Here is a 230,686-nt window from a genome sequence, read left to right as displayed (position 1 = left end):
CGAAAAATCTGTGTATCGTCGACGATCTTTTTACGACGGGCGTAACGCTCGAAAGCTGCGCCGCCGTTTTAAAATCCGCCGGAGCCGAAAAGGTCTTCGCCGTCACCCTCTTTATTGCGGATTGACAAAGCGGGAGGAACGACTCCGCAGAAGTGCGCAGGGCAAACGCACCGGAAATGTATACACGGAAAAATCTGCGCATAATTACACAAAGAAGGCGGAACGCAAGGCAGCGGGACTGACGTCGAGCCGCTCTGACCTGCGGATTGAATGTTGCAAAATGTGTAAATATGGTATATGATGACAAAAACAGCTTTCAAGGAGCACATATGGCCGGAGAAGATTCCCAATTTCAACTCGTAACGTTTCAGCTCGGCGATGAAATATACGGCGTCGATATCATGGATGTAAAGGAAATCGTAAAAATACAGGATGTACGTCCCATCCCGAATGCGCCGTATTACGTCGAAGGAATCATCAATCTGCGCGGGGAAATCATTCCGATCATCGATCTGCACAAGCGTTTTCGGCTGAAATCGCTGAAGGACGAAGACATCGATCCCGATATCGAAGGCGGCTTTATCATCCTCAGCATCGAAAACAATAAGATCGGCATCATCATCGACCGCGTCGCGCGCGTCGTTTCGGTGACGGCCGATGATATAAAAGATCCTCCGCAGATGTTCAGCGGTATCGGCTCGGAATACATTCAAGGCGTTATCCGCGCCGACAACGGCACCTACCTCATCATGCTCGATATACGCAAGCTGTTCAATCCGAAAGAACTGCAAAAGATTGTCGATTTTTAACGGACGACGATGATTCGAACATACAGCACAACGATCAGACGAAAAGAGATGGACGCCGTGCTCACCTGCATGGTCGACGAAAAGATCGGACCGGGTGAGATGAACGCGCGTTTTATCCAGTCGGTAAAAGAATTTTTCAAATGCGACGGCGCCGTCGCCGTGAGAAGTCCTTCCATCGCGCTGAAATACGCGATGAAAGCGCTCGGTGCGGAAAGCGGCACGATGGTGATGATTTCAGCTCTTGCTCCTTCGTGGCAGATACTCGCCCTCGAAGAGTTCGGCTATACGCCGCTCGTGCTCGACGTCGATGAAGCGACCGCTCTCATGACGGCGGATATCGTTTCCGAGGGGATCAAAAAAGGCGGACGTATCCTCCTCCTGCACGAAACGAACGGCATTATGCCCGATATGGACGCGATCGCGTCTCTCGGTATTCCCGTTATAGAGGATATTTCGCAGAGTGTCGGATCTTCGGCTCCCGTCCCTGAGGGGACGGAGCGTACGCCTGCCGAAGCCGCGCGCGCGAGGGCGGGCTTATACGGCGTGTTTGCGATTTTGAGCCTCGAAGAGCGCGATGTCGTCACCGCAGGCGGGGGAGCGGTCGTCATGGCGGGAAGCAGGCGCGATTGGATCCCGCTTAAAAAATACACGGACGAAGCGCCTCTTACGGATTTGCTTCCCGATTTGAACGCGGCGCTCGCGTGGGTCGAGCTTCGCGAATTCAATAAAAACGAAGAAAAACGCAAGGAAATCTTTACGCTTTTTCAGCGTGCCTGTATGTCGGGCAGGCATACAATGCTCGTACGCGATTTTGACGGAGCTTCGACGATGTGTACCTTTCCGCTCGTCCTTTCGAGCGCGTACAAAGACGTCAAGCAGTACACCGACCGCAAAGGCATCGAAATCGCGCGAGCTTTCGAACGCTCGGTTATTGCGCTCCGCGATGAAGCGCTTTCTCCTTCGTGCATCCGCGCAAAATCGCTCAGTCTGCGCTGCGTTTTGTTTCCGCTCTATCCGCGGCTCACGCACAGCGAGACGGCGCAGATCGTCAAAGTGCTCGGTACGCTGCCGTGAGCGGGAGCCGTATGGAAAAGTGCCGTATCGTCGTCAACACGTCGAAACCCGAATCGCAGTCGCTCGGAAACGAAATCAAGCGTTTTTTGGAAGAAAAACATATCGCCTCGTCGTTTTATCGCTTTGACGGTTTCAGCGATGCCAATCCGTTTTCCGGTTCGGATTTTGCGGTAACGCTCGGCGGCGACGGAACGGTGCTCTTTGCCGCCCGCGGCTGCGCATCTCTCGGCATTCCCGTATTTCCGGTCAATTTGGGCGAATTCGGTTTTATCGCGAGTATCGAAAAAAACGAATGGAAAGAAAAGCTCGAACTTTTTTTATCGGGTGCGCTCTTTATCGGCGAGCGAAGCATGCTCGAAGTTTCGTTTTCGCGCGGTTTAGGCAGAAATTTTTCCGCCGTCGCCTTAAACGATGTCGTCGTCAGCGCGGACACGGCTGCAAAAACCGTTTCACTCGAAGTATCCTACGACGGCGTGCCGCTCGGCGTTTTTAAAACGGACGGCATCATCGTCAGTACGGCTACCGGTTCGACCGCGTATTCGGCGTCTGCAGGCGGACCGATCGTCGATCCTGAACTCGATGCGATTATTCTCACTCCGATAAATGCCTTTTCGCTTTCGTCGCGTCCCATTGTGCTCGATCCGCGCGAAGAAGTGTGCATAAAGCTCCTTTCGGTGCGGAAAGAGGCGGCGCTTATCACCGTAGACGGACAGACGCCTTTTGCGCTGAAAGCTGAAAGCGTCATCACCGTACGGAAAGCCGCGCACAAAGTAAAGCTTGCGGGCTGCACGACGGAAAAGTTTTGCAGCGCGCTTCGTTCAAAATTGAATTGGTCGGGAGGGCCGCATGCTCGAAGACCTGACGATTAAAGATTTCGCGCTCATCGATTCGGTTTCGATAGAATTTCCGCGCGGCTTTACCGTGCTTTCGGGAGAAACCGGCGCAGGTAAATCGATTCTCATCGGCGCGCTGTCGTTTTTGCTCGGCGGAAAATCGGACGCTCAGATGATCCGAAGCCCCTCTCACGAAGCGTCGGTGTCGGGAACTTTTTTGCTCGGCGACGGAAAAAACGGACGCGCTAAAAACGATGTGCCGAAAGTTTTGCAGACTTCACTCGCCGGTGAAGAAGAAGATGCGACGGCTGAAGCATGGCTTTTGCAGCACGGCATCGAAAGCGACGACGGACGCGTACTCGTGCGCCGCACGCTTCGAGACTCCGGAAAATCGTCGGCGTGGATCCAAAGTACGCCCGTCACGAGAGCCGACTTGGCCTCGTTTTCGGCACTTCTCGTCGACATTCACGGACAGCACGATCACCAGTCGCTCATGCGCGTTGTGCAGCACCGCGTTTTCCTCGATGCGAGAGCGGGCATCACCGAAGACGTGCGCCGTTTTACCGCACTGTACGCCGAACTCGTCGAAAAGCGGAAACTTCTCGACGAACTCAACGCATCGAGCGAAGAGCGGGAACGGAAAATCGAAATGTATTCGTTCGCTCTAAAAGAAATAAACGAAGCGAAGCTCAAAGCCGATGAAGATGTCCGGCTTTCAGAAGAGGAGGGGAGGCTTTCGTCCTACGAAAAGCTCGCCTCCGACATCGATGCGATTACGAACATGCTTTCCGACAACGAAACTTCCGCCGTGTCGATTTTAAAACAAGTGCGGCGCGATGCCTCTCATGCGCTCGAAATGGATAAAACGCTTTCCGATTTGGATTCGCGCGTGGAATCGGCGTTTTACGAAGTGTCCGATATTGCCGAAGAATTTTCCGCGTATAAAGATAAGCTCGTCTTCGATCCCGCGCGCTTTACCGAAGTACAGGAGCGCCTTTCCCTCATCTATAATTTAAAGAAAAAATACGCGTCGTCCCCGTCCGCTCCTCTTTCCGAAGTTTTGCAGTATGCGGCCGAAGCCGAAGAAAACCTCGAACGGCTCGGTGCGGGAAAAACCGATAAAGCTTCCCTTGAAAAAGAAGCGTTGGAGGCCGAGCGGCGCGTCTATACGGCCGCAAAAGCGCTTTCGGAAAAACGAAAAGCGGCGGGTGAAGCGATGTCGAAAGAAGTCGAATCGGTGCTTGCAAAGCTCGGTATGAAAGGTACGCGCTTTTCGGTGCGCGTCGAAGAAAAGCCCGGGACCGGTGCGGTACAAAAATGCGGCCCCTACGGCATGGACAACGTCGAATTTTTGATAAGCGCGAACCCCGGCTCTCCTCTTTTACCGCTCGCTCAAATCGCTTCGGGAGGCGAGCTTTCCCGCGTCATGCTTGCGCTTAAAACGATCTTCGCCGAAACCGATCCCGTCGAAACTCTCGTCTTCGATGAAATCGATACGGGCATCGGAGGAGAAGTTGCGGTATCGGTCGGAAGCCATCTCAAAAACCTCGCGAAAAACCGGCAGATATTGTGCATAACGCATCTTGCAAGTATCGCCGTTTATGCCGATAATCAGATAAAGATAGAAAAAAACGTATCGGACGGAAAAACGTCGTCGAAATGCAGGAGCGTTCGGGGAGAGGAGCGCGTAAAAGAGATCGCGCGTATGCTTTCCGGAGAAAATTCGAGCGAATCGCTTGAGCACGCGCGGTCGATGCTCGAACGGTTCGGCAGCAAATAAATCGGGGGACGGGTATGGCAAAGATATCGGAAACGACGCGGGGGCAGCTTGCCGAAGCGATTAAGCCCTATCAAAAACAAATCGACGATCTGCTCGCAAAAGAAAAGGCGCTCATCGAGCTCATGAAAAGCGAACATGCGGGCGAAGCGTATAAAAAACTGCAGCTTGCCGAAGACATGGTTTTCGTTTCGAGCCTCTACATGGCGGAAAACAGTTTATCGCTGAAAATACTCGAAGTCAAAAACAACGATGCGCTTAACGAAGCACGCAAAACGCTCTACCGTGCGATTATCTACCTCGAAGATATCGTAACGAATTTTATCGACGTGCCGTACTCCGAGCTTTCGCCCAAATGGGAAAACATCGCGAATACGCCGATTGCAAAACGTTATATGCTCATGAGAAAGCTCGGACTCGCCATACGTCTTTTAAAAGACGCGTTCGGCGAAAACAGTAAATGGAAGTGGTCGTTCGTCGAACTAGAAGGGCGCTTTACCGCCGTTGCAAAAAATCTCATCGACATGAAAAAGGGCGCGCGCGATTATTTTGAACCGAGCTCTGCCGATTACGAAACGACGGTTCTTTACATACGCAAACTGCAAAAATTGCTCGACGCTTCGGCAAACGGCTACCGCGATAAATACGAGCTTTCGACGAGGCGCATCGACGATATGCGTAACGCGATCAAATTTCTGCTTGCGCGCCACAAACTCTGCCTCGCGATCGGCGATAAGACAAATGCCGAAGATATCAAAAAAAAGGCCGTCATTTGGAAAGATAAAATGGAAGCCGATCAAAAAGCGGGTTCAAGTTCATAATGATCAATAAAGCGCTCGCCCTCAAAATTTTCGAAGGATTTTCCATTCAACGCTGGAACGATTTGATCCGGCCTTTCGATTTGATTGAAATGGATAAAGCCGGCGAAAAGATGATCATCGCCTACGTCATCGGAAAATTCGAAGAGCACAAAGGAGAGGTGATCGATTGGGAATGGATGGCTTACGCATCGCTGTTCGACCTGCTCCGAAAGATTTCCCTGTGCGATATAAAAGCGCCCGTGCAGCGTTTGTTAAAACAAGAATACACCGCCGAATATCTTCGGCTCGACGAATGGGTGCTTTCGCAATACCGTCCGCTCATAAACGACGAAGAACTCTTTTCCCGCTTTACGATCTATGTCGGTCAAAAAGCGGAAACGCTTCCGATCCCCGCATCTCTTACGGCATCCTACCGCGTGCTGCAGGCGGCGCACAAGTATTCGACGATGCGCGAACTGCAAATGCTCTCCGTCGTCAACGAGCGTGAGCGCCTTGTAAAGATCGAAACGGAACTCCAAGCGCAGATCCGGCCATACCTCGATTTGGAAGGACTGCAGATGATGCTCACGCATCAAAAGACCTACGATTTTTTATTAAAGACGGAACAGCTGCGCTTTCAAACGCGCTGGAATCAAACGCCGCGAGTGCCGAAGACGAACGTGCTCGGTCACAGCTATTTTGTCGCGGTGATGACGCTGCTGCTCGCGCGAAGCACCGGAATCGAAATGTGCCCGCGGCGCATCGTCAATAACTTTTTCTGCGCTCTCTTTCACGATTTGCCGGAAGCCGTTACGCGCGATATCATCTCGCCGGTCAAACAGGCGACCGACGCGCTGCCCGACATCGTAAAGCGCATCGAAGACGAAATCGCAGGCAGAGAACTCGTTCCGCTTATGGAAGATTTTTTTGTCGACGAACTGCGCTACTATACGAACGACGAATTCGTAAACCGCATACGGCGGGACGGAAAGAGCGAAGCGGTTTCGTGGGAAGATTTGAACGGGCGTTTTAACGTCGACGCCTTTGAACCCGTCGACGGCCGTCTCGTGCGCCTGTCCGATCATCTTGCAGCCCTTCTCGAAGCCGACAGTTCGATAAAGCACGGCATTACGTCCGAACACTTGGTGCACGGACGGAAGAGTCTCCTCGCACACTATGCGCCGGGCGAAACGATAAACGGCATCGACGCGGGAAAATTATTTCAGGATTTGGTCGCGCTTTGACGCTGCCTTTCGATTGCGGCGAATGGTGTTTCTTAAAAGCCGGTTCCTTTTTCGACAGTCCGTTTGTCCGTCTCATTAAATTCGCTTTTTTTGCCGATACTATAACGGTATGAAAGTCAACGGAAAAAAATCGCCCTCGTTTGCAGTCTGTATCGCCCTCATCTTTGCAATTTCCGCGTCCGTTTTTGCGGACAGCACGTATATCGTCAAAAAAGGCGACACGCTTTATTCGATAAGCCGCCGCTACGAGCTTACGGTTGCAGAGCTTCGAACTGCGAACAATCTTTCGGAAAACGATGTGCTTCAAGCGGGGCAAAAATTGACAATTCCGTCGGCCGATATAACGAATGCGGCTGCATTGAGCGCCGTACCGGAAAAAAAGGGGAACGCGCCCGTTTCCGAAATCGCAAAAAATGCGGAAACCTATACCGTTCAAAAAGGCGATACGCTCTATTCGATCGCGCGGAGATACGATATAAAATTATACGATCTGCTTTCGATAAACAATATGGCAAACGATGCCGTGATCAAAGTAGGGCAGCATATAAAAGTGCCCGCAAAATCCGCAGCTGTCGCAAAAAATCTTCCGAACAATGCTTCATCCGGTAAGAGTGCATCTTCATCTCAGAGCAGTGCCAGAACGGGAGACTCTTCGCTTTTATGGCCGGTCAAGCATCCGTCCGTCATCTACACGAAGGGTAAAGTGTCGGGCGTCGAACTTTCGGCTGAAAAAGACGAACCGGTAAAATCGATCCGCGCGGGAACCGTCATGTACACCGGAATGTACCGCGGCTACGGAAATATCGTGTTCGTCGAATCGAAGACGGGATTGATCTACGCGTATTCGTGGCTCGGTTCGGTGCATGTAAAAAAAGGCGATTACGTCGTGTGCGGAGATACGGTCGGCACTGCCGGAAAAAATGCGGCGGGAAGTCCGAGTTTGACCTTTATGGTTTTCCAAAACGGTATGCCGATCGACCCTGCAAAAGCGCCGCGCGGCTAAAAGACGGCACACGTACAATTGACAAAACCGATATGCTCGAATAAGATAACGATATCCGCGCCGCAAAATTGTCGTATCCGATACCTTTGCTTGTGCGCGGCCCGAAAAATCGAAAGCGGCGCTTTTACTTAAATCCGCCGCAAATTTTGAAAAACAACAGCGAGGTTTGTATGAAAAAAGCGGCGGTTTTTGCGGCGGTTTTATTTTTCGCATTTGCGACGGCGGCGTTCGGCGATGGCGGCATGGAGATAAAAATCGACAACTATTCCATAACGGTTCCTTCGCTTTGGCTCGCACAGCGGACGGATTCCGCAACCGTGTTTATCCTCTATTCTCCGATCGAAGAAAACGATACGTTTCAGGAAAACGGTAATTTAACCGTAGAAAAACTTCCGTCAAAATATTCGGTAAAAGCATATTTAAAATCGGGAAGGGAAGTGCTGAAAAAGCTTTACGCGAATTTCAAACTCATCGAAGAAGGCGCCGACTATCAGATATTTTCGGGCGAACTCAACGGAATCGCTTTGCAGCAGATACAGTTCGTGTCGATCAGAGGAACCGAAGCGTACGTATTGACTTTTTCTTCCACTCCCGAAGATTTCGACCGCTACGCGGATACGTTTAAAGCGATTTACGGCACGTTTACGTATTGAAGGAACGGCAAACGGCTCGGATGCCGAAAGCGGTATCATCTCTCACCGCATGAGCTTTACGACCGCCGCGATAACTCCTAAAAAAACCGCAAGCGTTACGGCGTAGACCCAAAACGGCAGCGCGCTGCCCGATCCTCGTGCGTGTTTGCGCTCGTATGCGGCAAAGGCTCCTTTTATTTTTTTTTGTTCGGCGCCCGTAAGGCGACGGCGAACTTCTTCTTTTTCTTCTTCCGAATACGCCGATATATTGAAAGTGCCCGAATCCGTCGCGTAACCGCAGACGGGGCAGCCCTTGGCAAATTTCGAAGCGCTTCCTGTAGCGCCGCACGCGGGGCAGCGTACCGAAGAAAAAAAGCGTCCGCAGTTTTTACACACGCGCGCATCCGCAGGGACTTCCGCACCGCAGTTTTCGCAAAAAAATTTTGCCCTTTGTTTTCCTTTCATGCTTTATCCGGCCTTATAATAATTTCATTTCCGGCGCTTACAACGGAAGCCGTACAATACGTCGGTACGCCCGCCGTACGAAGTGAAAGCTCTTCGATCCTGTCTCCGGGAGAAATGCCTCGAGCGAAAGAAGGTATGTCGGCCGTAAACTCCGCGTTTCCGTCGGAAAGATCGCGTATCGTTCCGGTGACGAACGCTCCCGTCTTCGGGTGCGTAAAGACTGCCGTTCCGATTTTGCCGGCCGAAAGCGCTTCCTTCGATACGGTTTCCGACATCGAAGCCGCTTCCGCATGCTGCCCCTCGTCCGGTACCGATATCGAAGCCGTTTCCGTATTTTGTACCGCATCCGTTTCCGCACTCCGCGCTTTATCCGCTTTTTCGAAATCGGGTGAAAGGGCGCCTGTCGGAGAATTGACTATGGAACGGAAAAACGACATACCGTCTTCATCGCACGAATCGAATATGCCTTTGATGCCGAGCTTTTGCGCTTTCATTTTTTCCGTTTCCGAAAACGATTTCGGCACATAGAGGATGACGTCGGGAATCTTTCCCGCAATGCCGCTTTTAATAAACTGTGTCAATGTTTTCCAATGGCGGGGATAATCCGACGCGTTCACGACGACGATATCCGGCCGAATCTCTTCGATGTTGTCGAGCGCTTTTAAAAGCCAGCGGTAGATAATCGTATCGTAGGAAAGAGAGGCGAGGGCGACATCGACTTTGCCGATAACTTCGTCGTCGTCGCAGATGATGATCGCTTTCATTCCGTCCCCAGATTGACGACCGTGTAATCGTAGATTTGCCAAACGCCTTCTCTTTGGCGGAGACGGTACGTATAGCTTTTCTTTTCGTAATAGGTGCGGTTGTTAAACCATTCGGTGACGACCACGCTTCCTTCCGTCTTGGAATACACCGTTTTTTCGATTTGAAATCGCTCGGGTACGGCAACGATGTCGCCGTCGATCCGCGACTGCATCAAATCCGATTTATACGCGCCGATCATGCGCTCCCGTTCATCGGCCGAAGCCGCTCGGTAACGCCGCTTTTGAGAAGGTGTACGCTCGAGCATCGCTTCGACGTCCATATACAAAAAATACTGATCCCACAGCGATTTTTGCCGCGCGACGATAGTCCGCTCTACGACTTGATCCGGCGGAATCATCTCCGGCTGCAGGATACGCATGGTTCCCGCTTCGACGGGAATCGATGAAGACGAAGCGGCCGACGGAGAAGGGCGCACTTCGAGCGTAAGGCGATTCGATGTGATGCGCTCGTCGCGGAAACGGTACAGCTCGGGATAAAACGTGAGGTCGACATAGTAGACCGACGGATTTGCGACGGTAAGATATTCTTTTAAGTTTTCGACGAACGAATATTCTTCACCCGCTTCGAGCGCAATTTCCCGGAAATACACCGTTTGATTTGTCGTACGTTTTCTGACAAGCATTTCGGTTTGCGAAAGGCGTTCGTTTTTGATCGTGTACGCGTTGAAATCGATCGAAAACATTCTGTCGTCGGCGAGCTTAAAACGAAGCGTATCCGTCCCCGTATTGCGCACCGTTATGTGAATGAACACGGGATTCGAATCCGCAGCATCGGGATAATACATGGTTTTATCATAAAACTTTATCGAAACCGCTGCGTTTTGTATGCGGCTTTGCGCGGATGCCGACTGTCCAAAGAAGGCTAAACACGATATAATCAAAAAAACAGTACGTTTCAATTACGTCTCCCAAAAGGTATAAGGGTAATAGACCTTTCTTATAATATCGGACAAACCGTATGTATACATTATCGACAAATTCTATCAAAGAAGCAATACACTCATGGCCTCCCATGCGCGATGCTGTTTCCCGTTTGACGGATGCTTCGTGCCGCTTTCCTTTTTCGGTCAGAGGACTTCACGGCGCTCTTTCAGCTTATTTTACAGCCGAATACTCGGAGCGCATACAATCTTCGGCGTTTAAAGAAAGCGTATCGGGAGCGGTATCGTTCGATTCGCGTTCATCCGACATCGTCATCGTCACGCCCGGAGAAAACGAAGCAATCGATATCCGCACCGATTTGACTTCGATTTTTCCCGAAGCGGAGATAATCGATATACCGTGGTGGGGTATGATACCCTATCGTCCGGTATCGCGGGGTGCGGCCGTGTTCGGAGAGCGCGCGGCGGCTCTTGCAAAACTTGCCGGAGAAGGAAGGGAAGGTTTTTCTCAAAAGCCGAGAATCTTTATCGTAAGCGAACGCGTTTTTCTTTCGCCGCTTCCGCCTCCCGAATCGGTAAAGCGCCGCTCTTTTTCGATTTCGCGCGGCTTGCGCACCGACACGATAAAAACCGCAGAGCGGCTTTCATCTCTCGGCTATACGAGAGCGCCGCGCGTTTACGTGCAGGGTGAGTTCAGTTTGAGGGGCGAAGTGCTCGACGTATTCGTTCCGCAAAGCACCGCTCCGTGCCGCATCATTTTCGACTTCGATACCGTCGCACAGATTAAAACTTTCGACACGGATACGCAGACGACGACCGGCTCCCTCGAAAGCGTTTTTATTTCCCCGATGCGCGAAGTGATTTGGGACGATGCGCTTTTGACCGATTTGAAAAATGCGATCGAAGCCTACGAATCGACGGCCGTGAGCGCCGAAGACGAAATGAGGCTGTCGGATGTGGCATTGCAACACGGGGCAGCGCCGTTTTCCGATGTGGACGGACACTCCGATACGGCGGATGACACGAGTGCCGGCGAGATACCGTCTTCCGACGAAGATGAGTTGACCGATGCAGGCGTATCGGGAGACGAAAAGCCGCTTTCGCGAAAAAGTTTTCGCGCGCACCTCCCGTTTACGAAAGAAGCGAAAGCCGTGTTATCGAATATGCTTTCCGAGCTTGAAACGGCAAAATCGTGCGAAGGGGAAGAACTCTTATATCCCGTGTTGTGGAAAAAACGCTGTACGATTTCGGACTATATCGGCGAGCGGACGGCCGTTTTTTTCTTCGATTACGAGCGTCTCGTAAATGCCGAAGAAACGATCGTTCGGGAATACGGCGGCATGTATCGGAAAGCGCGCCTTTCGTTTCCTGCCTTTCCGCCCGAGCAAATGCTCTCCGATTTCCAAAAGAACTTAAAAACAGTATCAAGATGTATACTTTTTCATACGGTTTCTCGTGCGGACACAGCTTCAACTGACAAATCTCCGTCCGATATCGCTTTTCCGTGCGAAGTGTCACGGAGCTTTTTCGGCAATATTCCGTTTTTGAAAGAGGAAATCGGAAAGCTGCAAAACGCAGGCTGGAAGATCGCAGTCTTTGCGGACGGCGAAAATCAGGAACGGCGCATAGCCCGATTGCTTTCGGATTTTACCGGAGAGCGCGGAGACGAAACCTCCTCGAACGAAAGCGACAGCGAAACGCATGATGCGGGAACGTATAAAAATCGTACGCTCGAGCGCCCTTCCGTTTCGATCGAAAAACGTTATGCGCTCGCCGTTTTTCCCGAAGCGATATCCGAAGGCTTTTCGATCCCCGACTTAAAGCTCATCGTCATACAGGAAAACGAAATATTCGGCAGAAGGCGGGCGGTGCCGAAATCGCTGAAAAAAGCGAAAAGCGCCGCAATCGACACTTTCGTCGAACTCACACCCGGCGACTATGTCGTGCACGTGCAGTACGGCATCGGCATCTTTTGCGGTATCGAGCGCGTAAAAGCCGGCGGCAACGAACGGGACTATATAAAGCTCGAGTATGCGGACAAAGAGGTCGCCTTCGTTCCGATCGAACAGGTGAATATGGTGCAGCGCTATATCGGAAGCGAAGGAGATGCTCCGAAGCTCGATAAAATCGGCAGCAAAAGCTGGGAAAACCGAAAGCGCAAAGTGCAGGAAGCCGTCGAAGATTTGGCAAAAAAGCTCATCGATCTCTATTCGAGAAGAAAAGCGTCGAGGGGATTTCCGTTTCCGAAAGATACCGAATGGCAGACTTCGTTCGAAGCGGCTTTTCCGTACGAAGATACGAAAGATCAGGCGATCGTCACCGAAGAAGTCAAGCGCGATATGGAAAAACCCGTCCCTATGGATCGCCTCATCTGCGGAGACGTCGGCTACGGCAAAACCGAAATCGCGATGCGCGCCGCGTTCAAAGCGGTCATGGGCGGAAAGCAAGTCGTTTTTTTGGCGCCGACGACGATCCTCGCCGAACAGCATTACGAAACCTGTGTCGAACGCTTTGCGAATTTCCCCGTCAAAATCGCAGTCCTCTCGCGCTTTGTGCCGCACGCGGAACAAAAAAAGACTTTAACTCTCCTCGCATCGGGCGATATCGACATTCTTATCGGCACGCACCGCGTCATTCAAAAAGACGTCGTTTTTAAAAATCTCGGCCTCATGATAATCGACGAAGAGCAGCGCTTCGGCGTAAAGGACAAAGAAAAACTCAAAGAGATGAAAGCGAATATCGACTGCCTTGCGCTTTCGGCGACGCCGATCCCGCGTACGCTTCACATGAGTTTACTGAAAATCCGCGACATGAGCTTATTGACGACGCCTCCGCAAAACCGGCAGGCGATCGAAACGTCTATAGAGCCGTACAGCGACGAACGCGTAGCGACTGCGATCAGGCGGGAAGCGGAGCGGGGAGGGCAAGTGTTTTTTTTGCATAACCGAGTCGACTCCCTTTTCGAAGTGCGGCGCAAAATCGAACGGCTCGTCCCCGAAATGCTCGTCGACGTCGCGCACGGACAAATGATGAGCGCCGAACTTGAAGACATCTTCCGCCGTTTTAAACTCGGCGGATTTCACGTACTCGTTTCGACGACGATCATCGAAAACGGCATCGACATACCGAACGTCAACACGATCATCATCGACAGGGCGGATATGTACGGCGTATCGCAGCTTTACCAGCTCCGCGGGCGTGTCGGGCGGAGCGACCGGAAAGCGTACGCCTATCTTTTATATCCCGAAAATACATCTCTTTCCGAAGTCGCGATGAAGCGCCTGCAAGTCATCAGCGATTTTACCGAACTCGGAAGCGGTTTTAAAATCGCAATGAAAGATATGGAAATCCGCGGGGCGGGAAACCTGCTCGGCCGCGACCAGTCGGGAGACGTGTATGCCGTCGGATTCGAATTGTATTTGAAATTGCTGAACGAAGCGGTTGAACGCCTTACCGCCTCTGAAAATTACAAAGCGCAGAGCGAAGTGCTCATGGAACTCGAATACACGGGCTTTATCCCCGACGCCTACGTGCGCTCGGCGGAGACGAAAATGGAAATCTACAAAAAGATCGCGTCGGTGCAGACGGACGACGAATTGATCGCGGTGATGAACGAAATCGAAGACCGCTTCGGTCCCGTACCCGATGAAGTTGCGAGCCTCCTGTCGCTCGCCGAAATACGTATCCTGTGCAAAAAGCTTTCGGTGAGCGCGCTCAAAGAATCGAAGGGCGTCGTCGAAATCGAATTTGCAAAAGTATCCGACATTTCGGTCGATCGCGTATTGCAGCTGATAAAAGAAAGTTCGGGCAGCGTATGGCTCGACGCTACAAAACCGAATATGCTGTTTTTAAAACTCGGAAAAATCGGTCTCAAAGAAAAAAGCGAATTTATCAGAGAGCGGCTCGAAAAACTTGCATAAGGTTTGCCGTATCGGCTCGGAACGTGATATAATGAGGTATAATTATAAAAGCGGAGTAGATATGCTTTTATTCGGAAAAAAAGTTGAAATTTACGAAAGCCGGAATTACGGTGAATTCAAAGCGCTCAAAAAGCTGCTCAAAAAAAACGGCATTGCCTACGGTACCGGCTGGGTGCAGACGGAAGTCGCGTGCGGCTGCGGCGCAAAGATCAATATGCGCCAAGTCATCAACCCAAATTACAGTCCCTATGTGTGGTCGGTATACGTGAGACCCGAAAACGAAAAAGAAGCGCGACGGATTGCCGAAGATCTGAAAACGAAATCGACGGGAAGCTGACAAACCGAAAGTTCAATTTCGAGTTTTCTAAAGCCGCGATCATTGACACGGCGGTGATTAGCCCTTATAGTGTTTTGTATGATAATTACACAAACTCCGTTTCGCATGAGTTTTTTCGGCGGCGGTACGGATTTCAGCGGATTTTACGATAAACACGGAGGCGCCGTCATTTCGACGACGTTCGACAAATACTGTTACGTAACGGTGCGCCACTTGCCGCCGTTTTTCGATTACAAAACGCATCTCACGTATTCCAAAGAAGAAAAAGTTTTTTCCAACGATGAAATCGTGCATCCTGCGATCCGCAATGCGATGCAGTGGCTCGACATGCACGATATCCGCATGACTTACGAATCCGATCTTCCGGCGCGAAGCGGATTGGGCACTTCTTCGAGTTTTGCCGTCGGCATGCTCGAAGCCTTTTATGCGCTCAAAGGCAAATACGCCGACAAACGAAAACTTGCCGACGACGCGATTTATTTGGAGCGCATTTTATGCAAAGAGGCAGGCGGCATTCAGGATCAAATCGCGGCGAGCTTCGGCGGCTTTAACCGCATCGATTTCAACCGAGACGGCTACAGCGTCAAACCCGTCATTATCAGTCCAGAACGCAAAAAAGCGCTCAACGACCGTCTCATGCTTTTTTTTACGGGATTCAGCCGCTTCAGTTCGGATATTCAGCAAAGTACCGAAAAATCGATGAAAGACAAAACCGAAGAGCTTTTGAAAATGTACCGCCTTGTCGATGAAGCCGAAAAGATTTTTACCGACAAAACCGTAAATCTCGACGAATTCGGAAAGCTGCTCGACTATACGTGGAAATTAAAGCGCGGCATTTCACCGGGCATTTCAACCGGAAGCATAGACGAACAGTATGACAGAGCGATAAAAGCCGGAGCTTTGGGCGGAAAACTGCTCGGTGCGGGCGGCGGCGGCTTTTTACTGTTCTACGTTCCGTTTGAAAAACAGGAAGCGGTCAAAGCCGCCCTTGCAAATCAAATGTACGTTCCGTTCCGATTTGAAAACGACGGCACGAAAGTTATCTATTACGGGCCCGAAACCTATATCGAAAGAGAGTAGGGAGCTTATTAATTTAACCGTATGAAAACAATTATTATGGCAGGCGGCAAGGGAAGCCGCATTCAAAGCGTCAGAAGCGACGTCCCGAAGCCCATGATCGAAATCTGCGGCAAGCCGATCCTCCGATATCAAATCGAAAACCTGCGCGCGTGCGGTCTCAAGGACATCACGATCGGAGTAGGCTATCTCGGAAACGTCATCAAAGAGTATTTCGGCGACGGGAGCGCGTTCGGCGTCACTATCGATTATTTTACGGAAGATCATCCGCTCGGAACGGCCGGCGCACTTTTTAAAATGCTCGACGGAAAAAATTGCGGCGAAATCGATACGAAAACCGCAATCGACGACGATTTCCTTTTGCTCTGCGGCGATATAATTTTCGACGTCGACTTCAATCGCTTTATCGATTTTCACAAAACGCACAACGCGTGGGCAAGCCTCGCGTCCCATCCGAACGGACATCCCTACGATTCATCGCTTTTGGTTACGGAAATACTGCCGCCCGAAAGTGAAGGCGGGCTTCCCGTGCATACGCACCGCGTCGTCAAATGGCTTGCAAAAGAAGACGAGCGCACGTGGTATCGAAACCTCGTCAACGCGGGCATCGAAATCATTTCGCCAGAACTGCTTCGAAAAACCGCGCGGACTTTCGTACCGCGCCATCACGAAACGCCCGATAAAATCGACCTCGATCGGGACGTTTTAAAACCGAATATCGAAAGCGGAAAAATTTTCGCGTACGAAACGCCCGAATACATCAAAGACATGGGAACGCCCGAGCGCTACTACGAAACGGAAGCCGACATCCGAAGCGGCAAAGTTTCCGCGCGCAATTTACGATCGAAGCAAAAAGCCGTTTTTCTCGACCGCGACGGCACGATAAACAAAGACTGCGGTTTTATCACCGACGCCCGAAACTTCGAACTGCTTCCGGAAGCGGCCGAAGCGATAAAAAAAATCAACGCATCCGGCTACCTTGCAATCATCGTAACGAATCAGCCGGTAATCGCCCGCGGAGAGTGTACCTTCGAAGAACTTGAACGCATTCACAATAAGATGGAAACGGAACTCGGAAAAAAAGGCGCGTTTATAGACGGTTTGTATTTTTGCCCGCATCATCCCGATAAAGGCTTTGCGGGAGAAAACGCCGCATACAAATGCAAATGTGCTTGCCGTAAGCCCGAACCCGGTATGCTCCTGCAGGCGGCAAAAGATTTCAATATCGATATCGGCGCATCGTATATGATCGGCGACAGCGAAAAAGACGTGATTGCGGGCGAAAAGGCCGGCTGTAAAAAAAGTTTTTTAATCGATAAAAACCGCAACGTGCTCGATTGCGTTTCGGAAATAATCAACAAAGAATAATTCGATCGTCGCTCTTGCGGTTTGCGTATTTTGCGTACGGAAAAAAGTGCGCCTGGGTTGTGCATGCGTTACCGCGATAACCGGAATTAAAACCCGCCGGCTTTCTTTGCTTGGCCGCCACGACGCGGACGCGGTGTAAAAATTTACCCGCCTAAATTACATCCCATAATGTATATTCTGTCTACCAAAAGATATGAAAATACCCCCTTAAAACAGGGTGTTTTACCCCGCTTTTTAGGCAATATTTTGAAATGTCGATTGTGTCGAATTCTGTCTACCGGGATAAATGATGCGGCTCTTTTGCCGGGACTTTATTAATTATCCCCGTTTGTTTTACGGGCTTCAAGGCTATGCGTCAAATCCGTATTTGTGGTAATTGATACTCATGAGAAGGCCTACGGCGACCATCGCAGTCAACAGAGACGACCCCCCGTACGACAAAAACAAAAGCGGTATTCCCGTAATCGGCATGATGCCCATAACCATACCGATGTTGACAAAAAAATGAAAAAAGAACATGCCGAGTATACCCGCTGCGATATACAAACCGTAACCCGTCGAGTTTCGCATGATTTTCAGCGTCCGAAAAAAGATAAGGCCGTAGAGCACAAAGACGATAAGCCCGCCTATAAAACCGAGCTCTTCCGACAAAATGCTGAATATAAAGTCCGTACTCTGCTGCGGCAAAAATCGATAGTGACTCTGCGTACCGTGCAAAAACGACCTGCCGAATATGCCGCCCGCACCGATCGCGATCTTCGATTGAATGATGTTCCATCCGCTTCCTCTGGGGTCTACGGACGGATCGAGAAAAACGATGAGGCGGCTGATCTGATATTCTTTGAGCACGTGTCCGGCTCCGTATGAACCGAAAAGCGAAAGCGCAACGATAAAAGCGCCGTATGAAATCCAGTAAAAATACCGCTGTCCGCGCAAATAGCGCCGCACGACGATTCCGATGAGCGCAATCGAAAGAGATGCGGCGATAAGCAAAAGACGCAAGCGTATGTCGGTGAGCGCTCCGATTACAGCAATTTTCCGATGCGCGATGACGTCGTTCCACACCGGAAGCACGGTTAAAAAAATCGTCCCCATCCCGACGGCAAATACGAACAATATGTAGCGAAGCGGAATACCGGCCATAAAACACATGACGAGAAAAACGGGAATGTAGACGCTCGCCGTTCCCAAATCGGGCTGAGCGAGTATCAATAATACGGGAAGAGCGAAAATGGCTGCGGCGATTAAAAAACGCTTTAACGGAACTTCGCCGGCGCTTTCGGAAAGGTATTTTGCGAGAAATAAAATAAAAATGATTTTACCGAATTCGGACGGCTGTATGCCGAAGTGACCGATGCCGATCCAGCTGTTCGCACCGTTGACGTGGCGGCCGAATATGACCGTATACAAAAGCACGGGAGCCAGAGCCGCATATAAAATATAGGCGTAGCGCGTCGTTTTTCGATAATCGTAGAGCGCCGTTATGACGATAAGCACGATGCCGATAGAAGCCCAAACCGTCTGTTTGACGTATTCATTCGTAACGAGAACGCCGTCGGAATTGATCGCGGACGAATAGATGAATGCGATGCCTGCCGCGGTAAGCACGAGGACGCAGACCAAAAGAATATAATCGAATGCATCGATGATTTTAAGTTTCACTGCCCTACTCCTGCCTGTTCCCGTTCGCAAGAAGATAATGAAAGCCGAGCGCATTTACGGCTTCTTCATAAGTTTGATTCGCCAATGTACCCTGTATGATGATGTTCGTCGCATAGGGCGCCCACCATTCCCACTTGTTTACGGCTTCGACAAGGGTCGAAACGACGATTTGATCTTCAACGGGGGCATCGTAAGGTGCGTAGGCGACCATCCACGAATGCCAGCTGTTTTTATACTGGGCGACTTCGGATGTTCCCGTCTTTCCCGCGCTTTGAAAACGCTTATTGCGCATCGGGTACTGGGGAGTGCCGTCGGTGATCGTATAGCGGCAGTCTTCCTGTACGGTTTTCCACACGTCGGCGGGTATATCGGATTTAAATAAAACTTCGGGCTTTACTTCCGTGATGACTTCGTTTGTTACAGGATCGCGCACTTCTTTAAGCAGATGCGGCTTATAGACGACTCCTTCCGTACACACCATCGCCATCATGTCCGCGATTTGGAGAGGTGTGGTGAGGATATAGCCCTGTCCGATAGATGCGGACATCGTATCTCCTCCGAGCCACCGTTCGTGATACTTTCGCTCTTTCCACTGCGCTGTCGGAATAAAGCCGGAAGCTTGGGTCGGCAAATCGATTTCGGCGCTTTTTCCGAGTCCGAACATAGTCGAATACTGTGCGATTTTGTCGATACCGAGGTAATCGCGTCCGATCGTCCAAAAGTAGACGTCGCAGGACTGCGCGAGCGCGTTTTTCAAATCGAGCCAGCCGTGACCGGGTTCGTGGACGTGGCAGTGAAATATACGGTTGCCGTAGAGGAGTTTTCCTTTGCATTCGATTTTTTCAAAAGGCGAAAAAGTTTTTTCCTGCAAAAGAGCCGTCACCATGATGATTTTAAACGTCGAACCGGGCGGATACTGTGCGGCGACGGCTCTGTTTAAAAGCGGCTTTTCCGGACTGTCGCGCAGCTTTACATACTCCTGCGCGTAGTCATCGGAATTGAATATGTTCGGATCGAAATACGGATAGGAAACGAGCGCGAGTATTTCACCCGTCGCGGGTTTTAAAACCACGACCGCCCCTACCCTGTTTCCGAGCGTCTTTTCGGCAAGCGTCTGAATACGCGAATCGATCGTAAGCACGAGATTTTTCCCCGGCTGCGGCGGGCGTACGTCGGCTTTGTCGGAAAGGATTCTTCCGCGAACGTCGACGGTGCGGCTTTCAAGTCCGCTCGTCCCCTGCAAAAGCTGATCGTACTGCCGTTCGATTCCGGTTTTACCGACGACGCTGTTGCGCGTATAGCCTTGGTTGTATAACACGTTGATCTCTTCCTGCGTTATGTCTCCCACGTAGCCGATGATATGGGAAAGAGAGCCGGTTTCGACATAGTTCCGCCTCGGGCGCGACACCCATGAAACGCCGGGCAAATCGATTTTATTTTCTGCAATATTCGAAATCGTTTCAAACGAAACGTTCGAGCGCACGGGAATCGCCGTGTACGATTTTCGAAGATTTTCCGGAATGCGCTTATCGATATCGAATTTCGAAATGCCGAGATACTGCGCAAGGCGCGAAGCGACCGTATCGTAATGTCCTGCCGGTATTTCCGCAGGCGTTATTTCGACGGCAAAAGAATCGGTATTGATGACCATCGGTACGTTCGCATGCCGATCGAATATTTTCCCCCTTTGTGCGGGAATACGGGAAACTTGACTTGAAATCGTGCGCGACTGCGTGCGGTACGTATCGGAGAGAACGACCTGCATCGAAAAGAGCCGATAGATATAGAGCACAAAACAGAGTACGATCGCAATCCGCAAAAAGATAATGCGCTGTGTTTTGGATAAAACGGTTTTTCGCTCTCCCCGTAAAAAGTCTTCGGTCACAGCGCGCTCCTCCTTTCGGTTGAAAGCACTGACCGGAACAGCGACAGAAATTTAAAGACGAGGGGCGCAAGAATCGTGTTGCATGCGAGCTCGAAGAGAAACGGAAGGGATAACACGCGGTAAACTGCGGGTGAAGCCGGAAAAAGAAGCGAAATGAGCCACACGAAAAACGCTTTCAATAAGGTAGCTCCGAACGCGTACAAGGCGGGCATAACGATTCCGTCGGAATTGAAAACGCTTCCGAGCGCACCGAAAACGTATCCTATGAGCGTCCGGTACAGGCTGTGAAAACCCAAGGGAGCGGCTGAAAGAAAATCCAAAAACGCGCCCGAAACGAATCCGTTTATTTCACCCGAAGTTTTGCCGTTTAAAAACGATATGTAGAGCGAACATAAAAGCACGATATCGGGTACGGCCGGAAGAAACGCGATATTCGAAAGGACGGCCGTTTCGATGAGGACGGCGCAAAAAAGTATGAGAGCGGATACGATGTACGACTTCATCGCGTTTCCTCCCTTTCGCTTTTGACATCGACGACGATAACCGTCTCAAGCCTTTCAAAATCGATGAGAGGAGCGACGTCTATTTCGAGAGACGAATCGTATTCGACGACGCGGATTTCGGAAATGGAGCCGATCGGTATGTTGCGCATATAGTTTCCGTTTTCGCCCGATGTCACGATGACGTCTCCGTAATTGAGCGTATCCATAACGCGCTTTTTGATGTATTTGAGCGAAAGCTTCGTATCGTCTCCGAAGCCCGATAAAAGTCCCAAATCGCGCGTATTTTGAATGCGGGCAGAAACCGTACAGTCGATGCTGTAGATCGGCATAATCGAACTCGTAAACCGGCCGACTTCGATGACTTTACCGACGAGGGCGATGTTTCCGTTTTGATATGCTATAACCGGCATGTTTTTGCCGATGCCGTTTACGCTTCCCTTATCTATGGTGAGCGACGCGTAGAGTTTATCCGTATCGCGGGAGATAATCTGCGCGGGATAATTCTTTTGTTCGAGCGATTTGACGAAATCGAGCTGTTCTTTAAGCTGTTCGTTTTCTTTGCGTATTTCCGCGTTCGTCCGCTGCATCTGTTCGTAATTTTGCAATTTGATGACGAGTTCGTCGTAATTGCGTTTGAGTTCGGACAGTTCGCGCATTGCGGCAAATTGCCGTCCGACGGAATTCGTTACGAAAAAAATACCTTTTTCCGCCGAAGAAAAGATCGAAAAGCCGATGCGGCTGAAGTTGACGACAAAACTGCCGGTCGTAAACGCGAGAAAAATACCCGAAACGATGAGGAGCAAAGCGAGTACGAATTCGGGAAACCTGAATCGGAACGACGATTTTACACGGATGTGCATGATGCGCCGCTAGTCGTTGAAGTTCGCGTAAATCGCGCGGTCGACCGACCTGTCTTTAAACAATTCGAAGGCTTCCCCCGATCCGATTGCAACGCACTCGAGCGGATGTTCGACGAGGATGACGGGAACACCCGTCTCTTTCGAGATAAGCTTCGGAAGTCCTTTGAGCATGGAGCCGCCTCCGGTCATAACGATACCGCGGTCTACGATGTCGGCTGCGAGTTCGGGCGGCGTGTGTCCGAGCGTGCTTTTGATCTCTTCGACGATCCGCGTAACGGGATCTTTGAGAGCTTCTCTGACTTCGACGCTGTCGATTTCGAGGCGGCGCGGAAGACCGGTGATCGCGTCCGTTCCGCGCAGTTCCATCTTTTCTATCGTTTTGTCGGGAGTGGCGTTTCCGATTTGAATTTTCAAGCGCTCCGCCATCTGCCGGCCGATGATTAAATTGTGAACGCTTTTGACGTGCTTGACGATCGCTTCGTCGAATTTGTCGCCGCCGACGCGGATCGAGTTCGTAATGACCATATCGCCGAGGGAGATGACGCTCACTTCGGTCGTACCGCCGCCGATGTCGCACACCATGTGACCGGCAGGTTCGAAAATGGGAATCTTCGCGCCGATCGCAGCGGCTCGAGATTCGGCTATCGTTTCGACTTGTTTCGCTCCGGAACGGAGAGCGGCTTCGATGACGGCCCTGCGTTCGACATCGGTGATGCACGAGGGAATTCCGATCCTCATGCGCATCGGGCGGAAAAACTGATGGCGGGGCGTAATCTTCGAGATAAAATATTTGATCATCTTTTCGGTACTGTCGATATCGGCGATAACGCCGTCGGCAAGGGGTCTGATCGCGATGATACTGCTCGGCGTTTTATCGAGCATACTCTTCGCTTCGGCACCGACGGCTCTGACTCTCTTTGTCCCTTTTTCGACGGCGACGACGGACGGTTCGTCTATAACGATGCCCTTGCCGCGTACATAGATCAGCGTATTGCAAGTACCGAGATCGATTCCGATATCGATCGAAAAATTATCAAACAGACCCATTTTATTATGCCTCCCGAAACGATTTAATCCGTAAGTTTTTCCAAAGCTCCGCGGTGATTTACCTGTATGCGGAGCGCAGTACGCCACTCCGATCTGGCTTTTACCATATCGCCCTGTTTTTCATATAATACGCCGAGCTTATAATGCGCGTCGGCGGAGTTTGCATTTTTTTCCAAAACACCCGCAAATTCTTTTGCGGCATCTTCGTATTTTTCTTCGGCAATGTAAATACTACCGAGGAGCATGCGGCTTTTCAAGATCAAATTTTCATCGTCGCATTCTTTTATGACGCGGAAAAGATACTGTTCGGCCGCCGCGTTTTGCCCCGCTTTATAATACTGTTCCGCAATCGAAAAAAGAAGCGTATCGGATTCCCTGACGAGGAGCGCTTCGGTAAACGAAGATATGCTGTCCATCGTCATGCCGAGCGCGGCATAGCTCATACCCAGATATTCGGCTATGTCGTCGGCTTTATAGCCGAGCGTTTTTGCCCGTTCAAGATATTTTACCGCGAGATCGGCGTAATAATACGACGAAACGGTATTTTTATAAAAGTAGGCTCTGCCGAGCATATAGGAAAGCTGCGGTTTGAGCGAGTTTTGCGCATCGAGGAGCGCAAGGCGCAAACTGTTGATCGCTTCGTCGAGATAATTCTGCTCGGCCATTTTATCGAGAGACGATACGCCGAGGTAAAACGCCGCATAACCGTGATACGTGAGCGCAGCGTTATTGAACGGAGTTGTGTTCAAAATACCCTTGCTCGTTTCATATACGCTTTCATAGTCGTATGCCTGCCAGCTCTTACGGAGAGAGCGCATAGCACCTGCAGGCAGGCGCGAAAAGATAAAACGGTAAAACAAAAACACAAGGGCCGCTAAAGAGACACACACGGAAAGCGCAATGAGTGCATTGCGTACGAGATTGCTTTTGCGTTTGAATATGCGCGTTTGTTTGCTGCTGCCGTTCATACCGTTTAATAAAATCACATTACCAACGTCAATTTAAAATTTTATAAAAAAACAGACGGGACGATAAGCCGGGTTCTGGTATCGGTTGTGATCCGACATAACCATCTGTCTCGAACGCAGATTACCCTGCGCCTCAAGCAACCTACCCGCAGTTACGGTCCGGAAAACCCGCTGCCGCTCGGTTTTGCTCCGAATGAGGTTTGCACTGCCGCACCCGTTACCGGGTGCGCGGGGGTCTCTTACACCGCCTTTTCACCCTTACCCGCCATGGAAGACGGGCGGTATATTTTCTGCTGCACTGTCTGTCGAATGCGGGCTTTGCATTTCTGCAGTTTCCGCATCCGCCCGGTGATTACCCGGCATTTTTTCCGGCGGAGCCCGGACTTTGCCTCACGGGTTTTCTCTTTCATCAGAAAAAATCCGCGCGGTTATATCCCGTCTGTTATTACCGATTTTTATGCGCGGCGCTTTTCGCATAACCCTGCATACCCGTATCTCAAAAAACATATATGCAGCGGAAACATCAGCGCCGTCAGAAAACGCTTATGACTGATCGTCCTCATCTTCGTCGCCGCCTTCATCTTCATCGTCTTCGCTTTCGTCTTCTTCATCAAAGATTTCGTCATCGGCAGCGGCTTCTTTTTCTTCGATTTCCTCGTCTTCGTCCTCTTCGAAATCTTCGTCGTCGAGATTTGCAAGACTTTCCGTATCGTCAAGTTTGAAAAAGCTTTCCTGTTGTTCGGCTTCGTTCGATTCTTCGTAGTAAAGAATGCGGCTGCAATACGGACAAAATAAAATATCTTCGTTTTTGCGCACTTCGTTTGCGAACTGCGCCGGAAGGATCATACGGCAGCCCTGACAGACACCGTTTTTAACCGCAACGATGCCCTGCGTATTGCGCTGAATGATGCGCTGAAATTTAAATAATATTTCCTGATCGAGGTCGGGCGTAATTTTATTTTCTTTTTTTTGCAAGCTCGCAAGTTCGCTTTTGTAGGAATTGAGCTCTTTATCCAAAGACGTACGACCGGCGTTGAGGTCGGCTTCCTGCGATTTGATCATCGCTTCAACCTGCTTTAAGTTGTCGTTCAAATCGGCGAGCATCTTTTCTTCTTTTTGCAGATCTTTTCGGATGTCCTGTTCTTTGAGCGACGCTTCGGATATCTGACGGTCGAGCGCTTCGTATTCGCGGTGCGTCGTGATGTTGTCCATACCCTTTTCGCCCGATTCGCGCGATTTGACCGCTTCGTCGAGTTCGTTTTGCAATCGAGCGACTTTCGCTCGCGCTTCTTCGTAGTCGGTGTTTTTACCGATGAATTCTTTTTTCATGCGCTCAAGGAGTTCTTCCTGAGACGAAAGCTGTTTGGGCGCTTCGTTTATCTTTTTTTCGAGATCGTATTTGTGTACGAGTATTTCCTGCAGATCTTTTAATTTGTCGAAAACCTTTGTCATCACCATGTCGATTTTATCCTTCCAGATGCATAAATCTAAGGAAGACCTCTGAAAATTATAATCTTTTAGAGGTCAGTAACAGCCTATCTTATAATAAAAAAAACGTTGTGTCTACAATGACCTATTGCTGAGCCGGATCGATGTAGTCGCGAAGACCGTTTGCCCTCCGCGGATGGCGGAGACGCCGGAGCGCTTTCGCTTCGATTTGCCGAATTCTCTCTCTCGTAACGTTGAAGTACAAGCCGACTTCTTCAAGCGTCAGCGAATAGCCGTCGTCGAGTCCGAAACGCATTTTGAGCACTTCCTGTTCCCTCGGAGGCAGCGTGTCGAGTACCGAGCGGATCTGTTCGCGAAGCAGCGTGTCCGCCGTTTGAGAGGCGGGATTTTCGACTTCTTTGTCTTCGATGAAATCTCCGAGCAGCGAATCCTCTTCTTCGCCGATCGGCGTTTCAAGCGAAATCGGCTCGCGCGCGACGTTTTTCACCTGCTTGACGCGGGTTACCGGCCAGCCGAGCTGCTGCGCGATTTCATCGTCGCTCGGCTCGCGTCCGAGCTTTTGCATGAGCTGGCGCGATTCGCGCACGACTTTATTGATCTGCTCGATCATGTGTACGGGAACTCGGATCGTGCGCGCCTGATCGGAAATAGATCGCGTGATCGCCTGCCTGATCCACCACGTCGCGTACGTCGAAAATTTAAAGCCTTTGCGGTATTCGAATTTTTCGACCGCTTTGATGAGGCCGATATTTCCTTCCTGTACCAAATCGAAAAACTGCAAACCGCGGTTCGTATATTTTTTTGCGATCGAAACGACGAGGCGCAGGTTCGCATTGATGAGCTTGTTTTTTGCCTGCTCCATCATTGCAGAACCGCGTTCGATCTCTTTACCCATACTCAAAATTTCGTCGATGCTGTTTTCGAATTCGTATTCGAGGCGGTAGAGCTTTCTGTCGATCTTTTGAATCTGCGTGTAGATGTCGCGGATATCGTCGGTCGTCATATTGAGCTCTCTTTCGAGCTTTGCCGATTCGGAACGCACCGCGATTCGCCGGCCGAGACTGCGGAGGTCGGCTATGTTGACGACGCGCAGCTCTTTCATTTTTCTTTCCTGCTTTTGATGATAGTCTGCGATTTTCCGCATCGCATCCCTGAACTTCATCGTAAATTTATCGAGCTCTTCGGACTGTATGTCGATTCGCTGGAGCTGCGGCTGAATTTTTTTGCGAAGCGAAACGAGCTGCGGCGTATCGAATATGCGTACGGTTTGATCCGTTTCGAAAAGCTGTTTTTTGATCGTCATGTACTGCTTGATTTCGGGCAGCACGGGTTTGATGTATTCGCTGTAACAGCTTTTGAGCCGCCGCTTTTCCGCCATCTCTTCGTTTATCTCTTTTCGCGGACGGCCGGGTTCGTGGATGTCGATCCTCGTAAACGCTTTTTGAGCGACGATGAAAAATTCGGGGATCATGATGCCCGAATTTTTTATGACGTCTTTGATGATGTTTTTGCCGTTTTCCATTTTTTTCGACAGGATGACTTCCTGTTCGGCGGTGAGTAAATTTTCTTTACCGATCTCACGCAGATAAAGGCGGATCGGATCGTCGATGCTCGCATCTTTATCGCTGTTGACGAGTCGGCTTTTGACGAGGTCGACGGCTTTTGCGACTTCGGCCGCTTCGCTCGAAACGCCGTCGGCTATGTCGTCATCCGCGATATCGTCGTCCTCTGCAGCTTCTTCATCTTCTTCCGGTTCGTCGCCGTCTTCTTCGACGAGCAAATCGTCGGTTTCGACGATCTGCAGATTTTCGCTTGAAAAAAGGCGAAGCACGTTTTCCATTTTCGGAGAATTGACGAAATCCTGCCCCAGCATATCGGTCACTTCGTCCCACGTGACGACGGACTTTTCTTTTGCGTATTCGAAAAGTTTTTGTACGTTGGGATCTTTTTCCTGCTCGTTCTGCTCTTTTTGTTGATCCATATTTTTTTTCGGTACCTGTTTTGTCACTGTTTTAATTCGCTGTCGAGCTTCATTTTTTCCGCAAGAAGCGATTCGAGCTGATCGCGATCGCTTTCCGTCGCGGGATTGAATAATCGGATTCTGCTCATGAGCGCGCTCCGTTTACGTTCGAGCGCGTTCCGCTTGATAAGCTTTATGCCGTCGTTTACGATGCGGCCTCCGTTTTGGGAAAACTCACCCGACGATATGACACGCGTAATCATCCGGCCGAGTTCTTCATCATCGCATCGATTCAGTATGCCGCTTATCGATACGGCTTTTTCTCTGAAACAATCTTCCAAGATAATAAATAATTTTTTTGCGAGAGGGTCTTCAAAATCGTCAACGGCGATTTCCGCGCGCATGACCGTATACAGGTCGAGTTCGGCGATGACGGCGAGAACGGTTCGCAATTCGGCGTTGAGGGAGATATCCGAATTCTGTCTGCCTGTCGGTGATTGCTGCCGGTTTTTTAAGCGGTCGCGGGCTTGTTCGCGATTTTCAAAATCTCTCTTCACAGCCTCCGGCTTTAGATTGAATGCCTGGCACAGCTGCTCAAGGCATGACTCTTTTTGAATATCGGAGCGGAGCGCGTCGACATACCGAAAAAACTCGAGCGATGCCTTTGTTTTGCCTTCAGGGGTATCGACGGCAAAATCGCTGCGCAATTTGGATAAAAGAAAGTCACTGTCCAATATAGCATTGTTTACGTCATTTGTCAAGGTTTCAGCCCCGTAAGCCGCCATGATCTCCGCAGGGTCTTTACCTTCCGAAAGTTTGATAATCTTTACCGTAAAGTCGAACGAGCGGCACATGATGATCGCGCGCACGGTCGCCGCCTCGCCCGCTTTGTCCGAATCGAAAGAAAGCAGTATCGTGTCCGCAAAACCGCGCACCATGCGAAGCTGCTCTTCCGTGAGCGCCGTTCCGAGCGGCGCTACCGCGTAGGAAATGCCGCACTGGTGATAGGCGATACAGTCCATATAGCCTTCGCAAAAGATCACTTTTTTTTCTTCGCGGATTTTATTTTTGGCAAAATTGAACGCGTAAAGCGTTTCGCCTTTTTTGTACTGTATCAAATCGCCCGAATTCAAATACTTAGGTCCGTCTCCGTGCAATAGACGGCCGCCGAACGCGCAGCACTGCCCTCTTCTGTTGAAAATCGGAAACATGAGGCGATCGGAAAAAAACGCCGTGTCGGGATAGTTTTTGCTGAACAGCCCCGAACCCGCAAGGAATTCGTCGCTGAAATTTTTTCCGCGCAAAAATTTTTTGAGCCAGCTTCTGTCGGCGGGTGCATAGCCGAGTTTGAACGCCGCTATCGTTTCGGCTGTGATACCGCGGCCGGTGATATACGAAAGCGCGTCTTTTCCTCCGGGCGTTTCAGTGAGCAGGTAGTGAAAGAGAGTTGCCGTACGCTCGTAGAGATCGATATAGAGATCTTTTATGCCCTCTTCTTTCGGCCTTTCGGGTATGTCGCCTCCCGAATACGTCACTTCGATTCCCGCGCGTTTGGCAAGGGAGCGCACGGCGTCGGCGTAGGAAATCTTTTCAGTCTCCGTGACGAATTTGATGACGTCACCGCTTGCATGGCAGCCGAAGCAGTAATAAAATTTTTTATCGCCGTCGACATGAAAGGACGCGGTTTTTTCGTTGTGAAACGGACAGCAGCCCCACCAATCGTTGCCGCTCCGCTTCGTCAATTTCGTGTATTCTCCGACAATCGAAACGATATCGGACGTATTGTGGACGGCTTCGATCGTATCCTGCGATATGAGAGACGCCATCAGCTTTCCGCCGCCTTCTTTGTCTTATAGCGCACGCCTTCCTGTATGTGTTCGTCGAAATGTTCCGAAAACGCGTGCCTGCCCGTTTTTTCGTCTTTGAGGCGGAAATAATAATAATTCGTCTTAGGCGCATTCGCCGCCGCATTCAACGCGATCATGCCCGGATTCGAAATCGGAGTCGGCGGAAGCCCCGCCCATTTATACGTATTGTAGGGGTTGTCGATTTTCAAATCGTCGTACGTGATGACGTCGGGATGCGCTTTGCCCTGTATTTCGGTGATGATGTATTCGATCGTCGCGCACGAATACAAGCCGATATTTTTTGCGATGCGGTTTTTAAACACGCTTGCAATGAGCGGCGCTTCGTCCGCGACACGGTATTCCCGCTCGACGATGGACGCGAGAACGAGCGTCGTCCGGAGCTCGTCGGGCGAAAGGGATGCGAGAGAAGGATCGGCTCGTATGTGTTCGAAAAAATTTTCGACCATCATATCGGCGACCGACGAAGAGGCCATGTCATGCGTAAAAAAATAGGTATCGGGAAAAAGATAGCCTTCGAGCGTCGATGAGCGGATATCGTATTTTTTTATGAGTTCGCCGTCTGCCGCTGCGGCTTTAAAATCCGCGGCGGAACAGATACCCGCCCTTTCGAGGCGCTCGGCAATCTTCGAAATCGTCAATCCTTCAGGGAATACTGTGCGCACGTATTCTCTCTTTCCCGACGATGCGAGGGTGAATATGTCGGCGACGCTCATATCGCTTGAAATGCGGTACACGCCGCTTTCGAGCTTGAGCTTTGCGCCGCCTGCAAGAATACGGAACAAGAAATAACGTGCGGCAAGGTAAAACGCATTTTCGTTTTTGATGAGTTTTTTTTCTTTGAGCGTACGGGCAAATCTTTTTACCGTCATCCCTTCCGGAACTTCGATACGTTCGGTTATCGCCGCATCCGCGCTCGATACCGGCCGCGTTTCGTATATAAAAAAAAGAGAAGCGATAATCGCTGAAAGCGCGAGTGCGGAAAGAGATGCGTACAAAACGCGCTTCCCCTTTGTGCCGAATACTCTTATACCGCGCGGATCGTGCTCCGCCGTTCCGCTTGATTTTTTTTGTCTCATGAATAAAACCGCTCCGCATCTCCGATCGAAATGGAATTATACACCGCTTTTTCCACGGCGTGCGCAAATTTTTCAAGACCCGCAGGAACGCTTTCTTCGTGGTCGCGGAAAAAATGCGCGATAAGCGCCGTTTCGTTCGGTGAAAAATCGTATGAAAACGAAAGAGAAGCGGGTTTCGTTACATCATCCGTCATAGATTTATCTCCGCGCCTTCCGTCGCGAGGTAGACTTGCATATTCGCATGCTCGACGTACTGCGCGTACCACCTGGCCGCATGCAAAATCGAATGAAGTTTTTTATCGTCGTACGTCGGTTCGTGATGAAAGAGGTACACCGCTTTGATGTTCCAGTGAACGGCAAAATCGATCGCATAGCAAAACGCGGAATGTCCCCAGTTTTCTTTTTGATAGGCTTCGGCAACCGTGTACTGAGAATCGAGCACGATGACGTCGGCATCCTGAAACACTTTTATGCGTGCGCTCGTTTTTTCGAAATCTTTTTGCGAAAGTTCGACATCAGTCGCGTACACGAATTTCTTTCCGTTTTCACTTATCGCATAGGAATACGAATTCCCCGGGTGCGACATCTTGCAGCAGCATACGGGAACTCCTCCGACGCTGAACGGTTCACCCGCTTTTACCGTATGGAAGGTGATCCGCTTTGCGCATACGTCAAAGGGCGCCGGAAAATACGGACGTGACATTTGAGAAGTGAGGATGCGGGGAGCCGCGGGAAACGTCGAATAGATATCGATTTTAACCGAAGGGTCGTAGATCGCGTCGAAAAACGGAAAGCCCTGCAGATGATCCCAGTGGAAATGCGATAAAAGCAGATTGTAGTGATTGTCGGCGGGCTTTACGCCGTTTTTGCCGAGCACGCGCAAACCCGAACCCGCGTCGAACACGATTTCCGTACCGTTTGCACTTTTTATTTCGACACAGGGCGTATTGCCGCCCGTCGTACCGTACAGCCACTCGGGAAGAGAAGCGATAAAGCGTTCACGGGCGTCTTCCGACGCGATGTCTTTTTGCGTAATGCGCTGGACGACCGCCGTGATTTTCGCTTGGATCTGACGGGGCGTAAGAGGCGTCGGAATGGAACCCCTCACTCCCCAAAAGCATACTTTCATCAGTGCTCCCCTCCGCGCTTAAACTTGAGCGGCTCGTTGTTTTCGTACGCCGTGCGCGCGGCCGTTATTTCATCCTTTGTCCAAAGCTTTCCGCGGTTTATGCCGGGACATGACTTACTTTCCTTTTCCCACGATTCTTTGTCCGTCAAAAATCCCGTCCAAAACGGATAGGTTCTGCACTGCACGGGACGAGAGCCGTAAGCGGTACAGCCGTCTTTCCACAAAATGCAGTCGTAATTTTCCGTATCTTTTAAGCACAAAAGGTACTCGTCGTCATACTGAGGAACAAGACGACAATAGGTTTTAATAAACTGATCTTCGGACAGATTAAACCATCGGCACAGATCCGTCAAATCGCTTTGCGACAAAAAGACAAAGCCCGGTTCGATTCTGCAACAGCGGGAACATCGGTTGCACTCAAAATAAAGACCGTCGTCAAAAAAAGCCGGCATAGGTATCAGTATAAAGAAAAAGGGGCTGTCTCAAAAGTCGGTTACTTTCTCGACAGCCTGTCGAGTTTAAAATTAAGTCTTTATATTATAATGACTTAATTTTAAACGTCGCACATAAAATCAAGGAAGCTGTCCAAAAACTTCAGTTTTTGGACAGCCCCTTTCGCAATGGGGAGTGAAGGATTCGAACCTACGAAGGCATAGCCAGCAGATTTACAGTCTGTCCCATTTGACCACTCTGGAAACTCCCCAAAAAGCCGACTCAGGGATTCGAACCCTGGACCTCGAGATTACAAATCACGCGCTGCTACCAGCTGAGCTAAATCGGCGCTGCAGGTCGGCACATACTATATAATAATATAAATCTCGTCAAGTAGTTTTTTTTGAAAAATCGGGGCGCAGCGTTTCCGCTCCGTTTATGTATACGTGGCGCACGGAGGCGCCCTCGTCCATGTATGCGGTGACGAGTACGCGGATCATACCTTTCGCCATGCCGCGGACAGAAGCTTCTTGACTGCAAAAAAGCGCGCAGGCGGAAACGTCGATTTCGTTTTGTCCGCATCTGAGCGCGGAAGCGGGATTTTTTGCGTTCAGATCTTCGGTCATTGTAAACTGTATCGATACGATGTCTTCCGGAGCGATATTGTTAAGTTTAAAAAGCGATGTGCACATATCGCACACCCCTTTCGTAATCGATTCGGCCGTATTTTCCGCGCCCGTCGCTCCGCGTAAACCGTAGAGACGTTTTGTCATCGGCCGCTCTTTTCGGTACCGGAAAAACTTCCCTGCAGTTCGGGATAGGTTTTTAAAAGTTCGTTTACGTCCCTATTCCGCGCTTCCGTACGCACTTGCTGTATGTGCTGCGCTTCGATATACGCGTCGCGCGCGCTGTTATACAATGTACGGTCGGGCAGCTTCGACGAAAGAACGGCAAAGTTGTCGAAGACGATGTTCGGATAATCGACCGATGCGCGAAGTCCTTCGAGGATCTCTTCCGACGTAACGGTTTCCGGCTGGAAGTCGGTGCTGTCGGACGACTTTATTAAAATATACGCCGCGGCTTTTCCCGCGAGAGCGGTGCACGAAGAATCGAGATATGCGTCGAGGCTTTCCGCATCGGTGACGATACCGTTTTTTACGAGGGCGATGATGTTTTCAGGCGTAACGCGCGCCGTACAGATAAAATCGAATCGATATGAAAAATCGGGAGCCGATTGAAAAGCGGTGCTGTACACATCAGCCGACGGAAGCGAGCCCGATACGGTTTTCGTCACCGAGCGCGGCTTTAAGCTGAATACGCGGAGCACCGCGTTCGTCGGAAGCAGACATTCCCAATGCCATGAAAATTTGCCCGGCATAACAGGCTCGCTGTTGACGCCGCTCGTTTTCGATATGAGCACGCCGCATTCGCCCGCGCCGACTTTGAACTGCGTCCATCCGAAATAAAACACGACGCCCGCCAAAACAAGTAAAATAAAAAATATCGCGATAACCTTTTTCATACTTCCTCTACGTACGTATTTTCTGTATACTCAAAATTATAATCTTTTTTGCGATAACTGCAAGGTGGGGCGATGAGCGGCGAAAACATTGAAAAGGACGATTCAAAACCCGTTTTATACCGGCTCGTGGCGCGTACGGTTTTATTTTTCGTACTTTTTTTATTTTCTCTCCTCGTTTTTTACGCTATCGGAAATTATCAAAATTTTCTCGATGAAAACCAATATCTTATTTTAACCGCGGCTTCTCTCGCAGCTATCATGCTCTTCGTTTTTTCATTTGCGGGTTTCGTCGTCTCCCTCGTCTATGCGCTCAAAAAAAATACCGCTCGCCGCGCGCTCTACATCGTGTCGGCCGCACTTATGCTTTTTACGGCGGCTTTCGGTTTTGTGTGCATGTTCGCATCCCGCCTCATCGATTTTCTTGCGGACGGAATGTAACCCGTGCGGACAAGGGCAGGATGAGCAAAAAATCCGTTTCGCATGCGCTGAACGTCACGGGCTTTCGAGCCGTAAAATAATTTTCCGAAATGCGGTTGCTGATGCTCGGCATACCCTCTCTTCGAAAGTTTTCCCAAAAAAGGCCGTGCGATACGAGCTTTCCTCCGGTGCGGGAAGAAGCCGTGCGGGCAACGGAAACGATGTCATTTCGTTTTAAATCGGAGATGTCGCAAGCAGTTCCGCTTTTTAAAAGATAGACGGCTTCGTTCGAAAGAAGCCACACGTCGGCATGCTGCGGAGTACAAAACGAATCGCAGATCGCCAAAAGGTGATCGAGCCTGCCGCCCCCGCCTCCGATGAGCGTGATAAACGGAATTGCATTTTGTAAAGAAGCTTCACGGAACGCCGCATCCAAAGCGAGTTCCGTATCGGTAAAATCTTTGTCGCAGGGAAAGCGCTCGATGCGCACCGCTCCCCGTTTTTCTCCGAACTGCGGACTTTCATCATCGCTCCGCCCGTACACATCGATGAGCTTTATATCGGAAATGCTGTCGAAGTCCCCGACGATGAGATCGGGCGTCAAATCGATGGATGCCGCTTCCCCGTTTTTGAACGCGTCCGCATAACGCTTGAGCGTATCGAGTCCCGAATCCGCAGCGATGACTATGTCGGGCGCATGGAAAGTAAAGTACGATTCGACCGCTTCAGGCTCCGGGGCATCGCCTCCGGTAAAGATCGTGCAGCGTATAGACTTTTTCCGCTCGGAAAACTTATAATCGCTCATACATGTATAGTAGCGCAAAGAACATAAAAATTCCTCCCGTCCTCAAAAAAATGCACGAGATTTTTTCCCGCAGCGGTTTCCGCTCCTACCTCGTCGGAGGAGCCGTACGCGATATACTCATGGGACTTCCGCCGCACGATTACGACGTTGCAACCGATGCAAAGCCCGAAGACGTCATGCGTCTCTTTCATCGCGTCATTCCGACGGGGATCGCGCACGGAACGGTAACCGTGCACCTCATGGGGTACCACATCGAAACGACGACTTTCCGCACCGAATCGAGCTATTCGGACGGACGGCATCCCGACAGCGTTGCCTATGCGGCGTCGATCGAAGACGACCTTTCGCGGCGGGACTTTACGATGAATGCGATCGCCGTCGACCTCGCCGACGGAAAACTCGTCGACCCCTTTTCCGGCAGAGCCGACATCAAAGAAAAACTCATCCGTGCGGTCGGAAATCCGCACGAACGCTTCGGAGAAGACGGTCTCCGCCCCGTTCGAGCGATCAGATTCGCCGCGCAATTGCAATTCCGTATAGAAAAGTATACATATTCAGACATTTTCGAGGGCGAAACGCTCGCCGTCGTTCAAAAAATTTCGATTGAGCGCTTTCGCGACGAATTCATTAAAATGCTGGCTTCCGATGAACCCTCGGTCGCGCTGAAAATGCTCGAAAAAACGGGTATACTCGCCCTCTTTATCCCCGAACTCCTCGAAGGGCGCGGCTGTCTCCAGTCCGACTCTCGGGGCTTTCACGACTTCGACGTGCTCGATCACCTCTTTTACGCCTGCGACGGCGCACCGAAAGACAATCTCACCGTGCGTCTTGCAGCCCTCTTTCACGATATCGGAAAGCCGAAAACCAAGCGGGTACTCACTGAAAACGGCATCGAAATGATAACGTTTTACAACCACGAGCGGATAAGCGCCGAAATGACGAAAAAAATCCTCACGCGCCTTCGCTTTCCGGCAAAAACCGTCGCTTCGGTTTCGCATCTCGTAGCCGAATACATGTTCCATTACGAAAGCGCATGGAGCGATGCCGCCGTCCGCCGCTTTATCGTGCGCACTGGAACGGAGTGTATCGACGACCTCTTCGATTTGCGCCTTGCCGATATCTACGGCATGAAGCGGGAACCCGTGCGAATGCACGACAGCGCTGTCGGAAAAAATATCGTCGAATTGAAAAAGCGGATCGAAGCCGTACAAAAAGAAAATTCGGCGCTTTCGCTCAAGGATTTGGCGGTAAGCGGAGACGATCTTGCAGACGCCGGAATACCTCGGGGAAAAGAGATGGGGCGCGTGCTCAAAGAACTTTTCGACACCGTACTCGACGATCCGAAAGAAAACACAAAAGAGAAGCTTTTGGCGATCGCACGGAATATATACCGAAAAGATGAAAAGGATGTAAAATGAAAAAGCGCCGCAGATTTCCGAAACTGTTTTTTATAACGTATATCGCTTTTTGTCTCGGCATCATTTTGTTTGCATCGATACATAAATTCGGATTTTCCCTTTCCGCGTTTTTTACGACAGTAGCGACGATCGTTTTACTGGGCACTGCGTATTGCCTGTCGATTGCCTCTGCGGTAATCGTTCACGAATTCGGGCATTTGATTTTCGGTCTTTTGACGGGGTATACATTCGCTGCAATCGGTTTCGGACACCATCTTTTTTTGATGCGGGACGGACGCCTGCGGCGCTTTGTCTATAAACTTCCCGGAGCGCTCGGCTTTTGCGCTATGGAAGTGCCCGATATGAAAGACGGCAGCTTCCCTTTTAGACTCTATCTTTTAGGCGGCACTTTCGGCAACGCATTTTTCGCGCTTGTCTGCATTTTCGCCTTTGCATTCGGCATCGGAAGCGGAGTATTGTTTTTCCCTCACGCATTTTTGTTTCCCGCTTTTGTCAATGCGTATATTGCGATCGTTTCGATTTTGCCGATAAAGACAAAATTGCTCAATACCGACGGAAAGCAATTATTCGATCTATTAAAACATAAAAATATACGGAAATCGTTTTGGGCCTGCGAAAAAATAAGCGCGGCGCAGTACCGCGGCGTAAAATTCGAAGACATCCCTTCCGAATGGTTTAATGAAACCGACGATACGCAGAGTGTCTATGCCGCATCGATACGCACGGTGCGCCTCCTTGCACGGGCAGAAACAGGGAGCGAGCCGAAAGAAGTGTGCGCGCTTATCGAAAACGAGCTTTCGGAAAACCACGCTCTTTCAGGTACAGCCAAAGGCTTATTGACTTGTATGCGCATCTATTACGAGTCTACAGGCGAACGAGACGACGGCACATTGAAAAAATTAATAACGCAAACGCAAATCGATTTTATGAAACGAATGAAAAATGTGCCGTCGGTCATACAGACCGAATACGCGTATGCGCTCCTCGTAGAAAAAGACGTTCGCGAAGCTTCCCGTATAAAGGCCCGCTTGGAAAAGATTTCGAAAAAATATCCTTTCCCTGCTGAAATCGATACGGCAAAAAAACTGATTGCCCGTGCGGATGAAATCTCGAAGCGCGAAAGCCCGAATGAAAACGGGAATATGTGACGGACGTCTGGAGATTTTTTCAAATATCGTTTATCATTCGAAACGAATTCGAAAAGACTGTATAAGAGAACAGGGATTGCGCATGAGAAATGTATACACAGAAAAGAGGCGTATAATTACATAAAAAAGGCGGAACACGAGGCAGCGGCAATGCCGCCGAGCCGCTCTGGCCGATGGCAAGCGAACTTTTTTGCAAAAAAAGTTCGCGCAGTCCGATTCCAATTACGGTCAGCCGCGGTGAACGGCAGGGCTGCTGCCGGGAGTGCAGCCGATTTTTTTACATTACACGAGATTTTTTCTAATAATAAAATTTCTCATGCGAATCTCTGTGTACAGAAAAACAGGAGGTATGATTTTATGAAAAAGCTGTGTGTGATTGCGGCGGCTGCCGTAATCGGAATGTTTTCGCTGTATGCAAGCGGTAAAGACGTCTCGTACAAAGCGGGAACCTACAGAGAGTCGGCGAAGGGCAATAACGGAGATGTAACGCTCGACGTAACCTTTTCAAAAAATGCGATCAAAAGCATTAAAGTCGTTTCGCACAAAGAAACGCCGGGTCTTTCCGATCCCGCGTTCGCAAAGATTCCCGATGCGATCGTAAAAAAACAAACGCTCGCAGTCGACGCCGTTTCGGGAGCGACGAATACGTCCCGTGCGATCCTTGAAGCCGTCGAAAAAGCGGTCAAAGCCGCAGGCGGCGATGCCGCTGCTTTGAAAAAATAAAACGGTCTTCGAAAAAACGCAGCCGCACATTCAAAGCATCGAATGTGCGGCGGAACTCACGCATCCGCTGTAAGCCGTATCGGGCAGTGATCGCTTCCCGTAACGTCGCTCAAAATTTCACTCGATAGTATGCGCGGTGCAAAGCTTTCGTTTACGCACTGATAATCGATTCTCCATCCGATATTTTTTTCCCTCGCGTGAAAACGGTAACTCCACCACGTATACCGTTCGGGTTCCGCGCAAAACATTCGGAACGTATCCGTATAGCCGCGTGATGTAAATTCGTCCATCCACGCCCGCTCTTCGGGAAGATAGCCCGCATTGCCTTCGTTCGCTTTAGGGTTTGCCAAGTCGATCGGTTTATGCGCGATATTGTAGTCGCCGCACAGCACGACGTCGAAACCTTTTTTGACAAGCGTATCGAGATAGTTTAAAATCGAAGCGCAAAAGCCGAGCTTGTATTCGAGCCGTTTGCCGCCGTCCTGGCTGTTCGGAAAATACGCACTTATGACGACGAGCTTTCCGAAATATGCGCTCACGACCCTACCCTCCGCGTCGTAGGCGGCATCTCCGAGGTATTCGACTTTGTCGGGCGTTTTTTTCGTATAGAGCGCCGTGCCGCTGTAGCCCGCCCTTTGTGCCGATGCAAAAAAGGACGTATAGCCTGCGGGCTGCAAAAGAGCGGGCGAAAGCTGTTCGGGTTTTGCTTTCGTTTCCTGAATACACACGATATCGGCTTTGCAGGAGGCGAGCCAGTCGACAAATCCTTTTTTTTCAACAGCGCGGATACCGTTTACGTTCCACGAAATGATGTTCATACTTTCCCTATATCGCCATGTTCATGACCGCCCGCACTTCGTCGAGCGTTTTTTCCGCAACGGCGCGAGCGGCTCGTATGCCGTCAATGAGGACGCTTTTGATATACGCTTCGTCCTTTTCGAGTTTTTTCCGCTCGGTGCGGAGCGGGCGGAGTTTTTCGTTGAGGCTTTCGGTGAGCAGGCTTTTAAGCATTTTTCCGCCGCCGTCTCCGATGCGCTCGGCAATCGATTCGGGAGCTTCGTCCGTGCACAGCGAAATGAGCTGTAAAAGGTTCGCCACTTCGGGACGATTTACCGGATCGTAGGTGATCCGCCGCTCGCCGTCGGTTTTCGCTTTTTGTATCAAAGCCGCCGTTTCGTCTTCGCTCGCGCACAGCATGATCGCATTGCCGCGGCTTTTGCTCATCTTTTGGCTGCCGTCAAGCCCTTTGATATTCGGCGTTTTCGAAAGGAGCGCATAGGGTTCGGGAAACACGGGAGCGTCTTTTGCAAAGCGGTCGTTGAAGCGCCGCGCGATCGTGCGCGTCATTTCGAGGTGCGGAAGCTGATCCTTTCCGACGGGAACGACGTTCGCTTTACAAAAAAGGATATCGCATGCCTGATGGACGGGATACGTGTACATGCCGGCGTTTACGTTTTTTATACCGGCGGACTGTATTTCCTCTTTGACGGTCGGATTCCGCATAAGCTCCGCGTTCGACACGAGCGTTAAAAAGGGCAGCATGAGCTGATTGCATTCGGGTACGTAGCTGTGCGGATAGATGACGACGTCTTTTCCCGGTTTGATCCCCGCCGCAAGATAATCGATGACGAGCTGTTTCGTATTTTGGCTGATTTCGCGGAAAGCGTCGTGATCGGTGAGCACTTGGTAATCGGCGATCAGCACCATGGTCGGAACACCGAGATTTTGCAGCCGCACGCGGTTTTGAAGCGATCCGAAATAGTGCCCGATGTGCAGTCTTCCCGTCGGACGGTCGCCCGTGAGCACGCGGTATTTTTTCGGATTGAGTTGAATATCTTTTTCGATTTCCCGGCTTTTGGCAAGAGAAGCTTCGTAGGTGCCGCTCTCGTCGGCATATTGTATTTCATCGCGTTCGTTCATATATCGAATATAGCACATCGCGCGGATGTAAGCTATACTGTCGTTATGGATTTTACGGATTTTGCTGCGGGAAGCGACGACGGCGGAAGACGGGTCGACAGAGTGCTCCGCCGCTTTTTGCACGGTGCAAACCTTTCTTCCGTGTACGGCGCTCTCCGCAAAGGGCTCATCCTCGTAAACGCCCGACGCGTAAAACCCGATGCGCGCATCGAAAGCGGAGACGTCGTATCGATCGCATCGTTTTTACTGCAAAACGAAAAATCCTCCGGCAACGGAAACGCCTCGAACGAAAATCGGCGGGTGTACAAAGCAGCCCCCCTGCCCTACACCGTCGTCTTTGCAAACGAACATTTTCTTGTCATCGACAAACCGTACGGTGCAGCGGTTCAAGGAAAAAATTCGATTGCCGAAAAAATTGCCGCTTATTACGCGGCATCCGTGCCGAAAGAAAAACGCTCGCTCTCTTTTGTCGCGGGCCCCCTCCATCGCCTCGATAAAAATACGACGGGCATCCTCTTTTTTTCGTGGAGTCTTGAAGGAGCTGCGTGGTTTTCGAAAGAGCTGAAAGCGCATCGCATACGAAAAAAATACATCGCGCTCGTCGAAGGCGACATGGAAAGCGAATGCGTGTGGGAAGATTTTATTAAAAAAAACGATGAGTCGAAAGCGCTCTTTTATACCGTGCGCGTCGTGTCCGGCAGTACGGCCGGTGCGGGCGACATACAAAACCTCGCAAGCGGCACGGGCAACCTGCAAAACCGCGCAAGCGGTCGAGCGGACAAAACCGTGTGCGCAGCAAGCGGCGCGGCATCGGGCTCGCTCGCCGCAATACACTGCGCAAAACGCGCGATCACAAAAGCGAAGCCCCTTTGCCGCGCATCGTACAAGGGACGAAGCGTAACGCTCGCCGAATACGAAATCGAAACGGGGCGTATGCATCAAATCCGCGCCCAGTCCGCGTTTCACGGTTTTCCGCTTTTAGGCGATACGGCGTACGGAGGAAGCCGCATCGACGAAGCCCGAACTTTTTTTCTTCACGCGTACGAAGTGCGCATCGGCGAAAATCCCGTCGGTCTTCCGCCCGTCATCACATCAACGCTGCCTGCCGCTTTCGAATCGTTCAACGATAAAATATTGCCGAATTGGCGGAAGTGGCTTATACTGTAAGATAAGGATGTAAGGCAAAGCAGTGCGGATATTTCGTAATGTCGTAAGCGAATTGATTCAGCCGTTCAAACCCGATACCGTATACGCGCTCGTCGGCGGGAGCGGCACCGGCAAAAGCTATAAGGCAAAGCTCGTCGCCGCGCGTTTCGGGCTTCGCGCCATCATCGACGACGGACTGCTCATTCAAGCCGATAAAATTCTTGCGGGGCATTCGGCAAAAAGCGAACAGTCGTTTTTGGGCGCCGTCCGCGTCGCACTCTTCGACGACAAAGAACACCGCGACGAAATCGCGCGAAAAATCAAACGCTACCACATCAGGCGCATCCTCATACTCGGCACGTCCGAAAAAATGGTTATGCGTATCGCCTCCCGATTGCAGCTGCCCCCGCCGTCGAAGATAATCCGCATCGAAGACATTTCGACCGAAGACGAAATCGCGCTCGCCGTAAAGTCGCGCCAAATCGAAGGCAAACACGTTATCCCCGTGGCAGCGGCGGAAGTGAGGAAGCTCGACCCGAAAATATTTTCAGGCGGCATCCGCTTCCGCTTTCACCGCCTCAATCCCTTATCGCTTATCCGAAAAGAAAATAAAGTCGTCGAAAAATCGATCGTACAACCCGAATTTTCAAAGCAAAACCGCCTGCACGTTTCCGAAGCCGCAATCGTAAAGCTCACCGTTTCGTGCATCTCAGGCTGCGACGGCGCGATTGTCGTCAAAAAAATTTCTATTGCGGCCGACAGCCGCGGCTACAAACTCACGATTACGATCGACATCCCTTCGGACGCGCAGTCCGCATCGGGCACTCCGCTTACAAAGCGCGTCGACGGCCTGCAAAAATCCATCATCGACGCCGTCGAAAGCACGACCGGCACCTTTATCGAAGAAGCGAATATCATCATCGACAAAGTAACCGAACGCGCCCCCGGGTAAGGCTGTCGGAAATTTGTTTTATAAAAAATTAATAATTTTTCGATTTTACCTTTGACATTTTCGGACGGCACTTTTTTGCCATCCCGCCTTCCGCGGCTCGCTCACGCTCGGCCGCTTCGCTCGCTCTTCTCGCTCCGGCGGCCGCCTTCGGCGCCGCTCCACGCGGGCGTAAGCGGTATTTTCATTTTCAGTTTTATTAATTAATCAAAAAACGGGATCTTATTGATCGTCTGCGTGTCCGATCGGCTTTCGCCGCTTTTTTGAAGAGCGGACCGAAACGCCGAGCGTCTGCAGCACCGCGCGGACGGCGAATTCGAGCTCCGTTCGCTGAGGATTCATCGGAAGCACGTACTTTCTACATTCGCTCCACGTCCGTATGTACAGCTCTCCGGAAGGCGTGCGAAGGGCGACTTCTTTTTTCCAATCGGTGAGCGTTTCGATAAAATCCTGCACGATAAAGACGAGCTTCCTTCCGAGCCGCACATCGCCGTCCGATGCGCTCAATTCGTCGAGCGCTTGCAAATGTTTCATATACGAGCTTTCAAAATCTTTGCTTTCGTATATGAGAGCAGTCGCCGCGGGCTGCAAGTACATATACAAGTCGGTTTCGAGCGCTTCACGCACGATATCGTAAGCGCGGCCGCTGTTGATGATTTTTAAAAGTTCTTCGGTCAAGCGGGAAGCAGACACCGTTTCGAGAAGATGTGCGCTTTTTCGGATTTTGTATCGCAGCGAAAAAGGCATGCGTGCTCCCGTCATCGCCGAATACTTTACCGCGCGCAGCATACGCACCGGATCTTCGACGAAGATGCGGTCAAGCGCGATGACCGGGCGAAGGACGTGTTTTTTGATGTCGCGCATGCCGCCGACGTAATCGATGACCTGTTCTTTTACGGGATCGTAGTACAGCGCGTTGAGCGTAAAATCGCGCCGCTTTACGTCTTCGTCCATAGAACCGAATTCGTTTCCGACGGAACCGTCGACAGTCGAACGAAAAGTGCTCACTTCAAAAATCTTCGATCCGAATACGACGTGTACGAGCCGAAAACGGCGCCCGATAATGCGCGCATTTCTGAAAATTCTTTTGATGCGATTCGGCGTCGCATCGGTGACGATATCGAAATCTTTCGGAACGTTTCCGACGATCAGATCGCGCACCGCCCCTCCGACGATGTACGCGCTGAAACCCGCGCCGCGCAGCCGCTCGATTATCCTGAGCGCGTCGACGTCGATTTTATCTTTTGCAATGCCGTGTTCAAGTTTTGTGTAGATGAGAGCCTTTTTGACGGGTTTGCCCCGTTCGTCCGTTCCATAGCGAATAAGCACAATAAATTAATAATAAGGAATGCGCATCCCTGCGTCAATATGTACGCCGGATTTTACCTGTTCGGTTTTTCCGCTTCGGACGGCGTACGCTGCGCTCACTGCCGCTCGACCTCTCCGGCAAAAGGTGAACCTTACAGACGGCAAACCGCCCCAAGCCGGAGCTTTTTCCGACTTGAGAGCGGTCAATCCGTTTTCAATTGGTAATGAGTAATTTGTAATTAAATTACTCATTACACATTAACCATTGAAATTACCAATTACCAATTATCCATTAGCGCATTACTAATTTCTAATACTCCACAATCGTGCCGAAGTCTTTCCAGCCTTCTGCGGCTTGGTAGAGTGCTTTGGAGCCGGCGGGGACGCGGAGCGTTGCGAAACCGATGGGCGTGTTCTTAAACACTTCTTGGCCAGCTGTAATGACCGGCGGAGTTGCCGCTTTGCACGTTACCGTCTTCAGTTTAGGATTTCTCGAAAGTGAATACCACCTTATTTGGGTAAGCGTTGAAGGGAGCTCGACCGACGTCAATTCGGGGCAGGAGACAAGAAAGCTGTTATTAAGAACTTTTATGTTTTCCGGCACAACTATCGAACTCACTTTTATTCTGCACAGCGAATAATGGCCGATAAATTCCAGCGAAGACGGCAAGTTAAGCGTTGTAAGGTTGGGACAACCGCAAAACACATAGTCTCCAATACGCTTTAAACCGTTTGGCAGTGTAACGGAAGACAATGCGGCAACTTCATCAAACGAGCTCCTTTCTAAGCTTATTACACTTGCAGGAACGGCGTAAGAAGTGTCAGGTTTGCCGCATGGGTACCAGAGGAGTTCGGTTTTATTTTTGTTAAAAATAACGCCGTTTTGGGAAGAAAGGAACTCGTTATCGGATGCGACCGTTACGCTTTGCAGCGTCGTTCCCCAGGTAGAGACCCACTCTACATCTGTTACCGTGTAGGTTACGCCGCCGTGGGTAACTTCTTTGAGTATGGTAAGTGATGTTCCCGTATACGGCACGTCAGGTCCATGACTTGTACCTGCGGTTACGCTCACCTCTCGCTCATCTTTGTCCGTTATGTGGTAGCGCACGCCGCCTTCTTCAAAGTAGTCTTCGTTTACTTTGACGGTGATGAGCCCCGAAAAAGCTGTTTGTCCGCTTACTTTGTCGGTTATCTTTATGCGCGTTGAGCCGACTTGTTCGCACCATATCTCGATTTTACCCTGACTGTTCAGTTTGTCTGTGTAAAGTGTGAGGATGTCCGGCGTTTCAGCTTCCGCCGTGTAGCTGCCGGAACCTGCCGTTACAAACCGGTATTCAAAATCATCTCCTGCCGTTTTGGTAAATGCCGTTGTATCCACCGTGAGCGCAGGACCGGCATATTTAAACTTTACTTTGATGTTTGCCGCTGCCATTACGGTATGGTTGTAGGTTGTATTTGCTCCTCCCGAGATGACCGTTCCGTTGTTCGTCCATTGTTCGACCGCATAACTCGAATATGCCGGCGTTGCCGTAAAGACGACGGTTTTGCCGTGTTCCACTTTATCGCCCGAACTGATTTCGCTGCCGTCAACTTCGGCTTTGAGTGTGCCGTGTCCGCCATCCACGCCGAAATCGATTTTACACAGTACCTGCTTAAAGGTTACGGTTACGGTAACGGCTTCGGTGATTTTAAGCGTCGCGCTCGTGCTTCCGTCGGTGCCGCCTGCTAAAAACGAGCCCGACGAAACCGTCCACTTATCTACCGCATAGCCTGCATCCGGTTCTGCCCTAAAGATAAGTTCGGTGCCTTCGGGTACATCGTTATTGTGCGGATTCGGAAGCTGCGGAACGAATTCTACCCTGCCGTGTACCGGCGGTGTAAGCATGACCGTATGATTGACCGGAGGCGTTCCGCCGTTCGTTTTAAAGGATACTTTAATCTTCGCGTTTGCCGTAACTTTGAGCGTATAGGTAAGCGCTGTGCCGTTTACCGCCGTGCCGTCAAGCTCCCACTTTTCAAGCTCGTAGCCTTGAAGCGGCTCTGCCGTAAAGGTAAGCTCGGTGTTTTCGGCTGCCATGCCGTCATCGCTCAGTGCAGGCGTTACCCTTACATTGCCGCCTATATTGTAGTCAAGCTCTACTTTGTACTTTGTTACCGGCGGCGGTACGGGCGGTGTTCCGCCTCCCGAATCGCTGCCGTTCGAGCAGCCTGTAAAAACGAGCGCTGCGGCAAAAAGCAAAACGCCCGCTGCGATCGAGACGCTTTTTACAAGGGCTTTACCGAATACCCCCCCCTATACAGATGTACAGGGTTCGATTTTACTTTGTTCATCATAAACCTCCCATAAAGACTTTTGCAGGATGCACGTCTTCCGATGTCGAACAGTTCCGCTATTCTATGATTATTATAACATATTTCATCGCTTTTCACAACTTTTATTAATCGAGGACACAGGGCTTACGCATGAGAATCTATATTCCTCAAAAAATAACCATTACCGTAAAAAATCGGCTGCACTCCCGGCAGCAGCCCTGCCGTTCGCCGCGGCAGACCGTGATTGGAATCGGACTGCGCGAACTTTTTTACCAAAAAGTTCGCTTGCCATCGGTCTGAGCGGCTCGGCGGCATTGCCGCTGCCTCGCGTTCCGCCTTTTTTATTTTATATTATGTCTCTTTTCTGTGTATACATTTTTCATGCGTAATCCCTGTCGAGGACATGTGATATTTTCGTTTTATTAATTATTGGAACCTCTAAAACTGCAGTTTTTAGAGCTAACTTTGAAAATGCGATGTTTTCAGAACGGTTGCACCGGAAATGTATACACGAAAAAAAGCATGTAAATGAAAAAAGGCAAAACGTGAGGCAGTCGAAGATGTGACGAATTGTTGGCGTGCGAGCAGCTCGGCTTACAGCTGTTTGATTTCCCTTTCGGTGAGGCCGGTCATCGTGCAGATTTCGGCAATCGGATAGTTGTGCGTTCGCATGAGCTTTGCCGTTTCAAGCGCTTTTTGATATGAACCTTCGGAAATGCCTTCTGAAAAACCCTTCGCTTCGCCTTGTGCGATGCCTTCTTTCAGAGCAATTTCTCTTTCTTCTTCCCGCTGCACGGCTATGTCCACATCGTAATCGTATTCGGCTATGAGCATATTCATCACCTCCCGACTTTTTCTTTGTAAGTATTCCCGCAGGATGTCGTTTCGTATGCATTCTTTAATCGCGTTCTTATTAAGCAGGGAATGATTAACAGCGGTTACTTTAAAGAGCTTCAACTTCCGCTTCGGTGAGACCGGTCGCTTGGGCAATGTTTGCGACCGACAATCCCAAGACGAGTAAATTCTTCGCCGTTTCAAGCGCTTTTTGATATGAACCTTCTTTCAGAGCAATTTCTCTTTCTTCTTCCCGCTGCACGGCTATGTCCACATCGTAATCGTATTCAGCTATGAGCATATTCATCACCTCCCGACTTTTTCTTTGTAAATATTCCCGTAAGATGTCGTTTTGTATGCACTCTTTAATCGCGTTCCGAAAGCCGTTTTCACTGTCGAGCTTCGTGTGTCTCCTCACGGCATCTACGAACAACGTGTATTCTTTCAGCGGTTTGCACGTGTGTAAGATCTCATTATCTTTATTATAATTGATATTCGTCACGCTGACAACGACTTCAAGGCTCGGCTTTTCGGGCATCGTCATAAAGGCGTCGGACAGACGGAGCGTTGCGGATTCAGGGTAATCTTCTTCGCCGTTGTAGAACACGTAGAACTCCGGCGTCGGAATCTTTTTCAACCTGCGGAGATAGCGGTCGCGGGGATTTTGAATGCGTTCGTAGAGGCGTGCGGCATACTGTAAAAAGCGCAACGGCATATTGGCGTTGACAGTCGATTGATGTTCTACCAATACGATGATCTTTCCGTCGACGAGACAGGCGACGTCGTTCCGGAAAGCCATATACATCACCTGTTCGAGACGGAGCGGCTCGAGTTCCGCCGATGCGTCAAGTTCTGTTCCATGCAATGCGTTGTAGAGCGAAAGAAAGTTTGCTTTCGCGTTTTTATCTTCGCCGAAAAAGTCGACAAAGACCGAATCCTTATACCGACGATTGTGTTTTGGCATGAAATACCTCCGTATATATATCGCGGAAATATTGCGATTTCGGAGGTTTTCAAAAGCATCGTTCAAATTCGATTACGAACTCGTACCCGCAGTACTTGTAACGAGCGCGAAGTTCCCCGCGCGGCTTGCACCGCTAGAGAGAGGCGAGCCACAAAAGCACGTCGCTTTCGACTTCGGCTTTATTGATTTCGTTGAAAAGCTCATGCCGCGCGCCGTCGTATTTTTTGACGGTGAGGTTTTGTATACCGTTTTTGCGGTAGATCGCACAGAGTTTTTCTACCGTTTTACCGTAGCCGCCGACGGGATCGGCCGTGCCGTAGATTATTAAAATCGGTAAATCGGACGGGATCTTTCGTATATTCGCCCTTTTGTGGATTTTTATAAGGCCGTGCGTCAAATCGCAGTAAAAGCTCGCCGTCGGATTAAAACCGCAGTACGGATCGGCGATATAACGCGCGACGGCGTCTTTATCGCGCGAAAGCCACTCCTGCCCGTTTACCGAATCGGGAATTTTTTTCGTATATGCGCCGAAAGCCATCTGTTTTAAAAACGGAGACGCGCGTTTTTTCCCTTTGAAAAACGCGATCGCGCGCGCAACGATATTGCCGAGCGCGACAAGCGAAAAGGAAGGACCCGCGGTTCCGCACAAAATACAACCGTCGATGAGGGGGGCATAGGTTTCGATAAAAGACTGCGCGACAAAGGAGCCGAAAGAGTGTCCGAGCAGCACCGCCTTTTTGCCCGGAAAGTCGGCTTTCGCTTTTTCGAGCACTTCGCGCACGTCTTCCGTAACGCGCTCGAATCCGTTTTTGTCCGCAAGAAATCCGAACATGCCGGTGTGTTTTTCTTCGGCGCGTTCGGCGGTTTTTCCGTGTCCGCGCACATCGTGAGCGTTCAGCACAAAACCGTTTTCCGCAAGCACGGTACCGAGCCGCTCGTATCGCCGAGCATGTTCGACCATACCGTGAGAAAGCTGTACGATTCCTTTTACTTCACCGTCCGGAATCCATCGCGTGACGAAAACTTCTTCGCCGTCGCTCATCGTTTGAAAAAATTGCCGCATTTGCATAAGGCTATTATAACGGAATGCGGTATGAGGTGAAAAGAGCGCTTTTGAAAACCGAGTGCGTTTTCGGCTGCCGATACGACCCTTTCGCCTCGTTGAAAAGGGCTGCGTTTCGCGCTATCATTATATACTATGTCTATAACCGTTACGGCGGAAAAGCTTACGTTCGGAGGCGACTGCATTGCGCGGGTAAACGGAAAAACGGTTTTTATCCCGTATGCGATTCCGGGCGAAACGCTCGACATCGAAATCATCTCTTCAAAACGCGATTACGATAAAGCGCGGATCGTGAGCGTTTGCGCGCCTTCGCCTCACAGACAGATCCCCGCGTGTGCATATTACGGAATCTGCGGTGGCTGCAATATGATGCATATAGACGATGCATACCAGCTCTCGCTTCGAAAATCGGTGCTCGCCGACTGCTTTTCGCGCTCGGGAATCGATATACCGGAAATCGATGTGATTGCGGGAAAAAGTTCGGGCTATCGCGCGCGGTTTTTGCTGCACGACGGCGGGCTTGTCGCACGCGACGGAAAATCGATCGTGCCCGTAACGCGATGCGCCGTCGCAACGGATGAAGTGAACGCGTGGTTTTCCGAAACTGCTTTCGAAAATCGTCCGCACGGTCTCCTCCGCATATTCGGGGATAAAAAGGTCGTAGGATCGGCGGAGGCGAACGGTAAAAAAATCGTTTCGGCGGAATGCCCCAGTCATACGGAAATCGATGAAGCGGCAAAGTCCGCGCAAAGCACGCACGGAAAAAAAATCAAAACGCCTCCGAAGCGCTTTTCGGGAACGCTCTCGTCTCCCGATACGGCGGTAAAAATCGCGATCGGCGGAAAAGAAATCGGCTTTGACGTGAGAGGATTTTTTCAATCGAATACGGACGTGCTTGAGCGCGCAATCGAAAAGGTATGCACCTCTCTTTCGGGCAAAAACGCGCTCGATTTGTATGCGGGATGCGGTACCTTTTCCGTGTTTCTTGCGGATACTTTCGAACACGTAACGCTCGTCGAACACAACCGCGATGCCCTCGTTTTTGCCGAACAGAATATGGCGGGAAAAAATCACGCGAGTTTTGGCGTAAGCGGCGCGGCATGGGTACGCGCTTTTGCAAAAACGGCACCGCTTTTCGACGACGCCGTCGCGGATCCGCCGAGGAGCGGGATGGAAAAAGAAGTGTGCGAGTGGCTTTGCAAAAGCGGTATTCCGCACATACGTTCTCTTTCGTGCGATCCCGCAACGCACGCGCGGGATGCGGCAAAACTCATCCGTTCGGGCTACCGCCTCGCCTCTCTTTCGCTGCTCGATTTTTATCCGAATACGTGCCATATCGAAAGCTTGGCAATCTTTGAAAAACGAATGAAATAAGGTAGACAGAATGCAAAAAACGTCTAAATTTTTATACAACTTAACAATCTTTTTAATATTTTCAGCCGGAAATGCGCTTTTTTCGCAAACCGATACGGCTGCTCGGCGCAATTTTGCGACCGAAGAGCCGAACTGGTCGCTTACGCTCAACGGAAAAATCATCGCCCCTCCGCAGGCAACGTCCTACGGTTTTGCAGTCCTCACCGACGGACGCACGGTGTACGCCGCTTCTGACGACGGTACCGTCCTCTGGCAAAAGGAACTCGGAGGCAGAATCGCGCCCTACCTCACCGTTCTTGACGGCGATTTTTTGCTGACCGTTTTTCGCGGCAATACGCTTACGCTTTTAAATCCCGAAGGACTTCCGCTGTGGTCGGCTCGCGTGCCCTTTACGCTTGCAGGTGCTCCGTTTATCGGGCGCGATGCGCGCATCTTCGTACGCGGAAAAACCGATATCGCGTGCTACGGAATCAAGGGCGTATGCAAATGGCACATCCGAACCGAAGAGCAAGATATGCAGGCAATACAGGAACTCCCCGACGGGAGCATCGTCGTCCTGCTCGTAAAACCCGATAACGGAAAAACGGCGGCGCTGCGCATATCGCCGTTCGGGGAAATCATCGAAAAGTTCGCCTTTACCGGAATCGTCGCGTCCTGCGTTTCGTCCCCTCAAGGCGGCATCCTCGTTACGCTGAAATCGGGGGATGCGGGGCTTTGCGCGCTCGACGATAAAAACAAAACGACGACGAAGTGGGCGCTTTCCCGAACGGAAGGCTCCCCTACGCTTCCCGCAAACGACGGCGGTTTTTTTATCCCCTATTCGTCGACGAGAGCCGCGCTTGTGCAGGCGGCAGGAGAAGATGCCGTCGTCACGTTTTATAAATTGTCCGACGGAAAAGCGTCAACGCATTACCGCGTTCCGGGCATCGACGTTTTGCGCATTTCATACGTCAAGCCTTTTTTGCGCGGCATGGCCTTCGCGGACACGAACGACGCGGTCTTTTGTACCGAACGCGAGGGCGCCGTGTGGAACGTGCGCCTGCCCGCAATGAACGGCTCGTCCGATCCGTGGAATTATCTTCTGTATACCGAAAGCGGCTACCTCATCATGTGCAAAAAATCGTGGACGATCGCGGGTTTCCGCGTCGTACAGAACGTCGGAGGCGGACAGCTGCAAAGACAGGAACGCGGAAATTACAATGCTTTTTTTACAACGGAAATTCCGCTCTACAATATGTATGAAATCGAAGGAAAGCTCGATACGGGATTGACCGGAACCGAACGAAGAGCGGCGCTCGAGAGCGGTATGTACGGTCAGCTCGAAAAAGCGTGGGCATCGGAATTGAAAAGCGCATGCGAAGCTTACCGTTCGGCGCGTGCAAGCGCGCAGACGACTACCCGCACAAAGCGTTCGGTTTTTATCGAAGACGTCGCCGGTACCGATGCAATGTTTAAACAGCTTTCCCGCTACGGGACAAGCACCGAAAGCGAAATCATCGCGCGCCTCATCGAAGCCGAAGGGATCGGCGTGCATTTGCCCACACTCATCGCACAGGCCGGAGAATGCGCGTACGATCCCGCGGGCAGCATGCTCGATTCGCTCGACAAAGCGTTCCGCTCGATTCCTTCTCAAAATACGCGGCTTTTGCAAATCCTGTGCGACACCGTCTTTTCGATATGCCGCTTTATGGGACGACCCGCTTTTTACCGGCACGGCAAAGACATACTCGCCCGCCTCCTCTACCCGCAGTACGACCCGAAAGTGAGAGCATACGCGGGGCAGACGCTGCAAAAGATCGCCGCGCTCGGACGAGAGCAAAAGGAAAATTAGCTACGTAAAAATATAATAAAATATTTTGAAGGAATATATGAAAAGCACAGTAAAGAAAATTGTAACAGCGGGATTGGGCGCCGTTTTATTGTCCGTCATCTGTATGCTTATCGCCTGTACCGATGCGCCGGACAGCTCCGAATACGAGGCTGAAAAAATCGACGGAGGAGTTTCATTAATCGTAAAGCGCGACAGACAGGTGGATCGAAAGCGGCGCGCCAACAAGCATCCCTTTAATCCAAACCGGTACGAAGCTTATCCTCAAAGGTAATATTATCGAACTGACTTGTGCAAACAATGATTTGACAGCGCTCAACGTACAAGGTGTACCCGCCTTACAAAAACTTGACTGCGCCGGCAACGAGCTGACTTCGCTCGATGTGCACGGACTGACCGCTTTAAAAGATCTCGACTGCTTCGGTAACAAGCTGACTTCACTCGATGTGCAAAGTTTAAAGGCTCTGCAAAAATTGAGCTGCAGCATAAATTCACTCGATTCGCTCGACGTACACGGCTTAACCGCTTTAGAAGATCTCGGCTGCAGTGCCAATCGGCTTACTTCGCTCGATGCGAGCGGCTTGATAAATTTAAAAGAACTCGGCTGCAGCCATAATCAACTCACTTCGCTTAATGTGCGGGGCTCGCGCGCTTTAGAAAAACTTTATTGCACTTATAACCAACTTACTTCGCTTGATATACAAGAGCTTCCCGTTTTGAAAGAGCTGTATTGCGGCAATAATAAGATCTCTTCGCTCAATACGAGCAGTTCAGCCGAACTGCAGGTTCTCGGATGCGCCGATAATAAATTGACTTCGCTCGACGTACGAAGCTTAAACGCTTTAACGGATTTAGTGTGCAGTAAGAATCTGCTTTTGTCATTGAAAGTACATGATTTAAAAGCTTTGCAATCGTTGGACTGTTCCGACAATCGGCTTGCTTCACTCGATATTCAAGGGTTTCCTGCTTTGGAGAATTTAACGTGCAGCGCCAATCAGCTTTCTTCGCTCAACGTACAAAATCTAAACGCATTGAGCAAGTTGGATTGCTCGTATAATCGACTCGACGCGCACGCGTTTACGACACTGTTTAACAATCTGCCGACGCGTTCCGATCTTGTATATAGCAAAGCTCAGTGTTATGTATACGGCGAAGTTCCCGGCAAAACGGAAGGAAACTGTAAAAATTTTTCATCGCCGGAAAATCTGAAAACCGCGTTTGAAAAAGCGAAAACCGTCAAAAAATGGGAGATGCTCAAATGGCGTACGAAGGACGAATCTGAAGAGCTGTAGATGTTGCCGAAAAGCATACGCCCGCACAATGTTAACCGCGTACAAATGAATTGACGTGGTGCCGATATTTTGTTATTATAGCGGAACGTCGCCCGGATGGTGGAATTGGCAGACACGCTAGCTTCAGGTGCTAGTGAGCCTACGCTCATGGGGGTTCAAGTCCCCCTCCGGGCATATTCGCATATTTCAGAAAAAAATAACTTCTTAACACATTAATCGCAATCAATAAATATTGTTTGGGACTTGAACCACGAAGCGAGCGCCGAGCAGGTGCGAGGAAGAGCTCATAAACCCGAGCAGTGCGCAGGATTTATGAGCGTGTTGATAAACGAAAAACGCATCAGCGTTTTTCACCTCACGACTTTCCGGCGGCAGGGATGCCGCCGGAAGCGAGCGCAGGCGTCCCGAAGGGGACGTATAGGAAGTACGTACCCGAAGGGATTCAAGTCCCCCTCCGGGCAAGAGCGAGCGATTTCGAGCAGTGCGGAGAAATCGCGAGCGTCTCCTACAAAAGAAAAACGGCCGAGCCGTTTTTCAACTTCCGACTTAATCAGAGCGATTTCGAGCAGTGCGGGACTTGCAACGAGCGCGTTAGCGCGAAGTTCCCCGCGCCACTTGCAACGAGCGCGTTAGCGCGAAGTTCCCCGCGCCACTTGCAACGAGCGCGGAGCGCGAAGTTCCCCGCGCCACTTGCAACGAGCGCGGAGCACGAAGTTCCCCGCGCGACTTGCAACGAGCGCGGAGCGCGAAGTTCCCCGCGCAGAAATCGCGAGCGTCTCCTATAAAAGAAAAACGCTGCAGACGTTTTTCGACTTCCGACTTATCAGAGGCAAATCCGAGCAGTGCGGAGAAATCGCGAGCGTCTCCTATCACACAGCGCGCCGTAAATGTCGTACTGTGTGTCCTCATAAGGAATTGCAGTCGGCTTTCATACCTTTTATTACATCCGAAAGGATGAGGTATAAAAACCTCCGCACGGATAAAAGAAAAACGCGTCTAGCGTTTTTCGCCTTCCGACTTAAAAGAGCAAATCCAAGCAGTGTCCGTTCGGGATACATCCGTGTATTCCGAACTACCGCATTTTGCGTTGTATCAACACGGCATCTGTGCCGTGCATTTAACGAGCGCGGAGCGCGAAGTTCCTCGCGCAGAAATCGCAAACCTCTCCTGTTGATATGAATCATTATTTAAACCAATCTGTATAAGCTATAGTTATTCCGATTGAAAAACTATTCTCTATTTTTTCAAATTTTTTTGACATATTATTTTCTTTACTGGAATGATGCACAAACATTAACGGGTAATAATTTAAATTAAGGCCAATGCTGAATCCGGACTTAAAAAAATATATAATATTACTTCCTATTCCTACATAAGCCAGACCAATTGTGCTTTTTATATTCGTCTCTTCATGTGAGGATCCCCCAAGAAGGAAACCGAATGAAAATCCGGGTGAAATTATGAAACCGCTTTCTTCTCCCAAGCGTAAAAGAAAAGAAGGTGCAAGCAATGAAGCAAATCCTAAACATAATTCTTTTTCGTTGTGTGAAAAAATTATACTTCCGTCAAAATGGAATCCGATTTTAGTATCTTCCTTAAAGATATTAAATCCTACATACATGGCCGGTTTTGGAATTATTATACCGATTTCGTTAATAACTTCTTCATTACAATTAAAACCGAAATCAATATTTAAACCTGCTGTGATATAATTTTGAGCTGACAAGTGTTGAAAAAGAAATATAAAAACCATCAAAAGCAAAATACTTGTTTTTTTCATTTTTTCCTCTTACCAAGCAAGCCGGAGAGCTGTCGCGCCATAACATTGTTTTACCCCGCAACGCAAGTGAAGACATGCATTGTCGAGCTTCAAAACTTTGTTATGTATTTTTATATATTCATAAATAATCATAAATTATTATTTTTATATAATTTTGATTATTAAAAAATTCAGACAAAGTTATACGATCAATCTTTTCATTGAGCTCTTCCCTTATAACTTGGCCTTTGTTATTATAAAAGATATTTTTTGTATATCGAATATCTTTTGTCTCACCTTGCTTCTGAATTAGTCGTTCTTGAATTATACGGTTATTTTTTTTTCTTATATTTAAATACTTTTCTGTTATTTTGATTATCTACAATTTCAATTAAATCACCATTTTTATTATAGAAATAATTGTATTCGAAAACAAAGGATTTCTTTTTTGATAATCTTATTTCGTGTTCAAATTTATAAAATATATATTTATGATGAAAGTCTTCGGCAAAACAAAAAAAGAAATTACTGAAAATAAAAAATACTGAAAAGAACTTTTTCATTTTTTCTCCATAAGCGCCCCGGTACGGGTGTCCGCCTAACATTAGCTTGTACCGCACGCGGCTTGACCGCGTGTCGGTTATAAAAACGGTATTTTGTGTTTTAATTTTTAATTTATTACATCTGTACAGTTACAACAATACTACATAGAAAAATTACAATTACATATAAGATGCTTTTATATCTATTTATGCGGATATATTCACCATATTCAAAATACTCTTTTTTGCAGGTTTTCTCGTATTGCGAATTTAACCTTTCTAGAGCCGCACCAAGCGAATAAGACTTTCGTAAGCCGTATTCTTCGCCATAAAATTCTTTATACCCAATATAGGACATAGTTTCTGCATCGCCTTCCAAACGACAAAAATCAATGAAAGTTTTGTATCTATTACTCCATAAGATCAAACTCCGAATAAGTGTAATAAAAAAGTATACTGCACACAATCCACTAAAAATTTTTAATACAATCATTTTTCTCCCAGCGGCGCAAAGTCGTGTTCTATGGCTGCCTTGTTGATTTAAAGTAAACTTCAATATTAAAGATTTTTTTTAAAACTAAACCTATATCTATTAATAATCCAAATACAATCCATGAATGAATTGTATTTATCTTAAATTCTCTATACTGTTCGTTATAATTATTTTCATTATTCATTTTTTATATCCAAACAAGCAGACCTCCAACCTGTCCGCCTATAACATTTGCTTGTACCGCACGCGGCTTGTCCGTGTATCGGCTTTGAACCTTTGTTATCGCAAAAATATTTCCTATTCTTTTTTAAGAAGCTACGTTTCTATTATTAAAGTTTTTCCAAACAGTGTAAAGCCGTGTACTACAGCTTTCTATTCAAATAAACACCGTCAATTATGTCTAAGCAAAAAATGAATGCCAAAATACTATGTATAACGGTAAATTTTTTAGAGATTTCTTTTTGTCTATATTTTGCTATCAATGTAAATGTCATTGGCAAGCCTGTAAAAAATATACTCCAACAGTCTGCAATAAAACAACATATGGTAATAATAAAACCAAGCGGAAGGGTAAGCATTGCAAACCCAAGAACAAAAATAAAAATATAAGCCGGTATATGAAGAAATTTTACATAAAGTATATTTTTCATAAAATCGGTATTACAGTTATTGTTAAAAGTTTCTATTCCAATGTTTATCAAGCACTTTACGGCAAAAAATAATTCTATTATGTTTACGGCGAGAAAGAAAAAACAAATTAATAAATTGAGAAAATTCGGAAGTTCCGACAAATAACCAGAAAACAAAAAAGCGAATATATTTATTGTTGCAAAATACGGAAACAAAATTAATGTTATATATTTTTTCATTTTTTTCCTATTACCAAGCAAGAAGGGGAACTGTCGCCATAACTACGCATTTAAACAGCGCACGGCTTGACCGTGCGCCTGCTTTGAAATACATGTTATGTGATTTATTATTTTCTAAGATTTAAAATATCTGCATAGGTTCTTCCGAATTTTGTTCTTATATTTTTATCAGCCCCTTTAGATATTAACAATTCGATCAATCCCTCAGGATAAGCTGCTGACGCATAATGTAAAACCGTCCATCCAAAATCATCTATTTGATTTACGTTTATCTTATTATCCAACAAGAACATTACAACTTCTACTTGAGCTTTTTGAATTGCCCTTGCATTCCCATAATAAGGCATATCTCCGATAAAGTTGATTTTTGCTGATTCTTCATTTTCATTAACAGGATTTTCCCAATTAATTAAAGGTCCGTAATATGTAGCGGCAAATAACAAAGCTGTTTGATTTGAACTATTTAAACAATTAATACCAACACCTTTTTTTACAGCATATTTTATTAATTCCAAAGAATTTTCATTTATATTTTTTGATGCAAGATGAATCAAAGAGTTTCCCATTTCATCTTTATAATTGAAATCCGGATTTAATGCTTCACAAACCGCATCATATTTATCTGAACTAACTAACGACAGAATCATTGGATTAGTCAGTTTTCCAACTGTAATGGCTTTTACTTTCGCGCAAATATCTTCAATTGATTTTCCATTATCACGAAAATAGTTTCTAAAACCCCATATATATTTATTTGAATCTACAAAATCATTTTCACAAAAATATTGAATTATTTCGTCATCATATTGATTCCAAATTGCATTTGCAAAATACTTTTCTTTACCTTCAGCTCCTGCTTCAATAAGTATTTTTACTAATTCAAAATTATTTTTAACGCGTTCGATAGGGTAATAACCATAATACTTTTGGTTAACATCCTCACCGGATGCAATTAATTTCTTCACTGTGTTTATATTAACTTTGTTTTTCATTAATGCGCTATTTAATTTCGATAGTTTTTCAGCTGCAAAAATCATTGTCGTACTTAAAATACAAATAATAATACCGAATACAATTTTTTTCATTTCTTCCTCCTAAAGCGTCTCACTGCGCATATCCGCCATAATCCTCTTATTCGGCAAAATCGTCGTATAAGAATCATACAACATATAACGTGATTTATTATACCACACATCATCCGAAAATACAGTATTTATACGGTTGCCGTCTGAAATTACAGAAGCAACCTTCGTTCGTTCCAATACATTCAAAAACCGCGCGTTTTTTCTAACCGCAAATCTGAGTAAATCATCTGTAGCTCCCCTGCCCTCCCCGATTTTCCACTTTACATTTTTTTTGCAATTCACTAGTATTTTTTTTGTGGATGTGCCGTCGGCACAAGAGGGAGCAATCCCCATACAAGACTTGCTGTAGCAAAGTAGCAGTGCAGAGGAACAAAAATTGGCATTCAAAGTCACGATCATCGGAGCCGGTCAAGTAGGCTCTACGATCGCGTATTCGCTCACCGTTAAAGGCATCGCGTCCGAAATCGTAATGATCGATATCAATACGCAAAAAGCTTTGGGCGAAGCGCTCGACATCAGGCAGGGTACGCCGTTCTGCGACCCCGTAACCATCTATGCAGGAACCTACGCGGATGCAAAGGATTCCGATATCGTCGTTCTGACATCGGGCGTCGCTCGAAAGCCCGGACAGTCGAGGCTGGATTTGGCGCAGACGAACGTCGACATCACGAAGAGCATCATCCCCGAAATCATCAAGTACGCTTCGACGGCGATCTACGTGATCGTTTCGAATCCCGTCGATATTTTAACGTATCAATTTTGCAAAATGTCGGGACTGCCGCAAAATCAGGTTTTCGGTTCCGGAACGATCCTCGACACTGCCCGCCTTCGCGCACGCATCGCCGAATACTACCACATCGCACAGCAAAACGTACACGCATACGTTTTCGGCGAACACGGAGATTCGTCGTTTATTCCGTGGTCGCTTGCAAATATCGCGACGATTCCCGTCGACGAATATAAATCCTGTCTCGAGGATAACGACAAACTCATCCCGCCGCTCGTTCACGAAGAAGTCGAATCCTATATCCGAAGCTCGGGCGGAAAGATCATCGAACGCAAAGGGGCGACCTTTTACGCCGTAGCGATTTCGGTCGCGCACATCGTCGACTGCATCAACAACGCCGCCGACACGACGCTCACCGTTTCCGCGATGGCGAACGGCGAATACGGCATAAAAGACGTAAGCCTTTCGATGCTTTCCGTCGTCGGCCGCACGGGATTTCACGGGCACTTGCTCGCACCGCTTTCCGATATGGAAATCGTACAGATGCGGCGGAGCGCGGACTGCTTAAAAGACGTGATCAAACAAATACGGTTTTAGCATCGGTGCTTTGGTGTGATTGCGGACGATCGTTCGCAGGATCGGAAAATGCGCCGAATACGAAAATCCCGTTTTTACTGAAAACAGGATTTCAAATCCGTTTGACATCTTGCGCCGCTGCCCGATTATCGGTTCCGTTTTCCGAACACTATCCTCACCCGCAATCATTTCAGAGCATTGACCGGTAAGCGAAACGAACGGTCAATTTCGAATTTAATAAAATACGAAATTGAATTATTAATTTTCGATAATAATTATACGGGGAAAAGCGATGGGCGATTTCAGAATTGAACACGATTCGATGGGAGAAGTAAAAGTTCCCGCCGATAGATATTGGGGAGCGCAAACCGAGCGCAGCCATGAAAATTTCCGCATCGGTGTCGGTATTGAAACGATGCCGCGGGAAATCACAAAAGCGTTCGGGCATTTGAAAAAAGCCGCCGCGCGCGCGAACTGTGCGCTGAAGCCTGAAAAGATGACGGCGGAAAAACTTTCGTGCATAGAAAAAGCCTGCGACGAAGTGATCGAAGGAAAGCTCGACGAACACTTTCCGCTCGTCGTATGGCAGACGGGAAGCGGTACGCAGTCGAATATGAACGCGAACGAAGTGATCGCAAACCGCGCAAACGAAATCGCGGGTAAAAAGCTCTGTCATCCGAACGACGACGTCAATATGAGTCAGTCGAGCAACGACACTTTTCCGACGGCGATGCACATCGCAGCCGTCGTCGAAATCGAAGATAAACTCTTTCCGGCGATAGATTTGCTTGTATCGACGTTTAAAAAGCTCGAAGCGGTAAACGAAAACGTCGTCAAAAGCGGGCGCACGCACTTGCAGGATGCCGTCCCGATTTCATTTGCACAGGAGATAAGCGGCTGGCGGACGTCGCTCGAAAAAGACAAAACCCTCATTTCACTCGCGCTTCCCGAATTGAAAGAGCTCGCACTCGGCGGTACGGCCGTCGGTACGGGACTCAACGCGCCTCGAGGCTTCGACGTAAAAGTTGCCGAAGAACTGTCTTCTCTCACCGGAAAGCGCTTTATCACGGCTCCTAATAAATTTCACGCGCTCACGAGTAAAGACGAAATCGTCTTTGCTCACGGAGGAGTAAAAGCGCTCGCGGCGGATTTATTAAAAATTGCAAACGACGTTCGCTGGCTCGCTTCGGGTCCGCGCTGCGGGCTCGGCGAAATACACATCCCTGAAAACGAGCCGGGCTCTTCGATCATGCCGGGAAAAGTCAATCCGACGCAGTGCGAAGCGGTGACGATGGTCGCGGTGCAAGTGATGGGAAACGACGTCGCCGTCGGTATCGGCGCGAGCCAGGGCAATTTCGAACTCAACGTATTTATGCCGGTTATCGCGTATAATTTTTTGCAGTCGGTACGCCTGCTTTCCGAAGCGATCGTGTCGTTCAACGACAACTGTGCATCGGGCATTACGGCGAACAAAGAAAAGATGCATTTCAACCTCTACAATTCGCTCATGCTCGTCACCGCGCTGAACCCCTACATCGGCTACGAAAACGCGGCAAAGACGAGTCACAAAGCGTATGAAGAAAACATTTCGCTGAAAGACGCATGCGTATCGCTCGGTTTTTTGACTGCGGAAAAATTCGACGAAGTTTTTCATCCCGAAGAAATGGCGGGCGTAAAGCGTTGAAGCGCGGTGCCGAACGCAAGGGGCTTTGCAAAAAGCATGACGCGCTCGGAAAAAAGTTTTATTGAGGGGTTTTTGAGTATGGACGATCACCGTATATATTCGTATTTTCCGGGATGCACGCTTCGAAACAAAGCGCTCGATTTGGATCGCTATGCCCGTTCCTCGGCCGAAGCGCTCGGGTTTACGCTCGAAGAGATTCCCGATTGGCAGTGCTGCGGCGGAACCTATCCGCTGGCAAAAGACGAAATCGCAACGAAGCTTTCATCGGTGCGTGCACTTGCGGCCGCCCGGGATGCGAAAAGAGAACTCGTTACGATATGCTCGGCGTGTCACAATGTCATAAAGCAGGTAAACGACGATATGAGGCGTGACGACAACGTCATCGTAAAAGTCAACAACTATTTAAAAAACGATCGTCTCTCCTATCACGGGGAGACGAAAGTGCTGCACTATCTCGAAGTGCTGCGCGATGCAGTCGGCTGGGAAAACGTCAAAGCGAAAGTGACGAAGCCGCTTGCGGGCAAAAAAATCGGAGCGTACTACGGCTGTCTCCTTTTGCGGCCGGGACGCGTTATGAAGATGGACGATCCGGAAAATCCGAGCATCCTCGAAGATTTTATATCGGCGATCGGAGCGACACCTGTGCGCTATTCGCTTCGAAACGAGTGCTGCGGCGCGTACACGATGTTCGACGGCGGAGACATTCCCGAAAAACGGTGTAAAAAGATTTTGGATAACGCCGAATCGCAGGGAGCCGAGCTGCTCGTCACCGCCTGCCCGCTCTGCCGTTATAATCTCGTAAAAAACCGGAGCGCCGAAAACGTAAGCGTTCTGTATTTTACCGAACTGCTCGCCGAAGCGCTCGGCGTCAAGGAGCAATGCCGTGCTGCAGTCTGAACTCAATAAAATCCGCGATGAAATACTTTCGATCAGCGGAGTAAACGTGCGCAAGTGTATGCAGTGCGGAAAGTGTTCGGGTACTTGCCCGTCCTACGACGATATGGAATATCATCCGCACGAATTCGTACACATGGTCGAAACCGGCGATATCGAAGCGCTTTTGAAAACGGAATCGATGTACCGTTGTCTGTCGTGTTTTGCGTGCATGGAGAGGTGCCCGCGCCAAGTCGAACCTGCGAAGATCGTAGAAGCGGTGCGCACCGTCGTCGAACGAGAGCGGGGTGCGGAACGACTCGCTGCCGAAAAAGTGCCGCTTTATATCGACGGCGATATGCCGCAGCAAGCGATCGTCAGTGCATTCAGAAAGTATAGGAAGTGAGTATGCGAAAAATCGGAGTTTTTGTGTGCCACTGCGGCACGAATATAGCCGGCACGGTCGATGTAAAAGCCGTCGCGGACGCGCTCGGAAAAGAAGCGGGCGTCGTCTTTTCGACGGACTACACCTATATGTGTTCGCAGACGGGTCAGGATCTCATAGCCGACACGATAAAAGAACATGAGCTCGGCGGAGTCGTCGTGTGTTCCTGTTCGCCTCGTATGCACGAAGCGACGTTCCGAAAGTGTGCGGAAAAAGCGGGTATCAATCCCTACCTGCTCGAAGTTGCAAACATCCGAGAGCAGGATTCGTGGATATGCAAAGATATGCCGACGGCAACGGCAAAGGCGATTTCGCTCGGAAAAGCGGCTATCGCAAAAGTGCTGTTGAACGAACCGCTCACTGCGGGCGAAACCCCGGTCACCAAGCGCGCTCTCGTCATCGGCGGAGGCATCGCGGGCATCCAGACGGCGATCGATATCGCGGACGCGGGGTTTCCGGTAGACATCGTCGAAGCGAAGCCGACGATCGGCGGCAAAATGGCGCAGCTCGATAAAACCTTTCCGACGCTCGACTGTGCGGCCTGTATACTCACGCCGCGCATGGTCGAATGCGGGCAAAACGAAAATATCAGAATTCTCTCGTACAGCGAAGTGACGGATATCAAAGGATTCGTCGGAAACTTTACGGTGACGATAAAACGCAAAGCGCGCTACGTCGACGAAACGAAATGTACGGGCTGCGGCGAATGCGTGCAAAAGTGTCCGCAAAAAAAAGTGCCGAACGAATTCAATATGAATCTCGACAAGCGCTCCGCGATCTATATTCCCTTTGCGCAAGCCGTTCCGAAAATCGCGACAATCGATGCCGCACACTGCATGAAGCTCACGTCGGGAAAATGCGGCGTCTGTTCGATGGTGTGTCAGGCGAAGGCGATCGACTACGGTGCGAAAGATACGTTCATCGAAGAAAAATACGGAGCCATCGTCGCCGCGACCGGCTACAATCCGATCGACTTGTCGAAGTTCGACGAGTTCGCGTATTCGCAGAGTAAAGACGTCGTATCGTCCCTCGAATTCGAACGCCTTATGAATGCGGCGGGGCCTACCGGCGGTACCCTGCTCCGTCCTTCCGACGGCAAGCATCCCAAAACGATCGTATTTGTCCAATGCGTCGGAAGCCGCTGTTCGGCGGACGCGGAAAAGGGTCACGAATACTGTTCGAAAATATGCTGTATGTACACGGCAAAGCACGCGATCCTTACGAGAGACCACTACCCCGATACGGAGTGCTACGTGTTTTATATCGACGTGCGCACACCGGGAAAAAACTTCGACGAATTCTACCGGAGAGCGGTTGAACAGTACGGCGTACACTATATCAAAGGCATGGTCGGAAAAGTGTCCGTCGAAGAAGACGGTACTCTCGACGTGCAAGGCTCGGATCTGCTTATGGATAAACAAGTGCACATCAAAGCCGACATGGTCGTACTCGCCGCTTCCATCGAAGCGGATAAGTCCGCGCGCTCATTGGCGACGATGCTCACCGCGAGTATGGACACGAACGACTTTTTTACCGAAGCGCATCCGAAGCTCCGCCCCGTCGAAAGCCCGACTGCCGGCGTCTATCTTTCAGGCTGCGCGCAGGGACCGAAGGATATACCCGAAACGGTTTCACAGGCAAGCGCGGCGGCGAGCAAAGTTATCGGATTGCTTGTAAAGGATAAACTGAAAAACAATCCCTGCGTCGCCGAATCCGACGAAGCGATGTGCAACGGCTGCTCGCAGTGCGAAAACGTATGCCCCTACGGCGCGATCACGTATATCGATAAAGACTTCCGCGGCATAAACCGTACGACGGTGACGCGCCGAGTCGCGCAGGTAAATCCCGCCGTCTGTCAAGGCTGCGGCGCGTGTACGGTCGCCTGTCCCTCGGGAGCGATGGATCTCAAAGGATTTACGAATAAAGAAATCATGGCGGAGGTCGATGCTTTATGTCTGTAAAAAACGATACACAGCCGAAAGCTGTCGATGCGGCTGCCGGAAACGATGTTTCCGAAAAAAAAGGTGCATTTAGACCGAAGATCGTAGCCTTTTGCTGCAACTGGTGTTCGTACGCGGGAGCGGATTTGGCCGGCAGCAATCGCCTCGAATACCCCGCCGACGTCAAAATCATCCGCATCCCCTGTTCGTGCCGATTAAACCCGATCTTTATCCTGCGCGCGTTTCAGCGGGGAGCCGACGGCGTCATCCTCTGCGGCTGTCACCCGGGAGACTGTCACTATACGAGCGGCAACTATTTTGCGAGGCGGCGTATGACGCTCCTCTTTTCCATGCTCGAATTCCTCGGCATCGAAAAAGGAAGAACGAGAGTCGAATGGGTGTCCGCGGCGGAAGGCGCGAAATTTGCCAAAACGATGCATGAATTCGTCGAGACGGTAACGGCGCTCGGAGAAAACAAACGGCTGGAGGATTTACGATGCAAAGCGAAATGACCGGCGAATTGGTAAGCCGCGCAAAAGCGCTGCTTGCGGATAAAACCGTACAGCTCGTGCTCGGCTGGAGAAGAGGCCTTTTCGATTACGATGTGACGCCTTCGCTTTTTACGTCGGCGGACGATGTCGAAAAAAACTTCGTATACAACGAATACAGCGCGGCGAACCTGTCGAAATACCTCGTCAAAGAAACGCGCAAAATCGAAACGGCGAAAAATACCGTGCGTGCAAACAACGCGTTTGCAAAACAAAAAGACGCAAACGCCGAAACGCAGGCGGAACCCGAAGCGAAAATACTCGTGTTTTTAAAACCCTGCGACACCTACAGCTTTACCGAATTGCTGAAAGAACACCGCATTTTCAGAAGCGACGTATACGCGATCGGCGTTCCGTGCGACGGCATGAAAGACCCCGAAAAAAGAGAGCTGTCCGAACGCTGCGCCGTGTGCAAAAGCAAAAAACACATCGGCTGCGACGAACTTATCGGAGAAGACGGAGACGTACGGGATTCCGCGCGCTTCGACGAAGTTGCAAAGCTCGAAGCGATGACGGAAGAAGAGCGCTTTGCATTTTGGCAAAATGAACTTTCGCGCTGTATCCGCTGCAATGCGTGCCGCGATGTCTGTCCCGCCTGTACTTGTACGACGTGCGTATTCGACAACCCCGCATCCGGCGCTGCACAAAAAGTCGCCGCATCGAGTTTCGAAGAGAGCATGTACCATATCATCCGCGCGTGGCACGTTGCAGGCCGTTGTACCGACTGCGGCGAATGCTCTCGCGTGTGTCCCGAGCATATCCCGCTGCACCTCATCAATCGAAAATTTATTAAAGACATCGACGAACTCTACGGTTCTTATACGGCGGGAAGCGATATGGAAACAAAGCCGCCGATGCTCACGTATAGGACAGACGACGCGGAACCCGGCATCATCTATTCGCGTTCGGGAGGTACGTTATGAGAACTTTCGTATCGCTGCCGTTTGAAAAACTCGACGAACTCTTTACCCTCATCGCACAAAAGGAAGCGCTGTATATTCCCGTAGACGACGCATCGGGTAAAGCCGATTTTAAACGCTGGAAAAAAGGCGCCGTCCTTTCGTCCGAGCTTAAAACGGTGAGATCGGCAAAAGATTTTTTCTTTCCGAAAATCGAAACCCTCGTGCACTACAAGCTTTCGGGCAAAAAAATCGAAGTTGAAGATCCGCGTACCGAATCGGAAGACTTTGTCGTTTTCGGCGTACGCGCGTGCGACGCTGCAAGTTTTGCGATCGTCGACGACGTGTATATCAATATGGAGCCGGTCGACACCTACTACAAAACGCGGCGTGAACACGGCACCGTCGTCACGCTCGCCTGCTCGGAACCGAAAGAAACCTGTTTTTGTAAACTCTACGGCATCGATGCGGCCGAGCCGCAAGGAGATGCGAGCGCGTGGATCGCAGACGGAAACGTCTTTTTTCGCGCAAACACCGAAAAGGGAGACGCGTTTATCGAAATCATCAAAAGCATGACGAGCGAGAGCGGCGCGGATATCGTCGAAAAACAGCAAAAGGCGACGCGGGAAAAAATCGACAAACTGCCTTTCGTCGATATCGACCTTTCGAAATTTCGCGGCGAAAATATGCTTTCGATTTTCAATCTGCCGGTGTGGGAAAACCTTTCGGAAGCGTGCTTGGGCTGCGGCACTTGTACATACGTGTGTCCGACGTGTATGTGTTTTGACATCAGGAGTTTCGATACCGGATGCGGCATACGGCAGTTCCGCTGCTGGGACAGCTGTATGTTTTCGGACTTTACGAAGATGGCGGCGGAAAATCCGCGGCACACGCAAAAGGAGCGCTTCCGTCAGCGCTTTATGCACAAGCTCGTGTATTATCCGATGGATCACGGCGGCGTTTACAGCTGCGTCGGCTGCGGGCGCTGTCTTGAAAGCTGCCCTATCCGCATGAATATCGTAAAAGTTATGAAAACGATAAACGACGACGCCCGAATCGAAAAGCCGGAGGTACACGATGGAAAATGACATGTTGATTCCGTACATCGGCGTAATCACCGACATACGCGATGAGACGGGAGACGTAAAGACTTTCCGCGTGGTCGGACGCGACGGAAAAAAATTATTTTACCACAAGCCCGGTCAGTGCGCGATACTCTCCGTTCCGGGCGTCGGGGATTCCATGATTTCGATAACGTCTTCTCCGACGGTCGAAGCATATCAGGAGTTCAGTATAAAAAAATGCGGATGCGTCACGTCGTGGCTGCATGCGGCCGAAGAAGGACAGGAGATAGGCGTGAGAGGCCCGCTCGGAAACGGCTTTCCCGTCGACACCGTTTTTAAAGGCAAAGACTTGCTCTTTGTCGCAGGCGGTATAGGCTTGGCTCCGCTTCGAAGCGTTATCAACTACGTCCGTTCTCACCGAAGCGATTACGGCAAAGTGACGATCGTTTACGGTTCGCGCTCGAAACAGGATCTCGTCGCGTACAAAGAGATCACCGAAGAGTGGATGAAAGCTCCGGACTTTACCGTATATTTGACGATCGATAAAGCTCAAGACGATTGGGACGGTCACGTCGGTTTTGTGCCGCCCTATGTCAAAGAGCTCAACCCCGATACGAGTATGACGGCGATCATGTGCGGTCCGCCCATTCTCATTCACTTGACGCTCGCCGGACTCAAAGAGCTCGGCTTTAAAGATACGCAGATATTTACGACGATGGAGATGCGTATGAAATGCGGCATCGGAAAATGCGGCAGGTGCAATATCGGCAACAAGTACGTATGTAAAGACGGGCCTGTGTTTTCGTTCGACGAACTCGGCGCTCTGCCGCCCGAATATTGACGGACGATATGTCGAGTTTGGAAAGTATCAGCTAACAAAGCTGTACTTTTCGAGTTTTATTAAACTCGAAATTTGACCTAATAATTTAAAGAGGATTGTGCTATGTCGGAAAAATTGATAAACATTTACCTGTTCGGAAAACGATATGAAGTGCCCGAACATCTGACGATCATGAATGCGATGGAATACGCGGGGTACGAACTCGTGCGCGGCTGCGGGTGCAGAAACGGTTTTTGCGGCGCATGCGCGACGGTGTACCGCATCAAAGGACAAAACCGCCTGTACACGTGCTTGGCGTGCCAGACAAAAGTCGTCGACAATATGTACATCGCGACGCTGCCGTTTTTTCCGCTCGTAAAGCAAGTGTACGACATCGATGCTGTCTCGGCCGAACAGCGGATCATGATGGAGCTCTATCCCGAAATCTACGCATGCGTCGGCTGCAATGCGTGTACTCGCGCGTGTCCGCAGAATTTGCACGTCATGCAGTACATCGCCTATGCGCAGCGCGGCGAATTTCAAAACTGCGCGGACGAATCTTTCGACTGCGTTATGTGCGGCATCTGCTCGTCGCGCTGTCCGGCAGAAATCAGCCATCCGCAAGTAGCCGAACTCGCGCGCCGCTTGAACGGCAAATACATCCAGCCGGAAGCAAAGCATTTGACCGAACGCGTTGAAGAAATCAAAGACGGAAAATTCGAAAGCCTGATTCAAAATCTCATGGCAAAGCCGATCGATCAAATCAAAGAGCTGTACAACAGCCGCGACATCGAAGCGTGACGAAAAGGAGCGTGAACACATGTATACGGGCATTATGAAAGAGTCGGCGGAAAAGGTCGCCGCAAAGAGAAGGGAAAACGCCGCATTTGAACCGCGCCGCATGAGCGCGGAAGAAAAAGAGGCGGTACTGCGGGAATATCATCCCGATCATATAACGGAGCAGTTTACCGAACTTGAAATCGGGCCGAATAAGGGTGAAAAAGCGCCGCTTGAGCTTGCGGAAATTTTACAAGGCATGCCGCGCATAGAACCTGAAAAAATCGATTTGACGAAAGCCGATTACGAAACCGACGTACTCATTATCGGAGGAGGTGGTGCGGGAACGGCGGCGGCGATTGAAGCGGACAACGCGGGCGCAAAAGTGCTTCTCGTCACAAAACTCCGCGTCGGAGATGCGAACACGATGATGGCCGAAGGCGGCATTCAAGCGGCCGACAAAGCGAACGATTCGCCGGAACGGCATTTTCTCGACGCTTTCGGCGGCGGTCACTTCGACGCAAAAAAAGAACTCGTGTACGAACTCGTCACCCGTGCGCCCGAAACGATTCAGTGGCTCAACACGCTCGGCGTCGAATTCGACAAAGAAAAAGACGGCACGATGATTACGACGCACGGAGGCGGCACGAGCAGAAAGCGCATGCACGCGTGTAAAGATTATTCTGGCGCCGAAATCATGCGCACGCTCCGCGATGAAGTTTTAAATCGCGCCGAGCGGATCACCGTCGTCGATTTTACGAGCGCGGTGGAATTATTAAAAGATGAAAAAGGAAACTGTGCCGGTGCCGTGCTCATGAACATGGAGACGAAAGAGCTGCTCGTCGCAAAGGCGAAAGCTGTCATCATCGCGACGGGGGGAGCCGGACGCATGCACTATCAGGGCTTTCCGACGTCGAACCACTACGGCGCGACGGCTGACGGACTCGTGCTCGCGTATCGCGCGGGCGCAAAACTCCTCTATCAATATTCGCTCCAATACCATCCGACCGGCGTCGCCTATCCGCAGCAAGTGTTCGGCGCGCTCGTTACGGAAAAAGTACGCTCACTCGGCGCAAAAGTGTGCAATATCGACGGGGACGCTTTTATCCATCCGCTTGAAACGCGCGACGTGGAAGCTGCAGGTATCATCCGCGAAGTAAAAAAAGGCAAGGGTATTCCGACGGGTATGGGAGAAGGCGTATGGCTCGACACGCCGATGATCGAGTTGAAAAACGGCGAAGGCACGATCGAAAAGCGCATACCCGCGATGCTGCGCATGTTCGAAAAATACGACATCGATATCAGGCGCGATCCGATCCTCGTCTACCCCACCCTGCACTATCAAAACGGCGGCGTCGAAATCGACAGGGAATGCAAAACGAATATCGGAAACCTCTTCGTCGCAGGTGAAGCATCCGGCGGCATTCACGGGACGAACCGTCTTATGGGAAACTCGCTTTTGGACGTCGTCGTCTTCGGACGCATCGCGGGAACGGCGGGCGCACGGCAAGCGCAAAAAAATGCGATGCCTGAAAAGCTTTCGCTCGAACACGTAAAGGATTTCGAAAAAGAGCGGGCGGCGGCCGGCATAAAAACGCAAACGCGCTCACCCCGCCTTTTGCCGCATTATACGCATAGAGACGGTGAACTCTAAAAACGATATATTTGTACAGGGAGGAATGATTAAATTATGGAACATCACGTACTTGAATTTCTCGGAATCTTAAAAGACGGCGTATTTTACCCCGCGAGTATTCTCGAATCGATTATGATTTTATGCTTCGGTCTTTCGTGGCCGATGTCGATCGCACGCTCGCTGAAATCGAAGTCGACAAAGGGTAAAAGCCTTTTGTTTATGTGCTTTATCACATTCGGTTATATCTGCGGCATAAGCGCAAAGTTTCTCGAACACAAATACAACCTCGCGTTTTGGTTTTATATCCCGAACATCGTCATGGTGACGACGGATATATGCCTCTATTTCCGGAATAAGCGAATAGAAAATTCGCTCAGCGAAACGATTATCATCGAAGCGTAAAAACACATGCGTCCGTTGCAGGTGAACGCGCAGCAGCGGTTTTCGATAACGACATACTGTATTTTTTTGACGCTTTTTGTTATTATATAGACATGAACTCGAAAAAGCTCTCTGTTGCAACGGATATTCTCAAAAAAGCGGGCTGTGAAAATTTATATCTTTTCGGCTCACAAGCTCTCGGTACGGCAGATCAGCACTCCGACATCGATATAGGCGTTACGGGATTGCCGCCTGCACAATTTTTTCGCGTTCATTCGGAATTGGAAAATACGCTCGATATGAAAGTCGATTTAGTCGACTTTGACTGCCAGCGTTCCTTTTTCGAACTGTTGCAAAATTTAGGAGAGCTGAAACGGATTGGCTAATGCGGTAAAATTAAAAATTGCATTTGAAATTTCGCAGATCGATGAATTGATAGAAAAATCGTCCGTTCTGCTACAAAAATGTATTTTACAAGAGCCCGATTTTATTGAACTGAATGCCGCCGGCGCAATACTTCATTCCTATTTTGATGAATATAAAAGAAATTGGAATACCGTAAAAAGCAACATTGAAACGATTATCATCGAAGCGTAAAAACACATGCGTCCGTTGCAGGGTAAGCGTTTACCGCTTTTATGCAATCGGCCGCACGTGCGCAATTTTTCCGTCACTTCGTCGTCATATTCATCACTCCGTCCCAATCGTCGGGGATGCCCTGCTTGAGATAATCTTTGCAGCGTTCTGCAAATACGAGAGACGCTTCGTCGGCGGGATTCAATGCATTTGCATTCATAAACATTTTTCCCGCATTTTTAAAATCCCGTGCGAGGTATCTGTCGAGCGCTTCGTGAAATTCACCGAGGGATGCGAGTTCGTCGGGCGGCATTTCGTTTTTAAAGCCGAGTATATTGTACAGCTGCACGGGCTTATTGATACCGACGACGCGTACTTTGTCGAGCCTGCGGGAGACGAGTTCGCCTTTGTGTTCGCCCGAATCGGCTTCATTCCACGTCGTTTCCGAAACGAGGATCCACGACTTGTAGATTTTATTGACGCCTTCAAGACGGCTCGCGAGGTTGACGTCGTTGCCCATGATCGTATAATTCATCTTCATGCTCGTACCCATGTTTCCGACGACCATATTGCCCGTATTGATGCCGATCCGCGTTTCGAGCGCGCGCGGGATGTCTCTGTGAGCGAGATGTTTTTCGTTGTACAGTTTTTCAGCCTGCTTCATGCGCACGGCCGCGGCACAGGCGCGGTATGCGTGGTCGGGCAAATCGATCGGAGCTCCGAAAAACGAAACGATCGCGTCTCCGATGTATTTGTCGATCGTACCGTTGTAACGCAAAATCGTATCGCTGAGCAAACCGAGGTATTCGTTTAAAATCGATACGAGCTGCGTCGGCGTGACGAGTTCGCTGAACGACGAAAATCCTTTGATATCGGAAAAGAGCGCCGTTATGTGTTTATCTTCTCCGCCGAGCGAAAGCTTTTCGGGATCTTCGACGATCGCGTTGACGACGTCTTTTGAAAGGTAGGTCGAAAACGCGCGGCGCAAAAATCTTTTTTCGCGATCGCTGAGCGTAAAGCGCAAAATGATTCCCGCGACATATATGAAAAGCATAAACAGGCAGGATGCGACGGGCGGAATATAATACCCCGGCACGATCATAAAAAAGACGAAAACGCTCACGATGAGAAAGACCGCTATGCCGGTTACGACATTCTGCATCATATCGGATCCGCCGTACGTGATGAACATGACGAAAAACATTAATAAAAAGGCTGCGATCATGCCGTAATACCACGGAAACGGCGTGATAAAATCGCGCTGCAAAATCGTGTTCATAACGTTCGCGTGTGTGCCGACGTTCGGATAGCTTCGCGTAAACGGATTCGTTCCGAGATCGGTCGTACTCGACGCGGTGTTTCCGATGATACAGTACGACGCGTTGTATACGGCTTTCATGTCGTTCAAGTACTGCCGGTAGGTTTTATAATTGTCGGAAAGGAGGCCGAATTGCTCTTTCATGACGCCCGTAAAACTTTCGCCCTCTTCTTCAGGCAGTCCCGCTTTTACAAGTTCCGCAATGCGCGCTTTGATCAAGTTCATATAGCCGGCATCGATAAACAAACCGATATCGTCGTAAAAGGCTTCTCGTGCGGCAAAGTAGGCTTCGTATTCATCTGCGCTTATACCGTCGATAAGCTCGCCGTCTTCGTTGAAACCCGCACACCGCGCAAGCAGTATCCGTTTTTCTTCGTCGATCGTTTTATACTGTTTTAATAATTTTTGTACCGCACCTATATAGCCGAGTGCGCTCCCGTCGGGAGCGCGGAGTTCGTTACTCCGTATATTGCTGAGAGTTGTGACGACGGCCTCTTCGATAAAATCGAGATCTTTTAAAAAGACGACCGATTCGTTTTTAAACGATTTTCCCTGCTCCCTATGGAGCCAGTTGATAAGCATGCGTCCGCGGCTGTCGAGCGGGATCTTTACGGTTGTCCGCTCCGTCTCTCCGGGAAAAAGCGCGTTGAACACGATGAGCGAGTTCCGTGTGCGCTCTATGCGCTCTGCGTTGAGTATGTGCAAAAGCGGGGCAAACGAAAGCTGAGCCGCATATTTTCCGCCGTAATCGTAGAGCAGTTCGATCCGCCTCCGCGTACCGTCGCTGTCGATGACGACGTTCGTAAAACCCGCACCCGCCGCATGAGCGATGAGCGTATGGAGCGCCGGAGAAAATCCCGTCTTTTGTCCGTTATACTGTTCGTCGGACGTATATTGATTGTCGCGCGGAATAAAACCGCCCGTGTCGGTGACGTTCGACAGCAAAATACGTTTTTGCGCATAAGCTTTGTCTTCGTCGGAAAGCGTAATCGCAACGTCGCGCGTATTTACGGTAAGCCACGCGTTGCCGAAAAATTGAATCGTCCGTGCAAAATAATCGTCGTTGTCGCGGTATATTTTCGATGCGATATCGGCCTGCATATTCGAAAGAGCCGGATCGATATAATTGGCGATCATATCTTTCGTCACGGACGGAAGCTCGGAACGGGAAACGAAACCGCGTCTGACGGATTCGGAAAGTTCGTTGATAACGTCGGTGATGTCGTTTCGTCCGGCCGAAATCGCAGCGTCCATATTTTCTTCGGCGTTCGGCGCTACCCCGCGCGGAGAAGGCGAAAGGTATTCGACATCGAAAACGACGCTTTCCGCACCGAGTTCGCGAATGCGCAAAAGACAATCGGCGATGACGTCGCGGCTCCACGGCCATTCGCCGAGCGCTTGAATCGACTCGTCATCGATATTGATAAATAAAATCTTTTCCGATTGTTTCGGTTCTCTTCGGATGCCGAGTAAAAGGTCGTACATGCGGTAATCGAGTTTTTGAAAAAAACCGAAAGCACCGAGTGCGGAAAAAACGACTGCGGTCACAATGAGAACGATAAAACCGAGCGATGTAAAAAAAGACGAGCTTTTTTTTGTTTTCTTTTTCTGTGCCATACTGCCTTTCAGTATAACACGAATTTACGCATCTGTCGCATCTAAAATCAAGGAAGCTGTCCAAAAACCGATTCGCAATCCGCTTTAGCGGATACTATGATAAACTTCCTTTCAAAACAAGCCGATAGGCTTGCAGTTTTGTACAAGCCCGGTCAGAACCGTATACGCTTTTTTGGCGGCTTTCTGTTCGGCTTCTTTTTTGCTTTTGCCGCTTTCGGGGCCGTATGCGGCATCTCCGAGGTGCACCGTAACGGAAAACGTGCGGTCGTGATCGGGACCCGTGACGCTCACCGTTTCATAACGGGGACACTCTTTTGTCTTTTTTTGATACAATTCCTGAAGCAGCGTTTTATAATCTTTCGAGCCGCGGTCGTCGTGCACTTTTTCGATTTCGGAGACGAGAAACGAAAGCACGTATTTTTCGGCGGCCGCATAGCCCGAGTCGAGAAAGTACGCGCCGATGATCGATTCCATGCAGTCGGCGAGAATGGCGGGCTTTTGCCTGCCGCCGCTCAGCTCCTCTCCGTGTCCCAAAACGAGCATTTTATCGATACCGAAGCGGAGCGCGATCGGCGCGAGCGTTTTTTCCGAAACGACAACGGCTTTGATTTTTGCCAAATCCCCTTCGGGGTTGTCTTCGAAGGTTTTGTACAGATATGCCGCCGCCGCAAGCCCGAGCACCGAATCGCCTAAAAATTCGAGGCGTTCGTTATTGACGGGACGTTTATCGTCGTCTTCGTTCGAGTAGGAACGATGACGGAACGCGAGTTCAAGAAGCGAAAGATCGTGAAAGCGCAAGCCGAGAGGCTTACAAAATGCGAGGAGTCGTTTTTTGCGTTCGCTTAAAAAGTTTTTCCGTTTTATGCGCATTGTTCTGCAACCTGCATCATAAAAAAAACACAAGCACGAAGCTTGTGTTTTTATCATAAGACGCCTCAACGGCTGCGTTATTTTTTTGCCTGCTCGGCTTTGATGAATTCATAGGCATCGCGGACGGTTTCGAATTCGTTCGCTTTGTCGTCGGGAATGCTCACGCCCAATTCTTCTTCGATCGCGTAGACGAGCTCGTAGGTATCGAGACTGTCCGCACCGAGATCTCCTCTGAATGAGGAATCGAGGGTGATTTTGCTTTCATCGATTTCCAGCTTCTCGGCAATGAGTTTCTGGATTTTGTTGAATAATTCGTCCATGTTCATGCTCCCTGCATCAGCCGTTTGATTCCGGCGTAATTACCTGACGTCCGCGGTAAAACCCGCATTTCGGACACACACGGTGCGGCTGCACAAGGTTCCCGCAGTTGTTGCACGGAACAAGCTGCGGTGCCACAAGATGCATATTCACACCCTGCCGTCTTTTCGTCACGGCTTTTGAAGTTTTTGATCTGGGTACTGCCATTATATTAAACCTCGCTTTTTCTGAATAACTGCGGTCAATAGTACAACAGTTTCCAGCCGAATGTCAATCTATTATAACATTTTTCCGTTTTTAGTCAACGCTTTTTTCGGCAGTGTATCGGCATATTCACCGGCCGAATTTTTCTTTCAGCGCCGCTTCGACGATCGGCGGTACCATCGACGAAATATCCCCGTGATACTGCGCGAGCTCTTTTATCGAACTCGATTTGACGATGACGTAACGCTGCTCCGTCGGTATAAAAAGCGTTTCGATGTCGGGGTTCAGCATGTGATTCATCAGCGACAGATCGAATTCGTATGCGAAATCGTTCGTATTGCGGATACCGCGCAGCAATACGTTTGCACCCGTTTTTTTCGCATACTGCGCGACAAGCTCGCTGCATAAATGGAGCGTCACGTTTTTGTACGGCTTGATGATTTCTTCCATCATGCGGCAGCGCTCCTCTTCCGTAAAGAGATACTGTTTGTTCGAGTTTACCGCGATGACGACATCGATTTTATCGAAGAGCTTGCTCGCTCTTTTGATAATGCTTAAATGCCCGTTCGTCGGAGGGTCGAACGAACCGGGAAATACTGCTGTTGTCATACGATCATAGTAACGCGGGATCGGAAATTGTACAAGGTGACGTCACAGTGCTTTGTAGCCGTTTTATTTGCAGATAAGTATACTGCTCATGAGGTAAAACGATGAAAAAAACGATTATAATGCTGTTGCTGTCCGTAAGCGCGATCGGCGTCGGATTTGCCGATGACGGCGGTTCGAGATACATTGAAGATTGGTCGTACGGCAACATTTACGTTACGGAGCCGAATAAAGAAATCGCATTGGAAAGCGAGTTTTTGTATGTCAACCAAAAGCGGCATACGGTACGCGCGCTTTTCGATTTTAAAAATCTTACGGCGCAAAAACGAAAGGTACCCTGCGCTTTTCCGATCGTTATTACAATTCCGTATGAATTTGACGGCACACAAATCGTCGCAAGCGATTACCGTGACGTGTACAACTTGACGGCCTTGGATATCGCATTCGGCAGAAAAGTCCAATCGAAGTCATTCCAAGCGATTACCGCCGTCCCTTTGGAAATCGATAAAAAATTGCGCGTCATCCCCTATGCCGAATATAAAAAACAGCTTGACAAGTTCTACCGCGAGGATGCTCCCTATAACAAACGGAAAACGATTTACGAGGGTGTAAACATCCTCTTAAACGGCAAAAAAGTTCCGATTACGCACGTCGGCATCGAAACAAGCGTCGTTCAGGACAGTGAAATGAAAGTCCCCGAAAAATGGAGCGGACAGCCGGTTTATAACGGTGAAATTACGCTAAAACTGCACTTTTACCACGAACTGGAGTTCCCCGCTTTTTCATCATCCGTCGTCGACATTACCTACGCAACGGATACCGACAAAGGCGGCTACCGCGGAACGGTTTACAAAAGCATTTACGACATTTCGACCGGCGGTACGTGGGCGGGAAACATAAAAAACTTCGTTTTGCTGACCGATGACGAAGTTACGGTGCACAATTCCGTCGCACAATTTGAGCGAAAGAGTCTTTTCGGCTTCGGCAGCTATTCTTATGACGACGGCATCATCCTGTGCGCGCGAAATTACAAACCTTCCGCACACGAATATTTTGAATTCACCGGGTATATGTTTGGAGAGGAAATGGGATGGGCTTTTATGCAAAACCGCGAAAAGCAAGACTTTGTCCGAAATATCAGCGCTTCCTCTTTTCTCGACGGAAGCTTTAAAATCACCGATGAAAAATCTTCTTCGTACAAACCCGAATGCTCTTTTGACGGGGAGTTTTTGAACGGCTGGGTCGAGGGCGCAAAAGGCGACGGTATCGGAGAATGGATCGGGTTTACGCTGACATCGACGGTTTTCGGTCCGTTTATGACCAACGGTTTGACACGGAATTATACGGATGAACAAGAATCGTGGGGCGAAGATTCCACGGTGCTTTCCGATATTCACGATCGTAAAGAGTTGACGTGGGCAAAGAACAATCGAATAAAAACGATGACGCTTGAAAACGTCAAAACGCATGAAAAACGGAAATTAAACCTCGTCGACTTATATGCTGGCTTCCGGCTTGACGACCGGGAAACCGAAACAAGATGGCTCTCTGCCAATGCGAACAAAAATCCCTGCATATTGCTTCCGGGTACCTACCGTCTCTCTATCGACAGCGTGTATAAGGGGACAAAATGGAGCGACACGGTTTTGGGCGAAGTATGGTTTTACGATTTGGGAAAGACGTTCGGCGCCATCGCTGCGGACGAACTGAAATCAGGCAAACCCTTTATCACCGCCGAAGTCGAAAAGCTGTTGTTCCGCTTCAGCGATTATACCGAGGGAAATGTAAAAAATATGGAGGAAGCGTTCAGCAACTTGGCACGGTAAAGAAAACGACGGGCACCGTCAATGTTTTTTCCATTTGACGAAACGCGCAATGGGTTGTATAGTTAGAACATCATGAAAAAAATAAAAAAAATCGTACCACTTATCGGCTGTGCGTTATCGCTGGCGCTGATCGTATCGTGCGCATCTATGCCTTCCGCACAGGTATCGCCCTCCTCATCGAACGATAAAACGGCTGCCGAAAACGAAGAATACCTCCGATCGGTCAACAATGTCGATGTGACGAAAAAAACGTTCGAAGACGACAAAACCGCGATCATGGCGACGATCGACGAGCTCTCGGACATCATGGCGGCCGGCCGTTATGAAGCATGGCTCAAATTTATCGACGACGAATCGATACGCTATTGGTCGAATCCTAAAAACCTGCAGCGCGCATCGAAGATGCTTCCGGTCAAGGGGCTGCGCATGAACAGCCTGCGCGATTATTTTACCTACATCTTCGTCCCGTCGCGCAAAGGACGTAAAGTCGATGAAATCAGATACGATTCGAAGACGGACGTCAAAGCCGTTCAAGTGAGCCAGGATACCGATATCATCTATTATTATTTTAACAAAATAAACGGAAAGTGGCTCGTCCATATTCCCCCCATCGATTGACGGAGGCGCTTTCGCTCACGCAATTCGAACATTGATTTTTTTTGCGATTTTTTATACAATAATGAAAAGGCTAAAAAACTTTTCGGAAGCCGCCGCTTTCGTAAAAGTTTTACAGGAGACAGGGCAGATGAAATTTGATAAGATCGCGTTTTGTGCAGCCGTGTATATGGCGGCAGCTTCCGTGCTTTTTGCACAGGAACAGCAAGTCCAGAAAAAAAACGATTCCGCGAAACGGAGCGAAAGGTCGGTTGAAAACGAATATTTGAGCGACGTCGACGGTACGGTCGTGCTGACCCTCGCCCGCTCGGATTCGTACGACAACAAACTCGTCGCCCTCGAATATCTGGAAAGCATTATCAAAGGCGGCAATACGTCGGAAGAAGTAGCCGCCGCTCTCGATCAGCTTGCAGGCGAAGGTCTTTTGACTCAAGCGAGGACGGGCGGACGTCTCTCCAACAATTTTCCCGACGTAAGACGAAAAGCCTGTCTGCTTCTCGCAAAAGTCGGAGGCGAGCACTCGAAAAACACGCTCATCAATATCGCGATTGCGGACAACGAGCCGATGGTACAGGCCGCCGCAATCCGCGCGCTCGGAGAGATGGGCTTAAACGAAAACGATGAAGCCGCCGACGCTATCGCATTCGCAAATCACCGAAACCGCGTATTGAACCCCACAAGCAGCATGGCGATCGAAACGCTCGACGCGTTTGAAAAACTTGCAGGCAGTACGGAAAACAAACGGGCGATGGTCGACGAAATTTCGCGGATCGCATCGGACTATCACTATACGAGTGCGGTGCGAAAGCGCGCGCTCGAAGTGCTCAAGGGCATTAAGCTCGACTCATCGTCTTCGGGAAGCGGCAAGTAATCGATACAATTAAAAACTATCGTTTCGCAGTGTTTCCGTGCGGCGATTCGGAAATGTGCAGGCGTTTTTTGATGTATGCGTGCGGCACAAAGGGGCAAAGCGATTGCGCCGCGCACAAGAGAGATTAGCTCATCTGGATAGAGCGTCAGCCTCCGGAGCTGAAGGCGGTGGGTTCGAATCCCATATCTCTCATCGCCGTAAAACGGCAACGCAAAATCAGGCATTTGAAAATGGCAATTGTCAGATGCTTTTGGAGCACAAAAAGTTATTGAGGATGTAAAAAATTATGGAACCCGTTATTTTAGCGTCGTCGTCGCCGCGCCGTCAGGACATTCTGAAACTCTTGCACATTCCGTATCAAGTGATCATGCCGAACATCGACGAAACCGTATCGCCCTCTCTTCCGGCGGAAAACGTTCCGGAAATTTTCGCGCGTGAAAAGGTTGCGGCCGTCGTGCATTCGCTCGCCGCCGACAGGGAAATCCCGTGGGTACTCGCCGCCGACACGGTTATTATCTTTAACAATAAAATCTACGGCAAGCCTTCGGATCAGGAAGAAGCGGCGGCCTTTCTCCGCGAATTGAGCGGAAAAACACATACGGTTAAAACCGTTATCGCGCTCTACAGCGGCAGGACAAAGACGACGGTCGTCCGCGAAAGCGTTACGGAAGTGACCTTCAAAGAGATGAGCGAGCGTGAAATCGAATGGTATATAGAAACGGGCGAATGGCACGGTGCTGCCGGCGGCTACCGCATTCAAAGCCTCGCTTCGTGTTTTATTAAAAAGATACAGGGGACGACGAGCGGTGTCGAGGGCTTGCCGATTTCGGAGCTTTATGATATTCTTGCGTCGCAGGGTTATTCGATTATCGAATAACTGTGCCGTGCGCCCCGGGTCGTAGGCTTAAGGGGCAAACGATCTTCCGTACGTCGATCTTTTTTTATAAAAGACGACGCATCGAGAAACAGAGTTCGGGGTATCGTACGATACCGGTGAAGGAGTATGTCATGGCAGTTGTAACCATGAAAAACCTGCTTGAATCGGGAGTTCATTTCGGTCATCAGGTAAAGCGGTGGGATCCCCGCATGAAGAAATATATCTTCGCTGAGCGGAACGGGATTCACATTATCGATTTGCAAAAGACGATCGCGGCCATAAAAGAAAGCTACGAAGTCGTACGCAAAGCGACGACGGCGGGAAAATCGATCCTCTTCGTCGGAACGAAAAAACAGGCGCAGCAGGCGATTCAAAAAGAAGCCGAACGCTGCGGTCAATTCTACGTCAACAACCGCTGGCTCGGCGGTATGCTCACAAACTTTTCAACGATCAAAAAATCGCTGCAGCGGCTTAAAAAAATCGAAAAGATGGAAGTCGACGGCACTTTCGACAATCTGACGAAAAAAGAAGTTTCCGCGCTGCAAAAAGAAAAAGCGAAACTTGAAAAAAACCTCGCCGGCATTAAAGAGATGAAAGAATTACCGGGTGTCGTGTTCATCATCGACACGCATAAAGAGCAGATCGCCGTCGCCGAAGCGCACCGCATGGGCATTCCCATCATCGCCGTCGTCGACACGAACTGCAATCCGGAAGGCATCACCTACCCTATTCCCGGCAACGACGACGCCATCCGCGCCATTTCGCTGTTTACGTCGATCATCGCGAATGCGGTCATCGAAGCGGACAATGAACAGGGCTTAAAGATCCTCGAAAATTTGAACGATGAAGACGAAAACATACAGACGGATGCCGCCGTCAAAGACAACGACGTCGAAATCGAAGACTATTCGAATTACGAGCCGACGGAAACTAAAAAAGAAGAAGACGCCGAAACGGAATCGAAGGAAGCGGATCAGCTTATCGACGAAGATAAAATCTACCGCGACAAATAACTAAGTATGAATGTCGAGTTTTGAAAGTAAGATAGCTAAAAGTTGTGCTTATAGCAAGAACCCGTCCGCTTAGCCGCGGTCGAGCTTTTAGAGCAAGCTTTCGCAAGCCTAACGCTCGAAACGGCACGCAGCCGGAACCTTGCCTTTCGCACAATTTTATTTGCGTTTGAAACTCGCCGTTCAGTTGGTAAGCGAAAAACGGATGGAAAATTTCGAGTTTTATTAAACTCGAAATTAAACCAACTAACGAAAGGCGATGTCCGAAAGCGTACATTTTCGGACGTCCCGGACAATTTTGGAGTTACACAATGAATATAAAAGCATCGGATATTAAAACGCTGCGTGAAACGACGGGCGCCGGCATGATGGACTGCAAGCGCGCGCTTGAAGACACGAACGGCGATATCGACAAAGCGGCAAAACTTTTAAAAGAAAAGGGACTCGCCGCCGTCGCAAAAAGAGCCGACCGCGCGACCGCGGAAGGCCGCATCTACATTCAGAGAAAGGGAAATAAGATCGCGGTCGTCGAACTCGTGTGCGAAACGGACTTCGTTTCCAAAAACGACGAATTCACAGCTCTCGGACAAAAGCTCGTCGATTTGACGCTTGAAAAAGGCTACACGAAAGTGGAACCGGAGCATTCCGATATGCTCACCGTTTTTGCGACGAAGGTCCGCGAAAACATGTCCGTGCGGCACGTATCGCTTATCGATGTGCCGGAAAACGCGGTTGCGGGCACTTACGTGCACAGCGATTTCAAAACGGGCGCCGTCTGTATCGTCAAGGGTTCGACGGATCCGAAAGTACAGGAATTCGCAAACGACTGCTGTCTGCACATGGCGGCTTTTACGCCCGCATATATCACGCAAAAAGACGTTCCCCAGTCCTATATGGACGAGCAGATGGAAATATTTTCAAAGCAGCTCGACCAGGATGAAAAGATGGCGTCAAAACCGCAAAACGTCAAAGACGGCATCTTAAAGGGTAAACTGAAAAAGCATCTCGAAGAAGTGTGCTTTGTCGATCAGATGTTCGTCAAAGACGACAAAGTGAGCGTCGCGGCAAAACTTGCCGAAGTGTCGAAAGAAGTCGGCACCCCGCTCGAATTCGGAGAAGTGCATCTCTACGTTCTCGGAAGATAGAGGTACGATGCAAAGCGTTCGTGAGCTTTCGCGTGCGCTTTGCCGTGCGTTTGTTTTAACGAACCTTTCTAAAACCATATTTTCTACCGGAGGCAGCAATGGCAGACAGTGAAGAGAAAATGCAAAAAGCGATACATTCGCTTACCGATACTTTCGCCGCGATCAGAACGGGAAGGGCGAGTGCGGCTCTTTTCGATAAAGTGCGCGTCGACTGCTACGGGCAAAAATCGCCGCTCAACCAAGTGGCTACGATCGCGATTCCCGAAGCGAGGGCGGTCGTCATTCAGCCCTTCGACAAAGGGCTCATCGGTGACATCGAAAAAGCGATTTTGGCCGCCGACCTCGGCTTAAATCCGTCGAACGACGGCAAAGTGATCCGCATCGCGATTCCGCCGCTCACGGCCGACAGGCGCAAAGAGCTCGTCAAACAGGCGAAAGCCGACGCGGAAAATTACCGTACGCAGATCCGCAATATCCGCCGCGACGGAAACGACGCGCTCAAAAAACAGCAAAAATCGGGTGAGCTCACCGAAGACGGTTTGAAAGCCGAAACGGACAAATTGCAAAAGCTCACCGACAAATATATCGCGGAGATACAAAAGCTCTACGATGCAAAAGAAAAGGAAATACTCGAAGGTTGACTTCTCTCGATACGACTCGCCTGCCCCACCACGTTGCGATCATCATGGACGGCAACGGCAGGTGGGCTGAAAGGCGGCATAAAAACCGCAGCGCAGGGCATTATGCGGGCGCCGAACAGGCGAAAAAAATCGTCGGAGCCGCTTCATCTCTCGGCATCGAATACGTTACGCTCTATATTTTTTCGACGGAAAACTGGAAGCGCACCGCCGAAGAGACGGGCTATCTCATGAGTCTTATCAAAAATCACTTGAGAGCGGAGTTCGCGTTTTATAAAAAAAATAAAATACGGCTTTTGCACTTGGGCGATATAGCGGGTCTTCCGGAAGATATCCGCGCAGAGATACGGAGCGCGACGGCGGAAACGGCGCACTTTACCGGAACGACGCTCGTCATGGCGATCAATTACGGGGGCAGAGACGAAATCGTGCGCGGCATCAAAAAACTTGCCGCCTGTCAAACGCCGGCGGACGAAATCGACGAAGATGCTCTCTCTTCTTCGTTCGACATACCGGATCTGCCCGACGTCGACTTATTGATCAGAACGGGCGGCGAAAAACGGCTCAGCAATTTTCTTTTGTGGCACGCCTCCTATGCGGAGCTCGTGTTTACGGATACGCTGTGGCCGGACTACGGCGAAGACGAATTTTACGGTCATATCGAGCAGTTTCAAAAGAGGACGAGACGATTCGGCGCAGTGCTCGCCTGAAGTTGACGCGCTTGAAGCTTTCTGCAAAGCACGAGCAAAAGTTTTTATGGAGGACGGTACGATGCCAAAACTCGTACAACGGCTTTTGATTTTTTTTATCGGCATACCGCTCATAATCGGTCTTGTCTTTCTTCCGTTTTTTCATCGGTTGCCCTTTCATATCGCCGTGTGCGCGTTTTCGTGTATCGGCAGCTTGGAACTCTACGATATGTTTTCAAAAAACAGTCCCCTTTTACCGAAGCCCCTCGTTGCGATTTTAAACCTTTTGATTCCCGTTTCGACGTACGTCTGCATATGCTTTTCGCTCCCCTTCGGCATCGTAACGGGCATATTCGTTGCGGGAGCGTGCATCCTCATGACCTACAACGCGCTTACGGCAACATCCTTCGAACATTCCAATACCGCAGTTTCTCTTTCCGTATCGATTTTATTGTATACGGGTTACCTCATCACGTTTATTTCGAGGATGACGGTCTATGAGCACGGAAGTTTTTATATCGCCGCATTTTTGTGGATGACTTTTATCTGCGATTCTGTCGCCTGGCTTTTCGGTATGCTGCTCGGAAAAAACAACCGAGGCGTCATCGCCGCAAGCCCGAACAAAAGCATTGCGGGTTTTGCAGGCGGCTATGTCGGCTGCATCCTCGCCTCGCTCATCGCGCAGGCGGCTCTGCCGCATATATTTCCGGGTTCTCTTTGGAAATCGGTTTTATTCGGCGTCCTCGTCGCAAGCGCCGCAATCGTCGGAGACCTCGCCGAATCGGTATTTAAGCGGAGCTCAAATGTAAAAGATTCGGGCGGCATTATGCCCGGCCGCGGCGGCGTTTTGGATTCCATCGATTCGCTTTTGTTTGCGGCTCCCGTGTTTTATCTTTCGCTCCGCCTGCTCTACGGAGTTCCGATCTTTTTACGATGAAAAAGGTTTTCGTTTTGGGCTGTACCGGCTCCATCGGTACGAATACGCTCGACATCATTAAAAATATGCCCGCCCTCTTTTGCGCGTGCGCCCTCGCCTCTCATACGAGCCGCGAAAAAACCGAAAAGCTCGCTTCGTCTTTCGGCTGCGATTTTACGCTTACGGCAGACGATCCGCACGGCATCGAGCGGCTCATAAGGCAAACGCGCCCCGACATCGCGGTAAACGGAATAGCCGGAAGCGCGGGTCTCCTTCCGTCGAAGGCGGTGCTCGAAGCGGGAGTCGATCTGGCGCTTGCAAATAAAGAGACCGTCGTCATGGCGTGGCATCTCATACAAGCTCTCGCACAAAAGTCGGGCGCTCGCATCATCCCCGTCGATTCGGAGCATTCTGCGATTTTCAGCCTCATCGAAAAAATCGGCAAAGAAAATATCGCCCAAATCCTCATAACCGCAAGCGGCGGTCCTTTCCGCACATACGCAAAAGAAGCTCTTGCTCGCGTTTCGGTTGAAGACGCCCTCGCCCATCCGACGTGGAAAATGGGCAAAAAAATTACGATCGATTCGGCGACGCTTGCAAACAAGGGACTCGAAGTGATCGAAGCGTGCCGCCTCTTCGACGTATCGCCCGAAATCGTAAAAGTCGTCGTGCACCCCGAAAGCATCGTACATTCGCTCGTGCGCACAAAGGACGGCATGCTCTACGCCCAGCTTTCCGATCCCGACATGAAACACCCGATTCTTTCGGCGCTTACGTGGCCCGAAACGGCGGAAAATTATCTTCAAACTTTTGACCTCTTCGATAAAACGCTTTCGTTTTTCCGTCCGCGCACCGAAGACTTTCCGCTCCTTGCATACGCGTACGAAGCGGCAAAACGAGGGGCATCCTATACGATCGCATACAATGCAGCCGACGAAGTCGCAGCTCTCGCATTCCTCGACGGAAAGCTTTCGTTTACCGATATCGCCCGCGTCGTTCGAAGCGTGCTCGACGAAGATTGGACAATGTTACCCGAAAGCTTCGAAGACGTTTTTAAAGCGGATGCAAAAGCGAGATCTCTTGCAAAAACTCTGATATGAAATGGATTTACGGCATCGTCTGCCTCGGTTTTTTGGTTTTTTTTCACGAACTCGGACACTTTCTCGCAGCGAAATTATTCGGCGTAAAAGTCGAATCCTTTTCGCTCGGCTTCGGTCCCGCTCTATTGCATAAAACGATCGGCGGTACCGACTACCGTTTATCGCTTTTACCACTCGGCGGATACTGCGGCATGAAAGGAGAGCGCGATTTTCGAACAGCGCTCGACTCCTCTTCTCCGCACATCGAAGCTGAGCGCGATTCGCTCTACGGTATCAACCCGCTCGGACGCGCTCTCATCGGATTCGCAGGTCCCTTTTTCAACGCGCTCTTTGCCTTTGCCGCCTTTTCCGTGATCGCGATGACGGGCTATACGTATTATTCGTATACGGCAAAGATAAAGCTTGCGGACGAAGCCTATCCCGAAGTACATTCGCCTGCGAGGGAAGCGGGATTGAAAACCGGCGACACTATCGTATCGATCGGAGGAAAACCCGTCGAAGATTTTTCCGATATCATCATGGAAGTCGCATCGAACCCCGACAGGGATTTGCATATCGTCGTATTGCGTAACGGCGAAAAGCTCGCCTGTACCGTGCACAGCGATTTCGATAAATCGACCGGGAGCGGAAAGATCGGCGTCACGCCTTTTTCGAACGAGCCGATAATGCGCGAAGCGAAACGGTATCCGTTTTTTAAAGCGCTCGGCGAAGGTGCAAAACGGACGGGCGAAACGCTTTCGCTTACCGTAAAAAGCATAGCGCTTTTGTTCAAAGGAGCCGACGTGCAAAATGCGATTTCAGGTCCCGTCGGTGTTGCGGGTATGCTCGGAAACACCGTCGAAGACGGATTCGGCGCGGGGTTCAGACAGGGCATTACGGCGATTTTGGAACTCATGGCTTTTATCAGCATTTCGCTTTTTATTATGAATCTGCTTCCGATACCGGTGCTCGACGGCGCTTTGATTTTTTTCGCGTTCGTCGAATTCGTTTGCCGCCGTCCGATCAATCCGAAAATACAATATTACGCGCAGTACGCGGGGCTTGCGATCATCGCAGCTCTTTTCGTGCTCGGCATAACAAGCGATATACGGCGCTTCACTGCGGCGCTGCAATCGCACTAGGGTAATTGCTATGAAAAAATTATTAAAAGATTCGATTTTGAATTTAATAAAACTCGAAATTTTCCGTCCGCTTCGTATATCAACACCGCTGAATAATTTCAAAACACTTCATACGATATTTTTTGCCGCAGCCCTTTTAAGTGCGCTGCCGCTCGCATCCGAGTCTCACGTTTCGAATCAAAAGCACGAAGGAGAAATCAGGGCGGTTTCGGCTTCCCGCGACGGAAGCGCATTTTTTACGGCGGGAGACGACGGATTTTTAATAAAATGGACGGACGACGGTCAGGGCGAACATTATCAAATTTCGGATATGAGCGTAAAACTCTGCGCCCTCTCTCCCGACGGCAAAACGATCGCCGCATACGAAACGGACGGAGGACTCGTAAACCGCGTGAGCCTGTGGGATTTCGATACGCTGCAGCGGAAATACGCACGGCGCTTTGCAGATGCGGTGACGTCTTTGTCGTTTTCGGCGAAGGGCACCTATGTCATCGTCGGAACGGCTTCCGTAGAAGGGGCGATTTTTTTACGCGCTTCCGACGGACGCGTCGCCGACGTTTTAAAAGATTCGACGGGAATCATTTCGTATGCTGTAACAAGCGCATCGGAAAAAACGCTGTGCACGTATTCGCCTGTAGGCTTTATTTCGTATTACAATATGACCGACGGAAAACTCAAACGGCGATTGAGCTGCGAATCGAACCTTTCCGATATCGCATCCTTCGACGGCGATATGTTTTTTGCAGGTACCAAAAACGATACGGTGTACGTCGTGTCGGCGCTTTCGGGCAAGACGGCCGCTTCCGTCGCCGCACGTTCTCCCGTGCTCCTGACGAGTGCCGACGATAAAAACGTGTACTATATCGCAAGTACCGCATCCCGAACCTACTCGCTTTCGATGCTTGAAAGCCGCGGCGACAAAACGTTTTCATCTCCCCTTATTTTGAAAAACTTTAAATCTCTTCCGAACGGAGAAGCGATCCGAGCGGGTGCGAAAGCGGGAGACGAAATCGCCCTCGCCTCTTCAGGCGGTAACGTATTTCGAACGACACCCGCACCCGACACGGCGCTCCTCTCGCTTTCCCCGCTCACCGACGATATCTACGAAACAATTTCCGATGCGGCGAGTGCGGACGACGGTTTTTATTTTTTGACGAGCGGCGCGCTCTATGCGTCATCCTACGATACCGGCACCGTAGATAAACGTGCATCGAATGACGCACACACGAATATGAGCGTCTGCGAAGGGGGCGTCATCCTGTGGTCGCGCGGCACGAAGCGGCCGGTCGAATATTTCGACTTTACGGAAAATAAAACGACTCGGCTTTTTACGCCCGAAAGCGCCGTTCAATCCGTGCGCGCCTTCGGAAATGTGATTTTGGAAATGGAAAGCAATGCCGTCCTCCGCGCCTATTACAGGGACACGGGTGAAATCGAAGAGCTCTATGTAGGGGCGGGACTGCAGGATGCGCTCATTTCAGGCGGCACGCTCTACATCGCAAAGTCGTCCGCAACGAATCCTCCGTCCGCCCTTCTCAGCATCGATATGCGCACAAAGGAAATCGTACCGTTGAAAATTGAATCCGACATCGTCTACGCGCTTTCGGCTTCAGACGACGAATTGTACGGTATCGCCGTGCAGTCGGGAGGAGATGAAAAAACGACGAACCTTTTTTCGTATACGCCGTCCGCTTCGAAAACGACGATGCTTTTAAAACTCAACGACGAAGATACGGGCGCTTTTACCTACTTTTACGACGGACAGGTTTTGACGAATATCGGCAGCGAAAAAGTGTATTCGTACGATCTTTTGCGGAAAAAAAGCATCGCCTACGATCGCTCCGCATCGCTTCCGGTAAAAGCCGTACAAAACGGAGAACGCATCGCAGTGCTGAATCGAGACGGAAGCATTTCGTGGTACAATACGGGAAAGGCGGAAGTGCTCGCCGATTGGTATTTGGCTAAAGACGGCACCTGGTACGAGTTTTAAGAAAATCCGGCCGTTCCGCATTCAAATCGATTTTATATGTTCCGGTATATTTTCCCGTTCGACATTCCCGTTCGACTTACTTGACAGTTGTTGTATTCCCCGTAGTATTGCAGTGCATGCGCTTGCCGCGGAAGGGTAATCGCATTACAAAACTTTTACAGGGGGATACGTATGTGTACTGAATGCTATGCCGACGAAGACAGGATAACGCCGCTTTTGAATCCGGAAGAATGTTTGAAAAACCACACGCAATACATCTGCGGAACCTGCGGACGGTGTATCTGCATCGACCGCACAAAAAACGGATTGCAGCGCTGGAACTTTCCGTTTAAATCTGCGGCGATCGCAAAATTGTATGTACGGACGGCCGATTACACTATGAAAAAAAGCTGCGGCATATATGAAATCAAAAGCGCTTCGGGAAGAATTTTCTATAAGATATTTTCGGATGAAGCGGAATTGAAAACCTATTTGCACAACAACAAAGATAAAACGTGCAGCGGAAAAAAACCTCTTTTTTCTCAAAGCCGCTACCGCGAATTCCCGAACACGCAAGTGCGGCGCTTGAGCGAAGATGAAGCGTTACACTATATGGACGAACGCAAAATGCGGCGAAGCCGGCGCTGATACCGTTGCCGCCGCTTGCGTTTTCGTGGTATCATAAAGCGATGATTACGGAAGAGATTAAACGGATAACGGAAAAAATCAAAGAAGCCCTCGATCCCGAACGAATCTATCTTTTCGGTTCGTATGCGCGCAACGAAGAAACCGAAAAGAGCGATTATGATTTTTATGTCGTTGTCGATGAGGAAAAAGGAAATCCCGTTTCGCTTTCTCAAAAAGCGTATCGCGCTATCCGCGATTACAGAACGACCCCATGTGATGTAATCGTCAATGACAGCTTTAATTTTAATAAACGACGCGGAATGCACACATTGGAAAAAACAGTTTCGACGGAAGGAATATTGATGTATGAAAAATAATCTTGCCCGAGCCGTAGCAGAATGGCTTCGAGTTGTCGAAATGGACAGGACAACCGCTTATCACCTGACTATCCTGATATCGATGAAGAGCTTACAAAAAAGGCGCTCGCCGGGATGTCGTAGTCGATTGGTGCAAAGAACAAATCGAAGCTTAAAACACGCGCTGCTGCGGCATTTTCGAAAATCGATATTTTCTGCAATGCCGCTACCGCGAATTTCCGATTCCCGCGCCGCGCGCAAGGGCTTCTTTATAGACGGCGACGTATTGCTTCGCCGATTTTTTCCAGCTGAAATCTTTTTTCATGCCGCGCTTTCGCATTTCGGTAATGTGCTCTTTTTTGTTGTAATACGCGTAGACCGCCCAACCGCAAGTGTCGAATACGGCGGAAGGCGTCAAGTTGTCGAACATAAAGCCCGTACCCTCCCCCGTCTTTTCGTCGTACTGTTCGACCGTGTCGGCGAGCCCTCCCGTACGGCGCACGATCGGAAGCGTGCCGTACAAAAGCGAATACATTTGATTCAATCCGCACGGCTCGTATTTTGACGGCATCAAAAATAAATCGCTGCCCGCTTCGATAAGATGACTCAAACTTTCATCGTAGCCGATATATGCGCGCATATTCGGAAGCTTCGACTGAAGCGAGAGTATTTCGTTTTCACACCACTTTTCTCCGCTTCCGAGGATCGCAACCTGCACGTCGATTTCGCTGCACAGGCGGTACATACAGCCGTAAGCCGGCGCAAAAAGTTCGGCAATGCCTTTTTGATCGGCAAGGCGCGTTACGATACCGATGACGGGAACGGCGTCGTCTTCAGGGAGCTTCATGCGTTTTTGCAGCTCGCGTTTGCATACCGCTTTTTTTTCAAGCGACGTTTCGTCGTAGTGTACGGGGATGAGCGTATCCGTTTTCGGATTCCACACATCTTCATCGATTCCGTTTAGGATGCCGCGAACGACGTCGCCCCTTACGCGCAAAAGCCCGTCCATACCGAAGCCGCCTTCGGCAGTTTGGATTTCTTTCGCATAAGTCGGGGATACCGTCGTAATCATGTCGGCACACGATATGCCGCCCTGCAAAAGATTGATGCCGCCGTTGTGTTCGAGTCCCGCGCCGTAATACAATCCCCAATGAATGCCGAGAGAAGGAAACCAATCTTTTGCGTATTGCCCCTGATAGCCTAAATTGTGAATCGTCAAAACGCTCGCCGTCTTTGCGAAGAAGCCGTTTCGGATAACGTGCTTTAAAATGATCGGAGCGAGGGACGCCGACCAATCGTGCGCGTGGACGATATCGGGGCACCATCCGAGCTTTCGGCACAGCTGGAAAGCGCCGTGGCATAAAAGCGAAAAGCGGTACGGATTGTCGTGAAAATCGGTTTCCGCCTGTGTGCCGTACACACCGTCGCGCCCGAACGCGCCTTCGTGGTCGAGAAAATAGACGGCGACTTTTGACGAAGGCAAGGTACTTTCATAGACGCCGACCCACGATTCCGAAGTTCCCGCAGCGACGGCGAGCGGACCGGGAATCGCCTGCAATTTTTTCCGGTCGATTCTATAATAGCGCGGCATGACGATCTTTACATCGTGTCCGAGCGTTGAAAGAGACAGCGCCAAAGCGGACACCATATCGGCAAGTCCGCCCGTCTTTGCAAAGGGCACCGCTTCGGCCGTCACCATAAGGATTTTCATATCGCCTCCCGTAAAAAACTGATATCGTGTACGCCGCCGCACTCAAGCTTGGTCGTGCACCGCTTTATAAAAGGCATCGCGCGAATCGATAATCGTCCGCTCGCTCACGCAGTACGCGATCCGAAACCAACCCTCCCCGCCGAAACCGCTTCCCGGCGCGCACAGGATATTGTATTTTTTCAAATGATTCGTAAACGCGAGATCGTCTCCCTGCCACGCGTCGGGCACTTTCACAAAAAGATAAAACGCGCCCTCGGGGTTCGCATACTCCAGTCCCGCGTAATCCATGATCTCTTTTAAAAGCGCGCATCGTTTTTCATACGGCGAATAATCGCAAGGAGCGTTCCACGAAGAAGCGACAACTTTTTGAAAAAACGCGGGTGCATTGACGTAGCCCAAAATGCGCGTCGAAAAAATCGCTGCGGCGATAAAGGCATCGGCTTCCGGACACGCGGGATTCACAGCGAGATATCCGATACGCTCTCCCGGCAAACTCAAATTTTTTGCAAAAGATGTAACGATGACGGCGTTTTCGTACAGCGGAAATACGGGCGGAACTTTTTTGCCGCCGTAGGTGATCGCGCGGTACGGTTCGTCGCAGATGAGGTAAGGCATGCGTCCGCATTTTTTTCCGTGTTCGCGAAGGGCGGCAGAAAGAGACGCGATAGCTTCCGCCGAATAGATATGCCCCGTCGGATTGTTCGGTGAATTGATTAAAACCGCGACGGTTTTTTCGGAAAGCGCATTTACGATCGCATTACAGTCGAGCGAAAAATCGGATTTCGTTTTTACGCGTACGATAGTGCCCGCATGATTTCGAATATAGTGATCGTATTCGGCAAAATACGGAGAGGGAACGATGACTTCGTCGCCCGCATTTAAAAGCGATTTTAAGACGACGTTGAGTGCACCCGCAGCTCCGCACGACATAACGATGCAAGCTGCCGGAACGGACACTCCCTGTTCGGCTTCCGTCTTTTTCGCCATCGCTTCGCGCGCAAAAAGATAACCCGCGTTCGGCATATAGCCGTGCGCGCCGTGAGAGTTATCCGAAGCGATTCTCTCTATCGCTCGGACGACGCTGTCCGGCGGATCCAAATCGGGATTTCCGAGACTGAAATCGTAGACGTTTTCGGCTCCGTATTTTTTTTTGAGCAGCGCTCCTTCTTCGAACATTTTGCGGATGACACCCGCTTTGGGACTTTCAACCGAATCCCGTATATATGCCGCTATCATACCTACAGTATAGCACACGTATAAGATTTTGCGTAACTCCTTTTCCGAGTTTGTGTTCAAGGGGAAAAAGTAACCGACTTTTGCGACGGTACCGTCTTTCCTCTATAACCGTCTGTCCGTACCTTGTGCCGAATTTCCGTTTTCGATAGAATAACCCTCATGGCAAAAAGTTCTGCCGAAAAAAAAGAGCCTGCCATGCGGCCGATCGATTCTTACGGCGCCTTTCTTCCGTATTTGATTATTCCCTTCCGGCTGAAAAGCGCAAAAGTGCTTTTCCGTTTTTTGCGTACCGTCGTGCGCGATTTTTTTTGGCTGCAGTTTTCGGTAAAGTGGCGCTTCAAAACAATTCCCGTTTTGGACGTATCACACCCGTTGGACGAACTGATTCCCTTTACGCCCGACAAAGTGAGAATCTATTTGAACTTTACAAACTTTTGGATCCGGCCGATGACTCTTTTATTTCGCAGACTCGGCGTAAAAAAGGCACTGCCGTACTGCATCGAATATCTTTCGCTTATCGAAACGGCGTATGCAAATGCCGCAAAAGTGTACCGCTTTTGTATGACGACGACAAAGCGTCCCGATTATAAAACGGACGCGGCATTCAAAATGATTCACGCTTTCGATCCGCATCTCCTCTGTGTTCCGAGCCTGCACGTTGCGATCGTTATTCTCTCGTCCGTATATTACGCGGACGTTTTTAAAAACGATGATTTTACCGAAGAGGAACGAAAAACGTATACGGCCGAACTGCGTGAAGGTGCGCGGCGCATTATCGAAAGCGTGCTGTATGTAAAGCAGCACAGCGTAAACTGCATTCCCGCGGCGATGTATATGATGCTGTATGTGCTTAAAAATCGATTTACGATAAGCACGGGCATCGATATTATCAACAGTCTGTTTGCGGACGACGAAACGCTTTCCGATTCCGATAAAAAGAAAATAAGCGCCCACATTCACTTTATGTTCGAACGCCTGCTTTTGGAAGGTGCAAACGAAAACGATTGGACAGTTCCGGTTAAGCGCTGGCTTAAAAGTTACGCGCGCTCGAAAAATATCGTTTTGCCGCTCGACCGCCGATAGCCGCATAGAATTTTGTGCAGTTCGTTTTTCGAGTAACTGTCTTGCGGCCCGACTGTTTACTCAGTATAATGCAAACTATTCATATGAAAAAGACAGTATCGATTTCATTTTTTTGCGCCGTACTCTGCACGTTTTCCGCTTTCGCGCTTCCGTTCAACAACAAGCTTTCGAAAGCGGAACTTGCCGACCTCGAAAGCGGCAAAGTCGTCGTGCGCAACATCAGCCGCGCATCCAATATGTGTCTCGAAGCGTCGAGCGAAAGCGCACAAAAAATCATACGCGACATAAACGATCTCAATCCGTCCTATCTTGCCGAAGTGATCCAAGTCAGACCCTATACCGGAAACGAAGATCTGCCCGCACGGCTCGAAGATGCGCTCATGAACATATCCGATTACGTCGGTATCCCGTACTATTCGGAACACAATAAAACGTATTACGATCTGTATTCATCCGCCGTGATCAAAGACGACTTTATCGGGGAAGACGGCCTTACCCGCAAAGTAAAAGCCGATTTGACGATGGAGCCTTTCGGTCTCATCGAAACATCCATATCGATAAGCGCAAACGGAGAGTGCGTATACTACGTTTCGACAAACGACAATACGCTTATTCGACAGGATATGAAGATTAAATGCGTCAAACCGAACAATATGAAATCCGCAATTTTGCTCTTTCGCGACGGCGACAATTGGATTTTATACGGTGCGGGCGGCGTCAAAGCGATGAAGATTGTTTTTTTCGAAAAGCGTATCGAAACGTCGTTTATAAACCGTATAAAAACGTTCTGCAATTTTATCTTCAAAAAACTCTAATAAAAGGTCATTCGATATGCTGTGGCTCATCGGCTGTACGGGAATGCTCGGACGCGAATTCGCATATCGGCTTTCGGAAAAAAAGATTCCGTTCGTCGGTACGGGAAGCGAAGTCGATATAGCCGATGCCGAAAAAATCGAAACATTTATCAATAAAACCGAAAGCGCGTCTTTTTATGCGTCGCGCGATGTAAAAAAAGACAATAAAATCGATTGGATTATCAACTGCGCGGCTTACACGGCGGTCGACAAAGCCGAAGATGAAGCGGAAAAAGCATACCGTACGAACTGTACGGGTGCCCTCAACGCCGCGCGCACGGCGAGAGCCCGCAGTGCAAAGCTCGTCCACATTTCGACCGATTACGTATTCGACGGAAACGTCTGCACTCCGTATACGGAAGACGTACCGAAATCTCCGATAAACACATACGGAAAAACGAAAGCCGAAAGCGAAGACCTCATCGCTCAGGCAATGACGCAGTATTACATCATCCGAACTTCGTGGCTCTACGGTTTCGGCTGTCCCAATTTCGTATATACGATGACGCGCGCGATGAACGAGAGAGAATCGGTCAACGTCGTAAACGATCAAAGGGGCTCTCCGACCTTTTGCGGAGATCTCGTATCCGCCGTCATAAAATTAATAAAAAAAGAAGCGGGCGCGACGAGCCTCTTCGGGAAAAAAAGCGCAGCTCCCTACGGCATCTATCATTTTTCGAATTCGGGGGAAGCGACGCGCTTCGATTTCGCCGAAGCGATCTACGACTTCGGAAAAAAATACGGCAGAATTACAAGAGATTGCAGCGTACGGCCGTGTTCGTCCGGCGAATACGCAACGAAAGCCGTGCGCCCGGCTTATTCCGTCCTCGACTGCACAAAAATCGAAACGGCGCTCGGCATCAAAATACCTTCATGGCGGCTGAGTCTTGAGCACTTTATAAAAAGCGAAAGATTCGAAAGCTTTTAATTTTTTATTGCACGTTTTGCGCTCTTGTAGTATACTTATACGGATATAGATTTTCCAAAAAACGGAGGAAAAAACATGAAGAAAATGATGATGCTGTGCGCACTTGCCGCCGCAGCGATCATGGCGACGTCGTGTACCAAAAAGCCCGAAGCCGTCACCATTGAGTTTTGGACGCACGAGGACGCAAACCGCCAAAAACTTGAAGACCGCTACATTCAGGAATTTACGGCCGCTCACCCGAACGTCACGGTCAACGTAACGCGGCAGGGTGCCGCAAAACTCATCGAGCTCGTTCAAACGGCTTTTGCCGCCGGAAGCGGTCCGACGATGTTCAACCTTTCCATAAACGACGAATATCCTTATATCACGGCCGGCCGCGTCGCTGCGATGAACTACAAAGCCGCAGGCTATAAAGACGCTTCGGACGTCATCAACGCGTATGCGCCGAAAATGCTTGATCCCGTTACGGTAGACGGTAAAGTATACGGTCTTCCGCTCGAGCTTACGAACTGGTGCATCTTTATCAACAAAAAAGTGTTCCGCTCCGCAGGTCTCGATCCCGAAACCGATTATCCGAAAACGTGGGAAGACATGGTAAAAATTTCCAAAAAGATCGTCACCCGAAACGGAGATATCATCACGCGGCGCGGCTACGACTTCCGCTACAAATATTATCTCGAAAACAACGTTCCGATGGTGGAACAGCTCGGCGGACAGCTCATCAGCGATGACGGAAAAGAAGCGATCGTCGGAAAGGATGCGTGGGTCGCCTTTCTCACGTATATGCAGCAGTGGGGCCCGAACGGCTTGAATCTCGGCTCTCCGACCTATAAAGCCGCCCGCTCGGTATTCAACGCCGACAACAACGATCTGGCGATGTGCTCGACCGGTTTGTATCAGGAAGCGCGCATACGGCACGACAATCCGACATTCTATGACTCGGGTGAATGGATGGTCGTTCCCTATCCGAAATTCGAAAATGCCGTCAAAGACGTTGCGGCATGCTATTACGGTCATTACTACATGGTAAACGCCGATGCGACCAAAGCCCAGCAGGAAGCGGCGTGGCAGCTTATCGCCTATATGCTCAGCCACGGCGAAGAATACCTTTCCGAGGTCAACATCATCCAGCCGACGACGGCGCTTTTAAACAGCGACACGTTTAAAAATATGCCCTACTCAAACGTATTTGCGGACGATCTCGAACGCGGACACATCGTGTACTACGGTGCGAATTCAACCGCAATTCAGAGCGCAATCGGAACAGCGGTGGAAAGCGTCATGCTCCAAAACGTAGCGCCCGAAGAAGCGTACGACAAGCTTAAAAAGACCGTTCAGGAATTGATCGAACAGTAAATTCTTTTAAAATTGCACGGCGAGTAAATCTTCGGATTTAGGAGCCGTGCAATTGGTGCGCCAGAGCGCACACGTATACGGTCGTTTCGGAATATCAAAAAAACTGCCTAAAAACTTCGGTTTTTGGGCAGCCTATTTTTTATCCGAGTAAAGATCGATTTCTCCGATATTAAAAAATTACTATTTTATTTGAGGATGTATACATGAAAAAAATTATCCGGCTCTGCATCGTTTTTGCAGCCGCTTTTATTTTATTTCCGTCATGTGTAAAAAAACAGGAAAACGTCGTTATCGAATTTTGGACGCATGAAGATGCCAACCGTCAAAAACTCGAAGACAGATACATAAGCGAATTTACGGAAACCCATCCGAATGTTACGGTAAACGTAACGCGGCAAAGCTCTTCGAAACTTATCGAACTGCTTCAGACGGCTTTCGCCGCCAGTAAAGGTCCGACGATGTTCAATACGATCATCAACGAAGAATATCCGTACATCGCCGCAGGCCGCGTAGCGCCCGTCAATTACAAAGCCGCAGGCTACAAAAATGCCGATGCCGTCACAGCCGCCTATGCGGACCATATGCTTGATCCCGTTACGGTAAACGGGCAAGTCTACGGACTTCCCCTCGAGCTTACGAATTGGTGCGTGTATCTCAACAAAAAGATTTTTCGCGAAGCGGGCTTCGATCCCGAAAAAGACGCTCCCAAAACATGGGAAGACGTCATGAGCATTTCTCAAAAGCTTGCTCTGCGCGACGGCGATATCTTGAAAAGAAGAGGATTCGATTTCCGCTACGGTTATTATCTTGAAACGCTCGTTCCGCTCGCCGAACAGCTGGGCGGACAGCTCATCAGCGATGACGGTAAAGAAGCGATCGTCGGAAAGGATGCGTGGATTGCCGTCCTGTCGTATTTAAAACAATGGGGGCCGAAAGGTTTGAATCTCGGCTCTCCGACATATAAAAACGCCCATTCGCTTTTTAATGCCGACAACAACGATGTGACGATGTGTTTATCGGGATTGTATCAGGAAGCGCGCATACGAAATCAAAATCCGAACTTTTACGACAGCGGTGACTGGATGATCATTCCGTATCCGAAATTCCAAAACGCCGTCAAAGACGTTGCGGCATGTTACTACGGCCATTACTATATGGTAAACGCCGATGCGACGAAAGCCGAGCAGGAAGCTTCGTGGCAGCTCATCTCCTATATGCTCAGCCACGGCGAAGAGTACCTGTCCGAAGTGAATATCGTTCAGCCGACACTTGCGCTTTTGAACAGCAAAACATTTAAAGATATGCCGTACTCCGAAGTGTTTGCAAACGATTTGAATCGTGCGCACATCGTGTACTACGGTGCGGCATCCGCATCGATACAAAGCGCTCTCAAAACGGCGCTGCAAAACGTCATGCTCGGAGATGCTTCGCCGGAAACCGTATACGAGCAGCTTAAAAAAACGGTTCAGGATTTAATCGACGAACAAAAATAACCGTATTTTTTTTGAAAGGTTCAATATCATGTAAATCGGACGGTAAACCGTTTGCCGTCCGATTTTGTTATCGAAGAATTCGGAGCGGAACGTGGAAGTTTTTACGCAGGACGAAGTGAATCTTCATACACATTGCAAATACTGCAGACATGCCGTCGGTGAAGTGCAAGATTATGTCGATGAAGCGGAAAAAGACGGCATCAAAGTGCTCGGCATGAGCGATCACTGCCCCGTGCCTGACGACAGATGGCACAGCGCGAGAATGTTTTATTCCGAACTCGACGCTTACCAAAAAGACTGCGAAGCTGCCGCCGAACGTGCTCCGCGCGGCATGCACTTTTTTCGCGGATTTGAAACCGACTATCATAAAGATTACGTTTCATATTATCGCGACGAATTGCTCGGTGAACGCGGCTTCGACTACCTTTTGCTCGCCGTCCACAATTATTATGCGCCGGACGGAAGCGATATCACGATTCCCGAATGCCTGATAAACGACAGAGGCGCGTTACACGCATATACGAAAACGCTCATCGAAGGCATGCAGTCGGGATTGTTTTTATATGCGGTACACCCCGACCTCTTTGCCGCATCCTACCTCGAATGGGATGACGAAGCGAGAGCCTGTTCGCGCGATATCCTCGCCTGCGCCTCATCCGTACATATGCCGATAGAGATAAACGGACAAGGCATTCGCGCGAAAAAAGTCGTATCGTCGAGCGGCGAGCGCTATCGCTATCCGCTTCAGGAATTTTGGAATCTCGCTTCGGAATACGACGTACCCGTCGTCACCGCAGCCGACTGCCACAAGCCGGAAGATATGATCACGTCGAGGAAAGCGTGTAAAGAGATCGCTGAAAAAGCGAATCTCACGTTTGCCCGATATGCGATTGACGAAAACGGGAACATCATCATACAATAATGTACTGTACCGGAGAGACGTCGTTTTCTTTTACGGATATCGAAACGTTCTAAAAAAGTTTTTATGGAGGAATTAAAAATGGCTAAAACCGCTAAACATTACAGCATTGAAAAGCAGCAGGCGCGCTGGGGATTTATTTTTACCCTGCCGAGCCTCGTTTTCTTTGCCGTGTTCAGTTTTTATCCGATCATCAATGCATTTTTTACGAGCTTGACGAACAAGCAGGCAATTTCCAGGACATCGAAATTTGTCGGTTTACACAATTACGTATATCTCTTTACACGCGACAACGGCGGCTTTTCGCTTTTAAACTCCATGCGCGCGACGATCATGTTTACGTTCGGTACCTTTGTTCCGATGGTCATCCTCGCTCTCATCCTTGCGGTTTTGCTCATGCAGCTGCGTCGCCCGTCTCAAAAAGGCTTTTTCCAAATTTCGTTTTATATGCCCGCAGTTCTCTCGTCCGTCGTCGCGGCTGCAATTTGGATGATCCTTTTCGATCCGCGCGGACTGTTCAATCAGCTGTCGAATACGATTTTATTTACGTCAGGAAAAGATTACCATTGGCTCACCGACAATACGATGCTGCAGATTTCAACGATGATCGTATACTTTTGGAAATACATCGGTTATTTCGTCATCCTCTTTATCACAGGCCTCGCTTCGATTCCGCCTTCGATTTACGAAGCTGCGACGGTAGACGGCTCGAACAAGTGGCACGCTTTTTTTCATATAACGCTTCCGCTTTTAAAACCGACAATCGTGCTCGTGTCCATCATGGCGATGCTCCAGTGTTTGAAAACGTTCAGTACGCAGTATATGTTCGCACAGGGAGGCGCGGCGCGTCATCCGATCGACGTCATCACGATGAATATATACTTTACCGGCATCAGAAACGGTCAGCTCGGCAGGGCGAGCGCCATGTCGATCATATTGTTTTTGATAATGCTGCTGTTCACGTATCTGCAGTTTACGCTGTCGAAAACAGACGACGTGGAATATTAATAAAAGAATTTTATTGGAGTCGGTATGAATACAAATAAATATGTCGGAAGAATCGGTATCGGAGAGATCGTCGCGTGGATAGCGCTCTTTATCGTATTCTTTTTTACGATAACACCCATCGTTTTTATGTTCGTCGCGTCGTTTATGGATGCGCGTCAAATTCTCGCAATGCCGTTCCGCTGGATTCCTTCCCGCGCGTATTTCACGACCGAAGACAGAACGTTTTTAACGAATTTTGTTAAAGCGATTTTCGGAAACAATCAAAACCCGATATATATGCGCAACATTTTAAACTCGCTCATCGTTGCCGTAACCTGCGCTGCGACGACGGTTTTACTCGCTTCTCTTTGCGGTTACGGACTTGCGAAGTTCAAGTTCAAATCGCGAAATCTCATCTTTATGTCGATCATGGCGACGATGATGATTCCGTTCGAAGCGATTATGATTCCGCTGTACATGGTCGCAACGAGCATGCACATGATAAACACGTACCGCGGCCTCATCATCCCCTTTCTCGTATCGGCTTTCGGCGTCTTTCAAATGCGTCAATACCTTTTGACGTTCCCGACCGAATACCTCGATGCGGCTCGCGTCGACGGCTATAACGAATTCAATATCTACAGCCGCATCGTTTTGCCGAACTGCGGGCCGGTCATAGCCACGCTCGGTATCCTTTCGTTCAGAAATCAGTGGGATAATCTTTTGTGGCCGCTCCTCGTCGCACAGAGCGAAAAGATGAAAACGATTCCGCTGTACATTACGAAATTCAGTGAAGAAAAACAAACCGATGAGGGCGCTATGATGGCGTGCGCGCTGCTCGCGTCGATTCCGATGTTCATACTTTTCGGAGCTCTGTCGAAATACTTTATCGGAGGAGCCGAAGTTTACGAATCGAGAAAAGGCTGAAAATGCATTCGGGGCTGTCTCAAAAGTCGCTTACTTTTTCGAGACAGCCTCTTAAAAATCAACGGCCCTTTTTCAGCGCTTCGTACTGTTCCGTTCTCTTCATAAGTTCGGCGTTTATTTTTTCAGCGCCGAACTCTTCCACGAGCGTTTTCTCTCCCGAATAGAGCGAGCGGCCGAATCCGAGAGCACGGCCTTCGATCGTACAGCCGATGCTTTCGAGCATCGTCGGAAACATATCGTAGGGCGCAAAGTGCCTGTTCTTTTGTACGGATTGCGAAGGAGCCAAAGCCGAATTGACGATAAGGTCGAGCCATCGGCGCTCGGTATTCGCAGTTCGGACGGGACTTTCGGCGGCAATAAAATTGTTGTGCGGAGCGGTAAGAAAATTGTGATCGCCCATAATGACGACGGTCGTATTGTCCCACCACGGCTCATCTTTCATCCAGTCGATGAGAGAACTCACCTGCTTGTCGGCGCAGCGGATGACGTTCATAACTTGGCGCTTATCGATGTCGGGACACAGCGGACACTTGTAGCCGTCGGGGAAATGCGTGTCGACGGTGAGCATACCGAAAAAAAACGGTTCATCACCCTTTCCCAATTCTTCAAGCTCGCGGCGTACGAGCGGATAGAGCTTTTGATCCTCGAATCCCCAAAACACTTGATAGTTCATCGGAATCAAACCCTGCCTCTTATACCAATGGATGTCGTGTATTTCGACACCGTGATTTTCGAGAAATATATCGCGGTTTTCAAATTGCTTGTCGCTCCCGAACGCAAATCGGCAGCGGTAGCCGTTTTCGCGTAAAATATCGGTGAGCGCGACGGCGCCTTGAAGACAGCTGAGTTTTCCGTCTTCGGTTTTTGCAAAGGGAGCAAAATACGGTAAGCCGCTGAACTTCGAAATGAGGCCTGCGGCCGTCCACGAAGTTCCGGCAAGGTTTTCCCCGCCGCCGAGTTTTTCGTTTTGACTGAAATTGACGTTCGCTTTCGCCAAAGACGTGATGCCCGGTATGAGATTTTCGCGAAAGAGGCCGCCCTCTTCGATCGATGCAAAGGACGACTCGACCGACTCCATAAAGATGACGACTAAGTTCCGTTTTTTTTCAGGGAACGCGATGCGGGTCGCTGCGGGATCGACATAGTGTTTATCGTAAAAATCGGAATGCGTCGGAGTTTTCCGCACTTCGTATAAAATCGCGGGATATTTCCATGCGCGAAGCACGACGAGCGTTATGACAACGGCAAAAACCGTATACGAAATGCCGAAGACAAAACACTTGTCCGCATCCGCCAAAACCGAACGGAATTTTTTCCCCGTCGCTTTTTTATACGATTTTGCAAGGGCGAAGTTGCCGAGCAAAACGAGCGCATATATAATTCCCGCCGGTACGATGATGTTTTTAAAAAACGATAAAAACGTTCCCGAATCGGCTCCTTTCGTATTTGCGCCGAGGACAAAAAATACCGCATAAGCGTTATCCATCGGATACTGGATCCGCGACCAGCGGAGCGCAAATAATGTCAGTATTGCAAAAATACATAAAAGATGGGCGATAATCAGTTTAGCAGTTATTCTACGCATGTATTACAATCCGTTGTGCTACTGTAGCAAAAATACGTAATCTGCACAATACGTAACAGTTGAATCGATAAAAACTTTTTTGCAATCATTTTGCAATCATATTGATAAAATATTCCATAAAAAATATAATACGCGTATGGGTTCGATCCTCTTTAACATTATTATTTATCCGCTTATACAAATCATAGAGTTTATTTTTGTGTTTGTACAATTGATATTTAAAAATCCCGGCTTTTCCGTCATGTGTATAAGCGCTGCGGTGACACTGCTCTGTCTGCCGCTTTACGCAGTTGCAGAAAAGTGGCAAGAACTCGAGCGGCAGACGCAAAAAAATCTGAAAGCCGGCATCGAGCGTATCAAAACGACATTTAAAGGCGACGAACAGTATATGATATTGTCGGTGTATTACCGGCAGCATCGCTATCATCCTATCATGGCGCTCCGCTCTTCGTTCGGCCTTTTAATTCAAGTTCCCTTTTTTATCGCGGCATATTCGTATCTTTCGCATCTCGAATTGTTGCAAGGTACATCATTCCTGTTCATAAAAGATATGGGTGCTCCCGATGCACTTCTGAAATTCGGGGGGGGGGGTATAAACCTGCTTCCCATAGCGATGACGCTCATAAACTGCATCGCCGGTGCGGTGTATACCAAGGGATTTCCGTTTAAGGAAAAACTGCAGCTGTACGGCATGGCATTTTTATTTCTCATTTTGCTGTATAATTCTCCCTCCGGTCTCGTACTCTACTGGACTTTAAATAACATATTTTCGCTTTTAAAAAATATTTATTATAAAATAAAAAGTCCGTATAAGATGCACATATTTTTATACCTATTGGCATTTTTTCTACTGTGTATTGCAGGCTTTATCAATTACAACCACAGAGGCTCTCTAAATCTGCGCATAGCGGTTTCGGCTGTTCTTTTAATCTGTGCCGCTTCTCTTTGCGCGTACACATTTTTTGCAAAACGCATAAAAATCGATTTGAGCGGTTTTATTTCAAAAAAAGAAGCTTTCGCGTTGTTTATCTCGTCGGCCGTTCTTTTAACCGTCGTTGCGGGTTTGCTATTACCGACAAATTTAATCGTATCTTCTCCTCAAGAATTTTCGTACATAGACCAATATTCGTCTCCGCTGTTTTTTATCGGCAATACGTTAACGCAAGTCATCGGCTTTTGCCTCTTTTGGCCGATCTGTTTGTATTTTTTATTTTCGGATAAAATAAAACGCGTATTCGCATGTATTTTCGTATGCGCTGCAGTAAGCGCGCTCGTAAATGCGTTTATTTTTCCCGGCTCATACGGCTTCATTTCAACGGCGTTCATATTTGCCCAAGACGTCAAACACACAATCGTTCAATCTGCCGTAAACATATCCGTTTCGGCGCTTGCAGTCGCCGCAGCGTTCATCCTGTTGAAATTCCGCAAATCGAAAATCGTTACGACACTTGCCGCTCTCGCTTCCGTTTCGATATGTACTTTGTCTTTCATCAATACGATACGTATCGTTTCGGAATTCAAAACGCTTGCTTCATATAGAGATAAAGATCAGGCGGGAGGAGCAACAACGGTCGAGCCGATCTTTTCTCTCTCGCAAAAAGGAAAAAACGTCGTCGTGCTTATGCTCGACAGAGCTGTCAGCGTTCTCGTCCCGTATATTTTTGAAGATCATCCGGAATTGAAAACACAGTATTCGGGTTTTACATTCTATCCCAATACGGTAACATTCAACGGCTATACGTCGCTCGGCTCGCCTCCCATTTTCGGCGGTTATGAAGCGACGCCTACCGCAATCAACGCACGAAAGGAAATTACGCTGCTGCAAAAACGTAATGAAGCGCTTATGATGCTGCCGTGCATTTTCGATGCACACGGCTTTCACGTTACGGCATCCGATTTGCCCTATGCGAACGGTAATTGGATCCCGGATATGAGTATCTTCGATCCTTATCCCAACATCAAAACTTACGTTACCGACGGACACTACACCGACCTGTGGTGCAAAGAACACGACCTGCACCTTCCCGATGCAAGCGATGTGATAAAACGAAATATGCTGTGGTATTCGCTTTTAAAAACATCCCCGCTTTTTTTACGCGAAGCGATCTATAACAACGGTTCGTGGTGCGCGCTTACCAATACCAAATCGCTGAGAAAAACGCTCGACGGGTATGCCGTTCTCGATTATCTGCCGCGTCTCGTTTCAATTGTCGGCGACGCAAGCGATAACGCGCTCATCATGGACAACAATACGACACATGAAGGTTCAATGCTGCAGGCACCTGATTACCGTCCCGTTCTCACTGTTACGAAATTCGGCAATGGGAAATATGCGCGTACAGTTGTGTATTCCATAAATATCGCTACGATAATGCGACTGGCGGATTGGTTTCAATACATGAAAGACAACGGTGTCTATGACAATACGCGCATCATCCTCGTCTCCGATCATGGACCGGAGACAAACGTCGTAACGCATAATAATTTGCCGTTTCAGCAGGATCAGTTCAACGCGTTTCTCATGGTTAAAGATTTTAATGCGTCGGGCGAAATAAAAACCGACAATACTTTTATGTCGACCGCCGATGTCCCGTTTCTCGCACTGGATAACCTCATCGCTAATCCCGTCAACCCGTTTACCGGAAATCCGATTACGACGGATGCAAAAAAAGAACCGCTGTATATCGCTATGTCGGGGATGCAGATTTCGGGAACCAACGCATATGAATTTTTGCTCGATCCGAAAAAAGATTACTATATCCATGATAATCTCTTCGAGCCGAAAAATTGGGTGCGCGCGGCGGAATAACAACCTGAATTATTGCAGGGCTCGCGTTCGGATCGATCACAATCGTTACAGCATCGTATACGTGCACGAAAAGGAAAGCTCGACGCCGTGTGCAAAGGAGCCGCTCACGTTTTTATTGTTAAAAACAAAGGTATACGAAGTTTGCGCACCGAATTGAAAATGATTATTTAAAATATAGTTTCCTTTTAGGGTAATGCAGTTCGTATATTGCACGATCCCCGTAAGGCGGTGGGTGCGTGCGAGCGAAGCGGCATCGGAAGCGGAAAGCCCCTGTGTGCCGCCCGTTTTTTTATATATCTTATACAGCACGGACGGATAATAGCTGTAATACTTTTTGCCGCCTTCTACGTCGATCTCGTTTCCGAAGAGACCGAACGAGTTCGTGCCGTGCGCGACAAAGAGGTATTCGAAATCCGCCGACCATTTGCCCGGCTGCACGTAGCCCACTCTCGCCTGCGCTCCGATACAGTCCGGCCCGAACGGAGTGCCGATCCATGAACAGATCGGTATCTCCGTATTGCTCTGCATATCGAGGCGGGAGCGGTACAGCGACCATTCGGCGCCCTGTTTGATATAGCAAAACGGCGTCGTATAAACGGCTTCCGTCGTCGCAATCCAATAGCCGCACCCGCTTTCGGGAAAGGTCAGCTCTACGCCGAGCTGCGCACCGAAACTGTCCGGCATCGCTCTTCCCGTATCGTTGTTGAGTTCAAGCGACGACTGTATTTCGTTTTGCGCATACAATCCGTATATGCGCACATTTTTACACGGCACGATATCGAAATCGATTCCCATATATGCACAGACGTACGCCTCACCGTAATAGGGCTCTTCTTTCGGGCTGATATATTCTCTCCATGCGCCGAACGAGTGCATAATCATAAGCGGATTTAAAAAACGGAATTCAAAAGGACGGGCGACGAGGGTTCCTTCAAGCACGCCCAGCCGTATCCATTTTAAAGGCACAGCTTCAATCCTGTGAATATACATGAACTTGTCTTTTGAAATTTCAGAAACATACATGCCGTACCTTATATACGGCGAATAGAGGTTGAGCTGCACATAGGCGTCGGTTTCAAACGTCGAATTGTAGATGACGCTGCCGGTCTGCGTTTTTCCGACACGCATTCCTGCCCGCGCGATATTGACGTTGACGCCCCAGTTATTAAAATACGCTCCGACGCTTCCGTACGCGTTTCGCGGCCAAAGGAATTCCATATCGCTGAAGTTGTACGGAAAATTGATAAAATTTCGGTCGTTCGACATAGCCCAAAAACTTTTACCGAAAAACGGATCGGCGGCCAAAACGATATAATCGCCGAAAGAAAGCGCAAGCGGCAGCGTAATGAACGGATCCGCCGCATCGCTTCCGATAAACGACGATGCGGCACCGTAGGGTTTCGGTCCCTCGTGTCCGGTATAATCGCTTGCAAACGTCCAGTCGATAGCTTTATTGCTTTTGTACATAAGAGCGGGTTTCGCAATGACATTGAAGTCGAAAGATACTTCTTCCCATTTCAGAAGAAAACCGTTGCGCTTTAGAAAATCCCGCGCTCTTTCATAGAGTTTTTTTCCCGATGCCGAAAGAGCGTCTTCATCGACGGCATCCAAATACATTTTGATTTCCGCAGCCGAAAGGGGCGCGTTGTCCGCAAGAGACGTTCTTCCCGATTCGGCGTTCAGCATATACAGGGCGTCGTATATCCAATGCCCCGACGGAATGAGCTGCTGAGAACTGTGAATTTTCGCAAAACAAAAATGCGAAATCGACAGAAAAATACACAGCGCGCAGATTTTTTTCGCACTTATCATATCGCTATGATAATGATATTCGAACGGAATGTCGAGGTTTTATTCGTACGGGATCATGCGTTCGCCGTAGAGTGCGGGCGCATTTTCTCCGCGCGATGCGTATGCAGGATTTTAAAAATAACGCTTTACGTACAGTTTCCAATCGCTTGTCGTTTGAAAGACGTCGGATCCCTTTGTGTAAAATCCGAATTTTTGATACAAGAAGAACGACAAGCCCGCATAATAATTTTTATACACGCAGTGTTCGTAGGCTGCGTTTCCGTACCAGATAAGGTTGTATCCCGAAGAACCTTCGGGAGGAGCGGAACCGGGTATCGTATAAAACGCGCTGAACGCTCCTTCGAGAAAAAAAGTTCCCGCCCAAAGGTTCGCCGCTTTAAATCCCGTCTTTGCGTTTCCGCCGATTCCCAAATCGTAGAGGCGCTGTTCGCTTCCGTCGTATTTCGATTTTCGTTTGTTCGCTTTGAGATTAAAATAATAATCCGACGCGCCCAAATATGTAGCTCCCATGCCGCTTTTCCACTCGATCGTCCACTTGTGCGGTAAAGCGTATCTTTGACGAACCGAAAAACCGAACGAATTGTTTTGATAATTCAAATCCGTCGCCATGATAAAATCGTACGAAAGATCGAGAGCGAGCGTCGTCGCAACGGCATCGTTCGCTTCAAAAACCCACGAGCGCAAAAAGCCGTCTGCAAATATTTTTATGTCGTAATAATTTCCGTCAAAACTCGCATCGGTCGAAAGCGTAAACCGCTCGAAAGGCTTTTTTACGTCGCGCACGTATGGGTTTCCGTATAAGATGTCGAAACCGATTCCGCCGGAGACGACATTGCGGTAGCCTTTGTCTTGATATGCGTTGTCGGAAAAGCCGAACGCGCTGTCGATGTGATCGGCCGACAATCGAAGTGAAAACTCTTCGATCCCGCCTTCCTCTCTCGGAGCTTTTTCTCCGGTGAGGAGCCGGTTGAAAGCCGCCTGAGGACTTGCGATCCACGAAAGATAGGGATATTTGTCGTCGAGCGAAAGGTAGATGCGATGGAACATTTCGCCCAAAAAGCTTCCGCCGATCGGAGTATGGATAAAGTCGTTGAACGATGGCGGCTCGTTTTCCATCGTATATTCCCACATGAGCGAGCCGAATGCCGCAAACGCAAACGATTGCCAAAAATTAAAACCGTTCGCCCTGCCCGCCGCAAAATAAATCGATCCCTGATACGGATGGCCGATTTGGTTTATTTCGAATTCGTCCTGATCCCACACCCACGGATGCGTGATATTGTGCCCCATCGTTTCAAGAGAAATATCTGCAAACGGCGATCGCGTGATAATTCGATTGAACGTCGTTATGAAAATATTGAACGAAAAAACTTCGCCTGCGGCGATCGCGCCGTGCCGAAAATCGGCTTCGGTAAATTCCGCCTTTTTGAAATCGCGCTCGACCTTTTTGCCGACATCGCCCTCATCCGCTTCTGTAAAAGATGGCGCATCCTTTTCGGTAAAATCGATCGTTCGGGTTTCAGCGCCGGCGCTCCCATCCGCTTGCGCGTAAAGAGCCGCACAAACGCACAATAAAAGTACACAAGCCGCGAGCCGTATCGTTTTTTTCATAGAACCGCCTTTCCGTACAGCCGTACGTTGTTTGAAATAAATTCGACGTGAGGAGCATCGTCGTAAAGATTCCATTTATGATATATAAAATCCCGAGCGCCGATCGAAAAATTTTTCCAAAGCGCGTGTTCGTAGCCTATGTCGGCGTACTGCACAAAGAGCGCTCCTCCGTATCCGCTTTTTCCGTCCGGCAATTTAAATAAAAAATCGCCGTGCACCGACGCTTGAAACGTACCGAATCGCCTGTTTTCGATCGCTATTCCGAGTCCGGCATACGCGCCGGTATAATAATCGTAAGTCCGCTTCGAATCTTTTTTATAATTTGCCAATTTTTTCATATAATAATTGTTTTCAGTCGCATTGATGATATCCCATCCGGCAAAGGCTTCCCATTTAAAATTCCACTTTTCATCTGTCGACGCTATGAGCTGTTTGATTCCCGCGCCGCCCGCGGCCGTCGCGTAGTGTATATCGGATGCGAAAATGACATTGTAGACCGCTTCAACGCCGAAAGTCGACTTCGCGCGTCCTTCGGTCAATATCGGAACGGAATACAAAAGACCGTTCGCAAAAACTCTCACGCAGTATGAGTCGATAAATCCGGCAATCGAAAGATCGAGCGTAAACTGATCGAGGGGAGCTTCGGTTTTATGAGCATAAGGATCGCCGTAGACGGCCTTTACGCCGCTTGCAAAAACGGGGACATCGATGCCGCCCGCATTATCGTAGGTATCGGAAAATTTAATAAAATTCGAAAAAAGATCGATGCTGAAAAAAAGCTCGATCGATTCCACTCCGCCCGATACTTCGGGAGCTTTCGTTCCCGTTACAAAGCGGTTGAACGCATCTTGAGGACTTATGAGCCACGAAAGCGGTTTAAGCCGTCCCTTCGTCGACAAAAAAAGACGGTGCAGCATCTCTCCGTAAAGCGCTCCCGCAAAGGGCGTTACGATCATATCGTTGATCGAAGGCAGACTCGTTTCCATAAACAGTTCCCAAAAAAGAGAACCGGCTGCGGAAAACAAAAAACTTTGATAAAAATTAAAACCGTTCGCTCTGCCCGCGTTGAAATAGAGAGAACCGGCATAAGGGTGCGCGAATTGATTGACGGCGAAGGTATTTTGATCGAACTCCCACTTGCCGCTTGAAAGATGCTTCCACATAAATGACGGATTCGTCTTGGCAAAATCCGCATTGAGTACGATGCTGTCGAACGCGTTTACGGCGAAATTTACGCCGAGCACTTCGGCCGATGCGATAAAAAAGCCGCGAACACCGGGCTTTGCAACGGCAAGAGACTTTTCGGTTTCGCTGTGTTCTTTGCCGTCTTCCGCACGACACGGCAAAACGGCGATGCAGAAAAGCAGCAAAACGATACGGGATAATTTTCCAAACACGACAATAATTTAACATAAAAAATGCCGACTGTAAATGTAAGGCAATACAGGGATTACGCATGAAAAATGTATACACAGAAAAGAGACATAATATAAAATAAAAAAGGCGGAACGCGAGGCAGCGGCAATGCCGCCGAGCCGCTCAGACCGATGGCAAGCGAACTTTTTGGTAAAAAAGTTCGCGCAGTCCGATTCCAATCACGGTCTGCCGCGGCGAACGGCAGGGCTGCTGCCGGGAGTGCAGCCGATTTTTTACGGTAATGGTTATTTTTTGAGGAATATAGATTCTCATGCGTAAGCCCTGTAAGGCAATACACGTTTTATTGATTGAAACGGCGATCCGTGATAAAATACTATTTATACGCAATAAAAAAGTTTTTACGGGAGTAATTATGCAGACGGCTTTATTTTTATATATAGATCCGGGAACGGGCAGTATGCTCTTTTCGATCCTCATCGGAGCGGCTGCGACGCTTTTTTTTCTCGGCAAAGCGGCGCTTTTAAAACTGAAATTGTTTTTTTCAGGAAACCGAGGCAAAGGAGCGCAATCCGCCGACGCATCGTATAAACAGTACGTCGTCTACTGCGAAGGAAAGCAATATTGGAACGTCTTTAAACCCGTCGCGGACGAATTCGAAAAACGGCGGCTTCCCCTCGTCTACTACACATCGGCCGAAGACGATCCTGTTTTCGAACGGCAGTATCAATTTGTTAAAGCGGAATATATCGGCGAAGGAAACGCCGCATTTGCACGCCTCAACCTTTTAAGCGCAGGCATCGTTTTGATGACGACGCCCGGCCTCAACGTGTATCAGCTCAAGCGCAGCAAAAACGTAGGTCATTATTCGCACGTGCTCCACATGCCGAACGACGCGACGACGTACCGCCTCTTCGGCCTCGATTACTTCGATTCCGTGCTGCTCACCGGCGATTATCAAAAAGCGGACATTCGTGCGCTCGAAGCTCAGCGAAACATCGCAAAAAAAGAGCTCGTCACCGTCGGCTGTACCTATCTCGACGTGCTTGCGCAAAAGATCAAAGCGATTCCCGAAGAAGAACATCACGTCTTTACGGTGCTCGTCTCTCCGTCGTGGGGAGATGTCGGCGTTTTGAAAAAATACGGCGAAGGTCTTCTCGATCCGCTTGCCGCGACGGGATGGCGCATTATCGTACGTCCGCACCCGCAGTCGAAAAAGTCTGAAGCCGATATGCTCGACCGTCTCGAAAAGAGATACAAAGACAGCAAAAACGTCGAGTGGGATTACAACCGCGACAATATTTACGCGATGAAAAAAGCGGATATCATGATTTCCGATTTTTCAGGTATCATATTCGATTATGCGTTTTTATGCGATAAACCGGTCATGTACGTCAACGCCGATATCGATCTGCGTCCCTACGACGCCTACGATCTGCAAAAAGAGCTGTGGCAGTTTGCGATGCTGAAAAAGATCGGCATCAAACTCGAAGAAGCGGATTTTCCGTCGATCAAAGACGTTATTCAAAACGCGAGCGACAGCCCTTCCCTTGCCGCAGCACGCAGAGAAGCGAAAGAAGAGGCATGGATGTACGAAGGCAAAGCCGGCGCGAATATCGCCGACTTTATGATCGAAACCGTAAATGCGTTAAAAGCCGCCGTGTGAGTCGTCAGGTTGCGGCAATATTTCGTTACCGGTATACTTTTTACATTTGAATTTCAGTGCCGGTAATCTTTGAAAAGTTGTAATTCGATAACAGACGATATGCATGCGACAGAAGTTTTCAGAGGAGCGATATATTTATGAGTAAAACGGTATACCTCGGCATAACGGGTGACATCATCCATCCCGGCATCATCAACATCATCAACGAAGGCGCAAAGAGAGGAGAGCTCATCGTCGGATTGCTCACCGATTCGGCTATCGTCTCGCACAAGCGCCTCCCCTACTTAACGTACGAACAGCGCAAAGCGGTCGTCGAAAGCATCAAAGGTGTTTCGCGCGTCGTGCCGCAGGAAGCGTGGAGCTACGTGCCGAATTTAATAAAATACAAACCGGACTATATAATTCACGGTGACGATTGGAAATCGAATTATTTAAGCAAAATACGAGATGAAGTGTTCGAAGCGATGAAAGCGTGGGGCGGCGAAGTGATCGAAATCCCGTATACGCAAGGAATCAATTCGACCGCCCTCGTCGAAGGCGCAAAGACGATCGGAACGACGCCCGATATCCGCTTAAAAAGCCTCCGCCGCCTCATCGCCGCAAAGCCCGTCGTGCGCATCATGGAAGCGCATTCGGGTTTGAGCGGACTCATCGTCGAAAACGCCGAAGTGACGAAAGACGACGGCATCCACCGCTTCGACGGCATGTGGTCGTCGAGCCTCACCGATTCGACGGACAAAGGCAAACCCGACATAGAAGCGGTCGATTTGACGACGCGGCTGCAGAGTCTCACCGACATCCTCGAATGCACGACAAAGCCGATCATCTACGACGGGGACACGGGCGGCATCACGGAGCACTTCGTGTTTACGGTGCGCACGCTCGAACGGAACGGCGTTTCGGCGGTCATCATCGAAGACAAAGTCGGTCTCAAAAAAAATTCGCTGTTCGGGACGGACGTAAAGCAGGAGCTCGCGACCGAAGAAGAGTTCTGCCATAAAATCAGCGAAGGAAAAAAAGCGCAGGTGACAAAGGATTTTATGATCATCGCGCGCATCGAAGAGATCATCGCAGGCCGTTCGGTCGACGAGGCGCTTGCAAAAGCCTTTGCGAGCGTCACAGCCGGAGCCGACGGCATTATGATCCACAGCAAAGATAAATCGGGAGAAGACATTAGAACGTTTTGCGAAAAATTTCGAAAAGAATACAAGAATATTCCGCTCGTGCTCGTTCCGACAACATACAATCAGTTTACCGAAACCGAACTCGCCTCTTGGGGTGCAAATATCGTCATCTATGCAAACCACATGCTGCGTGCGGCTTACCCCGCGATGAAAAAATGCGCGGAAACGATTTTGCTCTCGGAGCGTTCCCTCGAAGCGAACGAACTGTGCATGCCGATCAAGCAGATACTCGAGCTCATCCCCGGAACAAAATAACTTAAGGCGGTACCTATGATTCGACCGGAATATTTTTACGATCTTTTGCAAAAGCACGGCTCCGATTTTTTTACCGGAGTACCCGATTCGCTTTTAAAGAATTTCTGCGCCTATGTGACGGACACGGCTCCCGAAGACAAACACATCATCGCGGCAAACGAAGGCTGTGCGCTTGCGCTCGCGTCGGGCTGGCACTTGGCGACGGGAAAGACGCCCGTCGTCTATATGCAGAATTCGGGACTCGGCAACGCGGTGAACCCGCTTTTATCCCTCGCGGACAGCGACGTCTATTCCGTGCCGCTCGTCCTCCTCATCGGATGGAGGGGTATGCCGGCCGTCCACGACGAACCCCAACATATAAAACAGGGCAAAGTGACGCTCGCCCTGCTCGACGCCATGCGCATCCCCTACGTCGTTACGGCGGAAAGCGAAGACGAACTTAATAAGCAAATCGATTACTGTTACGCATGTACGGAAAAAGCGTCGGCGCCCTTTGCCTTTGTCGTAAAAAAAGATACGTTTGCGCCTTACGCGCTCAAAAATAAAACCTCTTCCGATGCGGAGATGACACGGGAAGACGCAATAGAGCGCATCGTGCTGCATTCTCCGAAAGATGCGGTCTTCGTTTCTACGACGGGCATGGCGTCGCGCGAACTCTTCGAGCTCCGCGTTAAACACGGCATGAGCGGCGCGAACGATTTTCTCACCGTCGGCAGCATGGGGCACGCGTCGCAAATTGCGCTTTCGATCGCCATGCAAAAAAAGGATCGGCTCGTCATCTGTCTCGACGGCGACGGAGCGGCTATCATGCAGATGGGCGGACTTGCGACGATCGGCGTGCGAAAGCCGGATAATATGATACACGTCGTCCTCAACAACGGCGCCCACGATTCGGTCGGAGGTCAACCGACGGTCGGTTTAAAAATCGATCTTCCCGGAATTGCAAAAGCCTGCGGCTACGCGCATACGTATTCGGTAGAGGATGCCGCTTCACTCGAAGCCGCCCTCAAAAACGCGCTCTCCGAAAAAAAGACGGCGTTTATCGAAGTAAAGATACGAAAAGGTGCGAGAGCGGATTTGGGACGTCCGACGACATCGCCTCGGGAAAATAAAAAAGCGTTTATGGAAGTGCTGAGGAGGAATGTATGATCAAAGAAGCGGTTATCGTCGCGGGAGGATTGGGCTCGCGCTTCGGCGGACGGACTGAAGCGATGCCGAAAGGGTTTATCGAAATCGAAGGAGAGGCGATCGTCGAGCGTTCGGTGCGGAAACTCATCGCAAACGGCGTCGAACGCATCATCATCGGTACGGGACACTGCAGCGAATGGTACGACCGGCTCGCAAAAAAATACCCGTGCATCGTGACGGTACGGAACGACGATTACGCGAAGACGAGCAGCATGGGAACGCTTGAAGTGTGCGCGCCGCTCGTCACCGGAGATTTTTTTCTGCTCGAAAGCGATCTTATCTACGACGCCGTCGGATTAAAAGTGCTCGCAAACGATGCGCGCGAAAACGTCATCCTCGCATCAGGCCCGACGAACAGCAAAGATGAAGTGTACCTCGAAACCGACGAAAACGGCGTGCTCAAAAACGTGAGCAAAAACCGAAGCGAAATTTCCTCCGTCGCAGGCGAACTCGTCGGCATCACAAAACTCGGCAAAAAAACGCTCGATGAAATGACGGCGTACTACCGAAAAGATTTTCCGGCACATATAAAAATCGATTACGAACAGGTGCTTAAAGCCGTCGCACAGCAAACGCCGATCTATGTGCGCACCGTGCAGTATTATGCGTGGACGGAGATCGACGACGAAGCGATGTTCACCCGCGCAATCGAAACGATATGGCCGCGCATCGCCGAAAACGAAGAGTTGCAAAATATCCGGCGCGAAGTGCTCTTGAACCCGGGGCCTTCGACGACGACCGACAGCGTAAAATACGCGCAAGTCGTAAGCGATATCTGCCCGCGCGAGAGCGAATTCGGAGAACTCATGGAGTGGTGCTCGAAAGAGCTCACGAGATTTGTCGCAAAAGAAGACTCGTACGCGACCGTCATGTTCGGCTGTTCCGGCACCGGAGCCGACGAAGCGATGATCTCTTCGTGCGTGCCGCCGAGGGGCAAACTGCTCGTCGTCGACAACGGCTCTTACGGAGAGCGACTGGCGAAGATAGCAAAGATATACGATATCGATATGACGGTGTTTAAAAGTTCGACGTACGAAGCCCTCGATGCGCAAAAACTCGAAAACGCTTTTCAGTCGGAAAACTATGCGGCGCTCGCGATCGTCTACCACGAAACGACGACGGGATTGTTAAATCGACTCGATATTCTGTGCCCGCTCGCAAAAAAGTACGGTATGATCACCCTCGTCGATGCGGTAAGCGCATACGGCGGCATGCCGATGGATCTCGAAAAGCTCGGAATCGATTTTATGACGTGCACGTCGAACAAACACATTCAGGGTATGGCGGGCATCGGTTTTGTCGTCGCAAAAAAATCGGAACTCGAAAAGCAAAAAGACTGGCCGATGCGGAATTATTATTTCAACCTCTACGATCAGTACCGCTATTTTCTCGAAACGAAGCAGACGCGCTTTACGCCTCCGGTACAGACTTTTTACGCGCTGCGCCAAGCGATCATCGAAACGAAACAGGAAACGATCGAAAAGCGCTTCGAGCGCTATACTGCGTGCTGGAACATACTGACGAAAGCGCTCGAAGAAATCGGTTTAAAGATGCTCGTAAAAGCGGAACTGCAGTCGCATTTTATCACTGCGATCCTTATCCCCGAAACGAGCGAGTACAGTTTTACCGCCCTGCACGATTACGCGAAAAAAGCCGGTTTTACGATCTATCCCGGAAAACTCGGAAACATCGATACGTTCCGCATCGCAAATATGGGCGACATACGGCCCGAAGAGATGGAGCGATTTACGGTATTGCTGCGCGAATACATGCATTCCATAGGAGTTTGCTGATCGATGAAAATCGCCGTCGATGCGCGCATGCTCGGTTCGGGCGGAATCGGCACTTATATCGCATCTCTTTTGCCGTATTTTTTGGAAAAAAACGAATGCTTTATTTTCGGAAATACCGAAGCGATCGCTCCGTTCGGAAAATACGAAAATGCGGAAACCGCCGAATGCCGCGTCAAAACCTTTTCGCTTGCCGAACGCTTTGCCTTTCCGCGCGAATTGCGCAAAAAAATCAATTCGTGCGATGTGTACTATACGCCTTATTGCAATATTCCGTCCGGTATCGAAATCCCCGTTTTTTCGACGATCCACGACGTCGTCTTTCTCGACGTTCCCGGCCTTACATCGAAAGCGGGAGTCGCCGCACGGAAATACTTTTATCAGCGCGCGCTCGACAAATCCCGCGCAGTCTTTACCGTTTCCGAATTTTCGAGAGACCGCATCAGAGCGACGCTTGACTGCAAAAAATGCTCGATCGTCGTCACATACAGCGCACTTCCGGAATGGCTGTCTTCGAAACCTTCTCAGGTCGTGCACAAAATCAGACAGTTGCTCTTTGTCGGCAATATAAAAAAACACAAGGGGCTTTCCGTTTTGCTTGGCGCACTGAAAAAAGCGCGGAAAACGGGCTTCGATATGCCGCTCGTCATCGCCGGAAACGCCGATAATTTTCGAACACGCGACACGACTGTTGCCCGCGAAATTGCCTCCCTTCCCGAAGGCGCCGTCCGCTTTACCGGGCGCATTTCGGATGCAGAACTTTTAGAACTCTATCGGACATCGACGCTTCTCGTTCAGCCTTCGCTCTATGAAGGTTTCGGTCTCCCGCCGCTCGAAGCGCTGTCGCTCGGAACGAAAGCGCTCATATCGGACATCCCGGTGTTCAAAGAGATATACGAGGGATTTCCCGTCACCTTTTTCAGATCAGGCGATTCGGACGATTTGGCCGAAAAGCTCGTTTTTTGCGCAAACGATGCGACACCGCTTCCGCCCCTTCCCGACCGCTATTCGTATAAAAAATCCGCCGACATCATATCGGCCGCACTCGATTTTTACCGCGCATAGATCGTATCGACACGCATAGCGCGGGTGATTGTTTTTTCGCTCTCGATGCGATATAATCGACAGTATGATAGATTATATTTCCGTTTTGCTGTCGCGATACCCCTCTCTTTCGGTATGCGAAAAAGATATCCGGCTCGCGTCCGAGCTTATCAAAACCTGCTATGAACACGGCGGGAAACTCCTCATCGCAGGAAACGGCGGAAGCGCCGCCGACAGCGATCACATCTGCGGAGAGCTTTTAAAAAGCTTTGTAAAAAAACGCCGGATCGAAAAATCGTTTATCGACGCGCTTACCGCAATCGACGCCGATGCAGGTGCATATCTTTCGGATAAACTCGAAGGCTCGCTTCCCGCAATTTCGCTCGCAAACCAAAGCGCCGTCATGACGGCAAGCTTAAACGACGTCGACGGCAACGCGCTCTTTGCGCAGCAGCTTAACGGCTACGGCAAAGCGGGCGACGTTTTTTTAGGCATTTCGACGAGCGGAAACGCAAAAGACGTCGTCTATGCGGCAGTCGTCGCAAAAGCGAAAGGGATGAAAACGATTGCGCTTTCCGGCAAAACCGGCGGAAAGCTCGCGCCTCTCGCCGACGCCGCGATCGTCGTACCTGAAAACGAAACCTATAAAATTCAGGAACTGCACTTACCCATATATCACGCGCTCTGCCTGCAGATCGAAGAGCATTTTTTTGCCGACTAGTTGTGTATCGCACGAGGAGATTTTTATGCATGCAAAAAAAATTGCCGCAGTCCTCGTTGCGGCAATCTGTGTCGGTTTGCTTTACGCCTCTTCCCCCGAACCGTACGATTATTACGAATCGGCGCCCGGTTATGCCGAACCTTTCGACTCGGATGACGATGAGTCGACCTTCGACCGAAATACTCCGATCGACAGAGAGTATGAAGGAAGCGATCCCGTCGAAGGCTATTGGATTGCGACAAATCAGCGCACGGGAGAAGCGCTGTGCGGCTGGCACATGTTCGTACAGGACGGCATATTGTACGGCGTCATCCTTTCGGCAAAGGATGCGACGAACGAAAGCATCGCTTTCCGAGCACGAGGCCCCTACCCCGATTTTCCCGAAAAAGGCAAACTCGACAAAAAACCGATATTCGGTCCGACGTGGATTTACGGTCTTAAAAATGCGGGAACGGGTCGATGGAAGAGAGGCTATATCATAAACCCCGACGACGGAAATTGTTTTCGCTGCAAAATCACGTTTTGTAAAGCGGACGGCAAACGGTATAAACGCGATTATATTAAAATGCGCGGTTCGCTTCGCGGCGTCGGCATCGGCATAACACAGCTGTGGCCTGCGGCGACAAAGGCCGAAGCATCGGGCATACGATAGGAGAAAACCGTGAAAGTTGCGATCGTACACGACTGGCTTGTCACTTACGGAGGTGCGGAATCCTTTGTCGAATTGCTTTTAAAAATCTATCCCGACGCCGACATCTTTACGCTCGTATACGATAAACGAAAAATCGGAAATCATTTTCTAAACAATACAATTTTCACGAGCCCGCTTCAAAAGCTTCCGTTCGCGACGAAGCTGTACACAAAGCTTTTAAAATTTATGCCGAAAGCATTCGAATCGTTTGACTTTTCAAACTACGATCTCGTCATCTGCTCGTCTTCATCGTGCGCAAAAGGCGTCATCACGCCGCCCGATGTGCCGCACATCGCATACGTACATACGCCGATGCGTTACGCGTGGGATCTCTTTTTCGATTACCGAAAGCGAAGCGGCCGCATCACCCGTTTTTTTATGGACAAATGGATGAGCGAAATCAGGGCATGGGATTATATTTCCAGTCAGCGTATCGATAAAATAATCGCCAATTCGAAATACATCTCGCGGCGAATCAAAAAATTTTGGAATCTGGATGCCGAAGTAATCTATTCGCCGGTAAATCTGAAAAGATTTACGCCGATAAAAAATCCGTCTCTCGATTATTACGTCGCCTTTTCGCGCCTCGTTCCGTATAAGCGAATCGATATCGCTTTAGACGCCTGCAAAGCGCTCGGAAAAAATCTCGTCGTCATCGGTTCGGGCTCGGAAGAAAAAAGGTTAAAAAAACGCGCGGCGGGTGCAAAAAACATCACGTTTACCGGCAGGATAAGCGATGAAAAACTGTGCGCATACCTGCAAAACTGCAAAGCGCTCATCTTTTGCGCGGAAGAAGATTTCGGACTTGTGCCGCTTGAAGCACAAGCCTGCGGAAGGCCCGTCATCGCCTACGGAAAAGGCGGAGCTTGCGAAACGGTCGAAGACGGAGAAACCGGTGTCTTTTTTTCGGAACAGACGGCAAGTTCCGCACAAGCGGCGATCGAACGCTTTGAAGCGCTCGATAAAAAGGGTGCATTTAAAAGCGAAACAATCGCACAACACGCCGCCTCCTTTTCCGAAGAACGCTTTATCCGCGAGTTCAAAGCGGCCGTTGAAAGCGCGCAAAAAACGCTGAAACAGCAAACGGTTCACCAATAACAGCGCACATGGGCGACACGACGGGAATACTCATTGCGCAGCCCTTATTTCTGTGTTACTATAATCCGCCATGAAATTATATAACTATATCTGCGCAGGACTTTTCGCTTCGATATCGGTATTTTCAATTTTTTCACAGTTAATCGCTAACTAAAAAATAATTTTATTACAGGACCGGAAGGATGGACGTTTCCGTTATCATCGTAAATTACAACACCCGTGAACTCACAAAAAACTGTCTCCTGTCAATATATGAAAAGACACAAGGGATAAACTTCGAAGTAATTGTCTCAGACAACGGTTCCAAAGACGGTTCTCAGGATATGATCCGCACGGAATTCCCGCAAGTCAGCTTAATAGAAAATAATGCAAATCTCGGCTTCGGAACGGCAAACAACCGCGCCCTTGCCGCCGCCAAAGGAAAATACGTTTTTTATTTGAACAGCGATACGATTTTATTAAATAATGCGGTAAAAACATTTTTTGATTACTGGGAAAATGCAATCGATAAGGATACAATCGGTGCGCTCGGGGCAAACCTGCTCGATACACAGGGGCATATCATTCATTCATACGGAGATTTTCCCGATATCGATTCCGTTATGAAAGATACGATAAAAGCCCTGTACGGGACGTTTAAGCTCACACTACTCAATGTTTTATTTCGAAAACGGATATTCTCGTATAATCAGAATTCGCCGAAAGAAAAACTACTCGGCGAAGTAGACAGTATAATCGGTGCGGATCTTTTCTTAAAAAACGATGAATATGCGTATTTTGACGAGCGTTATTTTATGTACTGCGAAGAAACGGATCTTCAATACCGGCTTGCGCGGCAAGGAAAAAAGCGGCTTTTAATCGACGGTCCCAAGATCATTCATCTGAACGGCGCGTCATCAAAAAAAGAGATACCGGATACTGTTCGCATATTTTCAACTTTTTCTTTTATCAATTATAATTTATCGAGGATTTATTTTTTTCGAAAACACGGCGCAAACCGTTTTAAACTTTTTATTATAAAAACAGCATTGTTTTTCATCTGGTTGAATCCGCTCCTGTTCCCGAAGACAAAACGCTATATACCGAAGTTGCTTAGGACATAAGTCTGACAAAATCCCAATTTTAGGATATACTTCCGTATCAGTTCAGATAAGGAATCGGATGCGGTAAAAACGACCGGCAACCGGCAGCGGATAACAAAACCATGAAATCTTTTTTGAAAATATTTACAATCCTTACTCCCAAACAGATGCGTATGTGTTTTATACTCATCTGTTTTATGTTTATCGGTGCGGCATTCGAAGCGGTCGGTATCGGTGCGCTCTACCCTCTCATAAATATCATCGGCCGGCCGGACTGGCTTGAAAACCACAAAAAGATTTTCGATATCATTTCCGTTTTCGGAATAAAATCGCATCGGAGCTTTATCGTTTTGTGTGCAGGTGCTCTTATCGTTTTCTATTGTGTAAAAAGTCTTGCGCTTATTATTCAGACAAAACTGCATCTTCGCTTTTCGCTCGATAATCAAAAAGACTACACGGAACGTCTCTACGCCTATTATTTACGAAAGCCGTATCTCTACCATGTAAGCATCAATTCTTCCGTGCTGCAGAGGAACATAACGGCGGGCGGACGCATCGTTTTCGCCGATATTCTCGTCTCCGCACTGTCGGTTATAACCGAAGTGATAACGGTTTTTATCATCTGGATCATGCTGCTTGTAATGGATTGGATCATCGCGCTCGCATCTCTGTGCGTCATCGCGCCGCTCATCATATTGATTTTAAAATATTTCAGAAAACGCATCACCAGACAGGGTGAAATTCAAAACGTCTGCATGGCCGACTATACGAAATGGCTTTTGCAGGGCTTGGGTTCCGTCAAAGAAACCAAAGTGATGCAAAATGAAAACTACTTTTGTAAAATGTTTTCCGCCGCTTATACGAAATACTCCGATACGGCGCGGGAATTCATGTTTATCGATAAGCTGCCGCGCGTCATTGTCGAGCTTACGGGTGTGTGCGGCATACTCCTGCTCGTAATCGTAAAAATCATGGCGGGAGTCGATCCTCAGTCGATCGTACCTTCCCTCGGCGTTTTGGGGCTTGCCGCAGTGCGTCTTATGCCGAGCGTCAACAGAATCATCAGTTTGTTCAATACGATAAAATTCAATATGCCGCTGTTCAACGAAATGTACGACGACCTGCTCGCAATCAAAAACGAAAAAGATAAAGATGAGCAAAAGCGCTTGCATGCGGCCGTAAAAAAAATGTCCTTTGATAAGGAAATCACCGTACGGGATCTGACGTTTTCCTATCCGAACACGAAAAAGACCGTATTCAAAAATATTTCTTTTTCAATTCCCAAGGGAAGCTTCGTCGGAATCGTCGGCGCGTCGGGCGCGGGAAAGACGACATTTGTCGACATACTGCTCGGACTTCTGCCGCCCGAAAGCGGAGCGATCCTCGTCGACGGAAAAAATATTTACGACGATATTTCGTCATGGCTTTGCAATATCGCGTATGTGCCGCAGTCGATCTATTTGATCGACGGTTCGATCCGCGAAAATATCGCACTCGGTATTCCGGCGGACAAAGTTTCCGAAGCACGCATACGCAAGGTATTGAAAATGGCGGAACTTTCCGATTTTGTCGAAACGCTGAGTGAAAAAGAAAATACGCGGGTCGGAGAGCGCGGCGCACTGCTTTCCGGCGGACAAAAGCAGCGCATCGGAATCGCGCGGGCATTGTATGCAAACCCGTCGGTACTCGTTTTGGATGAAGCGACGAGCGCTCTCGACAACGAAACGGAAAAAAGCATAACGTCGACAATACTGAAATTGAAAGGCGAAATAACGATCATTTCGATAGCGCACCGGCTTTCGACGCTCGAAAACTGCGATTTTAAAATTAAAATCGAAAACGGTAAGGCTTGCCGGGTGTGAGTTTCCTTGGAGTAAAAACTATGAACATTGCAATCAACGGACTTTTCTACAGCGACAGACTGACCGGCATAGAACGGTTTGCGCATGAAATCACAAAACGCTTGGACGCGCTTTCCTCTCCGAACGAATTCACGCTCGTCCTCCCGCCTGCGGCATCGACGGATGTTCCCCGATTTAATAATCTGCGTACGGTTAGTCTTTTTAAAATCCCATTTTTTTCAATAAATAAAATCAAACTCTATCTCTATCTGCTTGCAAATCCTTCGGTTTGCCTCGACTACGGAAACAGAACACCGTTTTTGGGACACAATATCGTTTTTTTACATGACATCTACTGCCGCGTCTTTCCGGAAGATTTTCGTACGGCAAAAGACAAATATATCATGAAGAAAACGTGTAGGATGTATAAGCGCATCGCCAAAAAAGCGCGCCTCATCTGTACCGTGTCGCACTTCAGCAAAAAGCAAATTATGGATTACTACGGCGTACCCGAAGAAAAAATCCGCGTTATCTACTCGGGTTCAAATCACATGGATGCGATACAAGAAGATGAAAGCGTCTTTGAAAAGATCGGCGGATTGAAAAACAAAGAATTTTATTTTACGCTCGGAAGCCTTTCGCTCCGGAAAAATCTCAAGTGGATCATGGAGCATGCGGAGCTTTACCCGAACGAACTTTTCGTCGTTTCGGGTGCGATGCTTAAAAACGTTATCCCTCCCGAACTTGAAAAAATAAAATCATTAAAAAATATCATCCTTGCAGGTTATCTTTCAGACGGCGAAGTGAAAGCACTCATGAAAAAATGTAAAGCCTTCGTGTTTCCGTCGTACTTTGAAGGCTTCGGATTGCCGCCTCTCGAAGCGCTTTCTTGCGGCGCGCCCGTCATCATCTCGAATGCCGCGAGTTTACCCGAAATATACGGAGATTGCGCGCACTATATCGACCCCTTTAAGCCGGACGTCGATTTGGATGCGCTTCTTGCAGAACCCGTTTCATCCCCCGCCCCTCTTTTCGAAAAATATTCGCTCGACAATTCGGCAAAAAAATTATATGAAATTTTAAAAGAGATCGAAGGCGAAAGGTAAACGGCCCCCTGACACAAATCCGCTTTATATGCGGTACTGCGCGGACTTCAGAGCTTCCGTTTTACCGCCGATGCGTTTGTATCCGCAGAAGCCTCACCTTTTACCGCATCTGCACTTTTGTCCGCGCCGCTTCCGTCGGCAGCTCCGCTTTTATCCGCAGGAGCTGAGGTCTTATCCGCTGCGTTTCCTTCCGAAGCTTCGTCTTTTGTATCCGCAGAGCCGCCTTTCGAAGCTTTTTCATCGGCCGCCTTTTTCGAATCGGTCAAGCGCTTTTCGTAATCGGCAAGGGATGCGCTTTCGGGAAACCGTTCTTTTAAGAGCGCGATCGCTTCTTCCGCGCCGGCCGTATCTTTTTGAGAAAGCAAAACGGCGATGAAGTTTACGAGCACCGTTTCGTTTTGCGGATTTTCATCGACGAGCGTTTTATACGCCGCCTTTGCGCCTTCCAGATCGCCCGACATCGCTTGTATGTACGCAAGCGACATCCGTATGCTCACGTTTTGAGCGTCGCGCTCGAGCAGCCGTTTGTAGATTTTTTCGGCTTCCGTCCAATTTTTCGACAGCGCGTACATCCTGCCCAATTTGTATACCGCAGTCCAATAGAGGCTTTCGTCCTGCATTGCACGCTTATAGTAAGGAGCGGCTTTATCGTATTTTTCGAGTTCGGCGTACGCATCGGCGATCGCCATGTATTCGGCGGCAAGGGATGAGCGGGTGACGGCAGCTTCTCCGGGGATCGGAAAATGCGCGCCCGTTTTGCACGAAACGACAAACAACGCCGCTAAAAGGACAGCCGCTTTCCGCATCATCAACCCAACACCGTCTGTTCGATTTTGTACAGCTGCGATCGGTACAAACCTGCGATATTGCTTCCGTAATCGGCGATGAGCTGCATGATATTGCGCGGCGAATCTTTTGCGTCCGTGCCGTTCAAGCGGTCACCCGCATCCCCCAAGCCCGGCATAATGTATGCGGACGTGTTGAGCGCGGGATCGAGCCACAGCGTATAGCACGTGCAGTTTTCGAGGGCGCGCGTAACGCGGATACTGCCTTTGAGCGCGGAAATCGTGTTAAAAAATTGAATCGATTTCGGACGGACACCCTGTCCCTGCAGATATTTTACGACGGTGACGAGAGAGCCGCCTGTCGCATTCATCGGGTCCGCGAAAATCAAATCCTTTCCGTCGAGTTCTTCGAGATTGAAAAAAGATTTTTTCAAATTCAAAACGTATTCCATATCCGCTTCCGATTTTTGATCGTTACGGCTGATTTTAAAAAGCGCAAAGGGCGTTACGTAATCATGCGACGAATACTCTTCGATCTCTTTCGATATGATCATGCTCGGAAGCAGTGCACCGCGGAGCATGACACACATCACGGCGTTTTCGATTTTCGAATCGATATCGGGTATTTTGTGGACGGCGTAATTCTGCACCGGATAGGTTACCGGCGTTTTGACGATCATATAATTTTTTTTCGACGAATGCGCGTCGGTGTACGCCATACGAAACAGCATTTCATACGCGCGTTGGCTGTAATAGATAAATTCCTGATGGCTCGTATTTATATCGCGCAGTTTGGAGATGACGCGGGACGCTTCGGCGTGCGCACCCTCTTCGGTGACGAAAGAATAGACGCGTATGTGCGGGTGTCCGGCGCAGATTTCCTGCATTTTGTGTCCCATCGCGTTGAACGCATCGATGATCTTTTGTTTGTTTACGGGATCGAACGACTTCATCGTTTCTTTGTACATTTTATCGAGCTCATCCAAATCGATTTGATCCTGCCGCGTCAAGTACCCGTCGAGGTCTTCCGCTTTTAAGATAACTTCATCGCCTGCCATAGTTCCTCCGCGATCGCCTAAAATTTCAAAGCCGCGCCGATTTTTCATTCGGCTTCTGCGGCATATTTTTACAAAACGAACAATTTATACAGCTGCCGCTTATTGATCCGAATACCCGACACCGTAATATTCGTCGGCGAATTTCTCGTCGTTTGCGCATTCGTCAAACCGAATGCAAGAGAGAGCATCGCCTCCCCCGCGCGCACGACATTTTTATTATTAAAATCGAATTCGATCGACATGAGATACTGATCTTCATGCGCGCTGTCGCCTATCATCGCGCCTTTGACGTAGTTGAGCTGCAGATTTAAATTCGTGCCCGTGAGGATCGTCAAAAACGAAAGCGGGTTCGGCGCGTAAAAACGTATTTCGCTCCCCGACACATTGAGCCAGTCGAACACTGCATCGCTTACATTGTGCGAAAGGCTCCCTCCGTATGCGTGAGCATCAAAAGCGGAAAGCATGGGCCTCACGTCGTTTGCGGCGCAGACGATACTCGGCGACGGAAAAGCGAGAGAAACGCCGGTCGACGCATAATAAATATACGGACGTATGCTTCTTTCGGGTATATGGGTTTCGATTTTCCACTGTGCGCTTTTCAGCAATAAGGCTCCTGCCGTCCGTCTCGGAATATTTCCGGAAACGGCGGCTTCGACCGAAAAACTCGTTTTCGTCCTCGTGAGCGCGGCGTAAATCGTATCGATTCTTCCTGTAATGAGCTTCGCATCGCTTTCGGAAATATGCTCTGCGCTCGCCCTCAAAATCCGCTCGACGAGCTCTTCGTCCGTTTTTTTCGGGATCCGCATATAAAACGCCGCTCCTCCCGAAAGCAAATCCAGAGGATTGACTTCCGCTCCTTTCGGAAGCGACGCACAGGATCCCAGAAGAACGATGATGAGAGAAGCAAAAACGGCCGCATATACGGACTGCAAATTACGCCTTTTCAATTTGTACCTTCCACAGTTTATCTTCGGCTTCGACGTTCTTTCCCGAAAGGGAGGCGAGCCAAGAAGACGAAACGGCGAGCGTTTCGTTTTCGATAAAGGGTGCAAAGAGTTCGTACGCGGATTTGAGTTCCGCATCGCCTGAAAGCGAAAGACGGATCCGATCGGTAACGGCAAAACCGCTTTCCTTTCTGAGATTTTGTATGCCGCGCACCAAATCGCGCACCCAGCCTTCTTTTTTAAGTTCGTCGGTAATCTTCGTGTCCAAGCCCACCGTCAGCGTACCGTCGTTGAGCACTTTCAAATCGTCTTTTTCGATGCGCTCGACATTCACTTTCGTGCCGTCGAGGTCGATGCTCTTCCCTTCGACTTCGATCGTCAATTTCGAACCGTCGAGGATCGTTTGAATGGCTTCGTGATCGAGAGAAGCGATCTTTGCGGACGCCTCTTTCATGAGCGGACCGATTTCTTTTCCGAGTACGCGGAAATTCGCCTTCGCCCGGTATTCGACCAGTTCGTCTTCCCGTTCGTGAAAGATGATGCGCTTGACGTTGAGTTCTTCGCGTATGGAATCTTCCATTTCGGCAAGCACTTTTTTTTCTTCGGGATCCCGCGTTACGAGAGCCGCGCTTTCAAGCGGCTGGCGGTTTTTTATATTGAACTGATTTCTGAGCGCGTGTCCCATCGAAACGGCTTTTTGCACCGCTTCCATTTTAAACTCGAGCGCTTCGTTCCGCAGCTTTTCGCCGTATGCGGGATAGTCTTCGAGGTGTACCGATTCTTTATCGCTTTTCGTGCGGAGATTTTGCCAAATCGTTTCGGTGATAAAGGGAATAAAGGGACACGCGGCGAGCGCAAAAGTTTTGAGCGCAATGTACAGCGCCGCGTACGCTTCCTTTTTATCGCGGTCGTTTTCGCTTTTCCAAAAACGGCGGCGGTTTCGTCGGATATACCAGTTGTTGAGTTCGTCGATAAAATGCACGATGGGATCGATCGCGCCGGAAAGGTCGTAGGAGTCGAGCGAAGCGCTCACGCTTTTGACGAGCTTTTGCGTGATCGAAAGGAGCCACGCATCGAGCGGATTTTGCGGAAGCGCTTCATCGAATTCATGTCCGTCGGGGGAGATGCCGTCGATATTCGCATACTGCACAAAAAAGCTGTAGCTGTTCCACAGCGGGATGACGATGCCTTTTAAAATATCGCGCACGCCGTCGTCCGAATAGCGAAGGTCGTCCGCTTTGACAACCGGAGAGTGCATGAGAAAGAGGCGTATCGCGTCGGCGCCGAATTTTGAAATCGCTTCTTCGGGATCCGTGTAATTGCGGAGACTCTTCGACATTTTGCGCCCGTCCGAAGCGAGCACGAGACCGCTTACGATACAGTTTTTAAATGCGGGGCGATCGAAGAGTTCGGCTGCGAGCACGGTGAGCGTATAAAACCAGCCGCGCGTTTGGTCGAGACCCTCCGAAATAAAATCCGCCGGAAAATGCTTTTCGAAATACTCTTTATTTTCAAAGGGATAATGATTTTGCGCATAAGGCATGGAACCGGATTCGAACCAGCAGTCGAGCACTTCGGGAATGCGCTTCATTGTACCGCCGCAGCTTTTGCACGGAATCGTAATCTTGTCTACGAACTGTTTGTGCAAATCTTCGGGATAGACGCCCGAAAGCGCTTTGAGCTCTTCCCTGCTTCCGACACAGATCGATTCTTTGCACGAATCGCACTTCCAAATCGGAATCGGATTGCCCCAAAAGCGGTTTCGGCTGATCGCCCAATCGCGCGCGCCCGAAAGCCATTTTCCGAACCGCCCGTCTTTGATGTGCGGCGGCCGCCAATTGATTTGGGCATTCGCTTTGAGCAATACGTCGCGCTCTTCGGAAACTTTTACGAACCAGCTTCCGATGCTGCGGTAGATGAGCGGTGAAGCGCACCTCCAGCAATGAGGATAGGAGTGCACGATCGTTTCCCGTTTGACGAGTTTTCCTTCGGCTTTCAAACGCGACATGATGTCTTTATCGCAGTCTTTTACGAAGCGGCCTTCGTAATCGGGCACTTCATGCGTAAAGCGGCATTCGGCGTCGATCGGTTCGGCACAGGGAATACCCGTACCCTGAAAAAGCTTGCTGTCGTCTTCGCCGAAGCCGGGCGCCGTATGAACGATGCCCGTACCGTCTTCGGTCGAAACGAAGTCCCCGTTGAATATTCTGAACGCGCCGGCCGATCCGTCGTCCATTACCGCGAAATGTTTAAAATACGGAAAAAGCGGTTCGTAGGTCGCGCCTAAAAAATCGCTTCCCTTTCGGGTATAGACGATCGAATACTCTTTTTCGTCTTTATAATATGCACCGAGGCGCGCCGCCGCAAGGATATAATAATCGCCTGAAGCGGTATCGCGCACTTTAACGTAATCGATATCCGGCCCCATCGCAAGACCTTCGTTCGACGGAAGCGTCCACGGAGTCGTCGTCCACGCAAGAAAATACGTGTTTCCGTTTGCAAAATCCGCATCGTCTATGGCATCCGGAGCTTTCGTCGCCTTAAACCGCACCGTAATCGCAGGGTCCTGCACGTCCTTATAGCCGAGGGCGAGTTCGTGATTCGAAAGAACCGTCGCACAGCGCGGGCAATACGGCAGGATATAGCTTCCTTCGTAGATGAGATTTTTATCCCACAGCGCTTTTACGACCCACCAAATCGATTCCATGTAGTCGGGCATCATCGTTTTATAATCGTTGTCGAAATCGACCCAGCGCCCCATGCGCGTGATGATCCTCCGCCACTCGTCCGTATAGCGCAGCACGCTCGCACGGCATGCATCGTTGAATTTTTCGACGCCGTAAGCTTCGATTTCGTGCTTAGAATTGATGCCGAGTTCTTTTTCGATTAAATTTTCAACGGGAAGCCCGTGACAGTCCCAGCCGAAGCGGCGTTCAACTTTTTTCCCCTTCATCGTCTGATAGCGCGGGATAATGTCTTTGATCGTCGAAGGAATAAAATGCCCGAAATGCGGCAATCCCGTCGCAAACGGAGGCCCGTCATAAAACACATATTCTTCAGCGCCTTCGCGCTGTGCGAGGGACTTTTTAAACGTATCGTTGTCCCGCCAAAACTTCAGAACCTCTTCTTCCTGCTTGGGAAAGTCCGCTTTCGGATTTACCGGTGTATACACAAAACGCCTCTATAGTTAAAGTGGAAAATAGTATACAGGAAAAAGGGAAAAATTGCTAGAGCGCGCGATTTCTCTATGAGAGAAAAACGGCTTGGCCGTCACGGAAATCAATTTTTACCTAAAAGGTCGGATGTCGAGCTTTTTAAAAAGCAAATACTATTACAGTTTTTCGATTTCCGCTTCCGAGAGACCGGTCGCTTTCGCTATCATTTCAACGTCCAGCCGCATATCCGATAAAATTTTTGCCGTCTCTCGCTTTGCCTGATACGATCCCGCAACGATACCGTCTTCCCTGCCTTTGCGCATTCCCTCAGCAACGCCCCGCTCAAAGCCGATCTTTTCACCTGCCATGCGTAAGTCATCTTCCCGTATATTCAACGACATATACCAGCTCCTGAACTTTTCGTTCCGTTTCGCTTTTTCGACAAGCGCATCAATCCGCTGCGTAAAACCGCTCGTCGCCCGCCTCTCGCAAAGATACTGCAGCAAGGCGCTCAATTCAGGCTCATCTTCTTTACCGTAGGCACCCACATTATAAAATACTTTATACGATTTGTCATCAAGAAAAAGCGTGCCGTCGGCGGTACATACGTTGCGGAACTCGTAGACAGGCAGGCCTTTGTCGAAGGGATCCTGCGTACAGATAAAGATGACATAGCTCTCTTTCAGGTCGGCATAGCTTTGGCCGCGCAAAAGGTTATCGACATCCATGAGACTTTGATAATAACGCGTACGCTTGGGAAGAGAAGGCGGGATCGATGTTTGTATTTCGATATCGAAAACGCGATCGGAATCGGAAACGTAGACGTCGAGGCGTATACCCTTGCTTTCGTAAAACGGTGCTATCGTTTTTTGCAGGGAGGGATATTCGATTTTACCGACTTTGATATGCAGGAGCCGTTCGATGACGCCCTTACATATAAATTGATTTTTCATGACCGTGCCGAACATAAAGTCATCGGTAAAGGTGAGTTCTTCGACGGGTTTATGAGTATATTCCATAGCTGCACCTTCGATTGTTGAGATAGCGCGGCAAGGAAGTCGCTGATCTATATATCGCCGATAAAGTAATAAATTACGCGCTTTTTTATGAAAATAAACGAAAACATCGCATCCTGTTGCGGGGAACTTCGCTCAATGTACGGTACGGTGGTATCGTGTCTCCGTATGAAATGGAAAACTCAATACAGCCTCATTACCCCGTTAGAAAATATCCATTGAAAATTGATTTCCATGATTTTGAGCGATTCCGCGCAGCAGTCGTTCGCGGCACACTCCGCCGGCAACCGTATCGCACCCGTTACTGCGGATAAAGCGTCCCGTTCAAGCGAAATCCCTCTTACAAACGTATACTTTTATAGACATATTAAGACAATTTTTAAGCTAAATCGCTATTAACAGCCGATTTTTATCAGGTATCGCACTATTACCGTCTAAAATCGTATACAGGTTACGAACCTTTGTGAAGTACGGTTTATTCGGCATAAAATACGCGGCCCGCCCTTCGCGGCGGCATTTCGCGCTCGGCTGCAGGTATGCCCAATACGCAGTGACCGATCCCTTCGAATTCGCCTGCAATACCGAGTTCTTTTAAAATCGCTTTTCCCTCGTCGCTTTCGAATTCTTCCCGTGCACGATGAATCCAGCAGCTTCCGATTTTGAGCGCATGTGCGGCGAGCATCATATTTCCGATGACGAGACTTCCGTCGTAGACGCGGTTCGGCCAATTTTTATCGGCAAGCACGATGAGCACGACGGGCGCTCCGTAAAACGGATCGAAGCCCTCGTTCCAGCCGCCGACTTTGCGGTTCATCTCCGACAATCTGTCGCGGAGTTTTTTATTTGTCACGGCGACGACGATCGGCATTTGCTTTCCCATCGCGCTCGCGGCATAGAGCCCCGCTTCGATCACGCGATCGACGATCTCTTTCGGTACGGCATCGCTTTTAAAACTCTTTGTGCTCCGCCGCGCTTTTATCGCATCGATGATTTCGTTCATACATCCTCCATAAAAACTTTTGCAGGAAGTTGCAACTTCCGAAAAAGTTTTTAGTCGTGCGCGCGCCTCGCAACGAGCGCGTAAGCGCGAAGTTTCCAGCGGCGCACACGTTCAATAATCGAGTTTGCGAAAATATAGTGTATCGTATCCATTCGATTTTCATCAAAGTGATATGTATATATATCTTCTGCAAACGTCCGCGCAAACTCGAGATAAAAAGCGACGGCGATATTTTAGCCGCGCTTTTTATCATCCTCCCATAAGAACTTTCTCTCCCGAATCGATTATACCACGCGGCGGCAATCCGCGCAAACGTCGATCGGTTCTTAGACGGATTATCCTTGCCGACAGCTTTTCGTACCCGTCGATTGAAAATTACTGTTTTTAATGAAAAATCGAAGAACTATTATGTGCATAGGCGCGGACAAAAATATAAAAAATTACGCTCATCTTGCGATTTTGATAAATACAAAGTATTATTGAAAAAGAAAAAACATGACTGTTTAAAAAAAACTTTCGCAGCCGACACGAAAATGGAGAAAAGAAATGAAGAAAATGTTTATCGTTTTATTTTTTTGTATTTTTTCAGTTACGGTTTTATTTTCTTGTGCAACCGGAACCGCATTAATTACCGGAACCAAAAGAACAGCAACGAATCCTGAATGTGTCGTAATTTATACGGAAGCGCCGCCAAAATATGAAGTCATTGGAATTGTGACGGCTTCCAGCGATTCAGGATGGACCGAGCAGGGGGATTTGAATTATGCAATAGCGGAATTAAAGAAACAAGCTGCAAAGATCGGGGCGAATGGGATAATTTTGGAAAATGTCGGTACTTCAAACAGCGGCGGTGTTATAAGCTACGGTGTGTATATTCCCGTTACTGCAAAAAATGTTTCAGGAAAAGCAATTTATGTATCTGATGCCATAAATTAGATTTGATTGTAAAAACCTTCAGTCAAAAGATATAAACGGTTGGCAAAAGCTTGATTTGGATGAATATAAGGAAGTTGCCGACGATACATATCAAAAACTTGATACCTATGATTTGGGAAAAGCGGGCACATTTGTAGGAATAAAAATTCTTTCGGTATATCCGGGTACTAAATATCATGATACATTGATAACCGAAATATCCAACTGAAAGCAGCTTACACTGAAAGCAGATTACTCTTGCGATTTTGATAAATACAAAGTATATTGAGAGAGAAAAAATATGACAGTTTTTGAAAAACTTTCGAACAATGGAATCGATTTAACGCCCAAAGATTTGGAATATATAATTTCCAAATATAATGTTAAAGAAATATCCGTATTCGGTTCTTCAATACGAAATGATTTTACAAGCGAAAGCGATGTCGATTTTCTTATAGATTTTAGAAATTCCGAAGAAATATCACTTTTTGATATACTGGATATACAAGACTATCTTCAAAATATTACAAAAAGAAATGTTGACATTGTAGAACCCGCCGGTTTAGTAAACCCCTATAGACTAGTACCTGCGGAAACAGGGTTATTGAGCTGCCCAAAAAAAGGAGGTACGATAAAAAGCGACGTCTGAAATATCGCCGTCGTTAAAGTCCGGAGACGAAAAACGCTGAAGCGTTTTTCTATATATGGGAGACACTCGCGATTTCTGCGCATTGCTCGAAATCGCAGCGTTCTTATCTCGAGTTTGCGCTGATGTTTGTAGAAGAAGTGTATACGTACTGTGTTGATAAAAACAGAATAAATACGATACACCGTATTTTGCAAACTCGACTATTGAATGTGTGCGCTCTCGCGCACGGCTAAAAACTTTTTCGGAAGTTGCAACTTCCTGCAAAAGTTTTTATGGGAGTTTCCTATGCCCGTCATTCTCGTTTCACCGTTAGTATTAATAATTGTGCTTTCAGCCGGAATTGTACTCGCAACAAGACTTTTTAATAAAAGAAGTGCATTTTCAAAGGATGAAAATGTAAATGAAACGGCCGGAACGCTCATATCCGTTAATATACGTCGAATAAATTTTCTTGCATATATCAATGAATATGACTATACGTATACTGTCAACGGCAACCTTTATTCAGGCAACGATACGGAAGGTTTTTTCTTTAAACAAAAACGCAATCCGCTTCCGAAAGAAAATGTAAAAGTGGAATACATTAAAGCTCATCCCGAACAATCAAGGTTGAAATTTATTAATCACAAAAATGAAAAACTTCGTTTTATCCTCGCAGTTACGCTGTCTGTATTGCTCATAGTATTTCTTATACGATTTTAAAAAACATTTTCCGTAGCTTAGTGTACAAAATGTGCTGTTCGAAGTATTATTGAACCATGCCGCGAAATTACGTTACGGAGGCGATCGTTTTTTCGGTAAAGCCGCTCGGAGAACTCAACAGCTCGGTTTGTTTTTTGACAAAAGAGCGCGGCACGGTCTACGCGACGCTTTACGGAGGGGCAAAGAGCAAACTGCGCTCTCTCGTTTCCGTTTGGAACGCGGGTACGGCGTATTTTTACTGTAAAGAAGCGGACAATTTCGAACGCAACGTAAAGATATCGGATTTCGATGTAAAGCGCTATCACCTTTCGTTCCGCGAAAACCTCTACAAGTCCTACGCGGCTTCTCTCGCGGCGGAACTCGTCATCAAAACGAAGTGCGCAGGCTCTTTCGAATCGTGCTGGCGCCTCGCGTCGGGATTTTTCGACGGGCTTGAAATTGCGCAGGGAAGTCAGTGCGAGCGGGGGCTCGTCCGCTTTTTATGGCGCTATATGGAACTGCTCGGCATTCAAAGCGACGCTTCCTCCTGTGCGTCGTGCGCTCGCAGTTTTAACACTGGAAATTTGACGGGAGATGCGGTAGTATATAATGCGGCCGAAAACGGTTTTTTTTGCCCCTCGTGCGCCGCACGGGAAAAGAGCGCCAACCGTTTTATGCTTTCACTCGAAGCCGTCCGCTACCTCGACGCGGTTTCGCGTTTAAGTCCGTATAAAGCGCGTGCATTCGAAGTGTCGGACGAAGCGCTCGGTGAGCTCAAACGGCTCGTTTTTTTTCTTTCGGAACAGGCGGCCGGCACAAAATTACAATCGCTTGCAACAGGGATGGGTATATTATGAAAGCGACGGATATCATTGCAAAAAAGCGCGGCACCTTTGTCCGCGGCGAAGACGGAACGAAAAAGATCGCACAAAGCACCGCTCTCACTCGGGAAGAGATCGCGTTTATGGTTTCAGGCTATGTCGAAGGGATGATTCCCGATTATCAAATCGCTTCGTGGCTTATGGCGATCTATTTTAACGGCATGACATTCGAAGAGACGGGTATGCTCACCGACGTCATGCTCCGCTCGGGCGATGTCATAGACTTGAGAGCCGCCCGTCTTTCCGGCCCCTTTGTCGATAAACATTCGACCGGCGGCGTCGGAGACAAGATTTCGCTCCCGCTTGCGCCGATCGCGGCGTGCTGCGGCGTACAGGTTCCGATGATGAGCGGGCGCGCGCTCGGCTATACGGGCGGTACGCTCGACAAGCTTGAATCGATCGAAGGCTATCGAACCGACCTCACTCCTGAAACCTTTGCAAAACTTATAGCGAAAACCGGCTTTGCGATGACGGGGCAGACGAAAAAGATCGTCCCCGCCGACAGGCTTTTGTACGCGCTCCGCGATGTGACGGAAACCGTCGAATCGATCGCACTTATCACGTCGAGCATCTTATCGAAAAAAGTTGCCGAAGGAAGCGACGCGCTCGTTTTCGACGTCAAGTGCGGTTCGGGCGCGTTTATGAAATCGATGTACGATGCGGAGCCTCTCGCTCTCTCGCTCGTAAAAACGGCGTCCGCCATGGGCAAAAAAGCGTCCGCTTTCATCACCGGCATGGACACGCCGCTCGGAAAAAAAGTCGGAAACTTTCTCGAAATCGAAGAGACGCTCGAGTGTCTCGAAGGGCGCGGACCGGAAGACGTCATGGAAGAAACGTACGCGCTCTGCAGTGAAATGCTTTTACTCGGAGGTAAAGCGAAAACGGAAGAGGATGCGCGTTCTCAATGCAAGCATGCAGTCGAATCGGGGGCGGCTCGAGAAAAGTTTTTACAAAACGTCGAAGACCAGGGCGGAAATCCTGCAAAGCTCCTTTCGGAAATCGGAAAGAGGCGGTCATCCCATCACGCGGCGATTGAAGCCGGGGAAAGCGGCTTTCTCACGCTCGACGCGCTTTCAGTCGGCCTTGCGGGAATCGATTTGGGCGTCGGGCGAAATAAAACGAGCGATGCAGTATGCCCCGACGCGGGTTTTATCGTACATGCAAAAACGGGAGACTTCGTGCACAAGGGGGATCGCATCCTCGACATATACGGAAAAGACGAAGCGTGTCTTGCAGGCGCGAAGCGCAAAATTGAAGACGCCCTCGCCTACTCCGACACGGCTCCCGATAAAAAACCGCTCATCATAAAAACGATACGGCAGTAAAAAATTGATAAACGAAACGGATGGAAAAGATTTTGAAAGAATGGCGTAAAAAAGAGGTATCGAGGGAAGCGGTAAAAGCGCTGTGCGATCTGTACGGCGTCGATGCGCTCACCGCTTCGATTATGGTGCGGCGCGGCATTACGCAGGCGAACGACGTACTGTATTTTAAAGAAAGCGATCTGCGCTTTTTGCACAACCCTTTTTTGTTTTCAAATATGGAAGACGCGGTCGACCGTATTACGAGTGCAAAAGAAGAAGGCGAAAAGATATTGATTTTCGGCGACCGCGATGTCGACGGCGTAAGCGCGACGGCCATCCTCTACACGTATTTACAAAAGAGCGGCTATGACGTTTCGTGGCGGCTTCCCGTCGGAGACGACGCTTACGGTCTTTCGATGCAGGCGGTCGACGACTTTGCGAAAGACTACGGTTCGCTCATCATAACGGTCGACTGCGGTATTTCAAACGCGGCCGAAATCGCGCACGCGAGAGAACTCGGTATCGACGTCATCGTCACCGATCACCACAATCCGCCCGAAACGCTTCCCGATGCCTGTGCGATTCTCGATCCGAAAGTAAAAGATTCGGGCTATCCCTTTGCCGATATTTCGGGCGCGGCGGTTTCGTACAAGCTCGTCGAAGCGCTCCGCTTCAGCGAATCGGAATTGTACAAAGCGGAAATCGCGCTTTTGAATGTGAGGCCTGCAGAAACGGAAGGCGTATACATCGACTGCGTAAAAGTGCGAAACCTCGTCCGCACGGCATCCCTTTCGGAGCACATAAGGGGCGGGGGCATATCGATAGCGCAAACGAAACTTCCCGAATTTTTGAAAGGTGCGCAGATATTTACGTGGAACGAAGAAGCGGTCAAAAAGCAGCTATCGGACATATTCGGACGCGGTGTCGAATTCAATACGGCAGACCTCCGTCCGGAAGTTTCAAAGCTCATCCCCTCTCTTTCGCGCATGAGTCTCCTTGCAGCGAAAGACGCTTCGCGCATCGCAAAATACAGCGCGCATCCGATAAGCGAAATCGACGGCTTTTACAATATATTCGTAAGCTTTGCCGAAAAAAAAATCGAAACGAAGCAAATACTTGCCGACCGGCAAAACGATCTCGAACTCGTCGCCGTCGCCGCTATCGCCGATATTATGCCGCTGAAAGACGAAAACAGAATCCTCGTCAAAGCGGGACTGGACGCGATAAACGAAGGAAAGGTGCGGCCGGGTCTTGTCGAATTGTTTTCGCGTCTTTCCGTCGCGGGAAAAAAGATAAGCTCTTCCGATCTGTCGTGGACGGTCATCCCCGCTCTCAACGCCGCAGGCCGCATGGGCGAGTCGAATGCCGCCCTCGAAATGCTCATCTCGCCCGATGCCGACGTGCGTGAAAAAAGAGCCGAAGAGATCATCGCTCTCAACGAAAAGAGAAAAGCCTTTGTCGGAGATGCGGCGAGCGTTACGGCAATCCAAGCGGAAGAGAGCTTCGAGCGCTGCGGAAAAAAACTCTGCGTCGTCGTCGACGAGCGGATAAATAAGGGCGTTACGGGTATCCTCGCTTCGCGCCTCATGGCAAAATACAAAACGCCTGCGATCGTCATCACCTTTATCGACGGAGACGTTGCCGTAGGCTCCATGCGAAGCTGCCGCGGCCTCAATGCGACGGACTTCCTCGCCTCTCTCGGCGATATCTTTATAAGCTACGGCGGGCATAACTGCGCGGCGGGCTTTTCGTTTCCGAAAGAAAAACTTCCGCTCTTTACCGAAAGGCTCAAAACTGCAGCCTTGCACATTGTCCTCGATCCGGAATCGGATACCCTCGACGTGGATGCGGAACTTCCCGCGCCCTACCTTTCGCCCGCAATCCTCTCGGTTGTCGATGCGTTCGAACCCTTCGGTGAGGGCAATCGCGAAATCGTCTTTTTGTCGAAAGCGCTTCCCGTAACCGATGCGACCCTCGTCGGCAAAAGCGAACGGCGGCACTTGAAAATCACGTTCGACTGCGGAAAATATAAATTCCCCGCGCTCTTTTGGGGCGAAGGAGAGCGGCTCGGGCGCGACTTCAACAAGGGCGATGTACTCGACGTTTTGTATTCGATGAACAGAAATACGTTCAACGGCGCGGTAACGCCGCAAATGATAATCACCGATTTCGTTCGGTCGGGAGGACACGGACATGTATAAGTTTAAGGGCATCTCGAAAAACTCACCTCTGGCAATTTTTTCGAAATTTTTTTGTATCGCGATTTTTGCAGCTCTCTGCGCGTCGTATACATCAGCGGATACGGCTTCGTTCGAAGGAAGCGCGTGTACGGTCGGCGTCGAATACAATTCGAAAGCCGAGCCGGGAGACGCTATCGTCGTTCGGATGACCCTTCGGGGAAAAGAGCGGAAGCGCGCCGTCAAGGATACGGTAGCTCAAGCGGAACTCCGTACCGAAACGAAAAAGATCGATTCGGCGCAATTTTTTTATATCAATCAAAAAGCAAAGCGGCAAAGCGTACAGGAACTTTTAGCCTACGTACCGATTTCGATATGGGTTTCCAACGGAGCGTATGCGATCAAAGTCGTCTACAGCGCCTTCGGTGCGGACGCCGAAGAGTTTACGCTTCCGATCACTGTTATTAAAAAAGACTTTAACAGTGAAACGATAGCGCTCGACGCGCGGAACACGGGGATCAGAACGAATACGAGTCCCGAGCGCATCGCACAGAGCGAAAAGCTGAATGCGCTTTTGGAAACGGTTATCCTCTCCGACGTCTACACGATAAAGCCTTTCGTGCCGCCCGTCGCGGCGGACACGAGGAGAACATCGCTTTTCGGCGACCGGCGCGTGTACCGCTATACGGACGGAAAATCGGCGGCATCGGCTCACTACGGCATCGACTACGGAGTTCCCGAAGGTACCAGTATCGCCGCCTGCGCCGACGGAAAAGTCGTCATGGCGGAAAATCGCATTACGACCGGCTACAGCGTCGTCATCGCCCACGCACCGGGTCTATACAGTCTCTACTATCACTTGAGCGCTTTAAACGTCAAAGAGGGACAAAGCGTCAAACAGGGAGATGTGCTCGGGCTTTCGGGTAAAACGGGGCTTGCGACGGGTCCGCATCTGCACTGGGAAGTGCGGCTCAATATGTGCGCCGTCTCTCCGGACTTTTTTACCGGCGATTACGCGTATACGAAACAGCAATAGCACCGTCAATACGTCGCTTCGATTTTGAGCGTTCCGTCCGTGCCGACTATGACGCTGTAATAGACGCCCGCCCTGCACTGCGAGAGATCCGCCGAATAACGGCGCGAAAAGTCCGCGGCAAAGGCTGAAAACGGCGAGAAGGCGAAACGGGCAAGCGAATACAGATCGCGCCTGCCTTCGAACGTCGAAGAAGCGCCCAAAAGCATACACTGCGTATTTTCGTTGTAATAGCGAAAAAGCTCCGTGCCGCGACGACGGAAAAAGGGAGAAGCAGCCGATACGATTTCCCTGCCGTAGAGTTCGCACGGAAAATAAAAACGCTTGCCCGAAAACTCCGCACTTTTAAAATCGACGGCGAGAACGGAACCCCGCCACGAACGCTCGATCCGCGCGCATTCGTTGCCGCTCGTGTCGAGTATCGAAACGGAAGCGCTCACGGTTTCTCCGTCGGAGCCGGCGCTCGTCCCGTACGGTAAAATCCTCATGATTTCATAGCGCTCGACGCCGGGAAGTCTTTCGGCAGCTCCGAAACAGTTTGCAAAGCGGACGGCAAACACGATAAACAAAGCGAGGAAAGAGGCAAAGACCGCGTTGAAAATGAAATAGCCTGCCGTTCTTTCTCTCGCCATACCGCCTCGCTTTAACGCGCTGTTTCGACGTTCGCCATTTTAATAAATTCTTTTTCGTCGATGACGGGAATGCCGAATTTTGCGGCTTTTGCGTTTTTCGACGATCCGCTTTCTTTATCGTTCGTAACGAGATAGGATAAATCTTTTGTCACCGACGATTTGCAGATGCCGCCCCCCGCTTTCACGAGAGCTTCCGCATCGGCTCGCTTCATCGTCGAAAGCTCTCCGGTAAAGCAAAAGGATTTTCCCGCAAAAACTCCGGCTTTTTGCTCGATGATCGCTATCGTCTCCGACAAAACGAGGGAGCGCATTTCGTTTGAGTTTTCGGAAAGCCCTTCGACCGCAATCTTCGCCGTCTTTTCGGCAAAGCCGTACACGCCTGCAATGTCCGCTTCCGATGCCCGCAAAAGTTTTTCGAGCGTATCGAAGCCTGAGGCGACGAGTTTTTCCGCCATCGTCTCCCCTATCCCTTCGATATCGAATCCCGCGATAAAAGCCGAAAGGCTTAGGCGCCTTCTGTTTCCGATCGACGCGACAACCTTCGCCGCTCCGAGCGATTCTTTTTCCATGGCGATGCTTTCTTCGTTCAAAAAAAACGGCGTGAGCTCATCGACGGTAAGGGTATAGATATCGGTGATCGAAGAAAGCTTTCCCGCGTTGAAAAGAGCAGTGACGAGCGCTTCTCCCAAATCGCGGATATCGACGATTTGCACCCACTTCAAAAGCTGATGCAGCACGCGCTTGGGACACGACTTGTTCGGACAAAAAAGGCGAGAACCTTCATCGACGAGAGGAGTGCCGCAGGTTTCGCAGGTTTTCGGAAAGACGACGGGAGTCGTCGCATTTTCGTTCGGAACGACGCTTTCGATTTTCGGGATGATCTCTCCCCGTTTTACGACGACGACGGACGAACCGACTGCAACGCCGAGGGCGCGCATCGTATCGGGGTTTGCAAGGCTCGCTCGCTGCACGGTCGTGCCGGCGAGTTCCACGGGATCGAAAATCGCGACGGGAGTATAGGTTCCGCCGTTTTTGCTCCATTCGACGCTGCGGACGACGGACACCGCTTCTTCGAGACTGAACTTGAACGCGATCTGCCGTTCGGGGCGCGCTCTCGCCGCATCGTCCCTGCGGATCGTCCGCTCTTTGACGACAAGCCCGTCTATGTCGTAGTCGAGCGATTTTCTCTTTTCCATGACGCGGGCGCGATATGCGACGACTTCATCGGCCGTTTTACAGATCGCAAGCGGCACGACGGTAAAGCCGCACGACGAAAGCCACGCGATTTTTTCTTCTTCGTCCCGAAACGGAGCCTCTCCTGCGGCCGCCCACGCGTCGTATGCGATCATCTCCAAATCTTCGCTTCCCGTACCGTCTTTGCGTTTCATGATGCCGTTCGCAGCGTTTCGGCAATTCGCTTTATCGCCGTATTTCGCGCGGTGAACGCCGTGCGTCATAATCACTTCGCCGCGCACGGCTCCGGTAAAGTCTTCCGCACACGAAAGCGTCAAGAGAACGCCCTTCATCTTTTTTGCATTCGCCGTGATGTCGTCTCCGATCGTCCCGTCGCCCCGCGTTACGGCGTGCACGAGATTTCCTTTTTCGTATTGCAGTTCGAGAGACGCGCCGTCGAGCTTATATTCGACGAGGTATTCGCCGTAGTCGTGCTTTTGCGCCCAGCCTAAAAACTGTTCGGGGTTTGCAACTTTTTCCTGACTGCCCATCGGCATGATATGGCGGACTTTTTCGAAATTGCCCGAATCCTGTCCGATCTTTTTTAAAAGCGGATCGGAAGGATTGAGAGACTTCAGCTCATCCCACAGCGCATCGAAGGCTTCATCGCTTATTTCGCCTTCGCCGTCGTAATAGGATTTTTGATAGCGCCGTATCGATTTTCGGAGTTCCGCAATGCGCTTTTTCCGCGTCTCATCCGCGGCGCGTTTTTGTTCACCCGCCGTATCGGAAGCAAACAGTTCGTCCATACACCCTCATCGTCGTTTTAAAAAATAAAGTTCGCGAATTTCCCGAGCGGCACGTATTCCGCGCATTTCGAATTTCGTTTCGGGCCGCCACGCTTTTTTTTCGGCAAAGCCCTCGTACGCGTTGACAAAGCCTTCCGTCGCCGTGAGCTCCGAAAGCGCAAAATCCGCGTATTCGCTCCAATCGGTTACCATGTAAAAATAGCCGCCTTCTTCGAGTTTCGATGCGAAGAGATCGGTTCTCGGCCGCTGTACGAGACGCCGTTTGTGATGACGCTTTTTCGGCCACGGATCGGGAAAAAATACGTGAAAGGCGGAAACCGAATCGTCGGCGATCATATTCGAAAGCACCGGAGCCGCATCGCCTTCGATGATGCGGAGATTTTCCAAACTGCGATTGCGGATTTCGCCGAGCAGCTTTCCGATGCCGGGCTTATGTACTTCGATGCCGATATAATTTTTATCGGGATTGTTAAAAGCGATTTCCGCCGTCGCGCTTCCCATGCCGAAACCGATTTCGATCGTAACCGGTTTTTCGTTTCCGAAAAGAGCTGTGTAATCGATAAGCGATTCCCGGTACGGAACGCACCACTTCGGGGCAAGCTCCGCGTAATTGCGCTTTTGCGCCGAGGTCATGCGCGACGCCCTCACGACATAGGTTTTTACGTCTCGGAAAGGCCGCTTTTCTTCAAATACGCCCGCCTCGTTCAAAGCGCTCACTCCCCGCTCGCCGGTGAAATTTCAGGGCGATCGATAAAAGGCATAAAGCACAGCACCGACGCATCCGCATTTGAAAAGCAAAGCCGCATGCGGGAAGCGTTTTCCATTTCCCGCCATACGTCGTCGTCCGATTTCCATTCGGCTTTACGCGCATCGAAGTAGATGAGGGCGTCTTCTTCATCGTAGACGGCGATCCGTTCGCTCACCCCTGTTCCGAGTTTTTCCTTCGCCTCTCCGGCTCGCGTACGCCGAAGGGATGCGGGATAAAAAACGGAAAAAGAGCTTTCCGCGTCATGGCCGAGCGCATCCGTATAAAAAAGCGTATACGCTCCCTGCGGGATTGCCCGATCTCCGGGAGAAACGAAATTCGTATAGCCCGCCCACATCTTCGCATCGGAAGAAAAAATTTCGACATCGTCCGCTTTCCACTCCCAGCCTGTCTCCTTCGAGACAATGCGGATGCTTTCGGCTCTCCGCACATCGCTTCCCGTTTCGGTAAAGACTGCAAGGCGCATACGCGGATAGGAATCACCGTCGGTATAATCGAAAATTGAAACCGCCCGTACAGCTTTCACATCGGGAAGCGAAGATGAACAGGAAAAAAAAAGGAGTGAAACGATGAACACAAAAAGAAGTGCGGACGATTTCATGGTTAAAAATTGAATATCAGATTGATAACGGTTAAATCGCTTGCCGTAAACTGACTCACGAGCGATTCGAATTTGACGCCGACTTTTTTGCACGCGTCATCGAGATAGGACAGGTAGTACAGTCCCAAGTCGATACCCTCCTGTCCTTCGGGAAGTTCGCGGTAAAAATCGATAAGCGTCTTTTTGCTCGTGTCCGCCGTTTTTTTCGCTTCGATCGTCTCTTTGATTTCCTGAAACGCATCGTCTTTGTTGTACAGCGTAATCTGCAGTCTGCCCTGTCTGCCGATCGACGAAGCTCCCCCTCCGAGTTTCCATGACAAAAACACGAGTTCGCGCTTACGCTTGAGCTCTTTGATAATTTTTTCGCGGATGACGGTATCGAGGATGAGCGAATCGATATTATCCACACCCTGATACATATTGCGCGCCTCTTTTCGGATATTCAAACTTTCGCTGTTGAGCGCAAGCTCCATGATCATGACGGAAATATATTCGGCGACCCTCGATTTTTCCATATACGCGATGAGCTTATTGCGTACCGTAAGGAGTATTTCCGAAAAGCCTTCGTTTTTGCAGAACAGCGTAATGATATACCAATTCATGAGACCCAAGCGATTTAAAAATTTTTCGCTCATCAAAAGGTTGATGTTTTTTTCTTCGGCGGAGTAACCTTTGTTATCTACAATGTTTTGCCAAATCGGATCGAGAATCTGCTTACGCGTCTGTACGATGATATCGTCTTTATTCAACAGCAGAAGTTTGAGCTGGCGATCGCTTATCGACGTTTCTTCGTCGATGAGGTGCGCGGGATTTGTTCGGTTGTGTTTTCTTACGCACGCACATTTTATCAGCGCGGAATACACTTCCCGATCGAATTGTTTGTAGAGCAGCGAATAGACGATGAGCTTCGACAGATCCATCACTTCCTGCCGCGCCGAAACGAATTCGGTCATCGATATTTCGATCTTTGAAATGTAGTCGAGTAAAATCATGCGTTGAACCGACTGCGGAGAAAATTTATTAAAGAAAATGCCGTATTCGTCGGCATTGTCGGCAAGTCTGAAACGAAGGAGCTTTTTTTTGCGGCTTATAAAATAAGAAGCGCCGTTTTCCGTCAATATGATTTTCAGCGGCAAACCGAACATTATTTTTTTTTCAGTCGTACTCATAGTCTTTTTTCCAATCGCTTACATTTGTGTAATGTGTATTATTATATACAATAGGACTTGCATTGTAAACACGTTATACAATACACTGACGACATGAAAACGAAGCGCTTCGCACTGTGTTTTTTTATCGGTATTTTCGCTTCCGCTGTTTTCGGAGCCGAAAGCACGCCGATCGGCCGCGAACTCTGCCGCGAAACAGCTTCGTTTCTTTCGTCGTTTGGTTTACGCGCAGTAAGCGATCCGCTTGTTTCCGGCAGACAAAACGATTTTCCGTACAATGTCTCCGTCCGCATTCCCGCATCGGAAAAGAGCGCCGCTCCAAACGAGCGCACATCACTCATCCTCGCCTTTACGATGGAAGACGCGTACACGCAGCGCGATTTTTTTACGTCGTTTTTACGCCGCCTAAAAGAACTGAAAAACGACTGCGATATTATCCTGCTTTTTTCCTACGGTGATGAAGAGATCGACGCCGGCATGCCGCAGATAAAAGGTACCGACGTTTTTGCAAAAAACATCGAAACGCCGGACGATTATGCGGCCGTGTGCGTCGATTTCAACGCGCGAAAAAAAGCGGCAATCGAACCGGGCGGCGGCGGAACGGTTTCTCCCGATTGGCTCGTGCTCCGCCTCATCCGTGCGTGCGACGAAAACAATGAAACGTATGCGCTTCGCGGCGGCGGCTTCAATTCGCTCTTCCGCCTTTCCCTCATCGAAAGCGATGAACGCACGGCTTTTTTTCTCACGCGCGAAATTCCGTGCGCGTCGGTTTCGTTTCCTTCCGCCGACGAAAGAGCAAATGCGGTTTTGACGTCTTTCGTTTTTTCATACACTGCGGCGGGAAGTGCAAGCTGGGACAGGCATTACATACTCCTTCCGACGAACACGGCCGTCGTCAATTTCGACGAACGATTTATCGTGCTGTGTTTTATGATTATTTCATTCGTAAGCCTTTTTATCCTGTGCGAATTTTCGTTTATCGCCGACAAAAAAAACAGAAAAAAAATACGGCGCGACGTACTGCGCTTGTGGTACATACTCCCGCTTACCGCCCTTATCGCTTCTCTTTCTCTCGAAGCAAGTCAAATACTCGCTCATTTTCTGGCGGCGGTATTCGGCATCGGCACGCTCGTGCAGTTTATCTTAAAAATTGCCGCAGCTTTTATCATAGTAACATCGCTGTATCTCTTTCAGATACGGCAGCAGGGTATACTGAAAAAACAAGCCTACGCATATATCCTCACGCTCGCTTCCGTCGTCAATATTTTTATCTTTGCCGCCGTCGACATATCGCTTTTTTTTCTGTTTACGGCGGAATATATCATCGTCTATCTGTCGCGCCCGCTCAAGCGTACGGGTTTTCTCATAGCGCTTTTTTTTATAATGGGATTGCCCTTTTTGCCCTACGCCGTGCAGATAATCAATTTCGGTCGGACGAACGCATTCCGCACCGTCGCATACAGTCCGTTTTCGGAAAACGTGCTCCTCGCCTTTGTCTTTCTTCCGTTTTTAATACAGTGGTTTCGCATCATAGCGCGCATGAATGAAAGATGGAAAAACGTATCGCTCAGCGCCTTCGGCATGCGCATGCGCAATACCGTCCTCTCCCTCGCGGCTATCGCAATAATCGCGGTTTTGATTTTTGCGGCGATCACCTTTATTTCAAACCGTTTTGAAAGCGGAAGAGAAAAACGTTCCGCAGTTTCCGAAAACATACGGACGGACAATTCGAACGATATTTCGTGCAGCGTAAGCGACAGAACTTTTTTCGGCGACACATCGCGCAGCCTCGTCGTACAGCTCGGAAAAAACGCAGTTCTGTGTTCGGTCTCGCTTGAAGGCGAATCGAAAAATCCCGTACTCTACTCCGACTCCGAATACGCATCCGATACGGGCACGAACACCGATACCTTTGCGATCCCGCCGTATCCGCCCGAAACGCTCGTCTTTGTATATACCGCCGATACTTCGGCTTCGACGACGGTAAAAGTGAGTGCGCTCTACGAAGCAGGCGAAAAAAACACGTACGTTAAAAGCACGTACACTTTCGATATTCCCGCACAAAAAAGCGGCGGCTTTTCATGACAAAGTGCTTTCTCCACGTCGATATCGACGCCTTTTTCGCTTCCGTCGAACAGCTCGACAACCCCGCTCTCCGGGGAAAACCCGTGATCGTCGGAGGACTGCCCGGAGAGCGGAGGGCTGTCGTTTCGACTGCATCCTACGAAGCGCGTGTATACGGCGTCCACTCGGCTATGCCCGTCGCCGAAGCCTACCGGCTCTGCCCTTCGGGCATCTACCTGCACGGAAGACATGAGCGCTATCACGAAGTCTCCGCGCGGATCATGGATATATTCCGCGAATATTCTCCCGACGTCGATCAGATTTCCATCGACGAAGCTTTTATCGATTTGACGGGCACCGAGCTTCTTTTCGGAGATCCCGAACAAACCGCACTCCGCTTAAAAAAAGAAGTGCGCGATACGACGGGACTCACCGTATCGGTAGGACTTGCAAGCACGAAATATATCGCAAAGCTCGCATCCGAAATGTCGAAGCCCGACGGATTTTTTGAAGTCAAACCGGGAGACGAAGAGCGTTTTATGCTTTCGCTGCCGCTGAAAAAAATATGGGGCATCGGGCACAAAACGCTTTTGCGCATCAATCAGGCGGGCATCTTTACCGCGCGCGATCTTCGGGAAAAAAGCGAAGAACTGCTTTGCGTACTGTTCGGAAAAGCCGCAGGCAATTTTTTATACAACGTCGTGCGCGGAAGAGAACCCGACACTTTTATGAGAGACGCCGCTTCCCATTCGCTGAGTTCCGAAAAAACTTTCGCATACGACCTCACCGACACATACGCGATAAAAACCGCAATCATGGAACTCTCGCACACCGTCATGTTTCGCATGCGGCGCGAAGGCTATACGAGCAAAACCGTTTTTGTAAAAATACGCTACGAAGATTTTACAACCGTTTCCGCCCGCGAAACTTCAACGTCAAAGATAACGTCGATCGACGACCTCTACGCACGCGCATGCGCTCTGTTTGAAAAAAAATACGAATCGGGACGCGGCATACGCCTCATCGGCATCGGAGCCGATCACATAAGCGGCGCATCGGAGCCGCACCAGGAAGAGCTCTTCGATTTCGGAGAAAAGAAAAAAGAAGCCGTCGAAAACGCGATCCTCGATTTGGCAAAAAAACACCCCGACGTCAAAGTGCATAAAGCGCGCCTCCTCGCAGGAGAAAAAAACGCACGCGCGGAAACGCTGAAAGGACAAAATAATTATAAGGGCGAATGTCACGAAACGATTGAACATAATGAAAAAGAAAAAGATACTAATTTTTGTAGATGAGATACATGCTGATAGAAGGAACACTATATCCTTCCGGTTTTTAATGATTCATCTCGTTATTATTATACCTCATGCGGTCTTCTTGCAATTTGGGATTTTATCCAAATCGCTTTTCAATTTTTCTTTTGCTTCCCTCAAATCCAACTCATTCTGCATATTGAGCCAGAATTTCGAACTTGTTCCGAAATACTTTGAAAGGCGCAAAGCCATTTCTACGGAGATTTTTCTTTTTCCGTGAACCAAATCCAAAATCGAACTTGTTGAAACTCCCAAGTCTTTTGCAAGTCTGTACGGAGTAATTCCAAGAGGCTCCAGGAATTCTTTTGCAATAATGTCGCCGATTTTCGGCAATTCGATTTTATCATCCATACAAACCTCGCTTAGTGATAATCCGTAACCTTTACTTCATAAGCTTCATTGTTTTGAAACTTAAACTGTATTCTCCATTGGTCATTTATTCGTATCGAACAATAATCTTTCAAATCACCGAACAGATGCTCGAATTTATTCCCCGGTGGAATCTTCAAATCATCTTCACATTCGGCTGAATTTATAATCAGCAGTTTTACAAATGCTCTTTTATGAATATCCGGAGGAAGCCTCAGTGATTTCTTTCCATTCCAAATCTTTTCGGTTTCGGAATCTCCGAATGTCTTTATCATATTTAGATTATATACAACACAGATATATCTGTCAACCAGATATAGAACTTGCCGTATTTTGTTAGGTTTACTCTTGTTGCCATTCGGTAAAATCGCACATACGATTGTTTATCGTACAGCCCCAAAACGCTTTTTAAGCACGTTTATTTTCAAAAAACTCCAACCAATGCCCGTCGGGGTCTTCGAAGGTCAGCAGTTTGCCGTAAGGTTCTTCTCTGATATCTCCGATCAATTTGACGCCGAGAGAAACCAAACGCCGGCGCATTTCTTCAATGTCATTTACCTCGAACATAATTTTCGTTTTTACAGATTGTACCGATCCTTTTTCCGCAGGCCGTTGCAGCAGGGCGAACGACGTTTCTCCTAAATCGAATTCCGCCCAAGCACCGTCCTCTTCAATAAACTTGAGTTCAAAACCGATATTTTGATAAAAGCGGATCGATTTTTTCAAATCGCTTACATAAATCCAACAGGCATATATTTTTTGTATATTTTTGTTCTTCGCCATTTCCCCGCGCCTCATTGTTCATTATCAATCAGCGCATTACCGATTGCAAATTATTTTATCGCACGCGTCGCAATGAACGACGGGATGTGCAGTTCGTGCAGGCGGCCGTCGCCGTTCGTGTCTTCGTAGATATCGGTGAGCGTAAAACCTGCGCGCAGCTGTCCGCCGATTTGTTCGGTAAGCGAATGCGAAAACTGCCAGCCCGAGTCCGATTCTTCAAGCTGTTTGCGGTGCGCTTCGTAAACGAGCGGATTAAACGGAAGCGAGTTGATAATCTTTTCTTCTTTTTGATCGACAAGATAATTGATACCGATATCAAGTCCGCACAGTAACACGCCGCCCTTTTTGAGAATACGAAAACATTCGGCAAATACCGGCTCGACCTTTTCGATATAGCAGTTGCTCACGGGATGAAAAATAATATCGAAAGATGAATCGGCGAAGGGCAGCGGTTTTGACATATCCGCGCGCACGATGTTTATGCGATAGCTTTCGCGCTCGGCAACAATGCGTTCCGATTCAAGCTGTTTTTCCGAATAGTCAAGCACTGTGCATTCCGCTCCGGCGGCGGTAAAAATCGGCATTTGCTGACCGCCTCCCGACGCGAGCCCCAAAAGCTTTTTGCCTTTTAAATCGCCGAACCATTCGCGCGGTACCGGTTTTGTCGGTGTCAACACTACAGACCATTGTCCGTTTTGCGCCTGCACAAAGGTTTGATGATCGACGGGCTTTCCCCATTCCCAGCCTTCCGTAATCCATCGGTCAATGACCGCCGCGTTCGCGTCTTGATATGTTTTCATGATTACCTCTCATAAAACCCGCAATTACCGAATCTGTTCAAAAGAAGCGCCGTTCCAGCGATACTCGGCTTGCGAAACGGTTTCGCTTTCCGTTTCATACTTATCGTTCTCTTTTCCGTCTTTCGTTATCTTGATAATGATATTCTTTCGACCTTTTTCCGAAGCGCTCCATTTTTGATTATACACATCGTAGGCTTTATTCGGAAAAATGAGTTTCGTTTTTTTGTAGTAATACCCCTCCCAAAAAGAGCCGGCTGAAATTATCGGTGAAAATGTATTATCTTCATTAAAAAAATAAAAATCGCATATACAACTGCGGCCCGATCCGTATCCGAAAAAGTTTGAAAACAGTATAACGGGATTTTTTATAGGAAGTTCAAGATCGGCAATAACGGCAATATCTCTCGGTCTATACGGATGTCCTTTTTCTTTCGGTATAAAACTGGCACCTTTCAGTTCCGAAACGGCGCCGCCTTGTATCAGTAAAAACGTATCGTTTGTAAATATATATTCATCAAAATCCTCCGCACCGTACGGAATGCGGTAAAACGCTTGATATGTTATGTAATCGATTTTTCCGTCCGCATTTATATCACCTGCGGCATATTTTGACGTAAGCCAGCGTCCGCACATAAAGCCCGTGCCTTTACCGCATGTAATTTTATACCAATACGATAAAGCACCTTCGGCGAGCAAAGGCGGCGCATCGCATTTTTCTATAACGGATACAACATCGCCTGCATTCAGCTGAAAAAGCTTTGCATATCCGCTTCCCGCTCCTGAGCGGACATTTACTGCATTACCCGTAACGATACATCGCGTATCTTTATACGCAAACCCCTGATAATACAAATCGGTGTCGGTATTTTGTGCATACACGCACATACATACAACGCACATAGCGGCAAATAAAACGGCCTTTTTCATCGATCTTGCTTCCTCCGAAAATATTTATACTTTAAGTACGTATACGTGCAAGATTACCGAAAAACCGGCAGCGACGATCGTAAGCCGCACGCTTTTACTGCAGCGGTGCGAAGTATCCGCTCTCGTCCCTGCCGCTCCGGTTCATAAGATAGGTTTCGGCTTCAATCGGCAAAAACGCCCGCCCCATATCGGTGTTGAGTGAAGACATATACGAAAGCTGATAGCGTCCGACGGGAAGATTCCGCAAATCGTCGACGACGGGGGCAAGTCCTTCCTGTCTGAAAACGTAATAGGATTTGCCTTTCGTATTTTCTTCGAGGTAAGCGATTTCGGGATCGGCGGCACCCTGCGTGAGGAGGACGGGTGAAAACGCGATCGAATTGTTATTGAAATATGCGGTAAGTTCGGAAAGTCCGTACTTTTTAAAAGCGTTTTGCGTCACGCGTCCCGCACTTAAAAATACGACGGCGCGTTTTGCTTCGGCGTTTATGAGATCGTTTGCGGCAAGGCGCAGCGCGAGGTCGAGGGGCACTTCGGCCGACACGGGCGTTTTTAAAACGTTTATGCCGAATTTTTCCGCCGCGCGCGGAGAGCCTTTATATTCCGTCGCGGGCACGGCGCCTGCACAGACGATGCGGAGCGTCCCCTCGCCTTTCATCGCAGATGAAAGAGAGCGCACGGCGTTTTGGATTTGCGCTCCGTAAGCCGCGCTTTCTTTCGACCTGTCGATGATGATCGTAAGGTCTTCGATTTTATTGTTCGACGCGGCTCCGATAAGCTTTTGCTGCAAAACGGGACGCTTTCCTTCGGTTAAGTAAAAGTTTTCTTCGCCGAGACCGACGACGCTTTCACGGCGGCGGTTTTCGACGGAGAGTTCGACGACGACGAGCGGAAATTTATCGGCATTGACGCGTTCGATCTGTACGAAAAGTCCGCCGACAAGCTCCTGCATCTTCGTCATCACATACACTTCGTTCGATTTCATATCGGTGACGAGGACGTTGCCGTTCGCATCGGGCACCGCGCTCGTCAGGCGCGACGGAGCGTTTCCCGTTTTCGCGCTTTCGTATGTCGCTCCCGTTTCGAGGTCGACCGAAATCATTTTGTTCGAATCGCAGACGACGAGAAAGTCGTTCCACGCTTTCATCGATTCGGGAAAGCGGAAGGTTTTTTCCCGCACCAGCGTACGGATGAAATTGCCTGCAGTATCGAATTGATAGATGCCGCCGGTCACGTTGTCTGCAACGTAGATGCCGCCCGAAACGGCTGCGATGCCGGTAGGTCCCTGAAAGCCCGCAAAGCCGTTTTGCGCCTTTCCGAAATAAAAAAGCGCGTTTCCGTCTTTATCGAATACATCGACGCGGCTGTTTCCGTAGTCGGTCACGTAGATGTTTCCGTTTTCGTCTTCGGCGAGATATTGCGGGCCGACGCATTGACCGACGCCGCGTCCCTTCGAGCCGATATATTTAATAAATTTTCCGTCGGGGTTCAAAAGCGAAAGCCTGTCGCCCGCGCTTTCGCTGACGAGCATATTGCCGCTTTGAAGCGCAATCACGTCGAGCGGCCGATCGAATCCGTTGATCGGTCCTTCGGCGCGACGCACGACGGTGCCGTTGACGTTTATCTTCAAGAGTTCGTTGGAACCGTAAGCGACGACCCACAGAGTGCCGTCGGCAAGCGGAAGAGACGAAACGGGTTCGCTGAACACGAGAACATCTCCGTTCATGCCGGGAAAGCTTCCCGCTTCCGTATAGCGCGCGTCTTTTCCGTAGGCATCGCCCGTCACGCGCCGCTCGCTCACGACTTCGATCCTGTTTTGCATGAGGATGCCGCCGTACCCGTTTTCGTAGGCTCTCTTCCACGATGTGAGCGCTTCGCCTTCGAGGCCGCTTCGGTAATAAGCTTTGCCGAGCCAGTCGAGTATCAAATTGTCGTCGCTTTTGTATGAAAGGGAACGTTCGAACTGCAAAATCGCTTCGTTGAACGCGCCTCGGTAATAAGCCTGCACGCCGCGCCGGAACTCTTCGGACGCAAAACCTTCGTCGGCCGTACGCATCCTTCCGGGAGCGGAAAGACCTGCCGTATCCTCTGCAAAAAGAGAAGCGGCGAACAGCAGCAATAAAAGGAGCGCTTTTTTCACCGCGCGAAAAGAAGCCCCACTGGGGAAAGCATTTTTACGTATCGATTTTTTTGCCGAATGAACGGAATACGGTGCATGAGAAAAAAGATTTTTCATCGGTCGTCCTTAAAAGCCTCAAGCTGCGCGACGTGTTCTTTGATGACGGCGTTCGAACCGTCGAGCTTTTGCGCTTCCGTAAGATATTTTGAAGCTTCTTCCATGAGGCCGAGTTTGAAATATACCCACCCCAGCGAATCGAGGCATGCGGCGGATTTCGGTTCGGAATCGACCGCTTTTTTGCAATATGACAGCGCCCGCGTCAAATCGGTATTTTCGCATGCGAGCACGTATCCCATGCCGTTCAGCGACGTGAGATTTTCGGGATCGATTTCAAGCGATTTTTCGTAATATTCGAGACATTTTTTGACGTCGTTTTGCTCCCACGCGATAAAGGCGATAGCCGCATAGACGGATGCGTTGCGGTAGCCCGTTTCGAGCAGTTTGTTGAGTTCGAATTCGGCAAGACGCCTGCGGCCGGAAAGCGCGTAGATGACGGCGAGGAGAAAGCGGCACTGCAAAACGCGCTCGAGTTCCGTACCCGATGTAACCACCTGTTCCAAATACAAAAGCGCGTCGTCGTAGCGTTCGAGCTTCGCATAGCACAGCCCGATGTAATACGCGAGCTCTATGCCGTCGATACCCGTATCCTGAGGAAGCGCGAGAAAAAACGCGAGAGAGTCCGCATATTTTTTTTGCTTATACAGCAGTACACCCTGCCGCACTATATCGGGATTTTCGGATGATTTTCTTGCTTCGTTTGCCATGTTCCCACCAACACATTATTTTACACCGAAAACGAAATGCCGTCCACTCCTTTCGCAGCGCGCACTTCGGCATAGATGCGAGAGACGGCGACAAAGCCTTTTTCGCATACCGCATTGTCGCTTGTATCTCCGCCGTGCGTAACGATGTCTCCTCCGCAAAAAAAACTGTACCGGTCGCCGTCGGGGCCGGCGAGCACGTGAACGGCATCCCTATATTCGCGAAACGATATTTCATCGGCAAAGGAAGCGCCGCCGTAGCGATCGAGAGACAAACCGTTGACGTTTACAAAAACGCACAGACCGTCGGGAGTGCCGTCTCCGTTTGCCGTATGCGTAAGCGAAATGAGCGATGACAGATTGGAAGAAGCAAAGCGCGCCATCGCATCGTAACGCCAGAAGCCGTCCGAAGAGCGCACGCTGAAGGCGATTCCCGGCACTCCGTAGAGCACCGCCTGCCTCGCTGCAGCCGCAGTTCCCGAATAGAGAATATCCGTTCCGATATTTGCACCGCGGTTGATCCCCGAAAGCACGGCATCCACGCCGTTTCCGATGATGCCGCTTTTGAGCGCGGTGATGACACAGTCGGCAGGCATACCCGAGCACGAATAGATACGCTGTCCGTGCTCTTTTATTCGAAGCGGCTTATCCATCGTAATGCGGTTTGAAGCGGCCGAGCGGTTTCTGTCGGGCGCAAATATCCACACGTCGTGACCGGCATCGGACAAGTGCCGAGCAAGCGTTTTTATGCCGTCAGCGGAAAATCCGTCGTCGTTTGTTAAAAGCAGTTTCACCGTGAAGTCCTATATTCGACCTATTACTTTACGATGTGCGCGCCGTCGGCGGGCAGCACGCGATACGAAGACGGATGAAAGCCGAATATCCTTTCGTACTCGGAAAGCTTCGTTCGAAACGCTTCTTCGTCTTCTTTTCTGATAAACGTATACAGACATCTCCCGAAGCCCTTTCCCGTAATGCGGCCGCACGTAACGGGGTTTCGAAGCTGTTCGAGATTCGGTTCGAGTTCGCCGACGCGTTTTAATATCCAGTCGATTTCCGGACACGAAATCTCGAACAAGTCGCGCATGCTTTCATGGCTGTGATTGACTGCGCGCGCAAATTTTCCGAAATCCTTTTTGACGAGGGCGGTCCGCGCATCAATGACGTCGTTGTGTTCGCGCATGATGCACAAGAGTTTCCGCCTCGTATCTTCGTTTACCGCAGAAAGCGTTTCGTTTATTTCGGTGACATTGTTTTCGTACTGCCAGCCGCCGTACACGCCCCGCTTCCGTTCGCGGAGATCGCCGAGCAAAAGCGCGTTTTCCGATTCGTGGATCGTATTTTCATCCCACACGGATATGCGCGGCACCCTCGCGTCGGTAAGGAGAATGAGAGAATCGTCGAACGGAAAATCGATGTAATCGTAGACTGCGCGCGCGTGGTCGGTGATGAGCAGCTTTCCCGCTTTCGAATACAGGGCGGCAAAATTGTCGGCATTGTAGTTACCTATTTTCAAAAACGATTTATTGCCGCGCTCGATCGCTTCAAGCATTTCCGCATCGCTCATGTCGAGCGAAAAGAGTTCGCGAAGCGCAAGAGCGCTCGCCGCTTTTATCGCCGTCGTAATGCCGAAGCCCGCGGACGGAAGGATATCGCTGTACACGGTGATGTTCATGCCGCCGAGCGTACATCCTCCTGCAAGGAATCCCGAAATGACGGCTTTAATCGCATTTGCCCAGCGGTCTTCGCGTCTGAATTTCAGCGACGAAAGATTTGCCCGCTTTCTCTCGTTCATCTGCGAAAAATAAAATTTCAGTACGGAATCGTCGCGCTTTGAAACGGAAATGTAAACCGGAAGGTTTACCGCCATGGAAAGCGTTTTATCGCGAAAAAACCACGAATGCTCCCCGATGAGATGAAAACGTCCGGGGGCGACAGCCGTCACTTTGGGATAAACTTCATATTCTTGTTTGTGGGCACCTCTCACCTGTTTCATACGGCAGTCCGAATCCTTAAAACGCCGCTTGTACTCGGCAGCGTTATATATTATAATATCCCGTATTGTATACTAATGAGTAACTTTTTACAAGTTTTCCGCGTGATTTTTTCGGCGATTCTCGTATCTCTGGCCATTCCGAACGAGTTTTTTTTGCTCGGATGCCCCTCTATCGCCCTCATTTCGCTCATTCCGCTCTATATCGCCGTCGCCGAATGCCGTTCCTATCGAAGCGCGTTTCGGCTCGGTGCCCTGCATACGTTTTCCGTCCATCTGTTTTCGAGTTTTTGGCTCGCCTTTTTTAAAGATTTTGCGATTTTTACCCTCGGCGCATCGGCTGTCGGTACGGGCCTCATCGGCGGCATTTTGGGGCGTATGCTCTACGTCCCCTACGCACGGTACGGCGGATGCAAAAGGCTTGTAAAGGGAGCGGAACCGGCGTCACAAAAATATCTTGCCGAAGGAGCGGGACTTTCATCTTACGGCATTCCGTTCCGCGTCTTTTGGTTTTCGTGTGCATACACGCTCTACGAATGGTATAAAGCGTCGGGAACGGGCTTTCTCGCATATCCGTGGGGCACGCTTTCGTCGAGCGCATTTCCGTGGCGGCTTTTTATGCAGATCGCCGATCTCACAGGCGCATACGGCGTTTCGTTTTTGTTTGCGCTGTGCTCGGCAGTCTGCGCGGAAGGCATTTTGCTGCTCAAGCGTGCGCCGCATCTCATTGCACCGGGCGTTTCCCTTTCGGCGCTCAAACGCACGGCGGGCGTATGCATCGCCCTCTTTGCGCTTTCGTTTTTATACGGAGCTTTTCAATACGCAAAACCGCGCAAACCCGAAAAAACACTCAACGCCGTCTTAGTGCAGCAAAACAGCAATCCTTGGAACGAAACGTCGGACGAAGCGTCGATCATGGCATCGGAAAAACTGAGCGAAGAAAAAATAAACGAATTGAAAGCGGAAGGAAAAGATGCACACATCGTCGTTTGGAGCGAAGGCGTTCTTCGTCACTCGTTTCCGAACGGCCAAGCCTATTATTCGCTCTACCCTCCCGAAGAGCCGCTTGTGCGCTTTATCGAAAGGATGCACGTGCCCTTTATCATCGGCGGTCCCTACGTCGCGGAAGGCGAAATACGCAGGCTGAGCAACGCTTCTCTTCTCTTCGATGCAAAAGGCAATTTTCGGGGCGCGTACGAAAAGATTCACCTCGTGCCCTTTGCCGAAGTGCTCCCCGGAGAAGAATACGAATGGGCGGTCAATCTGATGGATAAGCTCGTCGGAATTTCGGCCGGATGGAAAGCGGGCGATCAATACGTCCTCTTTGATATTCCGTGCGAACGGAACGAAGGGCGCGCAAAGAGCGCGTCGAAAATCGTATCGCTTGCAAAAGATGCCGGAGATGATGCAGTAGGAAAAGAGATGCCTCTTGTGCGCGTCGCATCGCCCGTCTGCTTCGGAGACGCTTTTCCGTCGGACGTGTGCGGCCCGCTTCACCGGTACGGCAGCGACGTATTTATCAACATAACCGACGACTCGTGGTCGAACACGAAGTCCGCCGAATATCAACACTTCGTCATCGCCTCCTACCGCGCGATCGAATACCGCACCACGCTCGTGCGTTCGACGAACGCCGGCTATTCGGTCGCCCTCGATCCGGCAGGAAAGATCGTCGCCGATATGCCGCTTTTCAAAAGAGACGCGCTCGCCGTTTCGATTCCCGTCTACGAACATTCGACGACGGTCTACGCGCTTTTCGGAAATTGGCTCCCCTTCGTCTTCGGCGTTTTAATAATCGCCTACTGCCTCTACGTTTCGCTCGCCTTCGTTTTCGGCGACGACTTTATCTACGAAGCGCATTAACAGCAAAGAATACTTTCCGAGGAATATAGGCGAAAAATATAAAGTATCAATGGGTGAATTAAAAAAGCATTGACAAATAAGAAATTTGAAAATATTTTCCTTAACTTCATTTTTATCCGAAACGAGTAACAAATTCCTCACGAAACTAACAGCATAACAACGGGAATCACCGCGATAAATAAAATGGTGCTTGTTGTCACAACGTTCGTTGCATACTCAACGTCACCCTTGCCTTCATCGGCCAATATCGGCAAAACTGTTAACGCCGGTACAGCAGCTTGAACAATTAATGTCCGGCGCAAAACGCTGTCGATTATCATCCCTGTCTCGGCGGAAACAAATATAATAAATGCCGTCACCAGCGGACTCAACACAAATTTTCCAAGGAGCGCCGTCACGGTATCCCTGTCGAAATGAATGCTCTTTAAGCCGGCCTTCGATAAAACAACTCCGATATAAATCAATGAAAGCGGCGTTACAAGATTCCCGAGATAGGTAAAAATGTCCGTTATCATCGCAGGAATTGTAATTCCCGATAATAAAACAGCGATTGCAACGATGAATCCGATGATAGGCGGAGATAAAATCTTTTTGAAATTGATTTTTCTGCAGGAAACGCTGTCCGCTTTGGAATCGTTCGCAATAAGGATGGAACCTATCGTCCATGTCGATATCGTGTTCAATACGTAATATACGAGAAAATATTTGACTGCAGCCTCTCCAAACAGCGCTTCATTCAAGGGCATTCCGATAAAAATCGTATTGGCATTCACAATGGTGTTGACAAATATCCCTCGCCTCCCCTTAGGGATCTTTGTAACCTTCATGAGAAAAAAAGCAAATACATAATTAACTGCAAATGCGGCAGCTCCGATTAACAAAGGAAACGCAAGAGTTTTAAATTCGGACACGGTCAGGTTTTTTGTGACGGAAATAAAAACGGATGCCGGCAATGCGATGTTCATTATAAGATAGGATACATTCGCATTGAATCCGTCATCAATTCTTTTTTTTTGATGAATCAAGTATCCGATTACGACCAAAATTATAATCGGTACGATGCTTTTTATGACATCAACAATTACCATAACCGCCGCCGCTTGCCCGTATAAGCCTCTGTATCAGCCTTACCTTTCCCGTATTTTAATATTCCGGTTTCCAGATACAGGCTTTGACCGTTTTTTCCACATTATCCGTTGCAACGCGGTTTAATTTTTGACGGATGGCACACGAAGCAACCGCAACTGCAACCGCTTCGGAAAATTCCGTCAGCCGTGCTACCGGCGGTAAAACCGCCTCTCCGGGCTTACCGGTTTCGAGAAATGCTCCAAGCGAGTGTGCGGCTGCCGAGATCATTTCATCGGTCATGAGTTTTGAATTTACCGCGATACTGCCTAATCCCAATCCCGGATAAATCAATGCATTGTTCGCCTGTCCGATTGTGTACGTGACGCCTTTGTATTCTACCGAATCGGCAGGAATTCCCGTTGCCACCATGGCTCGCCCGTCAGACCAATGAATCAAATCCGAAGCGGTAGCTTCCGCAAGTTCCGTAGGATTGCTGAGCGGGAAAATAATCGGGTGCTCGCACCATGACGCCATAGCGCAAACGATCTCTTCCGTAAAGGTTCCCGGTGTTGTCGATGTTCCCACAAGAATCGTCGGCCGAATCGCCATAACCGCTTTTGTAAGCGAGGTAAGATTTACGGCGTCGGCAAATTCGCTGCGTTTCCGAGCAAACGGTTTTTGCTCGGGTGTCAGATCGTCCATGTCATCGAACAAAAGTCCTTGCTTATCGACCATATAAAAATGACTGCGGGCTTCGTCTTCGGAAAGCCCCTCGGCAACCATTTCCCTGAAAATACGATCCGTAATTCCGGCTCCTGCAGTTCCCGCACCGAAGCACAGATATACCTGCTCCGTAAGCTTTTGCCCGTTGATTTTCATAGCGCCGAGGATTCCCGCAAGCGTAATGATACCGGTTCCTTGGCAGTCATCGTTGAATACGGGGAAAGTCTTCCGATACGTTTGCAAAACCTTTGCGGCGTTCGATCTGCCGAAATCTTCAAAGTGAAGGTATAAGTCGGGGAAAAGTTTTTCCGCCGTCGTTACAAATTTATCGATAAAGCGGTAATATGTGTCGCCGTATATTCTCTTGTGGCGATTACCGAGATAGAGCGGATCGTCCAGCAGCGTTTGCCTATTTGTTCCGCAATCCAGTACAACCGGCAGCACTGTTTTCGGGTCAATTCCTGCGGCGGCAGTATAGACCATCAGTTTGCCTACGGAGATGTCAACGCCGTTCGTCCCCCAGTCGCCGATACCGAGAATTCCTTCCGCGTCTGTAGCAACGATAAGTCTGATATGTCTTCCGCCTGCGGCATGCCGAAGCGTATCTTCAATTTGCTCCGGAGCATCAATCGACAAAAATGCCGCCCCCTGCGTATCGACAAACTGTTCGCTGTACTGCTCGATACTTTCCGCGATAACCGGATCATAAACAATCGGCATCAGCTCCACAATGTGTTCATGAAATACATAATAGAAAAGTGTTCGGTTGTGATTGAAGATATCCATAAGAAATCTTCTTTTTTCTATTCCGGAATTCTTTCGTTCCATCTGGCGGTAAATTCTGTCGGCCTGCGTTTTAATATCGTCAATACACGGCGGTAGCAATCCTTCCAGATGATACTTTTTCCTCTCTTCGACAGAAAATGCCGTTCCCTTGTTCAAAAACGCATCGTTGATAAGATCATACCCATATTTTTCCATAAAGATTCCTCCATGATTTTCATTTACAGGATTACGGATATTCGTTTCAGCAAAAAGTATAACACGGGTCCAGCGTGTTGTATAGTCGAACATCGATTAACAAAAATCCGCACCCGTGCTCCGCTGATTAATAGAACATCGTACCTTTTTGTCCCGCGGCAATACTGAAGCGATGACAGCTTGTCACGCGCTCGATTTATTTTTATAATAAACGCGATAAAAGGAGGCACCATTGCCATGAGCAAATTTATCATCAAAAAGGCAAAGACCGGACTTATGTTCAACTTTGTCTCGTCGAACGGCGAAGTCGTTGCAACATCGGAAGTGTACACGACGAAAAAAGCGTGCAAAAACGGTATCGCAAGCGTTCAGCGGAATGCGGAATCCGACGTCGAAAACCTTGAGGACAAGGCCGGCGTTCACGTCAAAGGCGCAAAGTACGAAACGTATAAAGACAAGCGCGGCGAATTCCGTTTCCGCCTCAAGGCGACGAACGGACAGATCATCGCCGTCGGCGAAGGTTACAAAGCGCTCGCAAACTGCATGAACGCGATCAAATCGATCAAGACGAATGCGAAGAGCGCCGAAGTCGTCGACGAAACGAAAGCCGAAAAAGCCGATGCCAAAAAGCCCGCGTCAAAAAAGCCTTCAGGCAAAGCGAAAAAAACCGCGTGTACCGGCTGCGGCTGCAAATCGAAAAAATAAATAACCGCTTAAAGCAAGCGGCAAAGAACTGTTCGAAAACCGAAAGTTTATCGGCTTGTTCTGAATCGACGGGCTGTTGAAAAAGCAAACACCTTTTGAGACAGCCCCTTTTCATTGCCTGAAACAGATTGAGGAGATTTAACAAAAATGGAAAAATTTTTCAAATTGAAAGAGCGCGGAACGACGGTTCGCACCGAAATCACCGCCGGCTGCACGACCTTTTTGGCGATGGCCTATATCCTCGCCGTAAACCCCGCGATCCTTTCTCAGACGGGTATGAATGCGGCAAGCGTCTTTACCGCGACGGCGATTGCGGCGGGCATCGCGACGCTCGTTATGGCATTTACCGCGAATCTTCCGGTAGCCCTCGCACCGGGCATGGGACTGAACGCATTTTTTACGTTTACCGTCGTTTTGGGTATGGGCTATTCGTGGCAGACGGCGCTCACCGCCGTTTTTCTCGAAGGCATTTTATTTATCGTCTTATCGATTTTTAAAGTCCGCCAAGCGCTCATCAAAGCGATTCCGGCAAATTTAAAAAAAGCGGTCGCAGTCGGCATCGGTTTATTTATCACGCTCATCGGTCTGCACGACGGCGGCATCGTTTCAGGAGATACCGGAACGATCATCGGGTTCGTACCGATGAAAGGCGCCGCACTCGTTGCGATCATCGGCCTCGTCATCACGATCGTTTTACTGTGTTTGAAAGTAAAAGGCGCGATCATCATCGGCATGATTTTGACGACGATCATCGGCTACCCCTTCGGCGTGACAAAGATTCCCGAAAACTTCAGCCCCCTCTCCCTTCCCGCAGCTCCGCTTTTCTTTCAGTTCGATTTTTCGACGGTGCTTTCGCTGAAATTTTTTACCGTATTTTTTACCTTCCTCTTCGTCGATATCTTCGACACGATCGGGACGCTCATGGGTATTGCAGAACAGAGCAATCTGAAAGATAAAAACGGCGACATCAAAAACGTCAACGAAGCGCTGCTTTCCGATGCGATCGGAACGGTCGTCGGAGCCGCGCTCGGCACGTCGACGATAACGAGTTTTGTCGAAAGCACGGCGGGTGTCGCCGAAGGCGGGCGCACGGGACTCACATCGGTAACGACCGCGCTCATCTTTTTTATCGCGCTCTTTTTGAGCCCCCTCTTTTTGCTCGTGCCCTCTGCAGCATCCGCTCCCGCTCTCATCATCGTCGGCTTTATGATGATGAGGGCAGCCGCGAATATCGAGTTTACCGATCTTTCCGAAGGCGTCCCCGCTTTTATCACGATCATGACGATGCCGTTTTCGTACAGCATCGCAACCGGCATTTCGTGGGGCGTTATGAGCTACGTCGTCTGCAAAGCCGCTTCGCGTAAACTCAAAGACATCTCCCCGCTCACGTGGGTGCTCTTTGTCGTCTTCGTCGTAAAAACCGTCCTCGACGCAGTGTAAACTATGGCCGACGAAACGAAATACGCGCGCCCGAGCTGGGACGAATATTTTATGGAAGTCTGCCGCACGGTCGCAAAGAGGGCAACCTGCGACCGCGGCAGAAGCGGCTGCGTCATCGCGCGCGACAATCAAATCCTCGTGACGGGCTACGTCGGGAGCCCCGCGGGGCTTCCCCACTGCGACGACGTCGGACATTTGATGCGGAAAATGATCCACACGGACGGCACGATTTCACAGCACTGCGTCAGAACCGTACACGCCGAACAGAATGCGATCTGTCAAGCGGCAAAGCGCGGCATCGCGATCGACGGCGCGACCGTGTACTGTAAGATGACGCCGTGCAGAACCTGCGCAATGCTCATCATCAACTGCGGCATAAAGCGCGTCGTATGCGAAATGCACTACCATGACGAAAAAGATTCGCTCGATATGTTCAAACAGGCGGGTATTCCGATCGAACACGTAAACGACAAAACGCAAACCTACACGAATATGTAGTGCAAAATTTGTGAAGACATGATATACTATGCATACTGTAATCAGGAGGTTTATGATGGATAAATCAAAATCGTCCCTTCTTATACGTTTGTATAGGTATAAAATATTCGCGAATGTATCTTTATGCCGATTACTCATATCGGTGCTGGTTATTGCAGTATACGCCGCCTCGTTTACCGGTTGTACGAACGGCAGCAGCGGAAGCGGTGCAAACGATGATACGTCTCCGGCAGGACCTTATGTCCGAGTGCCCTTCGGTCCGAACGGCACAACGCTCAATACCTATCTCAAAACAGCAGATCCTGCATCGGACGACGTCTATTACATTGAAGTGATGAATCTTACAAAAGAAGATTTAAAAGGTACAGACGGTTCATTTTCTAGACCCGGTCAGCTCGGAAAAATATTGCAGGCTAATAACGGAAAAAAGGTTGCCGTTAAACTGGGCGGCACTATAGAAGATCTTACGGATATGAGTTCTTGTTTTTACGAGTGCAAAAATCTTGTACGAGTACCTTCCATTCCCTCAGGCGTTACAAATATGCAGAGGTGCTTTTACGACTGCATAAATCTTGAAGAAGCTCCGGAACTTCCTCAAAGCGTAGCGGAAATGAACTACTGCTTTTACTGCTGTACTAATCTTACAAAAGTTTTTAAAATCCCTTCAAGCGTTACTGATATAAGAGGATGCTTTTCCAAATGTACGAATCTCATAAAAGCGCCTGATATCCCTTCGAGCGTTAGGAATATGGATTTCAGTTTTGATAACTGTGAAAGCCTTATAAATCCGCCGAAGATTTATAGCGGTGTTACAAGTATGTCACTTTCGTTCGTCGGATGTAAAAAACTTGCACAGGCACCCGAAATTCCCTCAAGCGTTACGAATATGAACGGATGCTTTTCCGATTGCAAAAGCCTTATACAGGCTCCCGACATCCCCCCAGACGTTACGAATATGGGATACTGTTTTTACGGCTGCACAAGTCTTGCGAAGACTCCTGCCATCCCCTCAAGCGTTACGGATATGGGTTATTGCTTTTTCAAATGTACAAATCTCGTAGAGTGCCTCGATATTCCGGTCGGTGTAACAAATATGCAAAGCTGTTTTGCTAACTGCACAAAGCTTGAGCGGGCTCCCGCCCTTCCCGCGAGCGCTACAAATATAGGATTTTGTTTTGGAAACTGTACAAGCCTTACGTATGTTGAAACAGCCAGAGAAAAAAACGCAAAAAACCGGAGAATATAACTCTGCAAACAATCGCACAGTATGTAACTAAATTACATAAAATATATTCCCCGGGCATATATCAATCCAATTTTATCGGATAATTAGCCGTTAAAACCTCGATTTTTTGTACTGTTTTGCCCAGCTGCGAAGTCATAGGCTTTGCCATTTTTAATTCAACTTGATACCAGCCATATCGTTTCGCCATTGTTGAAAGCCCTTCATTACGAAACGAACTCAGAAGAAACCTTCCATTAATCACTGCAAGCAATGCCAAAAGCTTGTCGAAATCATCTTGATCGTAGCCGTCGTAATGTCCTTGAAAAGAACCGACGTACGGCGGATCGAGGTAAAAGAAAGTGTCTTTTGTATCCCTCGAACGAATAACCCTCAGCGCATCACAGCATTCTATTTGTACGTTCTGCAACCGTATCGCAATCGCTTCGGTAAATTCGCTGCGCTTGTGTGCCAGTTTACGAGTTGCAGCACCCGCTCGGTCATAACCGAAACCTGCGATAAAATTATTACCGAATGAACAGTTGCCCAGCATCCATACCGCCCACGCACGCTTGATACGATCAAACATCTCCGGATTTTCATACACGACTTGCGCATGCCTGTGCAGCTTTCGACTGTGCAAACTGATTGCGACCTCTGCCTGTAAAGCTGAAAAATCACGCTGTAATACCTCATAAAAATTGATAATTTCAGAGTTTATATCGTTGATGATTTCAACTTCAGATGGTACCTTTCTGAAAAATATCGCCGCTCCGCCGATAAACGGCTCGCAGTACACCTTGTGCTCCGGAATAAGCGATACAATTTTGCCGGCAAGCTGTTGCTTACCTCCGTAATATGAAAGAGGAGTTTTCATAGACTAATCCTTAGAATAAGATTGACATAAACCGAAGGACTAAAACCGCCGATCATATACATACCTGTACAGGTCGGGCGGAAGCAGGTTATCCTGTAAGTGTTTACGCACTTATCCGCGGGTTACCGCTCGCGGGTTTCTGCCTGTTACTATCATATTCCGTACCATACGCTTGTATGTGCTAGCCGCTGTTAATTCTGTATATATCTCTAAAAATTGTTAATACTATTTTAGCTTCCGTTTTATCATGGAGCAGGTCTCAACGATCCAGATGATAGCCGCGAAAGACACGTTTTTGATGCCAGCCGATCATCGAATATTTATAAAAACAACCACAGCGAAGTTACTCCTATCAATTTCGCAATGAAAATCTGGTTGCGTACTGCCTAAGCGACACGCAGCCATAATTTTACGCTATAGTTTTCGGGCGTTACGTGTTCGGAGTTGCCGTAAATTGAATTTACCCTTGATGCATCGAAGAGTCGTATGGAGCGATCCTTAACACCATTCCATGCCGCATCACCTTCGTAGCCACCATGATAGAAAGCACCTGTGGCTGTTCCCCCACCGTTATTTCCCGTTGCTACAGAGATTTTTCCTGTGATATTCGGCAGCCCCTCTTGCTGTGCAACTAAATTGCCCGTTTTTTCTACAAAGACAGCCGCGTTGCCCCCTGTCGCGCGGAAAAACGCACCGGCATACTGCTCTTGCAGTTTCCATTTCGTACACACAAACAAATCCGTCGGACTGGTTTGCTGCGGATACTGCACGTATACCTCACCGATCCGCGGGCATGATAATCCTTCCCATTTGCTACCGTTCCAAATGACTGTCTGTATCTGTCCCGCCTGCAAGGTTGAATCTCCGTCGCGCGCAGTTGTCCCGCGTATGGCATGGTCTTTCTGCGTTGAATTAATAATCTTTACTTCAATGCCTGCGTATGTGCCGTTACCCAAAGTCAAAATTACCGGAGATGCAGCTTTCACAACAATGGTTTTGTCGTACTCGATCGTCCCCGTATCGTAAGAGTCGGTGACGGTTATGTGCGTTCCGCCCTGCGTCTCCAACCTCTGCTTTCCGCCATTCCATCGCACAAAGGCACCGTCGCTCATTTCTGAGCTTTCCGCACGCGTCGCAAGCGGCTGCGCATCTCCCTCGTCTCCGACACGCGCCGTACCGGTTTTATCAAAAGCAAGGACACCGTTCTTCGTGCCGTCATAACGTTCGGCAATCAAACCGGCAAGCGCATTGCTCGCCAACGCCGCTATGGCACCTTCGCGCAGGTGTATCATATCTTTTTTTGTGTACACATCTTCCGCGTGTGTGATTTTGTTCGCGCCTTTTTGTATGATATCGCCTTCAACGGTGAGCTTTTTAAGTGCAACGACACCGTTGATGATGTCGTCGATTTCTTTCTTCCGCGCGATATCGGCTTCCATTGCCGGTGCTGCAACTTGCGCACGGCCTTCAGCATCGCGCATAACCCCTTTGTTTGCAGTAGCTGCCGAGACAAACAATTCTGCAAGCTGTGCGGCCGATGTATTGTTCGGCATACCGCCCAGCTTTGTGATCAATCCCGAAAGATTGTCGAGGATGAGATTGATCGTTTCCGCCGGAATAAAACTCGGTTTAACAAGCGGATCGTCAAAACTTCCGTTTGTAAATTTACCGGTGTCATCCACACCCGGCCATTGAACTTGCTCTCCGAAAATTGATATGTTTTGATTCTCCGGATACATGCCTGCCATAAAATCTCCTAGTCATAAAAAAAATAAATAATCATATTCGCTAAAAGCGCCTCTCGTATTGCCCGCTCAAAACCTGTTTTTAAATCCGGATTTTTAATTTCCACTGTGATAAACAAAACGGAAAAAGATGTCGGCGCGCACATACGGTTTATGCCGATACGAGTGTGTCCGAAAAAAGCGGAACGGTAGGGGTAATATACGCGTTTTATTTTTGCCGCATAAAGACCTGCAACTTCCTCCAACACGGAAAGATTGATATGTCCGCGCCGCTTTGTTAAAAGCAACTTCCGCCGTAAATCGAGCGGCAAATCCGTATATACCGCGCCCAACAGTACCCGTTCCCAATCGTCTATCATGGTATCTGCCGTCTTCGGCGTTGCTTCTTGGATCAAAAACGGAAAGCGGTTTTTAAATCGATATAACTCTTCCGCTTGTTCTTCTACCCATTTTGAAACATCGCTTTCAGGATCGTCAAACTGTGCATCCCAATAAACGCCGTACGGGAAGAGCTTTCTGATCGCCTCTTTATATTCGTCCGTACTGTGTACGAGTTTATTTGACGGCAAAGCGCACCGTCCCCCATACCGGATATTCCAATATGGTTGTCGTAAATTCGCCATACGAACCGTTCGTCAGTTCGACTTTTGCCCAGCTGATTTTGATACCGTCTACGATAGCATCCCGAAAGCTGCCTTCCGTATAGCGCACACCCGGACGCGCCGAAGCGTTGAGATAGGTCTTAATACGTTGCTCTGCCGTGCTCTGATTTTCGCTGCTGTTTTCGGCCGCCAGTAACGTTATCGTCATGTCGATTGGACGCAAGGTCGGCGTACGCACGGTGTACAAAACGGGCGGCGCAACTGAATCGATATATGACGTGACTACGGACAAGTTGCCGACTTGTGTAATGCCGTTGAAATGATCGCCGGAAACAACCTGTATCAATAATGCACCGAATATGCCGAAGTTCTTAAACTCGAACGCTTTCGATACATCTGCAGACGAGTCGACCGCCCACGCAGCAAAGTCTCCGATCTTACCGTAGCGCGTCGTGTTGCGAAGCGCGAGCAACACGCGGGAAAGATATTCCTCATCTGTTTCTTCGTCAACTCCGCCGACTATACCGCTTCCAAGCGTAATCGCTTCACTCGAAAGCCCCGTTGGAATTGCCGACGACAGCTTCAGCTTTTGTCCTGAAGCGAGATTTGATGCAGCCCCCGCCTCTTCTGCCTGCAGCCATATTTCCGCTTTACCGGTGCTGTCTATTTTTGTTGCTTTATCGGTAAAATACCGCTTACCCGATGCCGATGTGTACACAAGACCCGACGGAACGGCCGTTCCCGGAACTCCTTTAACTTCGGCCTGTCCGACCGCCGATACCGCATACAATGGCGGAACTCTATCCGACCAGTGCATTCGAAGATAGTCGCCTGTTGCCGTGTCGGGAAATAACTGATCAGCCAAAAACGACAGATCACCCAAAAGCTGGTGATACATCCCCGCCTGTACTTCCGAAAGGACTCGAATAAGATTGTGCCGCGCGGTTTGATCAAGCGGTTTAAATCGGCTCATATACGCCGCATACATGCGGTCAAGCAAAACCGCAAGCGATTCTCTAACTAACGCCATGCCATACATCCTTTATAAAAATCGTTCCGCCGTCGCCTTTTGTAATCGTCAACGCATAATCGATTTCGTTTTTGCCGCGACGCTCAGCCGTACATTGTATGTCTTTTACAAGTCCATCCTGTTTGAGCCACGCAAGACTTTCCAAAATCGCCGTGCGAACTTTGCCGGCCGTCGTTCCGTCAACTTTTCCTTCCTGTCGAAGCACCCACAGCTCCGAGCCGAACGAGGAGTCTGCCCACCAGCGCCCTTTATCGGTTCCGATGCTCATCGCGACAAGCTCTTTAATATCTGTCCAGTTTTCAAGTTTTACCGGTTCAGCCTTGCCCATGCTGTACCTTCTTGTTTTCTATCTGCGAGAAATTTTCTTTATTTACGAGCATTTCAAGAGAGGCAATCATGTTCGATTTAAAAGTCGCTCCTCCGTCTTGCGGAGAGACTGCCGCCGTTTTAACCGCATTGATGATGCCGTCTATGCGGGCGGTCATCTTTGCAAGCTCCTTTTTTAATTCCTCGATCTTGATAAGACCGCCGAAGTCCGTACCGTTGAGTTCTACGGTTTTATCGGAGCGGACGATTACAAAGCTGCCGTCTTTGCTCCATAAAGCCGCATCCCCGTCTTTGAGTTCCGGCGCACCGTCAACGGAACATATCGGAAGCAGAACATACGAACCTGCGTTTCCGCCTTGACTTAAAACGACAGCTTTTCCTTCTTTTGCTTTTGCAAAAAAACCGTACTGGAACAATTCTTCCGTTTCGATCGTGCGGCAAAACTCCGTTTCAACCGTTACGGTTTTATCGTCGCGAGTTTTTAAAATGCCGAAGTTGAAGACGTTTCGTATCTTTGCATACAGCTCGCTCAAATTCATTTTTTCACCTGTATGGGAGTTATATTGTGTTTCGCGGCAATCTGCTCAAGCCGGGACATCTTTCCCGTCTTTTTAGCGGCAATCGCAGCCCCTTCTTTTCCCATGTATACTTCAGGATTTACCAAGCTCACCGTGCAGTCAAAAGCGGTCGGTTCTGCGCGATATTCGACTTCACTGATCATCATTTTACCGTCAATACCGGCCGACGGTATGTAAACAGGGATTAGGAAATTCGGATTGAAAAAAAGCTCTTTTTCTTCCGTACTGCCGAAACTTTTGATCTGCTCGTCGGTCAAGCCCCAGCCTGAAACGGTTACTTTTATCGTCCGCTTTCGGCGGCGGTATAATTCGATCAATGCGCGACGTTTTGCCTTTTCCTGATCGAGATTGAAGTCTGAAAGATTGAGCGTTAAAATCCGTTTGTTTTTACAGCGGCCGTCGACTGCGGAACCTTGTACGCCGCTTGAAACGACGACGTATTCGTGATACTGTTCTGCGCCCGCTTCGGTTGTTTCAACCGACTTAATGTTTGTTCCTTCAGCTAAAATGAAATGCCATTGTTCCGCTTCACGACCGGATTTTGTAAGATACAGATCACCCGCTTCGTTTGACGTGAACACATAGCCTTGATTGTCCGCAGCATTTAATAATTTCGTCCACGGCGACTCGCAGTCCCATTCAAAACTTGACACCGTTTCAGTGTTATTTTGTCCGCGAGGTAAATGATCCACAATAATATCAAATTGACCGGCAATCGATTTTGCAACAGTTAACAAATCGCTGCCGCCGGCTTTTCCCGTCCATGCGGAATCAATAATGTCCCGCGCCGGAGAGCGTCCCAAAACCGTGATGTATTTCCGACCGTTGTCGGTCGTATCGGTGATCTCGTCGATAAGCACCGTCGTCACTCTGAGGTTTCCGTTGTTATGCGTGATGTATTTGTTGTAAAAACGTACCTCGACCTTATCATGCACCGCGATGTTCGTGCGCTGGCTTACCGGCAATTCAAGCGTAAGGCTGTGGCAAATCTCATCGAGCGACTTTGTAATTTGGATTTTGTTCCAAACAAGAGGCTTAAAGTTGCGCGTACCTGCAGGAGCCGCATTGACAACGATTTTAGACATAGCGTACCGTTCCTTCAAGCACAAAGCTGTCTTCAATACTGTTCAGCGCCCGCAATACAGACTCTTCCGCTCCGAGATAGTGTGCCAGTGCCAACATCGGCATAGCACCGTTGAGCGAGATCGAAAGCTCTTGGCTCAACTGCCGAGAGGCAAGCTCTTTCGATACGGCGATGCGTAAATCGTTTACCGCCTCATAGACAGCAGGCTCACTTCCGTCGACGCTTTGCTCAAGCCGCTCATACAGTGCAAAGAGGTTTGCCGTTTTATCGTATGACTGTGTCGTAATATCCGGGAGCAGTTGTGCCGCACTGTATAAGGCTGCAGCCCTGTACAAGTTTTCCGTTTCCCATTCTGTCATAACCTGTCTAACGGTTACCGCTTCGATCGGCAAACTGTACTTGTATTCTGAAAAAAAACAAAAGAGCGCGTTTTTTTCATTGTTCGCAATGCGAAAAAAAGCAACTGTTTCATCCGCTGCATTTTTAATTTCCGAAATCCCTGTAATAATTTTTCCTGCTGAAGCAAACAATGCTTCGGCGAGAGCTTTCGGTGAACGTATCCCTTGTGCCAAAAGGTTGCTGAGGCGGGAAGCCGCATTCGTCATTTCGTTTAATTTTTTAAAACTGCCTTGTATGCGACCGACCGTTGTAAAAAGTCTTTGCCGTATGAGATTAAATGAATTTACAAGCACTTGGTCTGCGGTATTGCCTCGAAGCCGCTTTTCATACGCATCCGTTATCGCAATTTTTACCGCTTCCGCCGCTTCGGGGACGGTTTTAGTAAGCTCTCCTGTAAGCTCCCAGCGTTTTTCAACGGGGCAGCCGGCTCTGATAAAGGTCAGCTGTATTTTGCATTGCCCCGATTCCTTACCCGATTCCTCGATATCCCAGTCGACGACGATGACGGGAAAGCGTCCCCAAAGCGGGAGACTGAGATATCCGGGAGCGTCGTCCGTCGCCGGAACCCGCAGTGCCTCAACGAGCGCATTCCGATTTTTGATATAGTTGTCTCCGCGCAAAAACCCGGACACGGTGATACCGTGCGGTTTTTCGTTGAGAGCGGTCGAAGACCACAGGCCGAAAAAAGGATACTCTTCCGTGTCGACACTCAAGCCGGCCGAAAGCTTCATACTGTCATAGATAAACGGAACCGGAGTTTTTTTCGGTGCTTGATAGCTTGTCTGCGCCGGAGTATCGCTTGCACGATACACAAGACGCTTTTCATCTTCTCCCCGTGTCGCTCCGTACGCCATCCGCCAGTTTTCGCTTGCAGGAGCGGGCAAGTCTGCGTCCCAGTTATTCATATTTAATACGCACCCCTTGCTTCTACGACGCGGCCGGTGTTATAGATAAACGGCGTCGAGTTTGATCGTATCGCAGCACTTACCGTCGGCTTGTCTCCGGTGAGATTGACGTTTAAATCCATCACGGCAGTTCCTTCGAGCTTTGCCGTTTGCTGTGCTTGCGGCAGCCGTTCCATCGACGTAAGCTCTTCCTTTATGGCTTCCGTCTGCGGTACGACTTTATCACGGCTGAAAGCGCCGCCGATCGCTTCTCCCGCTTTGCGTCCGAGTTTTCCGCCGAGCCATCCGACCGCAGCTCCGCCTGCCATACCGATCACTCCGCCGATGGCGGTTCCGATTCCTGGAGCGATTGCCGTCCCGATCATCGCTCCGATCTTACCTGCCGCAAATGCGCCGGCCGCAACACCGAGTCCTGTACCGACGGTCGTTCCGATTGCATCTCCTATTGCGCCGCCTTTCCCGCGTGCCTTTTGCTTTTCGCTTAAATTTTCATTCGCATTGATACTGCGCACTTCGTCGATCGCGGCAAGCGTTTTTACCGCACCGGTCGTGACTGTCTGCAGCACACCCGCCTGTATTGCCCCCGCGCGGAAATTCCGTGCATTTGCGTTCATAATTGAGCCGAGTGTCTGTGTTGCGCCCGCACCCGTGCCTGTACCCTGCGGCATACCGTTTGCCGCACCGAGTCCGCTTTGCCCCATATTGGTAACATAGACGGGCATTCCGCTCGCAGCCCCTTGTCCGAGGCCGAGAGCAGTCTGCATCTTGCCGCCGGTTAAATTTTTAATACCGTTTGAAATCGTGCTGATAAATCCCGACAGAGTTGCAAGTCCTTTCACCGCGACGATCGCACCGAGTCCGTATTTAATCGTATTAAATACTTTTTCCATCCGCTCCGGATTTTCAGACAGATACGAAAGTAAATCATTGAGCCGCTCCAACGGCTTTGCCAAATTCGTATCGGCAAATTTCAAAAAAGTCGTCTGCAGATTCTGCAAGTTCGCTTTCATCGTCCCCGACATACGTGCGGACTTTGCTTCGAGCGCTCCTGTTGTATCGCCTAGATCATCCGTCAGTTTTTTATAGTTTTTCCCGTACTGCTGAAAAGCGCGCACGGCTTTCATCGAAGACATCCCGAATATTTCACCCAGAAAGTCCGCATTGCCTTCTTTTTCCGCCACCGCGAGCGTATCCTGCATAATGTCTGCGAGATCGCGAAATTTACCGGTACTATCGCGAACGGCCACGCCGATAAGCCCCAGTTTTTCCTGTTTTTGCGGATCGGCAAGCTCGGACATTATGGCATCGAGAGAGGTAACTGCGGCCTCTTCGTTCTTTGTTCCGGAGATAAGGATCTGCATCACCGCGCCGAGTTTTTTCGTATCTTCGATGGAGTTTCCGATGGGCGAGTATGCGGATAAAACGGCCTTTGCGGTCTTTGCGAACTTGCCGAACGTGTACTCGCCCTGATCGCCCTGCTTTACCATATCGTCCATAAGCTGGCTGATAGAGGATGCGCTGTAGCCGAACTTTTGAAACTCCGAAAAAACATCTCCGATACTTTCGCCCGTTTCTCCTGTCGCTTGTAATGCAACGGCAATATTTTTAATATTGTCTTCGACGTATTCGAGGTTACCGGTTTTCGTCATAACGACATCGAGCGCGTCTATAACTTTTGACGGATCGATTTTAATATTCGGATCTTGTGCGGCTTCAAAAATTTTCTGCTTTAATTTATTAACCTGTTCCGCCGATGCGTCGGCGGTCATGCCCATGCGGGTAAGACGGGCATCCATATCGATGATCTGATTCGAGGCGGCGCCGAGAGAGAGCGACACACCGAGCGCGCCGAGTTTTGCTGTCATCCCCGAAAAAACGCTATCGACTTTATTGACGGCAGACATTGCTGTAGACGCAAACTTTTGCGTAGCGGCGCCGGCACCTTTTATCTCTTGAGAAAATTTGTCTCTTAAGGAAAGCAGTACGCCTGTTTTTATGTCAGCCATTATTTTATTCCGTTGACAGTCTTATAGTTTTTTACCGCCGCCGCATGCCATTTCTTGAGTTCTTTCCACGAAAAGTTCAAAATAACGGTATACGGCAAGGACGGCAAAAGGCTCATAAGCTCGGTTACCGTTTCAAATAGAAAATCGCATACTTCGGCAGCGGTCAGTCCGCCGCCTTGGTAGGGTCTTCTCCCGCGTTCGCCTCGTCGCTCGGGTCTTCATAGTCCGCTTTAAGGCCGAAAAAGACCGCGTAGATCTTTTGCAGATCGTACCGGATATTCGCCCAATCGCGCGGGTCGATCTCCTGCAAAAGCGATTCGGGTTCTCCGGTAAGGCCGGATAAAAGCGCAATATCCGATGCTACATCACCAGCCGCATGTCCGTCGGTGCGCATAAAGTGCTTTACCTTCGGCTGAGAAAGCGTCAGCTCCGAAACGGTTCTTTCTCCGAGCGTAACCGGATGCTTCAAATAAATCGTTTTCACAACCTCTCCTTACACGAGCTTTTGGCTCTTTGCCGAGTTGTACGTCACTTTAAGCTCGCCCTTAGAAAGCTCTACCGCCTCTGTTACCCATGCAGCAGGCATCATGTGCTGACTGCCGCCTGACAAAAAAATAGTGAGTGTATCGTTTGACACGTTCGCAAATTCCTGCGGGTCGATCGCCGCGTTCAGCGTCAGCACAAGCTCCGCCGCTGTCGGCGTTTCGACATAGCCCGTGTTTTCATGCACTTCGCCGACTTGCGTTTCCCGTTTGAAGCTCGACGGCTTAAACGTCGCGCCTCCTTCCTTTAAGGGCAGCTCTCCCAAACTTGTGGATATAACTCTTGAAACCTTTAACAACTGCATATTCATTTCCTCCTATTTGAATTGATTGAGCCCTGCGCCGATGAGGAACTGACCGATTAAAACCGGCTGATGCCGATATTCGAGCCGTGTTTTGCTTCCGGCTTTCACTTCGACAAGGATTGACGCTTTATAGCTTTCAAAGTCCTGACACCAGTTTTTCTGCCCAATGAAAACCGTTTGGTACAGGTCGGCCAAAAAACTCCGCCAGATTCCCGGTGTCATCACCTTCGCACCCGCGCCGAAGTTTTCGTCGGTGCTCGCGAGCTTCCACGCCTTAAAACGTTTTTTCGCTTCGGCGTTGATATAGGTGCGCACCGCATCGACGGTTTCGACGACCTGAATATCGAGGTAACTCGTATCGCGGCCGCCGTCCGTGTTTTCTGTGTAGCTCGTGACGAGCCGCTCGATAAGTACGTTCCCTGTCGGATCGAGCCGCCACGTCGCTACGCCCGCCTCAAGCAGTTTTTGCCTTGTGTCGAAATCGTATTCGCTGTCGGCACCTAAGCCTACAACTTTTGTGTCGTAGGTATTGGCGCTCGGATCGTCCGCTAAAATACGGCAGGCAGAAGCCGCGAAACGCGATGCCCACTCGCACGGAAGCGATACGGCTTCCCCGCGCGGGATAAGGCAGATATGAGGAGAGTTGATTTTTACCGCCTGAGCAAGGATCGATCCTGCTTCGCTCGCGCTTCCGATCTTCCCCGAAAGAGCGACGAACGCGCGTCCGCCTATTTGCCGCGTTGCAGAATAGCGGCTTTCAAGCTCTTCCGCCAAGAGTTTGATACTCGCTTCATCGTCAAAGTCAAAGACGATGTAATTCCACCGCTTTGCACCGAGCATTTCAGGGAGCTCTGAAAGGTCTGCAACTCCCGTTCCGTCGGTTTTCGTCCCGGCCTTTACGGTAACGCCTGCGGCAAGGCTTTTTACCTCAAGCGTGTTTTTGTTCCCTGCGGCTCCCTTATAAATAGAAGAAAAGGTGATTTTCCCCGCACCGTCGGCAGTCGCTTCGATCGGGTTGTTTTCGAGTCCGTTGCATGCGGCGACGATTGTGGCGGCAATTTTATCGGCTGTAAGCCCTGCACTAACAGCTGCCCACACGCCGCGGCCGTTGACGGTAAGCATAACGCTTCCGGCTCCCGCGTTCGCGGCTTCCACCGTATATTCCCTTTTCCATGCCGTCCCCGCTGCCGGTTCGTCGATCGGCAAAACGTACAGCTTTTCGGTTTTGTTAATCGACAAAAAAGATGCGGCCATAATCGCGGCAGGGCTTCCGTAGCCGCAGGCATCTGCAGCTTGCGAGGCGCTTACGACATTCACGGGTACTCCCGCCTGCGCCTTGCCGGTCTTTGTCTTTACGCCGACGATGAGGGCGGTTTTAATGTCGCCCGTTTCGCCCGCTAAACTGTTGTCGATCTCCTGATACTGTCCCGGAACCAAAAGGCCTGCCGGAATTTGCGTAAATGCTATCGCCATACTTATCTCCTTCTGTTTAATCAAAATTGACTATGTCACGAGCCTTTTGCGTTCCGACCGCAAGGCTTGCGTCGTATCCCTTAAACCAATCCAAATCATCGGGCAATGTGATACCGCCGTCAGTAACCGCCCGCGCCATAAGCCGCCACCGTACCGCCCAGAGCGTCGCGTTGATTTTATCGAGTGACCCCGTATACAGGCACTGCGCGTTTATCTTTGTTCCACCGCCGTAGGAAACGGGATTGTCAATATTTTTTATAATGCCGACCAGTGCCGAAACGAGCGACAACGCGCCGTCGTACAATCGATCTTTGTTATCCGCTCGATGCAGTACCCAGCTCACAAAATCGATATAGCATTCGTCCGCGACATCCTCGTCGTTTATTCCGACAAGCGATGTTAAAATTGCCGGTGTCGTCTGCATCAACCGGCGGATCTCGCCTTCGTCGAAATTGCCCGGATGTGCGGCAACATTTATGCGTTTGTCGCTTGCAAACGCCGCTTTTATCTGTGCTACCACACTGTTCCGTATATCCAAATACGTCTTTTTCATGCGGCAACGTGCTCCTTAAGCCATACATCGATTAAGTCCGCGAGGGCTGATATATCCTGCGCGGATAACCCGATAAAAGGACGGGCGGGCATTCCTCGTTTCGTCCCTTCCTGTAAATAACCGGCATATTCCTTTGTCGCACCGGTCAGCAGTACAGCGCCGGATACCTGCGATTCGATCGTGTCAAGCAGTTCGCCCGTACGCCAAAGAGGAGGCCGTGCACTCGGAAAATGCTTTAAAAGATACTGCCGCGTTTTATCGGCAATATCCGCCCACGCTTTCCCTTCGGGGTCTCGCTTCGTGCTTTCGATACGCTCCGATATTTGCGCCTCGATTTCGACACCGAGACTCTTTAAGAGGTTGTTCTCTTGTGCCGGCGTTAAAGCGTAGCCCTTGAGTTTTTTAGCAAGAGCTTCGACCTCTTTTATATTTACCGACACGTTTGCACTTCCCATCACAGCACCTTGCCTTTTTTCCAATAGCGCGGATCGTCCGCATCATCGGCCCCTCCTGCGACAACAATGGACGCTTCCTGTAAGTCCGGGCCGGACAATCCGCCCTTAAACTCGCGGTCTATCTTTTCAAGCAATTTAATGCTGTCGCTATACCACGCCCTCTGATCTTCGCTCGACGTTACCGCATCCGTTAAACGGTGCACGGTTATATCGGCACAAATGCCTTTTAAGGCGGCCGCAAACTGTGCCGGTACCGGATCGATGATGTCGCTGTCTTTTAACAGCCACGGAAGCTGTGCGACGATGATCCCTGTCGCATCGGTGAGCGCAAGCTCCACGCGAGCGACATCGAGATTACCGTCCTCGCCGAGCGGCAGCGAATGAAGCGCCGCCCGCTGTTCCAGCTCCGAAGCCGTTAAAAGCGTTTTCATTTTACTTCCTCAGCGATAAGCCACGGATCGGCAAGCAGAATGTCTGCAATGCCTTTCGCAACTTCGTATTCCGCATCGACCTGCCCGAAACACAAGCCTGCGCGGTAATACGTCGGCCGACCGGTTTTGTTCCGGACTTTCAGGCGGATTTTTTTGCCTTCCGAACCTTTGTCCGCATCGGTACCGTCGCCCGACTTTTCCGCTTCTTTTAAAGCGGTCTGTGCGGCATCGAGTTTTTGCTTTGCCGCTTCTACTGCTGCGGTAAGACCTTCGGCTTTCTTTTTCAGCTTTTCGTCTTCCGGTTTTTCCGCGAGCTCTTTTTGCGCCGCTTCCAGCTTTTCGCTCACAGCCTGCAATGCCTGTGCCGCTTTTTCGGCGGCGGCCTGTAACTGTTCTGTTTTCTTTTCCATTTTCGCCTCCGATTACAACCAGTGACAAACGACGAGCTTGACGCGATTGTAGTCGACATTCGATTCGCCGCCGCTCAAATTCTGCTTCAACAGAATTGCTTCGGCAGCCGCACGGTTCGACGCGTCAACGACGAGGTGCGTCGCTTTCAAGCCCAGCGGATCGCCGCCGTCGCGCTTAAACGCTTCCATCATGCCGAAAGCCTTGCCGAAGTTTTCAGGCGTCAGCGCTTCTTTTGACGCGACTGCCTGCTGCCACAGTCCGTAGCCCCAGTTTCCGCGGTAACGGATACCGTAGAGATACTGATCTTTCATAAAGACCGTATCGTTTTGCGTGTCTTTGATTTCGTCAAACTCCGGCGCAAAGCGCTCCTGCATGATGAAGGGCTTCAAGGGACGATCGAGGGCAAGCAGGAACCACGGTTTCCCGCTTCCGGCTCCGAGTACGTTCGACGCGGGCGTGTTTGTGCCGGTACCGTCCGTCTTCTCGTACACCGGGTGATCGGTGTCGAAAAAATTTTGTCCGTCGTAGCAGAGAGCGGTAAAGCCGCCCGCCATGAGCTTTGCAATCTGCCTCCAGAAAAAGGACACCGTCTCCTGTCCTTGCGATTGGGCAAGCACACGGTACTGACCGAGATTGTCGTCTTCGATGTCGGTGCGTTCAATACCGAGCGTCGCTTCGTATTTTTTGTTTTCGATCGTGTATGCGAACTCTTTCATGCTGTTCACGACACGATCGCCGATCCATTCACGCATCTGCGGAAAAGAGCCGAGCCACGCATACGAGTTTGATTTTGTATTGCTCGTTATGATCGTAACGAGCTCTTTGTAGTCTTCGCGAGCTACCGCCGCGTCGAACGCCTGTCTGAATTCCGCGCGCACCATCGTGCGCAAAGCCTGTAAGGTACTGTCTTTTATTATCATAGTTATTTACCCCCTTTGATTTTGAGCCACTCTTCTTTCGTGTAGCCCATCGCCTTGCAGAAGGATTCTTCTTCCGCGTTGAGCTCCGCCTGCGTTTCGGCAGCAGGCGGCGTGCCGGAAGCCCCCGAAGCACCCCCCGGAATGAGAGCAGGCGAGCTTTCCATGATCTTTGTAAAGTTTGAAAGCCCTTCTTCGGTCGCACACATCGCAAGGTATGCGTCCTTGCTTGCAGGTGCGATCTTTCGATCGGCGACAGCTTTTTCAACGGCTGCCGTTGCCTTTGCTTTAAGCTGTGCGGCATTCATCTCAGCGAGCGTCTTTTCCGCTTGAACCGCTCGGGCTTCCATCTGCGCCAGATCCGCCCGCGGCGCGTAAGCGGCAAGATCAACCGTCTGTGCACTGTTTGCTTGTGTTTTCAGGGCGGTGATCGCGGCAAGGACTTCGTTGTCGGTCGCGGTTTCGGGCAATCCCAATGCCGCACAAATTTCCTTTTTCATTACATTCTCCTTTGCCGGATTATCCGCCGGCGCGGTTTGTGTACTGTTGAGATTTTGCAATTCGAGGTTGGGGCTGTTGGTGAGCGCAGCGCGCATTATTTTAATAATCTCCCCCGATGCGTCGCATTCAAACACGGGAGAGATATAGCGATACTCCTGATTTTCAAGCGCGGTCTTTCCGCGAGACGTCCATACGGCATCAGCCCAAACCGAGCCGTCTTCTTCCGCTCGCACGTTCGTAAACCAGCCCATTGCAGGCGCGCTTTCGCCGCGCGGCGCCTTCAAGTCGGTCGCGTGATTTTCGTCAATGATATGCTGCGGCAAATACTCGTTCGATTTTTGTGCAATGGCTTCCGCGCTGCGTTTTGTCCAGCGCCGACCGTCGCGGCCTGCGACATATTCCCCTGCAGGTAAGAGTTGTATTTTGTCCGGTATCTTATTGCCTTCGAAGTTGAGGCATAAAAAAAGACTGTCGGTATCCATACCCGACAGTCTAGTAGTTTTTTGTTTCCGACCTGTTATAACGACCGTTAATAAAACCGCCGCTAAAAATCGAACGCGCGCTGCGATGCAGCAGCCTTAGCTTTCAGCGCCTGTGCTTCGCCCGCATGCCATAGCCGGTAAATCTGTGTAAGCGAGCAGTTGTATTTGCGGCATAAATCCCTCATACATTCCTGCGTGCCGTCGTATGCGCTGTGTACTTCGAGCGCGATCTGCTTTTTAAACGCACGCGTTTCAAGCGGTATATAATGCTGTACCCCGCCGTACAGAGTTGCGATAACATCCAATATCCGATCCGCGACCGCCCCTCCGACGGCATCCGTAAGGATCCCCCTGATTTGCTCTGCGAGATCGGTGTCGGCATGTACCGGTATATAGATGTGCTGCCCGCCGTAGTAGCGGGCAAAATGCCGCAGGGCACAAAGAGCATCGTCGTAGTCCACCCCTCGATCGACAACATCTCTTACCATGTCCTGCAATAAATTCATCTTGCCTCCGTAACCGCTATGCCGTCCGGATCATAGCCGGCATCTATCATCATCGTCCGCAATGCGATCGTTACCTTTTGCGCCGAGTACACGTTCAAAAATCGCAAATGCACGGCGCCGGTGATCCGCCTTACAAAACGATTCAGCGACCGCTCCGTCTTTTCTCTGCTGACCAGCTCCCACATCCCCTTGATGTACGCGAGCTGTGCATCGCTTGCAAGCCCGCGATCGAGATCCGTTACCGGCAGTTTTTTTACCGTAAAGCCGAGCGATTTGAACGCTTTGAAAACCTGTTCCAGTTCCGCAACGGTAAGCTCCGCGCTGCTCGTCTTTCCGCCGATGCCGACAAGCAGCGCGCGATAATCGCCGTCGCTCATCTGCAGTTTGCTCTTTGCGATGTGGATGAGCTGTATGAGCTTTTTCCGCCTGTCTATCTTTTTTCCGGTCATTTTATATGCTCCTTACGTTATCTCTTGTAATGGCAATTTTGCTTGTTTTACCGTCCCTTTGGCTTGCCCTGTAACCCGTATGGCTGTACAGCCTAAACGAGGATAGGGCTGTCGGCGACTAATTTCCCGTTTCTGCTTTTTTACGCCCTGAAATCGGATATTTGGTCATATACTGAGACATGGCAAAAGTCGCAAAACTTTCGATCGTCCCGAACCCTTTGCTTGCGGCAAATTCATTGAGTTCATCATAATTCGCAACTTCGATGTTCAACGTGTGCTTTCCATTTTGCTTGAGTTTCAGCGCAGTAAGATGCCGTACGTAAGCCGGTGCGCTTATAAAGCCGTTCTCTTTTGCTTTTACGGCAAGTTCTTTCACGATGTCTTCCGTAAGTGTAAAACTGATCCTTTTACCGCCCATCTGTATCCCCCTAAAATAATTTTGTCTGCAGCGCATCCGCCATTTTCTGCCGACGCTCCGAAAGTACGTTATCTACCTGCTTTTCAAGCTCTTTGCTTTTATGCAGGTTCGACGGTGCGGGACACCCGAAATAATTTTTCTGCGCTTCCCGCATCCGTTCAACCAAATCCGCAAAATCTCCGACCGTCATACCCGCCGCCTACAACGAGTTCACCACATCGGCATTGACGACGGCGCTCCCCAGTTCCGCCGCAAGGTTTATCGCTTTCCTCGTCCAGTTGTTTACGAGCAGCGGGTAGGCGACGCTGTACACCTGCTGTTCGTTCCGCGTCTGCCGTCTGAGCTTCATCGCGAGCGCTTCGCACCCGTCATCGGTAATGACCGTCTTTCTGTCCCGATCGAACCGCGCAAACTTTACGTCAAGATAGGCTGCTATCTCTTTACCGCTTTTAAGCGGTTCGAGTTCCAGCACTTCCATACGGCGGATAACTTCGCGCGCTTCCCAGTTTTTAGCCTCGTCGAGCTTGCCTTTCATTTCGGGCTGTCCGATAAGGACGATCGCCAAGATCTTTTTAAACCCGTCTTCGAGTTCCCAAAACCGCTTTAAATATTTCAGCGTCTGCACGTGCAGGTCATGTGCCTCTTCGATCATCAGTACGTGGCTCCATCCGGCGCGGCTTGAGTTCGTCAAGATTCTCTCGATCTGCCGCGCCTTTGCTTCAAGCGTCCGTTTCGGATGCTCTTCCGAGCAATCCTGTATGATCGCGTCGCAAATACTCGATGCGGTCAGCTTCGATTTATCGATGATGCGCGGGATGATCACGCGCACCTTTTGCCCTTCCGTTTGCATACGGTCGATCGCGTATCGACGGATCGTCGTCTTGCCGCTTCCCGATTCACCGATAAGAGCGACCATCCCGCCGACGCGCGCCGTCTGATACAGATACTCCGCGATAAAACGGGTATCGCTTGTCATGTATACGTCTTCCGCTTTTGTTACATCACCCGTAAACGGGTCTGCAACGATTTTAAATTTTTTCCTCGCCTGTAACGACAACATACTTTGCTCCTTGTTATCCGATGCGCTCCTGCGCACGATATGTATACTCCGCCGCCAAATCGTCTATAAGACTCGACGGTACCGCATTGTTAAACTCCGCTTGCATACGCGCGATAAAGCCGTCCGGCACGTAACCGAGCCGAGCTTTTACCCGCTTTGCCGCTTCGACGCCGCTTATCAGGATATCGTGCACTTCGACGGTACTTACGCTGATTTGCGTTCCGGTTGTCTGCCGGATAAACGGATTTTCAGGTTTAATAAGACTGTGCGTCTTAAAGCCCTTGCCTTCGGTAATCGATGCAAACGCCGCTTCTTTCCCGTCGCCCGCAAGCGCTTCAAGCTCTTTGTTTTTTATCTCGCGATCCGTGTTCCGCTTTTGCTTGTATTCCTGTCCGATTACGGCGGCGCCTGCCATAAAGCCCGCATCATCGACGGCGACCGGAGCAAGCTCCGCGCGTTCGATATTTCCGCCGCGGTCGAATAACACCAAGCACAACGCTTCATCGTCGACTAAAATCGGCTGTGCGTTTACGATGCTCCCGCTCGTTATGCCCGGTATCGTATGTACGCTGTAACACAGCGATTCTTTTGCTTTCGGATGATACACGCTGATCGTAAGGTTTCCGCCGACGGTACGGCTCTGTATGCCGTTGGTAAATATCAAACGGCATACGTCCCTGTCCGGCAGTTCCCGAAGCTGTTCCGCCCGTATCCGCTCCCACAGCTCGTGCCGGCTTCCGATCGCTTTTCCGTACCGCGTAAGGCGGCTGTCGTACCCGCTGATCAGGTTCGCGTTGAATGCTGCGCACCATCGTTCGACCGCTTCGTTCAGCTCGTCAATGCTGTGCACAGCTTCGAGCTTCAAGAGGCACTCAAAATGTGTTTCAACGATGTTGTTCGCAATTTCGACCGCACCCTTTGAACGCGGATTGCCCGCCTCATGCGTCTCCGTCTTTACCCGCAGCGCTTCAAGCGCGGTGCTGGTCGCCTTATTGATGTTGCCCGATCCCTTATCCCAATACAAAAGTTCGGGAAGTCCGTGGAAAGTGTATGTCGGCAGCTTTTTCTGCCCCCATGCATACAGCAGAAAATCGTACATATTCGATGCCGTCTCTCCGTGCGCCGCATAATAGCGCACACAGATAGATGCCGAATAATGGTCGATGAGGACATACCGCAAACATTTTTCTTTTCCTTCCAAAAAAGACTTGTTTTTATATTCCTCATCGTCGCGGACGATTTTCTGTTTCCCGGACGGCGAATAGTACAAAAGACTGACCGACGGATCTGCCATGTGTACGTGGTTCGGATAGAGCGAGCGCAGGTTTTGATACGGGCATGCCTTTTTCAGCTCCGCCGTTTGGAGCTGCTGTTCCCGAAGCAGTTCCCGCAGACGGCTGTTTTTTACCGGCACGTTCCAGCCGTTTTGCAGCAGCACCGAGCGCGCGACCGTTACCGGCATGACCTGTTTGCCGTTTTTCCGCAGGCTGTGCTTTGTAAGAGCCGCGACGGTTTTTATCGTATCTTCGGCGACCGAACTCTTACCCGCATCGCGCCGCTTTTTCCGACCCGACTCCCAGCCGCTCTCTTTAAGTACCTTATAGGCTTTCGCGGTTGAGAACGCAAATATCCGGCACATCTCATCTATGATCGCCTTCCGCTCTTTCGCGCTCTCCGCACGTCTCATTTGTTCGGCGTATTGCTCGTACACGGCACGTCCTCCTTTATAGGACAGGCAGCGTTTAACGCTTCGTCAAGCGTGTCCAGCTTTTCTTTGAGCAAACTCATTTCGCTGTCGAACGAGCGCGCAAGGCGCGTCAGCTGATCGAGCTGTACGTCGCTTGTTCTGCAGATGTCTTCCACTCGATCGATCGCAACCGACAAATCTTCTATGCCGCTCATAATTGCCGTAAACAGCGGCTTCCGTTTTTCATCGAGTTTTGCCTGCGAGATGTCAGTCTTCGTCGGCGGTTGACGATAACGCAGTTCCTGCTCAAGCTCATTCAGCTTTTTTTCTTTTTGGCTGATTGCTTCTTCCTGAGCATCCCGTTCTTTTTGCCTCTTTTTCTTTTCCTCTCGGAGCGCGGAACGGAGTTCTTTCACTGACATTTTGGCGATATCGTCAAAGGTTCCTATTCCTTCAAGTTCTTTGCCGTCGGCAAGAGCTTCCGCTTCTTTGTCGTCGAGAATAGTAAGCTCAAGAAACTTTGACTTTCCCAACTTCTCGAGTCTTTCCGAGTCTTGTATATTCCAACGTGCGCCTGCCATTAAGCGGTTAGCAAATCGTATATCCAAGCCGAGGTCTTCAACTGCACTCATAAAATTACCGTGCGGTTCATGATTCTTTATAAGAATGAGCTGCCTTCCCAGTGCCGTGAGTGCGCTTTTTGCCTGTTTTATACATTCGCGAGATTTCATCATACAGACATGAAGGTTGTATTCTTCCCCCTCTTCAAGAAAGAGCTTATCATCCTCTTGTATTCTCACAGACAATTCGTTTTCCTTTTCTTCCAACGCATTCATTACTTTTGAATCTTCATCTGCCGGTACTATTACTTTTCTACTCATATCGTTGCCTCCGTATCAGTAATTTTTTTGTGGTTGTCCAAATTGGGCGATATCGCCCAATTTGATACGTCATTGCATTGCCGCAGCATATTTGGCCTCCTCTTCTGACAAAAGCAATCGAGCTTTTTGATAAGCTTTCATAACTTGACCTGCAATGCCGCAAAACACAGGAGAAAGTCTCCAGCGTCCTTTTTCGTTTCTGTTAACCCATCCATATTTTTCAAACAATGCCATGTCGCGGCAGATATTCGTTTCGCTTGTGCCGAGAATCTGAGCGAGTTCTTTGTTTGTAAGCCCTGCCGTATGATTCTCATACAGATTTTGCGTAATGACGAATATCCGCTCTTGACTTGATAATTTTTCCATCATCGCCCTCTCATTGTTAACGCGCAGTCCATTATCGCAATCCCCAGTCGCTGTAACCCCGCGCTGTGTATGCGCTCGCCGATGTTCTTTATCCGTAATCCCACCCGATAGATACATCCCATCATTGTGCGCCCCCTTACAGACTTGCCACGTCGAGCGGTATCTGCTTATAGCTTTCGTCTTCCTGCCGCTCGTAAAAGCGCATATACGTTTTCGAGCTGACCACCTGTATGCTCTCGGTGATCGCGTCCATCGCGCGCCGCCACGTTGCGTCCGTGATGTTGAGCCGACGCAAGCCGAGCACTTTGCCGGTACTGACGAGTCCGTTTTTACCGACGTTAAACGCGTCGTCGACAAGCACTTTCAGCTCCGGACGTGCGTTCTTGCTCCACTTACCGATACATTCGTCGATGAGTTGCTTTGCGATCTGGAGCTTCTCGTTGAACAGAATACCGTCGTTGACCGCAACGATGAGCTTGTAGCGCCCGTCAAAACTCGTGAGCGTGATGTTGCCTTTTTTCCCGCCGAGCTTTTTCGCGCCGCTGTCTTTCGCGCTCTCATCGACAAACGCCTGAATCTCCTCCCATACCTGCTGCTTGAACTCGGCGAGTCGTTCCCGTTCGGCAAAAGCGCGCGACATAATCGAACACACCAAATCGTTCCGTTTGAGATCGAATTTTTTAATCATCGAAACCGGCACCTGCCGGCCGTGCGCATCTTCCATAAATTGTTTACTCATTCTTTTCCTCCTGTTGGTTGATAGATTTCAAAATGGCGTTCTTTGCTTATAAATTTCAAAATTTCTTCTTTCACGGCTTTTTTAGGAGCACATGTGTCTTGTGATATCTTGTCTATTGCCGAATTAAAAAGTGCCCCTAACCCCATTAAGAGGTTGTCGTAGGAGGCATTTATTTTTATTCTTGCAAAAGGTTTTTTATCTTCTTCAATCGTACAGATGATTTTTGCCAATATTTTCATACGACATTCTCCTTTACCGCCCGCTTTGCAGCGGCGAGTACCGTCTGCCAGTCGGGTAAGCCCAGCGCTTCGGCAATCGCCTGTTGAATGCGCGCCGATGTGCGCCGGCCGTGAATAACCGCCCATACCGACGTATCGCGGACTCCGAATTTTTCAGCGATGTCCGTTTGCGATACATTGATAAGAGCGAGTTGATACTTGATCCATCCGCCGTAAATGTGACCGATAGTTCGATTTTTCGGCTTGTGGATTTTTCGCTTTTGCTGTATCATAGATACCGTCCTTGCCTGATCACAGGCTTGTTTTTTGGGAAAAGCGGAAAATATGAAGCGTTTTTCGCTTTTCTTTTTTACCGGCTTAGGTTGTGCATAAGTCCAGCCGATATACCTATAATAAGCCAATAATGGCTAAATGTCAAGCCTTAAATGGCTTAAAAGAGGTTTTATTTGCAAGATTTAGCTAAAAAATTCTTAGAAATTCGTAAGCAACTTAATTTGAGTCAAGCTGAAATGGGGAAAAGACTTGCTATACCTCAGCGAACATGGGCAAATTATGAAAGTGGGCATTCAACTCCGCCGTTAAAAATTCTTATAAGATTGGCGGAAATGGGATATCCGATTAAGGGGCTAACGACAGGTGTTGTTTCGGATATGAAAGATGCAGGGATAATCTCTGATGCCGAAATCAAAGAGCGCCAAGCAAAATTAGGCGGTTTCCCTGTCGATATGAATATTAAAGATTTGCCGCCGATTACTAAAATTATTGATAACGGCGGTTTCGTAATTCCGATCCTTGATCAGAGCCTGTCCGCAGGTAAGGGACAGCTTTTACCCGACAGTGATGTATCGACGGGGTATATCGCAGTTCCGAAAGAATTAAAACGTTATGGGAATAACCTTACGGCGCTCTATGTAAACGGCGACAGCATGGAACCTACCTTGCAGCGCGGTGATCTCATCGTCTGTGACAGTTGCGGTTGGGACGGCGAAGGGATTTATGCCTTACGTATGGACGGGTGCGGCTATGTAAAACGCCTTGCGCGGAAGCCGGGTAAGATCGTTGTTATTTCCGATAATCCGAAATACGAGGCGTGGGAAGAACCGGCAGAAAGCCAAGCTATTGATATAATCGGACGGGTGCATTACACGTTTAAGCATGTGGACTAAGCGGAAATAAAAAAACTACGTTTTGTAAGATAGAAAAACGGTGGAGGTATAGGTTTGTTGTATATTGTAATAGCATCAGGCATTGTGCTTTTTATATTCGGAATTTATATCGCCATAAAAGCAAAGACGCTTAAAAACGAGGCAGAAGCGTATAAGAAACAGCGAAAGGGCGCTTGGTGGTTGATTTTGCTGGGCGTATGCGGCGTTGCTTTCGGCGCAATAGCCTTGAAAATTGATTCCAGACCTACAGAGGAAACAGTTACACCGGTGCCCCATGTTTTAACCTTTGAGGAATTCAAAAAAGGATATATAAAAAATGCCGGTAATATCAAAGCAAAGGTTAATTTTGATTGGACGCTTTCGGATGGAGAAAAGGCGCGTATTGCAAAACTGGAAGTAAATAAGTCGGCTCAACTATCGATAAGTACCCAGAAAAATACAGACAATGATTTGATTGGTGTAATCTTTGTTGTTAATACAACAGACGATAAAGAGTTAGAAGAAGCTCTGTTATCCCTCTATGCCGTTATTAAAACGCTTGAACCGAATCGATCTATTGATAACGTGCGAAAATTTGTAGCAGATTTTATCAATCAGAAAGAAACCAACACATATAAAAGCAATGATATCATTTATACGAAACAATCCATCGGAGGGGCTTTCATGCTCTTTATAGGATATGAATCGCAGGAAGGTATCACATGATTTTTACAATTTGAAACTGGATCTGAACGCCTGATTAAGTAGTCCAGCCTTAATATACTTTTTCAATATGCAGAATAAAATATCGTATCCCTGTTTTTGCACCCCATCTTTCAAGTCCTTCTCCGATGCTGAGCCAACATAAGATATCGATATGAGGACTTTGTCTCCTGTAACCGTTTCTAAGCCGTACATGGATTGGTGCAATTGTTTTCAAAAAAGGAGAAAACCTGCTTGTATAATACGGTTTGATTTCTCTATATTCTTCGCGTTTTTCTCCCGACCGTATCATGTCAAACCATTTCTTTTTGATGGGTAATATAATCATAGCTTCTTTACGACAGAGATTTTACCTGTTTTGGCTTAGCCGTAACTCTTTATAAAACCCTGCCGGTGTTTTATCGGAGAGCGTCCTCAGATAACCGAAGCCGATCATAGCAAGTTGTTTTTGTTCTTTCGGGGTTAGTGTAACCCACATATCCATATAATCGCCGCCGGTTGCATTTTCGGTTTTTTGTTCAAGTGTTTTTCGCAAAGCCTTTTTTCTGCTCGATTTAATTTGTCGAAAAAAAGTATCTGCACATTTTTGACTGCATACGAAAACTTCTTTTTTCACTTCAGGCAATTTCTCATCCGGCGCTATCACGCATCCAGAAGTTTTGCACTTACCGCACACTGCACATTTACGAGCCATATTATTTTCTCTCTTTTAATTTCTCAACGGTAGCGCCCACGGAAGAACAAGCAATATAACCGTTGCGCCGATATAGACAAGGGCGAACAGCGCATTGGCAAAAACTTCTGCCGCATTTTTTGCATGTATTTTTACCTGTATAAAAAGCGCGAGCAGCACTCCGAAACAAAAACAAAATGTCCGCATTACGATTTCAATGTGTTTCATTGATCCACCGTGTAAAACGCTTAACGGGCATACCCAAAGCCTGCGCGATACGTATTTCCAAATTCGCGCCGCGCGAATTTGTCCAATTGGGAAGGGTTGCCACCCCGTCGCAGTCGAGCAGTGCGGCTATATCCTTTTTCATGTAATCTTCCCACGTCGTTCCGCGATGCCGTATTTTGCACGGGTTTACGACGATGTATCCGCGCAGGCGAAGTGCACGCTCGGCGGCGAGGAAGTTTTTTTCATAATTTTCTATGCCCGTGATCGGACCGGATATATACAGTTTCACGCAAACCGTCCTTTTTAAAATCATAGATGCGGCGGGATGAAATTTGCCGTCCCGCCGCCTGTCGATAGCGTTGTCAAAGGTTGAAACGTGCGAGCGGAAAGCCGAAGAGTATTAGAGCTGCCGACCCGAGAATTGCCAATAATATAGTCCCGGAAAAAGTAACCGCACCTGCAATAAGCAGTAGCACGACGGCCGTGTATAGCGCGCATAAAAGCGCGATAAGCGTCGGTTTTTTCTTGACGGTTTTAATTGCGTAAACCGTTGCAAGCGCACATCCGACGATCAGCACGATACCGCCGATCACGTCGAACACCCAGTACGTGCTGTAACTCATGCAAACCGCGCCTCCTGCAATGAGGGCGAGCGCAAGAATTAAAAAGAATTTTTTCATGTCTACCTTCCTTGAAAAAATGTGCCGGCACGAGTCCGCCGGCGGGACATCCGATTGGATCGATGTTGTCGATCGAGGTTATGAGTATTTTAATAAGATTGCGCTTGCCGTGTGCTGTAACGGCTGTTAATAAAACTTGACATTTGTGTTATTTGGAGTTAGAGTAAAGGCAAGATAGGATACGGTAAGAGTGCGTCGTGTGTGTCTTTATGACCTCAGCGACCAGGGACAGACCCCACAAGGGAAACTCCCCCGGCGGTAACGGAACGGGGATGTAGGCTGCCGGATTCCTATCTTATTTTTTTTAATTTTATTATCTTGCGATACGCTTCGATGCCCGATTCGCTTTCGGTAGAAATATCCAGATAAAACATAGTGTCGATCTTCGGAAGTTTCAAATATCTTTCCGTCGCAGAAACATCGACAGCGATTTTCAGATATTTCATTTCGTTTAATTTTTTCAGAAAAAGCAAAGAATTCTTTTTTCTACCGTCCCAATAGACATCCGCATCCGCTAAATAGTCTAACAGGTTTTTCCAGTCTTGCCGTGTCGGCGCATTGCCGGCGGCGGTGTGGCGCTTTAAGTATTTATCGCTCGTAATCAAATACTGTTCAAGCACGATGACGCTTCGCGCATCGGCATCGATTCCTTGCGTGTGCAGGAAATCCGTTATTTTTTTATCGAAAAAGCCGACCGGCGTCGTGTTGCGGGTGTTCACGCGATTTGCAGCTTTATTTTTATATGCCTCATCGACAAAGGCCGAAAGCTCATCCCGATAAATTGTCGAGTTTTGCAACGTCTTAATAACAGCATCGATCTCTTGCGGCATCTCCTGTTGTGCCTTTTTCAAACACTCCTGCAGCACGGGGATCGTCCGTCCCGTCTGCCCCTGATTCCAGTTAAACCCCGGCGTAATGCCTTGAGGCAGTCTTTCAAGCGTTCCTTTTCGCTCGTTAAAATAGTTGCGATATTTGTCGGGCGGTGCTTTCGTTTTTACGCGAAGCGTCCCGCCGCCCGAACCGTCGGCCGCGGGCGGAACTTTTATGCCTTCATTTTCGTATCGCTGTTTCCGCGCTTCCGTTACCGCCCGCGTATAACACTTGCATCCGTACCCGTTCGGCGGAAAATGGTTGTTCCAAAACGGATCGTCTTTCGGCAGGATAAGGCCGTCCCATGCAAGGTGTTGCTCGCGGTGTTTTTGGCTGTTGCCGACCCGATACATTAAATACGGATGTAAATCGCTTGCCATCGTGCGTTCATATTGTCCCTTTTGATACGCGCTCCGTAAATTCACATTGTAAATCGTCCGGAGCCGCCGGTCGCTTCCGAGCTGTGCTTCGACTTCGCGTCCGGTAAGCGGATCGGTCATTTGCTTTTTGCCCCACCATCCCTTTTGTTGCAAGGTCGGCTTTATGTTTTTCTTAAAGCTTTCAAAGCTCTGCCCGTCCTTTATCGCCTTTTCAACCGCCTTTTTCATATCGCTTAAAACATCGATCTGCATCGCTTTTGCAACGGTAAAAGCCGTCGCATGCTCTTCGTTCCATACGTCTTTATAGCTGAAACCGACTTTGAGATTTTTATTTTTGATATAATCGAGTGCCTCTTTCTGGATAAACTTGTCAGGCATTTGCCGCCGCTCCTTGCTCACTGAAAAGGCGTCGTTCTTTTTCTCTTATCGCGTTTTCAATCCTCGTTTTAGCGATGCTAAAATAATTGTCATCCAGTTCTATACCGATAAACTTGCGGCCGGTATTGATACAAGCGACACCGGTTGTGCCGGAGCCCATAAAGGTGTCAAGGATTAAAGCGTCTTCTTGCGTATAAGTCTTAATAAGATACATTAATAACGATACAGGCTTTTGGGTCGGGTGATTTACTTTTTCGCGGGAATTACTTACAACTGCCGGAAAGGGCAATATATTACTGGGATACTTCCAGTCTGCGTTAAAACTATCCCAGCTCCGTGGGGCATATTGAGTTGCAAAACAGACTTCCCGCGAGGTATTCCCGTTTGTCCTCCATTGCTTGCTTGTCCCTTTCTGCGCCTGCCGAACCCTATTGGATGTCCGAGGTTGCATTTGGGGATTGTAAATATTGCGACCAAATGAAAAAACAATAATGTCTTCGCTATATTTAAGATGCATCCGTTTCGCGTTTCCCATATTGCTAGGTCTATGTTTTTGCCATGTTAATTTTTCCCGAAACATCTTTTTATTACTGCAGACCAATTCACTCGTAAAAGGTTCAGTCCCGAATATAACTATAACACCATTTCGCTTTAAAACCCTATTGTAATGTTTCCACAAAGAGTCAAATGGAACTACTTTATCCCAATCGCATTTTGTTATTCCATAAGGCGGATCGGTTATAATTGCGTCTATGCTCGCGTCCGGTATCTTCGGAAAAAGCTCTATACAATCGCCGTGCAGTAATTTTATATTCTCATTCATTTCCATAAAATTATTCTTCCTCGGCAAAGTTCGCATCGCCTTCGGCTCGTGCCTTAAAAAATGCGATCGCCATCGTACGGGCAATCTTTTCGGCATCCCAGCCGCTTACCAACTTTTCAAGCTGGGCTTCAAAGCTCTTAAAATCTGTCGCTTTATCCGCCGCCTTCTCAAGGACTGCCGCAATATCGTCGGTAATTTCGATAAAGCCGTCCGGTGTCTTGTCGTTCACTGTTTCATCGCTTTCGCTTTGTGTAACATCGCTTGCATTCAGTGCAATGCGCCCTGCGTTCTGTGCGTTCATCATCGGCTCGTATGCGGCCGGAGCGGTTAAAACCTCATCGTCTTTTTCAGGCGACGACAATCCCAAAAGTGCGTGCATCTCCTGCGCCTTTACCCGAAAGCCCAGCGGCACAAGCTTTGTAACCGAATCGACGATGAGCTGCACGTTTTTCGGTTCGACGTATTTTATCCTGAGCTTCGGATATCTCTCCTGTTTTCCGAAATTGAAATTTACATACGGAATAACAAGATCGCGGTTCAGCGTCTGCTCAAGCTGGCGCACGTCGGCTTTCAAAATATCTTGCCTGACTGCCTGCTGGTCTTGGCTGTCACCGAGTTTTCCGGGCGTACCTTCGGCACTCGCGGTCTGTCCGAGCACAAGCTTCGACAGCTGCTTGTCTGCCCATTCGGCAATCTTTTCGTAAACTTCGGAGTTTTCCGCCGTCGTCTTGCTTTCGATGATATCGATCGCCATAGCGTCGGGGATTACCGCACCGACGTCGCTGCCGATAGCGGCAACCGCTCGTTTCAGCGTCGCGATATCCTCTTTTGTAGCCTTTCTGCCGTACTTACCCAACCGCACCGGGTAGCCGAAGCGGTCTGCAAACGCCGCCCAGCTTGTTACGTCGTAGGTTTTTACGAGCCAATAAAAGAGCGCGGTAAAACTCAATCCGCTCGTGATCTGCTTGCCGCTCAACAGGTTCGGCTCGTGTATGATAAACTTGTACGGCTCCAGCGCGTGCAGCTCCATCCCGTACACATCGCGGAGCGAGAGCACACCCGTTGTCTTGTCGTAAGCAAACCAGCGCGGATCGCGATAGATAAACGTTTCGGGTTTCCATCGTGCGCTTTCGGTATTCCAGATGATTTCATTGACGGAAAATCCCTTGCCCAATGCGTCGAGCGCATTCTTTATCAAATCCATGCTGTCGGCATGGCTGATGATATCTTCATTTACCGCTTCCGCAACGGTAAGCGCTTCTTTATCGTCGCCTCCTGCCTGTACATACAGCTCCAGTCCTTCGACCGCGTGCTTACGCGTCGAGAGAACCGAGCGATAATGCGCGTCCCGCTCTTCAAGCTCTCCGGCGATCTCCAAATACTCGGCGGGTACCTCTCCGCGCCGTACCCGATTCAAAATGACGGCAAGCCGCTCCGGAGTAAGACCCGCGACAAGGCCTCCCGACCATAGATCGCGGTTTGAGTTCGCCACGGGTGTCGCACGCTGTTCGGTAAGCTCTTTTTTATGTATCTGTTCTTTTTTCGTTGTATCCGCTTCTTTTAATCGTCCCAACCGTTCCATGGGTCAACTCCTTTAGCGCCAATTTTTGCCATTGTCTTTACCGCTTCGTAGGCATACGGCTGATAGTTCGCTTCGTAGCTCTGCAGTTCCGCATACTTTGCCATTACTTTGGCAATGCAGGCGTCTCCGTGCCGCTTCGTTCTCCCGCCTCCAGTGCGTTCGGTGATGAGCGGTACCCCTTGTACCACCTTGACGACCTTAAAATCGTCGCGAATAAAAAGGTCGTTCGGCACGGTCGTGTTTTTATCTTCAAGTGCGCTTTTAAGGTGTGGGAAATTCTCGGCATACCACTTACGGCTCAACATCACCTGATACACATAGCCCGGCCATTCCTGCGCGGCATATTCGGCGATCATCTGCCCGTTGCCTCTGGAGTCAAAAGCGGCACCTTCAAAATCTTTTAATCCGTTTCCGATAAGTTTTATCAGCTGCCACTGTTGCGCAAACGGTATGTTGCGCAGCTCGACAACGCAGAGCGTTTTCGTTTTCCCTTCGGCAACGATTTCATCGAGCCAAATGACGGTTAAATCTCCCGATCGCGCAAAGTCTTCGCCCATAACAACGGGATTATCCGTGCTTTGCAGTACCGGCTTTATTTCCTTAAACCACGCATTGATTTTCCGCTCGCGCTTCCAATCGCTTTCAAACGTAAAAGAGTCGCTTTCGGTAAACCGAAAAACAGGCGCATCTTCTTTTACGCTATCAACCAGCGCACGCGGAAAATATTGCGTACCGCTTGCGCGCGGCACACAAAAAAGCTCTTCGTCGGCACCGTCGCCGTAATCTTTAATGAGGGCATCGAGCCACGCGTCTTCTTTTTCCTTGCTCCACTCTTCACCCTTTACTTCGCAAATGCGTTTATACAAACCGTCGCGCAGGGCATCGTCAATCGTGGTGCGGTGGAGTGAGTAGTCTTTCTTCCCATCGTGAATCTCTTTGACTAAGTCATTAAACGGATTATCTTCACCGTCATGCGTGCTTAAAATGGAAACCGAGCCGCCCCACATAAGAAAAGCTAAAGCGGATTTTAAGACTTCCGATAAATCATCGCAGAATGCCGCTTCATCAATAATGGCATGCCCCTGCTTTGAGCGAAGCGAGCGCGGCATGGATGACAGCCCCCAAATTTCAAAACCTGAATCAAAGCGGATTTTATAGACCGTAATGTCTTTATCCTCATTTTTGATCACCGTCTCCTCCATATCGGAGCAGACGATATTCAAAAGCTTTGCCCAAAATGCGGCATCGTTGATAAACTGCTGCGTCATCTCTTTGTCATATGCAGTATAGTAGCAGTTCATTCCGCCTGCATTGCGAGAAAGAGCTGCCAGTAACACCGCATACAGCGCTTCTACATACGATGCTCCAATACGGCGGCTTTTTTCCCAGACCTTTACCTTCGCACCGTCCAGCAGCCATGTTTTTTGATAATCGAGTAAAATATTTTTATTTAAGGCTTCAACTATGGTCATTTTATTCTGAACACCTCTGCGTAAATGGCATCCAGTGTCTCTTTGCTGACGCCTTTTTTCTTGCCGACTTCCTCTATCTTTGCGGCAGCTTCGGCAAGGACAGCCTTTCGGATTTCATCTTCCCGTTCGGCATTCAATTTTTCCGCCATTTCAAGCTCTTTCAGTCCACGCGACACTTTAAAAATCACTTCGGTAATGAACTTCGGATTTACTTCTCCCTCTTCCTTTAATTCCTCCAATTCGGAAATAAGGTCAAAAGCGACAAGCCGTACTTGTTCGTTTACCACTTTGCCGAGCCGGTTCCGCGTATCGCTGCCGTATTTTTCAAGATACGCTTCCGCAACTTCGCGCGCCTGTCGGTTCTTTTCGGCAAACTTTTTCATTCTGATGGCATAGCGATTTAAGCTGCTTTTAGAGATGAGCGGTTCTCCCGCTTGCGCGTTGATGACATCCACTATTTCAAGCTGCGTGACATCGGGACGGTTGAGTAATTCGATGAGCTTCTTCCGTAAATCTTCCGGCAGCCGATCGACGGCGCTTTTTTGTCCCATGCATTACTCCTCGAACGGCGGATCGATACCGTCTGCGCGTAAAAGCCCGCATGCAACATCCAAGCCCGGACGGGTAAGGGTTACCAACACCAGCGCTTTATCTGCGAGCCGTTCCGTCCTTACATACCCGCACCGTTCAAGCCAATTCACGAGCGCATTCACATCGGCAATACTTACCGTATGCCCGTAGCTTTTCAAAAGCCTCTGAAGCATTTCATTCGACAATGTCCTGCCGGCATCCTTTTCGAGCCCTTGCAGGATGAGTATTCTTTGATTCGGCAAAAATATATTTTCCATTTCCGTCACCCTCGCGGTGTTTCATTGATAAACCAATTTTGTATGGACTGCAAAATCGGGCGCATGCTTTTCAGCTCGCCTTCGATATTGCTCATGCGATGTTCGACCGACTGTACAAATGTGTTTTCGAGGTTTTCAATCCTCTTTTCCAATTTGTTTATATCTCTTTGCCGGGATTCGCTTTCCCGCTGTAAACTTTCTTTCGTGTCGGTTTTAAAGGCATTGTATTTATCCTCCTGCTTCTTTTTCCAATATTGAAAAATACTGAAAGAAAGCGTAAATACCGACACAAACGATCCGACCGAATAAAGAACAAATTTCGCTATCTCCATAGTTGCTGCAGTTTAATAGCTCAAGCGTAGCCCGATGCCTAAACCGATTCCTCCTAAAAATCCTATACTGACCCCGCTCAAGCAAAACATCCAATTTTTTATCGTTTGACTGCGCAGCTCCTTTTCAAAGCCCTGCGCCTTTACCTTCCAGTATTCGGCATCCGGCTTATAAGCGAGTACCCCTTGCTTGTACCCTGCGTTATATGCCTCGTCTATGCTTTTCTCAGACTCTTCAACGACGATATCAATGAGAGCTTGGACTTCCTTCCCCGTGTAGCTTTTCATTAAGTCGATTCCGTACCTCGAGCCTGAACTGTTCGGCGATCGACTCCCGTTCCCTGCGTAGCTCATCTGCATTACAAGCAGCATCAACAAGATCGCCGCCGGACGTCTGTTCGATTGCTTCTTTCGTTTTATCCCTTGCATTTTGCGCTTTCTCCTCAACCGTTTTTCGCTCCCGTTTACGCAGCAAAATAAACCCCGCTACGGCACACACCGATGCGAGGACTGCCCAAACGGTAAGTACGATTTTTTTCAGCTTGCTACACAACACCTGCTTTACCCTTGTATATATTGTTTATCCAAATCGACGTATCGACCGGCAAAAAAACCACCTTGCAAAAACCGCCTGCCATGAGCGCGTCCGTCATCGCGATATGCGATATGCCGACGGCGTTCAGGATAAACGACCCGATAACGATCGCGATGCCTACGCCAGCCATCACATTGCTCACCGTCTTCATATCGATTCCTTTCTTCTCTTCCATGCTTACACCTCTATCAAAGTTCCCTGTATTTCATCACCGGCTTTTACTCCGCACGATTTTAAAACGCGATTAAACGCAGCCAAATCATTCGACGAGAGGATAAAGCAACCGGCGCTCCACGCATAACGGGTATCGGCGCCGAGTGCAAACGAAAAACGATCATGAATAAGCCAGCGGCCGTTTTGATAGCCGCCTCTTGTCGTCTGCATCGCGTTTCGGTCTATTTCCTGCCCGTCGATGTCGCGCGTTTTTGTAATCGCATGGATTTGTCCGTGAAACCTGCGCGGCGGCACAAAGCACCGTACTGTAAAATCTCCCGCGGCAACGCTGTCACCGTGCGGAACTGTGTCGCCGGGACGCTGTTCCCCAAAGCAATAATTTGCGACGCTTTGGCAACGGCAGCGGAAAAGCTCCGTATCGTCTGCGGTCAGGATAAAATCATCGAGGCTGTTGTTTTTCCAGTTGTTTTCAAAACTGTCCGGCTTTTTCGGGTCGGCCTTAAAATCATAAGATGTTTTGTATCGATGTATTTTTATCCGCAGCATTCTTAAACTCCGTTTCCTTATCTTACCGACTTTCGTTCGTAAAACTCTCGAAACGGCTGTTAATATAATCGCAGGCATAAAAAAAAGAGCCTTTCGGCTCCCTAAATAATTGCATATCCTGTAACGCGCTTGCACTATATTCCCGATATTTCCCGCTTTTTCCCGGAAAATCCCGCCTTTTCTCCGTCATTTAACATTCTATTCTCTGGCTTTATCAGTATGTACCCGCTATTCCTGACGGCGTCATAAATATGCCTCTTTGTTTTGCAGGCTGTACGAGTCTTACTCAAGCGCCGAAAATTCCTGCAAGCGTTCAAAATATGTTTCGCGCTTTTGAAGACTGCACGAACCTTAGGGAGTCGCCGGTTATTCCTGCAGGCAAAAAAGACATTGAGCGTTGTTTTAAAAATTGTGAAAATCTTACTTCCGTTACGCTTAAGTGTGATTATACTATCGATGCAGATTTTTTTAATGCTTTTAAGTTTTGCCCGAATTTAAAAGCAAACAGCATAAAGGTTCCTGCCGCATCACTGCAAACATACAGAGACAACGCAAGCATTATGGGAACCGAAGCGGATCGATTTACGGCGGGGTAAAAAGCAACGGATAAATTATAATATTAAAGCATAATTGCCGAATGCCATACCCTAATCAAAGGCGCTCCCTATCTGTTACGAATAAAATCGTCCCTGCTCGGAAGTGCGCTTATGTTCCGCCTTTGGCGTAAGCGGCAAGCAGTCCTTCGGCGACACCGGGATTCGTGATAACCGACGGACCTCCGATGCAGCCGCTTTCGCACGCCATCACTTCGACGAGGTTCGGCGTGCTTTCGTTTTTCGCAATCTTCCCCTGATTTATCATGCCGTATGTCGCAAGCTTTTTCATACCGGCTCTGTCGAGTCCGTTGATTTTTGCGGCTTTGAGGATGCTTTGATCTTTCAGACGCACCCGCACCGCTTCCGCTACCCCGCCCGTCTTTGCAAATCCCCTTCCCGTCGCCGTCGGAACGTGATCGGGCAGTTTTGCAGGCAGCGAAGCGATATCGATATTTTTTGCAATAAAAAACGCGCGGAGCTCTTCGACCGAAAGCACGTAATCGACCGCATCGTCGTCAAAACCCTCCCTCCGCTTTGCAAGGCAGGGACCGATAAACACGGTAACGCAGTCGGCATCTTTTTGCTTTGCGATCTCCGCCGTGTAGTGCATGGGGCTTCGCGTTTCGGACACGCAGGGCTTCAAAGCCGGCACGTGAATATTTACCGCGCGCACATACGCCGAACAGCACGACGTCGTCATAAGCACGTCACCGCGCGCCATACGCTCTTCGAATTCTTTCGCTTCTCTATCCGCGCAGATATCCGCACCGAGAGCGACTTCGAGCACGTCGTCGAAGCCCAGAGCCGAAAACGCCGCTTCGAGCTGGCCGGGAGCGGATTTGAATTGTGCTGCGATCGACGGCGCATAGAGCGCGACGACGCGGCGCTTTTTTTGCATGATATGCTTGATAACGTCGACGAGCTGGCTTTTATCCATCATCGCACCGAAGGGACACTCGCTCATGCAGCGACCGCAAAAAATGCATTTATCGTAATCGATTTTTTCGTGTCCCGTTTCGTCTTTACTGATCGCGCCGACGGGACACGCTTCTTCGCAGGGTACGGGAATTTTAATAACCGCGTGATACGGACAGTTTTGCATGCACAGCCCGCAGTTGACGCACTTCGCTTCATCGATAACCGCTCTCCGGTCTACCGTGATCGCTTTACGCGGACAGTTCATCATACACGGGCGCGCAAAACAGCCCTGACACGCGTTCGTAATCATGTAGTGCGTTTTTACGCACGCGTTGCACGCATCGTGCAAAACGGTGAGCATGGGCCAGGTCGGCGAAGTGCGCTCGAGTGCGTCCTTCGCGTATTCGGCAAGCGGACGGTCGTCGTCGTAATTTTCGATCGATATGCCGAGCCTGGCAAGGACTCTCATGCGCAAAATCGCCCTGTCGTGGTAGATGCAGCAGCGTATCGGCTTTGAATCCAGCGGCGCCATTTCGCGCGGGATATAGTGCACGCCTTCGGTAAGTTTGCCGTCGAGCTGGAGGCGCGCGATACGCACGAGAATTTCACGCTTTACGTTTGCAGCGTTGTTGTTGATATTGAGCATCATTTTTCCTTGATACGGTATTTTGTTTACACGCGGCAGTATAGCATACTTTTGCAATTTACGCCAGAAAACGAATACACGACGCACGGAAATCAATTTTTACCTAAAAGGTCGGATGTCGCGCTTCACAGCAAATACCATTACAAATTTTCGATTTCCGCTTCCGAGAGACCGGTCATAAGGAGAATCTCAGAGAGCGGGTACTTGCGTTCAGCCATCAGCTTTGCCGTTTCCCGTGCTTTTTGATACGATCCTGCGGCAATACCGTCGCGTCGGCCTTTGCGTATTCCCCGCTCAAAGCCGATCTTTTCACCCAGCTGTAAACTTTCTCTACGTAAGTCATCTTCATGAATATTCAACGACATATACCAGCTCCTGAACTTTTCGTTCCGTTTCGCTTTTTCGACAAGCGCATCGATCCGCTGTGTAAAACCGCTCGTCGCCCGCCTCTCGCAAAGATACTCCAACAAAGCGCTCAATTCAGGCTCATCTTCTTTACCGTAGGCACCCACATTATAAAATACTTTATACGATTTGTCATCAAGAAAAAGAGTGCCGTCGGCGGTACAGATATTACGAAACTCGTAGACGGGTAAGCCTTTACCGAAGGGATCCTGCGTACAGATAAAGATGACGCAGCTCTCTTTCAGTTCGGCGTAGCTTTGTCCTCTCAAGAGGTTATCGACATCCATAAGGCTTTGGTAATAACGTGCACGTTTGGGAAGAGAAGGCGGGATCGACGTTTGTATTTCTATATCGAAAACGCGATCGAGATCGGAAACGTAGACATCGAGACGTATACCCTTGCTTTCGTAAAAGGGCGTTATCGTTTTTTGCAGGGAGGGATATTCGATTTTACCGACTTTGATATGCAAAAGGCGCTCCAATACTCCTTTACAGATTCCTTTATTTTTCATGATCGTACCGAACATAAAGTCGTCGGTAAAGGAAAGTTCGTCGACGGGTTTATGGGTATATTCCATGGGGATATCCTTGATTGTTGAGATAGCACGGACAAAAAATCGCTTCACCTATATATCGCCCGTAAATTAACAAATTACGCGGTTTTTATGAAAATAAACGGGAACATCGTTTCCTGCGCGGGGAACTTCGCACTTCGTGCTCGTTGCAAGGTTGCGCGGGGAACTTCGCACTTCGTGCTCGTTGCAAGTGGCGCGGGGAACTTCGCACTCCGTGCTCGTTGCAAGTGGCGCGGGGAACTTCGCACTTCGTGCTCGTTGCAAGGTTGCGCGGGGAACTTCGCACTCCGTGCTCGTTGCAAGTGGCGCAGGGAAGCTTTTGAGAAGCCGGTGATAAACACATTACCAATTAAAGGAATTACCCATTACACATTAACAATTACTCATTGAAAATTGATTTCCGTGTACCCGACGCAATTCCGATCCCCGTACCGGCAGCGGTCCGCTTCAATCATCACGCCGCACTTCCGTATAGTCGCATTTTAATTGTCAACCTATTGCGCTTATAGAACACTGATTGTAAACTTGCACTATGAAAACAAATACCACTCGTTTTATCTTTATCGTCTTGTTTGCGGCGATCATCTGTGCGGGCTGCTTTATCGCTGTCCCCATAGGCCCCGGCGGCATTCCGATCGTCATGCAAAATATGTTCGCCGTACTTGCGGCTCTCACGCTCGGCGGTTTCGGAGGATTTTTTTCCACGCTGCTCTTTGTCGCAGCAGGCGCTCTCGGGCTTCCCGTCTTTTCAGGCGGCTCGGGAGGGATCGCGCACCTTTTAGGCCCGACGGGCGGATTTCTCGCAGGCTATATACTCGCAGCCCTCGTCTCAGGCTGCATCGCACGAAAGCCGCGCGCGGGGGAAAAAGCCTTCGGCATAAAAAATATCGTAAAGCTGTCGCTCGCCTCTCTTGCGGGATTTACCCTCATCTATGTTCCGGGCATCCTCCGCTTTATGCAGCTGACTCACCGAAGTTTTTCCGCGTCGATTGCAGCCTGCCTCATTCCGTTTATACCCGGAGATCTCATAAAGCTCGTTCTCTCAGTTCCGCTTGCGGCAAAACTCCGCACGATTGCCGCTCGCTATTTTACCGACAAAAGCGAATGACTCAAGGCGATTTACTTCCGCACGGCACTTCGGTTCAGAACGGCGCTTCCCTTTCCGTCGAAAAGGTGACGAAAACCTTCCCCTCGTATGAGGGGGATCAAAGGTTTACCGCGCTTTCGGAAGTGTCGTTTTCGCTTTGCGAAGGAGATACCGCCCTCATCGCGGGGGCGAACGGTTCGGGAAAAAGCGTACTCATGTCGATCATCGCTTCCCTCGACAAAGCCGATTCCGGTACGGTAAAACTCGTATGCGGCGGAAAGGCCGCGCAGTGCGGGCTTGTATTTCAAGAAGCCGAAATGCAGCTTTTGGGAGAGACGCCGATCGAAGACGTGATGTTCGGCTTAAAAAATATCGGCTTAAAAAAACGGGAAGCCGAACGAAAAGCGCTCGACGTGCTCGCCGAAGTCGGCCTTGCGGGAAAAGAAAAATCGAGCGCGCGATTTTTATCGGGCGGAGAAAAAAGACGGCTTGCCGTCGCAGGCATCATAGCGCTCGATATGCCGCTCGTCATATTCGACGAACCTTATGCGAACCTCGATTATTCGGGCGTGCGGCACGTAAACGCGCTTATCAAACTGCTGAAAAAAAAAGGAGTGACGATCATCATCCTCACGCACGAACTCGAAAAATCGCTTGCGCTCTGCAACCGCTTTATCGTGCTGTACCGCGGAAAAAAAGTATTCGACGGAAAGAGCGCCGAAGGATTGGCGCAAACGCTCGAAGCTTGGGATATCAAAAATCCGCTCGCTTCCTATAAAAATCTTCGGGATCTCGAATGGTAAGACTTTTCGGCTACCGAAGCGGCTCGTCTTTTTTGCACAAATGCGATGCCCGCATAAAACTCGTTTCGCTTTTTGTGCTCGGCACCTTCGTTTTCATCTTACCCCGAAACGCCGCACTCGCCTGCATCGCACTTTTTTTTGCGCTTTCCCCTGCCATCCGCTTTCCGATGAAAGAAATCCTTTCATCGCTGAAGCCCCTTGTGTATTACGCGCTTATACTCTACAGTTCGTCGATAGTATCCGCCCTTTTCGCTCACGCTCCCTTTCCGCTTCCGTTCATCCCTTCCGAACGCGACATCGTCATTTTGTGCCGCCTCGCCCTCGCCTTTTTAATCGCAAACGCGGTCTACCGCACGACCAGTCCCCTCGAACTCAGAGAAGCCGTCGAATCGATCGAAAGAGGTGTCGTGCGTATCTTTCGGAAAAAAACGGAATACCGCCGGCTGCTTTTTTCGGAATCTTTGTCGCTTTTAATCGTGCTCATCCCCGAAGTATTCGCCGTGTGGCAGGCGGTTTTTCGCGCGTGGAAAGCGAGACGCGGAAAAAAAGGCATACGCATGATAATAACCCTTTTTCCGGTCTTTATTTCGGTATGCATGAAGCGTACCTATGTAACGGCGCTCGCTCTAAAAGCGCGAAGGCTTGAAAATCGGTAATTTGTAATGAGTATGTACGGACGGCGACGGTTCCAAGCATGAGCCTGTCCGAAAACCGAAGTTTTCGGACAGGTTCCTTCATGTACTATGCACGCAGAACGTGCAGCTTTTATCACGGACGCGATACCAGCCGCAAGCCACAACTAATTTCTTTTTCCTCGGCTTGATTTCCAAGCCCCCGATAGCCGCAAGTGGCGGCGCGCGCATCAGTGTCAAAGCCTCCGCCGCGGACGACGGATGCATCCAGATAATAGTCGGCTCCCGGTCCGGCATAGTCCTTCGGTACCGGATCCGGTAATTTTGTTAAAAAGTCCCAGCACCATTCGGATACGTTGCCGTTCATGTCGTATAAGCCGTAACCGTTCGGCAATTTCAGCTTTACTTGGTGCGTTTTGCTATTGGAGGAAGAAAAGTACCACGCATACTTTTTAAGCTCGCTTTCGTTATTCGTTCCCGCCCACTTGTCATTTTTGCCGCCTTTGGCTGCCCATTCCCATTCCGCTTCGGTCGGCAAGCGGAAGCCGTTTTTGCTCATATCCAATACGGCTTTGCTCCAATCCCGATTATGCTCTGTAGGTATGTCGCCGACTGTAAGCTTTGAAAAATCTATCGGGTTTCCGCCAACCGTTACCGTATAACACTGCTCCAACCCAAGTTTTAAGCTCAGCTTATTGCAGAACGCTATACAGTCATACCAGCTTACCTGCTCTACAGGCCGTTTTTTCTGTTCTTCACCGGCATCAGGACTTGTATCAAACTCCTTCCATTTCATCTTAGGTCCCGTATTATCAAAAAAACTCGGGTTATTGCCCATCACCGCTTGCCACAGCTCCTGCGTTACTTCCGTCTCACCTATCCGGTATGCACTCAGGCTTACCTTGTGCGGTTTGTTAGTGAACTCCGCATCATCTCCAACCCAGCCATCCGTTACGGCGGCAATATATTTCATCGTAAAGGGAGGTATGTCTTTCGTATAGGTGTGATCGGTTTTATCGATAAACTTGAATGTTACCTGCACCTCTGTCATTGCAGTGATTTTTACCGTTGCACTGCTCGCCCCTTCGGTTCCGCCTGCCTGCAGTGCAGTCTTCGGCGTAACCGTCCATTTCAGCACCTTGTAGTCTGCGTCGGGCGTTGCGGTAAACTCAACCGTTTTGCCGCTTTCCACCAAGGCGACCGAAGTGATTTTTTGACCGTCAACTTTCGCTTCAAGCTTACCGTTCGCGCCGCTTACGCCGAATCTGACCGGATATTTAGAGAACGGCGCGCTTTTAGGCTTAAAGCATACCGTTACGGTTACCGGCTGTTTTACCTTTATGCGAGCGCTCGTGCTGCCGTTTACTCCGGTTCCCGTATCAAACCCGCCTTCGCTTATCGTCCAAAAGTCCACATCGTGCGTTGCAACGTTTTCGGGCGTCGCGGTAAACTCAACCGTTTTGCCCTCTTCCACCGAGTCGCCCGAAGTGATTTTTTTGCCGTCAACTTTCGCTTCGAGCGTACCGTTCGCAGGCGAGCCTTCCACGTTGAAAATTACCTTGTGCATGGGCGTGTTCCCGCCCGAATCGCTGCCGTTCGTACAGCCCAGTACGAAGCCGGCGAACAAAAACGCGGCCGTGATGAGCGCCGCTCCTCTTAAAGGTATACGCCTTTTTTTGTTGTTTTTCATAAACGCTCCCATAAAAACTTTTGCAGGATGTTAGAGCCTGCGGCTCGTTCTACAAAGAGCCGATTCTACATGTCCGCTTGCGCGGACTTCGAATCAACATCCGAAAAAGTTTTTAGTCGTGCGCAAAAGCGCACACGTTCAATAATCGAGTTTGCGAAACTATACGGTATCGTATTCATTCGATTTTCATCAAAATGATACGTACACACAGCTTCCGCAAACACCCGTATAAACTCGAGATAAAAAGCGACGGCGACATTTCAGACGGCGCTTTTTATCGCAGCTCCTATAATTTCAGTATACGCCATAGATAAAAACATTTTTTTGTTTGTTACGGTTACGACTTTTTATAAGTAAAACCGATTTTTACACCCGAAAAACGGTAAAAAATTGCAAAAAAACGGAAAATTTTCGACGCGGCATCTTGCCAGATCAGCTATAGCGCTGTATAGTATTAGCATTGCGTTTAAAACGCTATATTTAGAGTGCACATTTTAAACACTTTGTTATAAGGGTTTTTAGAATAACTATGCGGTGTCCGTATTGCGGAAGTCTTGACGACAAAGTTATAGAATCGCGTATGATGGCCTCAGGCGAAAGCATCAGGCGGCGGCGCGAATGCCTCGGCTGCGGTTATCGCTTTACGAGCTATGAGCGTATCGAAGAAAAACCTTTTATGGTCGTAAAAAAAGACGGAAGGCGCGAGCCCTTCGAGCAGGCAAAGCTCGAAAAGGGCATCAGCCGCGCCCTCGAAAAGCGGCCGGTATCGATGCGGATGGTCGAACAGATCGTATCCGAAATCGAAGACAAAGCCGTTATGAGCGGAAAAGTGAGCCGTGAAATATCGACTGCGGAACTGGGTGAGCTCGTACTGCAGCGTCTGTATGAAATCGACAAAGTGGCGTACATCCGCTTTGCTTCGGTATATAAGCACTTCGAAAACCTCGACGAATTCATCACCGAGGTAAAAAACATAGAGGGAAAACGGATATGAACGATCAGGCAGTATTTCCGGAATGGCGGAATTTTTTAGGCGGGAGCGGAGACAAAGAGACGGCGGGATTTATTAAATCCGTCGTAAAGCGGTCGGGCGACATTGCGAGCTACGACCGCAAAAAAATCGAATCGGCGATCGACCGCGCGATCGAAGCGGTCGAAAAGCGAAAGGATCCCGAACGGGCGGAAAAGCTTACGGACGCAGTGGAAGAGCGGCTCCGCCTGCGCCTTGCGGGAAGCAGGACGCATTCGATTCCCGCCATCGAAGAGATTCAGGACGACGTCGAAAGCGTCCTCATCGAAAACAACGAAGTCGAAGTCGCAAAAGCGTATATCCTCTACCGCGCACGGCATGAAGCGATCCGCGATGCAAAAAGCCTCATGCTCGACATCAATAAGACGATGGACGAATATTTGAGCCGAAGCGATTGGCGCGTCAAAGAAAACGCGAACGTCAATTTTTCCCTCGGCGGTCTCATCTTGAGCAATTCCGGCGCCGTTACGGCAAACTATTGGCTCAACAATATCTATCCGAAAGAAGTGGCGGACGCGCATAAAACGGCGGCCTTCCACATTCACGACCTTTCGATGTTTTCCGGCTACTGTGCGGGCTGGTCGCTGAGGCAGCTCATTCAGGAAGGGCTCGGCGGCGTTCCCGATAAAATCACATCGACGCCCGCGACACACCTTTCGACGCTCGTCAACCAAATGGTAAACTTTCTCGGCATCATGCAAAACGAATGGGCGGGCGCTCAAGCGTTCAGCTCGTTCGACACCTATCTTGCGCCCTTCGTCAAAATCGACAATCTTTCGGAAAAGAGCGTGCGGCAGTGCATCCAAAGCTTTTTGTTCGGCGTCAACACGCCGAGCCGCTGGGGAAGTCAGGCGCCCTTTACGAACGTCACGCTCGACTGGGTGTGTCCCGACGACCTCAAAAACAAAAAAGCGATCGTCGGCGGCGAAGAACAGGAGTTCACGTACGGCGATTGCCAAAAAGAGATGGATATAATCAATAAACAGTTTATCCTGCTCATGCTCGAAGGAGACGCTTCGGGACGGGGCTTCGGCTACCCCATTCCGACGTACAATATCACAAAGAATTTCGAATGGGAAAGCGAAAACGCGGAATTGCTTTTTAAAATGGCATCCCAATACGGCACTCCCTATTTTCAAAATTTCGTCAATTCCGATTTGAATCCGAGCGACGTGCGCTCCATGTGCTGCCGTCTCCGCCTCGATAAACGCGAGCTTCGAAAGCGCGGCGGAGGCCTTTTCGGCTCCGACGAGTTTACCGGTTCCCTCGGCGTCGTTACGATCAACCTCCCGCAGATCGGTTTTCTCGCAAAAGACGAAAAAGCGTTTTTCAAGCGGCTCGACTATCTCATGGACATCGCGCGCGACAGCCTGTGCATAAAGCGCAAAGTGATCAAGCACCTCCTCGATACGGGGCTCTACCCCTATACGAAGCGCTACCTGCACACGCTCGACAACCACTTCAATACGATAGGGCTCTGCGGCATGAACGAATGCTGCCTCAATTTCCTCGGCACATCGATCGTCGATCCGAAAGGCAAAGCCTTTGCCGAACGCGTCCTCGATTATATGAGAAGCCGCCTCGCCGACTATCAGGAAGCGACGGGAGAACTTTTCAACCTCGAAGCGACGCCCGCCGAAAGCACATCGTTCCGCCTCGCTTCCCACGACAAAAAGAATTTTCCGGGAATCATCACGAGCGGTACGGACGAAAGCCCCTTTTATACGAATTCGACGCAGCTTCCCGTCGATTATACGTCCGACATCTTCGAAGCCCTCGATTTGCAGGAAAGCCTGCAGACGCGATACACCGGAGGCACGGTTTTTCACACCTTTATGGGCGAACAGATAAAAGACTGGAGGGCGTGCCGAGATTTGGTAAAAGCGATCACGGCGAACTACCGCGTGCCCTATATAACGATTTCGCCGACCTATTCGATTTGCCGAAGCCACGGCTATTTGAACGGAGAACACTTCGAGTGCCCGAAGTGCAAAGCGGAAAAGGAAAACGAGCTGCGGATGAAGCTCGAACGGCTCGAAAAAGAAAAAGAGACCGTGCTCGCATCCGAGCGCGCATAGCGATACGGCGGCCGGCAGGACTGCCCGCGGGGCTGTTGCAGGACGGCAGATCTGCGGCACGGTACAGCCGCTTTTTACGTACGCGCGTTTCGGAGCATTTCCGCTGCGCGCTGCTAAATATAGCGTAAAAAACTTGACAAGCGGTTAAAACAACGCTATAATTAGCGTATATCAATATGTACTACATATATGATTATCTACAACTATGGGTTTTAAGGGGAAATTGTTATGACTGAAGTAAAACGAACGATCAAAGAAATCGATGCGGATATCGAAGCGACAAAGGCAGCGCTTGCGGACGTACACGGATCGGAAACCGAAGTATACGCGCGCATCGTCGGCTATTACCGCGCAGTCCGCAATTGGAATAAAGGCAAACGCGAAGAATACGATCACCGGAAAATGTTCGCCGTTCCCGAAAGTGTGGCGTACGAAATTACCGAAGCGGACAGCGCATGCGAGTGCGCCTCCCCTGCACGAGTTACGCAGCCTGCGGCAAAAGCTTCCGCTTCTCGCACGGCGGATTTTGAAAAAAGCGGCAGATGGGAACTTTTTTCGAGAAAAACCTGCCCGAACTGCCCGCCGGTACAAGCGTATATGGCAAAGCTTTCGATAAGCGGTAAAACGATCGACGTCGACACCGATGAAGGACTTGCCGAAGCCGCAAAAAAAGGCGTATTCGCTTCTCCGACGGTTATCGTCTATGACGAATCGGGCGAAGAAAGCGCGCGATGCCACAGCGTTGAAGAGCTCGACGCAGTATTCGCTTCCGTCACGGCATGACGGAAAGTTCGATTCCCGAGTCTCTCCTGCACGTAAAAGCCGGTGTTCTCGTAAAGACGACGCTCGTCGATTTTCCCGGCCGCGTCGCTTCTTCTCTTTTTTTGCGCGGCTGCAATCTCCGCTGTCCCTACTGCTATAACGCCGGCCTCGTGCTCGGCGGAGAGGCCGCGGCGGACGATGTTTATGCGACGGCGGAAGAAGTCTTTTTACACCTCGAAAAACGGAAAAACGTCCTCACGGGTTTTGTCATAAGCGGCGGAGAGCCCCTCATAAATCCGCTTACGCCCTACCTCGTCCCTTATGCAAAAGCGCTCGGCTACCGCGTAAAGCTCGACACGAACGGCACATTGCCCGACGAACTGAACGCTCTTATCGAAGACGATACAATGCGCCCCGACTTTATCGCGATGGATATAAAAACCTCCCCGTCGCGCTACGGCGAACTTTTAGGCAGCCTGAAAACGCAGGACGAATCGGCTGCGGTAAAAATCGCGGAGGATTTTTCATCCCGCATTGCCGCCGCCGCCCGCCTCACGTCTTCTCTCCCGCCTTCTTCGCGCGAATGGAGAACCGTGCTCGTCCCGCCCCTCGTAACGAAGCGCGACATACGGGAAATGGCCGCTCTGCTCCCTTCCGACGCATCGTGGAGATTTGCACAGTTTCGAAATGAAAACTGCATCGATCCCGCATATAACGATATCGCCCCGTACTCCGACGCGGAAGCAGCTTCTCTCGTCGCATACGCAAAAACCTTTATTGAAGATTCCGAACTCCGCTGATACGAAAGATGCGAGCCGACGGCGTTTTATCGATACGGCTATATGCTGTCGGTAACCGTTTTTAAAATTGCAAGAATCTTGCAGTTCTTGCACGAATTCTTGCAAATCTTGCAATTCTTGCAATTTTAGAAAATTTAACGTATGCAGGGATAAAGCGTCGAAAACCTTATTGACAAAATAAAGCGAAATATGCTATGCTTAATTTTATCACGGCGGCATAGCTCAGTTGGTAGAGCATACGGCTCATATCCGTAGTGTCTGTGGTTCAATCCCACATGCCGCTAAATACGCTCACACGATTGTGCACATCAAGCGATATACGAATAGACTTCCGACCTGAAAAAGCCCGGCTTTTTCAGGGACGCGGCGGTGCGATGCTTGCGCATCGCTTAGGGTAATCCGCCGCGGGTTCAATCCCACATGCCGCTAATAAATCTACACGATTGTGCACATCAAGCAATATACAAAATAAGCTTCCGACCTGAAAAAGCCCGGCTTTTTCAGGGACGCGGCGGTGCGATGCTTGCGCATCGCTTAGGGTAATCCGCCGCGCCTTCAATCCCACATGCCGCTAAATACGCTCACACGATTAGGCAGGGATTACGCATGAAAAATGTATACACAGAAAAGAGACATAATATAAAATAAAAAAGGCGAAACGCGAGGCAGCGGTACTGCCGCCGAGCCGCTCTGACCGATGGCAAGCGAACTTTTTGGCAAAAAAGTTCGCGCAGTCCGATTCCAATCACGGTCTGCCGCGGCGAACGGCAGGGCTGCTGCCGGGAGTGTAGCCGATTTTTTTACGGTAATGGTTATTTTTTGGGGAATATAGATTCTCATGCGTAAGCCCTGACGATTGTGCGCGGGCAATTTACAAAACTTTCCATTCAAGCTACTATATTCCCCGTAAGGTATGGAAACATTTAAAGCTCCGTTCAAGGGGCGATCGCTCCTCAATTGGATCGATTGGTCGCCGGACGAAATCGAAACGCTGCTCGACATCGCATATACCGTAAAAGCGGAAGCGAAACGGGGAGAAGTTCACGCGCGCTTTGCCGGTAAAACGATCGCGCTCATCTTTGAAAAACGCTCGACGCGCACGAGAAGCGCTTTTGAAAGCGCGTTCGGCGAAGAAGGCGGTCACCCGGTTTTTATGTCGACGCAGGATATCCAGCTCGGTGCAAAAGAATCGGTTAAAGACACGGCGCGCGTGCTCGGCAGGATGTTCAACGCGATCGAATTCCGAGGTTTTAAACAGGAACACGCCGAAGAGCTTTCTCTCTGGGCAGGCGTTCCCGTCATCAACGGGCTGACCGATACCTTTCATCCGACGCAGGCGCTCGCCGATGTGATGACATTGAAAGAGCGGTTCGGAACATTAAAAGGGCTCAAATGGTGTTTTTGCGGCGACGGCAGAAACAACGTCGCGCGGAGTCTTATGCTCATTTCGGCAAAGCTCGGAATCGATTTTTCGGTTTACAGCCCGAAAGAGCTTTTTCCCGACGAAGCGATTCAAAACATCTGTGCACCGTTTGCGGCCCAATCGGGAGCGAAGATCACTCTCGGCGACGATAAAAGCGTCGTCCGCGGTGCCGACTGTCTTTATACCGACGTATGGGTGTCGATGGGAGAAGAAGCGCTGAAAGATGCGCGCACAAAACTGCTCTCCCCTTTCCGCGTAACGGAAGCACTTATGAGCGAAACCGGCAAATCGACATCCGTCTTTATGCACTGCCTGCCTGCGGTAAAGGGCGAAGAAGTGAGCGAAGCGGTATTCGAAAGTAAAGCGAGCATCGTATGGGACGAAGCGGAAAACAGAAAACACACGATAAAAGCTATTATGCTCGGCATAATGTGACGATACATAAAATAAGCGGTTTTTCCGCGCATAAAGCGCGCGAGGCAAACTCAATTATCGATTTTAAGGAGTTTTTATGGGAGTTGTTATGAAAAAGATTGCCCTGTGTTTTACAGCCCTTGTGCTCTGCGCCGCAGCTTTGACGGCACAAAAAACGACGCAGCCGAAGCTCGACGAAAGCAAATGGTCTTCCGTTACCTATTTTACCGTCCCCCTGTATAAAATCCTGCAGACGGAAGACGCATACGTTGTCATCTATGCAAAAAATAAAGTCGGAGCAGGCTCGACGATAATTCCGAAAAAATGGGCGAAGGGCAATGCCGAAAATCCGCGCAAATTGAAATTCCGCACGGTGCGCGGAACGCTCCAGCCCTTTATGACGATCGTCAAAGACAACGGCAAATTTTTGCGCGTTATTTTAAGCGTACCGCCGACAAAGGACGTCGATTTTTGGGGATTGGCCGATCCGAATAAAGTGACGGATATCGATAAAGATACGCTCGAAGAACTCGACTTAAACTGATCGCACCCTCTCATGCAACTGCTTACAGAAACGGAAGCCGCATCGTTTGGCAATTTTATCGATCGGCATGATTTTTTTTACATCGCAGGTCATAAAGAGCCCGACGGCGATTGCATCTGTTCGTGCATCGCGCTCGGTATGCTCGTTCAAAATAAAGGCAAAGAATTCCAACTGCTTTCCGCGGGACCTTTTAAGCGTACCGAAATAAAGCGATATGAAAATCGATTTTCCTCTTCGATGCGTTTTTTAAGCGAAGAAGAGCGTAAAAAGAGCGCGCTCATCATCACGGACTGCTCGGAATACGCGCGGCTCGGAGACATCGACGGTGATTTGCACAACCTCGATACTTGCGTCATCGATCACCATAAGACAGCCTCTGCTCCGGAGGGCGCGCTTTGCATCATCGACGCATCTTTCCCCGCCGCCTGCGCGATCGTTCAGCTTTTATATGAAAGCGTTGTCGGCTGCATACCGAAAGATGCGGCGGAAATTCTTTTTACCGGTTTGTGTACCGACACGGGATTTTTCCGCTTCCTCGAATCGGATTCCGCCGAAGTGTTCAAAGCCGCTTCCCGCCTCGTCTCTTCGGGCGCAAATCCGAGAGCGACTTACGACTTTATTACCGGCGGAAAGCCCTACGCAACGCGAAAACTCCTCGGCTCCGCTCTTTCCCGCGCGGAACGCTACCTTGACGGAAAACTCATCGTTACGAGCGAAACGACGGACGATACGCAAAAATGGGGCGCCGAAGGCCGCGATTCCGACGCGCTGTACACGCTGCTCCTCTCTGTCGAAAAAACGCTTGCCGTCGTCTTTGTACGGCAGGAAAGCGAATATTCATGCACGATAGGCTTCCGCTCGCGCGGCAACGTCGATGTAAGCGCCGTCGCGGCAAAATTCGGCGGCGGAGGACATAAAAACGCTTCGGGCGCAAGTTCGAGCGGCACAATCGATACGCTCATCCCCCAAATCGTCAAAGAATTCGCCCGCGTTTTATAATTCATAGAATATCCTCCCCGCTTTTCACATGTCTTTCGATATGTATCACGCATTCGTTGACATCCTCTGTTCGGGAGAGTATGATAATATTCATCGGAAAGAATTATCGATATTCAAGGAGCGTACAATATGAGCATTAAAAAGGTTGTTGTTGCGGGCGGCGGCGTTTTGGGAAGTCAAATCGCATTTCAAGCGGCGTACAAAGGATTCGACGTTACGATATGGCTGCGTTCCGACGCGTCGATCGGACGGTCTCAGCCGAAAATCGACCGGCTGCACGGAATATATCTTGCCGAATTGGCCGATGCCGAAACGAAAATCGGTACGAAGGGCGCGAGCTTTTCAAGGGGCCTCATAGACGACGGCGAACATATAAGCGCCGAAGAAATCGCCCGCCTCAAAAAAAATGCCGAAGCGGCGTATAAAAACCTCAAACTTACGACCGACCTTGCTTCAGCGGTCAAAGACGCCGATATCGTCATCGAAAGCATGGCCGAAAATCCTCAAGCGAAAAAAGACTTTTACGACGCGCTTTCGGCCGTCCTTGAAGATAAAACCATCGTCGCGACCAACTCGTCTTCGATGGTGCCGAGCATGTTCCGCGATCACGTTAAAAATCCGAAACGCTATTTGGCCATCCACTTTGCAAACAATATCTGGCGCAACAATATGGTCGAAATCATGGGACACGACGGAACCGATCCCGCCGCATTCGAAAAAGTCGTCGAATTCGCCAAAGACATCGGCATGATACCGCTCAAAGTTTTAAAAGAGCAGCCCGGCTATCTGCTCAATTCCATGCTCATACCGTTTTTAACGGCGGGCGAAGCACTGCTTGCAAACGAAGTCGGAGACGTAAAAACCATCGACTTGGCATGGAAGCTCGGCACGGGAAGCCCGCTCGGCCCCTTCCAAATCCTCGATATCGTCGGCTTGGAAACGGCGTACAATATTACAATGAATCGTCCCGACGCATCCGACCCCGCTTCTCTCCACGGGCGCATCGCAAAAATCCTTAAAAGTTACATCGACCAGGGGAAAACGGGCATAAACGCGGGCGAAGGTTTTTACAAATACAAATAATGTATCTGTGCCCGCGCAAAGTTTTACGCGGGCAGCGCTTTTACCCGAAACACCGATCGATATCCGGTCGGTGTTTTTTTTTGCGTCGCATAGAATCGATTCGCCGCACAGCTTGGCATAAACATTGCTATCTCTAACGATATCGCAATCAAAAGGAGACAGCAAATATGGGTACCAAGAAAATCGATGATTTACCGGACCTCGTACAAGCGGGAACGCTTTCAAAAGAAGAAGCGGTTAAAAAAATTGCCGAATATATTTTCCGCGAACCCTACCGTTTCGGTCTTGCAGGATTCGACGACGATTTTAAAAGCGAAATCATCCTCACCGTTTTGCAAAAAGGCGCACAGGTTTTCAAGCGGTTCGATAAAAATTGCGGCGCTTTCGGTTCTTACCTCTACGCTTTCGTGCGGGGCTTGATTTTGACGCAAAAACGTGAAGCTATACGGAAATTTATCGCCGACAGCAATATGAAAGCCTTTTCATACCCTGAAGATTCGAAACGGACGGATGAAAGTCTTTCCTTTATCGTCGCGGAACCGAAAGTCCGATACGCTCCCGTTTCAAATACGAAAATATGGAAAGCGCTCTCGCGAAGGTGCAACGCGACAAACGCAGGCGATGCGAAAACCGCGCTCATCCTCGCTCTGAAATCGAGCTATTATATTCCGGCTTCTTCGGTCGATGAAGTAAGTTCATATTGCAAACTGCAAAGCGCGGAACTGCAGCGTCTCATCGCCGAACTCAATTCGCTTTTGTATTCGAGAATCGAACGGCGCAATACGATTATCAAGCGGCGGGACAACGCGTATTATTTTCATCGAAAATACTATATGCAGCTCAAACTCTGCGATAAAGAAAAAACCGATACCGAATTACTGCTGAAAAAATATCGCAAGCAGACGGAAAGCTGGAAACACAAAAACAAAGAACTCAGGGAAAGCCGCTGGCGTGTCTGCCCGACAAATAAAATGATTGCGAACATACTCGGCATCTGCGAACGGCAAGTAAGCCACTACATCACGAGAGCGCAAAAGCTCATGCGTAAAAAAGAAAGAGAAACCGAAACGACAGATATTCCCGAATAAAGCGCTGAAAGGACACGGAAAATAGAAGCGCGAAGTTCCGCCCGCGTTGCGAAACTTTTGCTTCCGCTGTATGATGACGATATGAAGCTCTACCTCGCTACGAACAATGCGCACAAAAAGCGCGAAGCGGCCGAAATCTTTTCACCGTACGAAATCGTCATTCCGGCGGACGAAGGAATCGATTTTGATCCCGAAGAAACGGGTACGACGTTTTTCGAAAACGCTTTGATAAAAGCGCGAGCCCTCTACGACATCGTGCATTGCCCCGTCATCGCCGACGATTCGGGCATTTCGGTCGACGCGCTCGGAGGCAGACCCGGCATTTTCTCTTCGCGCTACGGCGGACGGAATTTTCCACGCGGCAGAGCGGACGGCAAAAAAACCGATCAGAATGCGCAAAACCGCTTTCTCATCGAAGAGCTCGATGATGCGCTTTCCGGAAATACGGGCGATTGTCGTTTTTTGCACGGCGAGCGGAGCGCGCATTACACCTGTTCGATGGTGCTCTATTTGGGAGGCGAGCGCATGTACGCCGCGCAGGAAACGATGGAAGGGCAAATCGTCTCGTCGATCGAAGATGCACGCGGAAACGGCGGCTTCGGCTACGATCCGATTTTTTTTATCCCCGAAATCGGAAAAACCGCAGCCGAACTTTCCGACGAAGAAAAAAATGCGATTTCTCACCGCGGAAAGGCGGGGCGCAGTATGCGGCGCATCATCGAAATGCTCCGATGATCCATCGAAAAAAAATGAAAAAAAATTTAAAAATTCGCTAAAGTTTTTTGCGCTCCGTGCCGATATTGAGTAAGGATTGGAATTTGCGGCGCGACTTGTCAAGCCGTACCGCCGTAAATTTACGATTCACTTGCAGAAAAGTGTAGATGTAGCCTTGTAAACAGATGCACTTTTTTGCAAACCGGCAGAAAGGATTCTGCCGTACATCTATTCCACGGAGGAATACCTATGGTTATCAACCACAACATGTCGGCATTATTTGCCAGCCGCCAGCTCGGCGTCACCGGTGTCAGTCTTGCAAAAGATATGGAAAAGCTTTCATCGGGTGAACGGATCAATCGCGCGGGAGACGATGCGTCGGGACTCGCCGTATCGGAAAAGATGCGCAGCCAAATCCGCGGTTTGAACCAGGCGTCGACGAACGCGCAAAACGGTATCAGCTTTATCCAAACGACGGAAGGCTATCTGCAGGAGACGACGGACATCATCCAGCGCATCCGCGAATTGGCTGTCCAATCGTCGAACGGTATTTACAGCGATGAAGACCGCATGCAGATTCAAGTCGAAGTTTCTTCCCTCGTATCGGAAATCGACCGCGTCGCAAGTTCCGCCCAATTCAACGGCATGAACATGCTCACCGGACGCTTTGCCCGCCCGACGGGAGAAAACACGGTCACCGGTTCCATGTGGTTCCATATCGGAGCGAACATGGATCAGCGGATGCAGGTGTACATCGGCACGATGTCGGCGACGGCGCTCGGACTGCGCGTACTCGGTACCGAAGAAAAGGTTTCGATTGCGACACCGGAAGAAGCGAACCGCGTCATCGGCACGCTCGACGAAGCGATCAAACGGATCAACAAACAGCGGGCGGATTTGGGTGCGTATCAAAACCGCATGGAGTACGCGATCCGCGGACTCGATATCGCAGCCGAAAATACGCAGGCGTCCGAAAGCCGCATCCGCGACACGAACATGGCAAAACAGATGGTCGAATTTACGAAAAACACCGTTTTGCAGCAGGCGGGAACGGCGATGCTCGCACAGGCGAACGCGCAGACACAAAATGTCTTGTCATTACTGAGATAGTGTAGTACACTTATACGGGAAAAGCGGGTTCCGCCCTATTTTCTTGTGTACTGTAACTATCGAGCATGCGTTCGGACATGCTTTTGTTCTTTGACAATGTGCAATCCATAGGTTGTGGCGGCAGGAAAAATCGGCTTGCAAAAAGGCTGATTTTTCCTGCCGTAACGGGTCTGAATCTGCTTTCCGGGGGCGCACTAACCGGAAAGTCAGCCCTCACGGCAAGGACGCAGAGCATGATGTTCTGCGGGTACGTAAACATGGAGGGCACACATTATGATTATCAATCACAATATGAGTTCGCTCTATGCTGACCGTGTGCTCGGCATTTCGAATGCCAACATACAGGGAAACATCGAGAAACTCGCTTCCGGCGAACGGATCAACAAAGCCGGAGATGATGCATCGGGTCTTGCAGTGTCCGAAAAGCTGCGGAGTCAAATCCGCGGTTTGAATCAGGCGGGGCGAAACATCGAAAACGGTGTGTCGTTTTTACAGACGACGGAAGGCTATCTTCAGGAAACGACGGATATCCTTCAGCGCGTCCGCGAACTCGCGATTCAAGCGGCGAACGGCATCTACAGCGATGAAGATCGTATGCAGATCCAAGTTGAGGTTTCTCAGCTTGTGTCGGAAGTCGACCGCGTCGCAAGTCAAGCGCAGTTCAACGGTATGAATATGCTCACGGGCAGTTTCGGCCGCTGGGACGGCGCAAAGACGATGCAGTTTCATGTCGGTGCAAACGTCGACCAAAACGTCCGCGTCTACATCGGCACGATGACGGCGACGGCGCTCGGCTTGAAAAACGCAGACGGCGACAACGAGCAGATTTCGATCGCAACGCCGGACTTGGCAAACGCCACGCTCGGCGCCGTGGACAGCGCGCTGCTTCGGGTAACGAAACAGCGGGCGGATCTCGGTGCGTATCAAAACCGCTTCGAGATGGCCTCGAAAGGCGTAAACGTCGCTGCGGAAAACATGCAGGCTGCCGAATCGCGTATCAGAGATACCGATATGGCTTCGGAAATCGTGGACTACACGAAAAACTCGATTCTCACACAATCGGGGACCGCGATGCTTGCACAGGCAAACAGCCAAACGCAAAACGTTTTAGCGCTGTTGCAGTAAGAAAATCGGATTATTGTCCGAGAGACAACCGGATGTCGTCTTTTTGACAATAAACGTAACGGAAAGGATGCGCCCCTTCCCGTTCTTTTTCAGGAGGATTGCCCTATGAATACAATTACAAGCAGTATCGGGCAGGCTTTGGCAATGGATGGCCAAAACTACTTCAAAGTCGCTCCGCAGATACTCGGTTCCGGAACAACGACGGCGGGAGTCGCCCGCTCGGTGCCGGGAGGAGCTGAAGTAGCGCAAAACATTGCACAAAACCTTGCCGAAATACGGGAAAACGCACAGCAGCTCCAGCGGCTGTCCGATATGGTGATAGGTCGCCGTTCCCTGCGCTTCAGCGTCAATGAAGAGCTCGGAGAAGTCGTCATCAGCGTATTGGATCCGAGCACCAACAAGGTGATCAAGGAGATACCGTCCGAAGATATACAGAAGATGAAAGTCAGCATGAAAAAAGCGATCGGTTTGCTTTTTGATGAAATGATTTAATCGTATCTTGCGGATAAACGCGGATTATGCCAGGATTGAACATACCGGGTGTCACCGATAAATACAACACGAACGACACGGTAGAAAAACTTATGAAGGTCGAGCGTGTCCCGCTGACAAGGGAGCAGGACACGCTCAAAACCTACCAAGCGCAGCAAAACGCGTGGCGGGACGTCAACAGAAAATTGACGGAATTCCGCGACAGCGTTAAGACGCTGTATTCCTACGAAAATCCGTTCAACAACAAGCTCGCCTCATCGTCCGACGAATACGCGATCACGGCGGACGCGAATCGGGGTGCGCAATATCAATCATTTAAAGTCAACGTCATACAGCCGGCGAGCGCCGACCGTTTTTTATCGTCCGAACTCCCCGATAACACGAAAGTCCCGGCGGGAACCTACACGTTTCGCGTAGCGGACAAATCCGTTTCGTTCAATTGGAAAGGCGGCTCTCTTACCGATTTTTCAAAAGCGCTCAACAAGAGGGGCGGCGATCTCATCAATTCGCTCGTCATCGGCTCCGGCGCGGGTACGAAAACTATCCTCATCGAATCGAAAAAAACGGGAGAAGCGAATCGCCTCACGTTTGAAGACGCGGCGAAAACCTTTGCGATCGAAACGGGGATGATACGTCCGGTAAAATCGGATGCGGCCTCTTTCGGAAAAACGCAGGCTGAATTCCGCCCCGCTCCGCCGCAACGAGCCGCCCTCGAGCAGGAAGGACTTCCGCGCCTCACGAATACCGCGATCACCGTTTCAAACGGAAAGGTTTCGATCCCGCCGCGAAGCGGATTTTCGCTCGCAGTTCCGCAGGGGAACGAAGGAAAGCATATTTCGTTTACGCTCACGCCGGCATCTGTCGGAGACGTAACGGCGGCGCTCAACACAAAAGCGATTTCTCCCGAACTTCCCAATGCGGGTTATGCGTCGTTTCAGGACGTCGTCATCGACAACAATCCGTCGGATACCCTGCTTTCGAAAAGCCAAGAGACGAGGAGTGCGGATCTTTTACCCGTAACGTCGGCAAGCGTCGTCTACGCGCTCATGAGCGACGGAAGCGAACAAGAAATCGCGACGCCGAACATATTGACGAGCGACAAAACGGCGATCGATATCGACACGAACGATTACCCGGGTATCGCTTCGATCGTCATCCGAAACCGGAACACGGGTACGGCTTTTACGATGTCGTCCGTTTCGCTCTACGATCCGAAATCCGCAGGCGGTTTTACGCCGAACAATGCCGCGTCGACGGCGCGGGATGCGATCATCACGTACGAAGGCATTACGATCAAGCGGCCGACGAACGATATCGACGACGTCGTGCCCGAGGTAACGCTTCACGTGCACGAAAAAACCGAAAGGACGGCGACGATCAAAATCGATCCGGACGTCAAATCGGCAAAAGACGCGCTCATCACTTTCGTCGGAAAATATAACGAATCGATCGCGCAAATCAATATTCTTTCGCAAAACAAAAGCGAAATCGTCGACGAACTCACCTACCTTTCCGACGATCGGCGCGAAAAGGAAAAAGCGCGGCTCGGGCTTTTTATGGGCGACTTTTCGCTTACGAATATGAAATCGAATTTCCAAATTATTCAAAGTTCGCGCTATCAAACAAAAGAGGATGCGGTCATAACGATGCTCTCCCAGATCGGCATTTCGACGAACGCGAGCGGAAGCACCGGAGGTTATACGGCGAGCCGGCTGCGCGGCTATCTCGAAATCGACGAAAAAAAACTCGACGCCGCCCTCGCCTCTCACCTCGAAGATATTAAAAATATGTTCGGCTATGACAGCGACGGAGATCTCATAGTCGATTCGGGCATCGCATACCGATTGGATCGCGAACTCGGCGCATACGTCCAAACGGGCGGCATCATCGGCACGAAGATAAGCGCACTCGACACGCGCATCAAATCGTCCGAAACGAAAATAGCGCAGCTTGAAACGCAGATGGATAAAAAAGAAAAGGAACTTCGAAGAAAGTTTGCAAATATGGAAGGATCGTTGAACAGTCTCGAAAGTCAGCAGACGACTATTTCGAATTTTATGCGGCAAAACAACAGAAACAACGAACAATAAAAAAAATCGATTAAGGAATTGTTATGGATTTATTTGTCAACGGTGCAAAAATCGACGTGACGCTTGAAGACGAAAAGACGATCGGAGACGTACTGCGCTCGTTTGAAGCGACGTGCGAAGAAAACGATGCGGCGGTTATCGGTATCCGTGCGGACGGGCAAAAAGTCGACGCTTTTTCATTCGACGAATACGCAAAACTTCCGCTTTCATCGTCGACGAAAATCGAATTCGAAGTCGTGACAAAACAATCGATAGCCGATTCTTTTAAAAAGCTTTCCGGTCTTTTTTCATCGCTTGCCGAACGCATGGAACGAGTTCCCGTCGATCTGCAAAGCGGCAAAGGGAAAGAAGCGACCGCCGCGATCGCGGAGCTTGCCGACGACATCGAAGTCTTCTGTCGGACGGCTTCTCTCGCATCCCTTTTTCCCGATACGTACGGCGCGATCGTCGTCGACGGAAAACAGGTGTCCGATTTTTTTGCCGATCTTACGCCCGTGCTTTCGGAATTCGAAGAAGCGCTCAAAGCGAACGATACGGTGCTCGTCGGCGATTTGGCCGAATACGAAATATGCCCGCGCTTAAAGCTCGCATCAAAAGCGCTCGAGGTTTTCCATGCGCTATAACGTACCGAGCGGCATCACGCCGCTCCAAGCGCGCCTTGCGACGCATTACTACGCGTACCTGCTCATCCCCGCCTTTATCATTCTCGTATTTTTCGTCATCTATCTGCTGTATCAAATGCGTAAGCGCATCCGCTCCTCTCCCGAATGGCTTGAAGCGCAAAAAAAACGGCTGACGACATACGGCGACATCGAAAAGACGGCGAAGCGCCTTTCGCTTTCGAAAGCCGAAGCATCTCTTTTGTGGGAAATCTGCCGCGCGGCTAAAGCGCCCAATATAAGTTATCTCATCTACAATGCGGCCGAAGTCGACAAACTCTTCGGCGCACAATACGCCGCCATGCTGCAAAGCGGCACTGCCGAAAAAAAAATCACGTCCCTTTTTCGCCTCCGCCGAAAAATCGAAATACAGGATGCGGCGGATACGTGGATCACGTCGACGGCGGGCATACCCGAACAAACGAAGCTGTTCTTTTTATCGCCGCAGGGCGTACAGATCCGATGCGCGCTGAAAAAAAACACGGCGGAAAATATGACGCTTTCGATTCCGCAAACGCTGTACAACGCCGAAAATAAACCGGCTCCGCTTTCAAAAGCCGATTTCGTGTTTACGACGAAAAGCGGTATGACGTACCGCTTTCAGACGCGCGTCATCCGCTATTCGATCGGTTTCGACGACGGCACGGAAATGATACTGTCGCACACAAACGATCTGAATCAGCAGACAAAGCGGAAATCGAAACGCAGCGATATCAACATCCCCTGTATTTTTTCTGCGGTAAACGACAAGTACGAAAAAACCAAACCCCACGACGGAGTGCTCGCAAACGTTTCCGGCGACGGATGCGCCATACTGACGAATCTCCCGATAAAAGAAAATCAGCGCCTTTGCGTTTCGATCATGCTTCCCGATGCGACATACGAAGCGGAGGGGCTCATCGTCGCAGTGCATAAAAATGCTTCCAACAATACGTTTTCCCTCGGCATCCTCTTTACGGACATATCGGACAAAGCGCGAAACCGCATTTTCGCATACGTGTATCGATACGGCGCCGCCGCACAGAACGGCGAACGGAACACGCCGACTTGATTATTAAACTTTATTACGGTATCGTACAGAAATGAGAGTTGTGGAGATTCGGAACATCTGCCGCGAAGCAGGCGGCATTTATTATCTTCGGAAGTTTAAAGGTACGGCTGTCATAGAGCTTCACGAAGGCGATTTTGAAACTCCGGTCGAATTCAGTATCGAAACCGATCCTCTGGGCGTAAAAAAAATCGATGTGGTCGTTTCCGAAACGATCAATTATCCCGTCGTTCCGATAAAAAACGCATTGAAGACGTATATCACCGCAGCGGACACCAAAGGGAAACTGCCGCTATGACCTTTACGACGAAGAGTGCAGAAGAAACCGAAGCGCTCGGACAGAGGCTCGGCCGCCTCCTGCAAAAAGGCGACATACTCGCCATGCGCGGGACTCTCGCTGCAGGAAAGACGACGCTTACCAAAGGCATCGCGCGCTCCCTCGGCGTACGCGATGAAATCACGAGCCCGACCTTTTGCCTCATCAGCGAATATTCGGGTACGATGCCGCTCTACCACATGGACGTCTATCGCCTCGACGGTGCCGAAGATTTTATCAACCTCGGAACGGACGATATGCTCTACGGAGACGGCGTGTGCGTCATCGAATGGAGCGAAAAGATCATGAGCGAACTGCCCGATACGGTAATCGAGATCGACATAACCGTAAACGACGACGGCTCGCGCACCGTCCGCGTCTCGAACTGGCCGCACGAAGCAATACAATAACCCGCTGGTATCTTTTTCGGGAGGATTTGTGAAAGCGCTTGCGATAGATTCCGCCGGAGCTCGCCTTACGGTTGCGGCAAAAAACGACGATGCCGTCGTCTCGGCGGTTTATGCCGTCGGCATGAAACAATCGGAAACGCTCCTTCCCGCGATCGACGCCGTCGTATCGAAGGCGGGTTTACGAATAGCGGAACTCGACTATACGACGCTGTGTCAAGGGCCGGGATCTTTTACGGGACTGAGGCTCGCCTTTGCCGCACTCAAAGCCGTCGAACAGGCGGCAAACGTACCGATATACGGCATCTCTACGCTCGAAGTCTGCGCCTATCCCTACCGCGTCCTTCCCTTTCCCGTCGTTTCCGCAATCGATGCGAAAAAAAACAGATTCTATGCGGCCGCATACGAAGCGGGATCGGAGGCGCTTCCGCCCGGAGACTATGAAATTGAAACGGTGCTGAACTTTTTAAAAGATGCCGAAGAAGCGCTCTGTACGGGACCCGACGCAACACGATTTGTCGAAGCCGCCCGACCAATCGGCTCGCCCGTAAAACTCTACGCGCTCGATTTTTCAATCATTACGACCGATTCTCTCTTTGCCCTCGCCGAAGCGAAAATCGAAGCGGGGAAAAAACCGCTTGCCGATTTCGACGGCCCCGTATACATCCGTGAAAGCGAAGCGGAAGTCAAACGGAAAGCGGCGGAATTATAATCAATTTTTATCATCGCTGCCGCCCCCGATACAAGTCCGATGAAAGCCGCCGCCATACGACGAGCGGCGTCCGTGCGCTTAAAACAATCCCGAAATGACTCCGTCGTCGTTCACGTCGATATTGAGCGCGGCGGGTTTTTTCGGCAGCCCCGGCATCACCGTGATGTCGCCCGAAAGAGCGACGACAAAGCCCGCGCCCGCGTAAAGCTGCGCGTCGCGGATCGGAAAGGTATAGCCGCTCGGAGAAGCGAGCAGTTTCGGATCGTGGCTCAACGAATTCTGCGTTTTTGCGATGCACACGGGAAGCGCTCCGTAGCCCGCCTTTTCGAAAGCCGAAAGCTTTTTCAAAGCGGCGCTTTCAAACGAAACCGCACCTGCACGGTAGATTTCCCGTGCAATGCGTTCTATCTTTTTTGAAAGGGGCATATCGGAATCGTAGAGCGGACGGAAATCCGCTTTTCCCGCATCGCAGAGCGCGCTCGTTTTTTCGGCAAGCGAAACCGCTCCCTCCCCTCCCTTTTCCCAGCTTTCGCAGACGGCGCTTTCCGTACCCGTTTCCGCAATGAGTTCGGCGAGGAGTTCGAGTTCTTCGCTCGTGTCCGATGCGAACTTGTTGATCGCGACGATCGCGCTTACGCCGAATTTGCGGATGTTTTCGATATGCGTTTTGAGATTTGAAAATCCCGCCGAAAGCGTTTTGAGGTCGGGACGGGCAAGATCCTGTTTTTCCGTACCTCCGTGCATTTTAAGAGCTCTCACCGTTGCGACGATGACGGCACAGGACGGAGCGATGCCCGCCGCACGGCACTTGATATCCATAAATTTTTCCGCACCCAAATCGGCGGCGAATCCCGCTTCGGTTACGACATAGTTTCCCGAAGCGAGAGCGGCGAGCGTCGCGTTGATGCTGTTACAGCCGTGCGCGATGTTCGCAAAGGGGCCGCCGTGCACAAACGCGGGAGTTTTTTCGAGGGTTTGCACGAGGTTCGGTTTCAGAGCATCTTTGAGCAATGCGGCGATCGCGCCGGTACATCCGAATTCTCCGAATGTAACGATTTCTCTGTCGTAATTTTCCCCGATGACGATATTCGAAATGCGCTCTTTCAATTCCGAAATCGTGCGGGAGAGACAGACGATCGCCATGATTTCGCTCGCGACGGAAATGCAAAAGCGGTCTTCGCGCGGTACTCCGTTCACTCTGCCGCCGAGTCCGACGACGATGTTGCGCAGTTCGCGGTCATTGAGATCGACGCACCGCTTCCACGAAATCGTGCGGGGATCTATCCCCAGTTCATTGCCGTGGTGAATGTGATTGTCTATGAGAGCCGCAATCAAATTATTCGCTGAGGAAATCGCGTGAATGTCGCCCGTAAAGTGTAAATTGATTTCTTCCATCGGAACGATCTGCGCGTATCCGCCTCCGCAGGCTCCGCCTTTTATGCCGAAACAGGGGCCTAAAGACGGCTCTCGGAGCGCGAGCACTGTTTTTTTCCCGATACGGTTGAGCGCATCGGCAAGCCCTATCGAAACGGTCGACTTGCCCTCCCCCGCGCTCGTCGGCGTTACGGCGGTGACGAGGATGAGACGAGCGCGCGAAGTTTCGTCCGAAGCGCGTTCCTGCAGAGTGCGAAGCGTTTTTGCACTGAGCTTTGCTTTGTACGCTCCGAACGGTTCGATCCCGTCCGCATCAATCCCGATCCGCTTTGCGATGTCCGCGATCGGAAGCATTCGATTTTTTTGTGCTATTTCGATATCCGACAACATAGCGTAATTATACGCGCGAACGCCGGCCTTTGTAAATCGTTCGAAACGCTTAATCAAGGCAATCGATCCGATTCGCGCATAAGTTTTTCCTACAGATGATTTTAAACCGCGCATCTTTAATCTGCAGCTTTTAAAATCGGCGTTTTAAACTTGACAGTGTAAAGATTTTACGCTATTATCTTGACACTGTAAAGATTACAAGAAAAAAGGAGCCGCTTATGCAAACATCGAAGTTGCCGTATCACCGCGAAGGATTGAAAAATCTCCTAATCGAAAAAGGCATCGAAATCGTCAATGCCGACGGCGTGCAGTCTTTTTCGCTGAGAAAAGCGGCGGCGGCTTGCAAAGTCAGCCATGCGGCTCCGTACAGCCATTTTCACAACAAAGAAGAATTGTTGAACGCGATGCAGCTGCACATCACCGAACGTTTTTCGAAAACGCTCGAAACGGCTGTCGCCGAAAATAAAAAGCCCACCGCATTGTTAAAAAAATTGGGTATAGCCTATGTTTCTTTTTTTATTGATAATCCCGCCTATTTTCAATTTTTGTATTCTTCGTCCGATATAAAGGTCGATTTAACTTTATCTATACCGGATGAGAAAAACTATAAGCCCTATATTCTGTATAAAAACAGCATCCTGTCACTGCTTAAACAAACCAAGGTTCCGAAAAAAAAGCAAAACGATATTTTAATAACGATATGGGCTTTTATTCACGGACTTACGGCGCTGGCGGCAATGAAAAATGTTCACTACGACAAAAATTGGAAAGAAAAAATCACCGATTTTATGGACTTGCTCGAGCCGTCATTTTTAAAGTGAGGGCGCACGAATTATTGCAGAGGACGATATGAACGGAATTTATTTCAGCGGAACGGGAAACACAAAATACTGTACGGAAGCGTTGACACAAGCGACCGGCGGCAGAGCTTACAGCATGGAATCGGGCGAAGCGCTTGAAATTTTACGTGCGTCGGATGAAATCGCGCTCGGCTACCCGATTTATTTCAGCGACATCCCGCGCATCGTAAAAACGTTCATTAGAGAACACGCCGCTATGTTCCGCGGAAAACGCGTTTTTATTATCGCGACGATGGGGCTTTTCAGCGGAGACGGTGCGGGGCTTGCGGCCCGGCTGCTTCGAAAATGCGGAGCTGCCGTTACGGGAGGCTTACACCTGCGTATGCCGGACTGTATCGCCGATGTAAAGCTCTTGAAAAAAACGCCGGAAGAAAACGGGGCGCTCATATCGGCGGCGCAAAAAAAGATTGCACGAGCCGCGAATGCCATAAAGCGCGGAATCTATCCGAAAGACGGCTTATCTTTTTTACATCGAATTGCGGGTTTGTTCGGACAGCGCCTGTGGTTTAAAATGCATGCGAAAAAATTGAGAGAACGGCTTAAAATCAGAACGGAACGCTGCATCGGCTGCGGCATATGCGCGGCACACTGTCCTTCAAAATCATTGTATATCGAAAACAATAAAGCCGTGTTTTATCCCGGAAACTGCACGATATGCTACCGCTGCATAAACAATTGCCCCGCAAAGGCGATTACGCTTATCGGTACGGACGTATTCGAGCAGTGCCGCTTTGAAAATTATGCAGCGCAATAATTAGGAGCAATATGAAAAAAACACGTACCCTATTTTTCCGCATGATGTTTTTTGCTACGTTCTATTTCCTGTATCCTCAAGCGGCGGACGATAAAACGCTCTGCGACACGGAAATCGTCGTTACCGGTATAAAGGAAAATTCGGGAACGATTGTTATAAGCATCCATGATTCCTCTGAAAGTTTTCGCAAACACATTCCGTATCGAAGCGTCGAATTGGCGGTGACGGGAGAAAAAGCCGTGTATCATATACGGCTCAAAGCCGGCGACTATGCTTTTTGCGTTTACCACGACGTCAACGGCGACGGAAAATTAAACACGAATGCGATCGGCATTCCCAAAGAACCGTTCGGCTTCAGTAACTACGACGGCAAGGGACCGCCCGGCAACTTCAAAAAACACAAGGTTTTTATAGACGGCACAGCGACGGTAAACATCCCGCTGGTAAAAATGAATTAATCCATTAAAGAATTTGACAGAATGCGCATAAAGTGTGTATACTTTTGTTGTGAAGCGGAAAGATTTGATAAAAAAACTGGAAGCTAAAGGTTTTATTTTCTATCGGCACGGCGGTAAGCACGACATCTATAAGCGCGGAAACAACGAAGAGCAAGTACCTCGGCATACGGAAATAAACGAACTTTTGGCAAGAAAGATTATCAAAAAATGGGAACTTTAATTCCGCTTTTTGGGAAGAATACTTTTCATAGGGGACATTATGACTGTCGTATATCCGGCGATTTTTACACAAACAGACGATAAAAAAGGCACATATCTGGTGAGCATTCCCGACTTGGACGGAGCGACGGAGGGCTACGGTCTCGCCGATGCCATCGGTATGGCCAAAGATTACATAGGCAATGCATTGTACGACAAAGCGGAACTGCCCGCTGCCAGTACAATTAACGATATCGATGTACAAAACAGTGAATTTGCACAAGCGGGGACTTCGTTTGTGTCGCTTATAGATGTCGATTTGGAAGCTTTTCGCAGGATGGAAAAAAGCCGCAACGTCCGCCGTAATATCACCCTCCCCGAATGGCTCGACGATATGGCAACAAAAGCAAAAATAAACGTTTCGGCAGTCGCACAATCCGCTCTGAAAGAAAAATTGGGCGTATCGCACTGAAGCGCTCACACAAGTTTTCAGATGCGGCTAAGCAGTTCGATTTCGTCTTCCGAAAGTTCGCGACAGCCGCCCCGCTCAAGGCTTTCGTCCATCCGAAGTGCGCCGATCGCGATGCGCTTCAAATAGACGACTTCGTTTCCGAGCGCGGAAAAGATACGCTTTACTTCGTGAAACTTTCCTTCGTAGATCGTAAGCGTGCATTCGTCTTTTTCATCGCCGCTTCCGAGCCATACGAGGCGAGCGCTTTTGCAATCGGCTTCTTTTTCTCTTCCTTCCGCCGCTATGTGCACGCCTTTCGCACATTCGGAAACGTAGGCCGATCCTTCCGCGCTTCGCACTTTTTTTGCCAGGCGCACAAAATACGTTTTTCCGCATTCGCTTTTCGGAGAAGTGATACGGTGCGTAAGCTCTCCGTCGGTTGTAAGGATGAGCAGGCCTTCGGTGTCGCAGTCAAGCCTTCCGATCGTGTGCAGATTGTCTTCGAAAAAAGGCGTACGGTACGCGTCGCCGAGCAAATCGAAAACCGTTCGGTAAAGTCCGTCGCGCTTTGCGCACACATACCCCGAAGGCTTGTACATCATGAGATAGACTTCTTTTCGGATTTCGATTTTTTTACCGTCCGCGGCGACGATATCGCACTCTTCATCGACACGCATCGATGAGTCGAATACGCTTTTCCCGTTTACCGTTACGGCGCCCGAACGGAGAAGTTTTTTTACGGAAGAGCGGGAGCCCAAACCTCCGTGCGACAGCAGTTTGTCGAGGCGGATCATAAGCGCTTACTTTACGCGCTTTTCGATCGGAATGTAGTCCCGCACATCGCACACGTTTTTATACGCCGGCCGATAAATTCTGCCGCCTGCGACGATCTCTTCGATACGGTGAGCGCTCCAGCCGGCAATACGCGAAATCGCAAAGATGGGTGTGTAGAGTTCGCGTGGAATATTAAGCATGGAATACACAAAGCCCGAATAAAAATCGACGTTCGGACAGATTCTTTTGTCGGCACCGTGCACTTCGGCAAGAACGTCCGGTGAAACCTTTGCGATGAGGTTGTAGAGGCGGAATTCCGCTTCGCATTTTTTTTCTTTTGCGAGTTTTGCCGCCCGCTCGCGAAGGAGCACCGCTCTCGGATCGTCGATCGTGTACACCGCGTGCCCCATACCGTAAATCAAACCCGTGCCGTCGAACGCTTCGCGTTTTGCGATTTTTATTAAATAATCGCGAACCTGCTTTTCGCTCGTCCAATCCTTTACGTGAGATTTGATGTCGTCCATCATTTCCATGACGCGGATATTCGCCCCTCCGTGCCGTCTTCCTTTGAGAGAACCTATAGCCGCGGCGATCGCCGAATACGTGTCGGTGTCCGCAGATGAAACGACGTGCACCGTCAAACTCGAATTGTTTCCGCCTCCGTGTTCGGCATGCAAAATGAGGGCGAGGTCGAGGATTTCCGCTTCAAGGCGGGAATAGGTTTTATCAGGGCGGATGAGACGCAAAAAGTTTTCCGCAGTCGAAAGTTCGGGCAGCGGATTGTGAATATACATGCTTTTGTCGTCGTAAAAACGCCGCTTCGCCTGATATGCGTAGGCGGCGAGCGTCGAAAAGCGCGATATGAGTTCGATGCACTGACGGAGCACGTTTGCGATCTCCCGTCCTTCAGGATCGGGATCGTACGAATAGCTTGCGAGTACGCCGCGCGCCATCTTGTTCATGATATCGCTCGACGGCGCTTTCATAATCATATCTTCCGTAAAGTTCTGCGGAAGCGTACGGCGGAGTCCCAAAAACTGCGTAAATTCATCGAGCTGCTTTTGCGTCGGAAGCGCTCCGAAAAGCAAAAGGTAGACACACTCTTCGTAGCCGAACTGCTTTGTACGTTCGGCATCTTTTACAAGGGAAGCGACATCGTAACCTCGGTAAAAGAGCTTGCCGGGAATCGGCACCTTTTCGCCGTTTACCATATCGTAACCGACGACATCTCCGATGCGCGTAAGCCCGACGAGCACGCCCGTCCCGTTTGCATAACGCAGCCCGCGCTTTACGTCGTACTTCGTGTATAAAGCGGGAGGAATCGGATCGTTGCGTTGGGCAAGTACCGAAAGTTTTTTTAAAAATGCGTTTTGAATTTGTTCTTTCGCCATACATAACCCGCTATAAAAATACGCACGCATTTACTCCGTCAAACCCTTACGGAAAACTCCCTGACACGAAAAAGGAAGAACGGATGCGCGGTAAAAAGCGTTATAATTATACAGATTTTTTGCCGCCGCGACAACAGCGGGATTTTTAAAACGTCGCTTACTTTTCGACAGCCCGTCGAGTTTGAAATCAAGTCTTTACGGATGCGACGCTCGAGCGAACGTTGACTTGTGCACGCCGTTGCGATACAATCGGTTTGTCGTGAACATAGCGGGAACAGCAAAAAAAAACGATGG

Annotated in this window: 227 protein-coding genes, 5 tRNA genes and 1 other RNA gene (2 of these 233 cut by a window edge); 118 read left to right on the top strand and 115 right to left on the bottom strand. The window is 49.6% G+C overall.

What is annotated here, in order from left to right:
- From HRI97_RS06195 to HRI97_RS06155, 9 genes are all read left to right on the top strand, one after another.
- Positions 1-125 carry the 3' portion of a ComF family protein gene (locus HRI97_RS06195; protein WP_253727263.1) on the top strand. It extends 649 nt beyond the left edge of the window, so only the last 125 of its 774 coding nucleotides appear in the window; its start codon lies off the left edge, out of view; its stop codon occupies positions 123-125.
- A 204-nt stretch (positions 126-329) separates the two neighbouring features.
- Positions 330-809, top strand: a complete 480-nt coding sequence (locus HRI97_RS06190) for a chemotaxis protein CheW (RefSeq protein ID WP_180486208.1) — start codon at positions 330-332, stop codon at positions 807-809.
- A gap of 9 nt (positions 810-818) precedes the next feature.
- Positions 819-1,883 carry a DegT/DnrJ/EryC1/StrS family aminotransferase gene (locus tag HRI97_RS06185; RefSeq protein WP_253727262.1) on the top strand — a complete coding sequence of 355 codons (1,065 nt, stop codon included), beginning with the start codon at positions 819-821 and terminating at the stop codon, positions 1,881-1,883.
- A gap of 11 nt (positions 1,884-1,894) precedes the next feature.
- Positions 1,895-2,752, top strand: a complete 858-nt coding sequence (locus HRI97_RS06180; protein ID WP_253727261.1) for an NAD(+)/NADH kinase — start codon at positions 1,895-1,897, stop codon at positions 2,750-2,752.
- On the top strand, positions 2,730-4,496 hold the full coding sequence (recN, locus tag HRI97_RS06175) for a DNA repair protein RecN (protein ID WP_253727260.1): 1,767 nt from the start codon (positions 2,730-2,732) through the stop codon (positions 4,494-4,496). The genes HRI97_RS06180 and recN overlap by 23 nt, the downstream gene beginning before the upstream one ends.
- A gap of 14 nt (positions 4,497-4,510) precedes the next feature.
- Positions 4,511-5,314: a TP0443 family flagellar-associated protein gene (locus tag HRI97_RS06170; RefSeq protein WP_253727259.1), complete on the top strand. Its 804-nt coding sequence runs from the start codon at positions 4,511-4,513 to the stop codon at positions 5,312-5,314.
- Positions 5,314-6,537 (top strand): HD domain-containing protein, encoded by a 1,224-nt coding sequence (locus HRI97_RS06165; RefSeq protein ID WP_253727258.1) that lies wholly within the window; start codon positions 5,314-5,316, stop codon positions 6,535-6,537. Before HRI97_RS06170 ends, HRI97_RS06165 begins: the two co-directional genes overlap by 1 nt.
- A 109-nt stretch (positions 6,538-6,646) precedes the next feature.
- On the top strand, positions 6,647-7,540 hold the full coding sequence (locus HRI97_RS06160; protein ID WP_253727257.1) for a M23 family metallopeptidase: 894 nt from the start codon (positions 6,647-6,649) through the stop codon (positions 7,538-7,540).
- Between the two features lie 170 nt (positions 7,541-7,710).
- Entirely contained in the window at positions 7,711-8,193 is a 483-nt protein-coding gene (locus HRI97_RS06155) for a hypothetical protein (protein ID WP_253727256.1), read from the top strand.
- Between the two features lie 42 nt (positions 8,194-8,235).
- Here the strand turns inward: HRI97_RS06155 and HRI97_RS06150 are convergent, their stop codons facing one another.
- Genes HRI97_RS06150 through HRI97_RS06140 form a run of 3 tightly spaced genes read right to left on the bottom strand, consistent with a single transcriptional unit; the run spans position 8,236 to position 10,342 of the window.
- Entirely contained in the window at positions 8,236-8,637 is a 402-nt protein-coding gene (locus HRI97_RS06150; RefSeq protein ID WP_253727255.1) for a zinc ribbon domain-containing protein, read from the bottom strand.
- Positions 8,634-9,401 (bottom strand): hypothetical protein, encoded by a 768-nt coding sequence (locus tag HRI97_RS06145; protein WP_253727254.1) that lies wholly within the window; start codon positions 9,399-9,401, stop codon positions 8,634-8,636. Before HRI97_RS06145 ends, HRI97_RS06150 begins: the two co-directional genes overlap by 4 nt.
- Positions 9,398-10,342: a hypothetical protein gene (locus tag HRI97_RS06140; protein ID WP_495574010.1), complete on the bottom strand. Its 945-nt coding sequence runs from the start codon at positions 10,340-10,342 to the stop codon at positions 9,398-9,400. Before HRI97_RS06140 ends, HRI97_RS06145 begins: the two co-directional genes overlap by 4 nt.
- A gap of 131 nt (positions 10,343-10,473) precedes the next feature.
- Here HRI97_RS06140 and mfd point away from each other — a divergent pair, with 131 nt between their 5' ends.
- From mfd to HRI97_RS06120, 4 genes are all read left to right on the top strand, one after another.
- Positions 10,474-14,262 carry a transcription-repair coupling factor gene (gene mfd / locus HRI97_RS06135; protein WP_253727252.1) on the top strand — a complete coding sequence of 1,263 codons (3,789 nt, stop codon included), beginning with the start codon at positions 10,474-10,476 and terminating at the stop codon, positions 14,260-14,262.
- A gap of 61 nt (positions 14,263-14,323) precedes the next feature.
- A complete protein-coding gene (locus HRI97_RS06130) occupies positions 14,324-14,599 on the top strand; it encodes a hypothetical protein (protein WP_253727251.1) in 276 nt (91 codons plus the stop codon).
- Positions 14,600-14,677: 78 nt separating this feature from the next.
- Positions 14,678-15,679, top strand: a complete 1,002-nt coding sequence (locus tag HRI97_RS06125; RefSeq protein ID WP_253727250.1) for a GHMP family kinase ATP-binding protein — start codon at positions 14,678-14,680, stop codon at positions 15,677-15,679.
- A 21-nt stretch (positions 15,680-15,700) separates the two neighbouring features.
- Positions 15,701-17,044 carry an HAD-IIIA family hydrolase gene (locus HRI97_RS06120; RefSeq protein ID WP_253727249.1) on the top strand — a complete coding sequence of 448 codons (1,344 nt, stop codon included), beginning with the start codon at positions 15,701-15,703 and terminating at the stop codon, positions 17,042-17,044.
- Positions 17,045-17,392: 348 nt separating this feature from the next.
- Here HRI97_RS06120 and rodA read toward each other — a convergent pair whose 3' ends face one another.
- The 18 genes from rodA to HRI97_RS06030 all read right to left on the bottom strand — a co-directional run bounded on the left by rodA (position 17,393) and on the right by HRI97_RS06030 (position 33,405).
- Positions 17,393-18,706, bottom strand: a complete 1,314-nt coding sequence (gene rodA, locus HRI97_RS06115; RefSeq protein ID WP_253727248.1) for a rod shape-determining protein RodA — start codon at positions 18,704-18,706, stop codon at positions 17,393-17,395.
- A gap of 4 nt (positions 18,707-18,710) precedes the next feature.
- A complete protein-coding gene (gene mrdA, locus HRI97_RS06110; protein ID WP_253727247.1) occupies positions 18,711-20,591 on the bottom strand; it encodes a penicillin-binding protein 2 in 1,881 nt (626 codons plus the stop codon).
- Entirely contained in the window at positions 20,588-21,094 is a 507-nt protein-coding gene (gene mreD, locus HRI97_RS06105; protein ID WP_180486223.1) for a rod shape-determining protein MreD, read from the bottom strand. Before mreD ends, mrdA begins: the two co-directional genes overlap by 4 nt.
- Positions 21,091-21,954, bottom strand: a complete 864-nt coding sequence (mreC, locus tag HRI97_RS06100; RefSeq protein WP_253727246.1) for a rod shape-determining protein MreC — start codon at positions 21,952-21,954, stop codon at positions 21,091-21,093. Before mreC ends, mreD begins: the two co-directional genes overlap by 4 nt.
- A gap of 9 nt (positions 21,955-21,963) precedes the next feature.
- The gene (locus HRI97_RS06095) at positions 21,964-23,001 is read right to left on the bottom strand and encodes a rod shape-determining protein (RefSeq protein WP_253727245.1); all 1,038 of its coding nucleotides are present in this window, start codon (positions 22,999-23,001) and stop codon (positions 21,964-21,966) included.
- Positions 23,002-23,024: 23 nt separating this feature from the next.
- On the bottom strand, positions 23,025-23,987 hold the full coding sequence (locus tag HRI97_RS06090; protein ID WP_252722090.1) for a tetratricopeptide repeat protein: 963 nt from the start codon (positions 23,985-23,987) through the stop codon (positions 23,025-23,027).
- A 30-nt stretch (positions 23,988-24,017) separates the two neighbouring features.
- An RNA gene (gene rnpB / locus HRI97_RS06085) (RNase P RNA component class A) lies at positions 24,018-24,411 on the bottom strand.
- A gap of 101 nt (positions 24,412-24,512) precedes the next feature.
- Positions 24,513-25,421, bottom strand: a complete 909-nt coding sequence (locus HRI97_RS06080; RefSeq protein ID WP_436411272.1) for a zinc ribbon domain-containing protein — start codon at positions 25,419-25,421, stop codon at positions 24,513-24,515.
- 121 nt (positions 25,422-25,542) lie between these two features.
- On the bottom strand, positions 25,543-27,513 hold the full coding sequence (gene rpoD / locus HRI97_RS06075; protein WP_385971943.1) for an RNA polymerase sigma factor RpoD: 1,971 nt from the start codon (positions 27,511-27,513) through the stop codon (positions 25,543-25,545).
- Entirely contained in the window at positions 27,423-29,204 is a 1,782-nt protein-coding gene (dnaG, locus tag HRI97_RS06070) for a DNA primase (protein ID WP_253727242.1), read from the bottom strand. Before dnaG ends, rpoD begins: the two co-directional genes overlap by 91 nt.
- Positions 29,204-30,322, bottom strand: coding sequence for an endolytic transglycosylase MltG (gene mltG, locus HRI97_RS06065; RefSeq protein ID WP_253727241.1), 1,119 nt, complete (start codon positions 30,320-30,322; stop codon positions 29,204-29,206). The genes dnaG and mltG overlap by 1 nt, the downstream gene beginning before the upstream one ends.
- Complete coding sequence (locus HRI97_RS06060) at positions 30,319-30,516, bottom strand: hypothetical protein (protein WP_180486229.1); 198 nt, start codon at positions 30,514-30,516, stop codon at positions 30,319-30,321. Before HRI97_RS06060 ends, mltG begins: the two co-directional genes overlap by 4 nt.
- The gene (locus HRI97_RS06055) at positions 30,513-31,451 is read right to left on the bottom strand and encodes an MBL fold metallo-hydrolase (protein WP_180486230.1); all 939 of its coding nucleotides are present in this window, start codon (positions 31,449-31,451) and stop codon (positions 30,513-30,515) included. The genes HRI97_RS06060 and HRI97_RS06055 overlap by 4 nt, the downstream gene beginning before the upstream one ends.
- Positions 31,451-31,903 carry a YkgJ family cysteine cluster protein gene (locus HRI97_RS06050; protein WP_253727240.1) on the bottom strand — a complete coding sequence of 151 codons (453 nt, stop codon included), beginning with the start codon at positions 31,901-31,903 and terminating at the stop codon, positions 31,451-31,453. The genes HRI97_RS06055 and HRI97_RS06050 overlap by 1 nt, the downstream gene beginning before the upstream one ends.
- Before the next feature lie 169 nt (positions 31,904-32,072).
- Positions 32,073-32,154 (bottom strand) — tRNA-Tyr (locus HRI97_RS06045).
- Between the two features lie 4 nt (positions 32,155-32,158).
- Positions 32,159-32,232 (bottom strand) — tRNA-Thr (locus HRI97_RS06040).
- Between the two features lie 40 nt (positions 32,233-32,272).
- On the bottom strand, positions 32,273-32,656 hold the full coding sequence (locus tag HRI97_RS06035; RefSeq protein WP_253727239.1) for a chorismate mutase: 384 nt from the start codon (positions 32,654-32,656) through the stop codon (positions 32,273-32,275).
- Positions 32,653-33,405 carry a hypothetical protein gene (locus HRI97_RS06030; protein ID WP_253727238.1) on the bottom strand — a complete coding sequence of 251 codons (753 nt, stop codon included), beginning with the start codon at positions 33,403-33,405 and terminating at the stop codon, positions 32,653-32,655. Before HRI97_RS06030 ends, HRI97_RS06035 begins: the two co-directional genes overlap by 4 nt.
- Positions 33,406-33,477: 72 nt before the next feature.
- Between HRI97_RS06030 and HRI97_RS06025 the strand changes: the two genes are divergently transcribed.
- Positions 33,478-33,843: a hypothetical protein gene (locus HRI97_RS06025; RefSeq protein ID WP_180486235.1), complete on the top strand. Its 366-nt coding sequence runs from the start codon at positions 33,478-33,480 to the stop codon at positions 33,841-33,843.
- Here HRI97_RS06025 and HRI97_RS06020 read toward each other — a convergent pair.
- Entirely contained in the window at positions 33,815-34,627 is an 813-nt protein-coding gene (locus HRI97_RS06020) for a thiamine pyrophosphokinase (RefSeq protein WP_253727237.1), read from the bottom strand. The two genes, HRI97_RS06025 and HRI97_RS06020, sit on opposite strands and share 29 nt — an antisense overlap.
- 2 nt (positions 34,628-34,629) lie before the next feature.
- Between HRI97_RS06020 and HRI97_RS06015 the strand changes: the two genes are divergently transcribed.
- From HRI97_RS06015 to HRI97_RS06005, 3 genes are all read left to right on the top strand, one after another.
- A complete protein-coding gene (locus tag HRI97_RS06015) occupies positions 34,630-36,045 on the top strand; it encodes a CCA tRNA nucleotidyltransferase (RefSeq protein WP_253727236.1) in 1,416 nt (471 codons plus the stop codon).
- Positions 36,042-37,193 (top strand): site-2 protease family protein, encoded by a 1,152-nt coding sequence (locus HRI97_RS06010; protein ID WP_253727235.1) that lies wholly within the window; start codon positions 36,042-36,044, stop codon positions 37,191-37,193. The genes HRI97_RS06015 and HRI97_RS06010 overlap by 4 nt, the downstream gene beginning before the upstream one ends.
- A 357-nt stretch (positions 37,194-37,550) precedes the next feature.
- On the top strand, positions 37,551-37,916 hold the full coding sequence (locus HRI97_RS06005) for an FMN-binding protein (RefSeq protein ID WP_021330214.1): 366 nt from the start codon (positions 37,551-37,553) through the stop codon (positions 37,914-37,916).
- Between the two features lie 56 nt (positions 37,917-37,972).
- Here HRI97_RS06005 and HRI97_RS06000 read toward each other — a convergent pair whose 3' ends face one another.
- Together HRI97_RS06000 and trpS are read right to left on the bottom strand one after the other, a co-directional pair.
- A complete protein-coding gene (locus tag HRI97_RS06000; protein ID WP_253727234.1) occupies positions 37,973-38,734 on the bottom strand; it encodes an exodeoxyribonuclease III in 762 nt (253 codons plus the stop codon).
- A gap of 7 nt (positions 38,735-38,741) precedes the next feature.
- Complete coding sequence (gene trpS / locus HRI97_RS05995; protein ID WP_180486241.1) at positions 38,742-39,836, bottom strand: tryptophan--tRNA ligase; 1,095 nt, start codon at positions 39,834-39,836, stop codon at positions 38,742-38,744.
- A 45-nt stretch (positions 39,837-39,881) separates the two neighbouring features.
- Between trpS and HRI97_RS05990 the strand changes: the two genes are divergently transcribed.
- Positions 39,882-41,003 carry an RluA family pseudouridine synthase gene (locus HRI97_RS05990; RefSeq protein WP_253727233.1) on the top strand — a complete coding sequence of 374 codons (1,122 nt, stop codon included), beginning with the start codon at positions 39,882-39,884 and terminating at the stop codon, positions 41,001-41,003.
- Between the two features lie 22 nt (positions 41,004-41,025).
- Complete coding sequence (locus HRI97_RS05985) at positions 41,026-41,934, top strand: hypothetical protein (protein ID WP_253727232.1); 909 nt, start codon at positions 41,026-41,028, stop codon at positions 41,932-41,934.
- 219 nt (positions 41,935-42,153) lie between these two features.
- On the opposite strand, the gene pcnB is transcribed toward HRI97_RS05985, so the two are convergent.
- The 5 genes from pcnB to HRI97_RS05960 form a co-directional block, all read right to left on the bottom strand.
- A complete protein-coding gene (pcnB, locus tag HRI97_RS05980; RefSeq protein WP_253727231.1) occupies positions 42,154-43,260 on the bottom strand; it encodes a polynucleotide adenylyltransferase PcnB in 1,107 nt (368 codons plus the stop codon).
- A 289-nt stretch (positions 43,261-43,549) separates the two neighbouring features.
- Positions 43,550-45,478: a leucine-rich repeat domain-containing protein gene (locus HRI97_RS05975; RefSeq protein ID WP_253727230.1), complete on the bottom strand. Its 1,929-nt coding sequence runs from the start codon at positions 45,476-45,478 to the stop codon at positions 43,550-43,552.
- 668 nt (positions 45,479-46,146) lie between these two features.
- Complete coding sequence (locus HRI97_RS05970; RefSeq protein WP_436411271.1) at positions 46,147-46,392, bottom strand: hypothetical protein; 246 nt, start codon at positions 46,390-46,392, stop codon at positions 46,147-46,149.
- A 103-nt stretch (positions 46,393-46,495) separates the two neighbouring features.
- Positions 46,496-47,350, bottom strand: coding sequence for an Rpn family recombination-promoting nuclease/putative transposase (locus HRI97_RS05965; RefSeq protein WP_253727229.1), 855 nt, complete (start codon positions 47,348-47,350; stop codon positions 46,496-46,498).
- 133 nt (positions 47,351-47,483) lie between these two features.
- The gene (locus HRI97_RS05960) at positions 47,484-48,419 is read right to left on the bottom strand and encodes an alpha/beta hydrolase (RefSeq protein ID WP_253727228.1); all 936 of its coding nucleotides are present in this window, start codon (positions 48,417-48,419) and stop codon (positions 47,484-47,486) included.
- A gap of 129 nt (positions 48,420-48,548) precedes the next feature.
- Here HRI97_RS05960 and HRI97_RS05955 point away from each other — a divergent pair, with 129 nt between their 5' ends.
- From HRI97_RS05955 to HRI97_RS05935, 5 genes are all read left to right on the top strand, one after another.
- Positions 48,549-49,787 (top strand): class I SAM-dependent RNA methyltransferase, encoded by a 1,239-nt coding sequence (locus HRI97_RS05955; RefSeq protein ID WP_253727227.1) that lies wholly within the window; start codon positions 48,549-48,551, stop codon positions 49,785-49,787.
- A gap of 10 nt (positions 49,788-49,797) precedes the next feature.
- Positions 49,798-51,618, top strand: a complete 1,821-nt coding sequence (locus HRI97_RS05950; RefSeq protein WP_253727226.1) for an outer membrane protein assembly factor BamB family protein — start codon at positions 49,798-49,800, stop codon at positions 51,616-51,618.
- Positions 51,619-51,655: 37 nt separating this feature from the next.
- Complete coding sequence (locus HRI97_RS05945; RefSeq protein ID WP_253727225.1) at positions 51,656-51,889, top strand: hypothetical protein; 234 nt, start codon at positions 51,656-51,658, stop codon at positions 51,887-51,889.
- Positions 51,890-51,920: 31 nt separating this feature from the next.
- Positions 51,921-52,907 (top strand): leucine-rich repeat domain-containing protein, encoded by a 987-nt coding sequence (locus tag HRI97_RS05940; RefSeq protein WP_253727224.1) that lies wholly within the window; start codon positions 51,921-51,923, stop codon positions 52,905-52,907.
- A 90-nt stretch (positions 52,908-52,997) separates the two neighbouring features.
- Positions 52,998-53,081 (top strand) — tRNA-Leu (locus HRI97_RS05935).
- A gap of 1,009 nt (positions 53,082-54,090) precedes the next feature.
- Here HRI97_RS05935 and HRI97_RS05930 read toward each other — a convergent pair.
- From HRI97_RS05930 to HRI97_RS05915, 4 genes are all read right to left on the bottom strand, one after another.
- Positions 54,091-54,687 carry a hypothetical protein gene (locus HRI97_RS05930; protein ID WP_253727223.1) on the bottom strand — a complete coding sequence of 199 codons (597 nt, stop codon included), beginning with the start codon at positions 54,685-54,687 and terminating at the stop codon, positions 54,091-54,093.
- Between the two features lie 657 nt (positions 54,688-55,344).
- Positions 55,345-55,701, bottom strand: a complete 357-nt coding sequence (locus HRI97_RS05925; RefSeq protein ID WP_253727222.1) for a hypothetical protein — start codon at positions 55,699-55,701, stop codon at positions 55,345-55,347.
- A 362-nt stretch (positions 55,702-56,063) separates the two neighbouring features.
- Positions 56,064-56,570, bottom strand: a complete 507-nt coding sequence (locus HRI97_RS12710; RefSeq protein ID WP_495574006.1) for a DUF6652 family protein — start codon at positions 56,568-56,570, stop codon at positions 56,064-56,066.
- A 107-nt stretch (positions 56,571-56,677) separates the two neighbouring features.
- Complete coding sequence (locus tag HRI97_RS05915) at positions 56,678-57,655, bottom strand: ankyrin repeat domain-containing protein (protein WP_253727220.1); 978 nt, start codon at positions 57,653-57,655, stop codon at positions 56,678-56,680.
- A 376-nt stretch (positions 57,656-58,031) separates the two neighbouring features.
- Between HRI97_RS05915 and HRI97_RS05910 the strand changes: the two genes are divergently transcribed.
- The 13 genes from HRI97_RS05910 to HRI97_RS05850 all read left to right on the top strand — a co-directional run bounded on the left by HRI97_RS05910 (position 58,032) and on the right by HRI97_RS05850 (position 70,411).
- Positions 58,032-58,979, top strand: coding sequence for an L-lactate dehydrogenase (locus HRI97_RS05910; protein WP_021331174.1), 948 nt, complete (start codon positions 58,032-58,034; stop codon positions 58,977-58,979).
- Between the two features lie 271 nt (positions 58,980-59,250).
- The gene (gene fumC, locus HRI97_RS05905; RefSeq protein WP_253727219.1) at positions 59,251-60,642 is read left to right on the top strand and encodes a class II fumarate hydratase; all 1,392 of its coding nucleotides are present in this window, start codon (positions 59,251-59,253) and stop codon (positions 60,640-60,642) included.
- Positions 60,643-60,720: 78 nt separating this feature from the next.
- On the top strand, positions 60,721-61,539 hold the full coding sequence (locus HRI97_RS05900; RefSeq protein ID WP_253727218.1) for a CoB--CoM heterodisulfide reductase iron-sulfur subunit B family protein: 819 nt from the start codon (positions 60,721-60,723) through the stop codon (positions 61,537-61,539).
- Positions 61,526-61,921 carry a 4Fe-4S dicluster domain-containing protein gene (locus HRI97_RS05895; protein WP_253727217.1) on the top strand — a complete coding sequence of 132 codons (396 nt, stop codon included), beginning with the start codon at positions 61,526-61,528 and terminating at the stop codon, positions 61,919-61,921. Before HRI97_RS05900 ends, HRI97_RS05895 begins: the two co-directional genes overlap by 14 nt.
- A gap of 2 nt (positions 61,922-61,923) precedes the next feature.
- On the top strand, positions 61,924-63,921 hold the full coding sequence (locus HRI97_RS05890; protein ID WP_016520095.1) for a CoB--CoM heterodisulfide reductase iron-sulfur subunit A family protein: 1,998 nt from the start codon (positions 61,924-61,926) through the stop codon (positions 63,919-63,921).
- The gene (locus HRI97_RS05885) at positions 63,912-64,412 is read left to right on the top strand and encodes a hydrogenase iron-sulfur subunit (RefSeq protein WP_253727216.1); all 501 of its coding nucleotides are present in this window, start codon (positions 63,912-63,914) and stop codon (positions 64,410-64,412) included. The genes HRI97_RS05890 and HRI97_RS05885 overlap by 10 nt, the downstream gene beginning before the upstream one ends.
- Positions 64,397-65,371: a 4Fe-4S dicluster domain-containing protein gene (locus tag HRI97_RS05880; RefSeq protein WP_253727215.1), complete on the top strand. Its 975-nt coding sequence runs from the start codon at positions 64,397-64,399 to the stop codon at positions 65,369-65,371. Before HRI97_RS05885 ends, HRI97_RS05880 begins: the two co-directional genes overlap by 16 nt.
- Complete coding sequence (locus HRI97_RS05875; protein WP_253727214.1) at positions 65,368-66,435, top strand: 4Fe-4S dicluster domain-containing protein; 1,068 nt, start codon at positions 65,368-65,370, stop codon at positions 66,433-66,435. Before HRI97_RS05880 ends, HRI97_RS05875 begins: the two co-directional genes overlap by 4 nt.
- A complete protein-coding gene (locus tag HRI97_RS05870; protein ID WP_253727213.1) occupies positions 66,425-67,252 on the top strand; it encodes an FAD/NAD(P)-binding protein in 828 nt (275 codons plus the stop codon). Before HRI97_RS05875 ends, HRI97_RS05870 begins: the two co-directional genes overlap by 11 nt.
- 102 nt (positions 67,253-67,354) lie before the next feature.
- A complete protein-coding gene (locus tag HRI97_RS05865; RefSeq protein ID WP_253727212.1) occupies positions 67,355-68,032 on the top strand; it encodes a 4Fe-4S dicluster domain-containing protein in 678 nt (225 codons plus the stop codon).
- Between the two features lie 19 nt (positions 68,033-68,051).
- Entirely contained in the window at positions 68,052-69,662 is a 1,611-nt protein-coding gene (locus HRI97_RS05860; protein ID WP_253727211.1) for an FAD-dependent oxidoreductase, read from the top strand.
- A 36-nt stretch (positions 69,663-69,698) separates the two neighbouring features.
- A complete protein-coding gene (locus HRI97_RS05855; protein WP_253727210.1) occupies positions 69,699-70,046 on the top strand; it encodes a hypothetical protein in 348 nt (115 codons plus the stop codon).
- A 92-nt stretch (positions 70,047-70,138) separates the two neighbouring features.
- Positions 70,139-70,411, top strand: coding sequence for a nucleotidyltransferase family protein (locus HRI97_RS05850; RefSeq protein ID WP_253727209.1), 273 nt, complete (start codon positions 70,139-70,141; stop codon positions 70,409-70,411).
- A gap of 284 nt (positions 70,412-70,695) precedes the next feature.
- Here the strand turns inward: HRI97_RS05850 and HRI97_RS05845 are convergent, their stop codons facing one another.
- From HRI97_RS05845 to coaD, 5 genes are all read right to left on the bottom strand, one after another.
- Positions 70,696-73,536: an adenylate/guanylate cyclase domain-containing protein gene (locus tag HRI97_RS05845; protein WP_253727208.1), complete on the bottom strand. Its 2,841-nt coding sequence runs from the start codon at positions 73,534-73,536 to the stop codon at positions 70,696-70,698.
- A gap of 111 nt (positions 73,537-73,647) precedes the next feature.
- On the bottom strand, positions 73,648-74,406 hold the full coding sequence (gene rnc / locus HRI97_RS05840; RefSeq protein ID WP_253727207.1) for a ribonuclease III: 759 nt from the start codon (positions 74,404-74,406) through the stop codon (positions 73,648-73,650).
- A gap of 77 nt (positions 74,407-74,483) precedes the next feature.
- Positions 74,484-74,726, bottom strand: a complete 243-nt coding sequence (gene acpP, locus HRI97_RS05835) for an acyl carrier protein (RefSeq protein WP_016520105.1) — start codon at positions 74,724-74,726, stop codon at positions 74,484-74,486.
- Between the two features lie 16 nt (positions 74,727-74,742).
- Positions 74,743-74,931, bottom strand: coding sequence for a 50S ribosomal protein L32 (gene rpmF / locus HRI97_RS05830; protein WP_180486266.1), 189 nt, complete (start codon positions 74,929-74,931; stop codon positions 74,743-74,745).
- A gap of 126 nt (positions 74,932-75,057) precedes the next feature.
- Positions 75,058-75,537: a pantetheine-phosphate adenylyltransferase gene (gene coaD, locus HRI97_RS05825; RefSeq protein ID WP_253727206.1), complete on the bottom strand. Its 480-nt coding sequence runs from the start codon at positions 75,535-75,537 to the stop codon at positions 75,058-75,060.
- Between the two features lie 101 nt (positions 75,538-75,638).
- On the opposite strand from coaD, the gene HRI97_RS05820 reads away from it, so the two are divergent.
- From HRI97_RS05820 to HRI97_RS05750, 15 genes are all read left to right on the top strand, one after another.
- A complete protein-coding gene (locus HRI97_RS05820) occupies positions 75,639-77,360 on the top strand; it encodes a hypothetical protein (RefSeq protein WP_253727205.1) in 1,722 nt (573 codons plus the stop codon).
- A 72-nt stretch (positions 77,361-77,432) separates the two neighbouring features.
- Positions 77,433-77,978 carry a hypothetical protein gene (locus HRI97_RS05815; RefSeq protein WP_253727204.1) on the top strand — a complete coding sequence of 182 codons (546 nt, stop codon included), beginning with the start codon at positions 77,433-77,435 and terminating at the stop codon, positions 77,976-77,978.
- 127 nt (positions 77,979-78,105) lie between these two features.
- Positions 78,106-78,846 carry a HEAT repeat domain-containing protein gene (locus HRI97_RS05810; RefSeq protein ID WP_180486269.1) on the top strand — a complete coding sequence of 247 codons (741 nt, stop codon included), beginning with the start codon at positions 78,106-78,108 and terminating at the stop codon, positions 78,844-78,846.
- 118 nt (positions 78,847-78,964) lie between these two features.
- A tRNA-Arg gene (locus HRI97_RS05805) sits at positions 78,965-79,038 on the top strand.
- Positions 79,039-79,132: 94 nt separating this feature from the next.
- On the top strand, positions 79,133-79,723 hold the full coding sequence (locus HRI97_RS05800; protein ID WP_253727203.1) for a Maf family protein: 591 nt from the start codon (positions 79,133-79,135) through the stop codon (positions 79,721-79,723).
- Positions 79,724-79,854: 131 nt separating this feature from the next.
- Positions 79,855-80,736, top strand: a complete 882-nt coding sequence (gene rpsB, locus HRI97_RS05795; RefSeq protein ID WP_180486271.1) for a 30S ribosomal protein S2 — start codon at positions 79,855-79,857, stop codon at positions 80,734-80,736.
- A gap of 308 nt (positions 80,737-81,044) precedes the next feature.
- Entirely contained in the window at positions 81,045-81,878 is an 834-nt protein-coding gene (gene tsf / locus HRI97_RS05790) for a translation elongation factor Ts (RefSeq protein WP_253727202.1), read from the top strand.
- Between the two features lie 98 nt (positions 81,879-81,976).
- On the top strand, positions 81,977-82,519 hold the full coding sequence (frr, locus tag HRI97_RS05785) for a ribosome recycling factor (protein WP_253727201.1): 543 nt from the start codon (positions 81,977-81,979) through the stop codon (positions 82,517-82,519).
- The gene (gene uppS, locus HRI97_RS05780; protein WP_301338910.1) at positions 82,516-83,226 is read left to right on the top strand and encodes a polyprenyl diphosphate synthase; all 711 of its coding nucleotides are present in this window, start codon (positions 82,516-82,518) and stop codon (positions 83,224-83,226) included. Before frr ends, uppS begins: the two co-directional genes overlap by 4 nt.
- A 61-nt stretch (positions 83,227-83,287) precedes the next feature.
- Complete coding sequence (locus tag HRI97_RS05775; RefSeq protein WP_253727200.1) at positions 83,288-84,142, top strand: phosphatidate cytidylyltransferase; 855 nt, start codon at positions 83,288-83,290, stop codon at positions 84,140-84,142.
- Positions 84,139-85,221: a 1-deoxy-D-xylulose-5-phosphate reductoisomerase gene (locus HRI97_RS05770; protein ID WP_253727199.1), complete on the top strand. Its 1,083-nt coding sequence runs from the start codon at positions 84,139-84,141 to the stop codon at positions 85,219-85,221. The genes HRI97_RS05775 and HRI97_RS05770 overlap by 4 nt, the downstream gene beginning before the upstream one ends.
- The gene (locus HRI97_RS05765; protein WP_253727198.1) at positions 85,218-86,342 is read left to right on the top strand and encodes a M50 family metallopeptidase; all 1,125 of its coding nucleotides are present in this window, start codon (positions 85,218-85,220) and stop codon (positions 86,340-86,342) included. Before HRI97_RS05770 ends, HRI97_RS05765 begins: the two co-directional genes overlap by 4 nt.
- A gap of 10 nt (positions 86,343-86,352) precedes the next feature.
- Positions 86,353-88,332, top strand: a complete 1,980-nt coding sequence (locus HRI97_RS05760; RefSeq protein ID WP_253727197.1) for a WD40 repeat domain-containing protein — start codon at positions 86,353-86,355, stop codon at positions 88,330-88,332.
- A 171-nt stretch (positions 88,333-88,503) separates the two neighbouring features.
- The gene (locus tag HRI97_RS05755; RefSeq protein WP_253727196.1) at positions 88,504-88,959 is read left to right on the top strand and encodes a hypothetical protein; all 456 of its coding nucleotides are present in this window, start codon (positions 88,504-88,506) and stop codon (positions 88,957-88,959) included.
- Between the two features lie 41 nt (positions 88,960-89,000).
- Positions 89,001-89,315: a nucleotidyltransferase domain-containing protein gene (locus HRI97_RS05750; protein ID WP_253727195.1), complete on the top strand. Its 315-nt coding sequence runs from the start codon at positions 89,001-89,003 to the stop codon at positions 89,313-89,315.
- A 205-nt stretch (positions 89,316-89,520) separates the two neighbouring features.
- Here the strand turns inward: HRI97_RS05750 and glgA are convergent, their stop codons facing one another.
- Together glgA and HRI97_RS05740 are read right to left on the bottom strand one after the other, a co-directional pair.
- Positions 89,521-91,005, bottom strand: coding sequence for a glycogen synthase GlgA (gene glgA, locus HRI97_RS05745; protein WP_253727194.1), 1,485 nt, complete (start codon positions 91,003-91,005; stop codon positions 89,521-89,523).
- Positions 91,006-91,047: 42 nt separating this feature from the next.
- Positions 91,048-92,241, bottom strand: coding sequence for a pyridoxal phosphate-dependent aminotransferase (locus tag HRI97_RS05740; RefSeq protein ID WP_253727193.1), 1,194 nt, complete (start codon positions 92,239-92,241; stop codon positions 91,048-91,050).
- A gap of 159 nt (positions 92,242-92,400) precedes the next feature.
- Here HRI97_RS05740 and HRI97_RS05735 point away from each other — a divergent pair, with 159 nt between their 5' ends.
- The 8 genes from HRI97_RS05735 (at position 92,401) to HRI97_RS05700 (ending at position 100,788) form a co-directional block, all read left to right on the top strand.
- On the top strand, positions 92,401-93,324 hold the full coding sequence (locus tag HRI97_RS05735) for a hypothetical protein (protein WP_253727192.1): 924 nt from the start codon (positions 92,401-92,403) through the stop codon (positions 93,322-93,324).
- 83 nt (positions 93,325-93,407) lie between these two features.
- Positions 93,408-94,139 carry a DUF6675 family protein gene (locus HRI97_RS05730; RefSeq protein WP_180486284.1) on the top strand — a complete coding sequence of 244 codons (732 nt, stop codon included), beginning with the start codon at positions 93,408-93,410 and terminating at the stop codon, positions 94,137-94,139.
- Positions 94,140-94,155: 16 nt separating this feature from the next.
- Positions 94,156-95,106, top strand: a complete 951-nt coding sequence (rfbD, locus tag HRI97_RS05725; RefSeq protein ID WP_253727191.1) for a dTDP-4-dehydrorhamnose reductase — start codon at positions 94,156-94,158, stop codon at positions 95,104-95,106.
- A 75-nt stretch (positions 95,107-95,181) separates the two neighbouring features.
- Positions 95,182-96,462 (top strand): extracellular solute-binding protein, encoded by a 1,281-nt coding sequence (locus tag HRI97_RS05720; RefSeq protein WP_253727190.1) that lies wholly within the window; start codon positions 95,182-95,184, stop codon positions 96,460-96,462.
- Between the two features lie 203 nt (positions 96,463-96,665).
- On the top strand, positions 96,666-97,955 hold the full coding sequence (locus tag HRI97_RS05715; RefSeq protein WP_253727189.1) for an extracellular solute-binding protein: 1,290 nt from the start codon (positions 96,666-96,668) through the stop codon (positions 97,953-97,955).
- A gap of 91 nt (positions 97,956-98,046) precedes the next feature.
- Positions 98,047-98,877: a PHP domain-containing protein gene (locus HRI97_RS05710; protein ID WP_253727188.1), complete on the top strand. Its 831-nt coding sequence runs from the start codon at positions 98,047-98,049 to the stop codon at positions 98,875-98,877.
- A 78-nt stretch (positions 98,878-98,955) separates the two neighbouring features.
- Positions 98,956-99,882 carry a carbohydrate ABC transporter permease gene (locus HRI97_RS05705; protein WP_180486291.1) on the top strand — a complete coding sequence of 309 codons (927 nt, stop codon included), beginning with the start codon at positions 98,956-98,958 and terminating at the stop codon, positions 99,880-99,882.
- A 24-nt stretch (positions 99,883-99,906) separates the two neighbouring features.
- A complete protein-coding gene (locus HRI97_RS05700; protein WP_253727187.1) occupies positions 99,907-100,788 on the top strand; it encodes a carbohydrate ABC transporter permease in 882 nt (293 codons plus the stop codon).
- Positions 100,789-100,846: 58 nt separating this feature from the next.
- On the opposite strand, the gene HRI97_RS05695 is transcribed toward HRI97_RS05700, so the two are convergent.
- Entirely contained in the window at positions 100,847-102,274 is a 1,428-nt protein-coding gene (locus tag HRI97_RS05695) for an LTA synthase family protein (protein WP_253727186.1), read from the bottom strand.
- Between the two features lie 235 nt (positions 102,275-102,509).
- Between HRI97_RS05695 and HRI97_RS05690 the strand changes: the two genes are divergently transcribed.
- Positions 102,510-105,182 carry a YidC/Oxa1 family membrane protein insertase gene (locus HRI97_RS05690; protein ID WP_253727185.1) on the top strand — a complete coding sequence of 891 codons (2,673 nt, stop codon included), beginning with the start codon at positions 102,510-102,512 and terminating at the stop codon, positions 105,180-105,182.
- A gap of 45 nt (positions 105,183-105,227) precedes the next feature.
- On the opposite strand, the gene HRI97_RS05685 is transcribed toward HRI97_RS05690, so the two are convergent.
- The 3 genes from HRI97_RS05685 to HRI97_RS05675 all read right to left on the bottom strand — a co-directional run bounded on the left by HRI97_RS05685 (position 105,228) and on the right by HRI97_RS05675 (position 110,002).
- Complete coding sequence (locus HRI97_RS05685) at positions 105,228-106,994, bottom strand: hypothetical protein (RefSeq protein ID WP_253727184.1); 1,767 nt, start codon at positions 106,992-106,994, stop codon at positions 105,228-105,230.
- Between the two features lie 111 nt (positions 106,995-107,105).
- Positions 107,106-108,605 (bottom strand): DUF3943 domain-containing protein, encoded by a 1,500-nt coding sequence (locus HRI97_RS05680; protein WP_253727183.1) that lies wholly within the window; start codon positions 108,603-108,605, stop codon positions 107,106-107,108.
- Entirely contained in the window at positions 108,602-110,002 is a 1,401-nt protein-coding gene (locus HRI97_RS05675) for a DUF3943 domain-containing protein (RefSeq protein ID WP_253727182.1), read from the bottom strand. The genes HRI97_RS05680 and HRI97_RS05675 overlap by 4 nt, the downstream gene beginning before the upstream one ends.
- A 392-nt stretch (positions 110,003-110,394) precedes the next feature.
- Between HRI97_RS05675 and HRI97_RS05670 the strand changes: the two genes are divergently transcribed.
- From HRI97_RS05670 to HRI97_RS05620, 11 genes are all read left to right on the top strand, one after another.
- The gene (locus HRI97_RS05670) at positions 110,395-111,645 is read left to right on the top strand and encodes a CDP-glycerol glycerophosphotransferase family protein (RefSeq protein WP_253727181.1); all 1,251 of its coding nucleotides are present in this window, start codon (positions 110,395-110,397) and stop codon (positions 111,643-111,645) included.
- 137 nt (positions 111,646-111,782) lie between these two features.
- Entirely contained in the window at positions 111,783-113,084 is a 1,302-nt protein-coding gene (aepX, locus tag HRI97_RS05665; RefSeq protein ID WP_253727180.1) for a phosphoenolpyruvate mutase, read from the top strand.
- A 15-nt stretch (positions 113,085-113,099) separates the two neighbouring features.
- Entirely contained in the window at positions 113,100-114,233 is a 1,134-nt protein-coding gene (gene aepY, locus HRI97_RS05660; RefSeq protein WP_253727179.1) for a phosphonopyruvate decarboxylase, read from the top strand.
- Entirely contained in the window at positions 114,230-116,065 is a 1,836-nt protein-coding gene (locus HRI97_RS05655) for a 2-aminoethylphosphonate aminotransferase (RefSeq protein ID WP_253727178.1), read from the top strand. The genes aepY and HRI97_RS05655 overlap by 4 nt, the downstream gene beginning before the upstream one ends.
- A gap of 3 nt (positions 116,066-116,068) precedes the next feature.
- Complete coding sequence (locus HRI97_RS05650) at positions 116,069-117,127, top strand: glycosyltransferase family 4 protein (protein ID WP_253727177.1); 1,059 nt, start codon at positions 116,069-116,071, stop codon at positions 117,125-117,127.
- Between the two features lie 64 nt (positions 117,128-117,191).
- Entirely contained in the window at positions 117,192-117,827 is a 636-nt protein-coding gene (locus HRI97_RS05645) for a D-sedoheptulose-7-phosphate isomerase (RefSeq protein ID WP_253727176.1), read from the top strand.
- A gap of 25 nt (positions 117,828-117,852) precedes the next feature.
- Positions 117,853-118,479: a DUF2147 domain-containing protein gene (locus HRI97_RS05640; protein WP_253727175.1), complete on the top strand. Its 627-nt coding sequence runs from the start codon at positions 117,853-117,855 to the stop codon at positions 118,477-118,479.
- A 9-nt stretch (positions 118,480-118,488) separates the two neighbouring features.
- Positions 118,489-119,616: a glycosyltransferase gene (locus HRI97_RS05635; RefSeq protein ID WP_253727174.1), complete on the top strand. Its 1,128-nt coding sequence runs from the start codon at positions 118,489-118,491 to the stop codon at positions 119,614-119,616.
- A gap of 182 nt (positions 119,617-119,798) precedes the next feature.
- Positions 119,799-120,719 carry a glycosyltransferase family 2 protein gene (locus HRI97_RS05630; protein WP_253727173.1) on the top strand — a complete coding sequence of 307 codons (921 nt, stop codon included), beginning with the start codon at positions 119,799-119,801 and terminating at the stop codon, positions 120,717-120,719.
- Positions 120,720-120,820: 101 nt separating this feature from the next.
- Complete coding sequence (locus HRI97_RS05625) at positions 120,821-122,560, top strand: ABC transporter ATP-binding protein (protein WP_253727172.1); 1,740 nt, start codon at positions 120,821-120,823, stop codon at positions 122,558-122,560.
- A gap of 20 nt (positions 122,561-122,580) precedes the next feature.
- Positions 122,581-123,645 (top strand): glycosyltransferase family 4 protein, encoded by a 1,065-nt coding sequence (locus HRI97_RS05620; protein WP_253727171.1) that lies wholly within the window; start codon positions 122,581-122,583, stop codon positions 123,643-123,645.
- Positions 123,646-123,692: 47 nt separating this feature from the next.
- On the opposite strand, the gene HRI97_RS05615 is transcribed toward HRI97_RS05620, so the two are convergent.
- From HRI97_RS05615 to HRI97_RS05590, 6 genes are all read right to left on the bottom strand, one after another.
- Positions 123,693-124,454: a tetratricopeptide repeat protein gene (locus tag HRI97_RS05615; RefSeq protein ID WP_253727170.1), complete on the bottom strand. Its 762-nt coding sequence runs from the start codon at positions 124,452-124,454 to the stop codon at positions 123,693-123,695.
- Complete coding sequence (locus tag HRI97_RS05610) at positions 124,454-125,488, bottom strand: uracil phosphoribosyltransferase (protein ID WP_038081520.1); 1,035 nt, start codon at positions 125,486-125,488, stop codon at positions 124,454-124,456. Before HRI97_RS05610 ends, HRI97_RS05615 begins: the two co-directional genes overlap by 1 nt.
- A gap of 68 nt (positions 125,489-125,556) precedes the next feature.
- Entirely contained in the window at positions 125,557-126,435 is an 879-nt protein-coding gene (locus tag HRI97_RS05605) for a TP0453 family lipoprotein (RefSeq protein WP_253727169.1), read from the bottom strand.
- Entirely contained in the window at positions 126,422-129,604 is a 3,183-nt protein-coding gene (gene ileS / locus HRI97_RS05600) for an isoleucine--tRNA ligase (protein WP_253727168.1), read from the bottom strand. The genes HRI97_RS05605 and ileS overlap by 14 nt, the downstream gene beginning before the upstream one ends.
- 159 nt (positions 129,605-129,763) lie before the next feature.
- Positions 129,764-130,606, bottom strand: coding sequence for an Rpn family recombination-promoting nuclease/putative transposase (locus HRI97_RS05595; protein ID WP_253727167.1), 843 nt, complete (start codon positions 130,604-130,606; stop codon positions 129,764-129,766).
- Between the two features lie 472 nt (positions 130,607-131,078).
- A complete protein-coding gene (locus HRI97_RS05590) occupies positions 131,079-131,603 on the bottom strand; it encodes a nitroreductase (RefSeq protein WP_253727166.1) in 525 nt (174 codons plus the stop codon).
- A 546-nt stretch (positions 131,604-132,149) separates the two neighbouring features.
- Here HRI97_RS05590 and HRI97_RS05585 point away from each other — a divergent pair.
- The 7 genes from HRI97_RS05585 to HRI97_RS05555 all read left to right on the top strand — a co-directional run bounded on the left by HRI97_RS05585 (position 132,150) and on the right by HRI97_RS05555 (position 139,246).
- Positions 132,150-132,539, top strand: coding sequence for a hypothetical protein (locus HRI97_RS05585; RefSeq protein ID WP_253727165.1), 390 nt, complete (start codon positions 132,150-132,152; stop codon positions 132,537-132,539).
- Between the two features lie 280 nt (positions 132,540-132,819).
- Positions 132,820-133,167 (top strand): nucleotidyltransferase family protein, encoded by a 348-nt coding sequence (locus HRI97_RS05580; protein WP_253727164.1) that lies wholly within the window; start codon positions 132,820-132,822, stop codon positions 133,165-133,167.
- Positions 133,168-133,452: 285 nt separating this feature from the next.
- Entirely contained in the window at positions 133,453-133,869 is a 417-nt protein-coding gene (locus tag HRI97_RS05575; protein WP_253727163.1) for a hypothetical protein, read from the top strand.
- 56 nt (positions 133,870-133,925) lie between these two features.
- The gene (recO, locus tag HRI97_RS05570) at positions 133,926-134,705 is read left to right on the top strand and encodes a DNA repair protein RecO (RefSeq protein WP_253727162.1); all 780 of its coding nucleotides are present in this window, start codon (positions 133,926-133,928) and stop codon (positions 134,703-134,705) included.
- A complete protein-coding gene (locus tag HRI97_RS05565; protein WP_253727161.1) occupies positions 134,702-136,054 on the top strand; it encodes a thymidine phosphorylase in 1,353 nt (450 codons plus the stop codon). Before recO ends, HRI97_RS05565 begins: the two co-directional genes overlap by 4 nt.
- A gap of 20 nt (positions 136,055-136,074) precedes the next feature.
- Positions 136,075-138,234 carry a single-stranded-DNA-specific exonuclease RecJ gene (recJ, locus tag HRI97_RS05560; RefSeq protein WP_253727160.1) on the top strand — a complete coding sequence of 720 codons (2,160 nt, stop codon included), beginning with the start codon at positions 136,075-136,077 and terminating at the stop codon, positions 138,232-138,234.
- Positions 138,227-139,246, top strand: coding sequence for a M23 family metallopeptidase (locus tag HRI97_RS05555; RefSeq protein WP_253727159.1), 1,020 nt, complete (start codon positions 138,227-138,229; stop codon positions 139,244-139,246). The genes recJ and HRI97_RS05555 overlap by 8 nt, the downstream gene beginning before the upstream one ends.
- 5 nt (positions 139,247-139,251) lie before the next feature.
- On the opposite strand, the gene HRI97_RS05550 is transcribed toward HRI97_RS05555, so the two are convergent.
- From HRI97_RS05550 to HRI97_RS05530, 5 genes are all read right to left on the bottom strand, one after another.
- The gene (locus tag HRI97_RS05550) at positions 139,252-139,875 is read right to left on the bottom strand and encodes a hypothetical protein (RefSeq protein ID WP_253727158.1); all 624 of its coding nucleotides are present in this window, start codon (positions 139,873-139,875) and stop codon (positions 139,252-139,254) included.
- 11 nt (positions 139,876-139,886) lie between these two features.
- Positions 139,887-141,857 (bottom strand): NAD-dependent DNA ligase LigA, encoded by a 1,971-nt coding sequence (gene ligA / locus HRI97_RS05545; protein ID WP_253727157.1) that lies wholly within the window; start codon positions 141,855-141,857, stop codon positions 139,887-139,889.
- A gap of 6 nt (positions 141,858-141,863) precedes the next feature.
- Entirely contained in the window at positions 141,864-142,490 is a 627-nt protein-coding gene (trmB, locus tag HRI97_RS05540; RefSeq protein ID WP_253727299.1) for a tRNA (guanosine(46)-N7)-methyltransferase TrmB, read from the bottom strand.
- A gap of 80 nt (positions 142,491-142,570) precedes the next feature.
- The gene (locus HRI97_RS05535) at positions 142,571-143,224 is read right to left on the bottom strand and encodes a hypothetical protein (protein WP_253727156.1); all 654 of its coding nucleotides are present in this window, start codon (positions 143,222-143,224) and stop codon (positions 142,571-142,573) included.
- Between the two features lie 2 nt (positions 143,225-143,226).
- The gene (locus HRI97_RS05530; RefSeq protein ID WP_180486351.1) at positions 143,227-144,393 is read right to left on the bottom strand and encodes a DUF8084 family protein; all 1,167 of its coding nucleotides are present in this window, start codon (positions 144,391-144,393) and stop codon (positions 143,227-143,229) included.
- A 93-nt stretch (positions 144,394-144,486) separates the two neighbouring features.
- Between HRI97_RS05530 and HRI97_RS05525 the strand changes: the two genes are divergently transcribed.
- Both HRI97_RS05525 and dinB read left to right on the top strand, forming a co-directional pair.
- A complete protein-coding gene (locus HRI97_RS05525) occupies positions 144,487-146,478 on the top strand; it encodes a hypothetical protein (protein ID WP_253727155.1) in 1,992 nt (663 codons plus the stop codon).
- Positions 146,475-147,752 (top strand): DNA polymerase IV, encoded by a 1,278-nt coding sequence (dinB, locus tag HRI97_RS05520; RefSeq protein WP_253727154.1) that lies wholly within the window; start codon positions 146,475-146,477, stop codon positions 147,750-147,752. Before HRI97_RS05525 ends, dinB begins: the two co-directional genes overlap by 4 nt.
- 69 nt (positions 147,753-147,821) lie before the next feature.
- Here the strand turns inward: dinB and HRI97_RS05515 are convergent, their stop codons facing one another.
- The 9 genes from HRI97_RS05515 to HRI97_RS05475 form a co-directional block, all read right to left on the bottom strand.
- Positions 147,822-148,121, bottom strand: coding sequence for a HigA family addiction module antitoxin (locus HRI97_RS05515; protein WP_253727153.1), 300 nt, complete (start codon positions 148,119-148,121; stop codon positions 147,822-147,824).
- A gap of 11 nt (positions 148,122-148,132) precedes the next feature.
- Positions 148,133-148,414, bottom strand: coding sequence for a type II toxin-antitoxin system RelE/ParE family toxin (locus HRI97_RS05510; protein WP_253727152.1), 282 nt, complete (start codon positions 148,412-148,414; stop codon positions 148,133-148,135).
- 133 nt (positions 148,415-148,547) lie between these two features.
- Complete coding sequence (locus HRI97_RS05505; RefSeq protein ID WP_301338909.1) at positions 148,548-148,922, bottom strand: VOC family protein; 375 nt, start codon at positions 148,920-148,922, stop codon at positions 148,548-148,550.
- A gap of 50 nt (positions 148,923-148,972) precedes the next feature.
- Positions 148,973-149,722 carry a class I SAM-dependent methyltransferase gene (locus tag HRI97_RS05500; RefSeq protein WP_253727150.1) on the bottom strand — a complete coding sequence of 250 codons (750 nt, stop codon included), beginning with the start codon at positions 149,720-149,722 and terminating at the stop codon, positions 148,973-148,975.
- Positions 149,723-149,746: 24 nt separating this feature from the next.
- Complete coding sequence (locus tag HRI97_RS05495) at positions 149,747-150,649, bottom strand: SH3 domain-containing protein (RefSeq protein ID WP_253727149.1); 903 nt, start codon at positions 150,647-150,649, stop codon at positions 149,747-149,749.
- A gap of 94 nt (positions 150,650-150,743) precedes the next feature.
- Positions 150,744-152,885 carry a hypothetical protein gene (locus tag HRI97_RS05490; protein WP_253727148.1) on the bottom strand — a complete coding sequence of 714 codons (2,142 nt, stop codon included), beginning with the start codon at positions 152,883-152,885 and terminating at the stop codon, positions 150,744-150,746.
- Complete coding sequence (locus tag HRI97_RS05485) at positions 152,882-153,592, bottom strand: tetratricopeptide repeat protein (RefSeq protein WP_253727147.1); 711 nt, start codon at positions 153,590-153,592, stop codon at positions 152,882-152,884. The genes HRI97_RS05490 and HRI97_RS05485 overlap by 4 nt, the downstream gene beginning before the upstream one ends.
- 20 nt (positions 153,593-153,612) lie before the next feature.
- A complete protein-coding gene (surE, locus tag HRI97_RS05480) occupies positions 153,613-154,383 on the bottom strand; it encodes a 5'/3'-nucleotidase SurE (RefSeq protein WP_253727146.1) in 771 nt (256 codons plus the stop codon).
- A gap of 23 nt (positions 154,384-154,406) precedes the next feature.
- Entirely contained in the window at positions 154,407-155,585 is a 1,179-nt protein-coding gene (locus tag HRI97_RS05475; RefSeq protein WP_253727145.1) for a galactokinase, read from the bottom strand.
- 75 nt (positions 155,586-155,660) lie between these two features.
- Here HRI97_RS05475 and lnt point away from each other — a divergent pair, with 75 nt between their 5' ends.
- A complete protein-coding gene (gene lnt, locus HRI97_RS05470) occupies positions 155,661-157,445 on the top strand; it encodes an apolipoprotein N-acyltransferase (protein WP_253727144.1) in 1,785 nt (594 codons plus the stop codon).
- A gap of 137 nt (positions 157,446-157,582) precedes the next feature.
- Here the strand turns inward: lnt and HRI97_RS05465 are convergent, their stop codons facing one another.
- Both HRI97_RS05465 and HRI97_RS05460 read right to left on the bottom strand, forming a co-directional pair.
- On the bottom strand, positions 157,583-158,533 hold the full coding sequence (locus HRI97_RS05465; RefSeq protein ID WP_253727143.1) for an AEC family transporter: 951 nt from the start codon (positions 158,531-158,533) through the stop codon (positions 157,583-157,585).
- Between the two features lie 55 nt (positions 158,534-158,588).
- Positions 158,589-160,310, bottom strand: a complete 1,722-nt coding sequence (locus HRI97_RS05460; RefSeq protein WP_301338908.1) for a malolactic enzyme — start codon at positions 160,308-160,310, stop codon at positions 158,589-158,591.
- Positions 160,311-160,454: 144 nt separating this feature from the next.
- Here HRI97_RS05460 and HRI97_RS05455 point away from each other — a divergent pair, with 144 nt between their 5' ends.
- The 4 genes from HRI97_RS05455 (at position 160,455) to HRI97_RS05440 (ending at position 164,106) form a co-directional block, all read left to right on the top strand.
- Positions 160,455-160,922, top strand: coding sequence for a YegP family protein (locus HRI97_RS05455; protein WP_253727141.1), 468 nt, complete (start codon positions 160,455-160,457; stop codon positions 160,920-160,922).
- A gap of 147 nt (positions 160,923-161,069) precedes the next feature.
- Positions 161,070-162,362: an NCS2 family permease gene (locus tag HRI97_RS05450; protein WP_253727140.1), complete on the top strand. Its 1,293-nt coding sequence runs from the start codon at positions 161,070-161,072 to the stop codon at positions 162,360-162,362.
- A gap of 3 nt (positions 162,363-162,365) precedes the next feature.
- Entirely contained in the window at positions 162,366-162,860 is a 495-nt protein-coding gene (locus HRI97_RS05445; protein ID WP_021331447.1) for a deoxycytidylate deaminase, read from the top strand.
- Positions 162,861-163,002: 142 nt separating this feature from the next.
- The gene (locus tag HRI97_RS05440; protein ID WP_253727139.1) at positions 163,003-164,106 is read left to right on the top strand and encodes a leucine-rich repeat domain-containing protein; all 1,104 of its coding nucleotides are present in this window, start codon (positions 163,003-163,005) and stop codon (positions 164,104-164,106) included.
- Between the two features lie 61 nt (positions 164,107-164,167).
- Here HRI97_RS05440 and HRI97_RS05435 read toward each other — a convergent pair whose 3' ends face one another.
- From HRI97_RS05435 to HRI97_RS05295, 29 genes are all read right to left on the bottom strand, one after another.
- Positions 164,168-164,959, bottom strand: a complete 792-nt coding sequence (locus tag HRI97_RS05435; protein ID WP_253727138.1) for a DNA adenine methylase — start codon at positions 164,957-164,959, stop codon at positions 164,168-164,170.
- Between the two features lie 386 nt (positions 164,960-165,345).
- Positions 165,346-166,707, bottom strand: coding sequence for a hypothetical protein (locus HRI97_RS05430; RefSeq protein WP_253727137.1), 1,362 nt, complete (start codon positions 166,705-166,707; stop codon positions 165,346-165,348).
- A gap of 8 nt (positions 166,708-166,715) precedes the next feature.
- On the bottom strand, positions 166,716-167,273 hold the full coding sequence (locus HRI97_RS05425; protein ID WP_253727136.1) for a YmfQ family protein: 558 nt from the start codon (positions 167,271-167,273) through the stop codon (positions 166,716-166,718).
- Positions 167,260-168,336 carry a baseplate J/gp47 family protein gene (locus HRI97_RS05420; protein WP_253727135.1) on the bottom strand — a complete coding sequence of 359 codons (1,077 nt, stop codon included), beginning with the start codon at positions 168,334-168,336 and terminating at the stop codon, positions 167,260-167,262. Before HRI97_RS05420 ends, HRI97_RS05425 begins: the two co-directional genes overlap by 14 nt.
- Entirely contained in the window at positions 168,323-168,664 is a 342-nt protein-coding gene (locus HRI97_RS05415) for a phage GP46 family protein (RefSeq protein WP_253727134.1), read from the bottom strand. Before HRI97_RS05415 ends, HRI97_RS05420 begins: the two co-directional genes overlap by 14 nt.
- The gene (locus tag HRI97_RS05410; protein ID WP_253727133.1) at positions 168,651-169,202 is read right to left on the bottom strand and encodes a hypothetical protein; all 552 of its coding nucleotides are present in this window, start codon (positions 169,200-169,202) and stop codon (positions 168,651-168,653) included. Before HRI97_RS05410 ends, HRI97_RS05415 begins: the two co-directional genes overlap by 14 nt.
- Positions 169,199-170,326 carry a hypothetical protein gene (locus tag HRI97_RS05405; protein WP_253727132.1) on the bottom strand — a complete coding sequence of 376 codons (1,128 nt, stop codon included), beginning with the start codon at positions 170,324-170,326 and terminating at the stop codon, positions 169,199-169,201. The genes HRI97_RS05410 and HRI97_RS05405 overlap by 4 nt, the downstream gene beginning before the upstream one ends.
- Positions 170,319-171,629, bottom strand: coding sequence for a DNA circularization N-terminal domain-containing protein (locus HRI97_RS05400; protein ID WP_253727131.1), 1,311 nt, complete (start codon positions 171,627-171,629; stop codon positions 170,319-170,321). Before HRI97_RS05400 ends, HRI97_RS05405 begins: the two co-directional genes overlap by 8 nt.
- A gap of 2 nt (positions 171,630-171,631) precedes the next feature.
- Complete coding sequence (locus tag HRI97_RS05395) at positions 171,632-173,635, bottom strand: phage tail tape measure protein (protein ID WP_253727130.1); 2,004 nt, start codon at positions 173,633-173,635, stop codon at positions 171,632-171,634.
- 163 nt (positions 173,636-173,798) lie between these two features.
- The gene (locus HRI97_RS05390; RefSeq protein ID WP_253727129.1) at positions 173,799-174,119 is read right to left on the bottom strand and encodes a phage tail assembly protein; all 321 of its coding nucleotides are present in this window, start codon (positions 174,117-174,119) and stop codon (positions 173,799-173,801) included.
- Between the two features lie 9 nt (positions 174,120-174,128).
- Complete coding sequence (locus tag HRI97_RS05385) at positions 174,129-174,482, bottom strand: phage tail tube protein (RefSeq protein ID WP_038080194.1); 354 nt, start codon at positions 174,480-174,482, stop codon at positions 174,129-174,131.
- Between the two features lie 12 nt (positions 174,483-174,494).
- Complete coding sequence (locus HRI97_RS05380; protein WP_253727128.1) at positions 174,495-175,955, bottom strand: phage tail sheath protein; 1,461 nt, start codon at positions 175,953-175,955, stop codon at positions 174,495-174,497.
- Positions 175,956-175,971: 16 nt separating this feature from the next.
- Positions 175,972-176,508 carry a hypothetical protein gene (locus HRI97_RS05375; protein ID WP_253727127.1) on the bottom strand — a complete coding sequence of 179 codons (537 nt, stop codon included), beginning with the start codon at positions 176,506-176,508 and terminating at the stop codon, positions 175,972-175,974.
- A complete protein-coding gene (locus HRI97_RS05370) occupies positions 176,505-176,963 on the bottom strand; it encodes a phage virion morphogenesis family protein (RefSeq protein WP_253727126.1) in 459 nt (152 codons plus the stop codon). Before HRI97_RS05370 ends, HRI97_RS05375 begins: the two co-directional genes overlap by 4 nt.
- Positions 176,963-177,394, bottom strand: a complete 432-nt coding sequence (locus HRI97_RS05365) for a phage protein Gp36 family protein (RefSeq protein WP_253727125.1) — start codon at positions 177,392-177,394, stop codon at positions 176,963-176,965. Before HRI97_RS05365 ends, HRI97_RS05370 begins: the two co-directional genes overlap by 1 nt.
- Positions 177,391-177,804, bottom strand: a complete 414-nt coding sequence (locus tag HRI97_RS05360) for a hypothetical protein (RefSeq protein ID WP_253727124.1) — start codon at positions 177,802-177,804, stop codon at positions 177,391-177,393. The genes HRI97_RS05365 and HRI97_RS05360 overlap by 4 nt, the downstream gene beginning before the upstream one ends.
- 12 nt (positions 177,805-177,816) lie before the next feature.
- Positions 177,817-178,725, bottom strand: a complete 909-nt coding sequence (locus tag HRI97_RS05355; RefSeq protein ID WP_253727123.1) for a Mu-like prophage major head subunit gpT family protein — start codon at positions 178,723-178,725, stop codon at positions 177,817-177,819.
- A gap of 2 nt (positions 178,726-178,727) precedes the next feature.
- Entirely contained in the window at positions 178,728-179,705 is a 978-nt protein-coding gene (locus tag HRI97_RS05350) for a phage protease (protein ID WP_253727122.1), read from the bottom strand.
- A gap of 62 nt (positions 179,706-179,767) precedes the next feature.
- Positions 179,768-180,211, bottom strand: coding sequence for a Mor transcription activator family protein (locus HRI97_RS05345; protein ID WP_253727121.1), 444 nt, complete (start codon positions 180,209-180,211; stop codon positions 179,768-179,770).
- Complete coding sequence (locus HRI97_RS05340; RefSeq protein ID WP_253727120.1) at positions 180,208-180,660, bottom strand: regulatory protein GemA; 453 nt, start codon at positions 180,658-180,660, stop codon at positions 180,208-180,210. Before HRI97_RS05340 ends, HRI97_RS05345 begins: the two co-directional genes overlap by 4 nt.
- A gap of 118 nt (positions 180,661-180,778) precedes the next feature.
- Entirely contained in the window at positions 180,779-181,036 is a 258-nt protein-coding gene (locus HRI97_RS05335; protein ID WP_253727119.1) for a hypothetical protein, read from the bottom strand.
- A gap of 52 nt (positions 181,037-181,088) precedes the next feature.
- A complete protein-coding gene (locus HRI97_RS05330; RefSeq protein ID WP_253727118.1) occupies positions 181,089-181,268 on the bottom strand; it encodes a hypothetical protein in 180 nt (59 codons plus the stop codon).
- A 9-nt stretch (positions 181,269-181,277) separates the two neighbouring features.
- Complete coding sequence (locus HRI97_RS05325; protein ID WP_253727117.1) at positions 181,278-182,138, bottom strand: ExeA family protein; 861 nt, start codon at positions 182,136-182,138, stop codon at positions 181,278-181,280.
- Between the two features lie 13 nt (positions 182,139-182,151).
- Positions 182,152-183,825: a transposase gene (locus tag HRI97_RS05320; protein WP_253727116.1), complete on the bottom strand. Its 1,674-nt coding sequence runs from the start codon at positions 183,823-183,825 to the stop codon at positions 182,152-182,154.
- On the bottom strand, positions 183,822-184,706 hold the full coding sequence (locus HRI97_RS05315) for a hypothetical protein (RefSeq protein WP_253727115.1): 885 nt from the start codon (positions 184,704-184,706) through the stop codon (positions 183,822-183,824). The genes HRI97_RS05320 and HRI97_RS05315 overlap by 4 nt, the downstream gene beginning before the upstream one ends.
- 69 nt (positions 184,707-184,775) lie before the next feature.
- Positions 184,776-185,075, bottom strand: coding sequence for a COG3415 family protein (locus tag HRI97_RS05310; RefSeq protein ID WP_253727114.1), 300 nt, complete (start codon positions 185,073-185,075; stop codon positions 184,776-184,778).
- A gap of 133 nt (positions 185,076-185,208) precedes the next feature.
- Positions 185,209-185,811: a DUF3164 family protein gene (locus HRI97_RS05305; protein ID WP_253727113.1), complete on the bottom strand. Its 603-nt coding sequence runs from the start codon at positions 185,809-185,811 to the stop codon at positions 185,209-185,211.
- A complete protein-coding gene (locus HRI97_RS05300) occupies positions 185,808-186,050 on the bottom strand; it encodes a hypothetical protein (RefSeq protein WP_253727112.1) in 243 nt (80 codons plus the stop codon). The genes HRI97_RS05305 and HRI97_RS05300 overlap by 4 nt, the downstream gene beginning before the upstream one ends.
- Positions 186,047-186,322, bottom strand: coding sequence for a helix-turn-helix domain-containing protein (locus HRI97_RS05295; protein WP_253727111.1), 276 nt, complete (start codon positions 186,320-186,322; stop codon positions 186,047-186,049). Before HRI97_RS05295 ends, HRI97_RS05300 begins: the two co-directional genes overlap by 4 nt.
- A gap of 174 nt (positions 186,323-186,496) precedes the next feature.
- On the opposite strand from HRI97_RS05295, the gene HRI97_RS05290 reads away from it, so the two are divergent.
- Together HRI97_RS05290 and HRI97_RS05285 are read left to right on the top strand one after the other, a co-directional pair.
- Positions 186,497-187,216, top strand: a complete 720-nt coding sequence (locus tag HRI97_RS05290; protein WP_253727110.1) for an XRE family transcriptional regulator — start codon at positions 186,497-186,499, stop codon at positions 187,214-187,216.
- 54 nt (positions 187,217-187,270) lie between these two features.
- Positions 187,271-187,921 (top strand): DUF308 domain-containing protein, encoded by a 651-nt coding sequence (locus HRI97_RS05285; protein ID WP_253727109.1) that lies wholly within the window; start codon positions 187,271-187,273, stop codon positions 187,919-187,921.
- Between the two features lie 346 nt (positions 187,922-188,267).
- Here the strand turns inward: HRI97_RS05285 and HRI97_RS05280 are convergent, their stop codons facing one another.
- The 14 genes from HRI97_RS05280 to HRI97_RS05215 all read right to left on the bottom strand — a co-directional run bounded on the left by HRI97_RS05280 (position 188,268) and on the right by HRI97_RS05215 (position 197,496).
- On the bottom strand, positions 188,268-188,612 hold the full coding sequence (locus HRI97_RS05280) for a hypothetical protein (protein WP_253727108.1): 345 nt from the start codon (positions 188,610-188,612) through the stop codon (positions 188,268-188,270).
- 15 nt (positions 188,613-188,627) lie between these two features.
- Positions 188,628-188,819, bottom strand: coding sequence for a hypothetical protein (locus HRI97_RS05275; RefSeq protein WP_253727107.1), 192 nt, complete (start codon positions 188,817-188,819; stop codon positions 188,628-188,630).
- Positions 188,806-189,108 (bottom strand): DUF4406 domain-containing protein, encoded by a 303-nt coding sequence (locus HRI97_RS05270; RefSeq protein WP_253727106.1) that lies wholly within the window; start codon positions 189,106-189,108, stop codon positions 188,806-188,808. The genes HRI97_RS05275 and HRI97_RS05270 overlap by 14 nt, the downstream gene beginning before the upstream one ends.
- A 73-nt stretch (positions 189,109-189,181) precedes the next feature.
- Positions 189,182-189,499 carry a hypothetical protein gene (locus tag HRI97_RS05265; protein WP_021329122.1) on the bottom strand — a complete coding sequence of 106 codons (318 nt, stop codon included), beginning with the start codon at positions 189,497-189,499 and terminating at the stop codon, positions 189,182-189,184.
- A 290-nt stretch (positions 189,500-189,789) separates the two neighbouring features.
- Entirely contained in the window at positions 189,790-191,127 is a 1,338-nt protein-coding gene (locus tag HRI97_RS05260; RefSeq protein ID WP_253727105.1) for a phage head morphogenesis protein, read from the bottom strand.
- Positions 191,120-191,956 (bottom strand): DNA-methyltransferase, encoded by an 837-nt coding sequence (locus tag HRI97_RS05255; RefSeq protein ID WP_253727104.1) that lies wholly within the window; start codon positions 191,954-191,956, stop codon positions 191,120-191,122. The genes HRI97_RS05260 and HRI97_RS05255 overlap by 8 nt, the downstream gene beginning before the upstream one ends.
- A 4-nt stretch (positions 191,957-191,960) precedes the next feature.
- Positions 191,961-193,532, bottom strand: a complete 1,572-nt coding sequence (locus HRI97_RS05250; RefSeq protein WP_253727103.1) for a DUF935 domain-containing protein — start codon at positions 193,530-193,532, stop codon at positions 191,961-191,963.
- On the bottom strand, positions 193,511-195,004 hold the full coding sequence (locus HRI97_RS05245; RefSeq protein WP_253727102.1) for a hypothetical protein: 1,494 nt from the start codon (positions 195,002-195,004) through the stop codon (positions 193,511-193,513). Before HRI97_RS05245 ends, HRI97_RS05250 begins: the two co-directional genes overlap by 22 nt.
- A complete protein-coding gene (locus HRI97_RS05240; protein ID WP_253727101.1) occupies positions 195,001-195,555 on the bottom strand; it encodes a phage protein Gp27 family protein in 555 nt (184 codons plus the stop codon). The genes HRI97_RS05245 and HRI97_RS05240 overlap by 4 nt, the downstream gene beginning before the upstream one ends.
- Positions 195,556-195,558: 3 nt before the next feature.
- Positions 195,559-195,852 (bottom strand): VpaChn25_0724 family phage protein, encoded by a 294-nt coding sequence (locus HRI97_RS05235; protein ID WP_253727100.1) that lies wholly within the window; start codon positions 195,850-195,852, stop codon positions 195,559-195,561.
- Positions 195,853-195,857: 5 nt separating this feature from the next.
- A complete protein-coding gene (locus HRI97_RS05230) occupies positions 195,858-196,184 on the bottom strand; it encodes a DUF2730 domain-containing protein (protein WP_253727099.1) in 327 nt (108 codons plus the stop codon).
- 12 nt (positions 196,185-196,196) lie between these two features.
- The gene (locus tag HRI97_RS05225; RefSeq protein ID WP_253727098.1) at positions 196,197-196,610 is read right to left on the bottom strand and encodes a hypothetical protein; all 414 of its coding nucleotides are present in this window, start codon (positions 196,608-196,610) and stop codon (positions 196,197-196,199) included.
- Positions 196,611-196,726: 116 nt separating this feature from the next.
- On the bottom strand, positions 196,727-196,951 hold the full coding sequence (locus HRI97_RS05220) for a hypothetical protein (protein WP_253727097.1): 225 nt from the start codon (positions 196,949-196,951) through the stop codon (positions 196,727-196,729).
- 2 nt (positions 196,952-196,953) lie between these two features.
- A complete protein-coding gene (locus HRI97_RS05215) occupies positions 196,954-197,496 on the bottom strand; it encodes a hypothetical protein (protein ID WP_253727096.1) in 543 nt (180 codons plus the stop codon).
- A 251-nt stretch (positions 197,497-197,747) separates the two neighbouring features.
- Here HRI97_RS05215 and HRI97_RS05210 point away from each other — a divergent pair, with 251 nt between their 5' ends.
- A complete protein-coding gene (locus HRI97_RS05210; protein WP_301338907.1) occupies positions 197,748-198,092 on the top strand; it encodes a leucine-rich repeat protein in 345 nt (114 codons plus the stop codon).
- Between the two features lie 109 nt (positions 198,093-198,201).
- Here the strand turns inward: HRI97_RS05210 and HRI97_RS05205 are convergent, their stop codons facing one another.
- Both HRI97_RS05205 and HRI97_RS05200 read right to left on the bottom strand, forming a co-directional pair.
- Positions 198,202-199,656 (bottom strand): monomeric [FeFe] hydrogenase, encoded by a 1,455-nt coding sequence (locus HRI97_RS05205; protein WP_253727297.1) that lies wholly within the window; start codon positions 199,654-199,656, stop codon positions 198,202-198,204.
- Between the two features lie 140 nt (positions 199,657-199,796).
- Positions 199,797-200,639: an Rpn family recombination-promoting nuclease/putative transposase gene (locus tag HRI97_RS05200; RefSeq protein ID WP_253727094.1), complete on the bottom strand. Its 843-nt coding sequence runs from the start codon at positions 200,637-200,639 to the stop codon at positions 199,797-199,799.
- A 529-nt stretch (positions 200,640-201,168) separates the two neighbouring features.
- Here HRI97_RS05200 and HRI97_RS05195 point away from each other — a divergent pair.
- From HRI97_RS05195 to HRI97_RS05185, 3 genes are read left to right on the top strand one after another with little or no spacing between them, the layout of a single operon-like run.
- The gene (locus tag HRI97_RS05195) at positions 201,169-201,744 is read left to right on the top strand and encodes a biotin transporter BioY (protein ID WP_253727093.1); all 576 of its coding nucleotides are present in this window, start codon (positions 201,169-201,171) and stop codon (positions 201,742-201,744) included.
- Positions 201,741-202,526, top strand: coding sequence for an energy-coupling factor ABC transporter ATP-binding protein (locus HRI97_RS05190; protein WP_253727092.1), 786 nt, complete (start codon positions 201,741-201,743; stop codon positions 202,524-202,526). Before HRI97_RS05195 ends, HRI97_RS05190 begins: the two co-directional genes overlap by 4 nt.
- On the top strand, positions 202,520-203,182 hold the full coding sequence (locus HRI97_RS05185; protein WP_253727091.1) for an energy-coupling factor transporter transmembrane component T family protein: 663 nt from the start codon (positions 202,520-202,522) through the stop codon (positions 203,180-203,182). The genes HRI97_RS05190 and HRI97_RS05185 overlap by 7 nt, the downstream gene beginning before the upstream one ends.
- Positions 203,183-203,294: 112 nt before the next feature.
- Here HRI97_RS05185 and HRI97_RS12690 read toward each other — a convergent pair whose 3' ends face one another.
- Entirely contained in the window at positions 203,295-204,848 is a 1,554-nt protein-coding gene (locus HRI97_RS12690; RefSeq protein WP_253727090.1) for a formylglycine-generating enzyme family protein, read from the bottom strand.
- A 529-nt stretch (positions 204,849-205,377) separates the two neighbouring features.
- Between HRI97_RS12690 and nrdR the strand changes: the two genes are divergently transcribed.
- From nrdR to tsaB, 20 genes are all read left to right on the top strand, one after another.
- Positions 205,378-205,842: a transcriptional regulator NrdR gene (nrdR, locus tag HRI97_RS05175; RefSeq protein WP_180486384.1), complete on the top strand. Its 465-nt coding sequence runs from the start codon at positions 205,378-205,380 to the stop codon at positions 205,840-205,842.
- Entirely contained in the window at positions 205,839-207,956 is a 2,118-nt protein-coding gene (locus HRI97_RS05170; protein WP_253727089.1) for a ribonucleoside triphosphate reductase, read from the top strand. The genes nrdR and HRI97_RS05170 overlap by 4 nt, the downstream gene beginning before the upstream one ends.
- 228 nt (positions 207,957-208,184) lie before the next feature.
- Positions 208,185-208,739 (top strand): anaerobic ribonucleoside-triphosphate reductase, encoded by a 555-nt coding sequence (nrdD, locus tag HRI97_RS05165; protein WP_253727088.1) that lies wholly within the window; start codon positions 208,185-208,187, stop codon positions 208,737-208,739.
- Positions 208,736-209,518 carry a radical SAM protein gene (locus tag HRI97_RS05160; RefSeq protein ID WP_253727087.1) on the top strand — a complete coding sequence of 261 codons (783 nt, stop codon included), beginning with the start codon at positions 208,736-208,738 and terminating at the stop codon, positions 209,516-209,518. Before nrdD ends, HRI97_RS05160 begins: the two co-directional genes overlap by 4 nt.
- A 211-nt stretch (positions 209,519-209,729) precedes the next feature.
- Positions 209,730-209,802 (top strand) — tRNA-Met (locus HRI97_RS05155).
- Between the two features lie 629 nt (positions 209,803-210,431).
- Positions 210,432-211,376, top strand: a complete 945-nt coding sequence (gene argF / locus HRI97_RS05150; protein ID WP_253727086.1) for an ornithine carbamoyltransferase — start codon at positions 210,432-210,434, stop codon at positions 211,374-211,376.
- 88 nt (positions 211,377-211,464) lie between these two features.
- Positions 211,465-211,899, top strand: coding sequence for a hypothetical protein (locus tag HRI97_RS05145; RefSeq protein ID WP_180486391.1), 435 nt, complete (start codon positions 211,465-211,467; stop codon positions 211,897-211,899).
- A 12-nt stretch (positions 211,900-211,911) separates the two neighbouring features.
- Complete coding sequence (locus HRI97_RS05140; RefSeq protein ID WP_253727085.1) at positions 211,912-212,898, top strand: DHH family phosphoesterase; 987 nt, start codon at positions 211,912-211,914, stop codon at positions 212,896-212,898.
- Between the two features lie 129 nt (positions 212,899-213,027).
- Complete coding sequence (locus HRI97_RS05135; RefSeq protein WP_180486395.1) at positions 213,028-213,981, top strand: 3-hydroxyacyl-CoA dehydrogenase; 954 nt, start codon at positions 213,028-213,030, stop codon at positions 213,979-213,981.
- Positions 213,982-214,148: 167 nt separating this feature from the next.
- Positions 214,149-215,069 (top strand): helix-turn-helix domain-containing protein, encoded by a 921-nt coding sequence (locus HRI97_RS05130; RefSeq protein ID WP_253727084.1) that lies wholly within the window; start codon positions 214,149-214,151, stop codon positions 215,067-215,069.
- 81 nt (positions 215,070-215,150) lie between these two features.
- On the top strand, positions 215,151-215,804 hold the full coding sequence (gene rdgB, locus HRI97_RS05125) for an RdgB/HAM1 family non-canonical purine NTP pyrophosphatase (RefSeq protein WP_253727083.1): 654 nt from the start codon (positions 215,151-215,153) through the stop codon (positions 215,802-215,804).
- 228 nt (positions 215,805-216,032) lie between these two features.
- Complete coding sequence (locus tag HRI97_RS05120; protein ID WP_180486400.1) at positions 216,033-216,893, top strand: flagellin N-terminal helical domain-containing protein; 861 nt, start codon at positions 216,033-216,035, stop codon at positions 216,891-216,893.
- Between the two features lie 273 nt (positions 216,894-217,166).
- On the top strand, positions 217,167-218,018 hold the full coding sequence (locus HRI97_RS05115) for a flagellin N-terminal helical domain-containing protein (RefSeq protein WP_180486402.1): 852 nt from the start codon (positions 217,167-217,169) through the stop codon (positions 218,016-218,018).
- Between the two features lie 105 nt (positions 218,019-218,123).
- Positions 218,124-218,510 carry a flagellar protein FlaG gene (locus HRI97_RS05110; RefSeq protein WP_180486403.1) on the top strand — a complete coding sequence of 129 codons (387 nt, stop codon included), beginning with the start codon at positions 218,124-218,126 and terminating at the stop codon, positions 218,508-218,510.
- Between the two features lie 26 nt (positions 218,511-218,536).
- Positions 218,537-220,600 carry a flagellar filament capping protein FliD gene (gene fliD, locus HRI97_RS05105; protein WP_253727082.1) on the top strand — a complete coding sequence of 688 codons (2,064 nt, stop codon included), beginning with the start codon at positions 218,537-218,539 and terminating at the stop codon, positions 220,598-220,600.
- Positions 220,601-220,623: 23 nt separating this feature from the next.
- Positions 220,624-221,223: a DUF8042 domain-containing protein gene (locus HRI97_RS05100; protein ID WP_180486407.1), complete on the top strand. Its 600-nt coding sequence runs from the start codon at positions 220,624-220,626 to the stop codon at positions 221,221-221,223.
- A complete protein-coding gene (locus tag HRI97_RS05095) occupies positions 221,213-222,310 on the top strand; it encodes a flagellar brake protein (RefSeq protein ID WP_253727081.1) in 1,098 nt (365 codons plus the stop codon). The genes HRI97_RS05100 and HRI97_RS05095 overlap by 11 nt, the downstream gene beginning before the upstream one ends.
- A gap of 31 nt (positions 222,311-222,341) precedes the next feature.
- On the top strand, positions 222,342-222,605 hold the full coding sequence (locus HRI97_RS05090) for a hypothetical protein (RefSeq protein WP_253727080.1): 264 nt from the start codon (positions 222,342-222,344) through the stop codon (positions 222,603-222,605).
- A complete protein-coding gene (gene tsaE / locus HRI97_RS05085) occupies positions 222,602-223,033 on the top strand; it encodes a tRNA (adenosine(37)-N6)-threonylcarbamoyltransferase complex ATPase subunit type 1 TsaE (protein ID WP_253727079.1) in 432 nt (143 codons plus the stop codon). The genes HRI97_RS05090 and tsaE overlap by 4 nt, the downstream gene beginning before the upstream one ends.
- Positions 223,034-223,061: 28 nt before the next feature.
- The gene (tsaB, locus tag HRI97_RS05080; RefSeq protein WP_253727078.1) at positions 223,062-223,742 is read left to right on the top strand and encodes a tRNA (adenosine(37)-N6)-threonylcarbamoyltransferase complex dimerization subunit type 1 TsaB; all 681 of its coding nucleotides are present in this window, start codon (positions 223,062-223,064) and stop codon (positions 223,740-223,742) included.
- Positions 223,743-223,820: 78 nt separating this feature from the next.
- Here tsaB and HRI97_RS05075 read toward each other — a convergent pair whose 3' ends face one another.
- Positions 223,821-225,506: a formate--tetrahydrofolate ligase gene (locus tag HRI97_RS05075; RefSeq protein ID WP_253727077.1), complete on the bottom strand. Its 1,686-nt coding sequence runs from the start codon at positions 225,504-225,506 to the stop codon at positions 223,821-223,823.
- A 218-nt stretch (positions 225,507-225,724) separates the two neighbouring features.
- Here HRI97_RS05075 and HRI97_RS05070 point away from each other — a divergent pair, with 218 nt between their 5' ends.
- Genes HRI97_RS05070 through HRI97_RS05050 form a run of 5 tightly spaced genes read left to right on the top strand, consistent with a single transcriptional unit; the run spans position 225,725 to position 228,248 of the window.
- On the top strand, positions 225,725-226,327 hold the full coding sequence (locus tag HRI97_RS05070) for a TetR/AcrR family transcriptional regulator (RefSeq protein WP_253727076.1): 603 nt from the start codon (positions 225,725-225,727) through the stop codon (positions 226,325-226,327).
- Between the two features lie 28 nt (positions 226,328-226,355).
- Positions 226,356-227,120 carry an EFR1 family ferrodoxin gene (locus HRI97_RS05065; protein WP_253727075.1) on the top strand — a complete coding sequence of 255 codons (765 nt, stop codon included), beginning with the start codon at positions 226,356-226,358 and terminating at the stop codon, positions 227,118-227,120.
- Between the two features lie 11 nt (positions 227,121-227,131).
- Positions 227,132-227,578: a DUF2141 domain-containing protein gene (locus tag HRI97_RS05060; protein ID WP_253727074.1), complete on the top strand. Its 447-nt coding sequence runs from the start codon at positions 227,132-227,134 to the stop codon at positions 227,576-227,578.
- A gap of 49 nt (positions 227,579-227,627) precedes the next feature.
- Entirely contained in the window at positions 227,628-227,798 is a 171-nt protein-coding gene (locus HRI97_RS05055) for a type II toxin-antitoxin system HicA family toxin (protein WP_253727073.1), read from the top strand.
- A gap of 39 nt (positions 227,799-227,837) precedes the next feature.
- The gene (locus HRI97_RS05050) at positions 227,838-228,248 is read left to right on the top strand and encodes a type II toxin-antitoxin system HicB family antitoxin (protein ID WP_253727072.1); all 411 of its coding nucleotides are present in this window, start codon (positions 227,838-227,840) and stop codon (positions 228,246-228,248) included.
- 17 nt (positions 228,249-228,265) lie between these two features.
- Here HRI97_RS05050 and HRI97_RS05045 read toward each other — a convergent pair whose 3' ends face one another.
- Together HRI97_RS05045 and HRI97_RS05040 are read right to left on the bottom strand one after the other, a co-directional pair.
- The gene (locus HRI97_RS05045) at positions 228,266-229,021 is read right to left on the bottom strand and encodes a pseudouridine synthase (RefSeq protein WP_253727071.1); all 756 of its coding nucleotides are present in this window, start codon (positions 229,019-229,021) and stop codon (positions 228,266-228,268) included.
- A gap of 6 nt (positions 229,022-229,027) precedes the next feature.
- Entirely contained in the window at positions 229,028-230,392 is a 1,365-nt protein-coding gene (locus tag HRI97_RS05040; protein WP_253727070.1) for a citrate/2-methylcitrate synthase, read from the bottom strand.
- A 259-nt stretch (positions 230,393-230,651) separates the two neighbouring features.
- On the opposite strand from HRI97_RS05040, the gene HRI97_RS05035 reads away from it, so the two are divergent.
- On the top strand, positions 230,652-230,686 hold the beginning of the coding sequence (locus HRI97_RS05035) for a GntR family transcriptional regulator (protein WP_253727069.1). 544 nt of this gene lie beyond the right edge of the window; the window shows 35 of its 579 coding nt (coding positions 1-35); the start codon lies at positions 230,652-230,654; its stop codon lies beyond the right edge, outside the window.

The sequence above is a fragment of the Treponema socranskii subsp. buccale genome (genome assembly GCF_024181585.1).
Lineage (GTDB): Bacteria > Spirochaetota > Spirochaetia > Treponematales > Treponemataceae > Treponema_D > Treponema_D buccale.
This window is presented reverse-complemented; position numbering and strand designations above follow the sequence as displayed.

Bases quoted from the DNA above. Each gene is read 5' to 3' on its own strand.
- HRI97_RS05450 (WP_253727140.1), top strand. From the start codon at position 161,070: ATGGAAAAATTTTTCAAATTGAAAGAGCGCGGAACGACGGTTCGCACC.
- HRI97_RS06125 (WP_253727250.1), top strand. From the start codon at position 14,678: ATGATAATTACACAAACTCCGTTTCGCATGAGTTTTTTCGGCGGCGGT.
- HRI97_RS06025 (WP_180486235.1), top strand. From the start codon at position 33,478: ATGAGCGGCGAAAACATTGAAAAGGACGATTCAAAACCCGTTTTATAC.
- rpmF (WP_180486266.1), bottom strand. From the start codon at position 74,931: ATGGCAGTACCCAGATCAAAAACTTCAAAAGCCGTGACGAAAAGACGG.
- HRI97_RS05510 (WP_253727152.1), bottom strand. From the start codon at position 148,414: ATGATAAAGACATTCGGAGATTCCGAAACCGAAAAGATTTGGAATGGA.
- HRI97_RS05640 (WP_253727175.1), top strand. From the start codon at position 117,853: ATGCATGCAAAAAAAATTGCCGCAGTCCTCGTTGCGGCAATCTGTGTC.
- HRI97_RS05475 (WP_253727145.1), bottom strand. From the start codon at position 155,585: ATGAAACAGGTGAGAGGTGCCCACAAACAAGAATATGAAGTTTATCCC.
- HRI97_RS05760 (WP_253727197.1), top strand. From the start codon at position 86,353: ATGAAAAAATTATTAAAAGATTCGATTTTGAATTTAATAAAACTCGAA.
- HRI97_RS05460 (WP_301338908.1), bottom strand. From the start codon at position 160,310: ATGTTCGACTATACAACACGCTGGACCCGTGTTATACTTTTTGCTGAA.
- HRI97_RS05410 (WP_253727133.1), bottom strand. From the start codon at position 169,202: ATGAATTTGAGCGAGCTGTATGCAAAGATACGAAACGTCTTCAACTTC.
- HRI97_RS05190 (WP_253727092.1), top strand. From the start codon at position 201,741: ATGACTCAAGGCGATTTACTTCCGCACGGCACTTCGGTTCAGAACGGC.
- HRI97_RS05090 (WP_253727080.1), top strand. From the start codon at position 222,342: ATGAGAGTTGTGGAGATTCGGAACATCTGCCGCGAAGCAGGCGGCATT.
- HRI97_RS05740 (WP_253727193.1), bottom strand. From the start codon at position 92,241: ATGATAGCGGCATATATACGGGATTCGGTTGAAAGTCCCAAAGCGGGT.
- mreD (WP_180486223.1), bottom strand. From the start codon at position 21,094: ATGAAGTCGTACATCGTATCCGCTCTCATACTTTTTTGCGCCGTCCTC.
- HRI97_RS05930 (WP_253727223.1), bottom strand. From the start codon at position 54,687: ATGAAAAAAACAAGTATTTTGCTTTTGATGGTTTTTATATTTCTTTTT.
- HRI97_RS05185 (WP_253727091.1), top strand. From the start codon at position 202,520: ATGGTAAGACTTTTCGGCTACCGAAGCGGCTCGTCTTTTTTGCACAAA.
- argF (WP_253727086.1), top strand. From the start codon at position 210,432: ATGGAAACATTTAAAGCTCCGTTCAAGGGGCGATCGCTCCTCAATTGG.
- HRI97_RS06080 (WP_436411272.1), bottom strand. From the start codon at position 25,421: ATGACAAAGGTTTTCGACAAATTAAAAGATCTGCAGGAAATACTCGTA.
- HRI97_RS06150 (WP_253727255.1), bottom strand. From the start codon at position 8,637: ATGAAAGGAAAACAAAGGGCAAAATTTTTTTGCGAAAACTGCGGTGCG.
- HRI97_RS06010 (WP_253727235.1), top strand. From the start codon at position 36,042: ATGAAAAAGCGCCGCAGATTTCCGAAACTGTTTTTTATAACGTATATC.
- HRI97_RS05325 (WP_253727117.1), bottom strand. From the start codon at position 182,138: ATGTTGTCGTTACAGGCGAGGAAAAAATTTAAAATCGTTGCAGACCCG.
- HRI97_RS05075 (WP_253727077.1), bottom strand. From the start codon at position 225,506: ATGTTGTCGGATATCGAAATAGCACAAAAAAATCGAATGCTTCCGATC.
- HRI97_RS06050 (WP_253727240.1), bottom strand. From the start codon at position 31,903: ATGCCGGCTTTTTTTGACGACGGTCTTTATTTTGAGTGCAACCGATGT.
- aepX (WP_253727180.1), top strand. From the start codon at position 111,783: ATGAGTAAAACGGTATACCTCGGCATAACGGGTGACATCATCCATCCC.
- HRI97_RS05455 (WP_253727141.1), top strand. From the start codon at position 160,455: ATGAGCAAATTTATCATCAAAAAGGCAAAGACCGGACTTATGTTCAAC.
- HRI97_RS06155 (WP_253727256.1), top strand. From the start codon at position 7,711: ATGAAAAAAGCGGCGGTTTTTGCGGCGGTTTTATTTTTCGCATTTGCG.
- HRI97_RS05400 (WP_253727131.1), bottom strand. From the start codon at position 171,629: ATGAATAACTGGGACGCAGACTTGCCCGCTCCTGCAAGCGAAAACTGG.
- HRI97_RS06095 (WP_253727245.1), bottom strand. From the start codon at position 23,001: ATGGGTCTGTTTGATAATTTTTCGATCGATATCGGAATCGATCTCGGT.
- mltG (WP_253727241.1), bottom strand. From the start codon at position 30,322: ATGAGACAAAAAAAATCAAGCGGAACGGCGGAGCACGATCCGCGCGGT.
- HRI97_RS05800 (WP_253727203.1), top strand. From the start codon at position 79,133: ATGGAACCCGTTATTTTAGCGTCGTCGTCGCCGCGCCGTCAGGACATT.
- HRI97_RS05590 (WP_253727166.1), bottom strand. From the start codon at position 131,603: ATGAACGAAATCATCGATGCGATAAAAGCGCGGCGGAGCACAAAGAGT.
- HRI97_RS05620 (WP_253727171.1), top strand. From the start codon at position 122,581: ATGAACATTGCAATCAACGGACTTTTCTACAGCGACAGACTGACCGGC.
- HRI97_RS05955 (WP_253727227.1), top strand. From the start codon at position 48,549: ATGTCTATAACCGTTACGGCGGAAAAGCTTACGTTCGGAGGCGACTGC.
- HRI97_RS05500 (WP_253727150.1), bottom strand. From the start codon at position 149,722: ATGAAAACATATCAAGACGCGAACGCGGCGGTCATTGACCGATGGATT.
- frr (WP_253727201.1), top strand. From the start codon at position 81,977: ATGGCAGACAGTGAAGAGAAAATGCAAAAAGCGATACATTCGCTTACC.
- HRI97_RS05215 (WP_253727096.1), bottom strand. From the start codon at position 197,496: ATGCTGCGGATAAAAATACATCGATACAAAACATCTTATGATTTTAAG.
- HRI97_RS05420 (WP_253727135.1), bottom strand. From the start codon at position 168,336: ATGGCGTTAGTTAGAGAATCGCTTGCGGTTTTGCTTGACCGCATGTAT.
- HRI97_RS05580 (WP_253727164.1), top strand. From the start codon at position 132,820: ATGACAGTTTTTGAAAAACTTTCGAACAATGGAATCGATTTAACGCCC.
- HRI97_RS05965 (WP_253727229.1), bottom strand. From the start codon at position 47,350: ATGCCAAAACACAATCGTCGGTATAAGGATTCGGTCTTTGTCGACTTT.
- rpsB (WP_180486271.1), top strand. From the start codon at position 79,855: ATGGCAGTTGTAACCATGAAAAACCTGCTTGAATCGGGAGTTCATTTC.
- HRI97_RS05685 (WP_253727184.1), bottom strand. From the start codon at position 106,994: ATGATAAGTGCGAAAAAAATCTGCGCGCTGTGTATTTTTCTGTCGATT.
- HRI97_RS06190 (WP_180486208.1), top strand. From the start codon at position 330: ATGGCCGGAGAAGATTCCCAATTTCAACTCGTAACGTTTCAGCTCGGC.
- recJ (WP_253727160.1), top strand. From the start codon at position 136,075: ATGGAAAAGATTTTGAAAGAATGGCGTAAAAAAGAGGTATCGAGGGAA.
- HRI97_RS06020 (WP_253727237.1), bottom strand. From the start codon at position 34,627: ATGAGCGATTATAAGTTTTCCGAGCGGAAAAAGTCTATACGCTGCACG.
- HRI97_RS05535 (WP_253727156.1), bottom strand. From the start codon at position 143,224: ATGAAATCGTCCGCACTTCTTTTTGTGTTCATCGTTTCACTCCTTTTT.
- HRI97_RS05880 (WP_253727215.1), top strand. From the start codon at position 64,397: ATGCAAAGCGAAATGACCGGCGAATTGGTAAGCCGCGCAAAAGCGCTG.
- tsf (WP_253727202.1), top strand. From the start codon at position 81,045: ATGAATATAAAAGCATCGGATATTAAAACGCTGCGTGAAACGACGGGC.
- nrdR (WP_180486384.1), top strand. From the start codon at position 205,378: ATGCGGTGTCCGTATTGCGGAAGTCTTGACGACAAAGTTATAGAATCG.
- HRI97_RS05310 (WP_253727114.1), bottom strand. From the start codon at position 185,075: ATGATGGAAAAATTATCAAGTCAAGAGCGGATATTCGTCATTACGCAA.
- HRI97_RS05555 (WP_253727159.1), top strand. From the start codon at position 138,227: ATGTATAAGTTTAAGGGCATCTCGAAAAACTCACCTCTGGCAATTTTT.
- HRI97_RS05120 (WP_180486400.1), top strand. From the start codon at position 216,033: ATGGTTATCAACCACAACATGTCGGCATTATTTGCCAGCCGCCAGCTC.
- HRI97_RS05395 (WP_253727130.1), bottom strand. From the start codon at position 173,635: ATGGCTGACATAAAAACAGGCGTACTGCTTTCCTTAAGAGACAAATTT.
- HRI97_RS05140 (WP_253727085.1), top strand. From the start codon at position 211,912: ATGCAACTGCTTACAGAAACGGAAGCCGCATCGTTTGGCAATTTTATC.
- HRI97_RS05135 (WP_180486395.1), top strand. From the start codon at position 213,028: ATGAGCATTAAAAAGGTTGTTGTTGCGGGCGGCGGCGTTTTGGGAAGT.
- HRI97_RS05515 (WP_253727153.1), bottom strand. From the start codon at position 148,121: ATGGATGATAAAATCGAATTGCCGAAAATCGGCGACATTATTGCAAAA.
- HRI97_RS05060 (WP_253727074.1), top strand. From the start codon at position 227,132: ATGAAAAAAACACGTACCCTATTTTTCCGCATGATGTTTTTTGCTACG.
- HRI97_RS05890 (WP_016520095.1), top strand. From the start codon at position 61,924: ATGCGAAAAATCGGAGTTTTTGTGTGCCACTGCGGCACGAATATAGCC.
- HRI97_RS05220 (WP_253727097.1), bottom strand. From the start codon at position 196,951: ATGGAAGAGAAGAAAGGAATCGATATGAAGACGGTGAGCAATGTGATG.
- HRI97_RS05625 (WP_253727172.1), top strand. From the start codon at position 120,821: ATGAAATCTTTTTTGAAAATATTTACAATCCTTACTCCCAAACAGATG.
- HRI97_RS05820 (WP_253727205.1), top strand. From the start codon at position 75,639: ATGAAAAAAACGATTATAATGCTGTTGCTGTCCGTAAGCGCGATCGGC.
- dinB (WP_253727154.1), top strand. From the start codon at position 146,475: ATGACAAAGTGCTTTCTCCACGTCGATATCGACGCCTTTTTCGCTTCC.
- HRI97_RS06185 (WP_253727262.1), top strand. From the start codon at position 819: ATGATTCGAACATACAGCACAACGATCAGACGAAAAGAGATGGACGCC.
- recN (WP_253727260.1), top strand. From the start codon at position 2,730: ATGCTCGAAGACCTGACGATTAAAGATTTCGCGCTCATCGATTCGGTT.
- HRI97_RS12690 (WP_253727090.1), bottom strand. From the start codon at position 204,848: ATGAAAAACAACAAAAAAAGGCGTATACCTTTAAGAGGAGCGGCGCTC.
- HRI97_RS05405 (WP_253727132.1), bottom strand. From the start codon at position 170,326: ATGTCTAAAATCGTTGTCAATGCGGCTCCTGCAGGTACGCGCAACTTT.
- HRI97_RS05670 (WP_253727181.1), top strand. From the start codon at position 110,395: ATGCAGACGGCTTTATTTTTATATATAGATCCGGGAACGGGCAGTATG.
- HRI97_RS05970 (WP_436411271.1), bottom strand. From the start codon at position 46,392: ATGAATATGCTCATAGCCGAATACGATTACGATGTGGACATAGCCGTG.
- HRI97_RS05295 (WP_253727111.1), bottom strand. From the start codon at position 186,322: ATGATACAGCAAAAGCGAAAAATCCACAAGCCGAAAAATCGAACTATC.
- HRI97_RS05280 (WP_253727108.1), bottom strand. From the start codon at position 188,612: ATGGCTCGTAAATGTGCAGTGTGCGGTAAGTGCAAAACTTCTGGATGC.
- dnaG (WP_253727242.1), bottom strand. From the start codon at position 29,204: ATGGCGTCTCTCATATCGCAGGATACGATCGAAGCCGTCCACAATACG.
- HRI97_RS05700 (WP_253727187.1), top strand. From the start codon at position 99,907: ATGAATACAAATAAATATGTCGGAAGAATCGGTATCGGAGAGATCGTC.
- HRI97_RS05170 (WP_253727089.1), top strand. From the start codon at position 205,839: ATGAACGATCAGGCAGTATTTCCGGAATGGCGGAATTTTTTAGGCGGG.
- HRI97_RS05860 (WP_253727211.1), top strand. From the start codon at position 68,052: ATGTATACGGGCATTATGAAAGAGTCGGCGGAAAAGGTCGCCGCAAAG.
- coaD (WP_253727206.1), bottom strand. From the start codon at position 75,537: ATGACAACAGCAGTATTTCCCGGTTCGTTCGACCCTCCGACGAACGGG.
- HRI97_RS06145 (WP_253727254.1), bottom strand. From the start codon at position 9,401: ATGAAAGCGATCATCATCTGCGACGACGACGAAGTTATCGGCAAAGTC.
- trpS (WP_180486241.1), bottom strand. From the start codon at position 39,836: ATGAACGAACGCGATGAAATACAATATGCCGACGAGAGCGGCACCTAC.
- HRI97_RS05585 (WP_253727165.1), top strand. From the start codon at position 132,150: ATGAAGAAAATGTTTATCGTTTTATTTTTTTGTATTTTTTCAGTTACG.
- HRI97_RS05915 (WP_253727220.1), bottom strand. From the start codon at position 57,655: ATGAAAAAAATTGTATTCGGTATTATTATTTGTATTTTAAGTACGACA.
- HRI97_RS05050 (WP_253727072.1), top strand. From the start codon at position 227,838: ATGACTGTCGTATATCCGGCGATTTTTACACAAACAGACGATAAAAAA.
- HRI97_RS05720 (WP_253727190.1), top strand. From the start codon at position 95,182: ATGAAGAAAATGATGATGCTGTGCGCACTTGCCGCCGCAGCGATCATG.
- HRI97_RS05115 (WP_180486402.1), top strand. From the start codon at position 217,167: ATGATTATCAATCACAATATGAGTTCGCTCTATGCTGACCGTGTGCTC.
- HRI97_RS05130 (WP_253727084.1), top strand. From the start codon at position 214,149: ATGGGTACCAAGAAAATCGATGATTTACCGGACCTCGTACAAGCGGGA.
- HRI97_RS06160 (WP_253727257.1), top strand. From the start codon at position 6,647: ATGAAAGTCAACGGAAAAAAATCGCCCTCGTTTGCAGTCTGTATCGCC.
- HRI97_RS06015 (WP_253727236.1), top strand. From the start codon at position 34,630: ATGTATAGTAGCGCAAAGAACATAAAAATTCCTCCCGTCCTCAAAAAA.
- ligA (WP_253727157.1), bottom strand. From the start codon at position 141,857: ATGGACGAACTGTTTGCTTCCGATACGGCGGGTGAACAAAAACGCGCC.
- HRI97_RS05715 (WP_253727189.1), top strand. From the start codon at position 96,666: ATGAAAAAAATTATCCGGCTCTGCATCGTTTTTGCAGCCGCTTTTATT.
- HRI97_RS05095 (WP_253727081.1), top strand. From the start codon at position 221,213: ATGCGCTATAACGTACCGAGCGGCATCACGCCGCTCCAAGCGCGCCTT.
- HRI97_RS05550 (WP_253727158.1), bottom strand. From the start codon at position 139,875: ATGGCGAGAGAAAGAACGGCAGGCTATTTCATTTTCAACGCGGTCTTT.
- HRI97_RS05630 (WP_253727173.1), top strand. From the start codon at position 119,799: ATGGACGTTTCCGTTATCATCGTAAATTACAACACCCGTGAACTCACA.
- HRI97_RS05680 (WP_253727183.1), bottom strand. From the start codon at position 108,605: ATGAAAAAAACGATACGGCTCGCGGCTTGTGTACTTTTATTGTGCGTT.
- HRI97_RS05315 (WP_253727115.1), bottom strand. From the start codon at position 184,706: ATGAGTAGAAAAGTAATAGTACCGGCAGATGAAGATTCAAAAGTAATG.
- HRI97_RS05565 (WP_253727161.1), top strand. From the start codon at position 134,702: ATGAAAGCGACGGATATCATTGCAAAAAAGCGCGGCACCTTTGTCCGC.
- HRI97_RS05775 (WP_253727200.1), top strand. From the start codon at position 83,288: ATGCCAAAACTCGTACAACGGCTTTTGATTTTTTTTATCGGCATACCG.
- HRI97_RS05360 (WP_253727124.1), bottom strand. From the start codon at position 177,804: ATGGAAAAGAAAACAGAACAGTTACAGGCCGCCGCCGAAAAAGCGGCA.
- HRI97_RS05855 (WP_253727210.1), top strand. From the start codon at position 69,699: ATGGAACATCACGTACTTGAATTTCTCGGAATCTTAAAAGACGGCGTA.
- HRI97_RS05925 (WP_253727222.1), bottom strand. From the start codon at position 55,701: ATGATTGTATTAAAAATTTTTAGTGGATTGTGTGCAGTATACTTTTTT.
- HRI97_RS05230 (WP_253727099.1), bottom strand. From the start codon at position 196,184: ATGGAGATAGCGAAATTTGTTCTTTATTCGGTCGGATCGTTTGTGTCG.
- HRI97_RS05145 (WP_180486391.1), top strand. From the start codon at position 211,465: ATGAAAAAGATTGCCCTGTGTTTTACAGCCCTTGTGCTCTGCGCCGCA.
- HRI97_RS05960 (WP_253727228.1), bottom strand. From the start codon at position 48,419: ATGCAAATGCGGCAATTTTTTCAAACGATGAGCGACGGCGAAGAAGTT.
- HRI97_RS05300 (WP_253727112.1), bottom strand. From the start codon at position 186,050: ATGAAAATATTGGCAAAAATCATCTGTACGATTGAAGAAGATAAAAAA.
- HRI97_RS05750 (WP_253727195.1), top strand. From the start codon at position 89,001: ATGATTACGGAAGAGATTAAACGGATAACGGAAAAAATCAAAGAAGCC.
- HRI97_RS05370 (WP_253727126.1), bottom strand. From the start codon at position 176,963: ATGGGAAGTGCAAACGTGTCGGTAAATATAAAAGAGGTCGAAGCTCTT.
- HRI97_RS05705 (WP_180486291.1), top strand. From the start codon at position 98,956: ATGGCTAAAACCGCTAAACATTACAGCATTGAAAAGCAGCAGGCGCGC.
- HRI97_RS05275 (WP_253727107.1), bottom strand. From the start codon at position 188,819: ATGAAACACATTGAAATCGTAATGCGGACATTTTGTTTTTGTTTCGGA.
- HRI97_RS05415 (WP_253727134.1), bottom strand. From the start codon at position 168,664: ATGGGCAAGGCTGAACCGGTAAAACTTGAAAACTGGACAGATATTAAA.
- HRI97_RS05070 (WP_253727076.1), top strand. From the start codon at position 225,725: ATGCAAACATCGAAGTTGCCGTATCACCGCGAAGGATTGAAAAATCTC.
- HRI97_RS05380 (WP_253727128.1), bottom strand. From the start codon at position 175,955: ATGGCGATAGCATTTACGCAAATTCCGGCAGGCCTTTTGGTTCCGGGA.
- HRI97_RS05435 (WP_253727138.1), bottom strand. From the start codon at position 164,959: ATGAAAACTCCTCTTTCATATTACGGAGGTAAGCAACAGCTTGCCGGC.
- HRI97_RS05695 (WP_253727186.1), bottom strand. From the start codon at position 102,274: ATGGATAACGCTTATGCGGTATTTTTTGTCCTCGGCGCAAATACGAAA.
- HRI97_RS05990 (WP_253727233.1), top strand. From the start codon at position 39,882: ATGGATTTTACGGATTTTGCTGCGGGAAGCGACGACGGCGGAAGACGG.
- HRI97_RS05755 (WP_253727196.1), top strand. From the start codon at position 88,504: ATGTGTACTGAATGCTATGCCGACGAAGACAGGATAACGCCGCTTTTG.
- HRI97_RS06060 (WP_180486229.1), bottom strand. From the start codon at position 30,516: ATGACGGATGATGTAACGAAACCCGCTTCTCTTTCGTTTTCATACGAT.
- HRI97_RS05850 (WP_253727209.1), top strand. From the start codon at position 70,139: ATGAACTCGAAAAAGCTCTCTGTTGCAACGGATATTCTCAAAAAAGCG.
- HRI97_RS05240 (WP_253727101.1), bottom strand. From the start codon at position 195,555: ATGGGACAAAAAAGCGCCGTCGATCGGCTGCCGGAAGATTTACGGAAG.
- HRI97_RS05210 (WP_301338907.1), top strand. From the start codon at position 197,748: ATGCCTCTTTGTTTTGCAGGCTGTACGAGTCTTACTCAAGCGCCGAAA.
- HRI97_RS06005 (WP_021330214.1), top strand. From the start codon at position 37,551: ATGAAAAAGCTGTGTGTGATTGCGGCGGCTGCCGTAATCGGAATGTTT.
- HRI97_RS05330 (WP_253727118.1), bottom strand. From the start codon at position 181,268: ATGACGGTCGGAGATTTTGCGGATTTGGTTGAACGGATGCGGGAAGCG.
- HRI97_RS05205 (WP_253727297.1), bottom strand. From the start codon at position 199,656: ATGCTCAATATCAACAACAACGCTGCAAACGTAAAGCGTGAAATTCTC.
- rfbD (WP_253727191.1), top strand. From the start codon at position 94,156: ATGCTGTGGCTCATCGGCTGTACGGGAATGCTCGGACGCGAATTCGCA.
- HRI97_RS05260 (WP_253727105.1), bottom strand. From the start codon at position 191,127: ATGCCTGACAAGTTTATCCAGAAAGAGGCACTCGATTATATCAAAAAT.
- HRI97_RS05615 (WP_253727170.1), bottom strand. From the start codon at position 124,454: ATGATGCGGAAAGCGGCTGTCCTTTTAGCGGCGTTGTTTGTCGTTTCG.
- HRI97_RS05065 (WP_253727075.1), top strand. From the start codon at position 226,356: ATGAACGGAATTTATTTCAGCGGAACGGGAAACACAAAATACTGTACG.
- mreC (WP_253727246.1), bottom strand. From the start codon at position 21,954: ATGCACATCCGTGTAAAATCGTCGTTCCGATTCAGGTTTCCCGAATTC.
- HRI97_RS05195 (WP_253727093.1), top strand. From the start codon at position 201,169: ATGAAAACAAATACCACTCGTTTTATCTTTATCGTCTTGTTTGCGGCG.
- HRI97_RS06165 (WP_253727258.1), top strand. From the start codon at position 5,314: ATGATCAATAAAGCGCTCGCCCTCAAAATTTTCGAAGGATTTTCCATT.
- HRI97_RS05340 (WP_253727120.1), bottom strand. From the start codon at position 180,660: ATGACCGGAAAAAAGATAGACAGGCGGAAAAAGCTCATACAGCTCATC.
- HRI97_RS05650 (WP_253727177.1), top strand. From the start codon at position 116,069: ATGAAAATCGCCGTCGATGCGCGCATGCTCGGTTCGGGCGGAATCGGC.
- HRI97_RS05610 (WP_038081520.1), bottom strand. From the start codon at position 125,488: ATGGCAGGCGATGAAGTTATCTTAAAAGCGGAAGACCTCGACGGGTAC.
- aepY (WP_253727179.1), top strand. From the start codon at position 113,100: ATGATTCGACCGGAATATTTTTACGATCTTTTGCAAAAGCACGGCTCC.
- HRI97_RS05375 (WP_253727127.1), bottom strand. From the start codon at position 176,508: ATGAAAAAGACGTATTTGGATATACGGAACAGTGTGGTAGCACAGATA.
- tsaE (WP_253727079.1), top strand. From the start codon at position 222,602: ATGACCTTTACGACGAAGAGTGCAGAAGAAACCGAAGCGCTCGGACAG.
- HRI97_RS05525 (WP_253727155.1), top strand. From the start codon at position 144,487: ATGAAAACGAAGCGCTTCGCACTGTGTTTTTTTATCGGTATTTTCGCT.
- HRI97_RS05865 (WP_253727212.1), top strand. From the start codon at position 67,355: ATGTCGGAAAAATTGATAAACATTTACCTGTTCGGAAAACGATATGAA.
- HRI97_RS06130 (WP_253727251.1), top strand. From the start codon at position 14,324: ATGCTTTTATTCGGAAAAAAAGTTGAAATTTACGAAAGCCGGAATTAC.
- HRI97_RS05305 (WP_253727113.1), bottom strand. From the start codon at position 185,811: ATGAGTAAACAATTTATGGAAGATGCGCACGGCCGGCAGGTGCCGGTT.
- HRI97_RS05255 (WP_253727104.1), bottom strand. From the start codon at position 191,956: ATGGAAATGAATGAGAATATAAAATTACTGCACGGCGATTGTATAGAG.
- HRI97_RS05250 (WP_253727103.1), bottom strand. From the start codon at position 193,532: ATGGAACGGTTGGGACGATTAAAAGAAGCGGATACAACGAAAAAAGAA.
- HRI97_RS05810 (WP_180486269.1), top strand. From the start codon at position 78,106: ATGAAATTTGATAAGATCGCGTTTTGTGCAGCCGTGTATATGGCGGCA.
- HRI97_RS05645 (WP_253727176.1), top strand. From the start codon at position 117,192: ATGATAGATTATATTTCCGTTTTGCTGTCGCGATACCCCTCTCTTTCG.
- HRI97_RS05730 (WP_180486284.1), top strand. From the start codon at position 93,408: ATGAAAAAGACAGTATCGATTTCATTTTTTTGCGCCGTACTCTGCACG.
- HRI97_RS06030 (WP_253727238.1), bottom strand. From the start codon at position 33,405: ATGAAAAAGGTTATCGCGATATTTTTTATTTTACTTGTTTTGGCGGGC.
- lnt (WP_253727144.1), top strand. From the start codon at position 155,661: ATGAGTAACTTTTTACAAGTTTTCCGCGTGATTTTTTCGGCGATTCTC.
- HRI97_RS05320 (WP_253727116.1), bottom strand. From the start codon at position 183,825: ATGAGACGTGCGGAGAGCGCGAAAGAGCGGAAGGCGATCATAGATGAG.
- HRI97_RS05815 (WP_253727204.1), top strand. From the start codon at position 77,433: ATGAAAAAAATAAAAAAAATCGTACCACTTATCGGCTGTGCGTTATCG.
- HRI97_RS05870 (WP_253727213.1), top strand. From the start codon at position 66,425: ATGGAAAATGACATGTTGATTCCGTACATCGGCGTAATCACCGACATA.
- HRI97_RS06180 (WP_253727261.1), top strand. From the start codon at position 1,895: ATGGAAAAGTGCCGTATCGTCGTCAACACGTCGAAACCCGAATCGCAG.
- HRI97_RS05595 (WP_253727167.1), bottom strand. From the start codon at position 130,606: ATGGAATATACTCATAAACCCGTCGAAGAACTCACCTTTACCGATGAC.
- mfd (WP_253727252.1), top strand. From the start codon at position 10,474: ATGCGCGATGCTGTTTCCCGTTTGACGGATGCTTCGTGCCGCTTTCCT.
- acpP (WP_016520105.1), bottom strand. From the start codon at position 74,726: ATGGACGAATTATTCAACAAAATCCAGAAACTCATTGCCGAGAAGCTG.
- HRI97_RS05045 (WP_253727071.1), bottom strand. From the start codon at position 229,021: ATGATCCGCCTCGACAAACTGCTGTCGCACGGAGGTTTGGGCTCCCGC.
- HRI97_RS05245 (WP_253727102.1), bottom strand. From the start codon at position 195,004: ATGACCATAGTTGAAGCCTTAAATAAAAATATTTTACTCGATTATCAA.
- HRI97_RS05235 (WP_253727100.1), bottom strand. From the start codon at position 195,852: ATGGAAAATATATTTTTGCCGAATCAAAGAATACTCATCCTGCAAGGG.
- HRI97_RS05430 (WP_253727137.1), bottom strand. From the start codon at position 166,707: ATGGCAGGCATGTATCCGGAGAATCAAAACATATCAATTTTCGGAGAG.
- HRI97_RS05225 (WP_253727098.1), bottom strand. From the start codon at position 196,610: ATGCAAGGGATAAAACGAAAGAAGCAATCGAACAGACGTCCGGCGGCG.
- HRI97_RS05845 (WP_253727208.1), bottom strand. From the start codon at position 73,536: ATGGCACAGAAAAAGAAAACAAAAAAAAGCTCGTCTTTTTTTACATCG.
- recO (WP_253727162.1), top strand. From the start codon at position 133,926: ATGCCGCGAAATTACGTTACGGAGGCGATCGTTTTTTCGGTAAAGCCG.
- HRI97_RS05770 (WP_253727199.1), top strand. From the start codon at position 84,139: ATGAAAAAGGTTTTCGTTTTGGGCTGTACCGGCTCCATCGGTACGAAT.
- HRI97_RS05265 (WP_021329122.1), bottom strand. From the start codon at position 189,499: ATGAAAAAATTCTTTTTAATTCTTGCGCTCGCCCTCATTGCAGGAGGC.
- HRI97_RS05485 (WP_253727147.1), bottom strand. From the start codon at position 153,592: ATGGCAAACGAAGCAAGAAAATCATCCGAAAATCCCGATATAGTGCGG.
- HRI97_RS05365 (WP_253727125.1), bottom strand. From the start codon at position 177,394: ATGAAAACGCTTTTAACGGCTTCGGAGCTGGAACAGCGGGCGGCGCTT.
- HRI97_RS05735 (WP_253727192.1), top strand. From the start codon at position 92,401: ATGGCAAAAAGTTCTGCCGAAAAAAAAGAGCCTGCCATGCGGCCGATC.
- HRI97_RS05110 (WP_180486403.1), top strand. From the start codon at position 218,124: ATGAATACAATTACAAGCAGTATCGGGCAGGCTTTGGCAATGGATGGC.
- HRI97_RS05160 (WP_253727087.1), top strand. From the start codon at position 208,736: ATGACGGAAAGTTCGATTCCCGAGTCTCTCCTGCACGTAAAAGCCGGT.
- HRI97_RS05900 (WP_253727218.1), top strand. From the start codon at position 60,721: ATGGACGATCACCGTATATATTCGTATTTTCCGGGATGCACGCTTCGA.
- HRI97_RS05465 (WP_253727143.1), bottom strand. From the start codon at position 158,533: ATGGTAATTGTTGATGTCATAAAAAGCATCGTACCGATTATAATTTTG.
- HRI97_RS05100 (WP_180486407.1), top strand. From the start codon at position 220,624: ATGGATTTATTTGTCAACGGTGCAAAAATCGACGTGACGCTTGAAGAC.
- rdgB (WP_253727083.1), top strand. From the start codon at position 215,151: ATGAAGCTCTACCTCGCTACGAACAATGCGCACAAAAAGCGCGAAGCG.
- HRI97_RS05385 (WP_038080194.1), bottom strand. From the start codon at position 174,482: ATGCAGTTGTTAAAGGTTTCAAGAGTTATATCCACAAGTTTGGGAGAG.
- HRI97_RS05575 (WP_253727163.1), top strand. From the start codon at position 133,453: ATGCCCGTCATTCTCGTTTCACCGTTAGTATTAATAATTGTGCTTTCA.
- HRI97_RS12710 (WP_495574006.1), bottom strand. From the start codon at position 56,570: ATGAAAAAATATATAACATTAATTTTGTTTCCGTATTTTGCAACAATA.
- trmB (WP_253727299.1), bottom strand. From the start codon at position 142,490: ATGACCTCGGCGCAAAAGCGCAATTACGCGGAGCTTGCCCCGAAGTGG.
- HRI97_RS05495 (WP_253727149.1), bottom strand. From the start codon at position 150,649: ATGAAAAAGGCCGTTTTATTTGCCGCTATGTGCGTTGTATGTATGTGC.
- HRI97_RS05350 (WP_253727122.1), bottom strand. From the start codon at position 179,705: ATGGATACCGACAGTCTTTTTTTATGCCTCAACTTCGAAGGCAATAAG.
- HRI97_RS05875 (WP_253727214.1), top strand. From the start codon at position 65,368: ATGAGAACTTTCGTATCGCTGCCGTTTGAAAAACTCGACGAACTCTTT.
- HRI97_RS05505 (WP_301338909.1), bottom strand. From the start codon at position 148,922: ATGGCGAAGAACAAAAATATACAAAAAATATATGCCTGTTGGATTTAT.
- HRI97_RS06170 (WP_253727259.1), top strand. From the start codon at position 4,511: ATGGCAAAGATATCGGAAACGACGCGGGGGCAGCTTGCCGAAGCGATT.
- HRI97_RS05345 (WP_253727121.1), bottom strand. From the start codon at position 180,211: ATGAATTTATTGCAGGACATGGTAAGAGATGTTGTCGATCGAGGGGTG.
- HRI97_RS05885 (WP_253727216.1), top strand. From the start codon at position 63,912: ATGTCTGTAAAAAACGATACACAGCCGAAAGCTGTCGATGCGGCTGCC.
- HRI97_RS05040 (WP_253727070.1), bottom strand. From the start codon at position 230,392: ATGGCGAAAGAACAAATTCAAAACGCATTTTTAAAAAAACTTTCGGTA.
- HRI97_RS05945 (WP_253727225.1), top strand. From the start codon at position 51,656: ATGAAAAGCACAGTAAAGAAAATTGTAACAGCGGGATTGGGCGCCGTT.
- HRI97_RS06000 (WP_253727234.1), bottom strand. From the start codon at position 38,734: ATGAACATCATTTCGTGGAACGTAAACGGTATCCGCGCTGTTGAAAAA.
- HRI97_RS06035 (WP_253727239.1), bottom strand. From the start codon at position 32,656: ATGACAAAACGTCTCTACGGTTTACGCGGAGCGACGGGCGCGGAAAAT.
- HRI97_RS06120 (WP_253727249.1), top strand. From the start codon at position 15,701: ATGAAAACAATTATTATGGCAGGCGGCAAGGGAAGCCGCATTCAAAGC.
- HRI97_RS05355 (WP_253727123.1), bottom strand. From the start codon at position 178,725: ATGATAATAAAAGACAGTACCTTACAGGCTTTGCGCACGATGGTGCGC.
- HRI97_RS05765 (WP_253727198.1), top strand. From the start codon at position 85,218: ATGAAATGGATTTACGGCATCGTCTGCCTCGGTTTTTTGGTTTTTTTT.
- nrdD (WP_253727088.1), top strand. From the start codon at position 208,185: ATGACTGAAGTAAAACGAACGATCAAAGAAATCGATGCGGATATCGAA.
- HRI97_RS05490 (WP_253727148.1), bottom strand. From the start codon at position 152,885: ATGAAAAATCTTTTTTCTCATGCACCGTATTCCGTTCATTCGGCAAAA.
- fumC (WP_253727219.1), top strand. From the start codon at position 59,251: ATGGGCGATTTCAGAATTGAACACGATTCGATGGGAGAAGTAAAAGTT.
- HRI97_RS06055 (WP_180486230.1), bottom strand. From the start codon at position 31,451: ATGAAAGTATGCTTTTGGGGAGTGAGGGGTTCCATTCCGACGCCTCTT.
- HRI97_RS05200 (WP_253727094.1), bottom strand. From the start codon at position 200,639: ATGGAATATACCCATAAACCCGTCGACGAACTTTCCTTTACCGACGAC.
- fliD (WP_253727082.1), top strand. From the start codon at position 218,537: ATGCCAGGATTGAACATACCGGGTGTCACCGATAAATACAACACGAAC.
- HRI97_RS05690 (WP_253727185.1), top strand. From the start codon at position 102,510: ATGGGTTCGATCCTCTTTAACATTATTATTTATCCGCTTATACAAATC.
- HRI97_RS05530 (WP_180486351.1), bottom strand. From the start codon at position 144,393: ATGAGTACGACTGAAAAAAAAATAATGTTCGGTTTGCCGCTGAAAATC.
- HRI97_RS05950 (WP_253727226.1), top strand. From the start codon at position 49,798: ATGCAAAAAACGTCTAAATTTTTATACAACTTAACAATCTTTTTAATA.
- HRI97_RS05655 (WP_253727178.1), top strand. From the start codon at position 114,230: ATGATCAAAGAAGCGGTTATCGTCGCGGGAGGATTGGGCTCGCGCTTC.
- rnc (WP_253727207.1), bottom strand. From the start codon at position 74,406: ATGCGCATAAAACGGAAAAACTTTTTAAGCGAACGCAAAAAACGACTC.
- HRI97_RS05445 (WP_021331447.1), top strand. From the start codon at position 162,366: ATGGCCGACGAAACGAAATACGCGCGCCCGAGCTGGGACGAATATTTT.
- glgA (WP_253727194.1), bottom strand. From the start codon at position 91,005: ATGAAAATCCTTATGGTGACGGCCGAAGCGGTGCCCTTTGCAAAGACG.